The sequence below is a fragment of the Caulobacter sp. RHG1 genome, from assembly GCF_013181195.1.
In the GTDB taxonomy this organism is placed as follows: Bacteria; Pseudomonadota; Alphaproteobacteria; order Caulobacterales; family Caulobacteraceae; genus Caulobacter.
Window position 1 is genome coordinate 1 of the sequence record NZ_SMZP01000002.1, and the last position, 229,234, is coordinate 229,234.

200 protein-coding genes, 2 pseudogenes and 1 riboswitch (1 of these 203 cut by a window edge) are annotated in these 229,234 nt (G+C 67.4%); of the genes and pseudogenes, 78 read left to right on the plus strand and 124 right to left on the minus strand.

Translation table 11 applies throughout. The features are described 5' to 3' along the window. Window positions 1-98: 98 nt before the first annotated feature. Window positions 99-662, minus strand: coding sequence for a PAS domain-containing protein (locus E1H18_RS03920; protein ID WP_172263914.1), 564 nt, complete (start codon window positions 660-662; stop codon window positions 99-101). A 360-nt stretch (window positions 663-1,022) separates the two neighbouring features. On the opposite strand from E1H18_RS03920, the gene E1H18_RS03925 reads away from it, so the two are divergent. Both E1H18_RS03925 and E1H18_RS03930 read left to right on the plus strand, forming a co-directional pair. Next, window positions 1,023-2,501: a PAS domain-containing methyl-accepting chemotaxis protein gene (locus E1H18_RS03925; RefSeq protein WP_172263916.1), complete on the plus strand. Its 1,479-nt coding sequence runs from the start codon at window positions 1,023-1,025 to the stop codon at window positions 2,499-2,501. A gap of 666 nt (window positions 2,502-3,167) precedes the next feature. Then, window positions 3,168-3,767 carry a DUF2939 domain-containing protein gene (locus E1H18_RS03930; RefSeq protein WP_172263918.1) on the plus strand — a complete coding sequence of 200 codons (600 nt, stop codon included), beginning with the start codon at window positions 3,168-3,170 and terminating at the stop codon, window positions 3,765-3,767. Here E1H18_RS03930 and E1H18_RS03935 read toward each other — a convergent pair. The 10 genes from E1H18_RS03935 to E1H18_RS03980 are packed head-to-tail and all read right to left on the minus strand — an operon-like array spanning window position 3,764 to window position 13,938. Continuing rightward, on the minus strand, window positions 3,764-4,219 hold the full coding sequence (locus tag E1H18_RS03935) for a tyrosine phosphatase family protein (RefSeq protein ID WP_370526416.1): 456 nt from the start codon (window positions 4,217-4,219) through the stop codon (window positions 3,764-3,766). The genes E1H18_RS03930 and E1H18_RS03935 overlap by 4 nt on opposite strands. Before the next feature lie 26 nt (window positions 4,220-4,245). After that, window positions 4,246-5,013: an adenosylcobinamide-GDP ribazoletransferase gene (cobS, locus tag E1H18_RS03940; protein WP_172263920.1), complete on the minus strand. Its 768-nt coding sequence runs from the start codon at window positions 5,011-5,013 to the stop codon at window positions 4,246-4,248. Further along, entirely contained in the window at window positions 5,013-6,044 is a 1,032-nt protein-coding gene (gene cobT / locus E1H18_RS03945; protein ID WP_172263922.1) for a nicotinate-nucleotide--dimethylbenzimidazole phosphoribosyltransferase, read from the minus strand. The genes cobS and cobT overlap by 1 nt, the downstream gene beginning before the upstream one ends. Continuing rightward, complete coding sequence (locus E1H18_RS03950; protein ID WP_172263924.1) at window positions 6,041-7,501, minus strand: cobyric acid synthase; 1,461 nt, start codon at window positions 7,499-7,501, stop codon at window positions 6,041-6,043. The genes cobT and E1H18_RS03950 overlap by 4 nt, the downstream gene beginning before the upstream one ends. Further along, the gene (gene cbiB, locus E1H18_RS03955) at window positions 7,489-8,415 is read right to left on the minus strand and encodes an adenosylcobinamide-phosphate synthase CbiB (protein WP_172263926.1); all 927 of its coding nucleotides are present in this window, start codon (window positions 8,413-8,415) and stop codon (window positions 7,489-7,491) included. Before cbiB ends, E1H18_RS03950 begins: the two co-directional genes overlap by 13 nt. Next, window positions 8,405-9,181: an ABC transporter ATP-binding protein gene (locus tag E1H18_RS03960; RefSeq protein ID WP_172263928.1), complete on the minus strand. Its 777-nt coding sequence runs from the start codon at window positions 9,179-9,181 to the stop codon at window positions 8,405-8,407. Before E1H18_RS03960 ends, cbiB begins: the two co-directional genes overlap by 11 nt. Beyond that, complete coding sequence (locus E1H18_RS03965) at window positions 9,178-10,164, minus strand: iron ABC transporter permease (protein ID WP_172263930.1); 987 nt, start codon at window positions 10,162-10,164, stop codon at window positions 9,178-9,180. The genes E1H18_RS03960 and E1H18_RS03965 overlap by 4 nt, the downstream gene beginning before the upstream one ends. Beyond that, window positions 10,161-10,997: an ABC transporter substrate-binding protein gene (locus E1H18_RS03970; protein ID WP_172263932.1), complete on the minus strand. Its 837-nt coding sequence runs from the start codon at window positions 10,995-10,997 to the stop codon at window positions 10,161-10,163. The genes E1H18_RS03965 and E1H18_RS03970 overlap by 4 nt, the downstream gene beginning before the upstream one ends. Next, window positions 10,994-11,977 (minus strand): aminotransferase class I/II-fold pyridoxal phosphate-dependent enzyme, encoded by a 984-nt coding sequence (locus E1H18_RS03975; protein WP_370526417.1) that lies wholly within the window; start codon window positions 11,975-11,977, stop codon window positions 10,994-10,996. Before E1H18_RS03975 ends, E1H18_RS03970 begins: the two co-directional genes overlap by 4 nt. A gap of 8 nt (window positions 11,978-11,985) precedes the next feature. Further along, window positions 11,986-13,938, minus strand: coding sequence for a TonB-dependent siderophore receptor (locus tag E1H18_RS03980; RefSeq protein WP_172263934.1), 1,953 nt, complete (start codon window positions 13,936-13,938; stop codon window positions 11,986-11,988). 147 nt (window positions 13,939-14,085) lie between these two features. Then, a riboswitch (cobalamin riboswitch) is annotated at window positions 14,086-14,274 on the minus strand. Window positions 14,275-14,310: 36 nt separating this feature from the next. Here E1H18_RS03980 and cobU point away from each other — a divergent pair. The 3 genes from cobU (at window position 14,311) to mazG (ending at window position 17,337) form a co-directional block, all read left to right on the plus strand. Beyond that, entirely contained in the window at window positions 14,311-14,820 is a 510-nt protein-coding gene (gene cobU, locus E1H18_RS03985; protein WP_172263936.1) for a bifunctional adenosylcobinamide kinase/adenosylcobinamide-phosphate guanylyltransferase, read from the plus strand. Window positions 14,821-15,164: 344 nt separating this feature from the next. Beyond that, entirely contained in the window at window positions 15,165-16,547 is a 1,383-nt protein-coding gene (locus tag E1H18_RS03995) for an MFS transporter (protein WP_172263938.1), read from the plus strand. Then, window positions 16,519-17,337 (plus strand): nucleoside triphosphate pyrophosphohydrolase, encoded by an 819-nt coding sequence (gene mazG / locus E1H18_RS04000; RefSeq protein WP_172263940.1) that lies wholly within the window; start codon window positions 16,519-16,521, stop codon window positions 17,335-17,337. Before E1H18_RS03995 ends, mazG begins: the two co-directional genes overlap by 29 nt. A 7-nt stretch (window positions 17,338-17,344) precedes the next feature. Here the strand turns inward: mazG and hflX are convergent, their stop codons facing one another. The 8 genes from hflX to dusB all read right to left on the minus strand — a co-directional run bounded on the left by hflX (window position 17,345) and on the right by dusB (window position 27,197). Beyond that, window positions 17,345-18,682, minus strand: coding sequence for a GTPase HflX (hflX, locus tag E1H18_RS04005; protein WP_172263942.1), 1,338 nt, complete (start codon window positions 18,680-18,682; stop codon window positions 17,345-17,347). Window positions 18,683-18,693: 11 nt separating this feature from the next. Continuing rightward, window positions 18,694-18,942, minus strand: a complete 249-nt coding sequence (gene hfq, locus E1H18_RS04010; RefSeq protein ID WP_013079113.1) for an RNA chaperone Hfq — start codon at window positions 18,940-18,942, stop codon at window positions 18,694-18,696. A gap of 154 nt (window positions 18,943-19,096) precedes the next feature. Further along, complete coding sequence (locus E1H18_RS04015; protein WP_172263944.1) at window positions 19,097-19,960, minus strand: D-amino-acid transaminase; 864 nt, start codon at window positions 19,958-19,960, stop codon at window positions 19,097-19,099. Then, the gene (gene ntrX / locus E1H18_RS04020; RefSeq protein WP_172263946.1) at window positions 19,961-21,349 is read right to left on the minus strand and encodes a nitrogen assimilation response regulator NtrX; all 1,389 of its coding nucleotides are present in this window, start codon (window positions 21,347-21,349) and stop codon (window positions 19,961-19,963) included. Further along, window positions 21,346-23,589 carry a PAS domain-containing sensor histidine kinase gene (locus E1H18_RS04025; protein ID WP_172263948.1) on the minus strand — a complete coding sequence of 748 codons (2,244 nt, stop codon included), beginning with the start codon at window positions 23,587-23,589 and terminating at the stop codon, window positions 21,346-21,348. Before E1H18_RS04025 ends, ntrX begins: the two co-directional genes overlap by 4 nt. A 64-nt stretch (window positions 23,590-23,653) precedes the next feature. Further along, window positions 23,654-25,075, minus strand: a complete 1,422-nt coding sequence (locus tag E1H18_RS04030) for a sigma 54-interacting transcriptional regulator (protein ID WP_172263950.1) — start codon at window positions 25,073-25,075, stop codon at window positions 23,654-23,656. A gap of 2 nt (window positions 25,076-25,077) precedes the next feature. Then, on the minus strand, window positions 25,078-26,193 hold the full coding sequence (locus tag E1H18_RS04035) for a nitrogen regulation protein NR(II) (protein WP_172263952.1): 1,116 nt from the start codon (window positions 26,191-26,193) through the stop codon (window positions 25,078-25,080). Continuing rightward, the gene (gene dusB, locus E1H18_RS04040) at window positions 26,190-27,197 is read right to left on the minus strand and encodes a tRNA dihydrouridine synthase DusB (RefSeq protein ID WP_172263954.1); all 1,008 of its coding nucleotides are present in this window, start codon (window positions 27,195-27,197) and stop codon (window positions 26,190-26,192) included. The genes E1H18_RS04035 and dusB overlap by 4 nt, the downstream gene beginning before the upstream one ends. A gap of 97 nt (window positions 27,198-27,294) precedes the next feature. On the opposite strand from dusB, the gene E1H18_RS04045 reads away from it, so the two are divergent. Genes E1H18_RS04045 through E1H18_RS04055 form a run of 3 tightly spaced genes read left to right on the plus strand, consistent with a single transcriptional unit; the run spans window position 27,295 to window position 30,078 of the window. Beyond that, complete coding sequence (locus E1H18_RS04045; RefSeq protein WP_172263956.1) at window positions 27,295-28,443, plus strand: bifunctional 2-C-methyl-D-erythritol 4-phosphate cytidylyltransferase/2-C-methyl-D-erythritol 2,4-cyclodiphosphate synthase; 1,149 nt, start codon at window positions 27,295-27,297, stop codon at window positions 28,441-28,443. Between the two features lie 28 nt (window positions 28,444-28,471). Beyond that, on the plus strand, window positions 28,472-28,963 hold the full coding sequence (locus tag E1H18_RS04050) for a CinA family protein (RefSeq protein ID WP_172263958.1): 492 nt from the start codon (window positions 28,472-28,474) through the stop codon (window positions 28,961-28,963). Beyond that, window positions 28,963-30,078 (plus strand): FUSC family protein, encoded by a 1,116-nt coding sequence (locus E1H18_RS04055; RefSeq protein ID WP_172263960.1) that lies wholly within the window; start codon window positions 28,963-28,965, stop codon window positions 30,076-30,078. The genes E1H18_RS04050 and E1H18_RS04055 overlap by 1 nt, the downstream gene beginning before the upstream one ends. Here the strand turns inward: E1H18_RS04055 and E1H18_RS04060 are convergent. Next, window positions 30,075-30,527, minus strand: coding sequence for a type II toxin-antitoxin system RatA family toxin (locus E1H18_RS04060; RefSeq protein WP_172263962.1), 453 nt, complete (start codon window positions 30,525-30,527; stop codon window positions 30,075-30,077). The genes E1H18_RS04055 and E1H18_RS04060 overlap by 4 nt on opposite strands. A 4-nt stretch (window positions 30,528-30,531) precedes the next feature. Further along, window positions 30,532-31,509, minus strand: a complete 978-nt coding sequence (gene lipA / locus E1H18_RS04065; RefSeq protein ID WP_172263964.1) for a lipoyl synthase — start codon at window positions 31,507-31,509, stop codon at window positions 30,532-30,534. Window positions 31,510-31,591: 82 nt separating this feature from the next. Between lipA and E1H18_RS04070 the strand changes: the two genes are divergently transcribed. The 3 genes from E1H18_RS04070 to E1H18_RS04080 all read left to right on the plus strand — a co-directional run bounded on the left by E1H18_RS04070 (window position 31,592) and on the right by E1H18_RS04080 (window position 34,683). Beyond that, complete coding sequence (locus tag E1H18_RS04070; protein WP_172263966.1) at window positions 31,592-32,641, plus strand: alpha/beta fold hydrolase; 1,050 nt, start codon at window positions 31,592-31,594, stop codon at window positions 32,639-32,641. 105 nt (window positions 32,642-32,746) lie between these two features. Beyond that, window positions 32,747-34,288 carry an AMP-binding protein gene (locus tag E1H18_RS04075; protein ID WP_172263968.1) on the plus strand — a complete coding sequence of 514 codons (1,542 nt, stop codon included), beginning with the start codon at window positions 32,747-32,749 and terminating at the stop codon, window positions 34,286-34,288. After that, window positions 34,288-34,683, plus strand: coding sequence for a DoxX family protein (locus tag E1H18_RS04080; protein ID WP_172263970.1), 396 nt, complete (start codon window positions 34,288-34,290; stop codon window positions 34,681-34,683). Before E1H18_RS04075 ends, E1H18_RS04080 begins: the two co-directional genes overlap by 1 nt. Here E1H18_RS04080 and E1H18_RS04085 read toward each other — a convergent pair. The 8 genes from E1H18_RS04085 to eno all read right to left on the minus strand — a co-directional run bounded on the left by E1H18_RS04085 (window position 34,680) and on the right by eno (window position 44,072). Beyond that, the gene (locus tag E1H18_RS04085; RefSeq protein WP_172263972.1) at window positions 34,680-36,134 is read right to left on the minus strand and encodes a DUF6880 family protein; all 1,455 of its coding nucleotides are present in this window, start codon (window positions 36,132-36,134) and stop codon (window positions 34,680-34,682) included. The two genes, E1H18_RS04080 and E1H18_RS04085, sit on opposite strands and share 4 nt — an antisense overlap. A gap of 21 nt (window positions 36,135-36,155) precedes the next feature. Next, the gene (gene lpdA / locus E1H18_RS04090) at window positions 36,156-37,556 is read right to left on the minus strand and encodes a dihydrolipoyl dehydrogenase (protein WP_172263974.1); all 1,401 of its coding nucleotides are present in this window, start codon (window positions 37,554-37,556) and stop codon (window positions 36,156-36,158) included. Between the two features lie 81 nt (window positions 37,557-37,637). Next, window positions 37,638-38,114 (minus strand): glutathione peroxidase, encoded by a 477-nt coding sequence (locus E1H18_RS04095; protein ID WP_172263976.1) that lies wholly within the window; start codon window positions 38,112-38,114, stop codon window positions 37,638-37,640. A gap of 26 nt (window positions 38,115-38,140) precedes the next feature. Further along, window positions 38,141-39,427: a pyruvate dehydrogenase complex dihydrolipoamide acetyltransferase gene (locus E1H18_RS04100; RefSeq protein WP_172263978.1), complete on the minus strand. Its 1,287-nt coding sequence runs from the start codon at window positions 39,425-39,427 to the stop codon at window positions 38,141-38,143. A gap of 121 nt (window positions 39,428-39,548) precedes the next feature. Continuing rightward, a complete protein-coding gene (locus tag E1H18_RS04105) occupies window positions 39,549-40,910 on the minus strand; it encodes a pyruvate dehydrogenase complex E1 component subunit beta (protein WP_172263980.1) in 1,362 nt (453 codons plus the stop codon). Then, window positions 40,907-41,938 carry a pyruvate dehydrogenase (acetyl-transferring) E1 component subunit alpha gene (pdhA, locus tag E1H18_RS04110; protein WP_172263982.1) on the minus strand — a complete coding sequence of 344 codons (1,032 nt, stop codon included), beginning with the start codon at window positions 41,936-41,938 and terminating at the stop codon, window positions 40,907-40,909. Before pdhA ends, E1H18_RS04105 begins: the two co-directional genes overlap by 4 nt. 167 nt (window positions 41,939-42,105) lie before the next feature. Next, window positions 42,106-42,408 carry a septum formation initiator family protein gene (locus E1H18_RS04115; protein WP_172263984.1) on the minus strand — a complete coding sequence of 101 codons (303 nt, stop codon included), beginning with the start codon at window positions 42,406-42,408 and terminating at the stop codon, window positions 42,106-42,108. Window positions 42,409-42,791: 383 nt separating this feature from the next. Beyond that, window positions 42,792-44,072 (minus strand): phosphopyruvate hydratase, encoded by a 1,281-nt coding sequence (gene eno, locus E1H18_RS04120; protein WP_172263986.1) that lies wholly within the window; start codon window positions 44,070-44,072, stop codon window positions 42,792-42,794. Between the two features lie 111 nt (window positions 44,073-44,183). Here eno and E1H18_RS04125 point away from each other — a divergent pair, with 111 nt between their 5' ends. After that, on the plus strand, window positions 44,184-44,954 hold the full coding sequence (locus E1H18_RS04125) for an enoyl-CoA hydratase (protein ID WP_172263988.1): 771 nt from the start codon (window positions 44,184-44,186) through the stop codon (window positions 44,952-44,954). 3 nt (window positions 44,955-44,957) lie between these two features. On the opposite strand, the gene E1H18_RS04130 is transcribed toward E1H18_RS04125, so the two are convergent. From E1H18_RS04130 to secG, 4 genes are all read right to left on the minus strand, one after another. Then, entirely contained in the window at window positions 44,958-45,938 is a 981-nt protein-coding gene (locus tag E1H18_RS04130; RefSeq protein WP_172263990.1) for an aspartyl protease family protein, read from the minus strand. Between the two features lie 111 nt (window positions 45,939-46,049). Then, window positions 46,050-46,232, minus strand: a complete 183-nt coding sequence (rpmF, locus tag E1H18_RS04135; protein WP_172263992.1) for a 50S ribosomal protein L32 — start codon at window positions 46,230-46,232, stop codon at window positions 46,050-46,052. Window positions 46,233-46,358: 126 nt separating this feature from the next. Further along, the gene (locus E1H18_RS04140) at window positions 46,359-48,011 is read right to left on the minus strand and encodes a CTP synthase (protein ID WP_172263994.1); all 1,653 of its coding nucleotides are present in this window, start codon (window positions 48,009-48,011) and stop codon (window positions 46,359-46,361) included. Between the two features lie 117 nt (window positions 48,012-48,128). Beyond that, the gene (secG, locus tag E1H18_RS04145) at window positions 48,129-48,599 is read right to left on the minus strand and encodes a preprotein translocase subunit SecG (protein WP_172263996.1); all 471 of its coding nucleotides are present in this window, start codon (window positions 48,597-48,599) and stop codon (window positions 48,129-48,131) included. A 163-nt stretch (window positions 48,600-48,762) separates the two neighbouring features. Here secG and E1H18_RS04150 point away from each other — a divergent pair, with 163 nt between their 5' ends. After that, window positions 48,763-49,278: a GNAT family N-acetyltransferase gene (locus tag E1H18_RS04150; RefSeq protein ID WP_172263998.1), complete on the plus strand. Its 516-nt coding sequence runs from the start codon at window positions 48,763-48,765 to the stop codon at window positions 49,276-49,278. A gap of 360 nt (window positions 49,279-49,638) precedes the next feature. Then, a complete protein-coding gene (locus E1H18_RS04155) occupies window positions 49,639-51,885 on the plus strand; it encodes a DEAD/DEAH box helicase (protein ID WP_172265619.1) in 2,247 nt (748 codons plus the stop codon). 52 nt (window positions 51,886-51,937) lie between these two features. Here E1H18_RS04155 and E1H18_RS04160 read toward each other — a convergent pair whose 3' ends face one another. Together E1H18_RS04160 and E1H18_RS04165 are read right to left on the minus strand one after the other, a co-directional pair. After that, window positions 51,938-53,119, minus strand: coding sequence for an NAD(P)/FAD-dependent oxidoreductase (locus E1H18_RS04160; RefSeq protein WP_172264000.1), 1,182 nt, complete (start codon window positions 53,117-53,119; stop codon window positions 51,938-51,940). Between the two features lie 55 nt (window positions 53,120-53,174). Further along, window positions 53,175-55,010, minus strand: a complete 1,836-nt coding sequence (locus E1H18_RS04165; protein ID WP_172264002.1) for a methyl-accepting chemotaxis protein — start codon at window positions 55,008-55,010, stop codon at window positions 53,175-53,177. A gap of 169 nt (window positions 55,011-55,179) precedes the next feature. On the opposite strand from E1H18_RS04165, the gene E1H18_RS04170 reads away from it, so the two are divergent. Further along, entirely contained in the window at window positions 55,180-56,520 is a 1,341-nt protein-coding gene (locus tag E1H18_RS04170) for an Hsp70 family protein (protein WP_172264004.1), read from the plus strand. 63 nt (window positions 56,521-56,583) lie between these two features. On the opposite strand, the gene E1H18_RS04175 is transcribed toward E1H18_RS04170, so the two are convergent. The 3 genes from E1H18_RS04175 to E1H18_RS04185 form a co-directional block, all read right to left on the minus strand. Beyond that, window positions 56,584-56,910 carry a hypothetical protein gene (locus E1H18_RS04175; protein ID WP_172264006.1) on the minus strand — a complete coding sequence of 109 codons (327 nt, stop codon included), beginning with the start codon at window positions 56,908-56,910 and terminating at the stop codon, window positions 56,584-56,586. Between the two features lie 104 nt (window positions 56,911-57,014). Then, complete coding sequence (rsgA, locus tag E1H18_RS04180; protein WP_172264008.1) at window positions 57,015-58,082, minus strand: ribosome small subunit-dependent GTPase A; 1,068 nt, start codon at window positions 58,080-58,082, stop codon at window positions 57,015-57,017. A gap of 150 nt (window positions 58,083-58,232) precedes the next feature. After that, a complete protein-coding gene (locus E1H18_RS04185; protein ID WP_172264010.1) occupies window positions 58,233-59,135 on the minus strand; it encodes a LysR family transcriptional regulator in 903 nt (300 codons plus the stop codon). Between the two features lie 129 nt (window positions 59,136-59,264). Between E1H18_RS04185 and E1H18_RS04190 the strand changes: the two genes are divergently transcribed. Together E1H18_RS04190 and wrbA are read left to right on the plus strand one after the other, a co-directional pair. Beyond that, window positions 59,265-59,963: a pirin family protein gene (locus E1H18_RS04190; RefSeq protein WP_172264012.1), complete on the plus strand. Its 699-nt coding sequence runs from the start codon at window positions 59,265-59,267 to the stop codon at window positions 59,961-59,963. A 79-nt stretch (window positions 59,964-60,042) separates the two neighbouring features. Continuing rightward, a complete protein-coding gene (gene wrbA / locus E1H18_RS04195) occupies window positions 60,043-60,642 on the plus strand; it encodes an NAD(P)H:quinone oxidoreductase (RefSeq protein ID WP_172264014.1) in 600 nt (199 codons plus the stop codon). Window positions 60,643-60,737: 95 nt separating this feature from the next. Here wrbA and E1H18_RS04200 read toward each other — a convergent pair whose 3' ends face one another. Both E1H18_RS04200 and ppdK read right to left on the minus strand, forming a co-directional pair. Then, entirely contained in the window at window positions 60,738-61,400 is a 663-nt protein-coding gene (locus tag E1H18_RS04200; protein WP_172264016.1) for a trans-aconitate 2-methyltransferase, read from the minus strand. A gap of 74 nt (window positions 61,401-61,474) precedes the next feature. Continuing rightward, window positions 61,475-64,162, minus strand: coding sequence for a pyruvate, phosphate dikinase (ppdK, locus tag E1H18_RS04205; RefSeq protein ID WP_172264018.1), 2,688 nt, complete (start codon window positions 64,160-64,162; stop codon window positions 61,475-61,477). A gap of 319 nt (window positions 64,163-64,481) precedes the next feature. Here ppdK and E1H18_RS04210 point away from each other — a divergent pair, with 319 nt between their 5' ends. Then, window positions 64,482-65,015, plus strand: coding sequence for a GNAT family N-acetyltransferase (locus E1H18_RS04210; protein WP_172264020.1), 534 nt, complete (start codon window positions 64,482-64,484; stop codon window positions 65,013-65,015). Between the two features lie 33 nt (window positions 65,016-65,048). Here the strand turns inward: E1H18_RS04210 and E1H18_RS04215 are convergent, their stop codons facing one another. Further along, entirely contained in the window at window positions 65,049-66,002 is a 954-nt protein-coding gene (locus tag E1H18_RS04215) for a LysR substrate-binding domain-containing protein (protein ID WP_172264022.1), read from the minus strand. 268 nt (window positions 66,003-66,270) lie between these two features. Between E1H18_RS04215 and E1H18_RS04220 the strand changes: the two genes are divergently transcribed. Both E1H18_RS04220 and E1H18_RS04225 read left to right on the plus strand, forming a co-directional pair. Then, window positions 66,271-66,492, plus strand: a complete 222-nt coding sequence (locus E1H18_RS04220; RefSeq protein WP_172264024.1) for a hypothetical protein — start codon at window positions 66,271-66,273, stop codon at window positions 66,490-66,492. 52 nt (window positions 66,493-66,544) lie between these two features. After that, window positions 66,545-67,438 carry a bestrophin family protein gene (locus E1H18_RS04225; protein WP_172264026.1) on the plus strand — a complete coding sequence of 298 codons (894 nt, stop codon included), beginning with the start codon at window positions 66,545-66,547 and terminating at the stop codon, window positions 67,436-67,438. Between the two features lie 117 nt (window positions 67,439-67,555). Here the strand turns inward: E1H18_RS04225 and ssb are convergent, their stop codons facing one another. From ssb to flbT, 11 genes are all read right to left on the minus strand, one after another. Beyond that, window positions 67,556-68,077 (minus strand): single-stranded DNA-binding protein, encoded by a 522-nt coding sequence (ssb, locus tag E1H18_RS04230; protein WP_172264028.1) that lies wholly within the window; start codon window positions 68,075-68,077, stop codon window positions 67,556-67,558. Window positions 68,078-68,248: 171 nt separating this feature from the next. Next, complete coding sequence (locus E1H18_RS04235; RefSeq protein ID WP_172264030.1) at window positions 68,249-68,641, minus strand: hypothetical protein; 393 nt, start codon at window positions 68,639-68,641, stop codon at window positions 68,249-68,251. Window positions 68,642-68,659: 18 nt separating this feature from the next. Further along, the gene (locus E1H18_RS04240) at window positions 68,660-69,334 is read right to left on the minus strand and encodes a hypothetical protein (RefSeq protein ID WP_172264032.1); all 675 of its coding nucleotides are present in this window, start codon (window positions 69,332-69,334) and stop codon (window positions 68,660-68,662) included. Between the two features lie 89 nt (window positions 69,335-69,423). After that, window positions 69,424-72,285, minus strand: coding sequence for a hypothetical protein (locus E1H18_RS04245; protein WP_172264034.1), 2,862 nt, complete (start codon window positions 72,283-72,285; stop codon window positions 69,424-69,426). An 89-nt stretch (window positions 72,286-72,374) separates the two neighbouring features. Next, complete coding sequence (gene pseH, locus E1H18_RS04250) at window positions 72,375-72,929, minus strand: UDP-4-amino-4,6-dideoxy-N-acetyl-beta-L-altrosamine N-acetyltransferase (protein ID WP_172264036.1); 555 nt, start codon at window positions 72,927-72,929, stop codon at window positions 72,375-72,377. A gap of 65 nt (window positions 72,930-72,994) precedes the next feature. Next, entirely contained in the window at window positions 72,995-73,828 is an 834-nt protein-coding gene (locus E1H18_RS04255) for a flagellin (protein ID WP_172264038.1), read from the minus strand. Between the two features lie 198 nt (window positions 73,829-74,026). Continuing rightward, window positions 74,027-74,284 (minus strand): hypothetical protein, encoded by a 258-nt coding sequence (locus E1H18_RS04260; protein WP_370526418.1) that lies wholly within the window; start codon window positions 74,282-74,284, stop codon window positions 74,027-74,029. Window positions 74,285-74,464: 180 nt separating this feature from the next. Next, window positions 74,465-75,286 carry a flagellin gene (locus E1H18_RS04265; protein ID WP_172264042.1) on the minus strand — a complete coding sequence of 274 codons (822 nt, stop codon included), beginning with the start codon at window positions 75,284-75,286 and terminating at the stop codon, window positions 74,465-74,467. Between the two features lie 279 nt (window positions 75,287-75,565). Beyond that, on the minus strand, window positions 75,566-76,387 hold the full coding sequence (locus E1H18_RS04270) for a flagellin (protein ID WP_172264044.1): 822 nt from the start codon (window positions 76,385-76,387) through the stop codon (window positions 75,566-75,568). A 247-nt stretch (window positions 76,388-76,634) separates the two neighbouring features. Then, window positions 76,635-76,997, minus strand: coding sequence for a flagellar biosynthesis regulator FlaF (flaF, locus tag E1H18_RS04275; protein WP_172264046.1), 363 nt, complete (start codon window positions 76,995-76,997; stop codon window positions 76,635-76,637). Beyond that, window positions 76,957-77,382 carry a flagellar biosynthesis repressor FlbT gene (gene flbT, locus E1H18_RS04280; protein WP_172264048.1) on the minus strand — a complete coding sequence of 142 codons (426 nt, stop codon included), beginning with the start codon at window positions 77,380-77,382 and terminating at the stop codon, window positions 76,957-76,959. The genes flaF and flbT overlap by 41 nt, the downstream gene beginning before the upstream one ends. Before the next feature lie 185 nt (window positions 77,383-77,567). Between flbT and E1H18_RS04285 the strand changes: the two genes are divergently transcribed. From E1H18_RS04285 to E1H18_RS04305, 5 genes are all read left to right on the plus strand, one after another. Continuing rightward, entirely contained in the window at window positions 77,568-79,358 is a 1,791-nt protein-coding gene (locus tag E1H18_RS04285) for a flagellar protein FlbA (protein ID WP_172264050.1), read from the plus strand. Between the two features lie 3 nt (window positions 79,359-79,361). Next, complete coding sequence (locus tag E1H18_RS04290; RefSeq protein ID WP_172264052.1) at window positions 79,362-80,081, plus strand: cytidylyltransferase domain-containing protein; 720 nt, start codon at window positions 79,362-79,364, stop codon at window positions 80,079-80,081. Further along, the gene (gene pseH / locus E1H18_RS04295) at window positions 80,078-80,644 is read left to right on the plus strand and encodes a UDP-4-amino-4,6-dideoxy-N-acetyl-beta-L-altrosamine N-acetyltransferase (RefSeq protein ID WP_172264054.1); all 567 of its coding nucleotides are present in this window, start codon (window positions 80,078-80,080) and stop codon (window positions 80,642-80,644) included. The genes E1H18_RS04290 and pseH (E1H18_RS04295) overlap by 4 nt, the downstream gene beginning before the upstream one ends. Before the next feature lie 101 nt (window positions 80,645-80,745). After that, window positions 80,746-81,615 carry a MoxR family ATPase gene (locus E1H18_RS04300; RefSeq protein ID WP_172264056.1) on the plus strand — a complete coding sequence of 290 codons (870 nt, stop codon included), beginning with the start codon at window positions 80,746-80,748 and terminating at the stop codon, window positions 81,613-81,615. Window positions 81,616-81,711: 96 nt separating this feature from the next. Then, the gene (locus E1H18_RS04305) at window positions 81,712-82,518 is read left to right on the plus strand and encodes a hypothetical protein (protein WP_172264058.1); all 807 of its coding nucleotides are present in this window, start codon (window positions 81,712-81,714) and stop codon (window positions 82,516-82,518) included. Between the two features lie 112 nt (window positions 82,519-82,630). On the opposite strand, the gene E1H18_RS04310 is transcribed toward E1H18_RS04305, so the two are convergent. Together E1H18_RS04310 and E1H18_RS04315 are read right to left on the minus strand one after the other, a co-directional pair. Further along, window positions 82,631-83,005, minus strand: coding sequence for a hypothetical protein (locus tag E1H18_RS04310; protein ID WP_172264060.1), 375 nt, complete (start codon window positions 83,003-83,005; stop codon window positions 82,631-82,633). 36 nt (window positions 83,006-83,041) lie between these two features. Next, window positions 83,042-83,854: a universal stress protein gene (locus E1H18_RS04315; RefSeq protein WP_172264062.1), complete on the minus strand. Its 813-nt coding sequence runs from the start codon at window positions 83,852-83,854 to the stop codon at window positions 83,042-83,044. 120 nt (window positions 83,855-83,974) lie between these two features. On the opposite strand from E1H18_RS04315, the gene E1H18_RS04320 reads away from it, so the two are divergent. The 3 genes and pseudogenes from E1H18_RS04320 to E1H18_RS04330 all read left to right on the plus strand — a co-directional run bounded on the left by E1H18_RS04320 (window position 83,975) and on the right by E1H18_RS04330 (window position 86,012). Continuing rightward, window positions 83,975-84,619, plus strand: coding sequence for an HD family hydrolase (locus tag E1H18_RS04320; RefSeq protein WP_172264064.1), 645 nt, complete (start codon window positions 83,975-83,977; stop codon window positions 84,617-84,619). After that, a pseudogene (locus tag E1H18_RS04325) lies at window positions 84,558-85,596 on the plus strand (NAD regulator). Before E1H18_RS04320 ends, E1H18_RS04325 begins: the two are co-directional and overlap by 62 nt. A gap of 32 nt (window positions 85,597-85,628) precedes the next feature. Further along, a complete protein-coding gene (locus tag E1H18_RS04330; RefSeq protein ID WP_172264068.1) occupies window positions 85,629-86,012 on the plus strand; it encodes a hypothetical protein in 384 nt (127 codons plus the stop codon). Window positions 86,013-86,016: 4 nt separating this feature from the next. Here E1H18_RS04330 and E1H18_RS04335 read toward each other — a convergent pair whose 3' ends face one another. The 4 genes from E1H18_RS04335 to E1H18_RS04350 all read right to left on the minus strand — a co-directional run bounded on the left by E1H18_RS04335 (window position 86,017) and on the right by E1H18_RS04350 (window position 88,611). Continuing rightward, window positions 86,017-86,640, minus strand: a complete 624-nt coding sequence (locus E1H18_RS04335; protein ID WP_172264070.1) for an HAD-IA family hydrolase — start codon at window positions 86,638-86,640, stop codon at window positions 86,017-86,019. 9 nt (window positions 86,641-86,649) lie between these two features. Beyond that, window positions 86,650-87,564 (minus strand): sterol desaturase family protein, encoded by a 915-nt coding sequence (locus E1H18_RS04340; protein WP_172264072.1) that lies wholly within the window; start codon window positions 87,562-87,564, stop codon window positions 86,650-86,652. Continuing rightward, entirely contained in the window at window positions 87,564-87,947 is a 384-nt protein-coding gene (locus E1H18_RS04345) for a hypothetical protein (RefSeq protein WP_172264075.1), read from the minus strand. Before E1H18_RS04345 ends, E1H18_RS04340 begins: the two co-directional genes overlap by 1 nt. A gap of 133 nt (window positions 87,948-88,080) precedes the next feature. Continuing rightward, complete coding sequence (locus E1H18_RS04350; RefSeq protein ID WP_172264077.1) at window positions 88,081-88,611, minus strand: porin family protein; 531 nt, start codon at window positions 88,609-88,611, stop codon at window positions 88,081-88,083. 239 nt (window positions 88,612-88,850) lie between these two features. Here E1H18_RS04350 and E1H18_RS04355 point away from each other — a divergent pair, with 239 nt between their 5' ends. Further along, window positions 88,851-89,966: a beta-ketoacyl-ACP synthase III gene (locus tag E1H18_RS04355; RefSeq protein WP_172264079.1), complete on the plus strand. Its 1,116-nt coding sequence runs from the start codon at window positions 88,851-88,853 to the stop codon at window positions 89,964-89,966. Between the two features lie 5 nt (window positions 89,967-89,971). On the opposite strand, the gene E1H18_RS04360 is transcribed toward E1H18_RS04355, so the two are convergent. Then, entirely contained in the window at window positions 89,972-90,418 is a 447-nt protein-coding gene (locus E1H18_RS04360; RefSeq protein WP_172264081.1) for a nuclear transport factor 2 family protein, read from the minus strand. 174 nt (window positions 90,419-90,592) lie between these two features. Here E1H18_RS04360 and tcyJ point away from each other — a divergent pair, with 174 nt between their 5' ends. From tcyJ to recG, 5 genes are all read left to right on the plus strand, one after another. Next, complete coding sequence (tcyJ, locus tag E1H18_RS04365) at window positions 90,593-91,378, plus strand: cystine ABC transporter substrate-binding protein (protein WP_172264083.1); 786 nt, start codon at window positions 90,593-90,595, stop codon at window positions 91,376-91,378. A gap of 4 nt (window positions 91,379-91,382) precedes the next feature. Next, window positions 91,383-92,042 carry a cystine ABC transporter permease gene (tcyL, locus tag E1H18_RS04370; RefSeq protein WP_172264085.1) on the plus strand — a complete coding sequence of 220 codons (660 nt, stop codon included), beginning with the start codon at window positions 91,383-91,385 and terminating at the stop codon, window positions 92,040-92,042. Further along, entirely contained in the window at window positions 92,039-92,779 is a 741-nt protein-coding gene (locus tag E1H18_RS04375) for an amino acid ABC transporter ATP-binding protein (RefSeq protein ID WP_172264087.1), read from the plus strand. Before tcyL ends, E1H18_RS04375 begins: the two co-directional genes overlap by 4 nt. A 130-nt stretch (window positions 92,780-92,909) precedes the next feature. Continuing rightward, window positions 92,910-93,212, plus strand: coding sequence for a hypothetical protein (locus tag E1H18_RS04380; protein ID WP_172264089.1), 303 nt, complete (start codon window positions 92,910-92,912; stop codon window positions 93,210-93,212). Window positions 93,213-93,254: 42 nt separating this feature from the next. Further along, window positions 93,255-95,351 carry an ATP-dependent DNA helicase RecG gene (gene recG / locus E1H18_RS04385; protein WP_172264091.1) on the plus strand — a complete coding sequence of 699 codons (2,097 nt, stop codon included), beginning with the start codon at window positions 93,255-93,257 and terminating at the stop codon, window positions 95,349-95,351. Window positions 95,352-95,356: 5 nt separating this feature from the next. Here recG and E1H18_RS04390 read toward each other — a convergent pair whose 3' ends face one another. Further along, window positions 95,357-96,301, minus strand: coding sequence for a DUF808 domain-containing protein (locus E1H18_RS04390; RefSeq protein ID WP_172264093.1), 945 nt, complete (start codon window positions 96,299-96,301; stop codon window positions 95,357-95,359). Between the two features lie 114 nt (window positions 96,302-96,415). Between E1H18_RS04390 and E1H18_RS04395 the strand changes: the two genes are divergently transcribed. Further along, complete coding sequence (locus E1H18_RS04395) at window positions 96,416-97,384, plus strand: phosphotransferase family protein (RefSeq protein ID WP_241735890.1); 969 nt, start codon at window positions 96,416-96,418, stop codon at window positions 97,382-97,384. Then, entirely contained in the window at window positions 97,381-97,749 is a 369-nt protein-coding gene (locus tag E1H18_RS04400; RefSeq protein WP_172264095.1) for a DUF6285 domain-containing protein, read from the plus strand. The genes E1H18_RS04395 and E1H18_RS04400 overlap by 4 nt, the downstream gene beginning before the upstream one ends. Here the strand turns inward: E1H18_RS04400 and E1H18_RS04405 are convergent. The 7 genes from E1H18_RS04405 to kdsA are packed head-to-tail and all read right to left on the minus strand — an operon-like array spanning window position 97,726 to window position 104,723. After that, window positions 97,726-98,841, minus strand: a complete 1,116-nt coding sequence (locus E1H18_RS04405) for a DUF3089 domain-containing protein (protein WP_172264097.1) — start codon at window positions 98,839-98,841, stop codon at window positions 97,726-97,728. The two genes, E1H18_RS04400 and E1H18_RS04405, sit on opposite strands and share 24 nt — an antisense overlap. A 31-nt stretch (window positions 98,842-98,872) precedes the next feature. Next, window positions 98,873-100,075 carry an acetyl-CoA acetyltransferase gene (locus tag E1H18_RS04410; protein ID WP_172264099.1) on the minus strand — a complete coding sequence of 401 codons (1,203 nt, stop codon included), beginning with the start codon at window positions 100,073-100,075 and terminating at the stop codon, window positions 98,873-98,875. 10 nt (window positions 100,076-100,085) lie between these two features. Then, on the minus strand, window positions 100,086-101,546 hold the full coding sequence (locus E1H18_RS04415; RefSeq protein WP_172264101.1) for a hydroxymethylglutaryl-CoA synthase family protein: 1,461 nt from the start codon (window positions 101,544-101,546) through the stop codon (window positions 100,086-100,088). Between the two features lie 56 nt (window positions 101,547-101,602). Beyond that, the gene (locus E1H18_RS04420) at window positions 101,603-102,583 is read right to left on the minus strand and encodes an FAD-dependent oxidoreductase (RefSeq protein ID WP_206679022.1); all 981 of its coding nucleotides are present in this window, start codon (window positions 102,581-102,583) and stop codon (window positions 101,603-101,605) included. Continuing rightward, entirely contained in the window at window positions 102,529-102,840 is a 312-nt protein-coding gene (locus E1H18_RS27080) for an FAD-dependent monooxygenase (RefSeq protein ID WP_206679023.1), read from the minus strand. Before E1H18_RS27080 ends, E1H18_RS04420 begins: the two co-directional genes overlap by 55 nt. 13 nt (window positions 102,841-102,853) lie before the next feature. Then, window positions 102,854-103,855: an ADP-glyceromanno-heptose 6-epimerase gene (gene rfaD, locus E1H18_RS04425; protein WP_172264103.1), complete on the minus strand. Its 1,002-nt coding sequence runs from the start codon at window positions 103,853-103,855 to the stop codon at window positions 102,854-102,856. A gap of 4 nt (window positions 103,856-103,859) precedes the next feature. Continuing rightward, entirely contained in the window at window positions 103,860-104,723 is an 864-nt protein-coding gene (gene kdsA, locus E1H18_RS04430) for a 3-deoxy-8-phosphooctulonate synthase (RefSeq protein ID WP_172264105.1), read from the minus strand. A gap of 61 nt (window positions 104,724-104,784) precedes the next feature. On the opposite strand from kdsA, the gene E1H18_RS04435 reads away from it, so the two are divergent. The 3 genes from E1H18_RS04435 to sseA all read left to right on the plus strand — a co-directional run bounded on the left by E1H18_RS04435 (window position 104,785) and on the right by sseA (window position 108,290). Next, window positions 104,785-106,224, plus strand: coding sequence for a deoxyribodipyrimidine photo-lyase (locus E1H18_RS04435; protein ID WP_370526420.1), 1,440 nt, complete (start codon window positions 104,785-104,787; stop codon window positions 106,222-106,224). Between the two features lie 192 nt (window positions 106,225-106,416). Then, on the plus strand, window positions 106,417-107,397 hold the full coding sequence (locus E1H18_RS04440) for a cysteine synthase A (RefSeq protein WP_172264109.1): 981 nt from the start codon (window positions 106,417-106,419) through the stop codon (window positions 107,395-107,397). Between the two features lie 35 nt (window positions 107,398-107,432). Beyond that, complete coding sequence (gene sseA / locus E1H18_RS04445) at window positions 107,433-108,290, plus strand: 3-mercaptopyruvate sulfurtransferase (protein WP_172264111.1); 858 nt, start codon at window positions 107,433-107,435, stop codon at window positions 108,288-108,290. Here the strand turns inward: sseA and E1H18_RS04450 are convergent. Beyond that, window positions 108,287-109,363, minus strand: a complete 1,077-nt coding sequence (locus E1H18_RS04450) for an amino acid ABC transporter substrate-binding protein (protein ID WP_370526421.1) — start codon at window positions 109,361-109,363, stop codon at window positions 108,287-108,289. The two genes, sseA and E1H18_RS04450, sit on opposite strands and share 4 nt — an antisense overlap. Before the next feature lie 81 nt (window positions 109,364-109,444). Between E1H18_RS04450 and metC the strand changes: the two genes are divergently transcribed. Continuing rightward, a complete protein-coding gene (gene metC, locus E1H18_RS04455) occupies window positions 109,445-110,602 on the plus strand; it encodes a cystathionine beta-lyase (protein WP_172264113.1) in 1,158 nt (385 codons plus the stop codon). Here the strand turns inward: metC and cobA are convergent. The 7 genes from cobA to E1H18_RS04490 form a co-directional block, all read right to left on the minus strand. Further along, window positions 110,599-111,369: a uroporphyrinogen-III C-methyltransferase gene (cobA, locus tag E1H18_RS04460; RefSeq protein ID WP_172264115.1), complete on the minus strand. Its 771-nt coding sequence runs from the start codon at window positions 111,367-111,369 to the stop codon at window positions 110,599-110,601. The two genes, metC and cobA, sit on opposite strands and share 4 nt — an antisense overlap. Beyond that, entirely contained in the window at window positions 111,359-114,040 is a 2,682-nt protein-coding gene (locus tag E1H18_RS04465; RefSeq protein ID WP_172264117.1) for a nitrate reductase, read from the minus strand. Before E1H18_RS04465 ends, cobA begins: the two co-directional genes overlap by 11 nt. After that, complete coding sequence (nirD, locus tag E1H18_RS04470) at window positions 114,040-114,390, minus strand: nitrite reductase small subunit NirD (RefSeq protein WP_172264119.1); 351 nt, start codon at window positions 114,388-114,390, stop codon at window positions 114,040-114,042. Before nirD ends, E1H18_RS04465 begins: the two co-directional genes overlap by 1 nt. After that, complete coding sequence (gene nirB, locus E1H18_RS04475) at window positions 114,387-116,852, minus strand: nitrite reductase large subunit NirB (protein ID WP_172264121.1); 2,466 nt, start codon at window positions 116,850-116,852, stop codon at window positions 114,387-114,389. Before nirB ends, nirD begins: the two co-directional genes overlap by 4 nt. 26 nt (window positions 116,853-116,878) lie before the next feature. Next, entirely contained in the window at window positions 116,879-118,099 is a 1,221-nt protein-coding gene (locus E1H18_RS04480; protein ID WP_172264123.1) for a NarK/NasA family nitrate transporter, read from the minus strand. Between the two features lie 219 nt (window positions 118,100-118,318). Continuing rightward, window positions 118,319-119,311 carry an ABC transporter substrate-binding protein gene (locus E1H18_RS04485; protein ID WP_172264125.1) on the minus strand — a complete coding sequence of 331 codons (993 nt, stop codon included), beginning with the start codon at window positions 119,309-119,311 and terminating at the stop codon, window positions 118,319-118,321. Further along, window positions 119,308-119,868: an ANTAR domain-containing response regulator gene (locus E1H18_RS04490; protein ID WP_370526422.1), complete on the minus strand. Its 561-nt coding sequence runs from the start codon at window positions 119,866-119,868 to the stop codon at window positions 119,308-119,310. Before E1H18_RS04490 ends, E1H18_RS04485 begins: the two co-directional genes overlap by 4 nt. A 220-nt stretch (window positions 119,869-120,088) precedes the next feature. On the opposite strand from E1H18_RS04490, the gene E1H18_RS04495 reads away from it, so the two are divergent. The 3 genes from E1H18_RS04495 to E1H18_RS04505 all read left to right on the plus strand — a co-directional run bounded on the left by E1H18_RS04495 (window position 120,089) and on the right by E1H18_RS04505 (window position 123,137). Beyond that, window positions 120,089-120,553 carry a DUF4126 family protein gene (locus E1H18_RS04495; RefSeq protein WP_172264129.1) on the plus strand — a complete coding sequence of 155 codons (465 nt, stop codon included), beginning with the start codon at window positions 120,089-120,091 and terminating at the stop codon, window positions 120,551-120,553. Next, a complete protein-coding gene (locus E1H18_RS04500) occupies window positions 120,553-121,926 on the plus strand; it encodes an FAD-containing oxidoreductase (RefSeq protein WP_172264131.1) in 1,374 nt (457 codons plus the stop codon). The genes E1H18_RS04495 and E1H18_RS04500 overlap by 1 nt, the downstream gene beginning before the upstream one ends. A gap of 134 nt (window positions 121,927-122,060) precedes the next feature. Continuing rightward, window positions 122,061-123,137 carry an alkene reductase gene (locus E1H18_RS04505; protein ID WP_172264133.1) on the plus strand — a complete coding sequence of 359 codons (1,077 nt, stop codon included), beginning with the start codon at window positions 122,061-122,063 and terminating at the stop codon, window positions 123,135-123,137. Window positions 123,138-123,157: 20 nt separating this feature from the next. On the opposite strand, the gene E1H18_RS04510 is transcribed toward E1H18_RS04505, so the two are convergent. Genes E1H18_RS04510 through E1H18_RS04525 form a run of 4 tightly spaced genes read right to left on the minus strand, consistent with a single transcriptional unit; the run spans window position 123,158 to window position 130,205 of the window. Next, a complete protein-coding gene (locus E1H18_RS04510) occupies window positions 123,158-124,801 on the minus strand; it encodes an NAD(P)/FAD-dependent oxidoreductase (protein ID WP_172264135.1) in 1,644 nt (547 codons plus the stop codon). Between the two features lie 33 nt (window positions 124,802-124,834). Then, window positions 124,835-126,067: a polysaccharide lyase family 1 protein gene (locus E1H18_RS04515; RefSeq protein ID WP_172264137.1), complete on the minus strand. Its 1,233-nt coding sequence runs from the start codon at window positions 126,065-126,067 to the stop codon at window positions 124,835-124,837. Window positions 126,068-126,119: 52 nt separating this feature from the next. Continuing rightward, complete coding sequence (locus E1H18_RS27165; protein WP_172264139.1) at window positions 126,120-129,236, minus strand: sugar-binding domain-containing protein; 3,117 nt, start codon at window positions 129,234-129,236, stop codon at window positions 126,120-126,122. A 15-nt stretch (window positions 129,237-129,251) separates the two neighbouring features. Next, window positions 129,252-130,205, minus strand: a complete 954-nt coding sequence (locus tag E1H18_RS04525) for a pectinesterase family protein (RefSeq protein WP_172264141.1) — start codon at window positions 130,203-130,205, stop codon at window positions 129,252-129,254. Between the two features lie 166 nt (window positions 130,206-130,371). Here E1H18_RS04525 and E1H18_RS04530 point away from each other — a divergent pair, with 166 nt between their 5' ends. From E1H18_RS04530 to E1H18_RS04565, 8 genes are read left to right on the plus strand one after another with little or no spacing between them, the layout of a single operon-like run. Then, window positions 130,372-130,866, plus strand: coding sequence for a chemotaxis protein CheW (locus tag E1H18_RS04530; protein WP_172264143.1), 495 nt, complete (start codon window positions 130,372-130,374; stop codon window positions 130,864-130,866). Continuing rightward, entirely contained in the window at window positions 130,863-132,251 is a 1,389-nt protein-coding gene (locus tag E1H18_RS04535; protein ID WP_241735891.1) for a CheR family methyltransferase, read from the plus strand. The genes E1H18_RS04530 and E1H18_RS04535 overlap by 4 nt, the downstream gene beginning before the upstream one ends. A 38-nt stretch (window positions 132,252-132,289) precedes the next feature. Further along, entirely contained in the window at window positions 132,290-132,835 is a 546-nt protein-coding gene (locus E1H18_RS04540; protein ID WP_172264144.1) for a chemotaxis protein CheW, read from the plus strand. After that, complete coding sequence (locus E1H18_RS27220) at window positions 132,832-134,502, plus strand: methyl-accepting chemotaxis protein (RefSeq protein ID WP_172264146.1); 1,671 nt, start codon at window positions 132,832-132,834, stop codon at window positions 134,500-134,502. Before E1H18_RS04540 ends, E1H18_RS27220 begins: the two co-directional genes overlap by 4 nt. A 12-nt stretch (window positions 134,503-134,514) precedes the next feature. Next, window positions 134,515-136,614, plus strand: coding sequence for a response regulator (locus E1H18_RS04550; protein WP_172264148.1), 2,100 nt, complete (start codon window positions 134,515-134,517; stop codon window positions 136,612-136,614). Next, complete coding sequence (gene cheB, locus E1H18_RS04555) at window positions 136,611-137,690, plus strand: chemotaxis-specific protein-glutamate methyltransferase CheB (RefSeq protein ID WP_172264150.1); 1,080 nt, start codon at window positions 136,611-136,613, stop codon at window positions 137,688-137,690. Before E1H18_RS04550 ends, cheB begins: the two co-directional genes overlap by 4 nt. Then, on the plus strand, window positions 137,687-139,330 hold the full coding sequence (locus tag E1H18_RS04560; protein WP_172264152.1) for a response regulator: 1,644 nt from the start codon (window positions 137,687-137,689) through the stop codon (window positions 139,328-139,330). Before cheB ends, E1H18_RS04560 begins: the two co-directional genes overlap by 4 nt. After that, window positions 139,330-141,186: a response regulator gene (locus E1H18_RS04565; RefSeq protein ID WP_172265631.1), complete on the plus strand. Its 1,857-nt coding sequence runs from the start codon at window positions 139,330-139,332 to the stop codon at window positions 141,184-141,186. Before E1H18_RS04560 ends, E1H18_RS04565 begins: the two co-directional genes overlap by 1 nt. A gap of 60 nt (window positions 141,187-141,246) precedes the next feature. Here E1H18_RS04565 and E1H18_RS04570 read toward each other — a convergent pair whose 3' ends face one another. The 10 genes from E1H18_RS04570 to ccoN all read right to left on the minus strand — a co-directional run bounded on the left by E1H18_RS04570 (window position 141,247) and on the right by ccoN (window position 151,257). Further along, window positions 141,247-141,891, minus strand: a complete 645-nt coding sequence (locus E1H18_RS04570) for an OmpW family outer membrane protein (RefSeq protein ID WP_172265634.1) — start codon at window positions 141,889-141,891, stop codon at window positions 141,247-141,249. A 99-nt stretch (window positions 141,892-141,990) separates the two neighbouring features. Then, window positions 141,991-143,373, minus strand: a complete 1,383-nt coding sequence (hemN, locus tag E1H18_RS04575; protein WP_172264154.1) for an oxygen-independent coproporphyrinogen III oxidase — start codon at window positions 143,371-143,373, stop codon at window positions 141,991-141,993. A 77-nt stretch (window positions 143,374-143,450) separates the two neighbouring features. Then, on the minus strand, window positions 143,451-143,609 hold the full coding sequence (gene ccoS / locus E1H18_RS04580) for a cbb3-type cytochrome oxidase assembly protein CcoS (RefSeq protein ID WP_172264156.1): 159 nt from the start codon (window positions 143,607-143,609) through the stop codon (window positions 143,451-143,453). Next, window positions 143,606-145,780, minus strand: coding sequence for a heavy metal translocating P-type ATPase (locus E1H18_RS04585; protein WP_172264158.1), 2,175 nt, complete (start codon window positions 145,778-145,780; stop codon window positions 143,606-143,608). The genes ccoS and E1H18_RS04585 overlap by 4 nt, the downstream gene beginning before the upstream one ends. Continuing rightward, a complete protein-coding gene (locus E1H18_RS04590) occupies window positions 145,777-146,295 on the minus strand; it encodes a FixH family protein (protein ID WP_172264160.1) in 519 nt (172 codons plus the stop codon). Before E1H18_RS04590 ends, E1H18_RS04585 begins: the two co-directional genes overlap by 4 nt. After that, window positions 146,292-147,803, minus strand: a complete 1,512-nt coding sequence (gene ccoG / locus E1H18_RS04595) for a cytochrome c oxidase accessory protein CcoG (protein ID WP_172264162.1) — start codon at window positions 147,801-147,803, stop codon at window positions 146,292-146,294. Before ccoG ends, E1H18_RS04590 begins: the two co-directional genes overlap by 4 nt. Window positions 147,804-147,808: 5 nt before the next feature. Next, window positions 147,809-148,678 carry a cytochrome-c oxidase, cbb3-type subunit III gene (gene ccoP, locus E1H18_RS04600; protein WP_172264164.1) on the minus strand — a complete coding sequence of 290 codons (870 nt, stop codon included), beginning with the start codon at window positions 148,676-148,678 and terminating at the stop codon, window positions 147,809-147,811. Then, window positions 148,678-148,845 (minus strand): cbb3-type cytochrome c oxidase subunit 3, encoded by a 168-nt coding sequence (locus E1H18_RS04605; RefSeq protein ID WP_172264166.1) that lies wholly within the window; start codon window positions 148,843-148,845, stop codon window positions 148,678-148,680. The genes ccoP and E1H18_RS04605 overlap by 1 nt, the downstream gene beginning before the upstream one ends. After that, window positions 148,842-149,585, minus strand: coding sequence for a cytochrome-c oxidase, cbb3-type subunit II (gene ccoO, locus E1H18_RS04610; RefSeq protein WP_172264168.1), 744 nt, complete (start codon window positions 149,583-149,585; stop codon window positions 148,842-148,844). Before ccoO ends, E1H18_RS04605 begins: the two co-directional genes overlap by 4 nt. Window positions 149,586-149,592: 7 nt before the next feature. Next, window positions 149,593-151,257: a cytochrome-c oxidase, cbb3-type subunit I gene (ccoN, locus tag E1H18_RS04615; RefSeq protein WP_172264170.1), complete on the minus strand. Its 1,665-nt coding sequence runs from the start codon at window positions 151,255-151,257 to the stop codon at window positions 149,593-149,595. Between the two features lie 122 nt (window positions 151,258-151,379). On the opposite strand from ccoN, the gene E1H18_RS04620 reads away from it, so the two are divergent. Together E1H18_RS04620 and E1H18_RS04625 are read left to right on the plus strand one after the other, a co-directional pair. Next, window positions 151,380-151,625 carry a hypothetical protein gene (locus E1H18_RS04620; protein ID WP_172264172.1) on the plus strand — a complete coding sequence of 82 codons (246 nt, stop codon included), beginning with the start codon at window positions 151,380-151,382 and terminating at the stop codon, window positions 151,623-151,625. Between the two features lie 59 nt (window positions 151,626-151,684). Next, on the plus strand, window positions 151,685-153,442 hold the full coding sequence (locus tag E1H18_RS04625) for a glycoside hydrolase 43 family protein (RefSeq protein WP_370526423.1): 1,758 nt from the start codon (window positions 151,685-151,687) through the stop codon (window positions 153,440-153,442). A gap of 66 nt (window positions 153,443-153,508) precedes the next feature. On the opposite strand, the gene E1H18_RS04630 is transcribed toward E1H18_RS04625, so the two are convergent. The 7 genes from E1H18_RS04630 to E1H18_RS04660 form a co-directional block, all read right to left on the minus strand. After that, the gene (locus E1H18_RS04630) at window positions 153,509-156,514 is read right to left on the minus strand and encodes a TonB-dependent receptor (protein WP_172264174.1); all 3,006 of its coding nucleotides are present in this window, start codon (window positions 156,512-156,514) and stop codon (window positions 153,509-153,511) included. A 397-nt stretch (window positions 156,515-156,911) separates the two neighbouring features. Then, a complete protein-coding gene (locus E1H18_RS04635; protein WP_172264176.1) occupies window positions 156,912-157,361 on the minus strand; it encodes a response regulator transcription factor in 450 nt (149 codons plus the stop codon). A 169-nt stretch (window positions 157,362-157,530) separates the two neighbouring features. Beyond that, on the minus strand, window positions 157,531-158,016 hold the full coding sequence (locus tag E1H18_RS04640) for a GAF domain-containing protein (protein WP_172264178.1): 486 nt from the start codon (window positions 158,014-158,016) through the stop codon (window positions 157,531-157,533). A gap of 42 nt (window positions 158,017-158,058) precedes the next feature. Beyond that, window positions 158,059-163,104 carry a DUF11 domain-containing protein gene (locus E1H18_RS04645; RefSeq protein ID WP_172264180.1) on the minus strand — a complete coding sequence of 1,682 codons (5,046 nt, stop codon included), beginning with the start codon at window positions 163,102-163,104 and terminating at the stop codon, window positions 158,059-158,061. Window positions 163,105-163,163: 59 nt separating this feature from the next. Beyond that, on the minus strand, window positions 163,164-164,234 hold the full coding sequence (locus E1H18_RS04650) for a DUF11 domain-containing protein (protein WP_172264182.1): 1,071 nt from the start codon (window positions 164,232-164,234) through the stop codon (window positions 163,164-163,166). A 35-nt stretch (window positions 164,235-164,269) separates the two neighbouring features. Further along, complete coding sequence (locus E1H18_RS04655; RefSeq protein WP_172264184.1) at window positions 164,270-164,734, minus strand: DUF11 domain-containing protein; 465 nt, start codon at window positions 164,732-164,734, stop codon at window positions 164,270-164,272. Continuing rightward, on the minus strand, window positions 164,731-165,792 hold the full coding sequence (locus E1H18_RS04660) for a DUF11 domain-containing protein (protein WP_172264186.1): 1,062 nt from the start codon (window positions 165,790-165,792) through the stop codon (window positions 164,731-164,733). Before E1H18_RS04660 ends, E1H18_RS04655 begins: the two co-directional genes overlap by 4 nt. 396 nt (window positions 165,793-166,188) lie before the next feature. On the opposite strand from E1H18_RS04660, the gene E1H18_RS04665 reads away from it, so the two are divergent. Continuing rightward, window positions 166,189-166,830 carry a response regulator transcription factor gene (locus tag E1H18_RS04665; RefSeq protein WP_172264188.1) on the plus strand — a complete coding sequence of 214 codons (642 nt, stop codon included), beginning with the start codon at window positions 166,189-166,191 and terminating at the stop codon, window positions 166,828-166,830. 4 nt (window positions 166,831-166,834) lie between these two features. On the opposite strand, the gene E1H18_RS04670 is transcribed toward E1H18_RS04665, so the two are convergent. The 3 genes from E1H18_RS04670 to E1H18_RS04680 are packed head-to-tail and all read right to left on the minus strand — an operon-like array spanning window position 166,835 to window position 172,063. Continuing rightward, a complete protein-coding gene (locus tag E1H18_RS04670) occupies window positions 166,835-168,661 on the minus strand; it encodes an acetyl-CoA hydrolase/transferase C-terminal domain-containing protein (protein ID WP_172264190.1) in 1,827 nt (608 codons plus the stop codon). Beyond that, entirely contained in the window at window positions 168,658-170,751 is a 2,094-nt protein-coding gene (locus E1H18_RS04675; RefSeq protein ID WP_172264192.1) for a 3-hydroxyacyl-CoA dehydrogenase NAD-binding domain-containing protein, read from the minus strand. The genes E1H18_RS04670 and E1H18_RS04675 overlap by 4 nt, the downstream gene beginning before the upstream one ends. 10 nt (window positions 170,752-170,761) lie before the next feature. Continuing rightward, window positions 170,762-172,063: an acetyl-CoA C-acetyltransferase gene (locus E1H18_RS04680; RefSeq protein WP_172264194.1), complete on the minus strand. Its 1,302-nt coding sequence runs from the start codon at window positions 172,061-172,063 to the stop codon at window positions 170,762-170,764. A gap of 106 nt (window positions 172,064-172,169) precedes the next feature. Between E1H18_RS04680 and E1H18_RS04685 the strand changes: the two genes are divergently transcribed. Beyond that, the gene (locus E1H18_RS04685; RefSeq protein ID WP_172264196.1) at window positions 172,170-172,886 is read left to right on the plus strand and encodes a glutathione S-transferase; all 717 of its coding nucleotides are present in this window, start codon (window positions 172,170-172,172) and stop codon (window positions 172,884-172,886) included. On the opposite strand, the gene E1H18_RS04690 is transcribed toward E1H18_RS04685, so the two are convergent. The 5 genes from E1H18_RS04690 to E1H18_RS04710 all read right to left on the minus strand — a co-directional run bounded on the left by E1H18_RS04690 (window position 172,887) and on the right by E1H18_RS04710 (window position 178,067). Then, window positions 172,887-173,216: a hypothetical protein gene (locus tag E1H18_RS04690; protein ID WP_172263910.1), complete on the minus strand. Its 330-nt coding sequence runs from the start codon at window positions 173,214-173,216 to the stop codon at window positions 172,887-172,889. It abuts the gene before it with no gap. A gap of 154 nt (window positions 173,217-173,370) precedes the next feature. Then, window positions 173,371-173,565, minus strand: coding sequence for a hypothetical protein (locus E1H18_RS04695; RefSeq protein WP_172264198.1), 195 nt, complete (start codon window positions 173,563-173,565; stop codon window positions 173,371-173,373). 240 nt (window positions 173,566-173,805) lie between these two features. Next, window positions 173,806-175,497: an adenylate/guanylate cyclase domain-containing protein gene (locus E1H18_RS04700; protein WP_370526451.1), complete on the minus strand. Its 1,692-nt coding sequence runs from the start codon at window positions 175,495-175,497 to the stop codon at window positions 173,806-173,808. Window positions 175,498-175,568: 71 nt separating this feature from the next. Next, window positions 175,569-176,000, minus strand: a complete 432-nt coding sequence (locus E1H18_RS04705) for a hypothetical protein (RefSeq protein ID WP_241735893.1) — start codon at window positions 175,998-176,000, stop codon at window positions 175,569-175,571. Beyond that, window positions 176,001-178,067 carry a toll/interleukin-1 receptor domain-containing protein gene (locus E1H18_RS04710; RefSeq protein WP_172264200.1) on the minus strand — a complete coding sequence of 689 codons (2,067 nt, stop codon included), beginning with the start codon at window positions 178,065-178,067 and terminating at the stop codon, window positions 176,001-176,003. Window positions 178,068-178,211: 144 nt separating this feature from the next. Between E1H18_RS04710 and E1H18_RS04715 the strand changes: the two genes are divergently transcribed. Beyond that, entirely contained in the window at window positions 178,212-178,862 is a 651-nt protein-coding gene (locus E1H18_RS04715) for a Crp/Fnr family transcriptional regulator (RefSeq protein WP_370526424.1), read from the plus strand. Window positions 178,863-178,868: 6 nt separating this feature from the next. On the opposite strand, the gene E1H18_RS04720 is transcribed toward E1H18_RS04715, so the two are convergent. Both E1H18_RS04720 and E1H18_RS04725 read right to left on the minus strand, forming a co-directional pair. Beyond that, complete coding sequence (locus E1H18_RS04720; RefSeq protein ID WP_172264204.1) at window positions 178,869-180,671, minus strand: IlvD/Edd family dehydratase; 1,803 nt, start codon at window positions 180,669-180,671, stop codon at window positions 178,869-178,871. A gap of 94 nt (window positions 180,672-180,765) precedes the next feature. Beyond that, window positions 180,766-181,509 (minus strand): FCD domain-containing protein, encoded by a 744-nt coding sequence (locus E1H18_RS04725; protein ID WP_172264206.1) that lies wholly within the window; start codon window positions 181,507-181,509, stop codon window positions 180,766-180,768. 202 nt (window positions 181,510-181,711) lie between these two features. Here E1H18_RS04725 and araD1 point away from each other — a divergent pair, with 202 nt between their 5' ends. Genes araD1 through E1H18_RS04740 form a run of 3 tightly spaced genes read left to right on the plus strand, consistent with a single transcriptional unit; the run spans window position 181,712 to window position 184,807 of the window. Then, a complete protein-coding gene (gene araD1 / locus E1H18_RS04730; protein ID WP_172264208.1) occupies window positions 181,712-182,710 on the plus strand; it encodes an AraD1 family protein in 999 nt (332 codons plus the stop codon). Then, on the plus strand, window positions 182,707-183,633 hold the full coding sequence (locus E1H18_RS04735) for a Gfo/Idh/MocA family oxidoreductase (RefSeq protein ID WP_172264210.1): 927 nt from the start codon (window positions 182,707-182,709) through the stop codon (window positions 183,631-183,633). The genes araD1 and E1H18_RS04735 overlap by 4 nt, the downstream gene beginning before the upstream one ends. A gap of 37 nt (window positions 183,634-183,670) precedes the next feature. Continuing rightward, window positions 183,671-184,807, plus strand: coding sequence for an aldose epimerase family protein (locus tag E1H18_RS04740; protein WP_172264212.1), 1,137 nt, complete (start codon window positions 183,671-183,673; stop codon window positions 184,805-184,807). 3 nt (window positions 184,808-184,810) lie between these two features. Here E1H18_RS04740 and E1H18_RS04745 read toward each other — a convergent pair whose 3' ends face one another. The 3 genes from E1H18_RS04745 to E1H18_RS04755 form a co-directional block, all read right to left on the minus strand. Beyond that, the gene (locus E1H18_RS04745; protein ID WP_172264214.1) at window positions 184,811-185,227 is read right to left on the minus strand and encodes a MerC domain-containing protein; all 417 of its coding nucleotides are present in this window, start codon (window positions 185,225-185,227) and stop codon (window positions 184,811-184,813) included. 60 nt (window positions 185,228-185,287) lie between these two features. Further along, the gene (locus E1H18_RS04750; RefSeq protein ID WP_172264216.1) at window positions 185,288-187,264 is read right to left on the minus strand and encodes a TonB-dependent receptor plug domain-containing protein; all 1,977 of its coding nucleotides are present in this window, start codon (window positions 187,262-187,264) and stop codon (window positions 185,288-185,290) included. Between the two features lie 94 nt (window positions 187,265-187,358). Then, window positions 187,359-188,087, minus strand: a complete 729-nt coding sequence (locus E1H18_RS04755) for a FadR/GntR family transcriptional regulator (protein ID WP_172264218.1) — start codon at window positions 188,085-188,087, stop codon at window positions 187,359-187,361. A gap of 197 nt (window positions 188,088-188,284) precedes the next feature. Between E1H18_RS04755 and E1H18_RS04760 the strand changes: the two genes are divergently transcribed. The 9 genes from E1H18_RS04760 to E1H18_RS04800 all read left to right on the plus strand — a co-directional run bounded on the left by E1H18_RS04760 (window position 188,285) and on the right by E1H18_RS04800 (window position 202,351). Next, the gene (locus tag E1H18_RS04760) at window positions 188,285-189,442 is read left to right on the plus strand and encodes a mandelate racemase/muconate lactonizing enzyme family protein (protein ID WP_172264220.1); all 1,158 of its coding nucleotides are present in this window, start codon (window positions 188,285-188,287) and stop codon (window positions 189,440-189,442) included. A gap of 35 nt (window positions 189,443-189,477) precedes the next feature. Next, window positions 189,478-190,404 carry an aldo/keto reductase gene (locus E1H18_RS04765; protein WP_172264222.1) on the plus strand — a complete coding sequence of 309 codons (927 nt, stop codon included), beginning with the start codon at window positions 189,478-189,480 and terminating at the stop codon, window positions 190,402-190,404. Beyond that, window positions 190,401-191,264: an amidohydrolase gene (locus E1H18_RS04770; protein ID WP_172264224.1), complete on the plus strand. Its 864-nt coding sequence runs from the start codon at window positions 190,401-190,403 to the stop codon at window positions 191,262-191,264. Before E1H18_RS04765 ends, E1H18_RS04770 begins: the two co-directional genes overlap by 4 nt. Further along, window positions 191,261-192,520 (plus strand): MFS transporter, encoded by a 1,260-nt coding sequence (locus E1H18_RS04775; protein WP_172264226.1) that lies wholly within the window; start codon window positions 191,261-191,263, stop codon window positions 192,518-192,520. The genes E1H18_RS04770 and E1H18_RS04775 overlap by 4 nt, the downstream gene beginning before the upstream one ends. 112 nt (window positions 192,521-192,632) lie before the next feature. Further along, window positions 192,633-195,326 carry a TonB-dependent receptor gene (locus E1H18_RS04780; protein ID WP_241735894.1) on the plus strand — a complete coding sequence of 898 codons (2,694 nt, stop codon included), beginning with the start codon at window positions 192,633-192,635 and terminating at the stop codon, window positions 195,324-195,326. A 142-nt stretch (window positions 195,327-195,468) separates the two neighbouring features. After that, window positions 195,469-196,197 (plus strand): SDR family oxidoreductase, encoded by a 729-nt coding sequence (locus tag E1H18_RS04785; protein WP_172265649.1) that lies wholly within the window; start codon window positions 195,469-195,471, stop codon window positions 196,195-196,197. Window positions 196,198-196,208: 11 nt separating this feature from the next. Further along, a complete protein-coding gene (locus E1H18_RS04790; protein WP_172264228.1) occupies window positions 196,209-197,051 on the plus strand; it encodes a fumarylacetoacetate hydrolase family protein in 843 nt (280 codons plus the stop codon). 54 nt (window positions 197,052-197,105) lie between these two features. Then, window positions 197,106-199,130, plus strand: a complete 2,025-nt coding sequence (locus E1H18_RS04795; protein WP_172264230.1) for a right-handed parallel beta-helix repeat-containing protein — start codon at window positions 197,106-197,108, stop codon at window positions 199,128-199,130. Continuing rightward, window positions 199,127-202,351, plus strand: a complete 3,225-nt coding sequence (locus E1H18_RS04800; RefSeq protein ID WP_241735895.1) for an alpha-L-rhamnosidase — start codon at window positions 199,127-199,129, stop codon at window positions 202,349-202,351. Before E1H18_RS04795 ends, E1H18_RS04800 begins: the two co-directional genes overlap by 4 nt. Window positions 202,352-202,485: 134 nt before the next feature. Here E1H18_RS04800 and E1H18_RS04805 read toward each other — a convergent pair whose 3' ends face one another. From E1H18_RS04805 to E1H18_RS04855, 11 genes are all read right to left on the minus strand, one after another. Beyond that, on the minus strand, window positions 202,486-204,561 hold the full coding sequence (locus E1H18_RS04805) for a glycoside hydrolase family 2 TIM barrel-domain containing protein (RefSeq protein WP_172264232.1): 2,076 nt from the start codon (window positions 204,559-204,561) through the stop codon (window positions 202,486-202,488). 17 nt (window positions 204,562-204,578) lie between these two features. Next, window positions 204,579-206,210, minus strand: a complete 1,632-nt coding sequence (locus E1H18_RS27170; RefSeq protein ID WP_172264234.1) for a glycoside hydrolase family 28 protein — start codon at window positions 206,208-206,210, stop codon at window positions 204,579-204,581. 78 nt (window positions 206,211-206,288) lie between these two features. Continuing rightward, window positions 206,289-207,431: an FMN-dependent L-lactate dehydrogenase LldD gene (gene lldD, locus E1H18_RS04815; RefSeq protein WP_172264236.1), complete on the minus strand. Its 1,143-nt coding sequence runs from the start codon at window positions 207,429-207,431 to the stop codon at window positions 206,289-206,291. Then, entirely contained in the window at window positions 207,428-208,207 is a 780-nt protein-coding gene (locus tag E1H18_RS04820) for a kinase (protein WP_172264238.1), read from the minus strand. Before E1H18_RS04820 ends, lldD begins: the two co-directional genes overlap by 4 nt. Further along, window positions 208,191-209,147, minus strand: a complete 957-nt coding sequence (locus E1H18_RS04825) for a D-glycerate dehydrogenase (RefSeq protein ID WP_172264240.1) — start codon at window positions 209,145-209,147, stop codon at window positions 208,191-208,193. The genes E1H18_RS04820 and E1H18_RS04825 overlap by 17 nt, the downstream gene beginning before the upstream one ends. A gap of 12 nt (window positions 209,148-209,159) precedes the next feature. Next, entirely contained in the window at window positions 209,160-210,314 is a 1,155-nt protein-coding gene (locus tag E1H18_RS04830; RefSeq protein ID WP_241735924.1) for a fumarylacetoacetate hydrolase family protein, read from the minus strand. A gap of 9 nt (window positions 210,315-210,323) precedes the next feature. Continuing rightward, entirely contained in the window at window positions 210,324-211,094 is a 771-nt protein-coding gene (locus E1H18_RS04835) for an enoyl-CoA hydratase/isomerase family protein (protein ID WP_172264244.1), read from the minus strand. A 10-nt stretch (window positions 211,095-211,104) separates the two neighbouring features. Next, the gene (locus E1H18_RS04840) at window positions 211,105-212,220 is read right to left on the minus strand and encodes an ABC transporter substrate-binding protein (RefSeq protein ID WP_172264246.1); all 1,116 of its coding nucleotides are present in this window, start codon (window positions 212,218-212,220) and stop codon (window positions 211,105-211,107) included. Further along, window positions 212,217-213,404, minus strand: a complete 1,188-nt coding sequence (locus E1H18_RS04845) for a CaiB/BaiF CoA-transferase family protein (RefSeq protein WP_172264248.1) — start codon at window positions 213,402-213,404, stop codon at window positions 212,217-212,219. The genes E1H18_RS04840 and E1H18_RS04845 overlap by 4 nt, the downstream gene beginning before the upstream one ends. Window positions 213,405-213,429: 25 nt before the next feature. Further along, complete coding sequence (locus E1H18_RS04850) at window positions 213,430-214,182, minus strand: SDR family NAD(P)-dependent oxidoreductase (protein WP_172264250.1); 753 nt, start codon at window positions 214,180-214,182, stop codon at window positions 213,430-213,432. 2 nt (window positions 214,183-214,184) lie between these two features. Then, a complete protein-coding gene (locus E1H18_RS04855; RefSeq protein ID WP_370526425.1) occupies window positions 214,185-215,339 on the minus strand; it encodes an aldose 1-epimerase family protein in 1,155 nt (384 codons plus the stop codon). A gap of 116 nt (window positions 215,340-215,455) precedes the next feature. Between E1H18_RS04855 and E1H18_RS04860 the strand changes: the two genes are divergently transcribed. Beyond that, complete coding sequence (locus tag E1H18_RS04860) at window positions 215,456-215,809, plus strand: L-rhamnose mutarotase (protein WP_370526426.1); 354 nt, start codon at window positions 215,456-215,458, stop codon at window positions 215,807-215,809. Window positions 215,810-216,061: 252 nt separating this feature from the next. Here E1H18_RS04860 and E1H18_RS04865 read toward each other — a convergent pair whose 3' ends face one another. From E1H18_RS04865 to E1H18_RS04875, 3 genes are all read right to left on the minus strand, one after another. Next, on the minus strand, window positions 216,062-216,907 hold the full coding sequence (locus E1H18_RS04865; RefSeq protein ID WP_172264256.1) for a LysR family transcriptional regulator: 846 nt from the start codon (window positions 216,905-216,907) through the stop codon (window positions 216,062-216,064). Between the two features lie 78 nt (window positions 216,908-216,985). Next, window positions 216,986-217,387, minus strand: coding sequence for a hypothetical protein (locus E1H18_RS04870; RefSeq protein WP_172264258.1), 402 nt, complete (start codon window positions 217,385-217,387; stop codon window positions 216,986-216,988). Next, window positions 217,387-218,214, minus strand: a complete 828-nt coding sequence (locus tag E1H18_RS04875) for a TIGR02587 family membrane protein (protein ID WP_370526427.1) — start codon at window positions 218,212-218,214, stop codon at window positions 217,387-217,389. The genes E1H18_RS04870 and E1H18_RS04875 overlap by 1 nt, the downstream gene beginning before the upstream one ends. Window positions 218,215-218,343: 129 nt before the next feature. Here E1H18_RS04875 and E1H18_RS04880 point away from each other — a divergent pair, with 129 nt between their 5' ends. Next, complete coding sequence (locus tag E1H18_RS04880) at window positions 218,344-219,075, plus strand: cytochrome c oxidase assembly protein (protein ID WP_172264262.1); 732 nt, start codon at window positions 218,344-218,346, stop codon at window positions 219,073-219,075. Next, window positions 219,072-219,782 carry a cytochrome b gene (locus E1H18_RS04885; protein WP_241735896.1) on the plus strand — a complete coding sequence of 237 codons (711 nt, stop codon included), beginning with the start codon at window positions 219,072-219,074 and terminating at the stop codon, window positions 219,780-219,782. Before E1H18_RS04880 ends, E1H18_RS04885 begins: the two co-directional genes overlap by 4 nt. 16 nt (window positions 219,783-219,798) lie before the next feature. Here the strand turns inward: E1H18_RS04885 and E1H18_RS26645 are convergent. Continuing rightward, window positions 219,799-220,404: pseudogene (locus E1H18_RS26645) on the minus strand (cytochrome c); the annotation flags it as partial. An 89-nt stretch (window positions 220,405-220,493) separates the two neighbouring features. On the opposite strand from E1H18_RS26645, the gene E1H18_RS04895 reads away from it, so the two are divergent. The 7 genes from E1H18_RS04895 to E1H18_RS04925 form a co-directional block, all read left to right on the plus strand. Further along, window positions 220,494-220,850: a cytochrome c family protein gene (locus E1H18_RS04895; RefSeq protein ID WP_172264266.1), complete on the plus strand. Its 357-nt coding sequence runs from the start codon at window positions 220,494-220,496 to the stop codon at window positions 220,848-220,850. Continuing rightward, window positions 220,840-221,796, plus strand: coding sequence for a cytochrome c oxidase subunit II (gene coxB / locus E1H18_RS04900; protein ID WP_172264268.1), 957 nt, complete (start codon window positions 220,840-220,842; stop codon window positions 221,794-221,796). Before E1H18_RS04895 ends, coxB begins: the two co-directional genes overlap by 11 nt. After that, on the plus strand, window positions 221,793-224,333 hold the full coding sequence (locus E1H18_RS04905; protein WP_172264270.1) for a cbb3-type cytochrome c oxidase subunit I: 2,541 nt from the start codon (window positions 221,793-221,795) through the stop codon (window positions 224,331-224,333). The genes coxB and E1H18_RS04905 overlap by 4 nt, the downstream gene beginning before the upstream one ends. Further along, a complete protein-coding gene (locus tag E1H18_RS04910) occupies window positions 224,330-224,635 on the plus strand; it encodes a hypothetical protein (protein ID WP_172264272.1) in 306 nt (101 codons plus the stop codon). Before E1H18_RS04905 ends, E1H18_RS04910 begins: the two co-directional genes overlap by 4 nt. Before the next feature lie 60 nt (window positions 224,636-224,695). Continuing rightward, window positions 224,696-226,060: an FAD/NAD(P)-binding protein gene (locus tag E1H18_RS04915; protein ID WP_172264274.1), complete on the plus strand. Its 1,365-nt coding sequence runs from the start codon at window positions 224,696-224,698 to the stop codon at window positions 226,058-226,060. A 302-nt stretch (window positions 226,061-226,362) separates the two neighbouring features. Then, the gene (locus E1H18_RS04920) at window positions 226,363-228,747 is read left to right on the plus strand and encodes a TonB-dependent receptor (protein WP_172264276.1); all 2,385 of its coding nucleotides are present in this window, start codon (window positions 226,363-226,365) and stop codon (window positions 228,745-228,747) included. A 320-nt stretch (window positions 228,748-229,067) separates the two neighbouring features. Continuing rightward, window positions 229,068-229,234: the 5' portion of an alpha/beta hydrolase gene (locus E1H18_RS04925; RefSeq protein WP_172264278.1), read on the plus strand. Its footprint extends 922 nt past the window's final position; only the first 167 of its 1,089 coding nucleotides appear in the window; the start codon lies at window positions 229,068-229,070; the stop codon falls past the right edge of the window.

The window sequence follows — 229,234 nt, forward strand, 5'->3', positions numbered from 1 at the left end:
CGCGCCCGCCCGTCGCCCGACTGCCAAGGCCCTGAAACCCTGACGTGACAGGAGGTCCCCTCCCCGTCATCCTGCCCAGGCCCTTCGTCGCACTTCAGTTAGAACCCACACTGCGTCATCCCGATCATGCCAGCCAAGGGCGTGCGGAGCTCGTGGCTCATATTGGCGAGAAAGCGCGCCTTGGCCGCCACGGCCTGCTCGGCCCGTTCCCGGGCCTCCAGATTCTCCGCAACGGCCGCAAGCCGTTGCGTTTCGATCTCGGTGATATCGGTGGCGACCTTGATGATCTTGTAGGGGCGGCCGTTTTCGTCAAGGACAGGGTTGTAGACGCCTTGGATCCAGACGTCGGAGCCGTCCTTCGCGACCCGATGGAACGTGTCGGAGAAGAACTTGCCTTCGCGAAGCCGCCGCCAGAAGTCGATGTAGCCTGGGGTCCTGGCCTCATCGTCGGCCACGAAGACCGCGTGGCGGCGCCCAAGGAGCTCGTCGAGATGATAGCCCATCGTCGTGAGGAAGTTTTCGTTGGCCGCGAGGATTTGCCCCGACAGGCTGAGTTCTAGAATCAGCTGTGAGCGGTTCAGCGCGGCGAAGGTCCCCGCCATGTCGCGCGAATTGGCGACCTGCGGCTCTACCCAGGGACAGAAGGCGGGTGTTGAAGCCATAACGCTCACCTCAACCAGCGTCGCTTGAGGACAATCCCCCCGGTGTAGGCCCGGTCGCGGCGGTTTCAATTTAGATGAATCTATTTAGTATATATACAGAATTCAACAATGTCGCTATCGCTGCGACAAAATGACATAGTAATTCATGTGTCAAGTACAAAAAATCTAACTATCGTTGACATAAATCAATTTACCCCACGTTTTACATCGAAATACATGAAGCATCAGATACTCAAGGCCCATTTTGGGTTTTATTGACTATAATTTGCATAAATCGTTAATATTTGACGCGCCTTTGGAGCGTACGCCAGAGATTTAGAAAGGGGTGGCGCCCGGCCACTCTCTTGGGGAAAAAGAGCCATGGTCTTCATGTCCGCCAAAACGCGCAGCGCGTTGGCTGATCTACAGAGGCAGAACCTTGAATTTGAGGCCCTGATCGCCTCCATCGAACGTTCCCAGGCTCGTGTTGAGTTCGATTTGGCCGGCAACGTGCTCGACGCCAATGACAACTTTCTCACTACGATGGGCTACGCCCTTTCGGAAATCAAAGGCCGCCACCACAGTCTGTTCGTCGACCCGACCTATGCCCGCAGCGCCGAATATGCCGATTTTTGGCGCCGCCTGAATGCCGGAGAGTTCTTGGCCGATAAGTACCAGCGGGTGGGCTCCGGCGGGCGAGACGTGTGGATACAGGGCTCCTACAACCCGGTCTTCGACGCCAGCGGAAAGCCCTACAAAGTTATCAAGTTCGCCAACGACGTCACCCAGGTCGAAGTCGAGCGCCTGCGCAATGAAGAGATCCGTAGGAAGGCGGAGGATGACAACCACGTGGTCTCAACCCTCGCCGATAGCCTGCAACGACTGGCGGCTGGCGACCTGACGGCCAAGATCGCAATCGATTTCGGAGGCCGCTACCAGGCCATCAAGGACGACTTCAACGCCGCGCTGGAGAGCCTGCTCGGCGTGATCGTCGCGGTCACGAACTCGACCGACGCCATGGCCAGCGGATCAGCCGAGATCGCCTCGGCCTCGCAGGATCTTTCCAAGCGCACGGAGCAGCAGGCTGCCGGACTGGAGCAGACAGCCGCAGCGCTCGACGAGATTACCGCCACGGTCCGCCGCAGCGCCGCAGGCGCAATTCAGGCGGCCAAGACGACATCGGCCATCAAGGCAGACGCCGTGCGATCCGGCGAGGTCATGAGCCGGGCGGTCGTGGCCATGGGGGCCATCGAGCGAAGCTCCGGCGAAATCAGCCAGATCATCGGCGTGATCGACGAGATCGCCTTCCAGACCAACCTGCTGGCCCTGAATGCCGGCGTAGAGGCCGCGCGCGCGGGGGATTCCGGTCGAGGCTTCGCCGTCGTTGCGCAGGAAGTCCGCGCCCTGGCCCAACGCTCGGCGGACGCCGCCAAGGAGATCAAGAGCCTCATCGCCACGAGTGCGACCCAGGTCACCGAGGGCGTCGCCCTGGTTGGCGAGACCGGCAGCGCCCTGACGGGAATGGTCACCAAGATCGGGGAAATTGACAGCCTGATCGGCGAGATCGCCAAGTCAAACCAAGAACAGTCCACGGGTATTGGCGAGGTGAACGCCGCCGTCAATCAGATGGATCAGGTCACCCAGCAGAACGCCGCCATGGTGGAACAGGCCACTGCCGCAGCGGCCAGTCTCAGCCACGAAGCCCAACAGCTTGCCCAGCAGGTTGGCCACTTCAGGACGGGTCGCGAGACCACGGCGCGAACTCAGGTTAGCGCCGTCCGCCCGCAGGCTCCGCCGACCAGGAGCCGGCCCAGGATTGTGGCCAATGGGGGCTCCCAAACCAACTGGGAAGAGTTCTAGTGCGCGGTGGAGCCGGAGACCAGTGCGTCCCGGCTTTGGACAAACCAATCTGGGATTCTGCCAATTAGCGCCAAGGAGACGAAAAATGCCTAGCAGCGACAACCAGTCAATTCTTCGCCTCCAAACCAGCTTGTTTGGCGCATTGGTGGGCGTACTCGTTGGAAAGACCCTCGTCTCGCGAGGGGAAATAGCAGTGGCTCTCAACTTGATGATCGACGCTGAATCAGACCCAGTGACAAGGGAGCTCTTACTTATCACATCGCGAATGATCGACCCGAGCCTCGCCGACGCCGGGCCTGTATGCCTTAGGCTCATCTAGGGCGCGCGCGACACGCGCTTTCAACGTCAACGTCCGCAACCCACCCTTCTGAGAAGTTCGGAACGTCCCCTCGCGGCGAGCAAACCCGTCAGAGCCTCGCCCGCCTGGCGGCGCGCTCGGTAAGATCAAAAATGACCAAACACTCTTGCCCTTGCCACGGTCGCCGGTCGGGCTCTGCGCGGTGTGAGAGCTCCGCGCCCGCCCGCCGCCCGACGCCAAACTCAGCGCCGGGTGACATTTCTAAATGGCAGACTCCGCGACATCTCTAAGCGGCGTAGACAATGTTACCGCGTGTCTCGGTTGACCGCCGGCCCCAGGCTCTGGCCCTATTTGCGCTGGAGGATCTGATGACTCGTTCGAACCGTTTGCTGATCGGCGCTGGCCTATGTGCGGCGCTGATCCTCGCCGCGATCTACTTTGCGTCGCCGATCCTGGCCCTCAAGGGCCTGACGGACGCCGCCAAGGCCGGCAATCGCGACGAGCTGGCGGAGCGCGTCGATTTCCCGGCCGTGCGCGAAAGCCTGAAGATCCAGCTGAAAGCCGTCATGACGCGCTCGTTCGCCGAAGATCCGGCGCTGCGCGACAATCCGTTCGCGGCGCTGGGCCAGATGCTGCTGGTCGGTGTTGTCGACAAGGCCGTCGAGGCCTACGCAACGCCGGACGCCATCGCTTCGATGGTCGCCAATTCGCGCGCTCCCAAGGAAATCTCGACGCCGCCGGCGCAAGGTTCGACCGCTCCGCCGCCGGAAGCGTCACGCGAGACGCCGCGCGAAAAGTCCAAGACCGAGACCCGCTACGCCTATCAAGGCCTGGACCACTTCCGGGTCAGCTATCACGAACGCGGCAAGCCCGACGACAGCGACTTTGGCCTGCTGCTGGAACGTCAGGGCTTCTTCAAATGGAAGCTGGTGCGCATCGAGCTGCCGGGCGGCCTGGGTCGCCGTTAACCAAGTCGCCAGTCGATCGACGCGCCTTCGAAGGCGTCGATCCCCCGTCCCAGCGTGGCGATCGCCCGCCGCATCGCACCGCCGCGTCCCAAGGCGTCGTCGGCCAGACTGATCATCAGGGCGTTCGGCGTGGCTTGAGGGCAGGATGTGCGCAAAAAAGCCGCCAAAGCCCCCTCCTCGCCTGCCTGCCGATGGGCGCAGGCCAGGATATAGGCCGCCGCCGTCGAACGGCTGACGCCCGCAAAGCAATGGATCAGCAGGGTATCGTGGCTTCGCAGCGCCAGGATCGCCGCGATCGCCTCCGGATCGGGCGCCACGAGGCCAGCTCGCGGCGCGATGATGTCATTGAACCGCAGCACCGTGCGCGAAGCCGCAACGGGCTCGAGCTCGGCGTCCGGCGACACCAGGCTCAACACATGATCCACGGGCTCGGCAGCGAGAAGCTGGGCCACGCGGGATCCCGGACCCACCAGCAGCCTCACGTCAGGAGCGCTCCGGCGCCCAGCAGGAAGCCGACCTCGAACACCTGCTCGACCCCGCCCAGCACGTCGCCGGTGTGGCCGCCGATCAGGCGTTTGGCGGTCAGCGCCAGAGCGGTCGCCAGAACCGCGCCGCCCGCCAGACCGGCCGCCACGGCGTACGGCGGCATCAGGACTAGCGGCCAGGCGGCGAAAGCCAGCGCCAGCAGCACCTCGCCGGTTCGCACGCCCTGCGGCGTCGGCTTCCACTTGCCGGCGTCGCCGCTGGGCGCATAGGGCGTCAGGCGCATGACCACCACGGCGGCGGCGCGCCCTGCCCCATGCGCGGCCAGCAGCATCAGCGCCGCCGACAGCGCCGGCGCCTGGGCCAGCACCGCGATCTTGAGACCCAGCACCAGCACCAAGGCGCAGACGCCATAGGTGCCGATGCGGCTGTCCTTCATGATCTCCAGGCGACGCTGCGCCGTCTGGCCGCCGCCCAGGCCGTCGGCGGTGTCGGCCAGGCCATCCTCGTGAAAGGCGCCGGTGGCCAGCACGCCCACCCCGATGGCCAGCAGCGCCGCGACCAAGCCGCTCCAGGCCTGTTCGGCAGCCAGCAGAATGACGGCGCTGAGCGCTCCAACCCCTTGACCAACCAATGGAAAGTAGCGTGCGGCGCGGGTGATCCAGTCCGGCTCGAACCTCGACAGGGCCGGCATCGGCGCGCGGGTCAGAAACTGGATCGCGCAGACCAGCAGTCGCAGCTCATGTCGCGCTCGCTCCAGCATCACAAGCGGCCGCTCAGGACGTCGTCGAGGCTGGCGACGTCGCTCAGCAGCCGCGAGGCCGCCCGCACCAGCGGAAGGGCCAGAAGCGCGCCGGTGCCCTCCCCCAGCCGCAGGTCGAGGGTCAGTAGCGGCTCGACCGCCAGCCTCTGCAACATCAGGGCGTGACCCTGCTCGGCCGAACGGTGACAGAAGACGCAGTAGTCAGCGACCTCCGGGACCAGCGCGACGGCCACCAGCGCCGCGGCCGAAACGATGAAGCCGTCGATCAGCACGGGAATGCGCGCCGAAGCCGCGCCGATCACCGCGCCGGCGATCATGGCGATCTCCAGCCCGCCGAACTGGGCCAGCACCTCCTGCGGCTTGGTCGCGCCCGACCGCGCGGCCGCGCACTCGATCGCCGCCTGCTTGCGAGCCAGGCCTTCCGCATCATGGCCTGCGCCCAGCCCGACGCACTGGTCCAGGGGTACATCCGCCAGTCGATGCATGATCAGCGCCGCCGAAGCGGTGTTGCCGATGCCCATCTCTCCCAGGGCCAGCACCTCATAGCCATCGGCCACCGCCTGACGCGCGATGGCCGCGCCGCGCTCCAAGGCTTGAGTGACCTCGTCGGCGGTCAGGGCCGACTCTATTGCGGCGTTCCGCGTTCCCCGGCGGACCTTCTGGGCCAGCAGGTCCGGATGGGCCGGCAGGTCGGCGTCCACCCCGGCGTCGACCACCTTCAGATCCGCCCCGACCGCGCGAGCGAACGCGTTGGCGCTGGCCTTGCCGGCCAGGAAGGTGGCGACCATGGCCTGGGTGACGCTGGCCGGATAGGCAGACACGCCCTCAGCGGTCAGGCCGTGATCGCCGGCGAACACCAGCAGCAGCGCCTTGTCGTAGGCCGGTGGCGCGCCGCCCGCGATCAGGCCCAGTTGCACCGCCAGGGTCTCGATCCGCCCCAGCGCGCCCAGTGGCTTGGCCTTGCCGTCGATCGTGGCGCGCAAGGCCCCGGCGGCGTTGGTGTCCACCGGCGCGACGGATGGAAGGGTCATGATGCGATCTCCAGGCCGGCGAGCGCGGCCAGGGCGGGAATATCGAAGGCTTGCTCGAGGACGGCGGCGATCTCGTCCAACGCCTGGTCGATGCGCAGGTCCTGGTCGACGCCGTTGGAAACAGCGCCAAGTTCAGCCAGGAGCGCGGCGCGGGCCTCGCCTTGATCGAACAGGCCGTGGACGTAAGCGCCGCGCACCCGGCCGTCGGCCGACACCGCGCCGTCGCTCACACCATCGTCGAAGGTCAGCATCGGCTGCTCGCCGCCGGTGGTGCGGCCGACATGCATCTCGTAACCGGCAAAACGCGCGCCACCAGCCAGACGCCCCGTCACCGGCCGCAAGGTCTTGTCGCCGGTCATCACGGTCTCGACGTCCAGCAGGCCCAGTCCCTCGACGGCGTCCGGCGCGCCCTCGACGCCGTCGGGGTCCGAGACCCGCCGACCCAGCATCTGGTAGCCGCCGCAGACGCCCAGCACCCGGCCGCCGCGCCGAACATGGGCCATCAGGTCGATGTCCCAGCCCTGAGCGCGAAAGAAGGCCAGGTCCGCCAAGGTCGCCTTGGTCCCTGGCAGGATGACCAGGTCGGCGTCGCCCGGCAGGGGCGTTCCCGGCGGGACGAAGGCGAACGCGACGTCCGGTTCGCTGCGCAGAGCGTCGAACTCGTCGAAATTGGCGATCCGCGACAGCATCGGCACGACGATCCGAACCCGGCGGCCGTCGTCGGCGGCGGCGCGGTCCAGCACCACGGCGTCTTCAGCCGGCAGGCGCCGCGCCGCCGCCAGCCAGGGGGCCATGCCGAGGTCGGTCCAGCCGGTGCGGCGCACGATCTCGGTTCGGCCGTCCTGAAACAGGCTGGGATCGCCGCGGAACTTGTTGATCAGAAAGCCGCGAACCATGGACCGGTCGGCGTCATCCAGCACCGCATGGGCGCCGACCAGGGCGGCGATGACATGGCCGCGGTCGATGTCGCCGACCAGCACCACCGGGACGTCGGCGGAGATCGCAAAGCCCATATTGGCGATGTCGCCGGCCCGCAGATTGATCTCGGCCGGGCTGCCGGCGCCCTCGACGATGACCAGATCGCTTTGCGCTTCGAGCGTGCGGAAACTCTCCAGCACGGTGTCCAAGAGGGCGGCCTTGCGCTCCTGATAGCCACGCGCCTTCCAGGTCCCGGCCATCTGGCCGCGCACCACCAGCTGGGCGCCGACGTCGCTCTGGGGCTTCAGCAGCACCGGGTTCATGTCGACGGTCGGCGGCGTGCGGCAGGCGATGGCCTGCAAGGCCTGGGCGCGGCCGATCTCGCCGCCATCAGCGGTCACCGCGGCGTTGTTGGACATGTTCTGCGGCTTGAACGGTCGCACAGTCAGGCCGCGATTGGCGAACAGCCGGCACAGGCCCGCGACCAGCACCGACTTGCCGACGTCGGACCCGCACCCCTGGACCATCAATGCCGCCATGCGAATCCTCCAGCCAGCAGCATCAACCAGAGGATCGTGCAGGCGACCAGATAGACCTTGAGCGCGCGGGCGAGGTCGTCGGCGTCGGGCGCCCTGCCCTGGCCCAGCACTGGACGGTTGGAGACCTCGCCATCGTACCAGGCCGGACCGCCAAGCTGGACACCCAGCGCTCCGGCCATGGCCGCCTCGGGCCAGCCAGCATTGGGCGAGGCGTGCTTGCCGGCGTCGCGCAGCATGGTCTTCCAGCCGCCGCGTCCTGCCAGGGCGATCAGACCGCCCGCCAGACGGGCCGGGATCAGGTTCAGAAGATCGTCAAACCGGGCCGAGGCCCAGCCGAAACTGCGCCAGCGCGGCTCGCGGTGGCCGATCAGGCTGTCGGCGGTGTTGACGGCCTTGTAGGCGAACAGGCCCGGCAGCCCCGCGACCACGAACCAGAAGATCGGTGCGACAACACCGTCGCAGAAGCTCTCGGCCAGGCTCTCGACGGCGGCTGCGGCGACGCCGGACTCGTCGAGACGGGCGGTGTCGCGGCCCACGATCATGCCCACCGCCGTACGGGCGCCGTCCAGGTCGCCGGCGCTCAGCGGTTTTGCGACTGCGCGGACGTGGTCGTAGAGACTACGCTGCGCCAGGCCGGCGACGCCGACGATGATCACGGCGCAGGGACCGCCGAACGCGGTGACCAGCCAGCCCGCCAGTCCGCTGACGCCGACGATGATCAGCAGGGTCACGATGCCCAGCGCCCGTCGCACGGCCTCATTGAAGTCCGACCGGTTCAGCCGTGCTTCCAGGGCCGATATCAGCGTCCCGATCCACACGACCGGATGCGGCACGCGCTTGTGCAGGGCGTTGGGATAACCGACCGCGGCCTCCAGCGCCGCCGCCGCCAGCACGAGCCAGGGACTAGCCCACACGGCCCAGCACTTCGATCAAGGGACCGCCCTCGCCTTCGTGGCGGCGAACGACCACGCCATAGACCTTGGCCAGGATGTCCGGCGTGAGGGCCGCCTCCGGCGCATCGTCGACGACCAGCTTGCCCTCGTTGAGCACCAGTACGCGGTCGGCGAAGCGGGCGGCCAGGTTCAGGTCGTGCAGGGTGACAATGACGCCCCGGCCCTCGTCGTGGGCCAGTTGGCGAAACAGCGACAGGGCGTCCAGGGCATGGGCGGGGTCCAGGCCCGTCAGCGGCTCGTCGGCCAGCAGCCAGTCGGTCTCGCCGGCCAAGGCGCGGGCGATCAGAGCCCGGGCCCGCTCGCCGCCGGACAGCCGCGTGACGGGCCGGTCGGCGAAGTCTTCCAGCCGCGCCTTGGCGATGGCGCTGTCGACGGCGACCTTGTCCTCGCCGCTGGGCCCGAAGGCCCCCAGGTGTGGCGTGCGGCCTAAGCCGATGAACGCACGGACATCGACATCCCACGCGATTTCAGGGCTTTGCGCCAGGAAAGCGATGTGACGCGCGCGGCGGCGGCCAGGGATGGCGGCGACCGCCTCCTCGCCCAGCCGCGCCTGCCCGGCGTCTGGCTTGCGTAGACCGGCCAGGCACGACAGCAGGGTCGACTTCCCCGCCCCGTTGGGGCCGACGATGGCGATCACCTGGCCGCGCGCGAAATCGGCGTTGACGCCGTCCAGGATCCGGCGACCGCCCAGGCTCAGGGTGATCCCGCTCGCGTGCAGGGCGCTCATGCCAGCCTCCGGCGCATGGTGATCAGCATCCACAGGAAGAACGGGCCGCCCAGGATAGCCATTGCCACGCTCAGCTTGATCTCGCTGGCGGCCGGGGTCATGCGCACCAGGATGTCGGCGGCCAGGGTCAGGACGGCGCCGCCCAGGAACGACGGCAACAGCACCGCGCTGGGCTTGGAGCCCAGCAGCGGCCGCAGCAGGTGCGGAGTAATCAGGCCGACGAAGCTGATGACGCCGGTCACCGCCACGCTGGACCCGACCGCCACGGCGACGCCGATAGCCATCAGCAGGCGGATGCGCGACAGCTCCACGCCCAGGGACTTGGCGCCCTGCTCGCCCAGGGTCAGGGCGTCCAGCGAACGGCCCAGGGTCAGCAGCAGCAGGCCGCCGGCGACCACGCCCGGCGCCGCCAGCTTGACCTCATCGACGCTGCGATCGGCCAGCGAGCCCATCAGCCAGTTGAGGATCTCGTTCACCGCCCACGGGTTGGGGGCCAGGTTCAGAGCCAGGGCGATGGCGGCACCGCAGACCGTCTGGATGATGAATCCGGCCAGCAGGAAGGTCACGATGCTGGAGGTGACGCCCGACAGCGTCAGCAGGGCCGCGACGCCCAGGCCCGCGCCGAGCATGGCGCCGGCCGGCAGGATCCACACCGCCTCGGCCGCTGCGCCCAGATAGAGAGTCAGCACCGCCCCCAGCGCCGCCGAGGTCGAAACGCCCAGCGCCGCCGGATCGGCCAGCGGGTTGCGGGTATAGCCCTGCAGCGCCGCGCCCGAGAGCCCCAGGGCCCCGCCGACCAGGATGGCCAGGATGGTGCGCGGCAGGCGCAGCCCGAAGACGATGGCCCAACGCGGGTCCTCGCCGTGCGAGATCCAGGCGCTCCACGGCGTCCAGACCCGGCCGGCGCAGAGGCCAAGGCCAAACAGTACGATCAGGACGGCCGCCAGCACCGCGCAGACGAGCCAGGGGGATCTGACCTTCATGCGCCCTCCTTCAAAGCTTGAACACGCGCTCTCGCCATGGCCGCGGCGGTGTCGATCAGGACGGGTCCGCCGCAGTAGAGAAGCTTCTCGGGCACCCGCACCGTGCGCATTCGGCCCGAGATCGACTTGAGCGCCGGATGGGTCATGACCCGATCGGCCCAGCTGCGCGCGCCGGGCGCGGGCTCGCCGACCAGCAGCACTTGCGGCGGATCGGCCAGCAAGCGCTCCAAGCCCACATTGCCCCAGGTCTTGAGGCCGTAGCGGCGGGCGACATTCTCGAAGCCGGCCTGGTCCATCATCTCGTCGACCAAGGTGCCGGGCCCGGCGGCGAAGCCGTTCGGCTGGTAGATCAAGGCCTGCAGGCGCCGGCTGCCCGGTGGCGGCGCCGCCGCGGCGATGGCGGCCTCGATGCGGCCCACCAAGCCCTCGCCACGTTGTGGGTGGCCCACCAGGTCTGCGATCTTGCGCACCTGGGCCAGGCTCTCGGCGACGGACTTGGGCACCTTGAACCGGTGCACCGGCACGTGCAGGCGTTTCAGCGCATTGCGGGTGGCCAGGGCCGAGTGCTGGCTGGCCAGCACCATGTCGGGCTGCAGCGCGATGATCTCCTCGGCGCTCTCCCAGGTATAGGGCAGGGTCTGGGCCTGGGCGGCGATGGTGGAGCCGTGCGGCTCGCGGGCATAGTGGCTGAGGGCGGCGATCTGGCCGCGATCGGCCAGGTGCACCAACATCGCGTCCAGGCAATTGTTCAGCGACGCGATCCGGCGCGGCGGGGCCTTGGACGGCACGGCTAGCGACAGCGCGCCGCCGATCATTTCGCGACGCGTGCTCATGCCTCAAGAGCTTCTCGCAAGCGATTGAAATCGCGCATCAAGGGCAAGCCAAATCGAAGCCGATCAGGAAGAGTCGCAAACGGCCGCGTCAGCACGCCCCTGGCGCAGAGGCGCGCAAACAGATCGTGAGCGTCGGCGGCTTCGACCCAGCGAAAGAGGTCGCAGCCGCCCAGCACCGTCAGGCCAGCCTCGGTCAGCAGCCCATCCAGCGCCTTCGCCTGGGACGCCAGCGACGCCCGGGCCGATGCCCGCCAGGTCGCATCGGCATAGGCGCCAAGGCCCAACGTCAGGGCGTCGGCGCTGATCGGCCAGTCGCCTATCATGACGCGAACTTTTTTCGCCATCACCTTGTTCAAGATCAGGAAACCAAGCCTGGCTCCAGGCAGGCCGTAGAACTTGCCAAACGAGCGCAGCACGATCAGACGTTCGATCTCCAGTTCGGCGACACTGAGCTCGGGCGCGACCTCGCCAAAGGACTCGTCGACGACCGTCCAGCGGCCGGCGGCCGAACGGGTCCGGGCCAGGACCTCTAGCGCGTCCCGCTCGATCCGCCTGCCATCGGGATTGTTCGGATTGACCAGCACCAGGATGTCGGCCGTCTCGTCCGGGGACTGTACGGCCATCCCCCGGTCGCCCCAGGCCTCGGTATGGCCGCCGTAGATCGGATCTACCAACGCAGCCCGACCGTCCAGCAGACCCACCACGAGCCGGAGCCCCGCCTCAGCGCCGGCGGTCGCCACGACCCGCGCGGGGTCGGCGACTGCGAACGCCTTCGCCGCCACGGCCTCCAGCCGCGCCAGGTCACGCGGATCCGGCAGTCGCGTCAGAGCCTTGGCCGGCGCGCGCGGCCCCGGCCAAGGCTCGGGATTGATGCCTGTCGACAGGTCCAGCCAGGGCCAGGGCGCGTCGGGATAGGCGGCCATCGCCTCGTGGAGACGGCCGCCATGCCGAAAGGCGCCGATATGGGGAATCGACGCCACGACCGATCCTAGAACCGAGCCCGCAGGCCCAGGAACGCCCCACGGCCCGGCGCGCCGTAGTTCAGGATGGTCTGATAGTCCTTGTCGAAGGCGTTCTCGACCCGGCCGAAGACCTCATAGGTCTCGTTGATCGGGTACGAGGCGCGCAGGTCGACCAGGGTGTAGCTCTTCACCACGACGGTGTTGGCGTCGTTGTTGAAGGTCTTGCCCACGTGACGCGCCGCCACCGTGGTGGTCAGGCCCACCGGCCAGCGATAGCCGACCGACAGATTGCCCATGTTCTTGGGGCGACGGGTCAGCTGCTTGCCGGCGCTGGTCCCCGACTCCGACTGGGCGTCGGTGTAGGTATAGTTGCCGGTGATCGTCAGGCCCTCGATCGGCTTGATCTCGCCGATCAGCTCGACGCCCTGGGTCTTGGTCTTCTGGACGTTGCGATAATAACCGAAGCGGAAGGCGCCGCCGGGCGTGCACAGCGGGTCGGTCGAGCCCGACGAGCAGCTATTGTAGCGGATCTCGTTGTCGGCCTCGCGGTTGAACCAGGTGACCGAGGCGCGAGCCTTGCCCTCGAAGAAGCGCTGCTCGACGCCGGCGTCCCAGCTGTCGAACTCTTCCGGCGACAGGTTGAGGTTGCCGTATTCGCTGTACAGCTCATAGAGGCCCGGAGCGCGGAAGCCCTGACCGAAGCTGGCGCGCAGCACCGTATTGCCCTCGTTCAGCGCCCAGGCGGCCGAGGCCTGACCCAGGGTGTGCGAACCGTAGGTATCGTGGTCCTCGTAGCGGACGCCGGCGGTCAGGGTCAGGCCCTGGATCACCTCGGCCTGCAGCTGACCATAGAGGCTATCGACGCCGACGCGGCCGCGGCTGAAGGCCGGATTGGGGTTGGTCACCTGGGGCGAGCGGGTGCGCATGCGCGACCTTTCGCTCTCGGCGCCGAAGGTGGCGCTCCAGGCGTCCGAGATTGCGAACACGCCCTGATACTCCCAGCGCTTGTTCTTGCCGGCGGCGTCGAAGGTCAGCGGCACGGTCGAACGGGCCGGGTTGATGTTCTCGCGATCGGTGTCGGTATAGGCGTAGCCGACGCGGTTGTTCCAGCGGCCGTCCAGCAGGGCGAAGTTCAGGCCCGAATAGACCACCAGTTCGTTGGTGCGGCCGTACTCGACGCTGTCGCCGTTAAAGGCGTCGAAGTCGTTCTTGCCTTTCGAATAGACCGAGCGGACCTCGGCCGAGACGGCGTCGCTGAACTTGTAGCGCAGGCGGCCCGACAGGCCGGTGTTGTGATAGCCGTCGTTTTCCTTGCCCGTCTTGTAGGCCGAGAAGCCGTCGGTCGAATAGAAGCTGCCGGCCACGCGCCAGACGATCTTCTCGCTGGCGCCGCCCACGCCGCCACGGATGTAGCCGGTCTGGCGCGAGCCGCCTTCGACGTCCAACGAACCGCCAAACGGCGAGGTCGGGTCGGCGGTGACGATGTTGACCACGCCGCCGATGGCCTGGCTGCCCCACAGGGTCGACTGGGCGCCGCGCAGGACCTCGATGCGGGTGATGTCGCCGACCAGAAGGTTGCCGCTGTTGAAGCCGCCTTGCGTCGAGGACGGGTCGTTCAGCTTGACGCCGTCGATCAGAACGACGGTGTGCTGGGTCTCGGCGCCGCGAATGTTGAGGCTGGTGGTCGTGCCCGGACCGCCGTTGCGCACGAAGTTGACGCTGGGCTGCTGAGCCAGCAGCTCGACGACCGAGATGGCCTGGCTGGCCTCGATGGCGGGCTGGGTCAGGACGGTCACCGACGCGCCGATCTTCTCGATCGGCTGGGCGGTGCGGGTGGCGGTGACGACAAGTTCGGCGACGCCGTTAGCGCCGGCCGAACCGGCGACGTCGGCCTCGGGAGCCTTCTGATCGTCGGCAAGAACCGGGCTGGCGATCAGGACGGTGGCGATGGCGGTGGAGCTGAGAAATGCTCGGATCATGGTCTTTTCTTTCCCCTTCTGAACGACCCGCGCGCCAAGCCAGGGCGAACACGAAGCGGTAAGCCGCGCGTACGCCTCGGACCGTCGCGCGGTCCTGTGACTGTCGTTTCTCGGGAAGACCCGTTCGTTCGGCGCACCCCGGCCGAGCGATGAACGACTGCGCCGGGCAGGTCTCCTGGCTCGCGGGTCAAGGCTCTTGGCGTCGCCTTCCCAGGACCGAAATCCCAGTGGCGTATGACGCTAGAGCTCGCCGCTTACAGTTGCGGGGGCAGCCGAGGTCTTGAACCTCGTTCCCTTTTAATCCTCTTTCGAGGAGCCTGATGCAGCGCCTGCCGTATATTGTGCGCCGCACACCGTCAATGTGGAGCTTTCATGACCGCGACCCTGGTGCTGGGCGGGGCCCGTTCCGGCAAGAGCATGTTTGCGCAGAAGGCCGCGGAAATGGCTGTGGGAACTGGGCGCGCGACGATGATCGTGACGGGACAGGCGTTCGACGACGAGATGGCGCAGCGCATCGCACGCCATCAGGCCGACCGCGGCGAATCGTGGATCACGGTCGAAGCGCCGGTCGACCTGCCGCAGGCGGTGAGCGCCCTGCCCGCCGACGCGGTGGCCGTGGTCGACTGCCTGACGCTGTGGCTGTCGAACCTGATGCTGAACGACCTGGACGTCGAGGCCGCCGCCAGCGCCCTGGTCGAGGCCGTGAGCGCCTGTCCGGCCCGTGTCTGGCTGGTCAGCAACGAGGTTGGCCTGGGGTTGGTGCCTGAGACCCCGCTGGGGCGCCGGTTCCGGGACGAGGCGGGGCGACTGCACCAGCGGCTGGCCCAGGCGGCGGACGAGGTGTTCTTCGTGGCGGCGGGGCTGCCGCTGCGGATGAAGTAGGGAGTTGCAGACCTCCTTGCCGTCATCCCGCGCCTTGTGCGCGGGCCCCCTCTATCCGTCGCAGATGACGAGCGGAAATCCGCCCCTCACGTAGAAGCTGAACCATGGGTCCCGCGCATATGCGGCTGGCCGCGTGAGGCCGAGACGCCGTGCGTCCTTCGAGGCCCGCTGCGCAGGCGCCTCAGGATGAGGAATTCAGAAAGTCCCTCATCCTGAGGCGCGCGCCGAAGGCGGGCCTCGAAGGACGCACCGTGCTTACAGAAGGACTAGCGCGCGACGCGCATTGCTCGCACACTCGTTTTAAACGGCGTTCAAATGGCGCCAAGTACGGGGAGGAGTACACCATGAGCCAGCGACGATCTTCGTGGGCGCTAGCCCGATTTGCCTCGCCGGCGATCCCCATCTCGGCGATGGGCCTGCCGCTCGTCGTGTACCTGCCCGAATACTACATCAACTCCCTAGGCCTGCCGATGGCCATGGTCGGCGCGGCCTTCCTGATCGTGAAGCTGGTCGACATGATGCTGGACCCGGTGCTGGGCGGGATCATGGACGGCACGCGCTCGCGCTTCGGCCGCTTCCGCCCCTGGCTGGCGGCCGGCACGCCGATCATCGCCATCGGCACCTTCGCGCTGTTCATGGCCCAGCCCGGCGTCGGTCCGCTCTATCTGTGGTTCTGGCTGGCCGTGCTCTATGTCGGCTATTCGATGGTGGTGCTGTCCCAGACGGCCTGGGGGGCGGTGCTGTCCAGCGACTACCAGCAGCGCTCGCGCGTCTTCGCCTGGTGGCAGGGCGCCAATGTCGTCGGCATGATCCTGGTGTTGTGCCTGCCGCCCATCGTGACCGGGGTGTTCAAGGGCGACCACCTGGCCAGCATGCAGGCGATGGGCTGGTTCATCGTCCTCCTGGCGCCGCTGACCGTGCTGCTGGCCGTGACCACGGTCGGCGAACCGGCCGCTCCGCCCAAGCACGGCAAGACCGGCTTGAAGCAGTATATCGCCCTGCTCGGCCGCCCCTCGGTCCAGCGCCTGCTGATCGCCGACCTGCTGATGGGCCTGGCGCCCGGCATCGCCGGCACGCTGTTTCTGTTCTTCTTCGAGCGGATGAAGGGCTTCGACAAGACGCAGGCCGGAATCCTGCTGCTGATCTATTTCATCGCCGCTCTCGCCGGCGCGCCGATCTGGCCCATGCTGGCCAAGAAGATCGGCAAGCACCGGTCGCTGGCCGTGGCGTCGGTGATCTACGCGGTCGTGCAGCTGACGGCCGTCATCACCCCGCCTGGCGAACTGGTGCTGGGCATGATCGTGCTGATCCTGGCCGGCCTGCCCTACTCCGCCGCACCGCTGCTGGTGCGCGCGATGATGGCCGACATCGGCGACGAGGAGCGTCTGCAAAGCGGCGTCGACAAGACCGGCCTGCTCTATGCGATCGCGACGGGCACGCTGAAGCTGGGCTACGCATTGGCCGTCGGCGTGTTCATCCTGCTGGGCGCGCTGGGCTTCGATCCCAAGACCCCGACGCCCGCGGGCGATGCGGCCTTGGTCGGCCTCTACTCCTTCGCGCCGGCGGTGCTGGGACTGGTGGTCGCGGCGGTCATGATGCGCTATCCGCTGGATGCGAACCGCCTCGCCGAGATTCAGCGCCAGCTCGCGGCGCGGGACGCGGCGGCGGGCGCTGAGCCTCCAGCCGAACCGGGTCCAAATGTCATCCTCCCCGCCCCCGCCGAGTGACGAAACGCACCCGATCTTCCGCCTCGTGGAGATCATGGCCAAGCTGCGCGATCCGAACGGCGGCTGCCCCTGGGACCTGGAGCAGACGTTCGCGACGATCGCGCCCTACACAGTCGAAGAGGCCTACGAGGTGGCCGACGCCATCGAGCGAAACGACCTGCCGGAGCTGAGGGACGAGCTGGGCGACCTCCTCCTGCAGGTGGTCTTCCACGCGCGGATGGCCGAGGAGCAAGGGGCGTTCGACCTGAAGGACGTGGCCACCGCCATTTCCGACAAGATGATCCGCCGCCATCCGCATGTGTTCGGCGACCATGCCTATGACGACCTGTCGGCTCAGGTCGCTGGTTGGGAAGAACTGAAGGCCCAGGAGCGAAAGGCCAAGGCCAAGACTGGCGTGCTGGACGACGTACCGACCGGCCTGCCCGCCATGACCCGCGCCGTGAAGCTGACCAAGCGCGCCGCACGCGTCGGCTTCGACTGGCCCTCGGCCAGCCAGGTGTTGGACAAGCTGCGCGAGGAAACCGACGAGATCGCTGTCGAGATCGAGGCCGGCGACATGGCCAAGGCCCGCGAGGAACTGGGCGACATCCTCTTCGTCTGCGCCAACCTGGCTCGCAAGCTGGACGTCGATCCGGAAGACGCCCTGCGCGCCACCAACGCCAAGTTCGCTCGCCGCTTCGCCTTCGTCGAGGCCGGCCTGGCCCAGCGTGGCAAGACGCCGGACCAGTCCGATCTCGCGGAGATGGACGCGCTGTGGAACGACGCCAAGGCGGCCGAGAAGAAGGGCTAGAGCCCTCCTACTCCGCGACCCCGACGAGGGCGCCGGGGAACTGGCGCTCGAACCGGCCCAGGGCCTGGCTGTCCAGTCGCGTGACGATCGTGACCTCGCCTGCCGGGCCGTCGTAGCGGCTCAGCACCCGGCCGTTTCGATAGATCCAGGCCAGGGCCTGGCCGTCCTGCGCCAGAAGCTTGATCTCGACCGGCGGCGAATCGTCGATCAGGCCGCTGATCCGGCGCAGCAGGGCCTCGCAGCCCTCGCCGGTCACAGCCGAGACGGCCGAAGCCTCCTTGCGGCGAGCATGGCCCTCGACGACCTCCCGATCGTCCTCGTTCAGGAGATCGACCTTGTTCCAGACCTCGACGACCGTCTTGCCCTCGTCGAACGTGACGCCCAGTTCGGACAGCACGGTCTCGACGTCGCGGGCCTGGGCCTCGCTGTCGGGATTGGCCACGTCTCGAACGTGCAGCACCACGTCGGCCTCCTGCACCTCTTCGAGGGTGGCGCGGAAGGCCTCGACCAGCTCGTGCGGCAGGTCGGAGATGAAGCCGACGGTGTCGGACATGATCGCCGGCCGCCCGTCGGGCAGCTTCACGGTGCGCAGCGTCGGGTCCAGCGTCGCGAACAGCATGTCCTTGGCCAGGACCTCCGCCTCGGTCAGGCGGTTGAACAGCGTGGACTTGCCGGCGTTCGTGTAGCCCACGAGGGCGACCGTCGGATACGGGACCTTCTTGCGGGCGCTGCGGTGCAGGGTCCGCGTGCGGCGCACCTCCTCCAGCTCTTTCTTGAGCTTGAGGATGTTGTCGCGGATCAGGCGACGGTCCAGCTCGATCTGGGTCTCGCCGGGGCCGCCTGTGTTGCCGGTGCCGCCGCGCTGGCGTTCCAGGTGGGTCCAGGTGCGGACGAGGCGCGAGCGCTCATAATCCAGCCTGGCCAGCTCGACCTGCAGCTTGCCTTCACGGGTTCGGGCCCGACGGGCGAAGATCTCGAGGATCAGCCCGGTGCGGTCCACGACCTTCACCTCCAGCGCCTTCTCGAGATTGCGCTGCTGGATGGGCGTGAGCTGATCGTCGAAGACAGCGACGTCGATGTGCTCGACCTCGCAGATCGCCGCGAACTCCTCGATCTTGCCCTTACCGAACAAGGTCGCGGGCGTCACCGCCCGCAGCGGGGCGATCACGGTTTCGACGACGTCGAGATCGAGCGCGATGGCGAGGCCGACAGCCTCCTCGAGCCGAGACTTGGGATCCCGGGCCTCGAGGGCCGCCTGACCGCGAAGTTGCCGCGCCGGATGGATGACAAGCGCCTTCAGGATCGGCGCGGCGTGGTCAATCGACCTGGATGTAGATTTTGACAAGCGTCTCTGGATCAGTCGTCAGAGTCGGCGCTGGGCTCATAGAGCTGAACGGGCTGCGCCGGCATGATGGTGGAAATGGCGTGCTTGTAGACCAGTTGCGACTGGCCATCGCGACGCAGCAGCACGCAGAAATTATCGAACCAGCTGACCACGCCCTGCAGCTTCACGCCGTTGACCAGGAAAATGGTGAGCGGCGTCTTCGACTTGCGCACGCTGTTCAGGAAGGTGTCCTGCAGGTTTTGCTTCTTCTCGGCAGACATTGGGGGTTCCCCTCATTGTTCTCGGAGGGCCACACGCCCCCCACACAAACAAGACCATGCTAGAGGATTTTTCGCCGAAAGCGACAAGTCGTCGGCGAAATTTTCCCGCATGGTTAAGCGACCTAAGGCCGCCCAGGCCGGATACGCTCCGATCTCAGACGGCTTTCTGACGCGCTCGCTCAATATAGAGCGCCCGCAGCTTCGTCGCCACCGGCCCCGGAACGCCATCGCCCAGTTTCACGCCGTCGACCTGGACGATCGGCGTCACCAGCGAGCCGGCGCCGGTGATGAAGGCCTCCTTGGCGGCCTGGGCTTCAGCGATCGTGAAAGGCTTTTCGCTGATCGGCAGGCCGGCCTCGCGGATCACCTCCAGCAGGGTCGAGCGGGTGACGCCGCGCAGGATGTTGGCGTTCGTGTCGCGGGTCCGCAGCTGGCCGTCGCCATCGACGATCCAGGCATTGGACGACGCCCCTTCGGTGACCAGGCCCATGTCGTCGACAAACCAGGCCTCCAGGGCGCCGCGTTCGCGGGCCGCCTGCTTGGCGAGGGCATTCGGCAGAAGCCCGATCGACTTGATGTCGCAGCGGGCCCAGCGGTTCTCCGGGACCGAGATCACCGAAGCGCCCTTGGCCGCCTTGGCGTTGGTCGCGGCGCGATCCAGCGACTTGGCGGTGACCACGACGGCCGGCAGGACGCCCGGGCTCGGGAAAGCGTGGTCGCGCTTGGCGACGCCGCGGGTGACCTGCAGATAGACCAGCCCCTCGCGCACCTTGTTGCGGCGCACGGCCTCGCGCAGGACCATCGTCAGCGACGCCTCGCTCATCGGATGGGCGATGCGCAGCTCGTCCAGGCTGCGCCACAGGCGGGTGAAGTGACCCTCAGCGTCGGCCAGCTTGCCGTCGAACACGGCCCAGACCTCGTAGACGCCATCGGCCAGCTGATAGCCGCGATCCTCGATATGGACGACGGCCTCGCCGTGCCGCACGAAGCGGCCGTTCACATAGGCGAAACGCGACATCTACTCTTCCTCTTCGGCCCGAGCGCCGGCCACGCCCAGGGACTTCAGCTTCCGGTGCAGGGCCGAGCGCTCCATGCCGATGAAGTTGGCCGTGCGCGAGATGTTGCCGCCGAACCGCAGGATCTGGGCGTTCAGATATTCGCGCTCGAACAGCTCGCGAGCCTCGCGCAACGGCAGGGCGATGATCCGCTCGGCGCCAATGGCCCCGGCGTTGCCGGCGCTGGGCTGGTCGGGACCGGCCAGCATCTCGGCGGTGATCACGTCGCCGGGCTCGCCCGAAGCCAGGATCAGCATCCGCTCGACGTTGTTGCGCAGCTGGCGGACATTGCCCGGCCAGGTCTGCACCTGCAGCGTGGCCAGAGCGTCCTCGCCCAGCCGACGGCGCTGCAGGCCTGTGGCCTCGCTGATCCGCTCCACGAAGAAGTTGATCAGCTCGGGAATGTCCTCGCGCCGCTCGGCCAGGCCCGGCACCCGCACCGGCACCACGTTCAGGCGATGGAACAGGTCTTCGCGGAAGCGTCCGCCAGCGATCTCGTCGCGCAGGTCGCGAGAGCTGGACGAGATGACCCGCACATCGACCTGCACGTCGCTGTCGCCGCCCACGCGGCGGAAGCGCTGCTCGACCAGAACCCGCAGAATGCGGCCCTGGGTCTCCCGCGGCATGTCGGCCACTTCGTCGAGATAGAGCGTGCCGTTGTGCGCGCGTTCGAACACGCCGATCTTGCGCGGCCGGCCGCCCTCGCCTTCCTCGCCAAACAGCTCGACGTCCAGCCGCTCCGGCGCCATGCCGGCAGAGCTGACCGCCACGAACTCCTGGCGAGCCCGAGCGCTGGCGCCGTGGATCATCCGCGCCACGAGTTCCTTGCCCGAGCCGGGCGGGCCCGAGACCAGGATCCGGCTGTTGGCCGGCGCGACCTTGGCGATCAGTTGGCGCAACGCCTGAGCCGGCGCCGACTTGCCGATGAGGCCGTCGGGGGTGATGGTCTGGGCGCGCAGCCGGCGGTTCTCGCGGCGCAGGCCCGCAGCTTCCAGCGCCCGCTCGACGATCAGCAGCAGGCGGTCGGACTTGAACGGTTTTTCCAGGAACTCGTAGGCGCCGCGCTTGATGGCGCTGACGGCCGTCTCGATGTTGCCGTGGCCGGAGATCATGATCACCGGCAGGTCGGCGTCCAGCGCCTTGACCATGTCCAGCAACTCCAGGCCGTCCATGCCGCCGCCCTGCATCCAGATATCCAGGACCAGCAGCGCCGGCTTTCGGGCCCGGATGGCGGCGAGCGCCTGATCGGAGTCGGCGGCCGTTCGCACGGCGTAGCCTTCATCCTCCAGGATGCCGGCCACCAGTTCGCGGATGTCGGCTTCGTCATCCACAACAAGAACGTCGGCGCTCATATCATCTCCTCAACGCCACTTATGGCCGCGGCAGGCAGTCGCGCGGTCGTCGGAAACTTCAGAATCACGCGAGCGCCGGGAAGCGTGCGTGCGTCGGTGAGGGCCAGGCTGCCGCCATGGTCCTCCATGATCCGCTTGACGATGGCCAGGCCCAGGCCTGTCCCCTTCTCGCGGGTGGTGACATAGGGCTCGGTCAGCCGGTCGCGGTCCTTGGCCGGCAGGCCCACCCCATTATCCTCGACCGTCACGCAGAAGTCGTCGGCGGTCGAGGTCAGGATCGCGGTAATCCGACCGGCCAGCTCAGGCGCAACGGCGCGACGGCCGCCCACGGCCTCGCCGGCGTTCTTCAGGATGTTGGTCAGGGCCTGGCCGATCATCCGCTGGTCGCAGGTGACCCAGACGTCCTCGCCGCCCGGCTCCTCCAGCTTGACCTCGATCTCGGCGTCCTGGAAGCGCTGGGCGAAGACGGCCTGGCGCAGCATCTCGGTCAGGTTGGCCGGCTCGAAGCGCGGCGCCGGCATCCGGGCGAAGGCGGAGAACTCGTCGACCATGCGGCCAATGTCGCCGACCTGCCGGATGATCGTCTCGGTGCAGCGGTCGAAGGTCTCCAGGTCGCTGGCGATCTCCTTGCGATACTTGCGGCGCAGGCGCTCGGCCGACAGCTGGATCGGCGTCAGCGGGTTCTTGATCTCGTGGGCGATGCGGCGCGCCACGTCCTTCCAGGCGGCGTTACGCTGGGCGGCCACCAGGCGGGTGATGTCGTCGAAAGTCAGAACCAGCCCCTCGGCCACATGGCCAGCGGCGCGGACCCGCAGGCGGCGCGTCTCGCCGTCGCGCATGATGTCGACCTCGACATCGGTGTCGGGGCGGCTCTCCTGCAGAGCCTCCATCACCGTCTCGAACTCAGGCGCCAGCTGGATCATGTCGACCCCGACCGCGTCGTCCGACAAGGCCAGCAGCGTGACGGCCCGGCGGTTCAGCGCCGACACCCGGCCGTTCTCGTCCAGGCTGACCACGCCGGCGCTGACGCCCGACAGCACCGTCTCGATGAACTGGCGACGGCTCTCGGCGTCCAGACTGGCGGTCCTCAGCGCGGCCTGCTGCAGCTGCAGGTCACTGGTCATCATGTTGAAGGCGTTGGAAAGGGCGCGGATCTCCTCGGGGCCCTTGTCGGCCTCGACCCGGGCGTCCAGGTCGCCGCCGGACACCCGGCCTGCCGCCTCGACTAGGCCCGCGACCGGACCGGCGATCGAGTTGGCGGCGGCGATGCCGACCCAGATGGCCGCCACCAGCACCAGCAGCGCGGTTTCCAGATAGCTGAGGCCGAAGATCGCCTGGATCCGGCCGCGGCTGCGCTCGGCGTCGCGATACGAGACCAGGGCGTCCTGGGTCTCGATCAGGTGGTTCAAGATGCCCCGCTCGATCGGCCGCACGACATAGAGATAGCCGTCTGGAAAGGCCTTCAGCTTGTAGAGCGCCCGGAACAGGTCGGTCGACACGAAGCGCTGGGCGCTGACCTCGCCGCTGTCGGTGCCGTCATAGCTGGACGGCGGCGGGGCCAGGAACGGCGGGGCGTCTCGCGCTTCGGCCCGGGCCAGGATCCGGCCATCGCGGTCCAGGACGTAGGCGGCCGAAAAGCCGTTGTCCTCGGTCAGGCCCGCCAGGAAGTGGCCGAACGCTACCGGCGACTGTGACAGCGCCGGCGCGGCCTGGTTCAAGGCGCCGGCCATGGGGCCGACGTGCTCGGAAATGTATTTGGTCTGCTGCTCGACGTAGGAATTGGCGACCTTGGCCGAGTTGCCGACCACGGTCTGCACGCGCTCGCTGAACCAGCCGTCAACGCCGCGGTTGACCAGCACGCCGAAGAACAGCGCCACGATCACCGCCGGCGCCACGGCGGCCAGCGAAAACAGGCCCACGAAACGCAGGTGCAGACGGGCGCCAGCGTCACTGGCCCGAGCATCGATCAAGTCATAGAGGCGCAAGCCCACGACGGTGGCGACGCCCAGGATCAGCACCAGATTGAAGCCCAGCACCACCAGGATGACGGTGCTGGCTGTGCTGATCGAATCGGTGCGTGGCGGCGATGAGGCCAGAACGACGCCTGCGACGGTCAGGATGACCGCCAGCGCATAGCCGCTACCGACCAGATAGCGCGATCGCAGAAGCGCCCGCCACCAGTCCCGGCTGAACCGGTTCGGCGGGTCCTCAGGCCGTGTCGCGTAAGCCACAGAAGACATCGAAGCGGAGTTTAGGAGCGTGTGTCCTAAATTCAACAGCTATGTGCCGGGAAAAGCGCAGCCACTAACGACGGCCGCGCGTCATCTCCACACCCAGGTCCTGGATCTTCTTGCGCAACGTGTTGCGGTTCAGGCCCAGGATCTCGGCGGCGCGAACCTGATTGCCGCGTGTGGCCGACAGGGTCAGCTGGATCAGCGGACGCTCAACCTCTTCCAGGATCCGGTCGTAGAGACCCGGCGCCGGCACGCCGTCCGGCTGGTCGGCGAAGTGCGAGGCCAGGTGGCGCTCGACCAAGGTCGATAGCGTGACGGGACCTTCTTCCGACCGAATGGCCGGCGTGTGATCCTGCAGCTCGCGATCGACTATACGGGCGGAGATCAGTTCCTCGGCATAGAGGGCGCACATCCGACGCATCAGGTTTTCCAGCTCGCGGACGTTGCCGGGCCACGGATGGGTCTTCAGGCGGTCCAGGGCGCTCTGGTCGATAGTCTTGGACGGCAGACCTTCGCGGGCGGCGCGCAGCAGGAAGGTGCGGGCCAGATCCGGAATGTCCTCGACGCGGTCGCGCAGCGGCGGCAGGCGCACAGGCGCGACGTTGAGGCGGAAGAACAGGTCCTCGCGGAACAGGCCTTGCTGGATCAAACCCCGCAGGTCGCGATTGGTGGCGGCGATGATCCGCACGTTCGGGCGGCGGCCGGTCTTGGGGTTGATCACCGGCTCGGTGCCGTCGATGACGCGCAGCAGTCGTGTCTGGGCGTCCAGCGGCATGTCGCCGATCTCGTCCAGGAACAAGGTGCCGCCATCGGCCTCGACCAGACGGCCGTTGTCGCCCTCGCCGCGGCCGAACAGCTCAGCCTCAACCCGTTCACGCGGCACGGCGGCCAGGTTGATGACCACGAACTTGCCGTCGCGGCGACGGCCCAGCTCGTGCAGGGCGCGGGCGACCAGCTCCTTGCCGGTGCCGCTCTCGCCCAGGATCAGGACGGTCAGGTCGGCCCCGACCAGGCGGGCGATGGTGCGATAGACTTCCTGCATCGGCGCCGAGCGGCCGATCAGCGGCAGGCGCTCGTCGCGCATGGCCCGGGCCTGGGCCTTGGACGCCTCGGTGTCGGCCGGACGCGACAGAGCCCGGCGCGCGGCGGCGGTGACGTCGTCGAGGTCGAACGGCTTGGAGACATATTCGAACGCGCCCGCATCGGCGGCGTTGACCGCCGTCAGCAAGGTGTTCTGAGCGCTCATCACAATGATCGGCAGCTTGGGCCGCTCCTTGCGGATGCGCGGCAGCACGTCGAACACGTTCTCGTCGGGCATCATCACGTCAGTGACGACCAGGTCGCCCTCGCCGTCCGTGACCCACTTCAGCAGCGTCGTGGCGTTGCCCGTGGCCCGCACCTGGTAGCCCAGGCGGGTGAACGCCTGACTGAGCACGAGGCGAACCGAGCTGTCGTCGTCGGCGATCAGGATCTTCTTGCTCGCGGCGTTCATGCTCAGGCGTCTCCGGATACTGTTTCGGGCGCAACCGGCAGCAGCACGCGGAAGACGGTGCGGCCGGGTTCGGATTCGAAGTCGATCAGCCCGCCATGGGCCGTGACCAGCTTGGTGACCAAGGCCAGGCCGAGGCCCGTGCCGTTGGCCTTGGTGGTGACGAACGGCTGGAACAGGTGGTCGCGAAGCGTCGTCGGCACCCCCGGCCCATTGTCGATCACCTTGATCTCGATCGGCGCGCCGGCCGCCGCCTTGCCGTCGGCGCCGCGCACCCGCACGCCCGGACGCCAGGCGGTGTGGATCGCGATCATGCCGCGATCGTCGCCGCGCATATTGGCGGCCTCGGCAGCGTTCTTGGTCAGGTTCAGGAAGATCTGGATCAGGTGATCCTCGTCGCCCCAGACCGGCGGCAGCGATGGGTCGTAGCTTTCCTTCAGCTGCAGACCGTCGGCGACGCCGTTGGCGACCAGGGCGCGGACGCGGTCCAGAACCTGGTGGATATTGACCGGCTCGCGCGGCGTCGGGACGTCGTCGGAGAAGGCCTCCATGCGGTCGACCAGGCGGCGGATGCGATCGGTCTCGTCCACGATCAGTTGGGCCAGCGGCTGGTCGACGGCGCTGGCGCCCGTCTTCAGCAGCTGGGCGGCGCCGCGAATGCCGGCCAGCGGGTTTTTGATCTCGTGGGCCAGCATCTTGCCCAGGCCGACGACCGAGCGCAGGCCGGCCGCGTCGGCGGCGCGCTCGACGCCCAGCACGCCCTTGACGTGCAAGGTCAGCATCACCGAGCCGTCGCCCAGCGGCGCCGCGGCGCCATCGGCCTCGAACGGCGGCTGGCCGAACAGATTGACCTCGACGCCATGCTCGCGAACCAGCGCGCCCTCGAAGATGGCGCGATCCAGCAGCGACACCAACACCGAGCCCGGCGGCAAGGCTGCGCGGAAGCGACCACGGGCCAGCAGCGACAGGCCGTGGCCGAACAGGGCCTCGGCGGCTTCGTTGACGGCCACCAGACCGCCCTCCCGGTCAACAACAAGCGCCGGTTCGGGACTGAGGTCGAAGGCGGCGGCCTTCAGGGCTTCGGGCGTGATCCCTCCCAGGACGCGGGCGCGATCGGTCATGCGGCTAGTCTCCCGCCCGCCAGCCAAAGGTCGCGCAAGGCGGCCTCCACGGCGGCGGGGTCTTCAAGGCGGCACAGGCTGGCGCGGGCGGCGCGACGCGCTTCGGCGGTCTCGGGCCACGGCGCGGCCTCGATGTACGAGGCCAGGTGCTTGCGGAACATCTTCAGGCCCAGCGGCTGGCCATAGAATTCCAGGCTGCGGCGGAAATGGGTGAGCGCGATGGCCAAGCGCTCCTCGGCCTGCGGCTCGGCGAAGCCGCGACCTTCAAGCGCCGCCTCGATGGCGCCGGCGATCCACGGGCGGCCATAGACGCCCCGGCCGATCATCACGCCATCGGCGCCAGACTGTTCCAGAGCCTGGCGGGCGCTATCGCCGTCGATGATGTCGCCATTGACCAGCACCGGCACAGACACCGCCTGCTTCACCGCCGAGACAGCGGTCCAGTCGGCGACGCCCTTGTAGAACTGACTGCGCGTACGGCCATGAACCGTGATCGCCTTGGCGCCGACCGCCTCGGCGCGGCGCGCGATGTCGGGGGCATTGCGCAGATTGTCGTCCCAGCCCAGCCGCATCTTGACGGTGACGGGAATGTCGACGGCCTCGACCGCCGCGCTGACCAATGCCTCGGCCAGGTCAGGCTCACGCATGATGGCCGAGCCCGATTGTTGGCCGGCAGAGACTTCCTTGGCGGGACAGCCAAAATTCAGGTCGACGATCTGGGCGCCGGCGTCGGCGGCCATGCGGGCGCCCTTGGCCATCAGTTCAGGATCGCGCCCGACCAGCTGGACCACCATCAGCGGCAGGCCCTCGCCCACCGCGGCGCGGCGCACGACATCGGGCCGCCCCCGCGCAAACTCGGCGCAGGCCACCATTTCCGTTGCCACATAGGGCGCGCCGAGCGCCGTGGCGGTCTCTCTGAAGGGCAGGTCCGAGACCCCGGTCATAGGCGCAATCCACACCCGACCGAGGACCTCGACCCCGCCGACCTCGAGCTTGTTGCTCATTTTGTGATCATCCCCGTAGCTTTCTTTTTAGGCACATTGTGCGGCGCAGTAAAGCCCAATCGCTGGACAACAACGGCAGTGTGGCTAAACAGCCGCTATGACTTTTTCCGCCGTGATCGTCGCCGCCGGTTCGGGCTCCAGAGCCGGACCGGGCCAGGCCAAGCAATGGCGGCTGGTGGCCGGCAAGCCAGTGCTGCGCTGGTCCGTCGAGGCGTTCCTGGCGGCCGGCGCGACCGCGATCGTCATCGTAACGACCGAAGACGGCGAAAACGCGCTCTCCGAAGTGCTGGCTGGCCTGCCGAGCTGGCGCACGGCGCGCGGCGGCGCGACTCGGGCCCTGTCGGTCCAATCGGGCCTGGCCGCTCTCGCTGACCGCCCGCAGGACGAGCCCGTGCTGGTCCACGACGCCGCCCGCCCGTTCGTCAGCGGCGCGACCGTCGCGGGCGTGCTTGAAGCGCTTGAAGGCGCCGACGCCGCCCTGCCCGCCCTACCCGTGGCCGACACGTTGAAGCGCGCCGAACCCGGCCAGAACCCGACGACGACGTCGCGCGAACACCTCTGGCGCGCCCAGACGCCCCAGGCAGCCCGCCGCAAGACCCTGCTGGACGCCTATGCCGCCTGGTCCGGCGCCGAGCCGACCGACGACGCCCAGGTGGTGGAAGCCGCCGGCGGCCGCGTGGCCATCGCGCCAGGCGATCCGCTTCTGTTGAAACTCACCTATCCCGAGGATTTCGCCATGGCCGAACGGCTCGCCGGCGCCGCGCGCATCACCCGAGTCGGCCAGGGCTTCGACGCCCATCGCTGGGGGCCGGGCGAAGAAGTCTGGCTGTGCGGCGTGGCGATCAAGCACGACGAAACCCTGATCGGTCACTCGGACGCCGACGCGGGTTTGCACGCCTTGACCGACGCCATCCTGGGCGCGATCGGCGAAGGCGACATCGGCGACCATTTCCCGCCGACCGACGACACATGGAAGGGCGCGGCTTCGGACCTGTTCCTCAAGCACGCCGCTGACCTGGTCACCGCCAAGGGCGGGTCGATCGTCAATGTCGACGTGACGCTGATCTGCGAGCGGCCCAAGATCAAACCGCACCGCCTGGCCATGCGCGAACGGCTGGCCGAGATCCTGTCGCTGCCGCTGGACCGGGTCAGCGTCAAGGCGACCACGACCGAGAAGATGGGCTTCACGGGCCGCGGCGAAGGCCTGGCCGCCTCGGCCATCGTCGCCGTCGAGACACCGGTCTAAGATAGGGCCTGCGAATCCGGAGGCCCGCATGTTCCCGCTGGAAATCGAGACCCTGGCCCGACTGCTGATCGACGAGGCGCGCAGCAAGTCGCTGCGCTTGGTCACGGCCGAAAGCTGCACCGGCGGCCTGGTCGCTGGCGCCATCTGCGCCATCAGCGGCGCCTCGGACGTCTTCGAGCGCGGGTTCGTCACCTATACCAATCGCGCCAAGTCCGAGATGCTGGGCGTGCCGGGCGACCTGATCGCCGACCACGGCGCAGTGTCCGAGCCGGTGGCGCGGATGATGGCCGAGGGCGCGCTGCGCGAAAGCAACGGCCATGTCGCGGTGTCGATCACCGGCGTCGCTGGCCCCGGCGGCGGCTCGCCGCTGAAGCCGGTCGGCACGGTCCACTTCGCCATCGCCCGCGCCAACCGATCGGTCGTCCATCGGCACGAGCGGTTCGACGGCGAGACGCGCGAGGCGGTGCAATTGGCCGCGATCCGCACGGCGCTGGAAATGCTGCGCGAGGCGGTGGCCTAGTGCCGGAGACCGCGCCCAGCGACTGGCGGCGCTTCACCGGCGTCAACCTCTCGCAACGGGCGCTCAAGGCCGCCGCCGCCCGCAAGACCGAGATCCGCCACGCCATCCGCGTCTCGGCGGCCGTCGGCGCGGCCTTCGCCCTGGCGACGGTCCTGCGCCTGCCGCAAGGCTATTGGGCCGTGTTCACCGCCGTGATCGTGGTGCAGTCCAGCCTGGGCGCGACCATCACCGCCTCGATGGAGCGGTTGATGGGCACGGTCGTCGGCGCGCTGGTCGGCGCGGTCGCGGCCTATTTCCACGCCAAGGCGCCCGACCTGGGCGGTGTGATCCTGTGCGTCACGGTCGCCCTGCTGGCCTTCCTGGTCTCGATGCGGCCCGCGTTGAAGGTGGCGCCGGTCACCGCCGTCATCATGTTGATCGGCACGACCACCCACATGGACCCGCTGCTGGCCGCCGGCTGGCGCGTCGCCGAGATCGCCGTCGGCAGCGTCGTCGGCGTCGCCGCCACCCTGCTGATCTTCCCGGCCCGCGCCCACGCCTCGGTCGTCACCAGCGTCCAGAAGATCGCCAGCCTGCAGGCCCACATCCTGGAAAGTCACGTCCTGACCCTGCGCGACACGCCGGGGCCGACCGACTATCTGAAGGCTCAGGACGACCTGCGCGCAGCTCTCGCCAAGCTGCAGAGCGGCATGAACGAGGCCGACCGCGAGAGCGCCAGCAAGCTCAGCGACCGCTCGGTGTCCGAGGCCCTGCCCCGCACCCTTTGGCGGTTGCGCAACGACACGGTGATGATCGGGCGCGCCCTACGTCAGCCCTTGCCTTCGCCCGACCTTGCGCCCGCCGCCGCCGACATGCTGGAGGCCAGCGCCAAGTTCCTGCGCGGCACCGCCGACCTTCTGGCCAGCGGCGTCCGCCCCGACCGCATCGCCTTCGCGCAGGCCCATCAGGCCTTCCACGACTGCGTGGAAAGCCTGCGCGACAAGGGGGTCACCCAGGATCTGGAGTTCGACGACGCCGCGCGGGTGTTCGGCCTGGTCTTCGCGATCGAGAACCTGTTTTCCAACCTCGGCGACTTCGAAGAGCGCATCGAGGAAGCGGTGGCGAAGAAGGACTAGGCTTTTACGCCGTAGATCTGCCGCGCCCGGTCTTCGAAGCAACCGATCAGCTTGTTAGCGGCCTTGTCGACATTGGCGGCCAGCATGGCGTCCAGCAGGGCCGACTTGAACGCGAAGTCGATCACGAACTCGATCTTCGTCGCCTCGCCTTCAGCGACGAACCGCCAGCCGTTGGTCAGACGCTTGAACGGGCCATACAGCAGGCTAACGTCGATGGAGAGCGCGTCGCGGTCGCGGCGCACGCGGGTGGCGAACTTCTCACGCAGGAACGAGAAGCCGACCTGGGCCTCGGCGTCGACCGTGCTGACCGCCCCGTCCTCGCGACCGTTCCAGGTGCGCATGCCGGTAATCCACGGCACGAACTTCGGATAGGCCTCGACGTCGCCGACCAGATCGAACAGTTGCTCAGGCGCGTACGGCAGCACGCGCGTCACGACATGGCGGTGCAAGGCTTTAGGCCTTGCGGGCGTCTAGCGCGTGGCGGGCGGCCTGCAGCTTGGCGAAATCCTCGCCCGCGTGGTGCGACGAGCGCGTCAGCGGGCTGGACGAGACCATCAGGAAGCCCTTGGCCCGGGCGATCGCCTCATAGGCCTTGAACTCTTCCGGCGTCACGAAGCGGTCGATGGCCGCGTGCTTGCGGGTCGGCTGCAGGTACTGGCCGATGGTGATGAAGTCGACGCCGGCCGAGCGCATGTCGTCCATCACCTGCATGACCTCCTCCTTGGTCTCACCCAGGCCGACCATCAGGCCGGACTTGGTGAACTGGGAGGGGTCGCGCTGCTTCACGCGGTCCAGCAGGCGCAGCGAGTTGTAGTAGCGCGCACCGGGGCGGATCTTCAGATACAGCCGCGGCACCGTCTCGAGATTGTGGTTGAAGACGTCCGGACGGGAGTCGATCACCACGTTCTCGGCCTGGTCCTTGCGCAGGAAGTCCGGCGTCAGGATCTCGATGGTCGTGGTCGGGGCAGCCGCGCGGATGGCGGTGACTACCTCGGCGAAGTGGCGGGCGCCGCCATCCAGCAGGTCGTCACGGTCCACCGAGGTGATGACCACGTGCTTGAGGCCCATCTTGGCGACGGCCTCGGCCACGCGGCGCGGTTCGTCGGGGTCCAGCTGAGTCGGCAGGCCCGTGGTGACGTTGCAGAAGGCGCAGGCGCGCGTGCAGATCTCGCCCATGATCATCATGGTCGCGTGCTTCTGGCTCCAGCACTCGCCGATGTTCGGGCAAGCCGCTTCCTCGCAGACCGTTGTCAGACGGTTTTCGCGAACGATGCTCTTGGTCTCGTTGTACTGACCCGAGCCCGGGGCGCGCACGCGCAGCCACTCGGGTTTGCGAAGCACCGGCGTGTCCGGGCGGTTCTGCTTTTCGGGGTGGCGCACAGCCCGGTCTTCCGGGTTGCGAGCCTTGAGGGTGTCGATCACCGTGGCCATGGCGCCTAAATCGGTCTTCTTGGCCTCCGGATCAAGCGCTTGATCTTGCTTAAGGCCGCGATGCGCGAAATGACTGGGGCGTATGCGTCGCCGCCTTGTGATTATCGCCCTGGCCTTGTCCGTTTCCGCCTGCGGTGACGGGGGCTCGCGCGCGCCGTTCGCCGAGAGCCGGACGCCGCCTTCGCTGAGCGCCCGCTTCTATCCGCCGCAAGGCTGGGCCTGGGGTTTCGTGCGCAGCGGCGAGGGCCCGGTCCAGCGTTACGGCGTCTCGGCTCCGCCCGTCGCGCCGCGCGCCAACGTCCTGATCCTGAGCGGCTATGGCGAAACCGCCGAGAAGTGGTTCGAGACCGTCTCCGAGCTCAACGCCGCCGGCTTCACCGTCTGGGTGCTGGAGCGTCAGGGTCAGGGCGGCTCGGAGCGCGCCACGCCCTGGCGGGATCTGGGCCACATCGACAGTTTCGATCCCGACGTCGCGGCGGTCCGCGCGCTGCGTCAGGGCGTGATCCGCCCGCAGGACGACATTCCGTTCGTGGTGCTGGGTCACTCGGAAGGCGGCCTCGTCGGCCTGCGCGCCGTCCAGCAGGGCGTCGCCATGGACGGATTGGTGCTGTCCGCGCCGGCCTTCGGCCTCAGCGCCCTGCCCCGCCCGCGTTCGGACTTCGCCAGGTTCACGCCGGCCATGCGGTTCTTGCGTCTGGGCTGGATCCGCACGCCCGACCAAGGCGGCTGGAAACGCGAGGGCCCGGACGGCGTCCAGTCCGGCCAGACCCACGATCCGGCGCGCGGCAAGGTCCAGGCCGCCTGGATGCTGGCCAATCCCGACCTGCGGATGGGCGGACGCAGTCTCGGCTGGTTCGCCGCCTTCTTCGACGCCTCCGAGGCCGCCGCCCGCGACGCCGGCAAGGTCACAGTCCCGACGCTGATGCTTGACGCTGGCCAGGACCAGGCCGTGACCGCCACACCCCAAACCCGGGTATGCGAGGCCATGCCCGTCTGCCAGGAGACCCGCTACCCCAGCGCAGGACACGATCTGCACCTGGAATCGGATGCCAGCCGCCAGCCGTGGCTGGCCGCGATCATCAAGTTCACCCGGGCGAGAGCGGCCGCCAAGATCCAATCCCGCCAGGGCTGAGCCTCACGGTTTGTGACTCTTTCTTGCAAAGCGGGACCTTCGTCGGCAGTCTCGGCGTTCAAGAAACGAGAGCGCATTTTCGCTCCTCGGGGAGGTTTCGCCGGCATGCCGGTAGCTTACGACGCGCGTAATAGCGACAAGGCCATCTTCGACGCCCTGATCGACGCCAAGGACAAGTTCGGGGCCAAGAAACCGATCCTTGAAGATCAGGACCGCAAACCCCTTAGCTACACGGACCTGATCCGGGCCAGCTTCGCGCTGGGCCGCAAGATCGCGGCCATGACCAAGCCGGGCGAGCACGTGGGGATCCTGCTGCCGTCCGGCGCGGGATCGGTGGTGACCTTCTTCGCCCTGCACGCTTTCGGGCGCGTACCGACCATGCTGAACTTCACGGCGGGCCTGCGGAACATCAAGGCCGCCTGCAAGCTGGCCGGGATCAAGCGCGTCCTGACCGCCCACAAGTTCATCGAGCTGGGCAAGCTGCACGACATCGTCGACGCCATCAGCGAACAGGCCGAGGTCACCTATCTGGAAGACGTGCGCGGCACGATCGGCCTGACGGACAAGTTGTTCGCCGCCGCCGCCGGCCTGTTCCCGCGCCAGTTCCGCGCCCCGGCCAAGCCCAGCGACAAGGGTGTGGTTCTGTTCACGTCGGGCAGCTTCGGCGCGCCGCGCGGCGTGGTGCTGACCCAGGCCAACCTGGTGTCCAACGCCCAGCAGATCGCCGCGCACATCGCGCTGGATCCGGACTGGGTGTTCTTCAACCCGTTGCCGGTGTTTCACTGCTTTGGCCTGACCGCCGGCGTGATCCTGCCGATCATGAGCGGCATGAAGGCGTTCCAGTACCCCTCGCCGCTGCACACCAAGCAGATCCCGCCCCTGCTTAAGGATACAGGCGCCTCTGTGCTGCTGGCGACCGACACCTTCGTCAACCAGTACGCCCGCGCCGCCGAGCGCGACGAGATGGCCGGTTTGAAGTTCATCGTCTGCGGCGCCGAGAAGGTCCGCGAAGAAACCCACGACCTGATCCAGGAGAAGTTCGGCGCGGTGCCGGTGCTGGAAGGCTACGGTGCGACCGAGGCCTCGCCGGTGATCGCGGTCAACAAACCGGACGACAATCGCCGCGGCACGGTCGGCGGCCTGCTGCCGGGACAGGAATGGAAGATCGAGCCTGTCGAGGGCATCGCCGAAGGCGGTCGCCTGCTGGTGCGCGGTCCCAACATCATGGCCGGCTATCTGCGCGAGGACGGCGGCGTCGACGCGCCCGAGGGCGGCTGGCATGACACCGGCGACGTCGTCACCATGAGCGACGACCTGTGGATCACCATCAAGGGCCGCGTCAAACGCTTCGCCAAGATCGGCGGCGAGATGGTCTCCTTGACGGCTGCCGAGGACCTCGCTTCCGCCGTGTGGCCCGACGGCCGCCACGCCGTGATCTCGATGCCAGACAAGAAGAAGGGCGAGAAACTGGTCCTGGTCACCGACTGCCAGAACGCCGCCGTCACTTCACTGGTCGCCCATGCCCAGAGCATCGGCGCGCCGGAGTTGGCCGTGCCGCGCAAGATCCTCAAGGTCACCCAGGTGCCTGTGCTGGGCAGCGGCAAGACCGACTATGTCGCCATCCAGCGCATGGCGGAGGCCGCGTGATGGAACGTCTCTACGTCTGGTCGCCGCGCGTTCTGAGCGTGCTGCGGATCATCGTCGCCCTGCTCTTCATGGAGCACGGCTTCATGAAGCTGTTCCAGTTCCCGGGACCGCAGCCCGGCGCGCCCAGTCCGCTGCCGCTGATCCTGACGATCGCCGGGGCGCTGGAAATCTTCGGCGGCGCGCACATCCTGATCGGGCTGTTCACGCGGCCGTTCGCGTTCCTGCTGTCGGGCATGATGGCGGTGGCCTATTTCACGGCCCACGCCAGCCAGGGCTTCTGGCCCGGACTGAACGGCGGCGAGCCGGCGATCCTCTACTGCTTCGTATTCCTGTATTTCGTCTTCCAGGGCGGCGGCGAGTGGAGCATCGACGCCCAGGTCCGCAAAAAGCCCTAGAAGGTCGCCCCAAGGGCTTCCAGCTCACTGCGGAAGCCCTGCTTGCGGCTGTGCATGGCCCGCAAGTCGGCGACGAAGGCCTCATGGTCGGGATATTCACCGAAGTCGCCGATCACGACCGACAGCGACTCCGCCTCAAGCAACTGCCGCGCAGCCTCGGCATAGCGCGGGGCGACGCCATAGGTCAGCACGTACTGGATCGAGGCCCGCAGCAGCAGGGTCGCGGCCAGCGGATAGCTGCCCTCCAACCGGCGCGCTGCCTCGGCCATCAGAGTGTCGTCGCCCCCATGGATCTCGCCGGCGCGGCTTAGGATAAGCCGCGAAGCCGCCGGCAGGTCCGGCCACGAGACCAGGAACGCCAGCGCCCGGTCGAACTGCGGGAAGCGCTTGGCGACGGCCTTGGCCTGGTCCTCGGCCTCGACGTCGTCGAAGTCCGGCAGGCCCTTGAGATAGGCCCGTAGGCGTGGGATCGACAGCGTCCGCTCGAACTCGGCCCAACGGCGCTTCTGGGCCTCGTCCTGGTGGCCCGTGGCCTCCAGGGCGTCCAGCATCGCCTCTTCCCAGGTTGAACGCTCTTCCAGCGAGCTCTGGTGGCGACCGCTCTTCTCGCTGGGCGCGCCGGCCTGCAGGGTCGCCAGGGCGTCCTCCGCCCGCCCCGCCGCCAGCAGCCGGCGGGCGATCTCGGCCGAGACCAGCGGCGTGCGGCGCAGGTCCGGCGCGAAAGTGGCCTCGAAGGCGTCGACGTCGCCGCTGGCGTCGGCCAGCCGGCGCAGGGCGTCCTTGTAGATGGCGTCGACACGGCTGGCCGAACGGGGCGAGCGTGCGCCCAGCGCGGCCTCCAGCGTCTGTCGCAAATGGGCCTGCCCCTTCGGCCCCAGCGTTGGGGTCAGGGCGTTCACCAGCGGTCCGAACTGGGCGTAGTCGTCGCGGCGCAGCAGCAGGGCGATGCGGTCGGCCAGAACGATCGGGTCGGGCAAGGCGCCGACGGCCACCGCGGCGATCCCGTCCCGAGCGGCGGTGAAGACGTCGCCGATCGGCCCCTCGGCCTGGCTGAGGCGATCCAGGGTCGGCGTCGCCATGTCCAGCAGGTCGAGCATCAGATCGAGCGCGGCGGTGGCGTCGTCCTGCGCCAGCCGCTCGATCATCTGGCGATGCAGGTCGAGGTCCTTGGCGAAGGCCGCCCGCTTGCGCCAGTTGATGCGCGACGAGGACTTGCCGACCGTCGCCAGGCGCTTGGAGATCTCCAGCGCCAGGCCTTCGGTGTTCGACTCGGCGAACAGCTCCAGCCGCAGCACGCGCTTGACGTGGCTGTCGCTGGAGAGATCGAGCAGGATGGCGGCCAGGCGCTCGGGACCCAGGTCGACCAGATTGGCCTCGGAAAGGGTCGTCTTGGACCCTTTCCGAGCTTTCACCGGCTTCTCACCCGTCGTCGCGGCGGCCTTGCGCGCCATCCAGTATCCTTAGAGTTCGTCCTAGATGTGCAGGACGCGACCGTAGGCGTCCAGCGCCGCTTCGTGCATGGCTTCCGACATGGTCGGGTGCGCATAGACGATGCCGTGAATGTCTTCCTCGGTCGCTTCCAGCGTGATCGCGGTAACGAAGCCCTGGATCATTTCCGTGACTTCGTGGCCGATCATGTGGGCGCCGATCAGGGCGCCGGTCTTGGCGTCGAACACGGTCTTCACGAAGCCTTCGATCTCGCCCGCGGCCACGGCCTTGCCGTTGACCTTGAACGGGAAGCGGCCCGCCTTGACCTCGATGCCGGCGGCCTTGGCGCCGGCCTCGGTGTAGCCGACCGAGGCGACCTGTGGGTTGGCGTAGGTGCAGCCCGGGATCGGCGAGTTGACGTTCGGGGTCTTGTAGCCGGCGATGGCCTCGGCGGCGTGGATGCCCTCGTGGCTGGCCTTGTGGGCCAGCCAGGGACCGCCGGCGATGTCGCCGATGGCGTAGAGGCCCGGGACGTTGGTCTTGCAGTGCTTGTCGGTCACGGCGTGGCCGCGATCCAGGTTCAGGCCGACGGCGTCCAGGCCTTCGCTGTTGGGCGCGATGCCGACGGCGACGATGCACTTCTCGGCGGTCAGCTGCTCGATCTTGCCGCCGACGTCGACGGTCACCGAGACGCCGTCCTTGGTCTTCTCGACCTTGGACACCTTGGCGCCAATACGGAAGGTGATGCCGCGCTTTTCGAACGCCTTTTGGGCGGCCTTGGAGACCTCGGCGTCCTCGACCGGCATGATGCGGTCCAGGGCTTCGACGACGGTCACTTCGGCGCCGAGGGCGCGGTAGAAGCTGGCGAACTCGATGCCGATGGCGCCCGAGCCGATCACGACCAGCGACTTTGGCATGGTCTTGGGCGCCAGGGCGTCACGATAGGTCCAGATCTTGTCGCCGTCCGAGACCGCGCCGATGGCGGGGATCTCGCGAGCGCGGGCGCCGCTGGCCAGGATCACGTTCTTGGCCTGGACCGTGCGGCTGCCGCCGGCCTTCAGAGCGATGACCAGCTTCGGGGCCGGATTGCCCTTCTCTAGCTTGGCCTCGCCTTCGATGACCTCGATCTTGTGCTTCTTCATCAGGTAGGCGATGCCGCCCGACATGGTCTTGGCCACGCCGCGCGAACGCTCGATGATCTTGGTGAAGTCGAAGGCCGGCTTCTCGACCGACAGGCCGTAGCTGTCCAGGTGCGACAGCTGCTCGAAGATCTCGCCGGACTTCAGCAGCGCCTTGGTGGGGATGCAGCCCCAGTTCAGGCAGATGCCGCCCAGGTTCTCGCGCTCGACGATGGCCGTCTTCAGGCCCAGCTGGCTGGCGCGGATGGCGGCCACGTAGCCGCCAGGACCGGCGCCGATGACGACGACATCGAATTCCGTGGACATAGTCTTCTTACCCTAGCTTGGACGACGGCCGCGCGAACGCGGCGACGCCGGTCGACCGGTCTGCAAACCGGTCCGGGAAATTCAAAGCAGCGCCTCGACCGCGACCTTCAGGTCTTCGGGCTTCACGGTGGGCGCGAAACGGTCGACGACCTCGCCATCGCGGCCGATCAAGAACTTGGTGAAGTTCCACTTGATCGCCTCCGTGCCCAGCAGCCCCTTCTGTTCCTTCTTGAGGAACTTGTAGAGCGGGTGGGCTTCGGCGCCGTTGACGTCGATCTTGCTCATTACCGGGAAGGTCACGTCGTAGGTCAGCGAGCAGAAGTTCGCGATCTCCTCGGCGTTCCCCGGCTCCTGAGCGCCGAATTGGTTGCAGGGGAAGGCCAGGACCGTGAAGCCACGGTCCTTGTGAGCCTTGTAGAGCGCTTCGAGGCCTTCGTACTGAGGCGTGAACCCGCACTTGCTGGCGGTATTCACGATGAGCAGCACCTGGCCGCGATAGTCGGCCAGGCTCGCGTCCTGGCCGTCCAGCGTCTTGGCCGAATAGTCGTAAACCGACATAGCCGTCCCCTACTCCGCGAACCGGATCAGACGATCAGGGTCAGCGGCTCTTCGATCAGCGGCTTGAAGGCCGCCAGGAAGCGAGCGCCGACCGCGCCATCGACCACGCGGTGATCGCAGGTCAGGGTCACGGTCATCACGGTGGCCACGGCCAGCTGGCCGTTCTTGACCACCGGACGCTGCTCGCCCGCGCCGACGCTCATGATCGCGCCTTGCGGCTCGTTGATGATCGACGAGAAGGCCTTGATGCCGAACATGCCCAGGTTGCTGACCGAGAAGGTGCCGCCCTGGAATTCCTCGGGCTTAAGCTTCTTGGCCTTGGCGCGGGCGGCCAGGTCCTTCATCTCGGCCGAGATCTGGGCCAGGCCCTTGGTCTCGGCGGCGCGGATGATCGGGGTGATCAGGCCGCCGTCGATAGCCACGGCCACGGCGATGTCGGCATGCTTGTGCATGGCGATGCCTTCCGGCGTGTAGGAGGCGTTGGCCTCCGGCACGCGCTTCAGCGCCACGGCGGCGGCCTTGATGACGATGTCGTTGACCGACACCTTCACGCCCTGGCCTTCCAGCAGGCTGTTGATCTTCGCGCGGGCAGTCAGCAGGCCGTCCAGCTCGATGTCGATCGTCAGCGGGAAGTGCGGCACGTCGCGGAAGCTTTCCGTCAGGCGGCGCGCGATGGTCTTGCGCATGCCGTCCAGCGGAACGAGGTCGTACGAGCCGGCCGGGATGCCCATCTGTTCCAGCGACTGAACCTTGCGCGGCTCGGCGGCGGCCGGAGCAGCTGCTGCGGCGGTCGGCGCGGCCTTGGCGGCCGGGGCGCCAGACTTGGCGGCTTCGACGTCGGCCTTGACCACGCGACCACGCGGGCCGGTGCCCTTGATGGCCTTCAGGTCCAGGCCGGCGGTCGAGGCCAGGCGGCGAGCCAGCGGCGAAGCCAGGACGCGCGAACCGTCAGCAGCGACCGGGGCCGGCGCGGCAGCAGGGGTCGGAGCAGCGACGGGGGCAGCGGCCGGAGCCGGCGCAGCGGCGGCGGCCTTGGGCGCTTCGGCCTTGGGAGCCGGAGCCGGGCTCTCGCCCTCACCTGCCAGCTTGGCGATCAGGGCGTTGACCTTGACGTTCTCGGTGCCGGCGTCGACCAGGATGGCCCCGATCACGCCTTCGTCGACGGCTTCGACTTCCATCGTCGCCTTGTCGGTCTCGATCTCGGCGATCACGTCGCCGGCCTTGACGGTGTCACCGACCTTGACGTGCCACTTGGCGAGGGTCCCCTCCTCCATGGTGGGCGACAGGGCGGGCATCAGGATGTCGATCGACATTGAGCTTTTTCCTCAATCGTTCGGGACGGCTCGCGCCCCGATACCCCGCTTTGACGCGGGATGAATTCGTTGGCCAAGACGATGCGGCCCCCGCTCGTCGGGAGCGAGGGCCGCGCCAGTCTTAGCGGTAGCAGACCGTCTTGGCCGCTTTGACGATCTTCTCGACCGACGGCAGCGACAGGACTTCCAGGTTCGCCGCGTAAGGCAGCGGCACGTCTTCCTGGCAAACGCGCAGCGGCGGGGCGTCGAGATAGTCGAAGCCGAACTCGGTGATGCGCGAGACGATCTCGGAGCCGACGCCCATCGGGCCCCAGCCTTCCTCGACCGTGACCAGACGGTTGGTCTTCTTGACGCTTTCCAGGACGGTCTCGTGGTCCATCGGACGGATCGTGCGCAGGTCGACGACCTCCGCCGAAATGCCTTCCTTCTCCAGCTCTTCAGCCGCCTTCAGGGCGAAGCCGACCATGCGGCTGTAGGCCACCAGGGTCACGTCCGTGCCTTCGCGACGGACCTTGGCCTTGCCGATCGGCACGACCCAGTCCTCGACGTCCGGAATGTCGAACTCGTGGCCGTACATCATCTCGTGTTCGAGGAAGACGACGGGGTTCGGATCGCGGATGGCGGCCTTTAGCAGGCCCTTGGCGTCAGCGGCGTCGTAAGGCGCGATGACCTTCAGACCGGGGACGTTGCCGTACCAGGCGGCGTAGTCCTGGCTGTGCTGGGCGCCAACGCGCGAGGCCGCGCCGTTCGGGCCGCGGAACACGATCGACGACTTGATCTGGCCACCCGACATGTACAGCGTCTTGGCGGCCGAGTTGATGATGTGGTCGATCGCCTGCATGGCGAAGTTCCAGGTCATGAACTCGACGATCGGCTTCAGACCAGCCATCGCCGCGCCGACGCCCATGCCGGCGAAGCCGTGCTCGGTGATCGGGGTGTCGATGACGCGCTTGTCGCCGAACTCTTGGAGCAGTTCACGGCTGACCTTGTAGGCGCCCTGATACTGAGCGACTTCCTCGCCCATCAGGAACACGCGGTCATCGCGGCGCATCTCTTCGGCCATGGCGTCGCGCAGGGCGTCGCGGACCGTGATCTTCTTCAGCGGCTTACCGGCGATGTCCGGATCGGCGAAGGTCGAGGCGGCCGAGATCGGACCACCCGCGGCCGGGGCGGCGGCGACCGGAGCCGGAGCGGCTTCAGCAGCGGCGGGCGCGGCGGCCGGAGCAGCGGGAGCCGAAGCTTCGCCCTCGCCCTTCAGGCGCGCGATCAGGGTGTTGACCTTGACGTTCTCGCTGCCGGCCGGGATCAGGATGGCTTCGATCACGCCTTCGTCGACGGCTTCGACTTCCATCGTCGCCTTGTCGGTCTCGATCTCGGCGATCACGTCGCCGGCCTTGATGGTGTCGCCTTCCTTGACGAGCCACTTGGCCAGGGTGCCTTCCTCCATCGTGGGGGAAAGCGCGGGCATCAGGATGTCCGTCACTCGGCGGCCTCCAGGTAGACGTCGGTATACAGTTCCGAGGGATCGGGCTCGGGGCTCGTGCGGGCGAACTCGGCGGCTTCGGCGACGATGCGCTTCACTTCCGCGTCGACGCCCTTCAGGTCGTCTTCGGTGACGCCGGCGGCGGCCAGGCGTTCCTTGATGTGATCGATCGGGTCGCGAGTCGTCTTGACCTCGTCGACCTCTTCCTTGGTGCGGTACTTGGCCGGGTCCGACATCGAGTGGCCGCGATAGCGATAGGTCTTCATCTCGAGGATGTAGGGACCCTGGCCGCTGCGGGCGTGCTCGGTGGCGCGGGCGCCAGCTTCGCGAACCGCCACGACGTCCATGCCGTCGACCTGCTCGCCCGGGATCCGGAACGAGGTGCCGCGCTTGTGGAAGTCGGTTTCAGACGCCGCGCGCTCGACGCTGGTGCCCATGGCGTACTGGTTGTTCTCGATCACGTACACGACCGGCAGCTTCCACAGCTGGGCCATGTTGAAGCTCTCGTAGACCTGGCCCTGGTTCGCCGCGCCGTCGCCCATGTAGGCGTACGAGACGTTGCCATTGCCCTTGTAGTGGTTGGCCAGCGCCAGGCCGGTGCCGAGCGCCACCTGGGCGCCGACGATGCCGTGGCCGCCGTAGAAGCCGGTGGCGATGTCGAACATGTGCATCGACCCGCCCTTGCCCTTGGACGAACCGCCGGCGCGGCCGGTCAGCTCAGCCATGACCTCGCGGGGATCCATGCCGGCGGCCAGCATATGGCCGTGGTCACGATAGCCCGTGATGATCTGGTCGCCCTGCTGCGAAATCGACTGCATGCCGACCGCGATGGCTTCCTGACCGATGTACAGGTGGCAGAAGCCGCCGATCAGGCCCATGCCGTACAGCTGGCCGGCGCGCTCCTCGAAGCGGCGGATCAGCAGCATGTCCTGATAGAATTTCAGGAGTTCGTCCTTGCCGACGAAGGTGTTGACACCGGTTTCCGGCGCCTTCCCCTCAGAGGCCTCAGCCTTGCGCGTACGCGCCATTCAAATCTCCCTGGCCAATCTTCATCGCGGCCTTAGCCCTGAGAGCATTTCCCGCCGAAGACGTCGTCGGTTCCGCGAAGGAAACGCTCTGATGCACCGTCAGTCCGGCCCTGGATCAGATGATCCGTGAACCGACCGGCAGTCGTTTCCGCAGACTACGCGACCGGTCAGCTGGGACGCTTGACCCGGATCACATAGTCCCTCGGGTCGGCGTATCCTAGGAGTGAACGCGCACGTTCCTCCAGGAGATCAGCCGACAGACTGCCGCTGCGTAATAAACGAGCGCGGGCCTCCAGGTCCATCCTCTCCGCACGTATCTTCCTGAGTTCCCTTGTTTTCGCTGCGAGATCGGCGCTGCGCTGCGAGATGGACAGCAGGCCTCGATCACCCGTCAGAGCGTGAAAGGCGAAGTAGAAAATCAGGAAAAAGATCGCCGCAGTCGGCAGGAAGGGTTGCAGTCGGGCGAACATCTGAGCGTCCCAGAGAGGGATTCGCAGGATCGCCGACCGTGCTTAACGCCTTCTAAATCTGGGCATTGAGAACGACGCTCGATCTCTCGCGCGTCAGGCGAACGATGCTTTCACGTGAGATGGTTTCAGGCGCATCTAGATGCCGCATCGCCGAAGTCCTTTCGCGACCGCGAACAGCGCGCAACTGGTCTCGTTTGAAACGACTGCCAAGCTTTTAGAAAAATTGTGGGTTAACCCCGAGAGTAACCCTGCGCCGAGTCCGGAAATCGCATCCAGCGCCTGCAGAATCGTCGCCGCCAGATGGCGCCGGAGACCCGTTCAAGCAAAAGGCGCGGCTCCTTTCGGGGCCGCGCCTTCGTCAGTTCCAGCGATCTGGAAGGGTCCTAGCGACCCTTCAGCGCCGCGCGGGCGGCATAGACGCCCTGGTCGTCCAGCATCTCCTCGATGCGCAGCAGTTGGTTGTACTTCGCCGTACGATCCGAACGGGCCAGCGAGCCGGTCTTGATCTGACCGCAGTTCAGGGCCACGGCCAGGTCGGCGATGGTGCTGTCCTCGGTCTCGCCCGAACGGTGGCTCATGACGCTGGTGTAGCCGTGGCGGTGGGCCAGTTCGACGGCGTCGATGGTTTCCGACAGCGTGCCGATCTGATTGACCTTCACGAGGATCGAGTTGGCCAGGCCCTTGTCCAGGCCCATCTGCAGGCGCGCCGGGTTGGTCACGAACAGGTCGTCGCCGACCAGCTGGACCTTCTTGCCCAGGGTGTCGGTCAGCAGCTTCCAGCCTTCGAAGTCGTCTTCGGCCATGCCGTCCTCGATCGACAGGATCGGGAACTTGCCAGCCAGGCCAGCCAGATAGTCGACCATCTGGGCCGGATCCAGCGACTTGCCTTCGCCTTCCAGCTCGTACTTGCCGTTCTTGAAGAACTCGGTCGAGGCGACGTCCAGGCCCAGAACGAAGTCTTCACCGGCCTTGTAGCCAGCCTTCTCGCCAGCCTTGACGATGAAGTCGAGCGCGGCTTCGGCCGACGCCAGGTTCGGGGCGAAGCCGCCCTCGTCGCCGACATTGGTGTTGTGGCCGGCGTCCTTCAGGGCCTTCTTCAGGGCGTGGAAGATCTCGGCGCCCATGCGCAGACCTTCACGGAATTCCTTGGCGCCGGTCGGCAGGATCATGAATTCCTGGATGTCGATCGGATTGTCGGCGTGGGCGCCGCCGTTGATGATGTTCATCATCGGGGTCGGCAGCACGCGGGCGTTCACGCCGCCGACGTACTTGTAGAGCGGCAGGCCGGCCGACTCGGCCGCGGCCTTGGCGGCGGCCAGCGAGACGCCCAGGATGGCGTTGGCGCCCAGGCGGGCCTTGTTCGGCGTGCCGTCCAGCGCGATCAGCAGGTTGTCCAGGCGGCGCTGGTCCTCGGCGTCCACACCCGACAGAGCATCGAAGATTTCGCCGTTTACGGCGTCGACGGCCTGCTGGACGCCCTTGCCCAGATAGCGATCCTTGTCGCCGTCACGCTTCTCGACGGCTTCGTGCGCGCCCGTCGAGGCGCCCGACGGGACGGCGGCGCGGCCAAAGGCGCCGTCTTCCAGAATGACGTCGACTTCGACGGTCGGGTTGCCCCGGCTGTCGAGAATTTCGCGGGCGATGATGTCGACGATCTCGGTCATGACTGCTCCTCAAGGCCAAAAGGCGCGGGAGCCTTAGCCGCCAAGCGGCTCGGGCGCAACTTGACTTCCCCTCGGGGCAGCCACGGAACATCGCGCAAACAGGAGGAAGCCATGCTGGACGTCGAACGCCGCGGCCCGATCGCCATCGTCACCCTGAACCGCCCCGAGGCCATGAACGCGCTGTCCAAAGCGCTGCGCAAGGCCTTGCACGACGCCATGGTCCATCTCGATCAGGACCCGGACGTCAGCGTCGTCGTCCTGACCGGAGCCGGCGAGAAGGCCTTCACCGCGGGGCTGGACCTCAAGGAGCTTGGCGGCGATCCGGACGCCATGGGCGCGGCCAATGACCAGGACGCCCGGTCCAATCCGGTCCGCGCCGTCGAGACCTGCCGCAAGCCGGTGATTGGCGCGATCAACGGCGTGGCCATCACGGGCGGCTTCGAGCTGGCCCTGGCCTGCGACGTGCTGATCGCCTCGGAGACCGCCCGCTTTGCCGATACCCATGCCCGGGTCGGGATCATGCCGGGCTGGGGCCTGTCGCAGAAGCTGTCGCGCCTGGTGGGCGTCCATCGCGCCAAGGAACTGTCGCTGACCGGCAACTTCCTGGACGCCCGCACCGCCGCCGACTGGGGCCTGGTCAACCGTGTGGTCCCCGCCGCCGACCTGCTGGCGACCGCCGTGAAGCTGGCCGAAGACATGGCTTCGATACCGGTCGAGACCCTGTCGTTCTACAAGGGCCTGATCGACGAGGGCTACGCCCAGACCTTCGGCGAAGGCCTGAAGACCGAACACGCCCGCTCCTCAGCGCATAATCGCGAGGTCACGCCGGAAAAGGTCGAGGCCCGCCGTCGCCAGGTGATGAGCCGCGGCCGCTCGCAGTAACGGTCAGGCGTTCAGGGTCGGGGCGAAGCCGCCCTGCCCCAGCCTGAACAGCACCCGATCCGCGCCGAAATCCAGCTCGACGCGGGCGAACAGCCGCAGCACATCGATGCCCAGAAGCGCCGCGGGCTGATTGTTCAGGCTCCAGTAGTCGAAGATGTGAATGTCGGCGAAGGCCATCGGAATGTTGGTGATCCGCAGGTCGCCCATGGTGATCGTCGGCACGACCCGAAATTCGCCCAGCTGCATTTCGCCGGAGGCGGTGAGCAGGCGAGCGGGCTGCACGGCGTCCGAAGATCCGCGTCGTCGGGCGGCGATGGCTCGGCCCAGGGCCATGTTGCCGATACTCACGCCGCCGCCCGAATCGACGAAGGCCAGCGACCGGGCTCCGCCGATCTTGGCCTTGGCGATCGTCAGCCGGCCAAACTTCTCGTGCGCCACCACGGAGACGTCGCGGGTCGTGTACAGGAAATCGGGCGTGCGTCGACTGCGCCGGACTTCGAGCCGGTTGCGGCCGAAATCCATGACGACGTTGCGCCCCTCCAGGATGTCGACGCCCAGAAGGCCGTCCGCGCCGATCCGGTCGTAGGGCAGGATCGGCAGAATGGTGTCGGCCATCCGGGCCTCCCCGGCGCTCAGGCTGGCCACCTGGGCCGTCGCGCACTGGATGGAGCCGGACACGCCGTGGACCATCACGTCCGGGCCCCGCGGCAGGCTCAGCCTTTCGGCCAGCCTCTCCGAGAGCACGGAACGGTCGGCGCCGGTATCGACCGTGAAGTTGAAGCCCTCGACCTCGTTGATCCGGACCGGCACGGCCAGACGCTCGTCCTGATCCTGGGAGGCGTCCAAGATCAGCAGCGAATCTTCGGCAGCGGCAGGTGTGGGCGGGGTCTGCGTCAACGAGACCGGCGTGATCGTTTGCGCCAGCACCGACGGCGCGGCGAACGAAAGACCCAGTCCCGCCGCGATGTTCCGGCGTGTGAGCATGGGCGCTCCTCCCTGGTCGGAGGATAACACCGTTTTCCGATCTCAGAACGAAAAACGCCGCCCGAGCGAGTCGGGCGGCGCTTTCGAAGCCGTCAGTGACGGAAGGAGACCTTAGTCTTCCTTCGGCGTCAGGATCTGCTTGCCGTTGTACATGCCGGTCTTCAGATCGACATGGTGCGGGCGGCGCAGCTCACCGGTGTCCTTGTCCTCGACGAACGAGTTAGCGCCCAGGGCGTGGTGCGACCGGCGCATGTTCCGGCGAGAAGGCGAAGTTTTTCTTTTGGGAACGGCCATCGAAGTGACTCTGCTCGCTGAGCTTGAAAATCGGAAGCGGCGACTCGGGTTCGCCCCAGGTCGCCGCGTGAGCGGGGGCTTATGCCCGAATCTCTCCCCGGATGCAACAGCACCGGGGAAAAACCGTCACACCAAGCGCCCATGCTCCTTCGCCGCGGCGATGAAGCTGGCGAAAAGCGGGTGCGGGGCGAACGGACGGCTCTTCAGTTCCGGGTGGTACTGAACGCCGATGAACCACGGATGGTCGTCCCGTTCGACGATCTCGGGCAGCACGCCATTAGGCGAACGACCGGTCAGTTTCAGGCCCGCGTCCTCCATCAGGTGCGCATAGCCGATATTGACCTCGTAGCGGTGGCGGTGACGCTCGCTGATCTCGGTGGAGCCGTAGATCTGCGCGACCTTGGATCCGGTCGTCAGGACGGCGTCATAGGCCCCCAGGCGCATGGTGCCGCCCAGGTCGTCGTTGGCGCGGCGCTGGACCGTCTCGTTGCCCTTGATCCACTCGGTCATGATGCCGACCACCGGACGCTCGGTCGGGCCGAACTCGCTGGACGAGGCGTCCTTGATGCCGGCGACGTTGCGCAGGGTCTCGATGACGGCCATCTGCATGCCGAAGCAGATGCCGAAGTACGGCACCTTGCGTTCGCGAGCGAACTGGGCCGCGCGGATCTTGCCTTCCGCGCCCCGCTCGCCGAAGCCGCCGGGCACCATGATGGCGTGGGCGTTCTCCAGGCGGGCCGCGGCCGCGCCCTCGTCGCCCTCGAAGGTCTCGCTCTCGACCCAGTCCAGGTTGACCTTGACCTTGTTGGCCAGGCCGCCGTGATGCAGGGCTTCGATCAGCGACTTATAGGCGTCCTTCAGGACGGTGTATTTGCCGACGACCGCGATGGTCACTTCACCATCGGGATGCTGGACGGTGTCGTCGATCGCCTTCCAGCGCGACAGATCCGGCGCCGGCGCATCGTGCAGGCCGAACACGTCCAGGACCTCGGCGTCGAGGCCTTCCTGGTGATAGTCGATCGGCACGGCGTAGATCGAGGAGCTGTCCATCGCCTGGATGACCGCGCTGGGGCGGACATTGCAGAACTGGGCGATCTTGCGCTTTTCCTCGGCCGGGATCTCCTGCTCGCAGCGGCACAGCAGGATGTCGGGCTGGATGCCGATCGAGCGCAGCTCCTTGACCGAGTGCTGCGTTGGCTTGGTCTTCATCTCGCCGGCCGTCTTGATGAACGGCAGCAGGGTCAGGTGCACGTAGCAGCTCTGGCCGCGCGGCAAGTCCTGTCGCAGCTGGCGGATGGCCTCGAAGAACGGCAGGCCTTCGATGTCGCCGACCGTGCCGCCGATCTCGACCAGCACGAAATCGACCGGTTTCTTGCCCGTCTCGTCCATGGCGGGCGACAGGACGAAGTCCTTGATCTCGTTGGTGACGTGCGGAATCACCTGGACGGTCGCGCCCAGATAGTCGCCGCGGCGTTCCTTCTCGATGATCGTCTTGTAGATCTGGCCGGTGGTGATGTTGTCGGCCTTCTTGGCCGACACGCCGGTGAAGCGCTCGTAGTGGCCAAGGTCCAGGTCGGTCTCGGCCCCGTCGTCGGTCACGAACACCTCGCCGTGTTGATACGGGCTCATCGTGCCCGGATCGACGTTGAGATAGGGGTCGAGCTTACGCAGGCGGACCGAATAGCCGCGTGCTTGCAGCAGCGCGCCGAGCGCCGCCGAGGCCAGACCTTTGCCGAGCGAGGAAACCACGCCGCCGGTGATGAAAATGTACCGCGTCATGGGCGATCAGGTTACCCGCGATTCGTGGACACGGGGAGCTAAGACCCGTGTTCATCAACAAGTTTCGACCCCCGAGGTCACCCGCGGGGGTCGGACGGAAGCCTTCGAGAGAAGACGTTAGGGCTTGGGCTGCTCGGCCGGGGCCGAGGCGGCGGGCGCCGGAGCCGCCGGGGCTTGAGCGGCCGGCAGGTTGAACTGCGGCGTCGGAGCCTGGATGGCGCCCGGCTGGGCGTCGGCCGGAGCCGTGGTGGCCGGCGCGGTCGGCGTGGGCGCTCCTGGGATGGGAGCGGCCGGGGCGTTCAGCGTCTTGGAATCCAGGTTCTGCATGTCCAGGCGATCGACGATCGAGCCGCCGCTGTTGCTGCGGCCGGTCAGGATGGTGAGGATCAGGCTGATCACCAGGAAGATCGAGAACAGGATCCAGGTGATGCGAGTCAGCAGGTCGCCGGCGCCGCGGGCGGTCATGAAGCTGCCAGAGTTGCCGCCGCCCATGCCCAGCGCACCGCCTTCGGAGCGCTGCAGCAGGACCACCCCGATCAGACCGAGGCAGACGATGATGTTGATGGCCAGCAGGACGCCGATAAGCATGCGAATGTGTTCTCGATCCGGGCGCGGTCAAAAAGCCGCGCGAAAAACGAAGCGGCCCCTCTATCACTAGAGACGGCTCCACGCCATAGCTGGGAAGCCTACCCTGGATCGCAAGATCTGTCGCAGCCTTCCACGCAGCCCTCAAGCCCAGCTTCCGGACCGCATGATCCTCGAAACCGAACGCCTGTCCCTCAGCCCGCTCAAGCCTGAAGACGCAGCCCTGATCTATCCGTTCTTCAGCGACGCCGAGGTGATGTCCAACCTGGACCAGGAGCCGATCGAGGATCCCGACGAAGTCACAAGCCGCGTCGCCGCCCAGGTCGAGCAGATGACCGCCGGCGCCGCCGAGTACTGGTCGATCCGCCATACGACGAGCGGCGCGTTCCTGGGCTATTGCGAATTCATCGACATCGACAAGCGGCACGACCGCGCCGAGATCCGCTTCGTGATCGCTCGCCTGGGCTGGGGCCAGGGTTTCGGCGCCGAAGCCGTCAGCGCCCTCCTCGCCCATGCCGCCGCCGGCGGCCTCAAGAGCCTGGTCGCCAGTATCCACGTCGGCGACAACCGCGCCGAACGCCTGATGGAAAAACTGGGCTTCAAGGCCGAGGGCTATCTGAAGGGCGCCGTGCATCGGGATGGCGAACGGCGTGACCGGCGGCTGTATGGGTTGACGCTGTAAGGACGGCACAGCCCCCCTCCACCGGCTTCGCCGGCGGATGGGCCTGCCCCGGGTCGCGCGAAGCGCCAGAGGATAAGCTCCGCGGTCAGGTGCGGGCCTGCGCCGAGCTCGGCCGGCGTCACTGTGAAGACACAGCCCTGGCCTGAACTGCGACAAATTGGCAGCAACGCTTGCCTTTGCCCCCGACACAGCGGCATAAGACGGCTCATCGAGCCCCCTTCCGCGCGGAGGGGGCTATTTTCGTTGGAATTCGACCAAGAAGCGGTCCGAGGGAAGCGTTCAAGGCTTCAGGGGCCCGATTTGGTCATTGGCGCGAGCCACGCGTTTTTGTGTGCGTGGCCGCAAATGAACTGGACCAAGATGCCCTTCCCCGCCTCCCACCCCGCTCTTGAGCGGGCTCTCGCCGCTCAGGGTTATGCCGAGCCCACCCCCGTCCAGGCCGCCGTTCTGGCCGCCGACGCCGCCGAGCGCGACCTGCTGGTCAGCGCCCAGACCGGCTCGGGCAAGACCGTCGCCTTCGGTCTCGCCGCCGCGCCGACCCTGCTGGGCGAGAACGAAGTCTTCCACCGCGCCGCCGAGCCGCTGTGCCTGGTCATCGCCCCGACCCGCGAACTGGCCATGCAGGTCAATCGCGAACTGACCTGGCTTTATGCCGAAGCGAAGGCCGTGGTGGTCAACTGCGTCGGCGGCATGGACGCCCGTCGTGAGCAGCGCGCCCTGAACTACGGCGCCCACATCGTCGTCGGCACCCCGGGCCGCCTGCGCGACCACATCGAGCGCGGCCACCTGGACCTGTCCAAGCTGCAGGTCGCCGTCCTCGACGAGGCCGACGAGATGCTGGACATGGGCTTCCGTGAGGACCTGGAGTTCATCCTCGACGCCGCCTCGCCCGAGCGTCGCACCCTGCTGTTCTCGGCGACCCTGGCCCGCGACATCGTCGAACTGGCCAAGCGCTATCAGAATGACGCCGTCCGCATCGACACCATCGGCCGCAACGAGCCGCACCGCGACATCGAATATCGCGCCGTGCGCGTGGCCCCCAATGAGGTCGAGCACGCCGTCGTCAACCTGCTGCGCTTCTTCGAAGCCCCCGGGGCCCTGGTGTTCGCCAACACCCGTGAGAGCGTCCGTTCGCTACACGCCAAGCTGCGCGAGCGCGGCTTCGCCGTCGTCGGCCTGTCGGGCGAGCTGAGCCAGCGCGAACGCGCCGACGCCCTGCAGGCCCTGCGCGACGGCCACGCCCGCGTCTGCGTCGCCACCGACGTCGCCGCCCGCGGTCTGGACCTGCCGGACCTGGGCCTGGTCATCCACGCCGAGCTGCCGATCAACAAAGCCACGCTGCTGCACCGTTCGGGCCGCACCGGCCGCGCCGGCAAGAAGGGCGTCTCGGCCCTGGTCGTCCCCTACACCCGCCGCCGCAAGGCCGAGCAGCTGCTGTTCGCCGCCGGCGTCGAGGCCGAATGGGGCGGCGCCCCCAGCGCCGACTCGATCCGCGAGAAGGATCAGGAGCGTCTGCTCGAGGATCCGATCTTCGCCGAAGCCTCGACCGAGGAAGACATCGCCTTGGCCGAAGCCATGCTGGCCAAGCGCACGCCGGTGGAAATCGCCGCCGCGCTGATCCGCACTCGCCGCGCCAAGCTGCCGTCGCCGGAAGACATCTATGACGATCCGCGCCACGGCGCCGATCCGGGTCCGCGTTCGCGCGAACCTCGCGAGCCGGGCGAGCGCTTCGAGCGTCCCGAGCGCGAGCCGCGCGTCAGCATGGACGGCTCGGAGTGGTTCCGCATCAGCGTCGGCCGTCGTGGCAACGCCGATCCGAAGTGGCTGATCCCGATGATCTGCCGCCTGGGCCATATCACCAAGAAAGACATCGGTTCGATCCGGATCTTCGACTACGACACCAAGTTCGAGATCTCGGCCGAGGCGGCCACCAAGTTCGGCGCGGCCGCCCAGGCCACGGTGCGCGAGGACGTCTCGATCACCCCGACGACGGCTCCGGCCGCCCGCGAAGCCGGTCCGCGCCGTGAATATGCGCCGCGTCCGCCGCGTGGTGAGAACGACGGCCCGCGTGAGTACAAGCCGCGCGCGCCGCGTGAAGACGCCCCTCGTGCGCCCCGCGCCAACGCTCCGGGCTCGCGCGACCACACCCCGCGTCCGGCCGCCTATGGCGACGACGGCTTCAGCAACGCCAAGCCATACGGCCGCGGCGAAGAGCCCAAGGGCGACTACAAGCCCCGCCGCGCCCCGCGCGACAACGACGCGCCGCGTGACTTCAAGCGCGACAACGACGCCCCGCGCCCCTACTCGCCGCAGGACAGCGAAGGCGCTCCCAAGCGCGCCTTCAAGCCGCGCCACGAGGCCGGCGCTGAGGCTCCCCGTGAGTTCAAGCCCCGCGCGCCGCGTGCGGACGGCGATTTCGCCAAGAAGCCGTTCAAGAAGGCCTTCAGCGACAATGCCGCCGGCCCCAAGCCCTACGCCAAGCCGTATGCCGGCAAGCGCGACGGCGACGGCCCCGCCAAGCCGTTCAAGGGCCCAAAGCCCTTCAAGAAAAGCTTCGACGCCAAGCCCGGCGCCAAGCCGGCCGGTAAGCCGTTTAAGAAGAAGTAGATGATGAAAGCCTCTCCCGCCCGGGAGAGGCTTTTTTCTTTAGGCGCGCCGTTCAGACGCTCTGGCCGGCCGACCAGCCCGACGCCCAGGCCCACTGGAAGTTATAGCCGCCCAGCCAGCCGGTGACGTCGACCACCTCGCCGATGAAGTAGAGTCCCGGGACCGCCTTGGCTTCCAGGGTGCGGGAGTCCAGCGCATCGGTGTCGACCCCGCCCAGCGTCACTTCCGCGGTGCGATAGCCTTCCGAGCCCACCGGCTTGAACGTCCAGGCGTTGACCGCGCCGGCCAGGGCGCCCAGCACCTTGTCCGAACAGTCGGCGATGTTGCCTTTGCCGGCGGCCTCTTCGTCGGCGATGATCTGCGCCACGCGCTTGGGCAGCAGGGTCGCCAGCACCGTCGCCACCGCCTGGCGCGGCGTGGCCGTGCGGGCGGCCTTCAGCTTGGCCAGGGCGTCGACGCCCGGCGCCATGTCGACCCGGATCTCGTCGCCCTCGCGCCAATAGGACGAGATCTGCAGGATCGACGGCCCCGAAAGGCCGCGATGGGTGAACAGCATGCCTTCCTGGAACTTGGTCTTGCCACGGCTGACCACGGCGTCCAGCGCCACGCCCGACAGCGGGACGAGTCGCGCCAGCATGCCGGCCTCGAAGGTCAGCGGCACCAGGGCCGGACGGGTCTCGATGATGTTCAACCCGAACTGCTTGGCGATATCGTAGCCCAGGCCCGTCGCGCCCATCTTCGGGATCGACTTGCCGCCGCTGGCCACCACCAGCGAGGCGCACCGCACCGCACCGGACGACAGCGTCACGTCGTAGCCGGCGTCGGCCTTGGTCACGCTCTGCACGACCGTCTCCAGCCGCAGCTTGACGCCGGCGGCCTTCATCTCGGTCAGCAGCATGTCGATGATCTGCTTGGCCGAGCCGTCGCAGAAGAGCTGCCCCAGCGTCTTCTCGTGATAGGCGATGCCGTAGCGCTCAACCAAGGCGATGAAGTCCTTCGGCCGGTATCGGCGCAGAGCCGACAGGGCGAACTTCGGGTTGGCCGACAGGAAGTTATGGATGCTGGCGCCGGTGTTGGTGAAGTTGCACCGCCCGCCGCCGCTGATGCGGATCTTCTCGCCCGGCGCCTTGGCATGGTCGACGACCAGCACCGAGCGGCCGCGCTTGCCCGCCTCGATGGCGCACATCATGCCGGCCGCGCCCGCGCCGATCACCAGAACGTCGTAGTTTTCCAAGGTCTTCCCATCACTTGCCCGGTCCCGTTCGAGCCGAGCAAGCGCCGGAAGTCAATCAGCCCACGCGGCGATGGCCCGGACGCGAGGCGATCTGGGGCCTCGCCGCCTGACTGACCTCGAAGCGGCCGATCATCCGCGTCAGGCCGGCGATCTCGCCCTTCAGGGCGTGGCTGACGGCGGTGGACTGCTCGACCATGGCCGCGTTCTGCTGCACGCCCTGGTCCATCTGGTTGACGGCGGTGTTGACCTCGTTGAGGCCCCGCGCCTGCTCACTGGCCGAGCTGGCCAGCTCCGAGACCAAGGCGTCGATCTCGCCGACCTTCAGCACGATGCCGTCCAGGGCCTCGCCGGTCTGGCCGACCAGCCGCACGCCCTCGTCGACCTGCTGGGTCGAGGCGGCGATCAGGCTCTTGATCTCGCGCGCCGCGTCGGCCGAGCGCTGGGCCAGGGCCCGCACCTCTTGGGCGACGACCGCGAAGCCCTTGCCGCTGTCACCGGCGCGCGCGGCCTCGACGCCGGCGTTCAGGGCCAGGAGGTTGGTCTGAAAGGCGATCTCGTCGATCACGCCGACGATGTTGCTGATCTGAGCCGAAGACTGCTCGATGCCGGTCATGGCCGCCACCGCGCCACGCACCACGCGGCCGGAGGTCTCGGCGTCGGCGCGGGTGGCGGTGACCACGCGGCTGGCCTCGCCGGCCCCTTGCGAGGCGCGGCGCACGGTGGCGGTGATCTCGTCCAGGGCCGCGGCGGTCTCTTCCAGGCTGGCGGCCTGCTGCTCGCTGCGGCGGGCGGTGTTGTCGGCGGCGGCGGCGATCTCGTCGGCGCTGGAGCCCACCGCCCCGACCACGGCGACGATGCCGCCCATGGCTTCGTCCAGCTGGGCGATGGCGGCGTTGAAGTCGGTCCGCACAGCCTCATAGGCCGAGGGGAAGGCGTCGGTGACCCGCACGGTCAGGTCGCCGTTCGACAGCCGCGACAACGCATTGGCCAGCCGCTCCATGACGAAGACCTGCTCGCGCGCGGCGGCGGAGGTCACGGCCTCGCTGCGGGCCCGTTCGCTGTCGGACGCAGCGCTGACCCGGGCCTGCTCGGCCTGGGCCGTGCGCAGAGCCACGGCGTTGTCCTTGAACACCTGGACGGCGCGGGCCATCAGCCCGACCTCGTCCTGACGCCCTGCCCCGACGACCGAAACGTCCAGCTGGCCGTCGGCGAGGCCTGTCATAGTCCGCGACAGCGATCGCACCGGCCGCGAGATCTTGAACGACCCGATATAGAGCGCAAAGCCCATGCCGCAGGCGGCCGCCCCCAGGCCAAACAGCAGGGTCAGCCAAGAGCCGGCCTTTGCCGACTGGCTGGCGCTCTCGACCATGGCGGCGGTGTCCTTGTTGTAGACATCGCCCCAGGCCTTGCCCTCCTTGGCCAGGCCGTCGATGGCCGGGTCCAGCCGCGCCAGCACGCCCGCCGCGCCGGCGTCGTCGTTCTTCAGCCCTAGGTCGGCGGCAGAACGGGCGTCGGCATAGGCCGCGTCCAGCTTGGTCTTGATGCCGGCGGTGTACTCGGCGGTCGAGGGATCGACGGCAGTGATCTTGTCCAGGCTCTCGGCGCCCTCGGCATAGACCTTGTCCAGCTCCTTCGACGCCGCGCTGGCCTGGTCGGAGGCGCCGTCATAGGTCACCACCCTGTGGGCCGCGTAGCCCATCATGCTGATCCGACGCAGGAAGCGGGCCGACTGGATCTCGGCCGGCGAGCGCTGGGAGACCAGCACCTCCGTCGCCGCATCCGCGCGCTTCTGCTGCCAGACGCCGAGGCCCGCGCAGGCGACGGTCGCGATCGCCAGCACGGCGGCCGGCAACAGAACCTTGGACGAGATCTTCAGATCGTCGAGCTTCATCGCCGTACTCCCCCTGCACCCTAGACCCGGAGAAACCGGTGTCAGGTCGAATCGTGTTCGCCGACCGTTGACGCGAAGGGTCCAGCCGGGACGGTAAATGCGGCCTTAAGGCGCTCGTCACTTGACCTTCGTCAGAGAGACGGTACGACGCTCGCCCCTCCTCCCCAGAATGATCGAGCCCGCAATGACGGCCACCCTTATGCCGTCGACCATCGGCGTCGACTTCGGCACCACCAACACTGTCGTGTCGCTGACCTTCGGCGACGACGCCGCCAAGCTGGTCCGCTTCCAGCTGGACAACCGCGACCTGTTCGCCTTCCGCTCGGCGCTCAGCTTCCACAGCGTCCAGGGCGAGGGCGGCGGGGTCAACGAACGCGTCGTCGAGGCCGGCCCGTGGGCCATCGAGTCGTATCTGGAAGATCCGCTGGAGACGCGGTTCATCCAGTCGTTCAAGACCTTCGCGGCCTCCCAGGCCTTCACCGAGACCCGCATCCTCAACAAGCGCTACCTGTTCGAGGACCTGCTGGCCGCTTTCCTGCTGCGCCTGAAGGACCACGCCGCCGGCCAGCTGGACGCCCTGCCCCCGCGCATCATCGTCGGCCGCCCGGTGACCTTCGCCGGCTCCTCGCCCAACGAGGGCCTGGCCCTCTCCCGCTACGAGGAAGCCTTCAAGCGCCTGGGCTTTTCCGACATTCGCTACGCCTACGAGCCCGTCGGCGCAGCCTTCTTCTTCGCCCGCCAGCTGAAGCAGGACGCCACCGTGCTGGTCGCTGACTTCGGCGGCGGCACCTCGGACTTCTCGCTGGTCCGCTTCGAGCGCGACGCCGACGGCACGCTGCGCTCCACCCCGCTGTCGCGTTCGGGTGTCGGCGTCGCCGGCGACGCCTTCGACTACCGGATCATCGACCAGCTGGTCTCGCCGGAGCTGGGCAAGGGCTCGGAGTACCGCTCGTTCTCCAACAGCCTGCCGATCCCACAGCGCTACTACGCCGCCTTCGCCCGCTGGGACCAACTGGCCCTGCTGCGCGCCTCCAAGGACATGCGCGACATCCGCGCCCTGGAGCGCACCGCCGTCGAGCCCGACAAGATCGCCGCCCTGATCGAGGTGCTGGACGGCAACCACGGCTACGCCCTCTACCGCTCGGTCTCGGCCCTCAAGGAAGCGCTGTCCAGCCAGACGGAAGCCACCTTCCGCTTCGAGGCCGGCTCGGTCCACATCGAGAAGCCCGTCCAGCGCACTGAGTTCGAGGCCTGGATCCAGCCCGAACTGACCGCCATCGAGACCGCCGTCGCCCAGGCCCTGGACAGCGCCGGCCTCACCGAAGCCGGCGTCGACCGCGTCTTCCTTACCGGCGGCAGCTCCTTCGTCCCCGCCGTCCGCGACATCTTCCTCCGCCGCTTCGGGGCGGAGAAGATCGAGAGCGGCGGCGAGTTCGAGTCGATCGCGTCCGGCCTGGCGCTGATCGGGCGCGAGAAGGATCTGGAGCTGTGGACGATGCGGGCGGGATGAGGGAGACCTGCCAGGCAGGCTCCCTCGACCGCGTACTGATGGGCGGCGCCAGACTTTGGCGAGCTAGGGCGCTTCGGCCCCAGTCTCGCCTTCGCGAAACTCGTCCGCGCCGATGAAGGCGACACCCTCTTCGTCCAGGACCCACGCGCCCAGGAAGGCGACGTGCGACGGGTCGACCTCTTCGTCGATCAGATCGCCGTCATAGAGACCCACGGTGCTGAAGTCGAAATCCAGCGACAGCTGATGGGCCATGCCGACCATTTCCTCGGCCATTCGCCGGGAATAGCCTAGGGCCTCGCTCTCGTTGGAAAAGTCGTCGCTCAGGGTGCTGACTTCCGCCGCATCGCTGCCTTGGGTCGCGGTGGTCGTGACGATGGTGAAGGCGGGCATGGGCGTCTCTCTTGAGTCAGGAAACTCCCACCTAGCCCGCTTTGCCCGTAAGCGAGCGCTAAATCTGCGGGAGCGACTGTTGACCGGTCGGACCGCCTGTCGGCTCAATCCCCGCCTCGCGCATCCTTCTTGCTGGTGCGGTAGGCCTTCTGAAGCTTGGCCAGGCGGCGGCGTTCGGCCTCCTTGGCGAGGCGTTCGGCCTTGGCTTCGATAGCCGCCAGTTCGGCGCCGAGCTTCTTGAAGTGGGCCCACCGGGCGGGGTCGAGCGCGCCGCTGTCCAGAGCCCCCCGCACGGCGCAGCCAGGCTCTCCGGTATGGGCGCAGTCGTTGAACTTGCAGGTCTCGATCAAGCGCTCGATGTCGTCGAACACCACGCCCAGGCCTTCCTCGGCGTCGATCAGGCCCACCTCGCGAATACCAGGCGTGTCGAGGATGAGGCGGCCGCCGGGCAACAGGACAAGCTGGCGATGGCTGGTAGTGTGGCGGCCCTGGTCATCGGTCTCGCGGATCGCCTGGGTGGCCATGAGATCCTCGCCCAGGAAAGCGTTGACCAGAGTGGACTTGCCGACGCCGGACGAGCCGACCAGCACGCAGGTTTCGCCCGGCGCCACCTGGGCCAGCAGGGCGTCCAGACCCTGGCCGCGCCGCGCGGAGACCGTCAGCACCGGGCAGCCGGCCGCCAGAGCGGCGATCGCATCGACCTGCCCTTGCTGATCTTCGGCCAGATCGGCTTTCGTCAGCACCACCACGGGTCGCGCCCCGCTCTGCCAGGCGGCGGCGAGGTAGCGTTCGATCCGGCGCGGATTGAGATCGGCGTTCAGCGAGGTGACCACGAAAGCCACGTCGACATTGGCGGCGACGACCTGAAGGGTCTGGACGCTATCGGCCGCCCGGCGAACGAAAGCGCTCTGGCGCGGCAAGATGGCGTGAATCGTCGCGGTGTCTTCGACGCCCGGCGACAGCGCCACCCAGTCGCCGACGGCCGGATGATCGACTTCCCGCGCTTCGTGAAACAGGCGGCCCGAAGACTTGGCCCGCAACGCCCCCTCGTCGGTCACCACCTCATATCCGTCGCGATGCTGGGCGACGACCCGGCCAGGAATATGACCGGCGCGCGCGTGCGGCGCGAAGGCCCTGGTCGCCGCGTCGGACCATCCATACTGCTCGATCAAGCGCTGACTTTCACATCGCCAGCGCGCCGTCGCGGTTCGCCTTCTTCCTTTTAGGGCGACGAGCCGACGGCTGCTAGCGACCAATGGGCTGAACGCCTCAGGAGTTGGGGTGTCTGCGGAACCGCCGGCGACGCCGTGTGCGTCCGCCCCCTAGCCTCTCGCCCCCAGCGCCTTGGTCAGGTAGGCCGCCAGCGCCTCCACCCGCGCCGGCCTGGGGCCGCCCGGCGGCATGACCAGGTGCAGCGCGATCGGGGTCGCAGTCCAGTCGATCAGGACCTCCTCCAGCTGCCCCGCCGCTATGGCCGGGCCGACGATGAAGTCGGGAAGCACGGCCACGCCGACGCCGGCGATCAATGACGGCACCAGGACGTCGCCGTTGTTGGCGCGGATTACCGATCTCGGGCGGATCGAGGTCTCCTCGTGGGCGGCGCGCTTGAAGCGCCAGGTCTCGGGCGAGGCCTGATGGCCGTAGGTGACGCCGCGGTGTTCGGCGAGGTTGGCCGGATGCGCAGGGCGGCCGTGTGCGTCCCAATAGGCTGGCGAGGCCACGACGTGACGCTTCACTGCGCGCAGCCGGCGGGCGACCAGCGAGCTGTCGGGAAGGTCGGCCACGCGCAGGGCCATGTCGAAGCCCATGCCGACGAGGTCGACGGTGGCGTCCGACAGATGCAGGTCGACCGAGACCTCCGGATAGGCTTCGAAGAACCCGGGCAGCACGGGACCCAGGGTGGTGATGCCCAGCGACATCGGCACGGCGATCCGCACCACGCCGCGCGGGGCCGACGATTGGTGCGAGGCCTCCTCCTCTGCGGCCTGAGCCTCGGCCAGCACGCGCGTCGCGCGCTCGACCAGGGACTGGCCGGCGTCGGTCAGGGCCAGGCGGCGCGAGGTGCGGTTGAACAGGCGCGCGCCCAGGCGCTCCTCCAGCCGGGTAACGGCCTTGGAGACGGTGGCCTTGGACATGGCGAGATCCTCGGCGGCGGCGGCGAACGAGCGCAGCTCCACCACCTTGGCGAACACGGCGAGGCCTTCGAGATCGGGAAGCTTGGACATGGAAGAAGCGTAGTTTTGGAAACGATAGGTTTCAACAGTTTCCATTTAAGAATTTCGGCCGACGCCTATCTTCTTCCTCAACAGGACGCGCCGACGCGGCGCTCTCTCGAAGACAGAAAGGTTAGAGCCATGATCGATCGCAGACCCTTTGACGCTCTCGGCGGCGCCAACCACGGCTGGCTGAACGCCAAGCACCACTTCTCGTTCGCCAGCTACTACGACCCCAAGAACATGAACTGGGGCGCGTTGCGGGTGTGGAACGACGACGAGATCGCCCCCAACACCGGCTTCCCGCCGCACCCGCACAGCGACATGGAGATCATCACCTACGTCCGCGACGGCGCGATCACCCACCAGGACAACCTGGGCAACAAGGGCCGCACCGAGGCTGGCGACGTCCAGGTGATGAGCGCGGGCACGGGCATCCGTCACTCGGAGTACAATCTCGAGCCGGAAACCACCCGGATCTTCCAGATCTGGATCGAGCCCAAGACCTTCGGCGCCGCGCCGTCGTGGGGCGCCAAGCCGTTCCCCAAGGGCGACCGCTCGGGCAAGTTCGTGACCCTGGCTTCGGGCTTCAAGGACGATGTCGACGCCCTGCCGATCCGCACCGACGCCCGCGTTCTGGGCGCGACGCTGAAGGCCGGTGAAAGCACGACCTACGCCCTGGGCAAGGATCGTAGCGGCTATCTGGTCCCGGCCGTCGGCGTGGTCGAGGTCAATGGCGTCAAGCTGAACGCCCGCGACGGCGCCGGCATCAAGGACGAGGACGTCATCACCGTCACCGCCCTGGAAGACGCCGAGCTGGTGCTGGTCGACGCCGCCTAAGCTTACAAGAAACGGACGCGAGGAACCGTTAGCCTCGCGTCCGACCTTCTAACCCGACATTCACTTCACGGAGGCCCTCATGGCCAAGGTTCTGGTTCTCTATTACTCGTCGTACGGCCACATCGAGACCATGGCCAAGGCGGTGGCCGAGGGAGTCCGCGAAGGCGGCGCGGCCGTCGACATCAAGCGGGTTCCGGAGACCGCGCCGCTGGAGGTCGCCCAGAAGGCGCACTTCAAGCTCGACCAGGAGGCTCCGATCGCCAAGATCGAGGACTTGGCCGACTACGACGCTATCATCGTCGGCGTGGGCACGCGGTTTGGCCGGATGAGCTCGCAGATGGCGGCGTTCCTCGACCAGGCCGGCGGCCTGTGGGCCAAGGGCGCGCTGAACGGCAAGGTCGGCGGGGCCTTCACCTCGACCGCCACCCAGCACGGCGGCCAGGAGACCACCCTGTTCTCGATCATCACCAACCTGCTGCACTTCGGCATGGTGGTGGTGGGCCTGGACTACGGCCATGCGGGCCAGATGACCCTGGACGAGATCACCGGCGGCAGCCCCTACGGCGCCACGACCATCGCCGGCGGCGACGGCTCGCGCCAGCCGACCGAGAACGAACTGGTCGGCGCCCGCTACCAAGGCCGCAAGATCGCCGAGACGGCGGTGAAGCTGCACGGCTGACCCTGTTTCGCCGCTCGCGCCCTCCCCCAGGGCGGGCGGCCTGGTCAGCCGTCGAACCGCCCCGAGGCTTTCCCTCCCAGCCTCGGGGCGGTTTTCTATTTGCTCTTCGGTTGCGTGACCGCGACCAGCCAGCCGCCGCCCCAGGGCGTGTTAATCACCGCCTCGTCCAGCACCGGGCCCATGGCCTTGAGGCGATGCCACAGGCGTAGCGGCTTGAGCGCCAGCCACATGGTCAGGCCGATCGCGCCGCCGGGCTTCAGATTCGGAGCGTAGTGAGCGATCAGGTCCTCGACCTCGCCCAGATGCTCGACACATTCTGAAAACACCACGACATCGAAGGTCTCGTCGGTGGCGAAGGTGCGGCCGTCGCCCAGCAGCATCTTGACCTCGCCGATGGCGATTTCGGGCGCCAGGCGCATCTCGCCGCGCTCGATGGCCGGCTTGGAGAAGTCGACCCCGACATAACGGGCCGGGCGGTGGGCGCGCAGCGCCTCGTAGAACACCCCCTCGCCCGCCCCGATCTCCAGCACGCGCGGATTGGGCCACCGGTCGGCGATCATGGCCGCCAGCAGACGGTGATGGTGGCGCTGCTCGGAACGGCTCAGGCGGTCATAGATCCCGTCCTGGTACTCGGCGTCCCACTTCTCGACCGGGGCGGCGATGATCGGCTTGCCCCGCTTGCGCATGAACAGCTCACCCAGCCACGGACGGTCGAGCGAAGCCAGTTCCGTGAACCGGCGCCAGCGCAGATAGGCCATGAAGTCCCCCGAGTGTCTCGAAGACCCCGGATAGGGAAAGGGCCCCATGCTGTCCAGCATGAGGCCCTTATGATCTAGCCCTTGTTGGCCAGAGCCGCTTGAGCGGCCGCCAGCCTGGCGATCGGCACCCGGTAGGGCGAGCACGACACGTAGTCTAGGCCGACCGTTTCGCAGAAGCTGATCGAGGCCGGATCGCCGCCATGCTCCCCGCAGATGCCCAGCTTGACGTCCGGACGGGCCGCGCGACCGCGCTCGGCGGCGATGCGGATCAGGTCGCCCACGCCCTCCTGGTCGAGGCTGACGAAGGGGTCCTTTTCGAAGATGCCCTTGTCGATATAGGCGCCCAGGAACTTGCCGGCGTCGTCGCGGCTGATGCCGAACGTCGTCTGCGTCAGGTCGTTGGTGCCGAAGCTGAAGAACGCGGCGTTTTCAGCGAGGTCGCCGGCCCGCAAGGCGGCGCGGGGCAGCTCGATCATGGTGCCGACGGTGTATTCCAGCGCCACGCCCTGCTCTTCCAGCACCGCCTTGGCGACGCGGTCGGTCAGGTCGCGCAGGTACTTCATCTCCTCGCCCTTGGCGACCAGCGGGTGCATGATCTCAGGAACCGGAGCAGCCTTGCCCGACTTGGCGATTTCGCAGGCGGCCTCGAGGATGGCGCGGACCTGCATCTCGTAAATCTCGGGATACGACACGCCCAGGCGGCAGCCGCGGTGGCCCAGCATCGGGTTGGTCTCGTGCAGCTCCTTGGCGCGGCGCAGCAGCTTGGCGGCGTCCAAGCCCGTCGCCCTGGCCACGGCCTCGACGTCTTCCTCGGTGTGCGGCAGGAACTCGTGCAGCGGCGGATCCAGCAGGCGGATCGTGACCGGCAGGCCCTCCATGATCGTGAACAGCTCGACGAAGTCGGCCTTCTGGAACGGCGCGATCTTGGCCAGGGCCGTGCGGCGACCCTTCTCGTCGTCGGCCAGGATCATCTCGCGCACGGCGGCGATCCGGGTGTCGTCGAAGAACATGTGCTCGGTGCGGCACAGGCCGATGCCTTCGGCGCCGAACTGCCGGGCGGTCTTGGCGTCCAGCGGCGTCTCGGCGTTGGCGCGCACCTTCAGGCGGCGGACCTGGTCGGCCCAGCCCATCAGGGTGGCGAAGTCGCCGGTCAGCTCGGGCTCGATCATGCGTGGCGCGCCGGCCAGGATCTCGCCGGTCGAACCGTCGATGGTGATGATCTCGCCGGTCTTGAACTCGCGCCCACGGACGCGGAACAGGCCTTCCTTGGCGAAGATCGACACGTCGCCGGCGCCGGAGACGCAAGGCCGGCCCATGCCGCGCGCCACGACCGCGGCATGGCTGGTCATGCCGCCGCGGGCGGTGATGATGCCGCGAGCGGCGTGCATGCCGTGAATGTCCTCGGGCGAGGTTTCCTCGCGCACCAGGATGACCGACTCGCCATTGGCGGCGGCCTTTTCGGCCGCATCGCTGTCGAACACGATCTTGCCGGTCGCCGCGCCGGGCGAGGCCGGCAGGCCGGTGGTGATCACGTCGCGATGGGCGGCCGGATCAATGGTCGGGTGCAGCAGTTGGTCCAGCGAGGCCGGCTCGACGCGGCCGATGCCTTCTTCCTTGGTGATCACGCCCTCGGCCGCCATGTCGACCGCGATCTTCAGCGCGGCCTTGGCGGTGCGCTTACCGTTGCGGGTCTGCAGCATGTAGAGCACGCCCTGCTCCACCGTGAACTCGATGTCCTGCATGTCGCGATAGTGACGCTCCAGCGTCTCGACCACCGACTTGAACTGGGCGAACACCTCCGGCATCGCCTCTTCCATCGAGGGGGCGACGTCGCCCATCTCCTCGCGGGCGGCCTTGGTCAGCGATTGCGGCGTGCGGATGCCCGCCACCACGTCCTCGCCCTGGGCGTTGATCAGGAACTCGCCATAGAGGCGGTTGTCGCCGTTCGACGGATTGCGGGTGAAGGCCACGCCCGTCGCCGAGGTGTCGCCCATGTTGCCGAACACCATCGACTGGATGTTGACGGCCGTGCCCCAGCTTTCCGGGATGTCGTGCATGCGGCGATAGAACTTGGCGCGGTCGTTCATCCAGCTGGCGAACACGGCGCCGACGGCGCCCCACAGCTGCTCCTGAGCGTCCTGCGGGAACGGCTTGCCCAGTTGCTCCTGGACGGCGGCCTTGTAGTCCTTGATCACGTCGGCCCAGTCGTCGGCGGTGAGGCCGGTGTCGACATGGACGTCCAGGCGATCCTTGTGGTCGTCCAGGATCTCCTCGAACATGTGGTGCTCCAGGTCGAGCACGACGTTCGAGTACATCTGGATGAAGCGGCGATAGCTGTCATAGGCGAAGCGCCGGTCGCCCGACAGCTTGGCCAGGCCTTCGACGGTGGCGTCGTTGAGGCCGAGATTCAACACCGTGTCCATCATGCCCGGCATCGAGGCCCGGGCGCCCGAGCGCACCGAGACCAGCAGCGGGTTGGTGACGTCGCCGAACGTCTTACCCGTGATCTCCTCGACCTTGGCCAGGCCGGCAGCGACCTGTTGAGCCAGCTCGGCCGGGTACTGCTTGCCGTTCGAATAGTAGTGAACGCAGGCCTCGGTGGTGATCGTAAAGCCTGGCGGCACCGGCAGGCCCAGGGCCGACATCTCCGCGAGATTGGCGCCCTTCCCCCCGAGGAGGTTCTTCATCGAGGCGTCGCCATCCGCGCCGCCCCCACCGAAAGCATAGACCCACCGAGCCTTGGTCAGCGTCTCAACCGGCATTTTCATTCTCACCCTGCGATAAGTGAAGAAGGCCGCGCCCTCTGTCGGGGCGTCTCGCCTTGGAACAGCGCTGCTTCGTCGTGATCCCGCAGTGCAATATCCGTGGCCTCAGTAGCACCTCGCCCAAGAACGCGTCCACTGGCGCTTCGCGTTCCCGTCATCAACAAGAGAATTCGGCAAATATTTCCAATGACACCGCTTTCCGTTCGACGGCCTTGGCGAGATTTCAGACAATCGGACAGCGATCTGGCGACTTCCCGGACATCATACCAGGCACGACAGCTTGCCTCGACGTCATGAAGTGTCGCCTAGTCAACGGATGACGCCTGCGCTGGTCCGACTCGACACATCCCATGGTGATCCGGATGCGATCGCCGATCTTCATACGCGCAGCCGCCAGATCGCCTATCGCGGGCTCTATGGAGACAGCTACCTGGACTCGGAGCTGGCTGCAGTCTCGCGAGCGTCGTGGCGCGCGCGGTTCGCCGATTTCCAGCCAAGCCAGGATCTGATCCTGGCGGCGATGGACGGCGCGACGCCCTTGGGCCTGGCCTATGCCTCATTCCGACTGAAGCCAGAGGTCGGCGCCCTGCTGGACAATCTGCACGTCGCGCCCGAGCGCAAGGGCGGCGGGCTGGGCACGGCCCTGCTGGCCGGCGTGGCCCTCTGGCTGGTCGAAGATCATGCGGCCGCGCCACTGCACCTGGAGGTCTACGCGCCGAACGCCGCAGCGCTGGACTTCTACGAGCGCAAGGGCGGCGTCGAGGTCGCACGCTATGACGAAGTCGCGCCGGGCGGCCGCCAGGTCGACGTCGTGCGCTATCGATGGGGCGATCCTGCGGCGCTGCTCTAGAGCTCACGATCTGAGTCCGTCAGCCCGTGAGCTCTAGTCTTTTGTTTTGACGCATTTTTCTTCACGTGAACGGGATCCGCTTCGCTCGAAAAATGCTCTAGCCACCGGCGCGGCCGCCTTGAGCTTGTCGGCCAGGAAGCCGATGCAGGCGCGCACCTTGGCCGCCGCGTCGCGGCTGCGGGGATAGACGGCGTTGACCGCGCTTTCCGGCAGCGCCAGGTGCGGCAGGACCACTTCCAGCTCGCCGTTGCGCAGCTCGTCCTCCACGTCCCACAGCGACTTCACCGCCAGGCCGGCGCCGCCGACCGCCCAGGCATGAGCCAGCGCCAGATCGTTGGTCGTCAGCGGATGACGCAGCTTGATCGACTGACCGTCGGCCAGCCGCCAGCGGTCGGCCTCGGACGAGCCGACCACGATGCAGTCGTGGCGTACGAGATCACTCAGGTTCCGCGGCGCGCCGCGGCGTCGTAGATAGTCGGGCGCAGCGCAGATCACCCGCCGGTTCGGCGCCAGTCGCCGGACGATCAGGCTGGAATCCGGCAGGTCTCCGACCCAGATCGCCAGGTCATAGCCGCCCTCGACCAGCCTGGCGTCATGCTGGACCGCGTCGAGGTGAACCCGCAGCTCGGGATGCAGTAGCCGGAACTCCTGCAGCAGCGGCGCCAGTCGTCGCCGGCCGAACTCCATGCCGGCGATGATCCGCAAGGGCCCCGCCAGGATGTCCGCGTCGTTGGCGACCTCCTGCTCGGCCGTCTCAAGCTCGGTCAGCAGGTGCGACGCGCGTTGGAAGAACTGCCGCCCACGGTCGGTCAGCACGACCGATCGCGTGGTGCGATGCAGCAATGTCACCCCAAGCCGCGCCTCCAGCTGGGTCAATCGCCGGCTGATTGCACCGAGCGACAAACCCATGGATCGAGCAGCTGACGTCAAGCTTCCCGTCGCAGCGACTTGGACAAACGATGATATTTCAGTGAACCTGTCCGGCATGGCGGGAAGCTATGATTGATCCTCAATAGAACAAGTCGCAAATCACCAATCGATCGTTACAAAATTTATCTGTTGGAATTTAGTGCAGACACACGGGTTCACATTTCTCGTCTCATGAAGTCTCATTATTGACGATAGCGAAAGACTGAGTTTCCCAGACATTCGATCGATTGACGAAGTCGGAATGGGCTCCAATCCTTTTTTGCGAATGCGAAGACAGCTTCACCGTCTTCGCGACGCACCCTGATTTCTGGATGGAGACACCCTCATGATCACGACCGCCACACGCCGCGAAGAAGAACGGCTGAGCTGGACCGATATCGAGATGCTGCCGATCTATGGCGCGGTGCTGATCCTGGGAGGCCTGGTCCTGCAGAGCCTGCCGGACCTCGGCCCGGCCGTACATTCGGCCCTGATCAAGGCCGCCCTGATCGTCGGCCTGGTGGGCGTCCAGCACTGGCTGGCCTCGAATGACCACGCACTCGATTAAGGCCCGTGTCGACCTATATGCGCGACCACATGGCCGCCATGTGGAGGGCGTGATGATCCCTCTGGGCACGCCGCGCATACGCCGCACCTTCGTCGGCGTATGGCGGGTGCTGGCGGCGCTGTTCGTGTGGGACGTGGCGGTTACGGTCTATTATCTGACCTCATCGCCCCACCAGGCGCCGTCCCTACCCGTCACGCTTTTCGGTACAGGACTGGCGCTGTTCCTGGGCTTCCGGGTCAACTCCGCCTATCAGCGCTGGTGGGAAGGACGGGTCCTGTGGGGCTCTCTGATCAACGCCTCACGCAGCCTGGCGCGGGCGGTCGTCGCCTTCCTGGGCCACGGCGACGCGCGTTCGGAAAGCCTGAAACGCGACATCGTCGTGCGGCAGATCGCCTATGCTCACGCCCTCCGTAACCAGCTGCGCCGGACGGATCCATCGGCGGATGTGCGACGCCTGCTCAGCGCGGACGAGGCTGACGACGCCCTGCGTCGCCAGAACCCGGCCAACGGACTGCTGGACGGCGTGGCGCGCCTGATCGCCGAGGCGGCTCGCGAGCAGCGCATCGACACCATCCAACAGGCCCAGCTTGAGCGCGTGATGATCGACATCGCCAATGCTCAAGGCGGCATGGAACGGCTGAAGAATACGCCGTTGCCGGCCCAGTACCGCAGCTTTCCAGAGTTCTTCGCCCGGCTGTTCTGCGTCCTGCTGCCTGTGGGACTGGTCGAGACCCTGGGCTGGGCCACGCCGATCGGCTCGACCCTGATCGGCCTGATGTTCCTGGCAGTGCTGCGCATCGGCGACGACCTGGTCGACCCGTTCGCCAACACCGTCCACGACGTCCCGATGACGGCCATGTGCCAGACGATCGAGATCGATCTGCTGGAGGCTATCGGCGCCCCAGCGCCCCAGCCCCTGAAGCCGGTCGACGGCGTACTCTGGTGAGCCGCAACCTCAAATGAAAGCGGCGGGCGACCGTTTCCGGATCGCCCGCCGCTCGCCCCCGTGGACAGTCGTCGTCGGCTTGGCCGGCGACTGTCCACTTCTTCGTCAGGCTGTCGCCTAGAACGGAATTTCGTCGTCCAGGTCGGCCGAGAAGTTCTCACGCGGACCGCTGGGTTGGCTGCGCTGACCGCCGCCACCGCCGAAGCTGGAGCCGCCGCCACCGCCGCCCGAATAGCCGCCGCCGTAGCTGTCGTCGCCACCGCCCGAAGAGGCGCCGGCGCTGTCGCCACGGCCGCCCAGCATGGTCAGTTCACCGCGGAACTTCTGCAGGACGATTTCGGTCGAGTACTTCTCGGCGCCGGTGTTGTCGGTCCACTTGCGGGTCTGGATCGCGCCCTCGATGTAGACGGTCGAGCCCTTGCGCAGGTACTGCTCGGCGACCTTCACCAGGTTGTCGTTGAAGATGACCACGCGGTGCCACTCGGTCTTTTCCTTGCGCTCGCCGCTGTTGCGGTCGCGCCAGGTTTCCGAGGTGGCGATGCGGAGATTGGCGACGCGGTCGCCCGAACCCAGGCTGCGGATCTCGGGATCGGCCCCGAGGTTGCCGACCAGGATGACCTTGTTGACGCTGCCCGCCATTCGCTTGTTCTCGCTCTCGCCCGGCGACCCTTGCGCCGGAATCTGGAGCGAGACGTTAACGAAAGCTCAAAGGGGGCGCAAGTTTTGTTCCCAATACGTTCTTGTGGACGACCGGTCGGGTGCCAAAGAGGGCTGTGGACGGACGAACCGCCCCCCGCCTTATCCCGAAGCTTAGGGCTCGCGGCGAATGGCGCCGGGAGGGGCCAGGCGGCCGTCACCCGTCGGAACCAGCGACATGTAGCGCGGTCCCTCATAGGTCTGGCCCAGCAGGATGCCTTCCTTCTCGATGAACAGGAAGGAGCCCTGATAGGATCCGACCATCGAGCGGCTAGGGCTGCCCATGCGGATGAAGCGCTGACGCATGCCCTCCAGCGTGCCGGCGCACTCTTCCATCGTCGGCACGTTGCGAGCCACGGGATTGTAGCGCAGAGACCCATCCTTGTTGGTCGCCACGTGGAAGCAGACCCCCGTCTCGAAGGGCGGCTTGGTCTGCTTTTCGCAGCCTGCGAGCGCGAGGCTCGAGACGGTGAGCAGGACGGCGGCGGCGAGAACAGGCGTCTTCATGGATTACACTTATAAATCCTAACCGGCGTTCGGGATAGAGCAGTTTGCGCCTTGATCGAACGCAGTGTGGAAGCTTCGGTTGTCCGACGAGATCTCGACGCGCCCCGGAACGAGGCGGAGCGTCTCCTCGCCCCAGCGGCCGTAGGTGGCGCCGCCTGGGCGTTCGCAACGACCGCCGAACAGTTGCTGGGCGCAGGCGCTCAGGGTGATCTCGCCCGGCAGGCGACGCCATTCGCTGCCGGCATAGCGCCAGCAGGCAGCCAGCGGCGTGCTGGGAGCGCTCGGCGCGCTGGGGGCGGCGACCGGCGGCGCGACGGGCGCGGAAACGGCAGGAGTCGGCGGCAGCGGCGTGAGGACGGTGCCGGCCTGATCAGCGGCGGCCAAGGCGCCGGTCTCGTCGACGCCGACGTCCAGGGCGCCGGTGGCGACGCCGTTCTTCTTGGCGCATTCGGCCAGGGTGATCTCGCCGACGAAGGCGCCGCCGACGAAGCAGCGCAGCGGGCGGGCCGGATCGAGCTTGGTGTCGTCGTCGCGACCGGTTTCGACGATCAGGCCGCCGCGCGAGGCGGGCGGCGCCTCGGGGGCCTTCTTGTCATGACCCGTCATCAGGGCCACGGCGATGCCCAGGCCAGCCACGAGCGCCAAGCCGGCGCCGCCGGCGATGATGACCCGTCGATCTTTGAGAAACTCCATGCCCTCTGGCTACGACGCGTCGATGACGCTTTCAAGCGCGACGCGGCGCATTGCGCGCCTTATCCGGCGTCAACCGGCATATTGGTCCGTCAACCGCCGGTCAGGCGGTTGAGCGCGGCCTGGTAGTTGGAGATCTGAGCGGTCAGATATTTCGGCACCGTGCCATCGGTCTTGCCCGACGTCTGGCTGGCGGGCTTGACCCCCATCGCCGTGTCGGCGATCTCGCGATAGGCGGTGCGGACCGAGGACATGGCGCGGGTCAGCACCATGGTGGCGTTCTTGCGTCCTGCTTCCGAGGTCAGGTCCAACTCCGGCGACAGCTGCAGGCCGTAGACCGGTCCGCCGCCATTGGCCGAGACGGTCTTGCCGCCGTCGGTCTTGGTGGCGCGCACGACGCCGCCCGCCAGGCCCAGCGATTCCAGGACGTCGGTGCCACCCTTGCCGGCGACGATCTCGATGGTCGAGGTGTTCGAGGCCGGGCTGATCTTCAGCACGCGGCTGTTGCCATTGCTGGCGACCTCGACCTTGGCGCGATAGCCCGAGGCTTTCTTGATCTTGTCGGCCAGGGTCTCCAGCGTGTCCTTGGCCTCGATGGTGATCGTGGTCAGGTTGCCGCGCTCGCGGGTGCGGATCTGGAAGGTGTCGCCCGCCCGGGCCGTGGTCGCCGAGACGAGGCGGTCGGACTGGGTGAAGTCCATCTTGCCGCTGGGCAGGCCAAAGAGGTCCAGGCTGGACGCGCCGCCGCCCGACACCGCCACGGTGCTGGGGGTCGCATAACCGTCCTTGCCGGTCAGGCGCTGGCTCCAGGCGACACTGCCCGTGCCGACGTCGATCTGGGCGACGTAGCCGTCCTTGGTCCCGACCGTGGTCTGCCCGTCCAGGTTGGCGCCGGCGGAACCGACCAGATAGGCTTGGCCATTGACGACGGCCATGCCGGTGACGGTGTCGTCGCCGGAGCCGCCATAATAGGTCAGGGCGTCGGCGCTGGTGTCCGACAGATTCAGCGCCACGCGGCCGACGAAGGCGTCCGAGCCGCCCGAAGCCGCAGCCTTGGTCCCGCCGATCGACAGCGCGCCGTTGGAGGTATAGCCGCCGACATAGAGCTGGCCGCCATCGATCTTCAGACCGACCAGCTCACCGCCCTTCAGCGAGCCGAGGTCGCGCGTCGCGCCCGCGGTGGCCGTGGCGGTCTTGGTATAGGTCACCGGCACGGTCTCGTAGGCGCCGTACTGGTTCAGCTGGGTGACGTTTTCGGTCACCACGCCCGGCGCGACATCGAAGCTGCGCAGCTTGGCCGAGCCGTTTTCCTTGGAGCCGACGATCACCTGCGAGCCGTTGACGACGATGTCGGTGACGGAGTCGTTCTCGGTGGTGCCGAACTTCTGGGTGAACAGCGCCTTGGGCTGGCCGCTGGAATCGGCGGCGAAGGCCGTCAGATAGGCGTCCCAGCCGCCGCTGGGGTCGGTTCCCACCGAGTTGGGCAGGTCCGACTTGCTACGGCCGCCGACATACAGAACGCCGTCCGAGCCGAAGGCCAGGGCGGTGGCCTCGTCCTCCTGCAGGCCGCCGCGACGCACCGTCCACTGCTCATCGCCATTGGCGGCGTAGCGGGTGACGAAGCTGTCGGTCAGGGTCGAGGTGTCGCCGTTGTTGATAGGACCGTTGACGGCCCCGGCCAGACGGCCGCTGACCGAGCCGGCCACCGCGACGCTGCCGTCGTCGGCCACCGCCAGCGACAGGCCGCTGGCCTGGTCGGTCGCACCCAGGCTGCGCGCATAGAGCAGATGGCCGGCGCTGTCGTACTTCAGCAGGGCGACATCGCTCTCGCCCTTGATCGGCTGGCCGTTGATATCGACCTTGCCGTCGACCTCCGTGCCGACGTCGGCCAGCATGTAGACCGAGCCGTCCGGGCCGGTGATCGACTTGCGGACAGTCGAGATCGTGCCTTGCAGCGTCTCGGAGAACACCTTGCCGCCGGGCGCGCCGGCATTGACGCCACCGCCGGTCCCGGCCGCGCTGTACTTGGTCAGGGTCGTTTCGAAAACGCCGTCATCGGTCAGCGCGTTCTTGTCAGGATCCGGGTCGCCGGCCTTGGTGGTGACGTAGACCGCCGGCGCCGTGGTCGGCGCGGTGAAGGTCAGCTCCTCGGCCGAGTCGCCATTGACGCGCAGCGCGAAGTCATCGCCCGTGGCCGGCAGGGTCACGGGCTTGCCCGCCACCTGGACCGTGCGCTCCGCGCCCGGCGTGCGTTGCAGGGCGAAGGTCGTGCGGAAGCCGGCGTCCTTCAGCTTGTCGTTCATGAAGCTGACGACGTTGGACATGGTCCGGGGCGTCGCGCCCATTTCGGACAGGTCCATCTTGAGGTTCGTGGTCTCGCCGAAGCTCTTCACGGCGACGGTGAACGAGACGTCGCCTTTGAACTTGGCGACTTCCTCGTCCATCTGGCCGCTATGGATGGTGTCGGTGACGTATGTGTAGGTCGCCTTGGGAACACCCACGGTGCTCTTGCTCGAGGTCGCGACCGAGCCGGTCGTCAGACGCCCCTGATCCAGCGACATGTTCTGGACGTAGGCGCCGACCTCGGTCAGCCCCTTCATCAACGCCTTCTGCAGGCGCGAGATCTCGCTTTCGGTGACGCCCTTCTCCGCGGCGCGCGCCGCGACGGCCGACAGAGTGTTCAGCGCCTGATAGGTGGCGAACAGCTTCTTGTAGTCGGCGCTGACGCCCTTGAGGCTGGAGCTGTTGGCGTCTTCATCGACGAACTTGCGACCCGCCAGGGCCGTGCGAACCAGCTCACTGGGCTCGGGCGTGGCGGCGCTGAGCCACGGCGCGGACGGCACCACGGCCTTGGACTTCGAGCTCGAGACGGCAGCTGCTCCAGACGCAGCGGCGCCCACGCCCGCGCGGGCCTGGTAGTAGCCGAGCAAAAGACTGGAATCTAAGCTGATCACGACCTGTCCCGTGCGGAACCCGAAGTTCCCCGCTGGTACCTTTGCCTGAGGATCGCTGACGACTCGTTAAGACTTGGCGTTAAACGACGTTAGGCAGCGATGAGATTGGCGTCCGAAAGCGCGCGGCGCGCATCTTCGCGCAGCTCGGCCCACTCGTCGGCCAGGATGCCCAGCAGCACGACGTCGCGCGGCTGGCCGCCCTTGAGCACGTGGCCGCGCAGATACCCCTCACGGCGGAAGCCCGCGGACGACTGCGCCTTCAGAGCGGCGTCATTGTCGGCCATGACCTCGGCGAACACCTTGTGCAGACCCAGCTCGCCGAAGGCGCGATCCAGACCCAGCACCTGGGCGGCGCGTCCCACGCCCCTGCCCCGCGCCTCGGCCGACCCCAGGAACCAGTGCCAGCTGGCGCGCCGATGATGGCTCTTGAGCCCGGTCAGGGTCAGAAGGCCCATAGGCGCGCCGGCGCGGGTGATCATCCAGCCGCGCATGTTGGGATCGGTCCGCAAGGCCTGAAACCAAGCGGCGTGAGCCGCATGGCTGGGCAGCTCGGCGTCCGACATCCAGCGGTCGACCTCGGGTTCGGAACGCCACTGAAAAAGAACGCCTTCGTCCTCGTCCCGCAAGTCGCGCAGCTCGATCATGCTCGTCGCCGAATCCTCGGTTGGCGTTGCGTAAGCTTAGCCCGCCGGGGCGAGCTAACCTAGCTTTAGCCCTTGAACAGCGACAGAATGATCTGCGGCGCGCTGTTGGCGATCGACAGGGCCTGCGCGCCCAGCTGCTGCTTCACCTGCAGAGCCTGCAGGCGCGCGCTTTCCTTGGCGAGGTCCGCGTCCACCAGATTGCCGACGCCCGTCTCCAGCACGTCAGTCAGCCGGCCCACGAAGGTGTTATGCGCCTCGATCTGCTTGGCCTGGGTGCCGATATTGCCGACGGCCTGGTTCACCGCCTTCATCGTGTCGTCCAGGCGCGCCAGGACAGCCGTAGCGTTGGCCGGCGTCAGGATGTCGTCGCCGACCTGCAGCGAGTTGATCGGACCGCCCAGCGTCAGGTTCTGCAGGGTCAGGGTGATGGCCTGGGCGGCGTCAGCGTCGGCCAGGAAGGTCATGTCGGCAGCCTGGCTGCCATCCAGCAGGTTCGCGCCGTCGAACACCGCCGACGTCACCACCTGACCGAGGTTCTTCAGAAGCCCCTGGAAGTCGGCGTTCAGCGATTGCAGCGAGGTGCTGGACAGCGAGGTGTCCTTGGCCGCGACCACCTTCTCGCGCATCAGCTTGAGCAGATCCGAGACCGACTCGCCGCCAGCCAGGGCCACGTCGGCGATCGACGTCGCGCGATCCAGGCTCATCTTGACTGCGCCGAGCGCGCTCATGTCGGCGCGCTGGTCCTGAGCGATCGACCAGATCGCCGCATTGTCCTTGGCCGTCGAGATCGACTCGCCCGTGTTGATGCGGGTCTGGGTCGACTGCATCGACTCGTTGGTGCGGTTCAGGTTCTGCAGCGCGATCAGCGCGGGCTGGTTCGTGTTGACGCTCAGCGTCATGCGCGGCCTCCGATCGGCGATTTTGCCGTTGGTTGCGACCGCTCGCGATTCGGCGAGCGATCTGTTCGCCGCCGAGATTGGGTTCAGAAAGTAAGATTATGGTTAACAGATATAAACCATATCCATTTACCCCTGCGGCCCGCCGTCGCACCCTCCCCTAGAACGCCGGAAACGCAGCGCTCAGAAGGGCTCGCCGAACTAGGCCTTGCCGTCGAACACGTCACCAGAGTGGTAGGCCTCGGCCAGACGCAGCTTCAGGATCTGCTCGCGCGGATACTGGTTGAGCGTCTCGCCGGTGCGGCGATCCACGGTCTTGTAGATGTATTCACCCGAGTCGCCGTCCTGCTCGATCACCAGACGCAGGTCGCTCGGCAGCGGACCGTTGTCGACGGGCGGCGCCGGCTCGGCCTGGGCCGGAACGACTTTAGCGCCCTCGGAGGGTTCCGGGGCGCGCACAGGCGTCGCACTTGGCGCGACGAACTCGTTATGAAGGGCCGCAAGAGCGGTTTTGGGTTCCATCCTTCACTGCCGGCTTTTGCGGGCCGACCTCCTGGTTTTTCCGTTTGTTTGCTCCCTGTCCTGGTTTCCGTCGGAAAAGCGGGGGCGGACCGCGGACGGCCCGCCCCACTCTATTCCTTAGCGGAACAGGCTCAGGATCGAAGACGTGGACTGATTGGCGATCGACAGCGCCTGCACGCCAAGCTGTTGCTTGGTTTGCAGCGACTGCAGCTTGGCGCTTTCCTTGGCCAGGTCGGCGTCCACCAGGTTGCCGACGCCCGCGTCCAGGCTGTCTTGCAGCTTGCCGACGAAGGTCAGGTGGGCGTCCAGGCCGGCCGAGCTGGTGCCCAGCGAAGCCAGCTTGTTGCTGGCCGATTGCAGGGCGTTAGCGACCTTGGTGATCGCGGTCTTGGCGCCGGCGGCGTCCGTGAAGGTTTCGGCGTTGCTCAGACCGATGGCGGCCAGCGCGATCGTCTGGGCGTTGACCGTGAAGCTGTCGCCTTCGGCGTTGGCCAGGAAGGTCAGCTTCGTGGTGCTGCCGTTGGCGATCGAGATGCCGTTGAACTTCGAATTGTCGACGGCCTTGATGATCTGGTCGCGCAGCGAATGGAAGTCGGACTGCAGGGCGTTGAACGACGCGGTGTTCAGCGAGGTGTCGGAAGCGGCCAGGGCCTTTTCCTTCATCTTGCCGAGCAGGTCGATCACGGTGTCGCCCGAGGCCAGAGCGACGTCGATGGTCGACTGGCCGCGTTGCAGCGAGTCCTTCACCGAGTTCAGCGACTGGCTGGCGGCCGATTGATTTTTGGCGATGGCCCAGATGGCGCCGTTGTCCTTGGCATTACCGACCTTCTTGCCGGTGTTGATGCGCTGTTGGACGGTGGACAGTTCCGAGTTGGTCGAGTTCAGGTTTTGCAGGGCGACCAGAGCGCCGGCGTTCGTATTGATGCTGTTCAGCGGCATACGAGTAGGTTCCTTTTCAAGGTATCCGACGCCATTTTGGCTGCCGGGAGCATTTTGCTCGAAAAGGTCTGTAGCAATTGCCGGGCCAATTTTGCCGAGCCGCGACAATCTGTCCGATTTGCTGATTTTATTGAGTTTTTACCCGCCAGAACGACGAAGCCTCCCGGCAGATTTTGCCGGGAGGCTTTCGACGTGGGCAATTATTGCCGGGCACTTGTTGCGCACCCAGCAGAAAGAGGCCGCCGGACGACCCCGAAGGAGTCGTCCGGCGTATCGGGCTCAGCCCCTGAACAGCGACATGATCGACTGCGGTGCTTGATTGGCGATCGAAAGGGCCTGAACACCGAGCTGCTGCTTCGTCTGCAGCGACTGGAGTTTGGCGCTTTCCTTCGCCAGATCCGCATCGACCATGTTGCCCACGCCGGTGTCCAAGCTGTCTTGCAGCTTGCCGACGAAGGTCAGGTGCATATCCAGACCGGTCGAGGCCGTACCAAGCGAGGCCAGCTTGTTCGTTGCAGATTGCAACGCCGTGGCGACCGTCGTGATCATGGTCTTGGCCTGGGTCGCATCCGTCAGCGTGTCGGCGTCCGACAGACCAATGCCCGCGAGGGCCAGGGTCTGAGCGTTGACCGTGAAGTTGTCCCCGTCCGAGTTGGACAGGAAGGCCAGCTTCGTGGTCGAGCCGTCCGACAAGCTCACGCCGTTGAACTTCGCATTTTCCGCGGCTTTCTTGATTTGCTCGCGGAGAGAGTCGAAGTCCGACTTGAGCGCATTGAACGAAGCGGTGTTCAGCGAGGTGTCGGAAGCGGCCAGAGCCTTTTCCTTCATCTTCGTGAGCAGATCGGTGATCGTGTCGCCAGCTGCCAGCGCCACATCGATCGTCGACTGACCGCGTTGGAGGGAATCCTTCACGGAGTTCAGCGAAGCCGAGTTGGCGCTCTGCATCTTGGCAATCGACCAGATCGCACCGTTGTCCTTGGCGGTAGCAACCTTCTTGCCGGTGTTAATCCGGCCCTGGGTGGTGGCGAGCTCCGTGTTAGTTGCGTTCAGATTTTGGAGCGCGATGAGAGCGCCCGGGTTCGTGTTGATCGAGTTCAGCATTTGGCACCTACCGTTTTGGTGGGATTTATCCGGCGTAGTGCCGGGCGAGCGTTTTGCCCGCGTGAACCATCGCAAGCCTCGGGCCAGTTTGGCCACGCCCGGAGCCAATGCTCATCACATTGAATTATATAGATTTTTATCAGGCCAGCGCCCAAAACGAAACCGCCCGGCGAATGCAACATTCGCCGGGCGGCAGGTTTTTCCGGAAGAGGTAGGCAAGACCTTCAGTCTTGCCGGGGCGACAGAATCACGCCGCGTCGGCGCGGGCCGCCAGCCCCTGCATGATCATGCGATTGATCTCGATGAGAGGCTCGAAATCCTCCTCCTTGCGCATGACCGCGCTGGAGTGACGACCGACCCAGAGGCTCAGCGAAATGATGCTGGCGCGCATTTCCATCGGCAGCTGGTTTTCCGGCTGCGAGCAATCGGTCGCCAAGGTCGACCAGACCTTGCGATTCCAATCCAATGCATCGATCCGCGTCGCAATGTCGTCCGCCGGGGTCTGTGACGCATCCATGAGGGCGCGCGTCACCTGACCGAACAGGCGGTACTCCATTTCACGGGGATTCTCAGCCCGCGTCGCCGCCTGCTGATACGCCCGAAGAGACATGCCCCAACCTCTCGTCTTCGTATTCAATCAACCTACGGCTCAACATCAGAGCCTTGTAATACTCACGCGCCATCACGTGCTTCGAAATGGCGATGCAGTCCTGGAGAACCACAGGATTGCGCACAACACCCATAAAATCGTTAAGGCGCGTCGCGAATTCCTCGTAGAACTTCTCCGCGGCCGGCTCGTCAAGGTACATCATCATCACCGGGAAATAGATCCGACGCGCGGGCGTCGTGACCTGGTCCGGCTGCAAGATGTCCTTTTCCCGAAGGACGGACGCCTTGTTCTGGAGCACCAGAACACCGCGCCGGTCTCCATTCTGGACCACGGCGCCGTTGAGAACGAATTTTTCGCCGGGCTTCAGCGACAGCTTCAAAGGCACTTAAGGCCGCTCCTTCGTTACGCCGCACAAGCCCGGTCCCGTCATGACGACGGCTTGAACGGCAAGCTAGGCGAACATGAGTTAACGCCGTCTTGCCGCCCTTGCGACCGTGAGCCGCAGCTTAGGACTCAATTAAACATAGCGCGTCACAACATGGTTAACAGCAAAGTGTAAGGCCCGCCGCCATGTCCCGTAAACGCGCCCTGGAATTGTCCGCCAGCGCCCTGGCCCAGGCCGACCTCGGCGCCGCAGGGATCCAGAGCGGCGTCATCGCCGGCGCGGTCGGCGATTCGGCCTCCCGGGAAGCGGTCGAACGCCTCAAGCGCGCGGCCCAGCAGCTCAAGAACAACGAGCACGGCAAGGCCGTCACCCGCGCCATCCAGGCCATCCACCTGCGCGACTACGCCAAGGCCGACAAGCTGGCGCTGGCCCTGCTGCAGAAGGACGAGCAATTCGGGCTGGCCTGGCACATCCTGGGCATCGCGCGCGAAAAACAAGGCGATTTTGCTTCGTCGCTACGGGCCTATGAGGCGGCGCTGAAACTGCTGGCCGATCACGGATCAGTGGCCGGCGACCTGGGCCGCCTGGCTTTCCGCATGAACATGCCCGAGATCGCCGCGCAGTTCTTCGCCCACTACCGCCTGGCCAAGCCCGATGACGTCGAGGGCGCCAACAACCTGGCCTGCGCCCTGCGCGAATTGAACCGCGAAGGCGAAGCCATCGAGGTGCTGAAGGCCGCGATCGGCGCCCACCCCACGGCCGCTCTGCTGTGGAACACCCTGGGCACCGTGCTGTGCAACATCGGCGACGCCGGCGGGTCCCTGGTGTTCTTCGACGAGGCCCTGCGCCTGCGCCCCGACCTCAGCAAGGCCTATCACAACCGCGCCTTCGCCAAGCTGGACCTGGGCCAGATCGAGGCGGCCCTGGTCGATTGCGATGCGGCGATCAACACCCCCGATTCGCCCGAGGATGTGGCGATGATGCAGTTCGCCCGCGCCACCATCCTGCTGGGCCTGGGCCGCATCGCCGAAGGCTGGGAAGCCTATGAAGCGCGGTTCTCGCCGGCCATGACCGACGCCCCGCGCTTCAACATTCCCGGCGCCCGCTGGTCGAACCAGGACCTGACGGGCAAGACCCTGATGATCTCGACCGAACAGGGTCTGGGCGACGAGGTGATGTTCGCCGGCATGCTGCCCGACATCCTGGAGCGCCTGGGTCCGGACGGGGCGCTGTCGTTGGCCGTCGAGCGACGCCTGATCCCGCTGTTCCAACGCTCGTTCCCGGGCGTCGAGGTCACCGCCCACCGCACGGTGGCCTATGAGGGCCGCACCTATCGCGCCGCGCCCGATATCGAGAACTGGGACCGCTTCGACTACTGGGCCGCGATCGGCGATTTCCTGCCGAGCCTGCGCGGTTCGGCCGAAGCCTTCCCGCAGCGCGATCGCTATCTGACGCCGGATCCCGACCGCGTCGCCCATTGGAAGGCCGAACTGGCCAAGCTTGGCCCGGCGCCGAAGGTCGGCCTGCTGTGGAAAAGCCTGAAGCTGAACGCCGAGCGCGGCCGGCAGTTTTCGCCGTTCGAGTCCTGGCGCGCGGTGCTGCAGACACCGGGCGCGGTCTTCGTCAACCTGCAGTACGGCGACTGCGACGAGGAGATCGCCTACGCCAAGGACACGTTCGGCGTCGAGATCTGGCAGCCGCCGGGCATCGACCTGAAGAAGGATCTGGACGACGTGGCGGCCCTGTGCGCCGCGGTCGATCTGGTGATCGGCTTCTCGAACGCCACCATCAACCTGGCCGGCGCTGTCGGCGCGCCGATCTGGATGATGTCAGCCCCGAAGGCCTGGACCAAGCTCGGCACCGACCGCTACCCCTGGTACCCTCAGGCGCGGGTCTTCTCGCCCGCTGACTTCAGCGACTGGGAGCCGGTGATGGAAGAGGTCGCCGCCGCCCTGTCAGCCAAGATCGCGGGCTGAGCGATGGTCCTGGCCATCCTGCAGGCCCGGATGTCCTCAAGCCGCCTGCCCGGCAAGGTGCTGGCGGACGTGGCCGGCGCGCCGATGATCCTGCGGCAGATCGAAAGAGTGCGCCGGGCCCGGCATGTTTCCCGCCTGATCGTCGCGACCTCGACCCGCGCAGACGACGATCCGCTGGTTCAAGCCCTGACGGCGGCCGAGGTCGAGGTCGTTCGCGGCGACCTGGACGACGTGCTGTCGCGCTTCATCCTGGCGCTGGACGTGGCCGGCGACCAGACCGCGGCGATCCGCCTGACCGCAGACTGCCCCTTGGCCGATCCGGACGTGATAGACGCCACCATCGCGCGCTTCCAGCACACCGGGGCCGACTACGTCACCAGCGGCGGCGACACCCGCACCTTTCCCAAGGGATTGGACGTCGAGGTTTTCCGAACGGACGCGCTACGCCAAGCGCACGCGGAGACCGCCGACGCCTACGACCGCGAGCACGTCACACCCTTCCTCTATCGCCATGCCGAACGCTATCGCCTGGCCACACTGACTCAGGACCGCCCGGAAGGAGACCTGCGCTGGACCGTCGACAGGCCCGACGACCTGGAGTTCGTCCGCGCCGTCTACGACGCCCTCTACCCTGCCCGCCCCGACTTCACTTCGGACGACGTCCGGGCTTTCGTCGCCACGCGGCCGGACCTGATGACGCTGGGCGGAGACCCTCGAGGATGAGCACGACCGTCGAGATGCGGGATGTCGCCGAGGACGACCGCGAGCGTCTGCTGGCCTGGCGCAACAGCCCCGAGGTCGCCGCCTACATGTATTCCGACCACCCCATCGGGCGCGAGGAACATGATCGGTGGTTCGACACGCTCTCCAAGCGCCACGATCGTCGCTACTGGATCATCCAGGTCGATGACGAGCCGGCGGGCCTGATCAATCTGGCCGACATCGATGAGGTTCATCGCCGCTGCGCCTGGGCCTACTACCTGGCCAGCCCCAAGGTGCGCGGGCTGGGCGTCGGATCGTATGTCGAATTCTGGGCCATCGAGCACGTCTTCACGGTTCTCGGTCTCAACAAGCTGTGGTGCGAGGTTCTGCTGTCCAACGAGGCGGTCTGGAAGCTGCACGAGACGTTCGGCTTCCAGCGTGAGGCCCTGCTCCGCGATCACGTCGTCAAGCACGGCCAACCGGTCGACGTCGTCGGCCTGGGCCTGCTGGCGCGCGACTGGGAAGGCCAGCGCGAGGCGATGGCGCAACGTCTTCGCGCCAAGGGCTACGCACTTCCCGCCTAGCGGTTTCATCGCCGCACTTGCCAAGCGCGTGCGCCTGGGTAGTTTGATCAGTTCGTTTTGAACACTTGTTCGAACCGGACTGAGATCCGGCGGAGATGGGCATGAGCCAGCGCTTCGAAGGCACTTCCGATTACGTGGCCACCGACGACCTCAAGGTCGCGGTCAACGCCTCCGTAGCCCTGGAGCGTCCCCTGTTGATCAAGGGCGAGCCCGGCACGGGCAAGACCGTCCTGGCCTACGAGGTCGCCAAGGCGATGGGCGCGCCGCTGATCACCTGGCACATCAAGTCGACGACCAAGGCCCAGCAGGGCCTCTACGAGTACGACGCCGTCACCCGCCTGCGTGACAGCCAGCTGGGCGACGAGCGGGTCAAGGACGTCAAGAACTACATCAAGAAGGGCAAGCTCTGGGAGGCCTTCGAGGCCCCGGTCCGCCCCGTGCTGCTGATCGACGAGATCGACAAGGCCGACATCGAGTTCCCCAACGACCTGCTGCAGGAACTGGATCGCAACGAGTTCTACGTCTACGAGACCAATGAGACGATCAAGGCCAAGGTCCGGCCAATCATCATCATCACCTCGAACAACGAGAAGGAGCTGCCGGACGCCTTCCTGCGCCGCTGCTTCTTCCACTACATCCGCTTCCCCGAGGAAGCGACGATGCAGGCCATCGTCGACGTCCACTTCCCGGGCATCAAGCAGAAGCTGGTCGCCGAGGCGCTGCGCATCTTCTACGACATGCGCAAGGTGCCGGGCCTGAAGAAGAAGCCGTCGACCTCCGAGCTGCTGGACTGGCTGAAGCTGCTGCTGGTCGAGGACATCGACGACACGGTTCTGCGCGAGAAGGATCCGACCAAGCTGATCCCGCCGCTGCATGGCGCCCTGCTGAAGAACGAGCAAGACGTGCATCTGTTCGAGCGCCTGGCCTTCCTGGCCCGCCGCGAGGGCTCGGGCGCTCGTCCCGGCCAATAGCGCCGTCTCGAACAGGCGTTACCTGGATTTCACTGGACGCGCCTGGCGGGCGCGCCCACTTTCCCGCCCAGTTTTCGGGAAATTCGGGGGAATCCCATGCGTCATCACAAGCGACTGGCCAGGCTTCTGGTGATCGGCGCCTGCGCGGCGGCTCTGGCCGGCTGCCAGCGTCACGAGACCTCGAACGAGCGCTCGGCAGACGCCAAGCCCGGTCGTCGCCAGCCGGTTCACGTGATCGACCGCCTGGACTGCCCCGAGCGCCAAGGCAAGCTGACACGCGTCAGCGCCGCACCGGACGGCCAGTCCTGCACCTACGAAACCACCGAAGCCACGGTCGACCTGCGTCTGGTCAAGCTGCAAGGCGCCGACGCCGACGCCGCCCTGGCGCCGATCGAGACCGAACTGAAGGCTGTCATGCCCCTGCCCCCTGGCGCGGAAAAGCCCCGGGCGGCCAAGGGCGGCAAAAACCAGACCAGCATCAATCTGCCAGGCGTCAACATCAACGCCAGCAATGACGGCGCCGACATCCGCATCGGCCAGCTGACGATCAACAGCGACGGCGGCGCGGCCGAGGTGAAGGTCAACAAGAACACCAACGTCCGGGGCGACAACGCCCAGGTCAACGTCTCGGCCAATGACGAGCACGAAGGCGATGTGACCATCAAGGCCAACGATCACGGCGCGGAAATCCGCACTCGCAAGGGCGGCGACGTGATCCGTTCGACCCTGATCCTGGCCAACGACAAGGCGCCGAAGGGCTACCGTCTGGCCGGCTACGAAGCCCGAGGCCCCAAGGGCGGCCCGCTGGCCGTCGCCGTCGTCAAGGCCAAGACCCGCGACACCGACGACCACGACCTGTTCAAGGACATGAAGGCCCTGGTCCGCCATAACGTCGGGGGCTGACCGTAGAAGCTGTCATCCCGGACGAAGCGCAGCGAAGACCCGGGACCGCGGGAAACTCGACGCTTCCGGCGGTCCCGGCTCGGCGTGCTACGCTTGGCCGGGATGACAGATCTTACTGGACCGGCTCGACCTGCATGACCTTGTAGGTCAGCGGGCGGCCGTCCTCGTCGGTGACGGTGACGTATTCGCCCAGGGCGAAGCGGTGCTCGCCCAGGCGGTGCAGCGGTTCGTCGTCGGCGACGTCCTCGTCGTCATAGTCGAAGAACCAGCGCGCACCCTTCTTGTTCAGGCGACCATCGACCGCGTCCTCGTCGGGCGCGAAGCGGCGGACGCTGCACGATCCCTTCACCTTGGCGTAGGCGGCTTCGTCGATATGGCCGTCCTCGGTCAGCGGCGCGGTCAGGGCGTAACCGCGATGGTCGTCGCCGCCGGAGAACTCGGTGCCCGGATTGCGCGCCAGGCGCATGACGATGCGCGAAAGAGACATGCGGTCGTCTCCCTTTCTTGATTGTTGTTCTGAGACTTAGTGCGACAGGAACAGCGAGGGACCGTCGCTGTTCAGCAAGCTGCGGGTGGTGCCCCCGAAGATGAACTCCTGAAGCCTGGGATGTCCGAACGCACCGGCGACCAGCAGGTTCGCACCCGTGTCACGCGCAGCGCCAAGCAGCAGGCCGGCGGCGTCGCCACTACCGTCCAGCACCCGGGTCGTGGCCTTGACGCCGCGGGCGGCCAGGAACTCGACCAGCCTTTCCAGCTCGAAGGCCCGCGACGAGGCGCCGGGGGCGCCGGCCACGATCACCGAACCCGCCTTCTGCAGCAGCGGCAGAGCCGTCCGCAGGGCGCGGCTGGCTTCCTTGCCGCCGTCCCAGGCCACCAGCGCCACGCCATCGGTCCTGAAGCCCGAACGGGCCACCAGGGTCGGGCGCTGTTCGTCGGCGACCAGTTGCTGGAAGGCTTCGGCCAGAGGCCCCTTGCCGCGCGCCGATGCGTCGTCGAAGACGATGACGTCCGAAAGGCGGCCTTCCATGGCCAGACCCGCCCACACGGGCGACTCCAGCGTGACGACGCGCGTGCGGTTGTAACCGGTTTCGGCCGCCAGCTTGCCGACGGCGCGCGCGCCCTCGTGAGCGGCCTCCTTCAGGCTTTCCAAGGCCGTGACCTGCACGCCGCCCATGAAACCCTCGCCCATCCAGGGCATAAGGTCGGCCATGTCGGCAGGCGCATGCACGCAAGCCAGCTCGGCCTGGAAAGCGCCCGCCAGAACGGCGGCGGCGGTCAGGACGCTCTGGTCGTTCGGGGTTCCGGCCAGCGGAACCATAATTCTCGCCCAAGTCATGATCGAACTCCCTTCAAGGGTATTTCCACAGATGACGGCGACCGGCTCATTGATCTTTCTCAATCGATGCGCCAGTCAACACGGTAGGCAGTCAACACCTTCACCGTGAGGAACGATCTCGTGGCCAAAGGGCTGCATAGGGGCGCACCGCCCCGCGCTTGGCAAAGAATGCTCTCCGGACGACGGCTCGACTTGCTCGACCCGTCGCCGATGGACATCGAGATCGAGGACATCGCCCACGGCCTGGCCCGTGTTGCGCGTTGGAACGGTCAAACCGTTGGAGATCATGGCTTTTCCGTCGCCCAGCACAGCATGGTCGTCGAGGAGATCGCCGCGCACATCAAGCCGGACCTGGAGCCTAAGTGGCGCCTGGCCGCGCTGCTGCACGACGCCAGCGAATATGTGATCGGCGACATGATCAGCCCGTTCAAGGCGGCGCTGGGCGTCAGTTACAAGGACTTCGAGGCCCGTCTCGAGGACGCCATCCACATCCGTTTCGGCCTGCCGGTGAAGACCCCCGCCCCCATCAAGAAGCTGATCAAGCAGGCCGACCGCGCCTGCGCCTTCTTCGAGGCCACCCAGCTGGCGGGTTTCGAGCATGGCGAGTCGCTGCAGATCTTCGGCGCGCCGCCGGCCGGTTACGACCTGACGATCAATCCCCTGCCGCCGTTCGAGGCCCAGGCCCGCTACGTCCAGCGCTTCCATGTGCTGTCGCGGGCGGCGGGTTTCGAGTCCGCGCCAGGCGCGGCGTTCGAAACAGAATGACCGCTTCGGTCGTCATCGGCCTTTCGGCGGTGGTCGTCGCGATCCGCGACGGCGAAGCCGTTGTCCTGACCGTACGGCCGCACGATGCGATCACCGACGTCGCCTCCTCGCTTTCCGGGTTGCCATTCGGCCCGTTCGATCCCGAAGCGCACCGCACCTTCGAGCTGGGCCTGCGCGCCTTCGTGGCCCAGCAGACCCGCTTCCAGCTCGGCTATGTCGAGCAGCTCTACACCTTCGGCGACAAGGGCCGCGACGCCCCCCGCGCCGAGGTCGGGGCCGGCGCGGCGCGCGTGGTCTCGGTCGGCTATCTGGGCCTGACGCCCAAGGCCGTCGACACCGACGCCCCTGACACCGCCTGGGCCCCCTGGACGCGGTTCTTCCCGTGGGAGGACTGGCGCGCCGGCCGCCCAGCCCTGCTGGACGAGGCCATCGCCCCGGCCCTGCGCCGCTGGGCCGGCGACGACGCGGCCAAGTGGTCGCGCGCGCGCCTGGCTTTCGCCCTGGACGGCGCGCCCTGGAACGAAGAGCGCGTGATGGAGCGCTACGAGCTGCTCTACGAGGCGGGCCTGGCCCCTGAGGCGGCGCGCGATCAGGCCCGCGCGGCCGGTCAGGACCCGGCCGAACCAGCAGCCTTGTCGGCGGCGCTGGGCGAACCGATGATCTCCGACCACCGGCGGATCCTGGCCACTGGCCTGTCGCGCCTGCGCGGTAAGATCAAGTACCGCCCCGTGGTGTTCGAGCTAACCCCCGAGGAATTCACCCTCTCGACCCTGCAGCGCACCGTCGAGGCCATTGCCGGCGTGCCGCTGCACAAGCAGAACTTCCGCCGCGTGGTCGAGCGCGAGGAACTGGTCGAAGGCCTGGGCCGCATGGACGCCGAGACCGGCGGCAGGCCCGCCGAGCTGTTCCGCTTCCGCCGTGAGATGCTGGCCACGCGCCAGGCCACGGGCCTTTCGCTGCCGCTGCTCCGGGATTGAAGCTGACGCGAGGTTGGCCCTAAGCTCGCCGCATGATGCCGAAGAACAAGAAAACGATCATCGTGGGCGGCGTCGTCGCCCTTATGCTGGCGGCGATCGGCGTTGGCCTCAGCCTCTATGTGGTGCAGGACTCGCGCGCCGAACTGACCGGCCAGACCCGGGACGATCCCCTGCAGGTCGCCGGCGCCAAGATCGCCATCGAGAACCGCTTTCCCGAGGCCCAGCTGAACTTCGGAAACGCCTCCGTCCATTGGGACGGCGAAATCCCCTCGGTTTGCGGCCAGGTCGACATCGTCGAGCAGCAGGACATGTTCGACGGACCCGAGCGCTATGTGTTCTCCGAGGGCGAGCTGACCGTTGAAGAGGCCGACGGCACCGACGCCGTGAACCAGAAATGGTCGGACCTGTGCGCCTGACCGCTCAGCGGTAGTCGGTGATCGCGTAGGTTCCCTCGCTGGCCGGAACCAGATCGCCGACGATCGCCACATGCGCGCCGGCGGCCTTGCCGGCCGCGACGCCCGCAGGTGAATCCTCGAACACCAGACATTCGGCGATCGGCGCGCCCAGCCGCCGCGCCGCTTTCAGGAAGCCTTCGGGATCGGGCTTGCCGCGCCGCACGTCCTCGGCCGTGACCAGGATCTTAGGGACCGGCAAGCCGGCGGCGCGCAGTCGCATCTTGGCCAGCTCGAGCGGCGCGGACGTGACGATCGCCCACGCATCCGGATCCAGCTCGGCAAGCAGAGCCTCGATGCCGGCGATCGCGACCACCCCCTCCGTGTCGGCCAGTTCGGCCTCATGAAACCGGCGGGCCTCCTCGACGATGTCGACATCCGGGGCGGCGAACCGGCGCATGATGTCGCCGCACTGCACGCCGTGAGAGACCGCCAGCAAGGCTTCGACATCCACACGGTGCCGCGCGGCCCAGGCGCGCCAGGTACGCTCCACCACGATCGAGGAATCGAGCAGGGTTCCGTCCATGTCGAACAGGAAGGCGGCATAGGCGCGGCCCTTGAACCGGGGCGCAGAGCGTTCAGCAGCTGACATGACGCCCTTCTAGCGCGACGGCTTCTCCGCCTCCACCCGCGCCCGCCATTTGGCCTTCAGCGTGTGGGAGGTGTCGCGCGAGCCGTCGGGGCTCCAGCCGGGCGGGCCGAACATGTAGCCCAGGGCCTCACGCGGCGACTTGCTGCCGGCCACGTCCTTGCCGATGCCGATCCACTCGTGGAAGACATTGTGGAAGAGATTGAAATTGCCGAGGTTCTTAACCGTGCCGTAGCGGCAGGGCTCTTCGTCGACCTCGGGGATGAAGGTGCCGAACATCCTGTCCCAGATGATCAGAATGCCGGCGTAGTTGGCGTCCAGATACCGGGCGTTGCGGGCGTGGTGCACGCGGTGATGCGAGGGCGTGTTGAACACCGCCTCGAACCAGCGGGGCATGCGCTTGATCGCCTCGGTATGGATCCAGAACTGGTAGACGAGGCTGATCCCCTTCTGGATCGCCACCATGGCAGGCGGAAAGCCCAGGAACGACAGCGGCAGCCACAAGAGCCACGTGCCGGCGACACCGCCGGTCCAGGTCTGACGCAGAGCGGTCGACAGGTTGTAGTGGGTCGAGGTGTGGTGGTTCACGTGGCTGGCCCACCAGAAGCGGCGTTCGTGCGCCAAGCGGTGGAACCAGTAGTAGGTCAGGTCCTCCAGCAGGAAGACCGCCACCCAGGCCCAGATCGCCGTCATCGGGATCGTGAACAGCCGGTGCTGATAGACCCACACCGTCGTCGCGAAGATCACCCCGCCGAAGAACAGGCCCGCCACGGTGCTGCCGACGCCCATGGACAGCGACATGGCCGTATCGCGGGTCTCGTAGTTCGCCTTGGCCTTGCCGAAGCGCCCCAGCAGGATCTCCAGGATGATGGCCAGCACGAAGAACGGAATGGCCAGCTGGACGGGGTCGAAGGGGGCTTTCAGCATCAGGCGAGCTCCTTCGGCGGCCAGGCGTCAGTCTCGACGGCGAAGATCGGGCGGGCGTCGGACAGGCGCAGCTTCAGGCGACCGCCGCTGGGCTTGAGAGCCGCGACCACGCTCCACGGCAGGTCGCGAGCTACATAGCCGTCGCCGCGGCGGTACAGCACGAGCGCCTGAGCGCCTTCGCGGGCGATGAGCGCCGCGCCGTCGGCAGCGATCCAGACCGCGTCCGGCCTGTGTTCGGGAAATTCCAGAAAGAGCAGCGCCTTGGCCGACTCGGCGTCCAGCGGCGGCGTCGACCGCGCCACCCCCAACCACGCTGCGAACGCCACAAGCAAAGCCACGGCGGCTACCGAGCCGCCCAACTGCAACAACAGCGCCTTGTCCAAGACCGACGCGCCCTCCCATAACTTATTGCTGTTTAGATTGACGCCTCGCGCGCGGCCGTCAAGCCTGACGCAAACGGAAACGGCGCGCCCCGCGAGGAGCGCGCCGTTCGTCATGTCTCGTTGAAGCGTCGGACTAGAAGCGACGGACGTAGCCCACCGACATGGTGTCGGAGTTCAAGTCGCTCTTGGTGTAGTCCGAGCGGGTATAGTCGGCGCGGATGCCGTTCTTGTCATCCAGCTTGTACTCGGCGCCGACGCCATAGTTCCAGCTGTCGCGGTTGCCGTCGAACTGGGTGGCGGCGGGGTTGTTGGTGCTGAACTTGGTCGTGCCGTAACCGACGCGGCCGATCAGGTCGACATTGGGCGTCACGGGCAGATAGCCGACCGCATAAGCAGCGACCTGATGCTCCATTTTCACCTTCGCGGCGCCCGGCGCATAGGTCTTGTCGCCATCGACGCCGCCGGCTACTTCGGCCTCGACGCCAAAATTAGGCGTAAACTTGGCGCCCATGCGCCCCTGAATAGCGCCGGTATCAACACCCTTGGTCCGAGTTTGACCATAGTTCACTGAACCATAGACCTCGGTGGAATTCTGAGCCTGTGCGAACATCGGAGCCGCGAGAACCGAACCGGCGACCAGAGTAGTGGCGATGAGAGTTTTCATTCTTGTACTCCAATTCTATACGTAGTCTTCAGCTCCCTCAGCCAGCCTAGGGCTATTCGGATAACGCGGCGGGTATGGGGCGGTTCACGGCCGGGTTTGCGGCGCATCCGTGTCGTGACCGAAATGTCACGGTGATGACGGCGGCGTCATCCATGCTATCTACGACTTCAAACAAGCGTCAGAACGCGGACTCGCCCTCGTAGCGGATGAGGTTCGCGCGCATCATCGGGACAGTCGTCTTGCCGCAAGCCGTCATCGCCGCCACCGGCCTCTACACCCCGCCCCACAGCATTTCGAACACCGAGCTGGTCGAGGCCTTCAACACCTTCGTCGAGCGGTTCAACGCCGCCAACGCAGACGCCATCGCGGCCGGCGACGTGGTCGCCCTGGCCCCCTCCTCGCCTGAGTTCATCGAGAAAGCCTCGGGCATCAAGTCGCGCTTCGTGATGAACAAGGACGGCATCATCGACCCCGAGGTCATGCGGCCCAACCTGCCGGAGCGCAGCAACGACGAGCTGTCGATCCTGGCCGAAATGGCCGTCGAGGCCGCCAAGGACGCCATAGCGCGATGGGGCAAGTCGGTCAGCGAGATCGGCGCGGTGATCTGCGCGGCCTCGAACATGCAGCGCCCCTACCCGGCCATGGCCATCGAGGTGCAGCAGGCCCTGGGCATAGACGGCTTCGCCTTCGACATGAACGTCGCCTGCTCGTCGGCCACTTTCGGCATCAAGACCGCCGCCGACTTCATCACCACCGGCAGCGCCAAGGCGGTGCTGATGGTCAACCCGGAAATCTGCTCGGGCCACCTGAACTTCAAGGATCGCGACAGCCACTTCATCTTCGGCGACGTCGCCACCGCAGTGATCGTCGAGGACGCCGACTTGGCGACGGGCGGCTGGGAAATCCTGGGCACGCGCCTGAAGACGGTGTTCTCCAACAACATCCGCAACAATTTCGGCTTCCTCAACCGCGCCGCGCCGGAAGGCGAAGGCGCGCGCGACAAGCTGTTCGTTCAGGAAGGCCGCAAGGTGTTCCGCGAGGTGGTGCCGATGGTCAGCGAGATGATCGTCGAGCACGCCAAGGACATCGGCGTCGATCCGCATGCGCTCAAGCGCCTGTGGCTACACCAGGCCAATATCAACATGAACGAGATGATCGGCCGTAAAGTGCTGGGCCGCGATCCCGCTCCGGGCGAGAATGTCATCATTCTGGATGAGTACGCCAACACCAGTTCGGCCGGCTCGATCATCGCCTTCCACACCGCCAATGACGACTTCGCGGTTGGCGATACGGGCCTGATCTGCAGCTTCGGCGCCGGCTATTCGGCCGGCACGGTATTCGTGCGCAAACGCTGATCGCCCTACTCGGCGACACGCACCACGTGCGCCGAGATCGCCTTCCAGCTCCCGCCACGCCGGACGTAGACGTCGGCGAAGTCGTTGATGCTGGAGAACGGCCCGTCGGCCGACTTGCCGCTCATCTTCGCCCGGGCCCGCAGCACGGCGACGTCGCCGTTCACGACGATGCGGACGTCCTCCCAGGTCACGGTGTCGAACGACCGCGTCGTGTTGGTCGCCAATGCGAGAATATCGGCCTTCTTCATGATCCGCCCCCCCTGGTAGATCCCCTCGAAGTCGTCGGCCAGCACTCGGTCCAGCGCCGCGACGTCGCGGGTGCGATAGGCGGTGAGCCAGTCGCTGTTCAGCGCCTCCAAGACGACGACGTCGGCGGACTTGGGCGCGGGCGCTTGGGCAAGCGTCGGCAGGGGCGCGGCCAAAAGGGCGAACGAGAGAACCAGGGCTTTCACCGTCGTCTCCAGGCGAGAGGAATAGCGCAGGAGAGTGCCACCAGAATTCGCGTCTGACGTCAGCTTAAATTGCAGTCATGGTCGCCTGACGGTCTTCACAACGACCTTCGGACTGGCGAAGCGCGTCCGCCCGTATAGAACTGGACACAATTGTTACGCCCAAAGGTCGTCCCGATGCGATTCCCCGCCCGCCGCGCCGTCATTTCCGGTCTCGGCATCGCCCTGCTTGCCGCCTGCGGAAAGAAGCCGCAAGCGGGCGCCAGCGCCTGGGATCGCATCAAGGCGTCAGGCGCTTTACGCATCGGCCTGGAAGGCACCTATCCGCCGTTCAACTTCCAGGACAAGGACGGTCAGCTGGCCGGCTTCGAGGTCGATTTCGCCAAGGCCCTGGCCAAGCAGCTGGACCTGAAGCCCGAGTTCCGCCCCGCGCCGTTCGCCGGCCTGCTGGGCGCCTTAGAATCGGGTCGGGTCGACGTCGTGATCAACCAGATCACCATTACCCCCGACCGCCAGGCCAAGTACGACTTCTCCGAGCCCTATACGATCTCGGGCATCCAGATCATCGGCCTGCGCGGCAAGGCGGGTCCCACAAAGCCTGAGGAGCTGGCCGGCAAGAAGGTCGGCGTCGGCCTGGGCACCAACTACGAGCAGTGGATCCGCGCCAACGTGCCGACCGCCGACGTTCGCACCTATGACGACGACCCCACCAAGTACCAGGACCTGAAGGCCGGTCGCATCGATGCGGTGCTGAACGATCGCCTGGTGGCCGCCGACTTCATCAAGACCTCGCCGGAGTACGTCGCCTTGGGCATGCCGTTCGCCGCCCAAGGCGCGGGCGTCGCCATGAAGAAGGATCCGGGCCTCAAGATCGTCATCGATCAGGCCATCCAGGCGCTGCGCGCTGACGGCCAGCTGGGTCAGATCTCTCAGACCTGGTTCGGCATGGACGTCACGCGCTGATTCCATGGAGACCGGGTTCGACCTTCTGCGCCAATCGGCGCCGCTGCTGCTGAAAGGCGCCGGCTACACCATCCTGCTCAGTGTCATCGGCATGGGCGTGGGGGTGGCGCTCGGCTTTGGCCTCGCCTTGATGCGCCTGTCGCGCACGCCGCTGCTGCGCTGGCCGGCGGCTGTCTACATCTCGGCCTTCCGAGGCACGCCGCTGCTGGTGCAGCTGTTCCTGATCTATTACGGCCTGCCGCAGTTCGGCCTGGAGATGCCAGCCCTGGTCGCCGCCGGCATCGGCTTCTCGCTGAATGTCGCCGCCTATTCGTCCGAGATCCTGCGCAGCGCCATCGACGCCGTCGACAAAGCCCAGTGGGAGGCCGCCAGCGTGCTGGGCATGAGTCGTGGCCAGACCCTGCGCCGGGTCATCCTGCCCCAGGCCGCCCGCACGGCGGTGGCCCCGCTGTCCAACAGTTTCATCGGCCTGGTCAAGGACACCTCCCTGGCGGCCACCATCCAGGTGCCCGAGCTGTTTCGCCAGGCCCAGCTGATCACCGCCCGCACCTACGAGATCTTCACGATGTATCTGGCCGCGGCGGCCATCTACTGGATCCTGTCGACCCTGTTGGCGACTGTGCAGGCCCGCCTCGAGCGCCGCGCTGCGGAGGGCCGCCGATGAGCGCGATCGACGCCAAGGCCATCCGCAAGAGCTATGGCGACACCCCCGTCCTGGCGGGGGTCGACCTGACCGTCTCGCCCGGCGAGGTCGTGGCCGTCATCGGCCCCAGCGGTTCGGGCAAGAGCACCCTGCTGCGCTGCCTGGCGGGCCTCGAGCCCATCAATGCGGGCGAACTGACCATTGCGGGCGTCACCGCCGGCGACAAGGTTTCCCTGGCCAAGGCCCTCAACGGCCGCGTCGGCTTCGTCTTCCAGAGCTTCGCCTTGTTCCCGCACCGCACGGCGCTGGAGAACGTCATCGAGGGCCCGATCGTCGTCCGCAAGGAAGACCCGGCCCATGCCCGCGCCCGCGGCCTAGCCCTGCTGGAAAAGGTCGGACTCTCCGGCCGCGCCGACGCCTATCCAGCCGCCCTGTCCGGCGGCCAGCAGCAGCGCTGCGCCATCGCCCGGGCTCTGGCCATGGATCCGGAAGTCATTCTGTTCGACGAGCCGACCTCGGCCCTAGACCCTGAGCTGGTGGGCGAGGTCCTGGCCGTGATCCGCGATCTGGCCGCCGAAAAGCGGACCATGGTCATCGTCACCCACCAGATGGACTTCGCGCGAGATGTGGCCGATCGCACGATTTTCATGGACGGCGGGGTGATCGTGGAGCAAGGACCTTCCGGTCAGTTGCTCGCCGCGCCGCGCGAGGAGCGGACCCGTCGCTTCCTGGCCAGGTCAGGCGTGCTCCAGCCATAATTTGGCCCACGGCGCGCTTCAGTTCCTGACAGCGCGTAAGGCGGTTGCGTAGGCGGCCTCGCTGCTCACACGCGCTATAAACATTTTGATTCAAAGCCCTACGCCGGGTGGCTTTTATGGCGAGGACAGCGTGAAGCCTTACATCGAACTGAAGGGCGCCTCGGGCGCCGTGTACCGCTACAAGCTGGCCGAGAACGGTGACCCCAACACCACGATCGCCGGCAACTACGTCTATGTCGACGCCAAGGGGACCGTGGTCTACGCGGGCGAAGCCAACAACCTGATCGACTCCAAGGCCCGCTGGTCGGAAGCCTATGCGCGTCACGGTGCGACCTGGCTCTATACCCGTCTGAACGTCTCTGGCGCTTCGCGCGCCGACGAGTACTCCGACATCGTCATCGCGCTGACGCCGGTGATGAATCAGGCCGACTAACGGATTCGCTCCGGGCGCTGAGTTGGCTAAGGTTCGCCGCGAATGCGCCCGGAGATTCTCTTTCCTCTGTTCACCTCGGTGTCGACGCTCAAGGGCGTGGGCCCCCGCGTTGCGCCACTGGTCGAGAAGCTGGCGGGGTCCATCACGCGCGACGTGCTGTTCACCGCTCCGGCCGGCCTGATCCGGCGAACGGTGACCACGGTCGACCAGGCCGTCGAGGGCCAGGTTCAGACCTTCATCGTCACCATCGACGCCCACTTCCCGTCGCAGCGCCCCAGCCAGCCGTGGAGGATCCGAGTCCACGACGACACGGGGCCGCTCACTCTGATCTGGTTCAAAGGCCACGGCCCGCACCTGGAGCGCCAGCATCCCAAGGGCGCGCGCCGCGCCGTCAGCGGCAAGGTCGAGCGGCCCGACGGCTATGCTTCCGAACTGCAGATCGCCCATCCGGACTACATCGTCGACGAGGAACGCGCCGGCGACATCCCGCAGATCGAGACCGTCTATCCGGCCACGCATGGCCTGCCCTCGCGCACCTTCCGCAAGTTCGCCCTGGAAGCCCTGGACCGCGCACCGGAACTGCCCGAGTGGCAGGACGCCGCCTGGCGAGAACGCGAAAAGCTGCCCGGCTGGCGCGAAGCCCTGGCTGCCATGCACGCCCCAGCCAGCGAGGCCGACATCTCGCCCCTGGCCCGCCCGCGCCGTCGCCTGGCCTATGACGAACTTCTGGCCCACCAGCTGGCCCTGGCCCAGCGCAAGGCGTCGCGCCGGTCGCATCCCGGCCCGCGCATTCCCTCCGGCGCGCTGTCGGACGCGGCCGAAAAGGCCCTGCCCTTCAAGCTGACCGGCGCCCAGATCCGCAGTCTTTCCGAGATTCGCGGCGATCTGGCTTCAGGCGAGCGGATGAGCCGGCTGCTGCAAGGCGATGTCGGCTCGGGCAAGACGGTGGTGGCCCTGCTGGCCATGGCCGACGCCGCCGACGCCGGCTTCCAGTCGGCCCTGATGGCTCCGACCGAGATCCTGGCCCGCCAGCACTTCGAAACCATCGCCGCGCCGCTGCAGGCGCTGGGCCTGTCGGCAGTTCTGCTGACCGGCCGCGACAAGGGCGGCGGCCGCAACGCCAAACTGCTGGGCCTGGCCGACGGGACTCACCATGTGGCGGTCGGCACCCACGCCCTGTTCCAGGACGACGTGGTTTTCGACCGCCTGGCCCTGACCATCATCGACGAGCAGCATCGCTTCGGCGTCAACGAACGCCGCCGCCTGCAGGACAAGGGCCCCTCAAGTGAAGATTGGGGCGTGCATCTGCTAGCGATGTCGGCCACGCCGATCCCGCGCACCCTCGAGCTGACCGTTTTCGGCGACCTGGACGTTTCGCGCATCGACGAGAAGCCGCCAGGCCGCACGCCGGTCGCCACCCGCGCCGCGCCGACCCCGCGCGTGCCCGAAATCGTCGACCGCCTGCGTGGAGCCATCGCCGGCGGCGCCCAGGCCTTCTGGATCTGCCCGCTGGTCTCGGAGTCCGACAAGATCGACCTGAGGGCCGCCGAGGACCGCGCCGCCGACCTGGCCCGCCACCTGCCCGGCGTGGGCCTCGTCCACGGCCAGATGCCCGCCGCCGAGAAGGACGCGGTCATGCAGCGCTTCGTCGACGGCGAGGTCAGCGTTCTGGTCGCCACCACCGTGGTCGAGGTCGGGGTGAATGTGCCCAACGCCAGCATCATGGTCATCGAGCACGCCGACCGCTTCGGCCTGGCCCAGCTGCACCAGCTCCGAGGCCGGGTGGGCCGGGGCACGCGCGAAAGCTCGTGCGTGCTGCTCTATGATCCGCCGCTGTCGGAAGTGGCCCAGCAGCGCCTGGACATCCTGCGCCGCAGCGACGACGGCTTCGAGATCGCCGAGAAGGACCTGGAGCTGCGCGGCGGCGGCGATCCGCTGGGCCTGAAACAAAGCGGCTTCCCCGCCTACCGCCTGGCCGATCCCGTCGCGCACCGCGACCTGATCGCCGTCGCCGCCGACGACGCCCGGCTGGTCCTGGCCCGCGACCCCGACCTGACCTCCCCACGCGGCCAGGCTTTGCGGATGCTGCAGGAACTGTTCGACTGGAAACCCGCCTCGCCGCTGAACGAGGCGGGGTAGACGGCTTAGTGCGCCGCCGCGCCCTTGCGGCTGTGCCACAGGTGCATGACGCCGGCGATCACACCGCCGACCACCAGACCGACCACGGCCGAGCCCAGCGCAAAGGCCAGCCAGCCGGTGACGGCGCCGATGCCCGGGACGCCGTGCGCCCAGTGCGAGAAGCCCTCGACCCAATGCGGCACCGGCGTCAGGTGAAACTCCTCCAGGCCGTGAACGATGATGCCGCCGCCGACCCACAGCATGGCCGCCGTGCCGATCACAGTCAGGGCTTCCATGGTGATCGGCATGGCCTTGACCAGGCCACGACCGAAGCTCTGGACGCCCTTGGGCTCGCGACGCGACAGGTTCAGGCCGATGTCGTCCATCTTCACGATCAACGCCACCGCGCCATAGACCACGATGGTCAGCAGCACGCCGACCAGCGCCAGCGCCACCGCCTGCATCGGCAGGCTGAGGTCGGAAACCTCCGACAGGGCGATGGCCATGATCTCGCCGGACAGGATCAGGTCGGTGCGGATCGCGCCGTCGACCTTCTGCTTTTCCAGCTCGGGACCGGCCAGGGCCAGTTCCTCGATCGCCTCGCCCTCGGCCTGGGGCGTGAAGGCCTCCAGGATCTTCTCGGTGGCCTCGAAGGCCAGATAGGCGCCGCCGACCATCAGGATCGGCGTCACCGCCCACGGCGCGAAGGCCGCCAGCAGCAGGGCGCCGGGCAGCAGGAACAGGAGCTTGTTGCGCAAGCTGCCCTTGGCAATCTTCCAGACGATCGGCAGCTCGCGGTCGGGCGAGAAGCCCATCGCATAGCCGGGCGTCACGGCCGCGTCGTCGACCACGACCCCCGCCGCCTTGGCGCCGGCCTTGCCGGCCGCGGCTCCCACGTCGTCCAGCGAAGCAGCGGCGAGCTTGGTGATAGCCGCGACGTCATCGAGGAGCGCGGCGAGACCGGAGGGCATTGGAAATCCTGGGAAAGGTTGAGCCATGCCTGCGTAAGGCGCGCCGGGCGCGGCGTAAAGGGACGTCGCGCGGACGCTTGCCTGACGTGGCGTGAAGTCTGGAAGCTGGTCATCATGGATGTCGCCGCCGCCCTCGATCGCCTCGCTCCGCGCCTCTCGCCGAAAGCCGCCGGGGTGGTCTCGCCCCGCCGTCTGTCGGGCGGGGCCAGCCTGGAGACCTGGGCCTTCGATCTGGACGACGGGACGCCGCTGATCCTGCGCCGCCGCTCGGCCGGCACGGCGCTGCGGGACGAAGCCCTGCCCCTGGTTTCCGAGGCGGCCCTGATCGCCGCGGCCGACGCCGTCGGCGCGCCGGTTCCCAGAGTCGTTCACGTCTGTGAAGAGATCGACGGCCTGGGCGAGGCCTATGTCATGCGCCGGCTGGAGGGCGAAACCCTGGGCCGCCGCATCGTCCGCGACGAAGCCTTCGCCGATGTCCGACCAGGCCTGTCAAGGCGCTGCGGCGAGGTCCTGACCCAGATCCACAGCGTCCCGACCGAGGGACTGCCGGACTTGGCCATCTCCGACGCCCGCGGTGAGCTGGCGCGCTACGAGGCGGTCTATCGCCAGATCGGCGCCGAACGGCCGATCCTGGAGGCGGCCTTCCGCTGGCTGGAGGCCACCGCTCCGCCACCGCCCGAGCAGCCAGTTCTGGTGCACGGCGACTTTCGCAACGGCAACCTGATGATCCACCCACAGCAGGGGCTGGTCGGAGTGCTGGACTGGGAGTTGGCCCATCTGGGCGACCCGGCCGAGGACCTGGGCTGGATCTGCGTCAATTCCTGGCGCTTCGGCGAATGGCGCAGGCCCGTGGGCGGCTTCGGCGACTATGATGATCTGCTGGCCGGATATGGAGGCGAAATTTCGTTGGATCGGGTGCGCTTCTGGCAGGCTCTGGGCTCGCTGAAATGGGGCGTCATGTGCCTGATGATGTACCAGAGCTTCGCCACCGGCGCGGATCGCTCGATCGAGCGCGCCATGATCGGCCGGCGCACCAGCGAAACCGAGATCGACCTCGTCGCCTTGATGGAATCGGCCGCATGATCAGCCATCCAACCGCCGCCGAGCTTTTCGAGGCCATCGCCGCGTTCCAGGCGACGCCTGGTGATCCCAGCGATCCGCGTCAGGTCTTCCTGGCTCGGGTCACCGACAACGCCCGCTCTACCCTGGCCCGCGAGGCCGAGCACGGGGCACGGCTCGAGACCGAAGCGCTTGCACGCTTGCGCACCTTGCTGGGCCAGGACGGTGAATTTGCGCGCCTGAACGCTCGACTTTGCCAGGCTTTGCACGACGGGACCATCTCGCCGCGCGATCCGGCCCTGCTGGCGCATCTGCGCGCTACCGCCGTCGGCCACATCGCCATCGACCAGCCCGGTTATGGCGGTTTAGCGGCTCTGGGCGCCGGCTAAGATCGCCACCCGAGCGCGGGCGTCGGCCTCCAGATCGGCATAGAACAGGTTGAAGGCGTCGACCTTGCGCAGATCCGCCCAGGAACCGCTGTCGCGTAGCACCTTGGACTTCGGCTTGCTGGTGCGCAGCACGCCGTTCTCGCAGCGCGCCGAAACCTGGCGCTGCAGGAAGGCCGGGCGTGCGCCCCAGTCCAGCCCCGTGGCGTTGGCCGCGCCCAGGTTCAGCCGCGCCGGCGCACGCTCGGCCGAGACCGCGCCCAACAGCGGATTGAAGCACAGCGGCGTGCGCCCCTCGAGGTTCACCAACTGGTCGGCGCCATCCCAGATCAACGAGCGGCCAATCAGCTCCTGAACGCGCTGGAAGTCGCCCTCAGGCGCCGAGATCCAAGCGGCGACGCAGGCGGTCTCGCCCTTGCGCTCGCAGGCCGGCAGGGCTGCGTCGGGGGCGTATTCATCGGCGGGGACCGCCGTTTCAATCAGGTAGGCTGCGGCGAGGCGTCGCTTCAACGCAGGATCGGCGGCGATTTCCTCGCGCAGCAGCCGCGCGGCCAGGGAGCCGCCCTGCTCCACCCCGACGATGATGAAGGGGCGCTCTTGCCCATCACGCACCTGCCAGGCGCGGAAGGCTTGCAGCACGTCGCCATATGCGAAACGCCGGGCGTCGCGAGCATCGTCGCGCAAGGTCAGATAGGTGTAGAGACTGGCCTGGCGATAGCGCGGCGCAAAGACCCGGCCGACGCGGTCGAAGGGTCCCGCATAGTTGGGCAGCACCACCCGGCTCAGAAACCGCTGAGCTTTTGGCTGGTCGATGCCGCCGTTCCAGTCGCGCCCGCCGTCGAAAGTGGTCGGATGGACAAAGAACACGTCCACCGGCCGATCGGCCGGCGCGGGTCCAGACGGACGTAACGCCCAGGCATCGGCCCGACCGTAGTCCGGCGCGGCCGGCGGGCGGTAGGTCAGGAAAGGAACCTTGGGATCCAGGGCGTTGCTGAGGATGTCGTAGCGCCAGATGAAGGCGGCCGACAGGATCACAGCCAGGACCAATACGGCTCCGGCGAAAATCCAGCGCTTGAAGCCTTTGAAGCGTCCCATGGCCTCTGGGTACACCAAGGCCTGATCGGCTTTAAGCCCCTTCCTGGCCGATGATCGCCACCGAGCAGACATTGCTGGCGGGCGCGCCGCCCAGGTTGTGGGTCATGCCCAGCACCGGATTGGCCAGCTGCCGCTCGCCCGCGCGCCCCTGCAGCTGCAGATACATCTCGTAGAGCATCCGCAGGCCCGAGGCCCCGATCGGATGGCCGAAGCACTTCAGGCCGCCGTCGATCTGGCACGGCACCCCGCCGTCGGCATCGTAGAAGCCGTCCAGCACGTCGCGCCAGCCCTGGCCCTCCGGCGAGATGAACAGGTCCTCCATCGTCACCAGCTCGGTGATCGAGAAGCAGTCGTGCACCTCCATCATCGAGATCTGCTCGCGCGGCCGCTCGACCCCGGCTTCCCTGTAGGCCTTGCCGGCGGCGATGCGAGCAGTGTGGAAGTGGCTGCCATCCCAGCCGTTGTACTGGCTCTCGTAGCCGTTGGAGACCGACAGCTGCAGCGCCTTGACCATGGTCAGGTTCTTCTTGCCCAGCGCCCGAGCAATCTCGGGCGTGGTGACGATGGCCGCCGCTGCGCCGTCAGACACACCGCAGCAGTCGAACAGGCCCAACGGCTCGGCGATCATCGGCGCGTTCAGCGCCTGCTCGGTCGTGATCGGTTTTCTAAGGTGCGCCTTGGGGTTCTTGGCGCCATTGGCGTGGCTCTTGACCGAGACATGGGCGATCGCGCGCTTGAGGTCGTCCTTCGACACCCCGTGCTTGGCGCGATAGGCGCTGGCCAACTGGGCGAAATTGCCGGGCGCGGAGCCATTGGGCATCACCTGCGGATTGAGCGTGCCCGGATTGGCCACCGGTAGGCCGCCATAGCCGGTGTCCTTCAGCTTCTCGACCCCCACGGCCAGGGCGATGTCGGCCGCGCCGGCCGCCACGGCATAGACCGCGCCCCGGAACGCTTCAGAGCCCGAGGCGCAGAAGTTCTCGACCCGGGTGACGGCGATATTGGGCAGACGCAAGGCGATCGACAGCGGCGTGCCGCCCTTGCCCGAGCCGATCTCGTCGATGTGGGTCGAGAACCAGGCTGCGTCCAGCTGCGTCGGCTCGACCCCAGCGTCCTGCATGGCCTCCAGATAGGCCTCGACCATCAGGTCGTCGGGGCCGGCGTCCCAGCGCTCGCCGAATTTGGAACAGCCCATCCCCAGGATGGCGACCTTGTCCCGGATCCCTTGCGGCATGACGGTCTCCCTATTCGGCGGCTTGAGCGATCTGGCCGACGGCGCGATCCGGCGCAGCCTTCCAGAAATAGCGAACGAATCCGCGCTTCTCGTCGACTTCCTTGATGCGGAACACCATCCGTACCGGCAGGCCGGTCTCGACATCGCCCGGGGCGACGTCGGTGATGTCCATCATGATCCGTCCGCCGCCCTCGAACACGACCATGCCGTAGTGGTTAGGCGGCGCCATGGAAAAGGTCAGATAATCAGCGGAGTAGCTGAGAATACTCGCGCGACGCTCTGCGAAGCGGTACGGCTCCTGGGTGTCCACGGCCGGGTTGTTGGGCGCGACCGAGATGCGCGTGCGCGGGAACTGGACGACGCCGGTCTCGCGGCAACGGCCGCCGACCAGACCCAGGATCATATCTTCGTTGCGATAGAGCGTGGTGAGAGCCGTCTTGTTGTCCTTCTCGGCCCGCATGCCCTTGTCCCATTCGATCAGGCCATTGAAGGTCAGGAACTTCAGATAGTTGGCCTCTTCTTCTCGTGCGGCCAGGGACCCAGTGACGCCGCGCGCTGGGCGCTGGCCCGCGCCGGTAGCGCGAAATACCAAGGCTTCAGCGCCCTGCCCAAACTGAGCCGCCAGGATAAGTTCACCCGCCTTGGCGTCCTCGAGGGCGTGGGCCAGCATGATCGGTCCATGGGCGCAGCCGGCCTCGCCCATCACGGCGGCGAGGTTGTCGCGCACGGCTTCGGGGCGGATGCCGACCGCCCTGGCGACCGTGGCGGCCATGCCGGAGAAGGTCGACGGAAAACAGAAATAGTCGATATCAGCAGCACTTAGACCGGCAACCTCCAGCGCATTGCGGATCGCCTGCGGGACCAGCTTGACGACGCCCTCGTCGCGAATCCAGCGCTCTTCCCAGTAGTAGTCGAAGCCGCCATCGTCGCCGCGAAAGTGGTCGACGAAGTCCGCCGTGACGCTGCCGCGTCCCAGCAGCTCGGCGGCGCCGGGGTCGTCACTGACCACGAAGGCCGCCGCGCCGTCGCCGAAGTCCAGCTCCTGGGTCGAGGCCGCGCGGGCCTTGCGGTGTTCGCCGACGACGACGAGCGACGTACCGCCTGCCGCCAGGGCTTGGCCCAGCGCAGTGAGACCACAGCGCTGCGAGCCGGTGACGTCGCTGGCGGCGATCGCCTTCTCCAGGATCAGCGCCCCCGCGACGATCCCCGCATTGAGGCGATCGGCGAACGGCGCGGTCGTCGAGGCGAAATAGAGGGCGGCGATGTGACTGCGATCGTCGTCAGGCCCAAGAGCGTCGCGGGCCGCCTCGACCGCCATGGTCAGGGCGTCCTCGTCCCAGTTGGCCATGGACCGCTCGCCCTTGCCCTTGGCCTTCAGGTTCGGGGCGACCCAGGCATTGGCGTCGGTCACCGCCTTGCGGCTGAGGCGCAGGCGCGGCGCATAGGCGCCCCAGGCGGCGATGCCGGCCATTGTCTCGCTCCCTTTTATCTCGTTGGGAGGAGCCTAGGCCGGGCAGTTCGCGCCGTTCAAGCCTGACGCTTCGTCAAGCGTTCGGGCGAACGGACCCGCTCCATGCGAAAGCCCATGCCGATCACCCGGGCCGGCAGGCGGCGCAGGACGGGCAGCCAGTCGAACAGCTTAAGCACAGGTGGCAGCTTGACGACCTTGGCGGCCAGGATCTGGCCGATCACCCGCTTTTGGACAACAAGCTGAATGGCTTGGATCGCCTTCACCGCCGGTTCGCGCCGCGCCTGCACGGCCGCCGCATGCCGGTCCAGCACCGCATCGTCGCTATCGAAGGCGTCATGCAGGTGATTGGCCGCGGCGATGGCGTCCTGGATCGCCAGGTTGATGCCCACGCCGCCGATCGGCGACATGGCGTGGGCCGCATCGCCGATGCACAACAGGCCAGGCTTGGACCACTGGCTCAGCCGATCGACCGTCACGGTCAGCAGGTGGACGTCATCGAAGCTCCTCAGTTCGTCGACGCGGTCGGCGACTGTAGGGCTGGCTAGAGCGACCTCGTGGCGGAAGGCTTCGATGCCGGCCGCCTTGATCGCGTCGAAGCTGCCCTTGGCCGCCACATAGCCGCACTGGAAATAGCCCTCGCGCGGGACGGCGATGAACATCCGCCCCGCGCTGAGCCGGCCCAACGGCGCCTCGGGCAGGTCCTCGGGGCGCCGCGACAGGCGCATCCACAGCACATCCATCGGCGCGCCCAGGTCCTGGACGGTCAGCCCGGCCGCCGCCCGGGTGGTCGAGCCTCGGCCATCGGCAACGACCACCAGGCGGGATCGAACCTCGCGCGGTCCGTCGGGCGTCTCGACCTCGACGCCAGCAATGCGATCGGCCTCGGTCAGCAAGCCCGTGACCTTAGCGTTCATCATCAGGCCAAAGCCTGGAAACCGCCGCGAACGCTCGACCAGGAAGCTCAGGAAATCCCACTGCGGCATCAGGGCGATGAACGGCGCGGCGACGGGAAGGCGACGGAAGTCGGCCAGATGCACGACCTTTCCGCCGACCTCGCCGGAAAGCTGGTCGACCGGGTGTGCGGCAACTTCAGGAAATCGTCGAGCAGCCCCAGGTCGGCCATGGCCTGCAGGGTCGAGGGATGGACCGTGTCGCCCCGGAAATCGCGCAGAAAGTCGCCGTGCTTCTCCAGCACCAGCACCTCAATGCCCGCCCGCGCCAGCAGATGGCCGACCATGACGCCGGCCGGACCGCCGCCGACGATGCAGCACTGGACCTGGATCGGCGTGGGCATGGTCGCTGCTCCGTTAGCGGTAGGGGTCGTCCGTGTTCAGGTAGCCGGCCACATAGTCGGCCACGCCGTCTTCCAGCGCCGTCATCGGGGCGTTGTAGCCGGCGGCGCGCAGGCGGCTCATGTCGGCCTGGGTGTAGTACTGGTACTTGCCGCGCAGGACCTCGGGCATGTCGATATAGCTGATGTCCGGTTCGCGGCCGGCGGCCTGGAAGGTCGCTTCGGCCAGGTCGCGGAACGAGCGGGCGTGGCCCGAGCCCAGGTTGAAGACGCCGTTGACGGCCGGGCTCTTGGCCAGCCAGCCGATCACGTCGACCACGTCGCGGACATAGACGAAGTCGCGCAGCTGGCCGCCGTCCTCGTAGTCCGGATGGTGCGACTTGAAGAGCTTGACGCCTTCGCCGGCGGCGATGCGCGGCCAGATCTGGGCCACGACGGACTTCATGCCGCCCTTGTGGTCCTCGTTGGGGCCATAGACGTTGAAGAACTTCAGCCCCGCCCACTGGGCCGGCGCGTGGCCGCGATGGGCCTCGCGAACGGCGTAGATATCGAACAGCGCCTTGGACCAGCCATAGGCGTTCAGCGGCCGCAGCCCCCTCAGCGTATCGAGGTCGTCCTGGCCGTCGAAACCCAAGGTCCCGTCGCCATAGGTCGCCGCCGACGAGGCGTAGATCAGCCGCTTGCCATGTTCGGCGCACCAGTCCCACAGGTCGCGCGACAGCACGAAGTTGGACTGCACGATCTTGTCGGCGTCCGTCTCCGTGGTCGAGGACACCGCGCCCATATGGACGATCAGCTCGACCTGGTCGCCCTTGCGGGCCAGCCAGTCGTTGAGCTGCTCGGGCGCGACAAAGTCGGCGATCGGGTGCTTGGCGATGTTGCGCCACTTGCCGCTGGCCGCGTCGCGCAGGCGATCGCAGACCACGACGTCGAGGTCGGGATCCTCGCAGAGCTTTGCGACAACGTTCGAGCCGATGAAGCCCGCGCCGCCGGTGACGAGAACGATGCGACGGGTCATGGCCTTAAGCGCCCTTGGTCAGGGCGTCGTACTGCAGCAGGTTGCCGACCAGGGCCTCGAACTGGCTCATCGGCACCATGTTGGGGCCGTCCGAAGGAGCGTGATCGGGATCGGGATGGGTCTCGATGAACACGCAGGCCACGCCGACGGCCACGGCCGCGCGGGCCAGGATCGGCACGAACTCGCGCTGGCCGCCCGACGAGGTTCCCTGCCCGCCCGGTTGCTGGACACTGTGGGTGGCGTCGAAGACGACCGGGCAACCGATCTCCTTCATGATCGGCAAGGACCGCATGTCGCTGACCAGGGTGTTGTAGCCGAACGAAGCGCCGCGCTCGCAGGCCATGACGTTGGGATTGCCCGCGCCGGTCACCTTGGCGATGACGTTCTTCATGTCCCAGGGGGCCAGGAACTGGCCCTTCTTGATGTTGATCGCCCGGCCGGTGTTGGCGGCGGCGACCAGCAGGTCGGTCTGACGGCACAGGAAGGCCGGGATCTGGATGACGTCGACCGCCTCCGCCACGATCGGGCAATGGCTGGTCTCATGCACGTCGGTCAGGGTCGGCAGGCCGGTGACCTCGCGGATCTCCTGGAAGATCGGCAGGCTGTCATAGAGGCCGATGCCACGCTGGGCGTTGGCCGAGGTGCGGTTGGCCTTGTCGTAGGAGGTCTTGTAGATCAGGCCGACACCGAGACGGTCGGCCATCTCCTTCAGCGCATGGGCCGTTTCCAGCGCGTGCTGGCGGCTTTCCATCTGGCAGGGACCGGCGATGATCGACAGCTTTTCGCCATTGCCGATGCGGACGGGGGCGCCGTTCGGCGTCTTGATCTCGACGACGGCGTTCGGGGCGACGGCTTGCGGCTGATCCAAGGCGAGTATTCCGGCGTATCAGGATTTCGGGCGCCCAAGAGGTGACCCCTCGGGCAGGACGGTGCAAGTGCAGAAGAAGAGTGACGACGGTAAGGCCATCATCGTCTGGTTCCGCAACGACCTGCGCTTAGCCGACAATCCGGCGCTGCGCCATGCCGCCGACAGCGGACGGCCGGTGATCTGCCTCTATATTCTCGACGAGACCCAGGGCGTCCGCCCGATGGGCGCGGCCTCGCTGTGGTGGCTCAATCGGTCATTGAAGAGCCTGGCCGAGAGCCTTGAGAAGCTTGGCAATAGGCTGGTGCTGCGCAAGGGCGTCGCCGCCGACGTGCTGGACGACGTCCTGGCGCACACGGGCGCGAGCTGCGTGCTGTGGAACCGCCTTTACGACAAGGCCTCGATCGATCGCGACACGCAGATCAAGGCGCGACTGAAGGACGCCGACATCGACTGCCAGAGCTTCAACGCCGGCCTGCTGAACGAGCCCTGGACGGTTCAGAACGGCTCGCGCCAGCCCTACAAGGTCTTCACCCCCTACTGGCGAGCAGCCCGCGCGCACCTGACCCACGTCGTCGTAGATTCCGCGCCGAAGTCGCTGATATCGCCTGAACATTTCCCCCGCACCGAAAGCCTCGCCGGCTGGGGTCTGCATCCGACCAAGCCGGACTGGTCCAAGGGCTTCGACCTCTGGACGCCCGGCGAGGCCGGCGCGCTGGAGCGGCTGGACGACTTCCTGACTGGCCCGGTCGACGGCTATGGCGAAAAGCGCGACATCCCTGGCGTGGAGGCGACCTCGCGCCTGGCCCCGCACCTGCACTTCGGCGAGATCGGTCCGCGCCAGGTCTGGCTGGCCGCCCGCAACGCCGCGGAAGCGGGCGACGCGCCCGCCGGCGAGGTCGAGAAGTTCCTGTCGGAGATCGGCTGGCGCGAGTTCAACCACGCGATCCTGTTCCATTGGCCGGACCTGCCGACCAAGAGCTTCCGGCCCGAGTTCGATGATTTCCCTTGGAAATCCAGCGCCGCCTTCTTCGAAGCCTGGAGCCAGGGGCGGACCGGCTATCCGATCGTCGACGCCGGCATGCGCGAGCTCTGGACGACCGGCTTCATGCACAACCGCGTGCGCATGATCGTCGCCTCGTTCCTGATCAAGCACCTGCTGATCGACTGGCGCGAGGGCGAGGCCTGGTTCTGGGACACTCTGGTCGACGCCGACCTGCCCAACAACGTCGGCAACTGGCAATGGGTGGCCGGCAGTGGCGCCGACGCCTCGCCCTACTTCCGCATCTTCAACCCGATCGCTCAGGGCGAAAAATTCGATCCCAAGGGTGTTTACGTCCGACAGTGGATCCCCGAACTGAAGGGCGCTCCCGACGACCTGATCCACAAGCCCTGGACCAAGCCAGAGCGTCTGCCTGCCGCCGCCTGGCCGCTGTACGAGCGCCCGATCGTCGATCATGCCCAGGCCCGCGAGAAGGCGATGGAGGCCTATCGAAGCCTTTAAGGATAAGGGCTCCAGAAACAGATGCCCGAGCGGATAACTATTGAAGCAACCACAGCTGTGGATAATTCAGCAAGTCCACGGTCAAGCTGCGATTTCAGCTTCGCCTCTGAGGCGTGTTCAGGAAAACTGGGCTTGCGCCGGAGGCCTTGCGCACGATCTACCAGCCACCTACCGCGCCCTCGAAAGTCCGCCATGACCGCCCTGCCCACCGTTCTGGACGCCATCGGAAATACGCCGCTGATCCGACTGAACCGCGCCAGCGCGGCGACCGGCTGCGAGATCCTGGGCAAGGCCGAGTTCATGAATCCCGGCCAGTCGATCAAGGATCGCGCAGCCTTGGGGATCATCCGTGACGCCGAAGCCAGGGGCCTGCTGAAGCCCGGCGGCCGCATCGTCGAGGGCACAGCGGGCAACACCGGCATCGGACTGGCCATGGTCGCCTCAGCGCTGGGCTACAAGACCACGATCGTCATCCCCCGCACCCAGAGCCAGGAGAAGAAGGACGCCATCCGCCTGCTGGGCGCGGAGCTGGTCGAGGTCGACGCAGTGCCCTACTCCAACCCAGACAACTATGTCCGCTACTCTGGACGCCTGGCCGAAGAGCTGGGCGCGGTCTGGGCCAACCAGTTCGACAATGTCGCCAACCGCCAGGCTCACTACGCCGGCACCGGTCCGGAAATCTTCGCGCAGACCGATGGCAAGGTCGACGGCTTCATCTGCGCAGTCGGCTCGGGCGGCACCCTCGCCGGCGTCGCCGCCGCCCTGCGCGAGCGCAAGCCCGGCGTGAAGATCGGCCTGGCCGACCCCTACGGCGCCTCGCTCTACGCCTGGTACAAGGACGGTGAACTGAAGGCCGAGGGAACCTCGATCAGCGAGGGCATCGGCCAGGGCCGCATCACCGCCAATCTGCAGGACCTGGTCGTCGACCATCCGTACCGCGTCACCGACGAGGAGATGCTGGAGGTGCTTTACGACCTCGTGCAGCACGAGGGCCTGTGCCTGGGCGGCTCGTCGGGCATCAACATCGTCGGGGCCGTCAAGCTGGCTCGCGAACTGGGCCCCGGCCACACCATCGTGACCGTGCTGTGCGACCACGGCTCGCGCTACCAGTCCAAGCTCTTCAATCCGGATTTCCTGCGGGAAAAGGGCCTGCCGACACCGCCTTGGATGTAAGGTCGCGGCCGAGTCACATCGCAAGAGGCGTCGCCATGGCTATCCCGTCTGATCCCTTGGTCTCCACCGCCTGGCTGGCCGACCATCTCGACGCTCCGGACGTGCGCGTGGTCGACGCCTCCTGGCACATGCCGGCCGTCCAGCGCGACCCGGGCAAGGAGTTCCTGGCCGCCCACATCCCTGGCGCGGTGTTCTTCGACATCGACGACATTTCCGACGAGACCAGCGACCTGCCGCACATGATCCCGACGGCGGTGAAGTTCGCCTCCAAGGTCAAGAAGCTGGGCCTGGGCGACGGCTCGCGTATCGTCGTCTACGACAGCAGCGGCATCCTGCCGGCCGCCCGCGCCTGGTGGCACTTCCGCGCCATGGGCCACGAGGACGTCGTGGTTCTGGACGGCGGCCTGCCCAAGTGGCTGGCCGAGGGCCGCCCGGTCGAGGACGGTCCCGCAGCCCCGCAGGAGCGTCACTTCACCCCGCGCTGGCAGGCCGACATCTATCGCTCGCTGGAGCAGATGCGCGACATCGTCGGCAATGGCGGCGAGCAGGTGATCGACGCCCGCGCCGCCGGCCGCTTTGAGGGCCAGGATCCCGAACCCCGCGCCGGCCTGCGCAGCGGCCACATGCCCGGCGCGCGCAACATTCCGCTCTCGGCCCTGCTGGCCTCTGACGCCACCCTGTTGCCGACCGACCAGCTGAAGACGGTGTTCGAAAAGGCCGGCGTCGATATCGGACGGCCCGTGGTCTCGACCTGCGGTTCGGGCATCACCGCATCGGTGGTGGCCCTGGCCCTGTTCCGCCTGGGTCAGCCGCGCTCGGCGGTCTATGACGGCTCTTGGACCGAATGGGGCGGCCTGGCCGATACGCCGGTCGCGACAGGGCCCGCAGGCTAGCGCATCGGCGGCGCGTACATCAGGCCAGGCTTGGGCGCGTTCCAGAGTGCGTTCAGGCCCCGGTCCAGCTTGAGGGCCGAACCGCCGCCGATCTCGCGCTCGAAGATCTCGCCGTAGTTGCCGTTGGCAGTGATCGCCCGATAGGCCCAATCGGCGTCCAGGTTCAGCGCCTTGCCGTATTCGCCCTCGCCCAGCAGGCGCCGCGCCTCGGGATCGGCGCCGTCCTTCATCTCTTTCGCATTGGCCTTGGTGACACCGTGCTCCTCGGCCAGCACCAAAGCGTAAAGGGTCCAGCGGACAATGTCGGTCCAGGCCGGATCGTCCTGGCGCACCAGCGGGCCCAGGGGCTCCTTGGAGATGGCGTCGGGCAGGATGACGTGGGCGTTTGGGTCGTCCAGCACCGAGCGGGTCGCCGCCAGGGCCGAGATGTCTGCCGCCAGGGCGTCGCACTTATCGGCCTGGTAGGCGGCGCGAGTCTGCTCTTCGCTGTCGAACACCATGGCCGTGTAGGCGATGCCGCGAGCCCGGAAGAAGTCTTCCAGGTTCTGGGCGCTGGTGGCGTTGCCCTGCACGCAGATCTTGGCGGTGTTGAGCTCGACGGCGCTGGTCAGGTTCAGACTGCGGCGAACCAGAAAGCCCTGGCCGTCGAAATACGAGATCGCGGCCATATCCAGCTGGTCGGCGGCGTCCCGCGAGAAGGTCCACGAGGTGTTGCGCCACAGGACGTCAACCTTGCCCGCGCGCAGGGCGGCGATCCGTTCTTCATTGCTGAGCTGCACGAAGCGCGCCTTGTCGGCATCGCCCAGTACGGCGGCGGCCAGGGCCTGACAGAAGGCGACGTTGAAGCCGCGCCAGCGCTTGCTGTTATCCTGGAAGGCGAAGCCCGGCAGGGCTGGATTGACCCCGCAACGCAGTACGCCACGCGCCCGGACAGCCTTCAGCGTCGGGCTGTTGGCGGCCGCCTTGACCGCAAGCGGTGCAACCGCCGCCGTCTCGGACGGCTCAGGTTCGGACGCGCGTTTGCCGCAAGCGCCCAGCGCCAGCACCGCCACCATCAGCATACCTAAACGCACCGACAACCGATCGCTCCTTGAACCGTGCGTGCAGCGCCTTAAACCACAGGCCTTACGCTGCGTCGCCGAAGAGTCTCACCCATGGACGAAGAAACCCGCCTGATCCGCAAGGGCTCCGCGCCCGAGACCCTGGCGCGCACCGTCAATCCGCCCATTCAGCGGGCCTCGACCGTGCTGCTGCCCAACGCCGCGTCGCTGTACGACGACAACCAGCTGACCTACGGCATCACCGGCCTGGCCTCGCCCGCCGCCCTGCAGCAGGCCCTGGCCGAGCTGGAAGGTTCGCCGGACGTGACGCTGTATCCGTCGGGCCTGGCGGCGATCACCGGCGTCATGCTGGCGGTGCTGAAGGCCGGCGACGAGATCCTGGTGGTCGACAGCGCCTACAAGCCCACCCGCCGGTTTTGCGACCGCGTGCTGACCCGTTTCGGCGTCAAGACCACCTATTACGATCCGGCCTTGTCGCCCGAGGCGCTGATGGCGCTGGCGACGCCGGCCACGCGGATGATTTTGCTGGAAGCCCCCGGCTCGCTGACCTTCGAGATGCAGGACATCCCGGCGATGGCCAAGGCGGCCAACGACCGCGGGATCATCACCCTGATCGACAACACCTGGGCGGCCGGCTTCTACTTCAAGCCGCTGGCGCACGGCGTGACGATCAGCGTCCAGGCCCTGACCAAATATGTCGGCGGCCATTCGGACTGTTTCATGGGCTCGGCCACCACCATGGACGAGACCATCGGCAACCAGCTGGGCAACGCCATGTGGGACATCGGCTGGTCGGTCTCGCCCGACGACGCCTACCAGATGCTGCGCGGCCTGCGGACCCTGGCCGTGCGCCTGCCGCGCCACCAGGAGAACGGCCTGAAGGTCGCCCGCTGGCTGCAGCAGCGTCCGGAGGTCTCGCGCGTGCTGCACCCCGCCCTGCCCGACGATCCGGGCCACGCGCTCTGGAAGCGCGACTTCACAGGCGCCTGCGGCCTGTTCGGCCTTGTCCTGAAGCCTTGCTCGCAGCGCGCCGTCCACGCCTTCCTGGATGAACTGAAGCTGTTCGGCCTGGGCTTCTCGTGGGGCGGCTACGAGAGCCTGGCGATCCACTGCGATCCGCAGCTGAAGGACCGCACCGTGCCGGTTAGCCTGGAAGGTCCGCTGCTTCGCCTGCACATCGGGCTCGAGGCGGTCGAGGACCTGACGGCGGACCTCGACCGGGCGTTCGAAGCGCTGCGAGCGACCACCTAGGCGGTTCGACGGGCGGGCGTCACGATCTGGGCAACGGCTTGCGCCTGGGCGGCGACCTCGCCGACCACGATCAGCAGCGGGCCGTCGCCCGCCCCCGCCACGCGCTCGGCCAGAGTGGCGAGGGTCGCGGGATAAAGCCGAGCGTCGGCGCCGCCGGCCTTTTCGACGGCCACCGCCGGCGTGTCGGCCGGACGGCCGGCGGCGATCATCCGCTGGGCTAGATCGCCCGCCACGTCGCCGCCCATGTAGACCGCCAGGGTCGCCTCGGGGTCGGCCGCGGCGCTCCAGTCGCCCGAGAGCTTGCCGGCTTCGAGCCGCGCGGTCGTGAACACCACCCGGCGCGCCTCGCCGCGATGGGTCAAGGGGAAGCCGAACTGGGCGGCGGCGGCGCAAGCGGCGGTGACCCCCGGCACGACCTCGGTCTCGACGCCGAAGCCGTTCAGGAACGCCGCCTCTTCGCCAACCCGTCCGAAGATCGAGGGATCGCCGCCCTTCAGCCGCACGACCCGCAGGCCCTTGCGCGCCAGGCGCAGCATCAGGCGGTTGATCTCGTCCTGCTTCATGCTGGGCTTGCCGGCCCGCTTGCCGGTCTGGATGCGCACGCAGCCCGGCGGCGCCAGCGCGATGGCCTCTTCCGAGCACAGGGCGTCGTAAAGCAGCGCCTGGGCGCTCTCGACGGCGCGGAAGGCGCGGACGGTCATCAGGTCCACGGGACCGGGACCGGCGCCGACCAGCAGGACCTTGCCGAGCGTGTTCTCAACCGACATGGGCGGGCTCCTTGGAATTGGCGGCCATAGCCTTGATCATTCGAGCGATTTCCGGACGACAGGATCCGCAGTTGGTTCCTGCGCCCGTTACCTTGCCGACGGCGTCCGGCGTTCTGGCGCCGGCGGCGATGGCGGCGTCGACCGCCTTGGCCCCGACCTTCAGGCAGGCGCAGACCATCGGCCCCTTGTCGGCGACCGCGCCAGGCGGGCGGCCAAACAGCAGGGTCGAGCGGGCCTCGGCGCTCAGGTCGTCCTGCGCGAACAGCTCGGCGAGCCAGTCGCGCGCCGGCAGGCGGCCTGAGGTGGTCATGAACAGGACGGCGACCAGGCAACCGTCGTCGATCCAGGCCTGCCGGCGGGCGCCGCTGGCGGCGTCCTCATAGGTGACGAGTTCGCCGGCCAGACCCTTGGTCAGGATCTTGCGTAGGGCGTCGCGCTCGACAGCGTCGCCCCGGCCGGCGAACTCGTGCTGCTGGCAGGCGTCCTGGGGGATGCGCCGCCAGACGAGGTCCAGACCGCCGGGGGACGCGAGGCTGGACCGGGTGAGAAAGAAGCCTGTCCAGGTCTCGCGATAGGCGCTGATCCGGGCGGGGGTGTGCTTGAACTCGGGCTGGCCCGAGGTGGGATCGATGTTCGGCGCCACCAGGGCGTTGGCGCGGCCTGACGGGGCGAAGGCGTCGGTCCAGTGCATAGGCATGAAGAGATCGCCGCGCCGCTGGCGGTCGGTGACCTTGGCCACGGCGACGGCCTCGCCGCGCCCGGTGATCACCCGCGCCAAGGCGCCGTCGCGAAGGCCGCGCGCCTGGGCGTCCTCGGGATGGATCTCGACGTAGGGCTCGGGCGCGTGACGGCACAGGTCCGGAGCCAGGCCCGTGCGGGTCATGGTGTGCCACTGGTCGCGGATGCGGCCAGTGTTCAGCGACATCGGGAAGGCGCCGGTGACGGCCTCGGCCGGGCCACGTGGCCGGGTCGGAACCATGCGGGCGCGACCATCAAGGGTCTGGAAGCGGCCGTCGACGAACAGACGCGGCGTGCCCTTGCCGTCGGCCGTCACCGGCCACTGGATCGGCAGAAGTTCGCCATAAGCCTCTGGCGTCAAAGCCGAAAGGCCGGACAGGTTGAGAAGGCGGCTTGTGTTCTCATAAGCCGTCAGCCGGGCCCATTCGCGGAAGACGCCGGCATTGTTGGCCCAGCCGAAGCCGTCGAAGCCCATGGTCGTGGCGACGTCGGCCATGATCTTCCAGTCGGCCCGCGCCCGGCCCGGCGCCGGGAACAGCGCCCGCTGGCGCGAGATCCGGCGCTCGGAATTGGTGACCGTGCCGTCCTTCTCGCCCCAGCCCAGGGCCGGTAGCTTGACGTCGGCGAAGGCGGTCGTATCGGTCTCGACGCAGTCGGACACCACCACGAACGGACAGGCGGCCAGCGCCTCGCGGATCGCGCCGCTGTCGGGCAGGCTGACGGCGGGGTTGGTGGCCATCACCCAGATCGCCTTGATCCGTCCGTCGCGGACGGCCTCGAACATCTCGATGGCCTTCAGGCCCGGCGCGCGGGCGGTGTCGGGCGCGCCCCAGAAGCGGGCGACGCGGTCGCGATCCTCGGGCGCGAAGTCCATGTGGCCAGCCAGGGTATTGGCCATGCCGCCGGTCTCGCGTCCGCCCATGGCGTTGGGCTGGCCGGTGATCGAGAACGGGCACGCGCCCGGCTTGCCGATCCGTCCCGTCGCCAGATGCGCGTTGATGATCGAGAGACCCTTGGCCACGCCCTGGGCCGACTGGTTGGCGCCCATCGAGAAAAGGCTGACCGTCCGCTCGTGCTCGGCGAACAGGTCGTAGAAGTCCTGCACCGCCTCGACCGGAACACCGCAGTCGGCAGCGACAGCGCTGACGGACTGGTCCATTTCCAGAAGGGAGGCGACCACTTGGTCGAAATTGTTCACGTGCTGGGCGATGTAATCGCGATCGATCGCGCCGCGCCGGATCAGGTCGGCCAGCAGGCCGTTCCAGAGGCGCACGTCGCTCTGCGGGGCGATGGCCAAGTGCAGGTCCGCGCCCTCGGCGGTGTCGGTGCGGCGCGGGTCGATGACCACGTGCTTCTGGCCGCGCGCCTTGGCCGCCTCCATCCGCCGGAACAGCACCGGATGGGTCCAGGCGGCGTTGTGGCCACTGAACACCACGAGGCCTGCCAGATCGAGGTCCTCGTAGCAGCCGGGCACCAGGTCGGCGCCGAAGGCCTGCTTATGAGCGGCGACGGCCGAGGCCATGCAGAGCCGGCTGTTGGTGTCGATATTGCCCGAGCCGATGAAGCCCTTCATCAGCTTGTTGGCGACGTAATAGTCCTCGGTCAGCAGCTGCCCCGAGACATAGAAGGCCACGCTGTCGCGGCCATGCTTGGCGATGGTGTCCTTGAAGCGCTTGGCGACCAAGGCCGTAGCCTCGGCCCAGGATGCGGCCTTGCCATTGATCGTCGGCTCCAGCAGCCGCCCCTCCAGGCCGACCGTCGCACCCAGGGCAGAACCCTTGGAGCACAGCCGGCCCAGATTGGCTGGGTGGACGGCGTCGCCGGCGATCGCCACCGCACGCCCCTCGCCCACCGCGCCCGTCACCCCGCAGCCGACGCCGCAATAGGCGCAGGTCGTCTTGACCGCTTTCAGGGCGCCGGAGCCGTCGGCCATCAGTCGGCCATCGCCGGCTGGGCCAGCAGCACGCGCCCGTCCTTGATCAAGACCGGCACGACCGGCGTGCAACCCTTGCCAGCGTCCGCGCCGGTCGGCTGGCCAGTCGCCAGGTCGATGACCCAGCTGTGCATCGGACAGGTCACGCCGTGGCCGTGCACGATGCCTTGGCTCAAGGGGCCGTGCTTGTGCGGGCAGCGGTCGACCAGAGCGAAGACCTGGCCGTCGCCGGTGCGGAACACGGCGACGTCGCCCTGGGCCGTGGCCACCCGTCGTGCGCCGCGCTCGGGGATGTCGGTCACGGCGCCGACGTCACGCCAATCGGGATCGATGTGAGTTTGCAGGGTCATTCGGCCGCCATCTCCAAAGGAAGGGTCGCCATCGGCTTGAACTCGCCGGCCGCCACGGCGCCGCTGGCGCGCTCGGCCCACGGATCGATTTGGGCGGTCTCCTGCGAGACCACGAAGCGGGCGTAGAGCGCCGCGCGGTTGTCGAGATCGTCCACCGTGGCGGCGTGGATCGTGTCGAGCCCGATGCGGGCCATCCACTTGTAGACCCGCTCCAGGTACCAGCCGCCCTCGCGATACATCTGCATGATGGCGGCGATTAGCTGGATCGCCTCGTCTTCGGTGGCGACCTTGGTCAGCACCTGGGTGCCCTGGATATGCAGGCCGGCCGCGCCGCCGACATGGATCTCGTAGCCGCTGTCGACGCAGATCACGCCGATATCCTTGCAGGTCGACTCAGCGCAATTACGGGGACAGCCGGAGACGGCCAGCTTGACCTTGGCCGGCGCCCACGAGCCCCACAGGAACTTTTCGAGCTTGATGCCGAGCCCCGTGGAGTCCTGGGTCCCGAACCGGCACCAGTCAGACCCGACGCAGGTCTTCACCGTGCGTAGGCCCTTGGCGTAGGCATGACCGCTGACCATGCCGGCGGCGTTCAGGTCGGCCCATACCGCTGGTAGGTCATCCTTGCGGACGCCAAGCAAATCAATGCGTTGGCCGCCCGTGACCTTCACGGCCGGTATGGCGTACTTGTCGGCGACGTCGGCGATGGCGCGCAGTTCGGCCGGACTGGTCATCCCGCCCCACATGCGCGGTACGACCGAGTAGGTCCCGTCCTTCTGGATGTTGGCGTGGACCCGCTCGTTGATGAACCGCGACTGGGCGTCGTCCTGGTACTCGCCGGGCCAGGCGCACAGCAGGTAGTAGTTCAGCGCCGGCCGACACGAGGCGCAGCCGTCGGGCGTGGTCCATTCCATGGCCTGGAAGACCGCCGGCATGGACTTCAGGCCCTGCGCGACGATGGCCTCGCGCACGTCGCCGTGCGGATGGTGCGTACATTTGCACATCGGCTTGGGGCCGGTCTGGGCCTTGAAGCCATCGCCCAGCGTCAGGCGAATGACTTGCTCGACCAGCGGCGTGCACGAGCCGCACGAGGCCGAGGCCTTGGTCACCGCGCGCACCTCATCCAGCGTGGTTAGGCCCTGGGCCGTGATCGCGCCGGTGATCGCACCCTTGCAAACGCCATTGCAGCCGCAGATTTCCTGCGTGTCGGGCATGGCTGCAACGGCGGCGCTAGGGTCCAGGCCGGACAGCCCCTCCGTGATCGCCTGGCCGAAGATCAGGGTCTCGCGGATTTCGGCGACATCAGTGCCGGCCCGCATCAGGTCGAAATACCAGCCGCCGTCGGCCGCGTCGCCGAACAGCACCGCGCCGGCGACGCGGCCGTCCTCGATGACCACGCGCTTGTAGACGCCGCGCGCGGCGTCGCGGAACACGATGTCCTCGCAGCCGTAGCCGCCGGCGAACTTGCCGGCCGAAAAGACATCGACGCCGGAGACCTTCAGGCGGGTCGAGAGCACCGAGCCCTCATAGCCGCCCTGCCCGTCCGTCAGTTCCTCGGCCAGCGCCCGGCACATGTCCCAGATGGGCGCGACCAGGCCGTAGCAGTTGCCGCGGTGCTCGACGCATTCGCCGACCGAGAACACCGCCGGATCGGAGGTGCGCATGGCGTCATCGACGATGATCCCACGATTGACCTGCAGGCCGGCCTGCTTGCCCAAGGTCGCGTTCGGGCGAATGCCGACGGCCATGACCAGCAGGTCGCACGGCAGGATGCGGCCGTCCTTCAGCTTCAGGCCGGCCACGCGGCCGTCCTCGCCGACGATCTCGTCCGAATGCGCGCCCAGAACCGTCTCGACGCCGCGTTCGGCCAGGGCTTCTCGCAGCAGGTAGCCGGCGCTCTCGTCCAGTTGGCGCTCCATCAGGACGTCCATCAGGTGGACGACGGTAGCGCCCATGCCGCGACGGGCCAGACCATAGGCGGCCTCCAGGCCCAGCAGGCCGCCGCCGATGACCACGGCGCGCGCGCCGGGCTTGCCGGAGGCCTCGACCATGGCCTCGACGTCGTTCAGGTCGCGGAAGGTCACCACGCCCTTGAGGTCCGCGCCCGGCAGCGGCAGGCGGAACGGGTCCGAGCCGGTGGCCAGGATCAGCTTGTCGTAGGCGACTTCCAGGCCGCCCTCGGCGACCACCTTGCGCCCGTCCAGGTCGACCGCCGTGACAGCGCGGCCGGCGTGCAGGGTGATGGCGTTGTCGCGGTACCAGGCCTCATCGTTGATGACGATGTCCTGGAAGGTCTTCTCGCCGGCCAGCACGGGCGACAGCATGATGCGGTTGTAGTTCACTCGCGGCTCGGCGCCGAAGATGGTGACGTCGTAGCGGCTGGGGTCGCGCTTGAGCACTTCCTCGACCGCCCGGCAGCCGGCCATGCCGTTGCCGATGACGACCAGGTGTTCCTTGGTCATGGGTTTTATCTCTCGGGAAGCTTGGATCAGACGCGGACGGTCGAGGCGTCGCCGTGCAGGGTCGGCCAGACGGCGCGCCAGCGGGCCTTCAGGCCGTGCAGGGCGACAAGGGCGAACAGGGCCAGCAGGGCGAAGCCGATGAAGCCGGACTGGTAAGAACCGGTCATCTTCTTGGCCAGGCCCAGGGTCGAGGCCAGGTAGAAGCCGCCGATCCCGCCCGTCATGCCGATCAGGCCAGTCATGACGCCGATCTCCTTGCGGAAGCGCTGTGGAGCCAGCTGGAACACCGCGCCATTGCCTGCGCCCAAGGCCAGCATCGAGAACATCAGCGCCGCCAGGGCAGTCCAGGCGGTGGGCAGCTGGAAGCTGGCGACCGTCAGGCCCAGGGCGGCCAGGGCGTAGACGATGCTCAGGGTCCGCACGCCGCCGAAGCGGTCGGCCAGGGCCCCGCCGACCGGGCGGATGAACGAGCCAGCGAACACGCAGGCGGCGGTGAAGAAGCCGGCGACGATCGGGTCCAGGTGATATTCGGAGTTGAAGTACATGGTCAGCGACGAGGCCAGGCCCACGAAGCCGCCGAAGGTCACGCCATACAGCAGCATCAGCCACCAGGCGTCCGGGACCTTCAGCACGTCCAGATATTCGGCCAGCTTCTTGGGCGCGGGCTGCTCGGGGGCGTCCTTGGCCAGCAGCATGTAGACCACGAAGGCCACCGCCAGCGGGATGGCGGCCAGGCCGATGACGTTCTGCCAGCCGAAATGCTTGGCCAGGATCGGCGCGAACAGGGCCGCCAGGGCGGTGCCGGAGTTGCCGGCGCCGGCGATGCCCAGGGCCAGGCCTTGATGCTCCTGCGGATACCAGCGCGAGGCCAGCGGCAGGGCCACGGCGAACGAGGCGCCAGCGACGCCCAGAACGATGCCCAGGGCCAGAACCTGCTGGTAGTTATGGATGCCGACCAGCCAGGCCAGCATCAGGCCCGCCAGCACGATCAGCTGCCCGATCATACCCGTCTTCTTGGGGCCGATGCGATCGACCAGCACGCCATTGACCAAGCGCAGCACCGCGCCCGCCAGGACCGGGATGGCGACCATCAGGCCCTTCTGGGCGGGATCCAGGTTGAAGTCCTTGGCGATGGCCACACCCAGCGGGCCCAGGATCACCCAGACCATGAAGCTGAGATCGAAATACAGGAACGCTGCGAACAGGGTCGGCGCATGGCCGGCCTTCAGGAAGTCGCGGGAGAGCATGTCGGCCTCGACGGGTTGCGTGTCTGCGAGAGCGGAGCGTCATCGCCCCGGACGGTTGACCGCATCCGAGCGGTCCTCTGGCAGCCGCGAACGCCGTTGTCCGTTGGCCTGGACGTTATGGGAGACCCGATCCGGCGGCGCTGTCACGGGGCCGGGTGCGTGGCGAGGCGGACGAGCGCCAAGACGTATGTTTGCTCAGCAGACAGGCGCCGATGGCGCCTAGGAAGCGTGCAGGGCAGGTTCATCCGCTTGCAAGGACAGGGCCGCATCGCGGTAGAGGTCGGGCCGATAGACGCGATCAGCCAGGGCTTCCATGTCCCGTCCGGCCTCGAGTTGCCCCCAGCGGACCATCTGCGACAGGAACCACAGGGCGTGCTCGCGCTGCGGCAGGCCAGCTTCGTCGCGATGGAAGATGATCTCGTGCTCCAGCGCGCGACTTAGCGCTGCGGGATCGACGCCGACGACATCCGGGCGAGCCAGCAGCGCGACGAGCGCGTCGCGGTTCTGGGGCGCGTCGGCCCAGGCCGCCCCGCGGATCACCGCCCGCAGGCAGGCGCGCAGGTCGTCGGAGCGATGAGCGGCCAAGGCGGCGTTGACGCCCAGCACCTTGTCAGGACCGGCGGGCCAAATCTGGGACGACACCATCAGGATGCGCCCGACGCCTTGCGCCTCGGCCACCGCGTTCCAGGGCGCGCCGACGCAGAATCCGTCGATCTCGCCGGCCCGCATCCGCTCGACCATACGAGGCGGCGGAATGACCACCAGCCGCACGTCCTGATCGGGGTCCACCCCTGCACGCACCAGCCAGTCGCGCAGCAGGTAGTTGTGCATCGACTGCGGGAAGACGACGGCGAAGGTCAGCAGCCCCTGCCCGCTGGCCCGTCGCGCCGCCACGATCCGGGCCAGACCCTCACCCGCAGCCCCGACGGCGCCGGCCAGGGCGGTGGACACGGTCACGGCGCTGCCGTTGCGGTTCAGGGCCATCGGGGCCAGCACATCGCCCTCGGCCGCCAGCGCCATCGGCCCCAGCATGTGGGCGCCGTCCAGCGCGCCCACGGCGACCTTGTCGCGGATCGTCGCCCACGAGGCCTCGCGGACCAGCTCGACGGCCAGCCCCTCCTCCTCGAAGAAGCCCAGGGCTTGGGCGACGGCCAGCGGCGCGCAGTCGGTCAGCGGGATGAAGCCCAGCCTCAGGTCGGACAGGCCGCTCACGGGGCCTCGCCCTTCAGCACGCCCGCGAAGGCCAGGAGATCAGCGGCCACCGAACCGATCGGCTTGCCACGGTCCATGGCCAGCTTGCGCAGCAGACGATAGGCGCCGTCCTCGTCCAGACCGCGCTCGCGCATCAGCAGGCCCTTGGCGCGCTCGACGGTCTTGCGCGATTCCAGGTCGGCCTTGGCTTTCGCGAGATCGCCGCGCAGCTGCTGGGTCAGGGCGAAGCGACTCATGGCCACGTCCAGAATCGAGCGCACACGGCCTGGCGCCAGGCCGTCGACGACATAGGCCGCGACCCCGGCGCGCACCGCCTGCTCGGCCAAGCCCGGCTCGGAACGGTCGACGAACATGACGACAGGGCGGCCGCTTCCGCTTTCCTTGAGGCTGTCGAGCGTGTCGCGATCGGGACTTTCGGCGGCGATCACCACCACGTCGGGCGCGAAGGCCAGGACCTCAGCCTCGTCATAGACGGCCGAGCGACGCACCTCCAGCGGCTGCACGCCCTCAAGGCCTTGAGCCACGAGCGCCGCGCGGGCGGTATCAGGATCGATCACGAGCACTCGCATCGTCTCGTACCTACGCAGCGCGCGGCGCGGAGGCAGCCAATTCTCCCGGTCCGACGGCAAGCGACAGCGATTGCCTGAAAACCAGGCGCCGACGATCAAGGCGCAGGCAGAGACACGCGGAGCCGGAACGTGCAAGATCGGCGTTCGCTCTTGCGCTGTCCTCGGCTCGCGCGCCAACCTCGGCGCGCGCCTTGCAGCGGAGTCGCTCATGACCCTCTATCTGTTCGCCCTGTTGATCGGCGTGGTCGCCGGCCTTCGCGCCATGACAGCCCCCGCCGCCGTCGCCTGGGGCGCGCACCTGGGCTGGCTGGCGCTGGCGGGGCTGCCTCTGGCCTGGCTGGGCGGGACGGTCGCCCTCGTCGCCTTCACCCTGCTGGCGGCGCTGGAGCTGTTCGCTGACCAGCATCCCAAGACACCGAGCCGCAAGGTTCCGCATCAGTTCGGGACCCGCATCCTGACCGGCGCCTTCAGCGGCGCGGCCCTGATGATGCCCAGCGGCCATTGGCTGCGCGGCGCAGTGATCGGCGCAGCCGGGGCTGTGCTTGGCACGCTGGGCGGCGCAGAGGCCCGCGCCAGACTGGCCGCCAGGTTCGGCAAGGACCTGCCCGCCGCATTGATCGAGGACGCCGTGGCGGTGATCGCCGGCCTCGCCATCGTCGCGGCCGCCTACTGATGCAGAGCTTCGACGCCATCATCGTCGGCGCCGGCCAGGCCGGTCCCGCCCTGGCCGGGCGTCTCAGCGACGCCGGCTGGCGCGTGGCGCTGGTCGAGCGCAAGGACTTCGGCGGCACCTGCGTCAACACAGGCTGCATGCCGACCAAGACCTTGGTGGCCAGCGCCTACGCCGCCCACCTGGCCCGTCGCGCCGCAGACTACGGCGTCACCCTGCAGGGTGAGGTCGGTGTCGACATGAGACGGGTTCATGAGCGCCAGCAGACCGTGGTCCACAACGCCCGCGGCAATGTCGAAAAGTGGCTGCGCGGCATGAAGGGCTGCACCGTCTTTCAGGGCCACGCCCGGTTTGAGGACGCCACGACGATCCGCGTCGGCGACGACGTGCTGACCGCGCCGAAAATCTTCCTCAATGTCGGCGGCCGCGCCAACGTGCCGGACATGCCGGGCGTCGAGGACATCGCCTATCTGACCAATGTCGGCATGATGCAGCTGGAGACCCTGCCCGAGCACCTGGTGATCGTCGGCGGCAGCTATATCGGGCTGGAATTCGCCCAGATGTTCCGCCGCTTCGGCAGCCAGGTGACCATCGTCGAGATGGGTCCGCGCCTGATCGGTCGGGAGGATCCGGAAGTGTCCGACGCCATCCGCGAGATCCTGGAGGCCGAGGGTGTCGCCGTGCGCCTCAATTCGGAGTGCATCAGCTTCGCCCCTGCCGATGGCGGCGTGTGCGTCCATGTCACTTGCGAAGACGGCGCGCCGCAGGTCACTGGCACCCACGTGCTGCTGGCGGTGGGGCGCAAGCCCAATACTGACGACCTGAACCTGGCCGCAGCCGGGGTCGAGATCGACAAGCGCGGCTACGTCACCGTCGACGACCAGCTGCGCACCAATGTCCCGGGGATCTGGGCGCTGGGCGACTGCAACGGCAAGGGCGCCTTCACCCACACGGCCTACAACGACTTCGAGATCGTCGCAGCCAACCTGCTGGACAACGACTCGCGCAAGGTCAGCGACCGCATCACCTGCTACGGGCTGTTTATCGATCCGCCCCTGGGGCGTGTGGGCATGACCGAAACGGAAGCGAAAGCCACCGGCCGCAAGCTGCTGATCGGTCAGCGCCCGATGACCCGCGTCGGTCGCGCCGTCGAAAAGGGCGAGACCCAGGGCTTCATGAAGGTGGTAGTCGACGCCGAGACGAAGGAAATTCTCGGCGCGGCGATCCTGGGCTTGAATGGCGACGAGGCGATCCACGGCATGATCGACCTGATGTACGCCAAGGCGCCCTACACCGTGATCCAGCGGGCCGTGCACATCCATCCGACGGTGTCGGAGCTGATTCCGACGATGCTGGGCGAACTGAAGCCGCTTTAGATTTTCAGATTTTCGCCGTCTCGCTATCAGATGAAATCGAAACTGTTTCGATTGCGATAGCCCGACGCGCCCCCAGATAGCTGCCCAGACGCCGACGGAGGGTCGGCGCCCCTCTCCAAAGGGACGAGCTATCCATGACTACCCTGTTCGACTCGCTGACCGTCGGCGACCTGACCCTGCCCAACCGCGTCATCCTGGCGCCGCTGACCCGCCTTCGCGCCGGCCCGACCCAGATCCCCAACGCCTTGATGGCCGAATATTACGCCCAGCGCGCCTCGTCGGGCCTGCTGATCACCGAAGGCGTGCCGGTCTCGCCGCAAGGCGTCGGCTATGCCGGCGTGCCCGGCATCTGGTCCAAGGAGCAGACCGAAGGCTGGAAGCAGGTCACCAAGGCGGTGCACGACAAGGGCGGCCGCATCTTCATGCAGATCTGGCACGTGGGCCGGATTTCCGACCCCGAGCATCTGAACGGCGACCTGCCCGTCGGCCCCAGCGCCATCGCCGCCAGTGGCCATGTCAGCCTGCTGCGCCCCGAGCGCCCCTACCCGACCCCGCGCGCCCTTGAGACCGCGGAGATCGCCGACGTGGTCGAGGCCTTCCGCCAAGGCGCGCAGAACGCCAAGGACGCCGGCTTCGACGGCGTGCAGATCCACGGCGCCAATGGCTACCTGCTCGACCAGTTCCTGCAAGACGGCTCCAACACCCGCACCGACCAGTACGGCGGCTCGATCGAGAACCGCGCCCGCCTTCTGCTGGAAGTCACCGACGCCGTCGTCTCGGTCTGGGGTCCCGGCCGCGTGGGCGTGCACCTGGCGCCGCGCGCCGACAGCCACGGCATCAGCGACAGCAACCTGGAAGCCACCTTCGGCTATGTCGCCAAGGCCCTGGGCGATCGCAAAATCGCCTTCGTCTCGGCCCGCGAATATGAAGGCGCCGACAGCCTGGGCCCGGCGCTGAAGAAGGCGTTCGGCGGCGTCTATATCGCCAACGAGAAGTTCGATCTCGACAGCGCCAATGCCGCCATCGCAGCCGGCTGGACCGACGCCATCGCCTTCGGCAAGGCCTATATCGCCAACCCGGACCTGGTCGAGCGCCTGAAAAAGCGCGCGCCGCTCAACGCGCCCGACTTCAGCACGTTCTACGGCTTCGACAACGGCGCCAAAGGCTACACCGACTACCCGACGCTGGCGGAAGTCTCCGAACCCGCCTGACCCGAAACCCGCGGCGGCCGTCAGGCCGTCGCGGGGATCAACCCCTCGGCGACGTAGGCCTGCGCCACCGCCTCGGCGACCTTGATGCCGTCCACGGCGGCCGAGAGAATGCCGCCGGCATAGCCTGCGCCCTCGCCGGCCGGGAACAGGCCGGCGGTATTGAGGCTCTGGAAGTCCTTGCCGCGCGTGATGCGGATGGGCGAGGACGTCCGCGTCTCGACCCCGGTCAGCAGCACGTCGGGATGGTCGTAACCGGCGATCTGGCGGCCGAACACCGGCAGGGCCTCGCGCATCGCCTCGATCACGAAGTCCGGCAGGCAGGCCGAGAGATCCGTGAGCGTTACACCCGGCTTATAGGACGGCGCGACCTCGCCCAGCTCCGTCGAGGGCCGGCCGGCCATGAAGTCACCGACCGTCTGCCCCGGGGCCTGGTAGGTCGAGCCGCCCGCCACATAGGCCAGGCTCTCCCACTTGCGCTGGAACTCGATGCCTGCCAGCGGATGGCCGGGATAGTCGCGCTCGGGATCGATGCCGACCACGAAACCGGAGTTGGCGTTGCGCTCGTTGCGCGAATACTGGCTCATGCCATTGGTCACCACGCGCCCCGGCTCGGAGGTCGCCGCCACCACCGTGCCGCCTGGGCACATGCAGAAGCTGTAGACCGTGCGGCCGTTCTTGCAGTGGTGCGACAGGCTGTAGTCGGCCGCGCCCAGGTCGGGATGCCCAGCGCAGGTCCCGAACCGGGCCTTGTCCATCCACGACTGCGGATGCTCGATGCGCACGCCGATCGAGAACGGCTTGGCCTCGATATGGACGCCGCGCTCGTACAGCACCTCGAAAGTATCGCGGGCGCTGTGGCCCAGGGCCATGACCACATGCTCGGTCGGCAGGTAATCCTGGCCGGCGATGCGCAGGCCCTTCAGCCGGCGCGAGCCATCGGCGGCGACTTCGATGTCGAAGTCCTCGACCCGATGCTGCCAGCGATACTCGCCGCCCAGGCTTTCGATCAGCGCCCGCATCTGCTCGACCATGTGCACCAGGCGGAAGGTGCCGATGTGCGGGTGAGCTTCGGTCAGGATCTCCTCGGGCGCGCCGGCCGCGACGAACTCCTCCAGCACCTTGCGGCCCAGAAAGCGCGGATCCTTGATCTGGCTGTAGAGCTTGCCGTCCGAGAAGGTGCCTGCCCCGCCCTCGCCGAACTGGACGTTGGATTCCGGGTTCAGTTCGCTCTTGCGCCACAGGCCCCAGGTATCCTTGGTTCGCTCGCGCACCACCTTGCCGCGGTCGACGATGATCGGCTTCAGGCCCATCTGCGCCAGGATCAGGCCGGCGAACAGGCCGCAGGGGCCGGCGCCGATCACCACTGGACGCGGGCCATCGAAGCCTTCCGGGGCCTTGGCCACGAACTTGTAGTCGGTATGGGAGCGGACGCGGACGTGATGGTCGCCCTTGAACCGCTCCAGCACGGCAACCTCGTCGCGCAGTTCGACGTCGACCGAATAGACCATCAGGATCGCCGCCTTGCGCCGCGCGTCGTGGGCGCGGCGGGCGACCACATAGCTCACCAAGTCCTCGGGCTTGATCCCGAGACGCTCGACAATGGCGGGTGCCATGGCCTCCGGCGCGTGGCCGAGGGGCAGCTTCAGTTCCGAAATACGCAGCATGCTGCGGCTCTTAGCCGGAAGCGGGCCTTCGCGCTACGCCTTCGGGTAGCCGCCGACCTCCTGCTCGTCGTCGATCACCTTGCCCGTGCCGGCCTTGACCTGCGCGACGATGCGGCGGTCGACAGCGTCGCGGTCCCAGGGCCGCGCGCCGGCGTTGGCCAGCACATGCCCCTGCACCTGGCTGGAGGGCTTCAGCTTCAGGCCCTCCGGCCAGAACGGCGGCTTGCTCAGCAGCTTGATCTTCGGGAACGGGGTCGTGTTCAGGATCCGCACCGGCGGCATCTGCGTCCCGTTGGCATAGTGGGCCGGGTTGTCAAAGGCGTAGAGTTCCAGATCCCCCTGCCCCTCGACGATCAGGAACGGCAGGTCGGGCCGGGTGGAGGCCCCGCCCTTCACGACATTGCCGGCGATGGCCAGTTGGCCCACCCGCCATTCGTGGCCCACCCACTCCGGCGCGTTCAGGGCGTAGTGCATGCAGCGCGTGCCGGGGTCGTAGATCAGGTTGTTCACCGTCACCGCCTCGACGCCGCCCTTGAACAGCTGGTTGCGCTCCAGATTGTGAGCATAGAGGTTGCCGACGATCAGCACCTCGTAGGCGTTGTCGTGGATCAGACTACCCTTGGAGTGCTCGCCCTTCACGTGACTGGCGTGCGACAGGCCCTCGGCGACGATGTTGTTGCTGAAGGTGATGCGATGCGAGGTCCCGTCGCGCCACTTGGCCGGATCCTCGCCGCCCTCGAAGCGCGGACCGGAGGCAGACAGGTTCTCGTCGGTGGCCCAGCTGACCGAGCAGTGATCGACGATGACGTCATGGGCCTTCCAGCAGGTGATGCCGTCGACCTCCCAGCCGCTTTTGCTGGGCTCGCCATCGCGGCCCGCCCGCACGCGGATATGGCGCACGAAGATGTCGTGGCTCTGGAGCTCAAGACTGCCCCGGATCAGGGTGATGCCCGGAGACGGCGCGGTCTCGCCGGCGACGGTCAGGAAGGGCTCAGTGACCCGAATGCTCTTGCGGGCCAGATCGATGACCCCGCCGACCTCGAACACCACGGTGCGCGGCCCCTTGGCGGTCAGAGCCTCGCGCAAGGAGCCAGGACCACCGCTCGCGAGTGTGGTGACCTTGATCACCCTGCCGCCATCGCCGCCGGGCGTCTTGCCGGCCCAGCCCAGGCGCTCGAAAACCGGCTTGCGGGGCGCGGCCAGGGCCAAGCTGGGCGTGGCGGCCAGAGCGGCCGCCAGCAGCGTGTCGCGTCGGTTCAACATCATCGTTCTCCTCCCGGCAGGGCGATTATGACTCGCCTCCGCCCGCTCATGTTTCCTAGCCGGCCAGCCACGCCACCGCGTTGGCCAGCCAGCGCTGCTGCAGCGGCCTCACCATGTCCGGCAGACGATGGACCAGCACGCGGGCCTTGTCCTTGCGCACAGTGAAGCTGGCCGCGCCGTTCTTGCGGTCGTGGTCGCGGCTGTAGGCGGCGATGACCTCAACGCCCTGCCCTTCGATGACGAGACCATTCGACGGCTGCCCCTCGACCTGGTGCAGCACGCTCATGTCCATGTCGGCCGGCAGGCCGGCGAAGGTCGGATGGCTGCGGACATAGTTCCAATTGCCCATCCAAGGCGCGCGCAGGCCGCCGACCTGGCCGGCATAGTCGAACAGGCCCAGGCCCGAGAGCTGCTTGGCGACACCGTCGGCCAGGCCGTCTTCCTGCACCATGGCCAGCAGCGGCGTCCCGGCCTTGGCCGCGGCCAGCACCTCGGGCGGGAGTTCGCCCAGGACCAGGACCGGCTTGCCGTCCTTGGTGGGCTGGGCTTCCAGGCCGGTCTGCTCGCCCACCTGGCGGCGGACGATCTCGTCGGTCTTAAGCCCCGAGGCGACGATGCCGGTGTAGCGGACGCCCGGCTTGAAGTCCTCGACCACCACGTTCGGCAGTGCGGTGAGTTGGTCGCGCAGGCTCTTGGCGACGCCCGAGACGCCGATGCGCAAGGGCTTGGCGGGCTTGGCCGCCGGGGCTGCCACCCAGATCTCGCGGTCGGAGACCACGTCGCCGAAGGCGATGCGGATCGTGTTCAGGCCCGGGCGCGTCAGGGCCGGCGTGCGCAGGCTTTCGGCGACCAGATAGCTGAACTGGTCGGGCGACATCTGAGCCGGGGCCGGCCAGCGTTGAAGCTGCTCGGTCTTGCCGTCCGCGCCCACCAGGCTCAACACGATCTCGCCGGAGGCCGGCTTGCCCGTGTCGTTGAAGAACCAGATGTCCAGCTCGGCGGTCTCGCCGACCGCATAGGCCAGGGCCCGCGGCTTGGTGATCGCCATCACCGGCCGCAGCGCCTGGCTCATCAGGGCCGGATCAGCCTTGAAGCCGCGCAGCACGTCGACGATGCCCGAATGGTTCTCGATCGCCGTGGTTTCCCAGCCCGAAATCGCCGCGACGTCGACGGTCTCGCCCAGGCGGATGTTCTCCAGGTAATTGCGCCAGCTCTCATAGACCTTGCGGCCGACGGACAGGTACAGCGCCTCGCTGGTCGGGAACGCCGACTTGAAGCCCCAGCGCTCGATATAGCTGTTGGTGGCGGCCAGGATGTCCTTGTGGTCCTGCAGGTCGTAGCTCTTGCCGCCCTTGGCCAGGATCTCGACAACCATGGCCTCGTGGTTATCGGCCGTGGCGCACCCTTGCATCTCGCCGAACTCGACGATGAAGGGCTTGCCCTTCTGCATGTGGATGTACTCGTCCTTGGACTGGTAGAACTTGTCGTACCACTGGTCGCCCGCGCCCTGGTGATCGACCCACCAGCCGCCCCATTCCTCGACGTCCGAGCGGAAGTAGTGGTCGTTGTACGGCAGGTACATGGCCTGGGCGGCGCCGCGTTTGACGAAGCCGTCGTTGAGGATGACCGCGCGGCTGGGATCAAGGTCGTGCATGGCCTTCAGCACATACTGCACGTCGGGATTGGCGAGGTTCGCGCCGATCTCGTTCTGCAACGTGTAGTGGACCAGCGACGGGCGCGAGCGGAAGGTCCGCACCATGGCCCGGCACTTCTCGACCATGAAGTCGACGCTGAACTGGTCTGACACGGACAGCTTCTCGCCGGCCTTGAGGTCGCGGCCGACGGCGTGGCGACCGCCGCCAGGCTCCATGACCCGCAGCAGGCCCATTTCGTCCTGGACGTCGAACACCTCGGGCTTGCCGACATTGCGGTGGCAATGCAGCGTGTTGAGACCCAGCTTATGCGCCGAAACCACCTCGCGCTTGGCCAGTTCCTTGGTCGGCCACAGGCCGTTGAAGCCCCAATAGCCCCATGAGATCGCCGAATAGAGCCGCACACGCCGGCCGTTCAGGCGCGGCATGGCGTCCGTTCCGATCCCGTCGATGCCGAACCAGCGGAAGCCGAAGCGGACCTCGCGGGTGTCGACCGCGCCCTTGGCGTGGGTCCAGCTGAAGCGCAGGCGGTGCAGGACGGGCGTATCCAGGTCCCAGATCTTGGCCTGCGGCGCGGCGACCGCGATCCGCACGCGCAGACGGTTAGCGTCGATCGCCTCGACGGCCTCGATGCTAGCCGTAGCGGCGACCGGCGCGCCGGCGTCATCGACCAGCGTGACGGCGGCGCGTGACTTCCACTTGTCGAGGCCCGACTTCGGCAGCGGCTTGTCCAGCGCCACCTCCATGAAGGCGGTGATCTGGCGCGGGTTGGGCGTGTTCAGCACCCAGGCATCGTCGATGCGCGCCGCCAGCGGGTGGACGCTCAGGGTCAGGCCGCGATCGAGACCGCCGAAGCCGTGCGAGGCGAAGAACTTCAGCTTGCCCCACATCATGGTCGTGGAGTCGCGCCAGTCGAAGCGGCCGCCCGGATTGGTGATGCGGATCGCCAGGCGGTTGGCCTCGCCAGGCTTCATCGCCTGGGTCAGATCGCAGGCGATCGGCAGTTCCGACATGATCGAGTAGCCGACCAGCTTTTCGTTCAGGAACACCTCGGCCCGCATCCGCGCCCCGCGGATGTTCAGCATCACTCGCTGACCCTTGGCCGAGGCCGGAATGTCGATCGACCGCGTCCACCACGACACGCCCTTGTAGGCGCCGTAGCGCGGCACGTCGTCGTCCTCGGCGTAGCGGTACTCGTCCGCGCCATAGGGCCGCGTGCCGAACTGACCCCAGAAGTGCTCCTCGACCGTGGTCGGCAAGGTGACGGCGATCGCCTCGCCCGCGGCCGGCGCTCCCCAACCGCCGGTCGGCGGATTGATCGGCAGGCTGGCCAGGTCAAACGTCCCCGGCAGGTGGATGACGTCGTCCTTCCAGGCCGCGTCGCGGTCGATCCACAGACGCCAGCCGTCGTCGGGGATGGCCAGCGAGGGTTCAGCGGCCAGGCTGGTCGTCGGGACCAAGCTCGTCGCGGCGGCGACGCCCAGGCTGGAACTCAGGAAGCTGCGGCGGTCGATACGCATGGGACGCTCTCGCTCTTACGGGTTCCAGCCGTCCGGGCCCGCGAAGAAGGTCTTGCGGTCCCAGGCCTTGGCCTGCTCGTCGGTCAGTTGGTGGGAGCGCGGCTCGCGGGTCGAAGGGCTGGCGCCCGGACCGGTCGAGGCGTACTCGGCGAAGGTGGCGGTGTTCAGCGTCTCGGTCTTACCCGGCGTCCATTCGCGCCAGCCGGCGGGATCCAGCTTGGCCTCGATGCGCGAACGCATGAAGACGACCGTAGCCAGCGGCCGCCAGGCGCGGCCGAACCAGATCGACTTTGCCCCGGCGTCGGCGGTGATCAGGCTGCGGTCGAAGACATAGGCGCTGTCCTGGTCGGGCCGGTTCTTGCTCTGGGCGGTGATCATCACGCTCTCATGCGCAATGCCGTGGATGTGGCAGCGATCGAAGAAGGCCTTGGCGTCGCCGAAGATGAAGTCGACGTGGCCCTCGATGTAGCAATCCTTGAAGTACTGGCGGCTGGGCCGCTCCTTCTTGGTCGCGGCGTACAGCGTGTCCTGCGCGCCCAGCAAACGCACCTTTTCCAGAACCGCCCGGTCGGCGGTGATGGCCAGGGCCACGGCCTGGGACGGGCGGGCGTCCTTCAGGTGATAGTCGTTCTGGATGGTCAGGTTCTTGGCCCGGAAGCCGTCGCCCGAGACGTTCATCGTGAACGACTTGAAGGTGCCGCCGGCAGTGTTGGCGCCATCGCTCCAGACAATGACCGTGTCCTTGGGCGCCTTGCCCTTGCCGATCAGCCGCACGTTCGGCTTGGCGACCGTGACCTTCTCCCGATACTCGCCCGGGGCCAGCTCGATCGTGCCGCCATCGGCGGGCAACGCCTCGACGGCGGCGGCCAGGGTCTTGTAGGCGGACTTGGGTCCGACGCGCAGGGTTTCGGCGGCCGCCACATCGGCGAGCGCCATGGCCAGCAGCAGGGCCAGAAGAATCCTCGGCATCGTTTCCCCCAAGATCGCGGCCGTGACCGACCGTTCTTTCCGGCCGCTCCAGCCACCGGTGTCATGCGAGATAAGCATGGCCAAGGAGTCTGCCAAAGCGAAAAGTTACCGGTACCTTTTCGTCCACTCCCTTGTGTCGAGCCGCCGAACGGGTGTCATTGCGGCCATGACCTCCGCGGATATCCACGTTCTGGTGCGCATCAACGACGGCGAAGCCGCCCTGCCCCGCCAGGACGTCGCCGAGATCCTGCCGTTGGCCCGCCTGGACCGCCCGCCGGCCGCGCCCCGCGCCCTGGCCGGCTTCCTGAACCTGGGCGGCGTTCCGCTGCCGGTGCTGAGACTGGGCGTGTTGCTGGGCGGCGCGCCCCCGGAGACCGACGACCTCTACAGCCATATCGTGCGCTTGAAGCCCACGGAGGACCGCCCGTCCGTCGGCCTGCTGGTTGAGCGTGTGCTGGATACCGCTGTCCAGCCATCCGCGGCCGAGCCGGTCTCGCCCGATGAGAGCCTGAACGGTGTGGTCGCCGCGCAACTGAGCATCAACGGCCGGTTCGTCCATGGTCTCGATGCGCAGCGCCTGCTGCTGGCCGAGGAGACAGTCCGCCTGGCCGAGATGACCACGGCCATGGCCGAGCGCCTGGCCGAGTGGTCGGCGGCTTGAGCCTGAGACGGCCGCTGCCAAGGCCCCTGCCGGACGCGGAGTTTCCTCGCCTGAAGCAGGCGATCATCGCCCGCACCGGCCACTTCTACTACCAGGACAAGGACGATCTCCTGTGGGATCGCGTCGCCAAGCGGCTGGTCGCCACGCGCACGGCCAGCAGCGGCGAATACCTCCGGCTACTGGCCGTCGGCGAGACCGAGTGGGCGGCGCTGGAAGCCGAGATCACCATCGGCGAGACCTTCTTCTTCCGCTACGCCGAGCAGTTCACGGCCTTGCGCGAGACCATCCTGCCGGACCTCATGGCCCGCCGGGCCGAAAGCCGCCGCCTACGGATCTGGAGCGCGGGCTGCGCAACCGGGGCAGAAGCCTACTCTGTCGCCATCCTGCTGGCCGACATGCTGGGCGACGCCGTCGCCGACTGGCGCATTTCAATCCTGGGCACCGACATCAACGAGACCTTCCTGGAGGCGGCTCGTCAGGCGCGGTTCGGCCGCTGGGCGCTGAGAGCGGTCTCGAACGTCGACCGCGACCGCTGGTTCGTCGAGAGCGGTCGCAGCACATGGACCCTGAAGTCGGCCTATCGGGGCCTGGTCCGCTTCGAGCGCGGCAACCTGCTGGATCTGCTGGGCCCCGCCCCACCGCTGGAACTGACCGACTTCGACTTGATCCTGTGCCGCAACGTGCTGATCTATTTCCATGCCGACGCGGTCACCCAGATCGTCAGGGCGTTAGGCGATCGCTTGGCCGAAGGCGGCTGGATGCTGCTGGGCCACGCCGAGCCCAACCCCGGCTTCAGCGCCTTCCTTTCGACCGTCTCTCTACCCGGCGCCGTGGCCTATCGGCGACTGGGCGAGGACGGACCGGCGGACGCGGCGCCGACGCTCCAACCCTGGGCGCCCAGCTTGCCGCCAGAAGCGCCGCGCTCCGCTCCTGTCGCCATAAGGCCGCCCCCGCAGTCACGGCCGGAGGTCAAACCAGCCCAACCGATCCCCGCCGCGCCGCTGGAAGCGCTGATCGAGCAAATCCGAACTCGGGCGGACGCGGGCGATTATGCGGGTGCCGAGGCCAAGCGCCTTGAGGCCTTGGCGATCGCCCCCGAAAGCGCGGTGCTGCACTTCTATGGCGGCCTCATCGACCAGGCCCGTGAGCACCCGGCAAAGGCCGAGGCCAGCTTTCAGAAGGCGCTTTACCTGGAGCCAGACTTCATCATGGCCCGCTACCATTTGGGACTGGCCCGCCTGGCGCGTGGGCATTCCGCCTCCGGACGGAAAGCGATCGCGGTTGCGGCCAGCATGGCGGGAACCTTGGCCGCAGATGTGCGTTTGCAGGAAGGCGCAGGTCTCACCGCTGGTGAGCTGCGCGAGTTGGCGCGCCTCCATTTCTAAGAAATGAGAGACGCGGCAGGGGCGTTGGGGGCGTGAGAATGGCCAGGACAGCGCGGACCAACGCGCGCCGCACAGCGGTGCCGTCGGACGCCGTATTGCGCAAGAGCGTGCTGGAAGAGCGCGCTCGTCGTCTGGCTGCGCGCCTCGCGATCCCAGAAGTCCAGATCGAGCAAGACCAGCACCTGGTCTGCGAGATTGGCGAGGCCCTCTACGCCCTGCCCCTCCATCAGGTTCTGCGCACGACGCCGCTGACACGCCTGGGCGCTACCCCGCCTTCCACCGACACGAGTCTGGTCGGCCTGGCCGCCGAGAACGGTCGCGTCCTTCAGGTGTTCGACCTGGCCGCCCGTCTCAACCTGGCTTCGCCGTTGCGCACAGCCGAAGGCTATCTCGTCATCTTGCGCCGCGGCCAGACCGCCCTGCGCCTCGACAAGCGCCCACAGGTGGCTCTGGGCGCGCCGGCCGAGGATGGCGATCACCTGCGCCTGGCCGATGGCCCGCTGAACGACCGCATGGCGACACCGCTGTCGCTGGAAACCCTGTTCCCACTCTTGCCCCGTCCTGTCTCGGAGCCCCAATCGTGACGATCGCCAACCGCATCATCATCGGCTTCACCGCCGTCATCCTCCTGACGATTGGCATCGGCTTCTACGGCCTGAACCAGATCTCGATGGTCAAGTCGACCACGGAAACCATCGTCACCCGCGACATGGCCGTGCTGCGCGACATCGCGGCGATACGCAACAGCGCCAACGAGATGCGAGCCGCCAGCGACGCGGTGATCACCAGCTATCTGGATCGCTCTGCGGGCGGCGTGGGGACATCGGACGCCGACCCCGTCACACGCTGGCGTCAGAAGGGGGTGGATATGGACGCCGCCATGGCCAAGGCCATCGCCTCGGCCCGCGACTTCAGAGCCACCTCCCTGACCGCCGAACGCGCTGCGGCCTGGGGCAAGATCCAGGAAAGCCTCGAAGCCACCGCCGCCTCCTCGCGTCAGGGACGAGCAGACACCGAGGCGCTGTTCTCGGCGATCCGCGCCAACGACAGCCGCGCGGTCGCCGCCGCCCAGACCGCCCTGGTTCAACGCCGAGGCGAATTCGGGCGGGGCATGCAGACGGCCGAGAGCGTTCTGGACGACGCCATCCTGCTCGGACAGCAGCGGACCACCGAGGTCTACAACACCAGCCGGATCTCGATCATCATCAGCCTGATCGTGGTCTGCGCCCTGGCCGCCGGCGTCACCTGGGCCATCCGCCGCTCGATCGTCGGTCCGCTGGACACCTTCATGGCCTTCGTGGGCCGCGTCGGCGACGGCGACCTGACCCAGCGCGCCGCCGACCTCAGCCAGGACGAGATCGGCAAGCTGGGCGCGAACCTCAACGCCATGGTCGACGGCCTGAAAGAAATGGCCCGCCAGAGCCGCGAGGCGACCGAGAACCTCAACGCCGCCACCGCCGAAATCCGCGCCTCGACCCAGGAGCAGGCCGCCAGCGTCGAGGAACAGCTGGCCGCCGTGCAGGAAACCGCCGCCACCGTCGACGAGATCACCCATTCCGGCGTTCAGATCGGCAAGCGCGCCCAGGAGGTCATCGCCTCGGCCCAGGCCACCGCCCAGACCTCCAATGAGGGCCTGCGCGCCCTCGACGAGACGACCAAGGCCATGGACTCCATCCGTGAGCAGGCCGAGGCCGTCGCCGAGAACATCGTCGCCCTGTCGGAGAAGACCCAGGCGATCGGCGACATCATCATGACCGTCAACGACATCTCCGAGCGTTCGCATCTGCTGGCCCTGAACGCGGCCATCGAGGCCGCCGCCGCTGGCGAGAACGGGCGCAGCTTCTCGGTCGTGGCCGCCGAGATGAAGATGCTGGCCGACCAGGCCAAGGACGCCACCGGCCAGGTCCGCTCGATTCTGGGCGATATCCAGCGCGGCATCAACGCCTCGGTCATGCTGACCGAGGAGGCCGTCAAGCGCGTCGCCGCCGGGAAGGAGCGCACCGACACCACCCAGCGCACGATCACCGAGATCACCGCCCGGGTGCAGGAGAGCGTGCAGACCTTCCAGCAGATCGTCGCCTCGACCAACCAGCAGCAGCTGGGCATCGAGCAGGTGATGGGCGCGTTGCAGAACATCCGCGACGCCAGCCAGCAGACCGCCGCCGGCACCCGCCAGCTGGACGAGGCCGCCGCCAACCTGAACGGCCTCTCGCGCCAGCTGCTGGGCCTGGCCGAACGCTATCGCACCTAGGAAACGCGGCGCGTGACAGACATCCGGCAACTGCTGCTGGCGGCCTTCGAGGTCGAGCATCGCGACCATCTGGACGCGATCCGCAAAGCGCTCGACTCGAAGGCCCAGCTGGACCTGCGCGAGATCTTCCGGCGCGCCCACAGCCTGAAGGGCGCGGCGCGGGCCGTTGACCTGCCCGCCATCGAGGCCCTGGCCCACACGCTGGAAGAAGTGTTCTCGCGCCAGATGGACGCCGGCGGGACGTTCGACAAGCCAACCCTGGCGACGATCCGCGAGACCCTGGACGCCATCGAGGCCCTGGCGGCGAATGGCGGCGAGCCGGAGCCGGTGGCGGCGGAACCCGCCGAGCCCGTACGCGGCGTCGAGCTGCTTCGCGTGGACGCCGAGGAACTGTCCGAACTCAGCGAGGCCGCTCACCAGGTCTCGACCAGCCTGGCCGACCAAGACCGCGCTCTGGCGACTCTGCGACGCCTGCAGACCGAGATGCTGCGCCTCGAGCGACTGTGGGGCGAGGTCCGCCCGCAGACGCAAGGCGGCCGCGAATCCTTGCGGGCCCGCGACTTCGACCATGGTCTCAAGGAGCTGAGCCGCGAGCTACGCGCCATAGGCCAGAGCCAGGCCCGCGCCGTCTGGTCGGCCGGCCAGGCCGCTCAGCGCGTGCGCGAGCAGGCCGAACGCATCGCCATGACCCCGGCCGATACGGTGCTGGGCACCCTGCCCGGTACGATCCGCCAGCTGGCCCGCGAGACCGGCGTCGAAGTCGAGGTCGAGGTCGAGGGCCTGGAAACCAAGGCCGAGCGTCGCGTGCTGCAAGCGCTCAAGGACCCGCTGAGCCACCTGCTGCGCAACGCCTTGAGCCATGGCGCCGAGCCGCGCGCCAAGCGTCGCAAGGCCGGCAAGCCCGAGGCTCTCGGCATCGCCTTCTCGATCGCTGCGCGCGGCGGGCGACTGGAAGTGCGCGTCACCGACGACGGCCCAGGTCCTGACCTGGCCCGCATCGAAGCCGCAGCCGTCGCGCGGGGCCTGATCCCGCCGCGCGGTCCCGACGCCCCGCCGGCCAGCGACGACGAAGTCCTGGCCCTGGCCTTCGAGGCCGGCGTGTCATCGGCCGCCGATGTCGACCAGCTGTCGGGCCGCGGCATGGGCCTGTCGGTCGTGGCCGAGGCCGTGCGCGCCCTGGGCGGGTCAGCCCGCCTGGCGCCCGCCCGGCCGTTCGGGGCGCAGGTCGTGCTGTCCGTTCCGCTGACTACCTCGCGCCGGGCCCTGGTCCAGCTGGAAGTCGATGGCGCGCTCTATGCCCTGCCCTCCGACGCCAGCCTGCGACTGTTGCGCCTGAGCGCCACCGAACTGGAAACAGTGGAAGGACACCCCGTCGCGCGGATCGAGTCCCAGGGGCAGAGCGTTGTCGCCCCTGTCGTGCCCCTTATTGCTCTGCTTTCCCATGTTCCGTCTGCCGTCCCCGTCCATCACGGCGCGGTCCATGTCGCCCTGCTTGCGCGCGGCGATCGTCGCCTGGCCGTCGCCGTCGACGCCATGACCGACGTCGCCCCAGCCGTCGTCGAAGCCGTCGCCTTGGCGGGCGTCGATCCTGCGCTGATCTTCGGCGCGGCGGTGCTCTCCGACGAGACGCCGGTGGTCGTGCTGAACCCCGACGCCCTGATGGACCGCTGGCTGCGCGACCATCGCCGCCTGGCCAATGCCGGCCTCGGTCTGGCCGAGCAGGACGACGCCGAAGCCAAGGCGGCGCGCACCGTGCTGGTGGTCGACGACTCGATCACCACCCGCACGCTGGAGAAGAGCATTCTCGAGGCCCAGGGCTATCGCGTGATCCTGGCCGTCGACGGACTGGACGCCCTGAACACCCTGCGCTCGGGCGAGGCGGTCATTGATCTGGTCGTCGCCGACATCGAGATGCCGCGTATGGACGGCTTTGCCCTGCTGCAGGCCATCAAGGCCGACGCCGCCTTGGCCACCCTGCCTGTCATCCTGATGACCTCGCGTAGCGATCCCGAAGACGTGCGTCGGGGCCTCGACCTGGGCGCCGAGGCCTACATCACCAAGCAGAAGTTCGATCAGCGCGAGTTGCTGGCGACGATCGGACGCGTTCTATGACGTCAGCGCCCAAGCGTCCCGTCCGGGTGATGATCGTCGAGGACTCCCTCGTCGTGCGTCAGTTGCTGGCCTACATCGTCGGTCGCGATCCGCGCTTTACCGTCGTGGCCGCCGTGCCCTCGGCTGAGGAGGCCATGGCCGAGCTGGACCGGGTCAATCCCGACGTCATCTCGATGGACATCCGCCTGCCCGGTATCGACGGCCTGGAGGCCACGCGCCGGATCATGGCCGAACGCCCGACCCCGATCGTCGTCTTCGCCGACGCCATCGAGGACAGCTCGCTGAAGATCTCGATGAACGCCCTACGGGCGGGCGCCCTGACGGTGGTGGAGAAGCCCGTCGGTGTGGCCACGGCCAATCACGACGACCTGGCCGCCACCCTGTGCACCCAACTCTACATCATGAGCAGCGTGCCGGTGATCCGCCGGCGCAGCATCGGCGGGGCCCTGGCCCGCGATCGCGGCAAGCCGTTGATCGCCAGCGACCTCAACGATCCGCCCCTGCGCGGCGTCGGCTTCCTCGCCTTGGCGGCCTCGACCGGCGGACCGCCGGCCCTGGCCAAGCTGCTGGACGCTCTGCCGCCCGACTTCGGCGCGCCGGTGTTCGTGGTCCAGCACATGGGCGCCGCCTTCATGGAAGGCTTCGCCGGCTGGTTGGACAGCCTGTCGCCGTTACGCGCCGCTCTGGCCCGCGAGGGTGAGATCGCCCTGCCCGGCCGCGTCTATGTGGCGCCCGGCGACCGGCACATGACCATCACCGCCGGCGGCGTCATCCGCCTGACCAGCGCCGCCCCGGTGCGCGGCCAACGGCCTTCGGCCAGCGTGCTGTTCTCCAGCCTGGCCAAGTCCGCGCCCGCGCGCACCCTGGGCGTACTGCTCACCGGCATGGGCGAGGACGGCGCCCAGGGCCTGGCGGAGCTGCGCAAGGCCGGCGGGCACACCATCGCCGAGCACGAAAGCTCCGCCGTCGTCTACGGCATGCCAGCCGCCGCCGTGAAGCTGGGCGCAGCGCGCGACGTGCTGCCGCTGGACGCCATCGGCCCGCGCATCGTCGATCTCGCGCGAGAAGCCGCATGACCGACGCCGCTCGCATCCTGGTCGTCGAGGACTCCGACACCCAGGCGCTGCTGTTGCGCAGCGCCCTGGAGAAGGACGGCTTTGCGGTCACCCGCGCCGACAGCGCCGAGGCGGCTTTGGAGCTACTGAACGGCCCGCTGCCGGATCTGGTGGTCGCCGACTTCCACCTGCCGGGCATGGACGGCCGCGAGCTGTCGCGCCAGATCCGCCAGAATGGCCGCACGCGAGCGCTTCCCGTGCTGATGCTCACCAGCGCCCGCGAGCAGGATCTGGAGCGCCAGGGTCTGGAAAGCGGCGTCGACGCCTATGTCGCCAAGTCCGCCGACCTGGACATGATGCTGGTGCGGCTGAAAGCCTTGCTGCGCCGAGGCGCCGCGCCCACCCGCGAGGGCGGCCAGCAGTTCCGTCGCGCCAAGCTGTTGCTGGTTCACGACAGCCCGACCACCCAGCTACGCCTGCGCCACCTGCTGGAACAGGAAGGCTACGACCTCGCCGTCACCGACGACGCCACCGTCGCCGCAGCGCAAGTGGCCGACGGCGTCGACTGCGTGGTTCTGCCACTGACCGGCGCGCGCCTGGATGGCTTTGCGCTCTGCCGGGCTCTGGATCGCCGTCGCCAGCACGAGGCCATGGAGTTCCATATCGTCGCCATCGGCGGCGACGGCTCCGACGTCACCGCCGCCTTCGAAGCCGGCGCCGACGAAGTCGCGCCCAGCGCGGTTGGCGACGACGTGCTGCGCATGCGTATCCGCGCCGTCACCCGCCGCGCCCAGGTCGTAGAGGAAACCCGCCGCGCCGAGGCCGAGGCCCTGCAACGCGAGCGCGCCATGGCCGCCGCCGAGGCAAAGGCCGCCGCCGCCGACGCTCTGGCCCGCGCCAACGCCGACCTCGCCGCCGCCAATCAACAGTTGCGCGACGCCCAGGCGCAGTTGGTGCAGTCGGCCAAGATGGCCTCGCTGGGCGAGCTGGTCGCCGGCATCGCCCACGAGATCAACAACCCTCTGGCCTTCATCCTGGGCCACCACGCCACGGTCGAGCGGGCCGTCGGCGAGGTGCTGGCCGAGCAAGCCGACGCGCCGTCAGCGGGCCTCTCCAAGGCCCGCGATCGCCTGGCTTCGATGCGGGTGGGCCTGCAGCGCATCCAGAGTCTCGTTCTGAATCTGCGCAAGTTCTCGCGCCTGGACGAGGCCGAGCGTCAGGTGCTCGACGTGCCGGAAGCCATCGAGATCGTCCTGGCCCTGCTCAAGCCCAAGCTGGGGGACATCGCGGTGCGCCGCGACTTCGCCGGCGAGCGCACCTTCGACGGCACCCCGGCCCTGCTGAACCAGGTCGTCATGAACATCGTCGCCAACGCCGCCGACGCCCTGGACGGCCAGGGGTTGATCGCGGTCAGCACGCTCAGCACCGAAGGCGACTACATCATCCAGATCGACGACTCCGGACCCGGCGTGCCGCAGGACGTTCGTGACCGCATCTTCGAGCCTTTCTTCACGACCAAGCCGGTGGGCTCGGGGACCGGACTGGGCCTGGCCATCGCCTACAGCGTCGTACGCGCCCACGGCGGCGAGATCGTGGTAGAAGACTCAACTCTCGGCGGCGCCCGCTTCCGTATCGTCTTGCCGAAAGTCGCCCGACCGTGATGGCGCGTCCCCTGATCCTGCTCGTCGACGACGAGCCCGACATCCTGGTGGCCCTGCAGGACCTTCTGGAAGACCGCTACGACATCCTGACCTTCACCTCGCCGCTGCAGGCGCTTGAGCGCGTCGCACGCGAGCCGGATCTGGCGGTGATCATCTCCGATCAGCGCATGCCCGAAATGACCGGTGACGCCTTCCTGACGCAGGCTCGTCGCAACAGCATGGCTGAAGCGATCCTGCTGACCGGCTACGCCGACCTGCACGCCGTGACGGCGGCCCTGAACAGCGGCGGCATCGTCGGCTACGCCCCCAAACCGTGGGAGCCCGACGCCCTGCGCGCCATGATCGCCGGCGCAGCCGAACGCTTCAGCCTCAAGCGCGATCTTCGCCTGCACCAGGCTCTGCTGGAAGGCCTGATGGAGAACGTGCCCGCGGCGGTGTCCTTCAAGGACCTCCAGGGCCGGTTCCTGGCCCTCAACGCTCGCAAGGCCCGCGCCCTTGGCGTGGACGCCGGCGCAGCGCACGGCCATAGCGAGAGCGACTTGAAGATCCGCAGCGCCGCAGCCAAGCTGGAGCGCCGCGCCCTCTCCGGCGGCGACGTCGTACAGAGCGTGGTGGAGACCGCCAGCGAGGCTGGCCCGGCCTGGCTGGAGACCACCTGCATCCCGACCCACGACTCGGCGGCGGCCCTGATCGTCATCGAGCGCGACATCACGGCCCAGAAACTGGCCGAGCAGCAGTTGCGCCAGAGCGACAAGCTGCGGGCGCTGGGCACCTTGGCCGGTGGGGTGGCGCACGACTTCAACAACCTGCTGACCGCGATACTGGGCTCTCTCGAGCTGGCCTCGCGACGGCTGCCGGACGAGCAACGCGTTCGCCGCTATCTCGAGAACGCAACCCTCGCCGCCCGTCGCGGGGCGTCCCTGACCCAGCGCCTGTTGGGCTTCAGCCGCCAGACCGACGGCGATCCGTGCGTCACCGACATCGCCGACACCCTTCGCGGAATGGATGACCTGGTGACCCGGACGCTGGGCGTCACGGCGACCGTGTCCTGGGACGTTCCGGCCCAGCTTTGGCCGTCGCTCGTTGAGTGCGACCAGCTGGAGATGGCGATCCTGAACCTGTGCATCAACGCCCGTGACGCCATGGGCGATGGCGGGGCGATCACCGTACGCGCACGCGACCTGAGCGCTGGCGACCTGCCGTCGCCCCTGGAGCTGTCGCCAGGCGACTATGTCGCCGTCTCGGTAGAGGACCATGGCGAAGGCATTCGGCCCGACGTGCTGGCGCGCGTGCTGGAGCCATTCTTCACCACCAAGCCGGTCGGCAAGGGCACGGGCCTGGGCTTGCCCATGGCCTACGGCTTTGCTCAGCGTTCGGGCGGGGCCCTGGACATCGAGAGCGAAGTCGGAGTCGGCACCAAGGTGACGCTCTATCTGCCTCGCGCCGCCGACGACGCCGAGGTTCCGATCGTCGCCGAGGACGGGACCGTCATCAGCGAGGCCATACGACCTTTGACGATCCTGGTGGTCGACGACGAGACCTCGGTGCGCCAGGTCACCGCCGGCCTGCTGCGCGACCAGGGGCATGACGTCACTGAGGCGTCCAGCGGCGTCGACGCTCTGGCGCGGCTTTCGGACGGCCTGAAGCCCGACTTCGCCATCGTCGACTTCGCCATGCCCGGCATGAACGGAGCGGAACTGATCCAGCGCATCCGGCCGCTGGGCTTGGACCTGCCGGTGCTGCTGCTGACGGGCTATGCCGATCTCGACAGCGTGCCCGAAGGGGTGCCGATGGTCGCCAAGCCCTTCACTGCCGACCAACTGGCCGCGGCGGTGCGCCAGCACGCCGGCGCCTGACGGATGCGAAGACGCCGCCGGTCGTTAAACCGGCGGCGTTCCGTCTGTAAGCTGTAAGACCTAGAACTTGCGGCTGAAGCCGACGGACGAAACCAGCGGATCCAGGTCCACCTTGGCCTTCAGAGCGCCGCCGTTGATCTTGGCGTCGGTGCTGAAATAGACCTTCTTGACGTCGGCGTTCAGCAGCCAGTCGCCCTTGAGTTTGATGTTCACACCGGCCTGTAGCGCGTAGCCGAAACCGTCGTCGACCGAGACCTGGAAGCCATTCTTGTTCTTGCCGCTGTAGAACAGCATGTAGTTGATGCCGGCGCCGACATAGGGGCTGACCTTGGCGGCCGGCAGCGGATGGTACTGCAGGGTCACGACCGGCGGCAGGACCCACTGCTTGCGAACCAGGGCGTCGGTGCCCGGCCCCTGAGCGCGGATGTCGTGCTGGGTGGTGCCCAGGATGGCTTCCACGGCGACCTTGTCGGTCAGGAAGTAGGTGAAGCCCAGGGTCGGCATCACGTCGTTCTTGACGTGGGCCTTCAGGCCCGAGTTGACGCCGGCAGCGGTCAGGATGGCAGCGTCATCGGCAGGCGCGACCTGGGTGGCGCGCACGTGGACGATCAAGTCACCCTTGGCGTTGGGCGAGAAGTCCTGGGCTTGAGCAACGCCACCAGCCAGAGCCGTGGCCGCGATAGCCGAGAGAATAACGGTCTTCATCATCTATCCCCAGATCGTGCGACTGTGTGTTTTGTGTCGCGATGTTCTTTTGGAGGATTCCTGAACGCTCGACCTTGACCTCGATCAGTTTCGAAAAATCTAGATCGCACGGGAGAAACCTTCTTTCACATCCGAGCGATGATCGAAGGCCTGGGCGGCCAGACGTACGAACGGACGCCCGGCTTCGGTGACCCGCACCACCCCGACGTCCAGCGTCACCAGCCCGTCCGCCACCAGGGCATCCAGCTTGGGCAGGTCCTCGGCGAACACCGAGGGCGAGACGCCGTGGCGCGCGGCGATGGCGGCGTAGTCGACGGCGAAGTCGCACATCAGCCGCTCGATCACGTCGGACCGCAGGCGGTCGTCCTCGGTCAGGGCCACGCCGCGCGCCACCGGCAGGCGGCCGGCGATGACGGCGTCACGCCACGCGACCTCGGCGGTCAGGTTTTGGACGTAACCGGCCGGCATCCGACCGATCGACGACGCCCCCAAGCCGATCAGCGTCATGTGGCGATCGGTCGTATAACCCTGGAAATTCCGCCGCAGCGTTCCTGCCGCCAGCGCTATGGCCAGCTCGTCGCTGGGCAGGGCGAAATGATCCAGACCGATGGCGACATAGCCGGCGCGCAGCAGCCGCTCGGCGGCGGCCTCGCTCTGCTCCAGCCGGCCTTCGGCGTCAGCCAGGTCCTCGTCGCGGATCAGCTTCTGGTTGGCGCGGGCCCACGGCACATGGGCGTAGCCGAACAGGGCCACGCGTTCGGGGCGCAGGGTCAGGACGGTGTCCAGGGTCGAGACCACGTCGTCGGTCGTCTGCTTGGGCAGGCCGTACATCAGATCGAGATTGATCGAGGCGACTTCAGCCTGGCGCAACCAGTGGACGGCGCGCGCCACCACCTCGAACGGCTCGACGCGGTTGACAGCCGCCTGGACATGCGGCGCCAGGTCCTGAACACCCAGGCTGGCGCGGGTCAGGCCGTGGAAGGCGGCGGCCTGCACCCAGCTCTCGGTCAGGACGGCCGGGTCCAGCTCGGCGGAAATCTCGATACCCGGCGCGAAGGGGAAGACGTGCCGCAGCGCCCCGAATAGGCGGACGAGATCGTCTCGCGACAGCATGTTGGGCGTACCGCCGCCCAGGTGCAGCGCGCCGGCCCTCACCTTGCCCGGCAAACGCGCCTCGACCAGCGCCAGTTCGTCGACAAGGCGCTCGACATAGTCGCTGATCAGCGCCCGCTTCTTCACCACGCGGGTGTTGCAGCCGCAGTACCAGCAGAGACGATCGCAGAACGGGATATGGGCGTAGAGCGAAACCGGCTGGCCGGGGTCGAGGGCGGCCAGCCAGTCGCCGTAGAGCTCCGAGTCGACCGTGTTCGAGAACTGCAGGGCCGTCGGATAGCTGGTGTAGCGCGGGGCGCGGCTGTCATAGCGCGCCAACAGATCGCGGCGCGCGGCTTGGGCGGCGCATTGGACAGTCTCAGCGGTCATGGGCTCTCTCCTGGAGCCCCGTGATTGCGCCGCCGTCCGTGCAACCGCCCTGATCTAGATCAATCGATCGGCCCGCGTCAGACAGGCGGCTTGTCGTCCAGGTGGTCGTAAAGGATCCGTTCGGCGTCGCCTTTCGGATCCTCGTACTGGCCAGACTTCATGGTCCAGAAGAACGCGAAAAGGCCCATGGCGCCCAGGCCGATCGACATGGGCGCCAGCAGCAGGACGATGTTCATCGGCGTCTCCAACTGATGCGCGGACGCGCCGCGTTCAGCAGCACCACCATCGACGAGCCGGCCATGGCCAGGGCGGCGATGAAGGGATTGATCAGACCGGCCATCGCCGCCGGCGTGGCCACGAGGTTGTAGAGCGCGGAGAAGCCGAAGTTCTCCATCGCCCGACGGCGAGCCTCGACAGCGGTGTCGATGGCCACGACGACCGTATCCAGCCCCTCGCCAGTGAAGACCAGGTCAGCGGCGTTCTGGGCGGCGTCAACCGCAGCGCCCGGGGCCATTGAGGCATGCGCCTTTGCCAGGGCGGCGGCGTCGTTGAGGCCGTCGCCGACCATCAGCACCTTGCGCCCTTCGGCCTTCAGGCTCTCGACGATTGCGGCCTTGTCGAACGGGGTAAGACCCGCGCGCCAGTGGTCGACGCCGACGGCCTTGGCGATGTCGCGGACCGGACCGGCCAGGTCGCCGGACAGGATCTCGACCGACAGGCCCATGCCGCGCAGACGGGCGATGGTCTCGGCGGCATCGGCGCGCGGACGGTCCTCGAACACGAAGCGGATCTTGACGCTGTCCTCGAAGCCGAACCACAGCTCGGTCTCGCGGACGTCGCCGCCCGTGACGCCCACGAATGCGGCGCGGCCCAGACGGGCGCGGCGACCGTCGATCAGGCCCTCAACGCCCTGCCCCGCCGTCTCCACGCAGTCGGTCGCGACCAGACCCAGGCCGGCCTCGGCCGCCAGGGCCTTGGCCAACGGGTGGCGTGAGGCGCGAGCCAGCGGCGCGGCCATGGCGACCAGATGGGCCGGCGCATCGATCAGCTTCGGCCGGCCTTCGGTCAGGACGCCGGTCTTGTCGAAGACGACGTGATCGGCCTCGGACAGACGTTCCAGCGCCGCGCCGGACTTGACCAGAACGCCCTTGCGGAACAGGCGGCTGCTGGCGGCGATCTGTACGGCCGGCACGGCCAGACCGAGGGCGCAGGGACAGGTGACGATCAGCACGGCGGCGGCCCGAAGCAGCGCCTCGCGCGGACCCAGGCCAAACGCCCAGCCGCCGACGAAGGTCAGGGCCGCAGCGGTGTGAACGACCGGCACGTAAAGGGCGGCGGCCTTGTCGGCCAGACGGACATAGGCCGAGCGGGTCTGGGCGCCGGCTTCCATCAGCCGGGCGATCGCCGCCAGGGTGGAGTCCTCGCTACGGGCGGTGACGCTCATCACCAGACGGCCCGACAGGTTCAGCGCGCCCGCATGCAACTTGGCGCCGACGCCGACTGGCGACAGCGCCGTCTCGCCAGTGATCAGGGCGTTGTCGATCTCGGACTGGCCGCGCTCGACCAGGCCGTCGACGGGGATGCGGTCGCCCGGCGCGACGACCAGCAGGTCGCCGATCTTGACCTCGGCCACCGGCACGCCCTGCTCTGCGCCGTCGATCAGACGCATGGCCACCGGGGTCTGCAGGGCCAGCAGGTCACGAGCAGCCGAGCGGGCGCTGGCCCGCAGGCGGTGATCCAGGTAGCGGCCGATCAGCAGCAGGAACAGCAGCGTGACCGCCGCGTCGAAATAGGCGTGCTGACCGCGCAGGATTGTCTCGGAGAAGCTGACGATCAGGGTCAGGATCACGCCGATCGAGATCGGCACGTCCATATTGGCCTTGCCGCGCTTCAGCGACGCCCAGGCCGAACGGAAGAACGGCCGGCCGGCGAACAGCGCGCACGGCGTCGCGACGATGGCGGCCATCCAGTACATCAGGGTCAGGGTCGAGCCATTCAGCTCCTGCCCGAAGATGCCGGCCCAGGCGGGCACGGTGAACATCATGACGTTGCCGGCCCCGAAGCCGGCCACGCCCAGCGCCACGGCCAGCTCCTTGCCCTCGCGGTCCTGGGCGGCGTTGGCTTCACCGGGATCGAACAGGCAGGCGCGATAGCCCAGGCCCTCGACCGTCTCGACCACCAAGCCGGGGTCGGCCTCGCGGCCGCGCAGTTGCACGGCCAGCTTGCCGGTCGTCAGGTTCAGCCGGGCGGCGTCGACGCCCGGGACCTCGCGCACGGCCTTCTCGATCTTGCTGATGCAGGCCGCGCAGCGCGCGCCGCTGACCAGCAGCTCCAGGCGACCCAGCCCTTCCGCATCACGGCGGACGAAGGCCTCCAGATCACGGTTCAGGGCCAGGCTCTGGGTCATTTCGCGGCCTCGACCAGGCGGGTCTCGATCTCGAACAGATTGCTGCCGTCGCGGGCCGAGGCGCGGAGGTCCCAGGCCCCGTCGAGGCGGGCGGGCGCCTGGTAGCGGCCCTCGCCCAGCGGCTTGAAGTTCAGCACCTGACGGCCCGTCTCGGTGGCCGGACGCTCCAGCGTGCCGGTCAGCGACAGCTTGGTCAGCGGTTGGCCATCGCGGTCCTCGACCCGCACGATGATCGACGTCCCGCCGGGCGTTTCGACGCCGGCGCTCCAGCCCAGGGCCGCTTCCTTCTGGCGCTGGGCCAGGGTGCGGTTGAAGGCCAGCCCCGTCTCGTAGGGGTTCGAGGCCACCTGTCCTGAGAAGGTCTTGTAGGCCTTCATGATGAACAGGGTGTCCACGGCGATCACCAGACCGAAGAACAGCACCATGCCGATCAGTACGTGCCAGCCGGTGATACGGCCCTTTACGGGGGGTGTTTTTGGCGAAGGCTTGGAAAGCGAATGCGCGGCGGCGGTCATTGCGGGTTCGCAGCTCCTGAAAGGAAAACGGTCTTGGTCTCGACCTTGAGGTCGCCGGACCGGATGACGAAATGGGCCGGAACGCTGGAGGCGAGTTCGGCGTCGGCCGGCGCGGTGACGAACACGCGCACCGCCGCGACCTGGTCGGCCGGAACGACGACGCTGACGGTCCCGCCGGTTTCGCCTGGCTGGCTCAGCCTGGCGCCTGGGATGCCTGTGAACGACACCTCGAAGCGGCGCGGCTCGAAGGTGCGGTTGCCGATCTTCAGCGTGTAGCCATCGCGCACGGCGCCGTCGTGCATGCGCACGAAGGTCGGGTTGCGGTCTCTGATGATGTTCAGGTCGGCTTCCGGACGGGTCATCAGCGACCACAGCGTCAGGCCGCCGACGACGGACATCGCCATGGCGTAATAGATCGTGCGCGAACGAACCACCGGGTACTTGGCCGGCTGGCCCTTGGTGCGGGCGGCCACGGCGTATTCGGAATCGTAGGCGATCAGGCCCGTCGGACGATCGATCTTGATCATCACTTCATCGCAGGCGTCGACGCACAGGCCGCAGTTGATGCATTCCATCTGCGCGCCGTCGCGGATGTCGATGCCCATCGGGCAGACCACGACACATTGGTGGCAGTCGATGCAGTCGCCCCGACCTTCCCAGGTCTGGTTCTTCTTGTGCGGACCGCGAGGCTCGCCGCGGTAGCCGAGATAGGTCACCTGGAGCGAATGGTCGTCCAGCATGGCGCCCTGGATGCGGGGCCATGGGCACATGTACGTGCAGACCTGCTCGCGCATCCATCCGGCGAAGATGTAGGTCGTGCAGGTCAGCAGCAGGCACGAGACATAGGCCGTGACCGGCGCCTCGCCGGTCCAGAACGTGCGGATCAGGGTCGGCGCGTCATGGAAGTAGAAGATCCAGGCGCCGCCGGTGCCGAAGGCGATCCCTAGCCACGCCAAGTGCTTGCCGGTCTTGCGCCAGATCTTGTTGAACGAGGTCGGGGCGGCGTCCAGACGCATCCGCGCGTTGCGGTCACCTTCGAACAGGCGCTCGACCACGATGTAGAGGTCTGTCCAGACGGTCTGCGGACAGGCATAGCCGCACCACAAACGACCGAAGAGCGCCGTCACCAGGAACAGCGCCAGGGCGGCCATGACCAGGATCCCTGTGAAGATATAGACTTCCTGGGGCCACAGCTGGATGTCGAAGAAGTAGAAGCGCCGGCCGTCGAAATCGACCAGCGCCGCCTGCTGTGGAAAGCCCTCTGGACGCGTCCAGCGGATCCACGGCGTGACATAGTAGATGGCCAGGCAGGCGATCAGCAGCGCCCACTTCACCGCCCGCCACTTGCCATGGACAAGCTTGGGGTAGATCGGCTGGCGCGGCTTGTAGAGACCGCCCTTGGCGTCGCCCTTGCCCTTCGCCCGGGCGGCGGCCGAAACCGCCTTCCCGGACTCAGGCTTTTGGCCGGACTCAGGCTTAGGACCCGTATTGTCGATAAGCGTGGGCATAGCCCTTACTGACCACCCGCGTTGGCGTGAATGTAGACGGACAGAGCCTTGATCGTTTCGGGGCTGAGGCGACCGCCCCACGCCGGCATGACGCCGCCATTGCCCGAGAAGATCTGGCTGCGGATATCGGCGCGGTCGGCGCCATACAGCCAGTCGGCGTCGGTCAGGTCGGGGCCGCCCATCTCCTGGACGCCCTTGCCGTCTACGCCGTGGCAAGCGACGCACTGGGCTTCGAAGAGCGGAGCGGCGCGACCGACAGCAGCCGCATCGGCCTGACGGCCCGACAGCTTGACCACGTACTCGGTCAGGTCGTCGATCTGCGCGGTGTTCAGCATCTCGTCGCGACCGAAGGCCGGCATCGCCGAGAAGCGGGTTTCGGCATCGTTGCTACGGACGCCGTGGGTGATGGTGTACTGGATGTCCTCCAGCTTGCCGCCCCACAGCCAGACGTCGTCGCGCAGGTTGGCGTAACCCTTGCCGCCCGTGCCGCCGATGCCGTGGCAGGTGGCGCAGTTGTCGCCGAAGATCGACTGGCCGACCTGCTGGGCGTAGGCGCTCAGCTTGGGGTCCTTTTCGATCTGCTCCAGGCTGGCGGTGCGCAGCAAAGCCGCGCCCTCGCCCCGATGGCCTTCAAGGGCCTTGAGTTCCTTCCCGACCGCGACGCGGTCGGACTGGCCCAGGATCCCCTTGGTGTAGCCGCTGACGCCGGGCCAGGCCGGCATCAGCACCCAGTAGACGATCGCCCAGGCGATCGACACGTACCAGATCCACAGCCACCAGCGCGGCAGCGGATTGTCGAGTTCGCGGATGCCGTCCCACTCGTGACCGGTGGTTTCGACGCCTGTGACCTCGTCGGTTTCTTTCTCGTGAGCCATCAGGAGAGCTCCTCGTCGTCCAGCGGCATGCGGGCGGCGTGTTGGAATTCAGCCTTCTTGGAAGGCAGAAGGGCGAAGGCGCAGCCGGCAAGGAAGAGCAGGCCGAAGTAGATCAGGCCGCCTTGCTGGGCGATGCGCGACACGGTCTCGTAGGTCAGGCCGCTCATCGCTGGTTCTCCGGCGATTGGGGCTTGTAGGTCTTGAAGTCGACCAGGGTGCCCAGCATCTGGAGGTAGGCCACCAGCGCATCCATCTCGGTGATCTTGTTGGGATTACCGTCGAAGTCGCGGTTGACGACCTTGGCGTCGTAGCGCTCGCGCAGACCCACAGCGTCCGTCGAGAAGGGATCGGCCTGGGCCTCGAGATCCTTCTTGGCGTTGGCGATCTGGGCGTCCGTATAAGGCACCCCGACCGTACGCTGGGTCTTCAGGCGGTCGACGATGTCGCTGTAGTCCAGTTCCTTTTCAGCCAGGAACTTGTAGGGCGGCATCACCGACTCCGGCACGACCGAGCGCGGATCGATCAGGTGATCGCGGTGCCAGGTGTCCGAGTACTTGCCGCCGACCCGGGCCAGGTCCGGGCCGGTGCGCTTGGACCCCCATTGGAACGGGTGGTCGTACATGCTTTCGGCGGCCAGGCTGTAGTGACCGTAGCGCTCGACCTCGTCACGCAGCGGGCGGACCATCTGCGAGTGGCAGACGTAGCAGCCTTCCTTGACGTAGACGTCGCGGCCGGCCAGCTCGAGCGGGGTGTAGGGACGCATCCCGTCCACCTTCTCGATCGTGCTCTGCAGCCAGAACAGCGGGGCGATCTCGATCAGGCCGCCGACGGAGACGACCAGAAGGATCCCGACCACGAGCAGCAGCGAGTGCCGCTCGAACTTTGCGTGGTGCTTCCAAAGAGACATGGGGACCTCAGGCGTTCGCGGTGGCGGGGGTGGCCGACGTGTCGTCGGTCAGCTCGGCGGCGGCCAGGTCGAGCTCGGGGCTGGTGATCGTCTTCCAGATGTTGACGATCATGATCAGCGCGCCGGTCAGGAACATCAGGCCGCCGATGGTGCGGATGACGTTCTCGATGTGCTTGGCCGACACCGTCTCAATGAAGCTGTAGGCCAGGAAGCCTTGGGGCGTGTATTCGCGCCACATCAGGCCTTCCATGATGCCCGACACCCACATCGCGGCGATGTAGAGCAGGATACCGGTGGTCGCGATCCAGAAGTGCCACTCGATCAGCTTGTTCGAGTACATGGCCTTCTTCTTCCACAGCCACGGCACCATGCAGTAGATCGCGCCGAAGGTGATGAAGCCGTTCCAGCCCAGAGCGCCGGAGTGGACGTGACCGATGGTCCAGTCGGTGTAGTGGCTCAGCGCATTGACCGCGCGGATCGACATCACCGGGCCTTCGAAGGTGGCCATGCCGTAGAAGGCGATGGCGACGACCATCATGCGGACGACCGGGTCGGTGCGCAGCTTGTCCCACGCGCCCGACAGGGTCATCAGGCCGTTGATCATGCCGCCCCAGGAGGGCATCCACAGCATGATCGAGAACGTCATGCCCAGGGTCTGGGCCCACTGCGGCAGGGCCGTGTAGTGCAGGTGGTGCGGGCCGGCCCAGATGTAGATGAAGATCAGGGCCCAGAAGTGCACGATCGACAGGCGATAGCTGTAGACCGGGCGCTCAACGCGCTTGGGCACGAAGTAGTACATCATGGCCAGGAAGCCGGCGGTCAGGAAGAAGCCGACGGCGTTGTGGCCGTACCACCACTGGGTCAGGGCGTCCTGGACGCCAGACATGGCGCCGTATGAACGATGGTTCAGCCAGCCGACCGGCACCGCGGCGTTGTTGACCAGGTGCAGCAGGGCGATGGTGACGATGAAGGCCAGATAGAACCAGTTGGCCACATAAATGTGGGGTTCCTTGCGCTTCCAGATCGTGCCCAGGAACACCAGCAGATAGGCGACCCAGACGATGGTCAGCCAGATGTCGGTGTACCAGACGGGCTCGGCGTACTCCTTGCCCTGGGTCGCGCCCATCAGATAGCCGGTGGCGGCCAGGACGATGAACAGCTGATAGCCCCAGAACACGAACCAAGGCGTGATGCCGCCGGCCAGGCGCGCCTTGCAGGTGCGCTGGACGACCCAGAAGGACGTCGCGATCAGGGCGTTGCCGCCGAACGCGAAGATCACCGCCGAAGTGTGCAGCGGACGCAGACGGCCGAAGTTGGTCCAGCCAGCTTCCGGGAAGAACAGCAGGTTGGGCCAGGACAGCTGTGCGGCGATGACCACGCCAGCCAGGAGACCGGCGGCCGCCCAGAACATCGTGGCGATGACGCCGGCCTTGATGATGTTGTCGGAGTACTGGTCGGGATGGTCCTGCAGCTTGCCGCCCGCGAGGCCGGAGCTGAGAACGAAGCCTGCGATGATGGCGGCGATCGCGAACGTCCCAGCCTGAAGCCGGAAGATCGTATCGTGTGTGAGTCCCGCGCCCAGGACCGCCAAGAAGGCTCCCAGGACGGAGATGATGAGAAGGACTTTGGACCCGGCGGGCGGGCCTGAACTAGTGAGCGATGGGGCGGACATGCGGACTCCATGAGTCGAACCTGACAGCCTGGGTCTCACACCCCCTCAACCCCCGCTTTGATCTTGCTCAAAGCGGGAAACCACACCCTGGAGCAGCCTGTCGGCCAATCCGGAGTCGGTTCATGTCCATTCGTTATCTCTCGTCGCTGCTCGGCGCCGCCGCCCTGGTCAGCTGGGCGATCGCCCTGCAACAGGCCCTGCCGCGCCTCCTGGCCGGCCCCATCTGCAGTTCAAGCCAGGATAGTTGGGCGTTCGCAGGCCATTGCCCGGCCTGCTTCGTCGCCGCGGGCCTGACCGCCGCGTTCCTGGCGTCGCTCGCCGTGGGTCTGCGCCGTCGCCGGGTCCCCGCCCTGGCGGCCCGACCTTAAGGGCTCGACGAAAGCCCAACGCCGCGCGAAGACACGTCGGAGCCAGACCAGGAGCCGACGTGCAGATCCACGCCCACCGCCACGCCCTCGCAGGCGCCATCGCCCTGTCGTTGCTGGCGCCGGCCGCCCTGGCGGCCGAGACCGCGCGCCCTGAAGCGCCCAAGGTCTATCGCAACCCCGTCCTGGCCGGCGACTGGTCGGATCCCGACGTCGTACGCGTCGGCGACGACTACTACCTGACCGCCTCGTCGTTCGTGAACCTGCCGGGCCTGCCGATCCTGCACTCCAAGGATCTGGTGCACTGGACGATCATCGGTCACGCGCTGGAACGCCTGCCTCAGGACGACCATCACCGCACGGCGCGCAAGGGCGGCGGCGTCTGGGCCCCAGCCATCCGCTTCCACGACGGCCTGTTCCGCATCTACTATCCGGATCCCGATTTCGGCATCTACGTCGTCACCGCCAAGGACCCGGCCGGTCCCTGGAGCCCGCCGCAATTGGTCGACGACAGCAAGGGCGCGATCGATCCAGCGCCCTTCTGGGACGAGGACGGCACGGGCTGGCTGCTGCACGGCTGGGCCCGCAGCCGCGCCGGCTTCGCCAACCGTCTGACCTTGAAGCGTCTCAACGCCGACGGCAGCCGCACGGTCGACGCCGGCGTCGTCATCCTGGACGGCGAAAAGCTGCCGCCGGTGAAGACCAGTATCGGCTTGGCCCCGTGGGAAACCATCGAGGGCCCCAAGCTCTATAAGCGGGCCGGCTATTATTACATCTTCGCCCCGGCCGGCGGCGTGAAGCCTGGCTGGCAGGCGGTGTTCCGATCCAAATCGCTGACGGGCCCGTGGGAGAACCGCAACGTGCTCGACCAGGGCAAGACGCCGATCAACGGCCCGCACCAGGGCGCCTGGGTCGACACAGGTCTGGGCGAAGACTGGTTCCTGCACTTCCAGGACACCGACAGCTATGGCCGCCGCGTTCACCTGCAGCCGATGGCCTGGCGCAAGGACTGGCCGGTGATCGGCGCTGATCCCGATGGCGATGGCCGCGGCGAGCCGGTGGTCTGTCACGCCGTTCCAAAGACCCGCGGCCAGTCGGAGGGCCAACCGCAGGATACCGATGCGTTCGACGACGGTCGTCCGTCGCTGGCCTGGCAGTGGAACAGCAACCCGGCCAGCAGCTGGATCGAGCCCGGCGCGCGTCCGGGCTGGCTGCGCCTGCGCGCCGCCTCCTCCCCGGCCAGCCTCTATGAGGCCGGCGCAGTCCTGACCCAGAAGCTGCCGGGCCTGGCCTTCTCGGCGACCACGACGCTGGAATTCTCGCCCCTGCGCGTGGGTGAGCAGGCCGGCCTGGCCATGGTCGGCTACGCCTACGCCTGGATCGGGCTGGAGCGTCGCGTCGACGGCGCCTACCTCGTTCAGAAACGCCGCGAAGAGGGCGGCGCGGAGAAGACCGTGCTGGCCCGCAAGCTGGACGGTTCGCGCGTCACCTTGCGGCTGTCGGCCGAGCCGGTCGTCAACCGCATGACCGCCGCCAAGGAGGGCGCGCCCTGGCCGTCCAAGGAACGGAATTTCCAGGCCGAGGTCCGCTTCGCCTACAGCCTGGACGGCCAGACCTTCGAGACCGTCGACGACACGTTCCTGTCGCGCGAGGGCCGCTGGGTCGGCGCGCAGATCGGCCTGTTCTCGATCGCGCCCAGCGATACGCCGGCCTATGTCGCCACCAGCAACGGCTATGCCGATTTCGATGACTTCCAGGTCCGAGTCACGGAGCCCGCCAAGCCCTCGCCCGACCTGACGCCCGTCCAGGCCTGCCGCTGACAAGAAAAAGGCGCCGGTCTGAGAGACCGGCGCCAGTTTGATCGCTTTGGTGGGGGGAAGCGAAAACTAGAAGGTGTACGACGCGCCCAGGAAGAACTGGCGGCCGGTAGTGCTGTAGACGCGCTGCGAGCGGCGCTCCTTGCCACTCCACTGGTCTGCGGCCTGGTTGGTGATGTTCAGGGCGTCGAACGTCAGCTTCAGGTGCGGGGTCAGCTGGTAGGACAGCGAAGCGTCGACATTGGTCGTCGCGTAGCTGCCGTTGGCGTCCGGCACTTCCGACTTGAACGGCAGGGCCGTCAGGTACTCGTCGCGATAGGCCACCGACACGCGAGCCGAGAGCTTGTCATCTTCATAGTACAGCGTGGCGTTCACCGAGTGCGGCGAGACGTTCAGGAACTGATCGTGGATCTGGGTGGCCGGGGTCGTGGCCGTGCCCGACGACAGATAGTAGAGCACCGAGCTGTCCACATAGGTGTAGTTCAGCATCGTGCCGGTATTCTTGAGCAGGCCCGGCAGGAAGTGGAACGGCTGCTGGTAGTTGATTTCCAGGCCGCGGATGTAGCCGCCTTGCGTGTTGCGCGAGCGGGTCACGAGATACGGCGTCGAGGCGTCCTGGCCGGCCGGCAGCAGCGCCAGCGGCAGGCCGGTGTTGCCGTAGGCTTCGGTCGTGGCGATCGTCTGGATCGAGCTGGCGATCTCCTTGTCGAAGACCGTGGCGCTGACGATCACGCCCTCGCTGGGGTACCATTCCAGGCTGAAGTCGTAGTTCTTGGCGCGATACGGATCCAGGAACGGGTTGCCGATCGAGGCCGACTGCGCGCCGAACGTCGTGTTGACCGAACCGCCCGGCGTCAGGTTGCCGAAGCTGGGACGCGCCATGACCTTGGCGGCGGCGAAGCGCGCGACCAGGTTCGGCATCACGTCCAGCGCCAGGTTCACCGACGGCAGCAAGTCGTTGTACTTGTTGTTGACCGTGATCTGCGAGGTCAGAGAGGTATAACCCGTGGCGTCCAGGTCGGTCTTCACGTAGCGCACGCCGGCGTTACCGCGCAGGCGGCGACCATCCAGGATCTCGGTGTCGAAGTCGACCTGCACGTAGCCGCCCAGATCCTTTTCCTGGACCTGACGGTTGTTCCCCAGGGCCGAGTTGATGGCCAGGGTGAAGTCGCCGTACTTGTTCGAGCAGTTGCAGAGCAGGCCCAGCTTGTCGACATAGGCCATGACGTCCGGCACGACCCAGCTGGTCACCGAACCGGCCGGCAGACCCAGTTGCTTGCCAAAGCCCGTGATGGTCTCGCTGAGCGGCGCGCTGCCCGGGAAGTCGGCGGCGAACTGGGCGAAGTTGAACGGGATGGTCCCCGTCGCGGTGACGGCGGTCGAGGCGTTGTTGGCGTACAGGCGCTGGACCTGCTTGCTCTGGAAGTCGAACGACTTCAGCGACACGCCGGCCTTGATCGTGAAGACGTCGTTCAGGCGGAACTTGCCGTTGGCTTCGGCGGTGGCCAGGGTGTTGAACACCGCGGCCTTGACGATGCGGATGTCGGGGGTCAGGCCCGTGCCGGCGTTGGTGAAGGTGACGTTGGCCGGGTTGGCGACGTCGTAGCCGTAGTTGATCAACGGGCGGCTGGCGTCGTTGCGCGCATCCCAGACATAGCCGGCCTTGTTGAAGCCGTCATAGGACATCAGCACGTCCCAGGGCTGCTGGAAGTCCGAACCCGAGTGGCCGAACTTGACGTCGCCGCTGAAGCGATCGCTGAAGTCGTGACGCAGGGTCAGACCGACCTGGTGGGTCTTGGTCGTGGTCTGGCTACGCTCGGCGATGTGCTTGATGTCGACATTGTTGATCTTCATGTAGTCCACCTGCCCGGTGGGCAGCACGTGGACGTCCATGATCTGGGCGTCGACCCGGCCGGCGAACAGCGGGAAGGCTGCGCTGGCGCCGTTGACGTTGCGGTTCAGCGAGGCGTTCGACAGAGCGTAGTCGGCGCGGTCCTGGTCGAACTGCGAGTAGACCATGTCCAGCGTCACGTCGGTGCGGTCGCTCGGGCGCCATTGCAGACCGCCGGTCATGCCCAGACGCTTCTGATCCAGCTCGAAGCGGCCCAGGCCCGGGTTACGGGGCAGGAAGACGTTCGGCTGGTTGATGGCGGCGTAGGCCGTCGGGTCCGACGGCAGGCCCGAGAAGCACTGGCCGGCGGGGCGGTTGCCCGAGCCCGAGAGCGGGTTCACGTAGGGAATGGCGGTGTTGACCACCTGGCTGCCAGCCTGGCTGGCGATGTCGACCGCCGTGCCGCAGAAGCCGTTGTTGGCGTCCGAATAATCCGACTGCGAGGTGTCGCTGTAGCCCTCTTCCTGCGCCTTGCGCTCGCTGTAGGCCAGCGAGAACAGAGCGCCGAAATTGCCCCAGGTGTTGCTGATCAGGCCGGCGAAGCGCGGGGCCTTGGTCTTGTTGTTGTCGTAGTAGGCGCCTTGCACCGACGCAGCGGCGCGGAAGCCCTTCTTGTCGAACGGACGGCCGGTCTGCAGGTCGACCGTGGCGGCCAGCGAGCCCTCGTCCATCTCGGCCGATTGCGACTTGCTGACGGTGACGCTGTTGAACAGTTCCGAGGCGAAGGTCGAGAAGTCGAAACCGCGCGAACGGTTGATGCCGGCGACCACGCCGAGGGTCGAGCCGGTGGTGGCCGAATAGGCCTCGATGCCGTTCAGCGTGGTGCGAACGAAGTCGCCGCCCAGGCCGCGCACGGTGATGTTGCGGCCTTCGCCGCCGTCGCGAGTGATCGAGACGCCCGGGATGCGCTGGATCGACTCGGCCAGGTTCGCATCGGGGAAGCTGGCCATGTCGTCCGCCTTGATGACGTCGACGATGTTGTTGGAGACGCGCTTGGTGTTGATCGCGCTGCTGAGGCTGGCGCGGAAGCCCGTGACCACGACCTCCTCGACCGCGGCCGAGTCGTCGGTCGGCGCGGTTTGAGCGGCGGCGACCGTCGCGGTCAGCAGCGAAGCCCCCAGCGTCAGCGCCAGCACCGAGCACCCCGTGCGCAGGACACCATTGTTCTTGGCCTGATAGCCCATCGTTCCTCTCCCTTCGCGGCGACCGCTTGGCGGAAGCCTCTGCTCATCCGTCCGCCCTCTGCGGGGCGGCTCCTGGGCTGGGAGCCGAGCGGACCGACCCGCTCAAGCAAATCTCACATAATGAGACAAAATCCCAACTTGTGAGTGATAATAGGAAAGAGGCTTAGTTTGGCCAGAGCATTTTTTGCGCGGCCAGCAATTTCTTTCCATTATGCGACAAGATGTCCCAATATGTGAGAAATTTGACGCACAAAGACAACCGGAAGGCGCGAAATACTTGCTAATCGCGGCGGATACGGCCGTTTCCGGCCGCTTTGCGCCCGACACCGCCGACTCCGCCTCCCATGTTATTGACGTCGCCGAGCGGATCCCGCCGCCACGGCGCGCTATCGGGACTTCAGATCTCGATCGTCTCGTACTTGGGCTTGGGCTCGAGCGCGGGTTCGGACGCGAGCGTCGGCAGAGCGGCGGCGCCCCTCGCCAGTTGAACCGGCGGATGGTTTTGAGCCCGCAGCATCGCTTCGACCCGCCGCAACAGATTGTGAGCGGCGAACGGTTTGACCAGATAGCCAGCTGCGCCGGCTTCCAGCGCCACGCGGACCGTCACCGCATCGCCCTTTGCGGTCATCATCATCACGGGCGGACGCACACGCTGGCGACGCAAGACGCCCAGCACGTTCAGACCCGTCATGTCCGGCAGTTCGATATCGAGCAGAACAAGATCCCAGCGTGACGCCTGCAACGCCTCGACGCCCATGACGCCGGTGCTGGCGGAAGACACCCTGTAGCCGGCCTGATGCAGCACCAGTTCCACGAACTGGCGGATCATCGGGTCGTCGTCGATCACAAGTACGCTTCGGCCCATTGCCCGCCATCACACTGGAACACCGCGAGCAGCGCCTGCCGCCCGCGTCCTGGTCACCGTGCCACGGTCGCGCTCAACGGGGGTTTACACATATGACATCGCGCCTGCGGCAAATTGCTGCACGCGTAACCCGACGCTGCTGCGCCAGCCTCTAAACGCTCGTCGGCAGATGGCTGGAGACGACGTCCGCCAGGGCCTTCAGCGCCTCGGAAAGCGCCGGATCGAAAGCGCGGGGCTTGATATCCACGACACAGACGGTGCCCAGCAGCCAGCCGTCGGCGTCCCGCACCGGCGCGCCGGCGTAGAAACGAATATTGGGCGCGCCGGTCACGAACGGATTGTCGTAGACGCGTGGATCCTCGCGGGTGTCCTCGATCCACAGCAGGTTGCGATAGGCGATGCAGTGGTCGCAGAACGAGACCTCGCGCGGGGTGTCTGTGATGTCGACCCCTGCCCTGCCCTTGTAGAACTGATGGTCGGAACCGATGAAGGTCACCATCCCCGCCATCGCCCCGAACAGCGCCTTGGCCGCTTGCGCCACCTGGTCGAAGGCCGGATCGCGCGGCGCGGCCAGCACATTGGCGCGCACCAGGGCGGCCAGGCGCAACAACTCCTCGTGGTCGGTCTGCGTCAGCATTCGCAATGCTTCATCTCCCTTTGTTGCCGCCACCCACTCTGATCACTGACGCATCGCACCGAACACTTGCCGGGCGCCCGAGCCCAGGTTCGCGAAGGTGTTCTGGTCGAACTTCACGCGCGCGGTGATGTAGAAGCCCTTGCGGCTGTAGCCAGCCGCGGCGAAGTCGGGGTCGTGGTAGCCGACGACGTTGTAGCCGACGCTGACCCAGGTGTTCTCAGCGGGCGAGATCCCGACCGAAGGACCGGCGGCGTAGGCGGTGCCGCCGCCTTTGCCGGCATGACGGACCGACAGGTTGACGCCCAGATCGATCTTGCGGGTCAGGTCCAGGCGGGCCTCGGCGCCGATCACCTGCACCACGTTGGTGCGCACGTCGCCGTCGTAGCGGCCGCGCACCAGCTTGGCGCCGTGATAGAGCGAAGCCTGCACCGCGCCCGGGGTGTGATCGCCGCGGTCGCTGTCGAAATTGACCGCCAGGTTGTTGATGACCTTGGAGGTGACGCCGTCGCCGCGAGCGGTCGGGCCGAAGCCGGCCACGCCCGTGCCCTGCACAACGCCGCGCGCCTCCTCGTGACGGACTTCCAGCTTGTCCAGCACGGCCCAGCGGCTGTCCAGCGGACGCCAGGCGACCGACCCGGTCACTTCGGTGCCGCGCGAAACGGCGCCCGTGCTGGTCACGGTCTCGTCGGCGCGGACGGTCATGGCGGCGGTCACGCCTTCGCGCAGCTGGCGCAGATAGGCGGAGCGAACCGCCCAGCTGTCGGTGCGATCGCCACGACGGGCTTCGACCCGGCCATTCCAGCTCCAACGGTCGGCGCGATAGGCCGCGCCCAGGCTGACGGACGTGAAGTCCTCGGTCGCCAGGGCGGAGCCGATGGCTTGAGCGTTGTCGGTATTCGGGTTCGGAACCTGACCGGCCAGGGTCTTGGCCGAGTCCACCGTGGCGTCGACGGTCCAGCCGCCCTTCAAGTTGACCGTCTGGGCCAGGCCCATCTGGACGAAGGTGCGCGGACCAAAGGCCGACAGGGTCTGCTGGTTCAGGGCGCCGGTCAGGCGCGCGCCCTTCCAAGGCGCAACCTCGACGCCGCCGCCGGTGATGGCGGCCTTGTAGCCGTCGCCTTCGATGATCTCGCGGCTGGCCAGCACCCGCAGGCCTTCGCGCACTTCATAGAAGGCGCCCAGGCGACGACGCACCGGGAAGTCCAGGCTCTCGGCGTCGCCCAGGGCGAAATCCGACGAGACATTGACCTGCAGGCGGCGGTTGAAGAAGTCCTTCGTCGCCGACAGGGTCAGCAGATCCGAGCGGCGGGCTTCGCCGGCCTCGGGCGTATCGTTCGCCGACTTCAGGCCAGCGCCCAGACGCAGGCCGTTGCGCTGATAGTTCAGGCTGGCGTCGACAACGTCGCGGACATCGCCGTTGTCCAGATAGTTCTCGTGATAGGCCGAGACGTCCAGCGACAGGTTCTGGGTCAGACGGGCCTTGCCGTCGACGCCGACCTTGCGCGCGCCGAGATCGGCCTGGTTGGACTGGCCGAGGCCAAACGCCGTGTCGGCCTGACGCGCATAGCCCAGCACGTCAAAGCGGGCGGAGTGGTGCTCGACCTCGGCGATCCAGGCTTCCTGGCGGCCAGTGGCGACCGAGTCGCTGGCGGCGGCCTCGAGGCGAATCTCGGTGTCCGCGCGCGGGCGCAGGGTCAGGTCGGCGGCGACCAGGTCCGTGTCGGTGGTGGCCGAGCCCGGACGGCCGTGCAGATAGGTGATCCCGGCCTTGACCTTGCCGTCCATCAGGTTGGTCGAAACGCGAGCGCCCAGCTCGGTGTTCTTCTCGCCCGTGCCGAGAACCTCATAGTTCACGACGACGACATTGGGATTCAGATCCAGATCGCGGCTGGCGATCGGGTCGCGGAAGGTGATGGCGCCAGTGATGTAGTCAATGTCGTAGTCGACATCGCGAACCATGACGCGGCTGGCCAGGATGCGCTCGGCGCGGATACGGTCACGGGTCTCGATCGTCACGGTCTCTGTGTTCGGCACGATCTCGCGGCGTGACAGCTGGTACAGGGCGGCCAGGCCCGAACCGGGCAGTTCGTCGCGGACATGGCTCTGCTCGGTGTCGGCGGCGAAGCCGGCGAAGCTGAACACGCGGCCCTGACGCTCGAATTTCAAGCCGTTCATGGTCCGGTCGAACCGGCCCAGGCGCGTGGCGTCGAAACCCGTGCGGAAGTCGCCGAACAGCGCGTAGAACGCCTTGCGCTCCAGGCGCACATACAGCTTGCGCTGGCTGGCGGCGTCATAGGCCTGGCCCGAGCCGTCGCCATAGACGGTGTAATAGCGGTCCGGGTCGATGGCGCCCGTCAGGCCGCGCTCCGGATCCGGCGTGCGCTTGTTGTCATAGGCCATGGTCAGCAGCCACGAGCCGCGGACGCGACCCTTGGCGTAGAAGGCCAGCTGGCCGTCGACCATGGTCTTGTCGCGGTCGCGACGAGCCAGCGGCGCAGCATGGCGCGACAGGGTGTTGTAACCGGCGGTGCCAGCGGCAAAGCCGACGACGATCCAGTCCTGACGCGAGGCGCTGAGCCAAGCGCGGACTTCGTTCGGCGTCGTTGTCGCGCCGACGCCCGACAGCTTGAAGCGCAGGGTCGCCGAACCGGCCTGGGTCGTGGGCGCCAGTTCGATCAGGGCGACGCCGTCGTCGCCGGTGATGTGCCAGGTCGCACCGCGTGCGCCCTCGCCCGCCAGGCGCTGATCGGCGTTCGGATCGCGGGCGATCATGTACGGATCGGACAGCTCGAAGGTCCCGACCGCGCCCGGGCGCACCGGATGGCCAAAGCGGTCGGTGAAGCGCACGGCGATGACCGGCGCGGTCAGGCCGTCGGCGATCAGGTGCGAGGCTTCAGGGACCAGCGTCGCGCGGCTGGGCGCGTTGGCGTAGGCCACTTCGCGCTTGATCTGGGCGACGACAGCGCCGCTGCCGTTGGTGATCGTGGCGACCAGGATGTTCGAGCCTTCGACCAGCGGCACGCCGCGCCACAGCGAGACGACCATGGTCCCGTCGGCGCTGGTTTCAACGCCGTCGCGGGTCAGAACGTCGACCGGCGCGCCGTTGATCGTCAGGCTGACCTGGTTGCCCGGCGCATGCTTGACGGCGACGCGGGTCACCGGCGCGACGGGATTATGCCCTTGATTCGGATAGACAAAGTCGACACCCGGCTGCTGGTTGACGAACCAGTCGATCGTCTCGGTCGAGGCCTGATCCGTCGGGACGACGACACCCGTCTTGGTCGGCTGAGCCGTCGTGCGACGCAGGCGGAACTCGACACGCTCCAGGCCGCCGCCGCGCAGGTCGACGAACTGCGAGAAGGCGCGACCGGCGATGCGGGTGTCACGGCCACAGGCGACGGCTTCCAGCCCTTCAGGCAGAGCCCCGACGTCCAGCTGAACGACCTGGAGCCCGGGCGTGACGCCCTCGAAATGGAACAGGCCGTCGCGGTCGGACACCACATAGGTGCCATCCTGCAGCACCAGACGCACACCGGCGACGCCAATACGGCCATCTTCGCGGCGCGTGGCGCAGGCGCCCTCGGTGACGCGGCCGATGATCGTGCCGCTGTCCGTCATCAGCGGCGCGGTGATGCGCACGCGGGCTCGGGCCTCGCCGCTGGAGGCGCCCATGCCGCCGGTGGCGACGGCGCGGTTGATCGCCATGCCGATTGGCGTGTCGGCGCCAATACTGACCTGATACTTGATTTTACTTGTCTGAGAGCCCGTGAATGTTCCCAGCGCGTAGGTCAGAGTCCGCCCGTCGGCGCTGATTTTCGGGTCCGGCAGCGGCTTATTGTCGCGGCGGGAAGAGCCTTTCACGTAGCGCAGGCCGCGCGGCAGCATGTCGACGACCTTCACGTCGTTGATCATGCGCGCAGCGCCCAGATTGTGAACGTCCAGGGTGTAGCCGATGAGATCGCCGAAGGACGCCTTCTGGTGCGACACGGTCTTGTCCAGCGACAGGCCCTGCGAAAAGCTCCGCACCACGAACGGCAGGGTTCCGCTGTCCAGCGGGATGTCGATCTGCAGCGGCTCGGGCTGTGTCAGATCGAAAGCCGCCCCCCAAGACGCGTCGGCGATGATGAAGCCACTACCTTCAGGCGAGGTGAGCTTAGCCACTTGCTGCGGAGAGGCCGTGGACGGCGCCGTGTAGCCTTGCGGCGGCTCGACGAAGAGCGCGTAGCGTCCCGGCGCAGTCAGCGGAAAGCGATATTGTCCGCTGGCGGACTGATAGACGGAGCCCCCCTCGTCCACGACATCGTGGCCGCTGATCACCGTCGACGGATAGACGCTGACGCCATCGTCGCCATACACCTTGGCCGGCAGGCCGGTCGCCTGGTCGACGAGGGTGACGCGGGCGCCGTCGACAGGCGTTCCGGTACGAGAATCAAAGACATAGCCGTAGGGATCGATGAGAGCGTCGATGGTGGCCGAGTCCGCGCCATCGAAGCCCAGGACGCTGAAGCTCAGCTTGCCGCCGCGCGGCGCGAAGATCTGGCAGTCATAGGGCGTCATCGGCTTGTCGGTGGCCGGGATGTAGCCCAGGAAGCGGCCGCTGTTGCGGGTCGACTCGCTGACCTTCAGCGTTTCCTTGTCGCCCTGCGGGGTCTGGACGGTGATGGTGATTTCTTCGCGAACGTTCGGGTCGAGGTTCACCTCGGGCATCGAAACGTCGATGAACATCGTCTCGCCGGCATGGAAGGAAGCCGCTTCGCGCAGCTTGACCTTCATCGGATCGAAGGCCTCGAACGCCGAGACGTCCGGCGCCTTGAAGCCCTGACCTTCGACCTGGCACATGGTGCCGCCGGCGTTCAGGACGATCCCGTCGGATTCGCCCGCGAGGCGCATCAGCAGGATCTTCGGCGCGAAGGCCACATTCACGGAGGTGGTGTTGGAATTGACGCTCACGCGGCCGGTCGCGCCCGCATAGGAGAGCTGCGCCGTGTTCGTGACGACGTCCTGCTGACGCGCATAGGCGGGCGAGAGCAGACCGGCGGAGATCGCCAGGCTCGTGAGCGCCAATTTCATGCGGGTCAGGAAGGTCATTCGGTGTCCAAAAAGCCGTCCCGGGCGGCTGGAAGCCGCCCGGTCGGGGTCTGTAGTGGTTAGTTGATGGTGACGCGGAAGCGGGTCGTAGCGGTCGCGCCGGACGCGATGCTGGCGATGGTCGTGGCGACCCGCGTGCCGTTGAACGCGGAAGCGTCGGAGGCCTGGGAGCCGTCGAGCACGCACAGACCGCCCGAGAAGGTGCCGTTCACGTAGGTGCTGTTGGCCACGTAGGTGGTGTTGGCCGGGATGTTATCGGTCAGGCCGACACCGGTGATGGCCTGGGCGCCGATGTTCTTGACCGCAATGCAGTACTCGACGACCGCGCCAGGGATCGCCTTGGGCGTGACGATGCCGTTCAGCGGGTCGCTGATCACCACGGCGAACTTGGTGACCTCGGCGCTGGAGGCGGCGATCAGATACTCGTCGCCGGCGCTGTGGCGGGCGTCGCGGATCAGATCAGCGTAGCCCGCGCCGTCTGCGAAGACGGTGTCGATCTGGTTCGGATCGTCCAGCAGGCTCTGGGTCAGGTCGGCGCCCAGCGAGCCGCTCTGGCCCCCGGCAGCGACGACCGCCGTCAGGAAGACGCCCGAGACGCCATTGGCCGGCCCCGAAGCCGGAATATCGGCGACGATGAACACGGTCTTGGTCTGACCCGCGCCCAGTTCGTCGATGTAGGTCGCCAGGTCGACGCCGGCGTCGTAGGTGCCGTTGCCGTTCGAGTCGACGAACACCCGCAGGTTGGTCACGCCGTAGGTGTCGGTGTGGCCCAGCTGGGTCGGCGCGCCGAGCGCGGTGTTCGCCGCAAACAGGCGGATGTCCTGGATGGCGTTGGTCGCGTTGGTCACCGTGAAGGTCGTGACCTGGTTGGTCTGGCCGTAGGCGACGGTCGTCGCCGTGCCGCCGACCTCGGCCACCACGACGTCGGCCTTACGGTCGACGACGAACGAGGCGACGTTCGAGGCCACCGGCGTCTGGGCGACGCTGTTGACCGAGTACGAGACCGTCGCGGTGTTGGTGACGCTGGTGCCGGCCTGAGTGCCCGGCGCAGCCAGGGCCGCTTGGCCCGACATGACGACGAGCAGCGCGGACGCCCCCGCCAGCCACAGTTTTTTGGATGATTTCTTCATGGTAGCCCCCGTTTCAGAATGGGATGAGACGCGCGTCACTTCAGGCGCGCGCGGAATGACATCTGGACTTCACCACCCGCCGGGACGGGTTGAGCGAGGGCCCAGCGAAGGGTGGTGACGTCGGCGGCGGTGGCCGGAACGGCCCCGTTGGCGCCAGTCTTGGTCAGGCTGGCCAGCGGGCCGAAGGTCTTGCCGTCGATCGAGACGACCGGCGGCTTGGCGTCGGCCGGACCCGCATAGATCAGGTCCTTGGCGATCGGGTTGTTGATCACCACGCCCTCGGTCGGGCTGGCGCCGCCGTTGCGATAGGTCAGGACGTAGACGACCTGGTCGCCGGGCGTGACGCTGCCGGCGGGTTTCAGGGCCGTCGTCACCTTGCCGTCTGCGGCGCGGGTCTCGACTTCCTTGAAGACGGCGGTGGAGAGGGTGGCTTCGCCGGCGTGGGCCGCGTGAGCCAACAGCCCTGCGACCGCCGTGGCGAGCAGAAGGGTTTTGATCATTGGTTTTTCCCCGTGGCGTTGATGCGAACTTTGAAGGTGACGGTGCGGCTCGACTGGGGGGCGAGATCGCCCAGCCCAACTTCGATGGCGCCGCCCGTGAAGCGGCCGGCGTCGCCGTCCTCGGCGTCGCTCAGGCGCGCGCCGTCCAGGGTCAGGCTGTTGGCGAGATAGGTCGCACCGACCGGAATGACGTCGGTGATCTGAGCCTGACGCGCCGTGCCGCCGGTCCCGACGCGGGCCTCCAGCGTGTAGGTGACGATCGTGCCGGTCACGACGGTGTTGTTGTCCAGCACGTCGACGATCTGTTGCGACTTGATCAGCTGAGCCACCACCTCGCCGACGCGATAGGTGGCCGGCGGGCTGGTGACGCCGCCGTTCGTGCCGGCGGTCCCGCCGCGCAGATTGGGTCCGAAGACCATGAACACGCCGCCGTTGCCGGCCTTGGACATGTCGCTAACCGTGGCGCCGTTGCGCAGCGCGGTCGGGAAGGCCCGCAGGCGGATACGGCCCAAGGCGCCCAGGCGGGCGTTTTCGGGAATGTGGCAGGACACCCAGGCGACGACGGACTCGCCCGGCGCCAGGACCGGGGTCGTGGACGAGACGCGGTCCTTCGTCATGTCCAGACGGCCATCACCGTCCCAGTCGACGATGATGCGGCAAGCCTCGGGGTCGAAATCATCATCGATATGTTCGAACGAGAGGTCGAAGGCTTCCCGGCCGTTTCCGAGGTTGCGGATCCGGAACGCCAGGCGCTGGTCGTTCGCGTTCGCTTCGACGTCGAGCTCCGGCGTCAGGGTCTCGACGCTGACGTCGACGATCTCCTGGACCTTCAGGGCCACCTTGTTGGAGTTGAGCGCCTGCCGGCCGTACTGATCGGTGAAGGTCAGGGCCGCGACGTTCTCGATTATCGAGGCCGCCGGGGTCATAGACGCCGGATCGAACTGGGCTTTCGCCACGCCGGGCGCGCACACCAGAGCAGCCGTCAGAACGCACGCCGCAGCGACCGCGCCGCGGGCGGCGGTCGGCTTCTCGGCAAAGATGGCGTTCAGATGGCGCATGGGTCCGTCGAAGAGTGGGTACGAAAAATCTCGACCCACTCACGACGTCAGGACGCCTAATCAGACCTTACCGAAGGAGAACAAAGCCAGAAACCTTAGACTATCGTCTAGTGCGAACACCCACTTCGGACTCGCCTCAAAATGAGTATCGTAAATCGGGATGCGACAGGCTGACACAACCGTGCGACGTCCTGTCGCAATCGTTTCCGCCCTTCTTTGTTAGGAAGGTAAATCACTGAAAAACCAGATAAACGCCCATATGCGTGCAGTTTGCACATTTATCGCATAGCAAAGCTCACCGAACCGCGCGCTCAACTGCGACACTACGCTCAGTGACGTGCGCTCGCGTCCGCCTCATGCTCGCGTCAGTTGCTCAACCGGGGGCGGGACAACTTCATGCGCGTTCTGATCATCGACAGCCATCCGCTGATGCGGGAAGCCATTCGAACAGTGACCCTGTCGGCATGGCCCAAGGCGCACACCGTCGAGGTGGGCGATCTGACTGGCATCGAAGCCGGTTGCCGTTTTGGCGCGGCGATCGACCTGGTGGTGATGGACCCTGCCCTGCCCGGCGCCACGGGCCTCTCGGCCCTGATCCAGGTCAAGCAGCGCCTACCGCACACGCCTGTGGTCATCTTCGCATCGCGTCGCGACGACGAGATGGTGGGTTTCAGCCGCGCATTGGACGCCGCCGCCTTCATTCACAAGTCTGCCTGCCCGTCCGAAATGGTCGACGTGCTGAGGGCCGTGTTCACCGGCGCGCGCCTGTTCCCGACGCTGAATGGCTCCACCACGATCCAGAACGAGCTGGCCGCCATGCGCAAGCGCCTGGACGCCCTGACCGCCACCCAACTGAAGGTGCTGCTGAGCATCGCCGACGGCCGCCTGAACAAGCAGGTCGCCGCCGACATGCACGTGTCGGAAGCCGCCATCAAGGCGCACCTGACCGCCATTTTCCGCAAGCTGGGCGTCCACAACCGCGCCCAGGCCATGCTGGCCCTGCGCCCGATCCTGACCGACGGCGCAGCCGCCGCCTGAGGTCCTACCCGGCCAGCGCTCCGCGAACCGCCAGGGCGATCAGCCGGTCGCGAAAACTCCTGGGCCTGTCCAGGCCAAGCCGCTTCAAGGCGGCCTGCTCTATGCCCCCCTGCCCCATGCCTTTGAGCACAAGGCCTGCCAGCTTTCGCGGCTCGGCCTGCGCTGCCTTCAATCGCCCCAGAGCCGGCAGCAGACGCTCTTCCAACGCATCGAAATCCGAACCGAAGGGCAACAGCGGCGCCAGGCCGGCGGCCTTTAGCGGCGCGAGCGCTTCCGCCACCCGCTCGGGCGTGTTGCGCTGGAAGGCTTCCGGCAGGCTATAGCCACGCTCCAACTTGCCTGATTGCTGGGCCTTCTCCAGGAGCTGCGCCTGGAAGCGACTGTCAGCGATCTGCAACAAGGCGACGATGACGTCGCGATCCGTCCGTCCACGGAGATCGGCCACGCCATACTCGGTTATGACGATGTCGCGCAGGTGACGCGGGATGGTGCCGTGGCCGTAGGACCACAGGATATTCGAAGCCGCCTTGGGTCCGGCGCCGCGCACCGATGGCAGGGTGATCACCGACCGCGCGCCTTCCAGCGCGAAGGCCTGGGCGACGAAATTGTACTGACCGCCGACGCCGCTGACGATCCGGCCGTCTTCCAGGCCATCCGACACCGCCGCGCCCAGCAGGGTCATCATCATGGCGGTGTTGATGAACCGGGCGTCGACGCGGGCGGCGCGCTTGGCGTCCTCGTCGCCATAGAGCTCATTGATCGCCGAGATGGCCTGCATCTGGAACTTGGCGCGGTCCTCGCGCGGCAGGTCCCGTAGCGCCTGGTAGAAGGCCTGCGGCCCCAGAAAGAAGCCGCCGTGCAGCACCACGCCGCCAACCTCACGCTTCAGGACACCCGCCTTCCAGAGGTCCAGCAGGCAGTCGACGAACATCTCGGTAGCCGCATACAGCCCGGTCTCGAAGCGCTCGCCGTGCGTTGGCGGCGCTCCGGCCGGCGAAAGGGCCTTCAACGCCTCTCCAAACCTGGCCGGTTCGCGGTGGCGAATGATAAGCCCCTGGGCGACCGCGTCGCTGATCGAACCGATGCCCATCTGGATCGTGCCGCCGTCAGGGATCAGACCTGCCGCATGCAGGCCAATGGCATAGTGGGTGTCCGGGATCGGCTCCTTGGGCGGGGCGAACAGCGGGAACTGCACGCCCTCGCCTTCCAGCACGTGGCTGAAGGTCGTTTGCGGAAGGTCGCCATCGCCGGACATGAACGGCAGCTGGTCGTTGACCTGCCCGACCAGCAGGAAGTCGGCCTTGCCTGCCTTGCGCGCCGCCAACAGATCCAGGGTGATGTCGGTGTTGCACGACAGGCTGTAGCGGTCGTCCTCACGAGCCACCAGCTGAGCCACGACATTGACGCCGCGCTCCAGCAGATAGCCGGCCGCGTGGGTGTAGTTGGCAGAGATGTAGCTGCGTTGGGCGCTCTCGACGCCAAGCCGCGTACCGGCCTGGAAGAAGAACTCGTCGACCTCGATATTGTCCGGCAGGGCGTCGCGGCGCTGGACCTCGGCATAGGCCAGGGCCGGATAGCCACCCAGGGTCCGCTCGATCACAGGCCCCAGGAACCGCGCCTCCAGGTCCGACTTGGGCCGTGGCGGCTCCAGGGTCAGGGCCGTGAAGACATGCAGGCGGATCGAGCGATCGGCCATGGCCCGTGCGAACAGGGCGTTGACGATGTGGTTGGCCTTACCCAGCCCCAGCGGCAGGCCCAGCACGATGCGGCGGCCCACCTTCTGAATGATGGCGTCGGCCAGCCGTTCGGGATCGATGAAGCGCTCGGTCATGCCTCCAGCTTGGACCAGCCTTCCGAGGGCTGAAAGCGTTCGCCGTACTTACGGGCAAGATCCTCCAGCTTGGCCTTCACCTGCGCCACGCCGCGCTGGCGGGCATAGTGCAGCGGCCCGCCGCGGAACGGCGCGAAGCCGGCCCCGAAGATCATCGCTGCATCGATGACATCTGGATCATCGGAGACGCCCTCGCCCAGGATCGCCGCACAGGTGTTGACCAGTGGCAGGATCAGGCGGTCGGCCATCTCCGGATCGGGCTCGACGGCATTGGGAGCCTTGATCGGATGGCCGCCCTTCCAGACGTACAGCCCTTCGCCCGTCTTCTTGCCCAGCGTCTTTTGCTCGACCTTGTCGCGCAGCCACTGAGGCGCGTCGGGCATAGGCCAGTCGAGCTCGCGTTTGAGCATGTCCGCCACGGCCAGACAAATATCCAGCCCGACTTGGTCGGCCAGCTCGATTGGTCCCATCGGCATGCCGAACTGCTCGGCGGCCTTGTCGATGGTCTCCTTGGCCACGCCTTCATCCAGCAGGGCCATGGCCTCGATCAGGTATGGCGTCAGCGCGCGATTGACGATGAAGCCCGGCCGGCTCTTCGCCGGAGCCGGCAGGCGATCGATGGCGCCGGTGAAGGCCCGGGCGGCCGCCTCCACCTCGGGATCCAGGCTGTCGTGGCGAACCACTTCGACCAGTTGCATCCGCGAGACCGGATTGAAGAAGTGTAGGCCGACCAGCCGCTCAGGCCGTTGCAAGCCCTCGCGCAGGGTTTCCAGCGGGATCGACGAGGTGTTGGTCGCCAGGATCGCCTCCGGCTTCATCTGCGGCTCGATCTGGGCGTAGAGGCCCTTCTTGAGCTCGACCTTCTCTGGCGCGGCCTCGATGATCAGGTCGGCCGATCGCGCGCCCTCGCCGCGTAAGTCCGGGACAAGGCGATCCAGAGCGTCCCGCACCTTCAGGCGGTCATCATGGGAGATCTTGCTGTAGAGTTCCGCCGCACGCTTGATCGCCCCACCGATCGGCGCGGCCTTCACGTCGGTCAGGGTGACGCTTAACCCGTTCCAGGCGCACCAGGCGGCGATGTCCCCGCCCATGGCCCCGGCCCCGATCACGTGGACCCGGCGGATCTGGCCTTTCCCGCCTGACAGAGCCTTCAGGTTTTCACGCAGGAAGAACACGCGGATCAGGTTCTGGGCCGTCTGCGAGACCATCAGCCGGGCGAAGGAGCCAATCTCGGCCGCCTTCATGGCCTCAAAGTCGCCGCCGTGGCGCTCCCACAATTCGATCAGGGCGTTGGGGGCAGGATAGTGCTCGGGCGGAGCCTGCTTCCTGGCCTCCTCGCGCATCCGGCCAGCGGCCAGCTTGCGGGCCGGGGCGCTGTCCTTGAGCTTGTCGATCAGGCTCTGCCCATCGCCGCGCAGCTCGCCCCGCATGGCCGCATGGATCGCCGCCCGAACGTGACGCTCGGGCACGATCGCGTCGACCAGGCCCAAGGCCTTGGCCTTTCGGGCCGGGATGGTCTTGCCCGTCAGCATGAAGCTCATCGCCTGTAGCGGGTCGATCAACCGGGTGAAGCGCGCCGTGCCGCCCAGGCCCGGATGCAGGCCCAACTGCACCTCCGGAAAGCCGAACTTGGCGCCGTCGACCGCGATGCGGATCTTGCAGGCCAGCGCCACCTCCAGCCCGCCGCCCAGGGCGTAGCCGTGGACGACCGCAATGGTCGGGTATTCCTGGCTCTCCAGGCGGTCGGCGATGGCATGGGCGCGAGCCATGCGCTGCTCGACCTCGTTGACGTCAGTCGCGCCCCGGAACTGGCCAACATCTGCGCCGGCGATGAAACCCGAGGTCTTGGCCGAGCGAATGACCAAACCGGTCGGGCGATCGGCCTCCAGGCCGTCCAGAATGCGGTCCAGCTCGCCCAGAACCTCGTCATCAAGGGTGTTGGCGCTGGCGCCCGCCTTGTCCAGCACGGCCCAGGCGACGCCATCAGGGGCCCGCGACGTCCGCCAGTGGCGATAGCCATGGTCGGTGAGCGGCGTGGGGCCTAGATCCAGGTCACGCGGCTTAAGCAGGGTCAGGGCACGGTCTTGCATGGCCATCTCCTCAAACCCGTTCGATCAACATGGCGCCGCCCTGGCCGCCGCCGATGCACTCGGTGGCGATGCCGCGCTTGAGATCCAGGCGTTCCAGAGCGTTGATCAGATGCAGCACGATGCGATTGCCGCTGGCGCCGACCGGATGGCCAAGACTGATCGCGCCGCCGTCGACGTTCAGCCGCTTGCGGTCGATCGCGCCAGTCGCACCGGGCAGACCCAGCACCTCACGGCAGAACGCCTCATCCTGCCAAGCGGCCAGGCAGGCCAGAACCTGGGCGGCGAAGGCCTCGTTCAGCTCCCACAGCTCGATGTCCTGCAGGGAGAGACCGGCGCGCTGCATCAAGGGCGTCGAGGCCAGCACCGGTCCCAGGCCCATGATCGAAGGGTCCAGCGCCGCCCATTCGCTGTCGACGATGACGGCGCGAGGCGTCAGGCCGTGCTTTCGCACAGCGTCTTCCGAAGCCAGGATCACCGAGGACGCGCCGTCGGTAATCTGCGAGCTGTTGCCCGGCGTCACCTTGCCGAACGGCCGCTCGAAGGCCGGTTTCAGGGTCGAGAGCTTCTCAGTCGAGCTGTCGGGCCTTACCCCGTCGTCCTGAGCGTGGACCTTGCCGTCTGAGGCGAAGGCCGGCTCGACCTCGCCGTCCAGCCAGCCGGAGCTCTGGGCCTTGGCCAGCCGATGATGGCTCTCGGCGGCATAGGCGTCCGCGGCCTCTCTGCTGATGTCGAAATAGTGGGCCAGCACCTCGGCGGTCTGGCCCATGCCCAGATTGGTGATCGGGTCGGTCAGACCGCGCTCAAGTCCAACGACCGGGGCCAGCATGTCGGGCCGAAAGCCCGCCATGGCCTTGACCTTGTCGATCGGGGCTTTGGCCCCTTGCAGACTGGACAGCCATTCGACGGCGGATGGCTTAAGGACCAACGGCGCATGGCTCAGGGCCTCGGCCCCGCCGGCCAGGATCAGGTCGGACGAGCCCTCGCGAATGTAGCGGAAGGCCGTGTCGATCGACTGCATGCCCGACCCGCAGTTGATGGCCACGGTAAAAGCGGTCATCTCCGGCCCGCAACCCAGGCGCAGAGCGGCGACGCGGGCGGGGTTCTGCTCGTCGGCGATGACGTTGACGCAGCCCAGGATGACCTGGTCGAAGGCGTCGGGTGCGAAGGGCTGGCGCAGCAGCAATGGCCGGCCACACTGCACCGCCAGGTCAACCGGCGTGAACGGGCCTGGCCCGCCCCGCGCTTTGAGGAACGGCGTCCGCGCGCCGTCGACGACATAGACCGGACGGCTCGAACGCTGCGCTTCTGTCATGACGCTTCCAAACCAGGAGACAGCGAGACAACGCCGGACGGCCTAGGTTGCTCCGCTTCAAAGCGTTTCCGGCGCATCTTTCCCCGCCTTGGGCGGTTCTCACCGCATGACCTACGAACTGCATTACTGGCCGACCATCCAGGGGCGCGGCGAATTTGTCCGGCTGGCCCTGGAGGACGCGGGCGCGACCTATGTCGACGTGGCCCGACAGGACGACGGCGAGAACGTCCTGATGGACAGGCTCCATGCCGGACCGCACCCCAGCTTCGCGCCGCCCTTCCTGGTCGATGGCGAGCGGGTGATCGGCCAGACGGCCAATATCCTGCTGCACCTGGGTCCAAAGCTGGGCCTGTCGCCGTCGGACGAGGCCGGGCGGCTTTGGGTCAACCAGATGCAGCTGACGATCGCCGACTTGGTGGCCGAGGCGCACGATGTGCATCACCCCGTCGGCATGGGCCTCTATTACGAGGACCAGAAGTCCGAGGCCGCCAGGCGCGCGGTCGAGTTCCGCGAGCAGCGCATCGGCAAGTTCCTCAGTTGGTTCGAAACGATCCTCAGCCGCGCGCCCGAAGGCGGCTGGCTGACTGGCGCGGCTATGACCTATGCCGACTTGTCGCTGTTCCAGGCCGTGGAGGGTCTGCGCTACGCGTTCCCACACACAATGAAGCGGCTGGAACCTCGCCTGGAACGCGTCGTGGCGGTGCGCGACGCCGTCGCCGTCCGGCCGCGCATCCAGGCCTATCTGGCTTCACCGCGTCGCCTGGCGTTCAGCACCGACGACATCTTTCGCGACTATCCGGAGCTGGACCCCGTGAAGGGATGATCAGCGCCCGCCGAGCGAGCGGTTGAAGCCGTCAAAACGGCCTTCGGCGAAGCGGCGGTCTTCCTCCAGCAGCGCCCCCATGCGCAGCTCGCGCTCGGCCGCAGCCTGAGCCCGACCGGCGGCGGCGCGTGCTTCGGCGAGGCGTTCGCGGCTCTGAGCCAGTTCGGCCTGGACCTGATCGCGTTCCGCAGCAGCGTCGATCACCTGACGCTCGGCGTCGTCGAGACGATCCTCGACCGCGCGCAGACGCAAGGACAGCCGCGCGATGATCGCGGCCAGGGTAATCGACAGGATCGTCGCCGCCAGCAAGGCGACCAGACCGTACGACATGATGTTCACTCCCCCTGAAACTCTAGAAAACCCGCCCTTTACGGGCCCGGACGCGACGTCCGGGCCCTAGACGGCAAGCTCCCTCGCGGAGAGCCTGTCGACATGCCGTCCCCTGAAACCCCACCGGGGCGACACCGTCTTGGACCTCTGAAAACTAGGCGTTGAAACCCGACCGAAGACGCTCGCTCTCCAGCGAAGACTTGGCGAAGTCCAGAACCTCTCCCACGAGGTTGGGCAGGTTGTTCTCGATGACGCCGTGCTCACGCGCCCAGACGCGCAGGGCGTGGCGCAGGAAGGCGTTGCCGACTTCCGGGGCGGGCGTGGCGTCGGTGATCTGGTCGAAGGGCACGGCGCGGCTCCTGTTCAGCCCGGATCGCCGGGCGCAGAGATCGAAAAGGAGGACCCGGTCGGCGGAGACCGGGTCCCAGTCGGTTCACGCGGCCGGCGACGATCTGGACAACAGTGATGGGGTCCCGAGCGTCGCGGTCGACAGCGAGACCATGTTCTCTGAAGCTGGACCTTGGATGTGAGGATCTGCACATCCGAAAAAATTGCGATTTCTTGTGGCGGCGAAAATCGCCTGCCGCGTTCAGTGCGCTCGCGCGAGACTGAAGATCGGGGTGGCGGGAAAGCCCTTCCGCCCCTGGGTTCGACCGACATAGCCGCAGCGCACGACATCGCCGTGGAAGGTGGCCAGCGCCCCCGCCAGAGCCTCGCTGACATAGGCCGAACCGGGGGCGGCGTCTGGCTCGATCCGCGCGGCGACGACCACATGGGCGCCGATCACCGCCGGCGCCTTGGTCAGAGGATTGGTGCGCAGGTGGACCGGACCGTAGTGACCGCCTATCCGCAGACCCAGGCCGCGCGGCAGGCCCAGCGCGCCGAGATCCAACCCTCGATGCGCCTCCAGCAGCGCCAGCGCCGCAAGGGCGGCGTCGATCGGCTGATCGAAGACCAGAAAGACACCATCGCCCCAGGTCTCGACGTGGATGGGGCGCGCGTCGAGGGCGCCAACCGCGTCGGCGATCCGTCCCATCACGCCCTCGATGAAGGCGGGGATCTGGTCGTCGCGGAGCGTCCCAAACCCCTGGACATCGGCGAACAGCATCGCCTTCATCGCCCGCTGCCCGCCGCTCCCATCGGCCATGAGAGCGCGGGGCGCGGGCGGCGGGCGATCCACATCGATAGTCGCGCGTCGACGGCCGCCCAGCGCCCAATAGGCCAGATCCGAGGACACGCCAGCCGGCCCGGCGGTCGGATGACCATCCCAGATCGCCAACTGGATCGCCTCGGTGGACAGGGTCTGGGCGCGCAGCACGGCGCAACCCATGGCGAACTGACTGGAATAGGCGAAAACCTGCTCGTCGCCTCGATAGGGGTCCTGCGCGGCGTAGCGGATCGAAGCCGCCCGATCGAGGCAATGTTCGAAGCGTTCGACCCAGTCGCCGCCGAAGGGGGCCACCGACACCTCCACGAAAGAGGCCAGGCCGACCGGCAGCACGACGTGGAGCTCCGCACCCGCGTTCAGCACCGCCTCGGCGAAGACGATGTCACCTCCCGCCGCCAGACCGCCGTAGGCGAAACCGACCCGCTGCGCGCGGATCAGCCCGTCGACCCGATGGCGCAGATCCGCGCCGTCCAGAGCCTCTGCCCCGCCCGGCGCCAGAATATGACCTGTGAAGTGCGCGCAGACCGGCGGCCGGAACGGGTCGAGCCAGTCGCTATCCGCCGCGACCTCACGGCAGATCATCTCCAGCTGGCGCAGGGTTGAAGCGTGAGCTGCGTAGGCCCTTGGCGCGAGGGCCAAGGCCGCCGACATCGCCGACCGCGCCGCATCGCGATCACCAGTCAGGAAAAGCGCCTCGGCGCGGCTGGCCAACGCGTAATAGGCCCCCTCGCCCGTCACGCCTTTCGGCTCGGGAATCTGCAGCGCGGCGGCGGCGCGGGTTGCGGCCGCGACCGGGTCGCCGGCCACCAGCGTCATGGTCGCGGCGTTGATCGCGCCATAGACGCCGCCGAACCGGTCATAGAGATCTTCATAGGCCTTGCGTGAGGCCTTGGCGAAGGCAACGCGCCTCTGCCCACGGGCGCCCAGCGCCACGTCCTTCAGCAACCGCGCGCCCAGCGCCACGGTGTCGGCATGGTCTCGAACGGCCGCCAGCCCCAGGCGGACGTATTCGGTTCTCGCAAAATCCAACGCCCCGGCCCGCGCCAGGCACAGCACCGCCGCATAGGCGATCTGCGGCGCCGTCTCGCCCGCCTCGAGCGCGGCATGGGCGATGTCGTAGGCCGCGAGGATCTCGCCGCGCCGGATCAGCGCGGCGATCTCGTCCTCGTCGAATAGCGAGTTGATCAGGGAATCTGACCCGCGCCGTTGTCGACATCCGGGTCCAGATCGATGTTCTGGCCGAACTTGTCGCGCATCAGCAGGCTGTAGTCATAGACGCCCATGCGCTTGCATTCGTAGATGATCTTGAAGCGCGAGTGGGTCACGGGCTTGGCCTCTTCCGGACCATACGGCACCCAGACGTAGCTGGAGAAGTTGACGCCGTAGTCGAAGGCGATCGTGATCGGACGATCCTGGAAGGTCCAGCCGGCCTTGATCAGGTCGTCGCTGAGGGTGAAGACGAGTTCGCAGCGTTCTTGCAGATCCAGGGTGAGACGCGTCGGGTTCTTCGGGTCCACTACGTTCATGAACGTGTAGTCCACCATGCCGACGACGACATAGACGACCTTCGAGGGAACCGGTTCGTCCAACGGACCGGATGTGGTGATAGTAGCCATTTAAAGTGCCTCCCGACTGACAGCGCCACCTAGGGCTGACTCCTTCCAGAACGCAAGAAATGCGGGGTGCGCATAGCCATGTTTCTGGAGCTCGATCACGATCGCCCGAGCCTCGGCCATTCGACCTGTCGCGGCATAGGCGCGAGCCAGATTGTCCAGCGTTCCGGGGGGCAGCGCCTGTCGCTTCGGCGCCAGGAGCGCGATGGCGGCGTCTGGGCGTCCAGCCTCCAGATTGGCGAACCCCTCCTGCGCCGAAAGGTCCTGCCGGCCCTCGCGCGCACTGGGCGCCGCATGGATTTCACCCAGCAGCGCCTGAGCCAGATCCCGGGCGCGTTTGGCGTCGCCATCCAGCGTAGCCAGCACGACCGCCTGCTGCTTCAAACGTCCGTCCAGGTCCGGACGCCAGACCTGGGCCGACTGACCGGTGCGGATCTTGGCGAGCTCGGCGATCGCCTCTGTGTGAATAGCCTTCGCCTTGGCCAGGCCCGTTGCGCCTGACCATGCTTCGATATCGACGGTGTCGAGGCGGGCGATCAGAAGGTGTTCGCGCCAGCGAGCGTTCGTCGGATCCAGCGCCGCCAGCTCCGACAGCGCCTTCAAGGCTGAGGCGGCATGCGTGCGCGCCTGAGCCTCGCGGCCCAGGTCCAGCTCCAGCCGCGCCAAGGCCGACAGGCTGGCGACGTTCTTGGCCGCCAGACGCTTGTCGCCGGGAGAAGCCGCCGTCGCCCGAGCCAGCAGCCGGGTGGCCGCCTCGCGCTCGACATAGGCCTCGCTCGGACGCCCCATCATCAGCAGACTATCAGCGACCCAAGCGCGCGTATTGGCCGAGTCGCTGACCCGGGCGTTGTTGCCCGGCGCGCGCGCCAATTCGGCCTCCTGGACGACCAGAGCCTTGCGGAACGCCGCGAGAGCCTCCGCCGGACGCCCTTGCTTGAACATCAGGGTGCCCAGGTTGCTGTTGGCGTAGGCGACCTCGATCCGCCACTCGGAGCGGTTGGGATCAAGCGCCACCAGCCGGCGCGCCAACTCCTCATAGCGCTTGAAGCCCCGCTCGGCGGCGGCCGGATCGCCACGGCGTTGCTTCATGTAGGCCACCCAGAAGACGTTCTGAGCCTCATCGAAGATGCGCTCGCCGTTATTGGGGTCGCGCTGGACCAGGGCATGGGTGGTCGCCGCGGCCTGGGCGAAAGCGTCTTCGGCGCCCTTCCAGTCCGAGCGTTGCTCGCGGATCGTCCCCAGCAGGGTCTGGGCCTTGGCGCGCTGAGCCAGAGCCTTGTCGTCCAGCCGATCCTCGCTAGCCTTGGCGTAGTAGGCCAGCACCCGGCCACCGACCCCGTCCAGCACGTCCAGTCGGCCAACCGGCTCCAGCTGTTCACGCAGGTCGCCCAGCATGTAGGCCACCAGCGCTTCGGTCTCGTCGCGCTGGGCGCGGGCGACCTTCCGCGACTGCAGGGTCAGGACCGTCATCGCCCCCATGCCGACCGACACCACCACGGCCGCCGCCGTAAAGGCGGTCATGACCTGCAGGCGACGACGAGCGTCGCGCTGCACCAGTTGGTCCAGGCTCACGTCCAGCAGGCGCGCGGCGATTTTCAGGCGCGCCAGGCGGCGGCCGTCGCCATTGGGACGGAGATCCACCGCCAAGGGCTCGACCCCCTCGGGCAACGCCGCGCGCAAGGCGCCTGGCAACACCGAGTCGAGCGTCGCGTCCGCCGGCGTCTCCGGCGTGATCAGGCAGATGATCCGGGCGACATCGCCTCTCTCGATGACGTGGGCCACCTCCTGGTCGACCCATCGCGAGGCGGCCGAGAACGGCGAGCACAACACGATCAAGGCTTCTGAACGGTCCAGCGCGTCCTGGATCACTTCGGACAGGTTCGACGAGGCGCTAAGCTCCTCCCGGTCGCGGAAGATGGGCCGCAAGGCGCCCGCCGAAGCGCCATCGCGCGCCTTCGTCAGGGCGCGCGGCGCGCGATAGGTCTCCAAAGCGCGATGCAGCCACTCGGCAATTTTGCGGTCTTTGTGGCTATAGCTGATAAAGGCCTTGTATTGCTGCCGACTATCCATCCCGCCCCCAAACGATCATGGCCCCAGACCGACAGCAGGAGCGTACGTGATGACCGCGATTCCCTCATCGCTCCCTCAACCATGAGCCATATGCCAACAGACGCCGCCGCCAAAGACTTTCGCGCCAACAAACTCTTTCGCCACATGACTGGGCAGGAAGTCGAGGCGCTGTCGTCATCGATCGAGATCCTGCGCTACGGCAAGGGCGAGATGATCCTGCAGCGGCACGATCAGGATGGCGGAATCTACCTCTTGCTGGAGGGCGTGCTGCTGGCCAACCAGTACGCCAAGTCGGGACGTGAGGTCGGTTATCGTCGGATCTCGCCGGGCGGCTATTTCGGAGAAATCGCGGCGATCGACGGCCAGCCGCGTTCGGCCAACATCGTCGCAGTCGAGGACGTGCGGATCGCCCGCCTGCCGCAGGGCCTGGTCCGCCGCCTGTTCGAGATGTCGCCGAACTTCATGCGGGCGATGCTTGAGGACATGGCGGGCCTGACGCGGTCGCTGACCGATCGTTTGTTCGAGCTGACCGCCGTCTCGGTCGCCTGCCGGGTCGACATCGAACTTCTGCGCATGGCTACCGCGGCCGGCGGGGACGGCCTGACGGCCGTAATCACCCCCTGCCCCACCCATGCCGAACTGGCCGCCCTGCTGGGCAGTCAGCGCGAGCCGGTGACCCGAGAGCTGAACCGTCTGGCCGGCCTGAACATCGTCCGCCAGACCGGCCGCACCTTGCATGTGCTGGACGTGCCGGCCCTGGCCGCCGAGATCGAACGGATCGGCGGCGAGGTCTAGCCAGCCTCAGTGGTTGTCGCGCGGCAAGCCCTTGGTCTGGGCGATGCGCTGGTACTTCACGGCCGGCTCCAGCACGGCGCCGGTCTCCATTTGCCCCACGACGGCGCGCTGCATCTCTTGCCAGGGCGTCTGGCTTTCCGGATAGGCAAAGCCGCCGGCCGCCTCCAGCGCTTTGCGCCGCTCGACGGATTCCGAGGCCGAGATCAGCACGTCGACCCTTGACTTGCGCAGGTCGAAGCGAACCCGATCGCCGCTTTTCAGCAACGCCAGACCGCCGCCCGCCGCCGCTTCTGGCGAGGCGTTGAGGATCGAGGGCGAACCCGAGGTGCCCGACTGGCGGCCGTCGCCGATGCACGGCAGCTGGGTCACGCCCTGGCGGATCAGATAGTCCGGCGCGCGCATGTTCACCACCTCGGCCGCGCCCGGATAGCCGACCGGGCCAGCGCCGCGCATGAACAGGATCGAGTTGGCGGTGATCCCCACCGACGGATCGTCGATCCGGTGGTGATAGTCCTCGGGGCCATCGAACACGATCGCGTCCCCCTCGAAGGCGTCGGGGTCGTCTGCGTTGGACAGATAGCGGTCGCGGAATTCCTGGCTGATCACGCTGGTCTTCATGATCGCCGAGTTGAACAGGTTGCCACGCATGACCACGAAGCCGGCCCGCTCGACCAGCGGCCGCGAGAACGGGCGGATCACGTCCTCGTCCTCGATCTGCGCGCCGCGATACTGCTCGCCGATGGTCTGGCCCGAGACGCAAGCCGCGCCCTCGCGGATCAGGCCCTGCTCGATCAGTTGGCCAAACACCGCCGGCACACCGCCGGCCCGGTAGTAGTCCTCGCCCAGATATTCCCCGGCGGGCTGCAGGTTGACCAGCAGCGGCACCTCCTCGCCGGTCTGCTGCCAGTCGTCGATACTGAGCTCGACGCCGACATGGCGCGCCAGGGCGTTCAGGTGGATCGGAGCGTTGGTCGAGCCGCCGATCGCCGAGTTGACCACGACGGCGTTCAGGAACGAGTCGCGCGTCAGGATGTCGGAGGGCTTGAGGTCCTCATGCACCATGTCGACGATGCGCAGGCCGGTGCGATAGGCGTTCTCCTGGCGGTCGCGGTACGGCGCCGGGATCGCCGCCGAGCCGGGCAGCGACATCCCCAGGGCCTCGGTCAGCGAATTCATGGTCGTGGCCGTGCCCATCGTGTTGCAGTAGCCCGTCGAGGGCGCTGAACTTGCCACCAGCTTGATGAAACCGGCCTTGTCGATCTCGCCGGCCGCCAGCAGCTCGCGGGCCTTCCAGACGATGGTGCCCGAACCGGTGCGCTGGCCCTTGTGCCAGCCATTCAGCATCGGACCGACAGACAGCGCGATGGCCGGGATGTTCACCGTCGCCGCCGCCATCAGGCAGGCCGGCGTGGTCTTGTCGCAGCCGATGGTCAGCACCACGCCGTCCAGCGGATAGCCGTACAGCAGCTCAACCAGGCCCAGATACGAGAGATTACGGTCAAGGCCCGCCGTCGGCCGCTTGCCGGTCTCCTGGATCGGGTGAACCGGGAATTCAAGCACGATGCCGCCGGCGCTGCGGATGCCTTCACGGACGCGCTCGGCCAGCACCAGGTGATGGCGGTTGCAGGGCGACAGGTCCGAGCCGGTCTGGGCGATGCCGATGATAGGCCGACCCGACTGAAGTTCCTCCAGCGTCAGGCCGAAGTTCAGATAGCGCTCGAGATACAGCGCCGTCATGTCGATGTTGTCAGGGTTGTCGAACCAGGCGCGCGAGCGAAGGGCGCGAGGCGGAACGGGGGCGGCGCTCATGGCGATCCTCGGGAAGGAGCAGTGCGCGCGAACAGGCTCGGATGCGGCGTCTCGTCCGCAGCCCGGCCCGCCGCGTCGTCAGTCATTTGTCTGACTATACCCGGTCTTCCGGAGCGTCAATCGACGCGCGGGTGTCCTCCAGCGCCAGGGTCACCAACCGCTCCATCGCCTCGCGGGCCTGATCAGGCCGCCCGGCGGCGATGGCGTCGAAGACCTTCCAGTGATCGGGCATCGGATCGCGGGCCAGCTCGCTGTGGCGTTGTTTGAAGATGGTCGTCCAGCGCACTGCGGCCCCGATGCTGCTGCTCAGCGTGAACAGCGGGGCGTTGCTAGTCGCTTCCAGCACGGTGTCGTGGAAGTCACGGTCGGCGGCGCGGCCAGCCTCGCTGGCCAGCGTCGCATGCTGCATGACCACCAACGCAGCCCGCATCCGTTCCAGCTGGGCGTCGTCGCGGCGCTGGGCCGCCAAGGCGGCGGCGGCCGGCTCGACGATCATCCGCAACTCGTAGAGCTCGCGCAGGAAATCCTCGCTGGGCTCTGATTCGAAGAACCAGGCCAAGACGTCGGGATCCAGCAGTTGCCAGCGGTTCCGGGCGCTGACGCGGGTGCCGGTCTTGGGGCGGCTCTCGACCAGCCCCTTGGCGGCCAAAATGCGGATAGCCTCGCGATAGACGCTGCGCGAGACCTGCAGCTGCTCGCTGGCGTCGATCTCGTTGGTCAGCACGTCGCCAGGCTGATGCTGGCCCGAAACGATGGCCACCCCCAACTTGCGCGCGATGGAACCGTGGATGCGCCTCGAGGCGGCCCCGCCGCCGTCCGCTTCCTTGGCCTTCGACACGCGCTGCTCGCTCCACCCACGACACTGATCCGCCGGACCCTAGCGAGATCAATTGTCGGAGAACAGGCAAATTCACGTCACATCGCAAACCCATGATGCAGAAAAGAATTCCTGCCGCGTCGCTAAGCTTGACCAAGCCCGCCATTTGACAGGACGCCTCGGCGCGATATTTGTCGGACTATTCTAGGGTAGGAGATCTGCCATGGCGTTTTGTTTCGTGCAGTTGACCGAAGGCGGGTCGCGACGGCTGGCGGCAGTCGATGACCAGGGCCGCGCCCGCGTCGTGCAGACAGCGGACACGCTCTACGCGCTGGCTCAGGCGGCGATCGCCGACGGCGTCACGCTCGCCCAGGCCGCCACGCTGGGCGACGAAATCGACATCGCCGCCGCTCTGGCCGACGGCCGCGTGCTTGCTCCGATCGACCATCCCGATCCCGCCCACCTGCAGATGACCGGCACGGGCCTGACCCACCTCGGCTCGGCCGAGGGCCGGGACAAGATGCACAAGGCCGCTCTCGCCCAGAAGGACGGGGCCGGAGAGCAACTGACCGACTCCATGCGGATGTTCCTGATGGGCGTCGAAGGCGGCAAGCCCGCCGCCGGCCAGGAAGGCGTGCAGCCCGAATGGTTCTACAAGGGCGACGGCAGCCAGTTGGTCGCGCCCGGCCAGCCCCTCGCCTCGCCCAGCTTCGCCAAGGACGGCGGCGAGGAGCCCGAAATCGCTGGCGTCTACGTCATCGGCCCCGACGGGACACCGCACCGCCTGGGCTTCTGCCTGGGCAACGAGTTCTCCGACCACGTGATCGAGCGCGGCAACTATCTGTGGCTGGCCCACTCCAAGCTTCGCCAGGCGGCCCTCGGTCCGGAACTGCTGGCCGGTCCGCTGCCCGACGACGTACGCGGGACCAGCCGCATCGTCCGCGACGGTCAGACGGTCTGGGAAAAGCCGTTTCTGTCTGGCGAGGCGAACATGTCCCACACCATCGCCAACCTCGAGCGACATCACTTCAAGTACGACCTGTTTCGCCGCCCCGGCGACGTTCACGTCCACTTCTTCGGCACCGCCACGCTTTCCTTTTCCGAGGGCTTCCAGACCCAGGTCGGCGACGTGTTCGAGATCGAGGCCGCGCCGTTCAGCTATCCCGTCAGCAATCCGCTGACTCAGGCGCAGGAACGACCGGTGACGGTGAAGTCGCTGTGACGCCCATCCGTCTCGCTCTGGTCGGGCTGGGCAAGATCGCCCGCGATCAGCACCTGCCAGCAATCGCTGGCGACAAGCGCTTTACCTTGGCCGCCGTGGTCAGCCGCTCGTCGGGCGTCGACGGCGCGCCGCATTTCGCGACCCTGGCCGAATTGCTGGCCAGCGACGTAACGGTCGACGCTGTCGCGCTGTGCACCCCGCCCCAGCCGCGCCACGCCCTGGCCCATCAAGCTCTGGCCGCCGGCAAGCACGTGATGCTGGAAAAGCCGCCCGGCGCGACGCTCAGCGAGGTCGAGGACCTGCGCCAGGTCGCCGCCGCGCGCAGCCTGACCCTACAGACCACCTGGCATTCACGCTGCGCCGCCGGCGTGCAGCCCGCCCGTCAATGGCTGGCCGATCGCGCCGTCAAGGCCGTGCGGATCTGCTGGAAAGAGGACGTTCGCGTCTGGCATCCGGGGCAGACCTGGATCTGGGAGGCTGGCGGCTTGGGCGTGTTCGATCCCGGGATCAACGCCCTGTCGATCGTCACGGCCATCCTGCCGCGTCCGTTCTTCCTGGCGCGCGGCGTGCTGCACACGCCCAGCAACCTGCAGGCCCCGGTCCAAGCCGAACTGGACTTCACCGACGCCGCCGGCGCCCCGATCCGCGCCGAGTTCGACTTCCTGCAGACGGGCCCGCAGAGCTGGGACATCGAGGTCGACACCGACGACGGCGCACTGAAACTGACCCATGGCGGCGCCAGGCTCTGGATCAACGACCACCTGGTCTATGAGGGTCCGGACCGCGAGTATCCGGGGCTCTACACCGAGTTCGCCCGTCTGATCGCCGACGGCTCCAGCGACGTGGATGTCAGCCCTCTGCGCCACGTTGCGGACGCCTTCCTGCTCAGCGAGCGGGTCTCCGCACCGCCGTTCATCGAATAGCGCCGCCGCACCAGACAAGAAAAACGGGAGAGGAAACATGAAACTGCGAACCCTGGCCCTGGGCGGCGCGCTCGTCGTGGCGGCGACCTCGACCCACGCCGCCGAACTGGCGCGAAAGCCCTTCGGCAAGCTTCCCTCCGGCGAGGCCGTCGAAGCCTTCACCCTGACCAACGGCAAGGGCGTCAGCGCCACTGTGATCACCTACGGGGCGACCCTGCAGGCCTTGGTCGCGCCGGGCCGTGACGGCAAGAGCGCAGACATCGCCCTGGGCTTCGCCGACGCCGAGACCTACGCCAAGACCGCCAGCTATTTCGGGGCCACGGTCGGCCGCGTCGCCAACCGCATCGGCAAGGGCCGCTTCACGCTGGACGGCAAGACCTACCAGCTGGCGCTAAACAACAATGGCGTGGCGGCCCTGCACGGCGGCGCGAAGGGCTTCGACAAGGTCGTCTGGAAGGTGCTGGACACCAAGAGCGGTCCGGTCGCCTCGGTCACCCTGGGCTATGTCAGCCCTGATGGCGACGAGGGCTATCCCGGAACCCTGACCACGACGGCGACCTATGCTCTGGACGAGCAGAACCAGCTGACGGTCACCTACGGCGCCACGACCGACAAGCCGACCATCGTCAACATCAGCAACCACGCCCTCTTCAACATGGCCGGCGAAGGGGCCGCGGAAGGAGCAATGGGCAACGTCCTGACCATTCCCGCCGATGGCTATTCGCCAGTCGACGCCGAGCTGATCCCGACCGGAGAGACGACACCGGTGGCCGGCACAGCTTTCGACTTCCGCAAGCCAACGATGGTCGGAACGCGCATCCGGGACGGCCGCGATCCGCAGATGGTCATCGGCCGCGGCTACGACCACAACTACGCCCTGAACGGCAAGTCCGGCGGCGCGATACGTCTGGCCGCGCGCCTCTCCGATCCGAAGAGCGGCCGCGTGCTGGAGATTCTGTCGGCCGAGCCCGGCCTGCAGTTCTACGCCGGCAACTTCATCGATGGCACGTGGACGGGCAAGAGCGGCAAGATCTATCGTCAGGGCGACGGCATCGCTCTGGAGCCGCAGCACTTCCCCGACACCCCCAACAAGCCGCAGTTCGCCCCGGTGCGCCTGGATCCGGGCCAGACCTACCGGAACGTCATGGTCTTCCGCCTGTCGGTCGAGAAGTAGGCTCTAAGCCGCGTGCGAGCGGGCGTGGCGTCGCCGCCAGTTGGCGATATGCGCGCCCGCCAGCAGCAGGCCGCCCAACAGGGTCAGCGGCCGCTCCCAGTCATGATTGGGAAATTCCAGCGCGCCGGCCAGCATCAGGCCGAGGCCGAAGGCGGCCACGCCCAGCATCGGCCATGAGTGCGCACGGCCCGAACGCAGATCGATGAACGCCATGGCCGCGATCGGCACGGCGACCAGCAGTAGGGCGACATGAATCCATTCCGCGTCCGCCCAGGCGCTTAGAGCTGGCAAGGCCAACGCCAGGACCGGCAGGGCCAGGCAGTGGGCCAGACATAAGGCGGAGAGACCGACGGCGGAGGCGTCCAGGGCGGTCGCGGCTGGGTTCGATTGACGATCCGACGCTCGGAAAAATGACGGCACGACGCCTCCAGACGCTACAACGAGCGCCTTATGTTATGTTGTAACATAACGATTGCAAGGTCAGCGGCGTAAAGAAAATCCGATCTGCACCGTGCGCGGCGCGGCGTAGCTGGTGATCCCGTCCGCCGTCTGCCCCACCGCCAGGTCGACGTTGAGGGCGTTCTCGGCCAGCACGAAGACCTCACTGGCCGGGGTTAGCGCCCAGCCGGCCCTCAGATCCAGGCTGGCGCCGGCCTTCAGGCTGCGCAGGTTCAGGTCGTCCTCGAAGCGACGGCTCTCGTACCGTAGGTCGGCGTCTAGCGTCAGGCGGTCGATGGGGCGCAACATCGTTCCAGCCGTCACCGTCAAGGCCGGCGCCTGGGCGGGGCGCTTGCCGGTCAGCTGGCCGGCCTCGTCGCCGCCATTGACGCGGGCTCGCGTTGCCGAGAACGCCGCCCGCACCGTCCAGTTGGACGTCAGGTCGGCGGCGACGTCGCCTTCCAGGCCATAGGCCTTGATCGCTCCGACATTGCGCCGCTGGCGCAGCACGCCGCCGGCCGGGATGAAGCCCGCCACCGGGAAGGTTCCCGGCCCGATGCCAAGGGTGACGTTGGTGATCGGATCCTCGATCCGGTTGTGGAAGGCGCTCAGGTTCCATCGCACCGCCCCCTCGCCCGCCAGGCCGGCTTCGAGGCCGTACAGGGTTTCAGGCTTGAGAGCAGCGTTGGCCTCAGTGACATCGTTGCCGACCCGGAAAGGGCGATGCAGCTCGTTCAGCGTCGGCGGCCGGAACCCGGCGTAGGCCGCCGTCCGCCACCAGGTGTCGCCGACCAGCCGCTTGCGCAGGCCGATCCGCGCCGTCGGGGTCGCTCCCGAGGCCCCCTCAGGCGGCGCGTCCAGGGTCGAGACGCCGGTCTGCAGATCGCGTTCGCGCCGGAGGCCGTCGTAGGAACGCCAACCGTCCAAACGCGCCCCGCCCGCGATCGAGAAGTCCGCGCTGGCATAGGCCGCTTCGGCATAGATGCCGCCAACCAGCGTGCGACCGCCCGCCTCGCGGCTGCGCGTGAAGGCGCCGGACTGATAACGGAAGCGCTCCCGCACACGACCCTCGGCGGCCCGTACATCGGCGCCGAGCTCCCACATCACCGGACCGTACTGACCTTGCCAGGCCGCATTGAGACCGTAGCCGAGCGCCGGGGTCGAATATTGGTCGTTGGCGGGCGTCGTCTCGACGCGTCCAGCGGCGACCGCGGCCGAGGTGTTCTCCAGATCGCTCTTGCGCGCCCAGGCCTGCAGTCGCCAGGTCTCACCGGCCAGGGTCAGGGCCCACGAGCCGCCGGTGGCGTTCGAGCGCGCGCCGACCAGGCCCGCGTCGCGCTTTTCCTGGAACGCGCCAACCCGCATGGCCCATTTTATCCCGCCAATATCGCCCTGTACGCGGGCGGCGATGGCGGCGTCCTCCAGCGTCGTGGACGTGTCGGCCGCGCCGGCCTGGCCGTTGCGCACCGGGTAGTAGCCATCCGTGCGCGAACCGCTGGCGGTCAGCAGTAGATGCTCGGTCCCGAAGGCCGCCGCTCCGCGCCAGCTATCGCGCTGGCCGCCCTGCAGCGTTAGGCCGGACAGCCCGCCGCCGGTCGAACGTTCACGCAAAGCGACCACGCCGGTCAGCGCGCCTGCGCCGTAGGCTCCGGCCCCAGCGCCCCGGACGATCGTCGCTCCCGACAAGCTCTCGGCCGGAAGCGCGCTCCAGATCACCCAACCGCCGAAGGGGTCGTTCTGCGGCGCCCCGTCCAAGGTTACCAAGGCCCTACCCGCACCCGAAGGTGCAATTCCGCGCAATGACAAGCCCTGAATGGTTGGATTTGCAGCATCGCTGCCCGTGCGTCGGAACAGTGAGACGCCCGGTGTCGCGCCTAGCGCCTGATCAAGACGCGGCGAAGCGGACAAGGCTCTGGAGTCGTATCGCGCGGTCGAAAAGGCGTCCTGCCCCAGCAACGGCGGCAAGGCCGGCGCCTCGACGATGACGGCGGAGACCGGCGGCGGGGCGTCAAGCAGCACGGGGCAAGCCTCTTACAGGGTGGAGCGAAACCACAACGCGCATAGAGCCATGCGGCGCCAGGACCCAACCCATATTGTCCAGCTGACCCGTGGCTTAGCTCGTGGGCCGGCGTTTGCGCCAAGACGTCTCGATATGCTCGCGCATGGCCTTGGCGGCGCTGTCGGCGTCGCCGGCGACGATGGCCTTATAGACCCGCTTGTGCGCCTCATGGGTGGCCTGCACATGCTCGACGTTCAGCCGACCGCTGTAGCCGTAGGTCTTCACGGCCTTGCTCTGGATGCTGTCGATGATCGCCTTGCTGAGACGATCGCCTGACAGGCGCATGATGATGTCGTGGAAATTCACATCCTCATGCACATAGCCGGCAGGCGTGGAGATCAGTCCCTCCAGCTTTTCCATCTGCCGGCCCAGTTGTGCAGCGGCCTCGGGCGTGATGTTGCGTGCGGCCTTGGCGGCCATGCTGGCTTCCAGCGAGGCGCGGATCTCCGACAGATTGTCCAGATAGCTGAGGCCGTCCTCGCGCCGGAACAGGGCGCTGAGAATCATCGGGTCCAGCAGGTTCCAGGACGACGGGTCCTGGATGATGGTGCCGCGCCCCTGCTGCGAGACGACCAGACCCTTCTCGGTCAGGGCGGTCGTGGCCTCGCGCACCACGGTGCGGCTGACCTGGTAGATGTCGCACAGCACGTTTTCAGGCGGCAGGGCCGAGCCGGACGGATAGATCTCGGTGACGATCGCGTTGACCAGATCCTCGACCACGGCCGCCGCCAGACGGGGGCGACGCGCGGCTCTCGCGCCCGGGGCGCTCGTCGAAACGGTCATTTCAGTTGCTCGATCTCGTTGAACGAACGTTCTATCCGACGCTCGCATCGTATCACAATACGAGATTCGAACGGCGGCAGGTCAGGCGCAAATCCCTCGCCGCCCTTCCAGTGGAAGGCTTGCCAACGGAAAATTCGTCATACATATTACCTGAGACAAGGGGCGCAGGTCCCACATCATGAGTAAAAGACCGACCCATGCGGATTACCGGCTATCGTAGCCTGACCACCGTCCACGATTGGGGCCGCCCAGTGGGCGACGTCAACGGCGTGGTCGAAGCCGGCGTCACCGAGGTGCCGATCCTGCTGCTGGAGACCGACGGCGGCTTGACCGGCGTCGGCCTGGGCCAGCACGCCGACATCGCCCGCGTCTTCCCCGCCGTAGAGGGTGAGGATCCCCGCGCCGTCTCGGCCCTGTACGACCGCATGCTGTCCTACGTCTTCAAGAGCGGCCACGCCGGCGCGACCTATGGCGCGATCGCCGCCGTGGACATGGCGCTGTGGGACCTGAAGGCCAAGATGGCCGGCGAGCCACTGTGGCGCACCCTGGGCGCCCGCGACCGCTTCGTGCCCGGCTACGCCTCGGGCCTGTGCTACGGCCTTACCGACGAGGCCTTCGAGGCCCATTACAAGCAATGGGCCGAGCGCGGCTTCACCGCCGCCAAGATCAAGGGCGGCCGCGACGTCGAGCGCGACATCCACCGTCTGGAGATCGCCGCCGAGGTCCTCCGCCGCAACACCGACCGTCCGGGCCTGATGCTGGACGTCAACGAGTGTTGGAGCCGCAAGCAGGCCGTGCGCCTGACCAGCGAGGTCGAGGCCCGCATCGACCTCACCTGGATCGAGGAGCCGTTGCGCCGCTGGGACGCCGAGGGCCACGCCATCGTCAGCCGCGCGATCAAGGCCGCCGTGGCCACCGGCGAGAACCTGACGGGCGTCGACCAGTTCACGCCGCTGTTCGAGGCCAAGGCCGTCGATGTCGTCCAGACCGGCAGCGTCTGGGGGATCACCCACTTCAATCGCGTCGCCATGGCGGCTCACGCCCATAACCTGCCCGTCTCGCCGGTCGGCTACGATTGCAATCCGGTCGCCCACGCGGCCGCGGCCGTGCCCAACATGGTCGGCATCGAGATCCAGGACTTCAACTTCCCTCTAGGCCTCTCGGTCGACCAGCAGATCATGGACGGCGGCCTGGTGCTGGGCGACCGTCCTGGCCTTGGCATCGAGGTCGACGAAGCGGCGATAACCGCCAACCGACTCAGCGGAACATGGTCCAAGTCCGGAGGGCCCCACGTTCGGCCCAGGCGGGCGGGGTTGGGGCTGGTTCCCAACGGCCGCGCCGCCGCCGAACGATAAGACGTCCGCCAGGACGCGATGAGGAAACGACCAGGATGAGCCGTAAGATTTCGCCCTTAGCCTTGGGCGGCGCCTCGCTGGGCGGGGTTTATCACCCCGTGCCGCAGGCCCAGGCCGACGCCGTGGTGGCCGCGGCCCTGGACGCCGGAGTCAACCTGATCGATGTCGCCCCCTACTACGGTCTGACCAAGGCCGAGACGGCGCTGGGCGTCGCTCTGCGCGGCGTTCCGCGGGACGCCTATGGGCTGATGACCAAGATCGGTCGCTATGGCGACAAGGCCTGGGACTTCTCGCGCGAGGCCACCCTGCGCAGCCTGGACGACAGCCGCGCTCGCCTTGGCGTCGAGTTCATCGACGTCCTGCAATGCCACGACATCGAACACGGCGACCGTCGCCAGCTGGTCGACGAGGCCCTGCCGACCCTGCGCGCGCTGAAGGCGCAAGGCGCGATCGGCCAGGTCGGCATCACCGGCTACGACCTGGCTCTGCTGGAAGAGATCGCAGTCGCCGAGCAGGTCGACACCGTGATGGCCTACTGCACCTACACCTTGCAGGATCAGCGCCTGGGCGAGGTCGCGCAGCGGCTGGCGGCGCACGGGATCACCGTCTTCAACGCCTCGCCGCTGGGCATGGGCCTGCTGACCGCCGGCGGGCCGCCGGACTGGCATCCCGGGCACGAGAGCGTCCATGCCGCCGCCGCCGAGGCCGCGCGCCGCTGCACGGAGCTGGGCGCGGACCTCTCGTTCGTGGCCCTGCAGTTCGCGCTGCAAACGGCGGACGAAGCCGGCATCGCCTCGACCGTGATCGGCATGTCCAAGCCCGAGAACCTGCGGCAGAACCTGAAAGCGCTGACAACGCCGATCGACCCGGCCGTGCTCGCGGTCGTCCAGGCGGCGCTGGCGCCGGTCCGCGACCTGGGCTGGGACGTCCTGCCCGGCAACGGCGGCAAGGCCGGCGCATGATCGACGCCCACCTGCATCTCTGGGATCCCGAACGGCTCGACTACGACTGGCTGCAATATGTCCCGAGCATCGCCGACCGGCATGGCCCGGAGGCTTGGGCCAAGCAGGCGACCAGCGTGCGCCAGGCCGTGTTCGTGCAGGCCGATTGCACGCCGGACCAGGCGCTGGACGAAGTCGACTGGGTCGCCAGCCTTTCCCATCCCGATCTCGACATCCTCGGCATCGTCGCCTTTGCCCCGCTGGAAGTGGGCGAGGCCGTCGGCGCCGATCTCGACCGGCTCAAGACCCGCCCGCTCGTGCGCGGCGTGCGCCGTTCAGTGCAGAACGAGCCTGACGCCTTCATCACCGATCCCCGCCATCTCGACGGCCTCGTCGCCGTGGCCGAACGCGGCCTGACGATCGACATCTGCGCCCGCGACCACCAGCTGCCGCTGGTCATCGCCACGCTGCGTGACCTGTTCGAGCGCGCGCCGGACGCCCGTGTGGCGCTGGACCACCTGGGCAAGCCCGACATCGCCGCCCACGCAGGCAGCATCCGCGGCGCCGACTGGGACGTGAACCTGAAGATCCTCGTCGGACTGCCCAACGTCTTCGCCAAGCTGTCGGGCCTGACGACCCAGGACCACTGGACCGAGGGCCAGGACGCGACACTGCTTCCGTATATCGACCACGCCCTCGCCTGCTTCGGCCCCGAGCGGCTGATGTTCGGCGGCGACTGGCCGGTCGTCGAGCTGGCCGGCGGCTACGACCGCTGGCGGCGGATCTTCGACGCGATCTCGCTGTCGGCCGCCGATCGCCACCAGGTCGAGACGAAGACCGCGACCACCTTCTACGCCCTGACACCTGGGACGCCCGCATGACCATGGACACCACCCTCCCCGTCGGCGGCGCGGAGAACGCGCGGCGCGTGCGTCTGCAGCTGTCGCTGGCGATCAACTTCTTCCTGCTGATGGCGCTCTACAGCGGCGTGCTGGGCGTGCTGTTGCCCAACCAGATCGCCGCGCTCAATCCGGCCCAGAAGGCCAACAACCTGGCCCTGATGTTCGCGATCACCTCGGTGTTCTCGACCCTGACGACACCGATCGCCGGCGCCTTGTCGGACCGTACCCGCACCCGCTGGGGCCGCCGCTCGCCCTGGATCGCCATCGCCTCGCTGATCGGCTCGCTGTGTCTGTTCGGCGTGTCGTGGCAGACCAGCTTCTGGTCGCTGATGGTGCTGTGGGTGATGGCCACCGTCGCCTTCAATTCCATGCAGCCGGCCATGACCACGGTGATCGCCGACCGCTTCCCGCCCGAGACGCGCGGGGTGGTCTCCGGCGTGGTGGGCGCGGGCATGACCGCCGGCCTGACCGCCGGCACCGTCGTCGCCGGCTATCTGGCCGGGGCACGGGTGCTGGCCTACAGCCTGTTCGCCGTCGCCATCGCTGTCTCGTGCCTGGCCTTCGTGCTGATCAATCGCGAACCGTCCAGCGCCGACGCCCCCGCCCGGTCGTTCTCGTGGAAGGGCTTCTTCTCCAGCTTCTGGATCAGCCCCAAGGACCATCCGGACTTCGCCTGGGCCTTCGCCGGACGCTTCGCCGTCTATATGGGCTATCAGGCCGTGGCGGCCTATCTGCTGTACATCCTGCGCGACTATATCGGCCTGTCGGACGCCAACTCGAACCTGGCCATCGCCAACATGGCGATCCTGACGCTGGTGTGCCTGATCGTCTCGTCCTTGGCCTCGGGCTTCTTGTCCGACCGTTTGCAGCGCCGCAAGCCGTTCGTGATCGCGTCCAGCCTGATCATGGGCTGCGCCATGGTCGCCCCGCTGGTGATGCCGAACATGACCGGCATGTGGATCTATGCCGGCGTGATCGGCGTCGGCTACGGCATGTTCATGTCGATCGACATGGCCCTGATGACCCAGGTGCTGCCCCAGACCACGGCCGGCGACGAGGGAAAGGACCTTGGCGTGCTGACCACGGCGGTGAACATCCCGCAGATCATCAGCCCGGTCATGGCCGCGGTGCTGCTGAACGTCTTCGACGGCAACTACGCCGCCATCTTCATCGCCGCGATCATTTTCGTGTTCAGCTCGGCCCTCTGCGTGGCCCCGATCCGTGCGGTTCGATGAACGCTAATTCATATTACGTATTATGATAATTTGACAGACAACTGAACTCATCATACAAGTTCAGGATAAGGCCGGAATACCGGTCAAAGGGGTTGAAACAACAGGATCGAGCATGTCCACCAAGACGACTATGTTGGCCGCCACCGCTCTCGGGCTGCTGGGGGCATGGGCGTTCCCTGCCGCAGCGCAAGATGCAGCGGCCGTTGAAGAAATCGTGGTCACGGGGATCCGGGCCAGCCAGCAGCAATCCATCGACATCAAGCGCAACGCGGTCGGCGTCGTCGACTCGATCGCTTCTGAAGACCTGGGCAAGCTGCCCGACCAGAACGTCGCCGAGTCCCTGCAGCGCATCGCCGGCGTGACCATCGAGCGTAACCGCGGCGAAGGCCGCTACGTCTCGGTCCGCGGCTTTGGTCCCAAGTTCAACGCCGTCACCGTCAACGGCCGCACCCTGGCCACCGACAACAACGGCCGTGAGTTCTCGTTCGACGTCCTGCCCTCGGAAATCATCTCGGGCGCCGACGTCTACAAGTCGCCGCAAGCCAACGTGAATGGCGCCTCGATCGGCGCGACCATCGACGTGCGCACGCTGCGTCCGCTGGAACAGCGCCAGGCCTTCAGCGCCGCCGGTTCGATCAGCGGCCAATGGGCTGAGCTGCGCGACAAGTACAATCCGGAAGTCTCGGGCGTCGTCAGCTGGCGCAACGAGGAGCGCACCTTCGGCGCGGCCCTGTCGGCCTCGTACATGGACCAGAAGGTCCGCAACGATGAGTTCACCATCGGCGCGGGCCACGTGCGCCGCTCCAGCACCGACTCCTACTACAATGCCGGCGGCGTCGCCGGGGCCCGCATCGGACCGGGCGTCGCGCCCTTCACCAGCGTCTCGATGCCGTCGAACCTGTCGCCGTTCTTCTTCGAGCGTGACAAGAAGATGCTCGGCCTCAACGGCGTCGTTCAGTACAAGCCGGTCGAAAGCCTGACGGCCACGGTCGACGTGCTGTACGCCAAGGCTGACTTCAAGGAACAGCAGACGGGCCTGGCCTACGACTTCGCCGGCGGCACGCTGGTCGAGCAGGTCGTGCAGGGCGGCGAAGCCGTCTACCAGCGCTATCAGGGCGGCTTCGTCGACCAGATCATCCAGTATGATCACCGCGACGTCACGACCAACCAGATCGGCCTGAACCTGAAGTGGAAGGCGACGGAAGACCTGACCCTGACCTTCGACGCCTCGACCTCGAAGGCCGAGCGTCGAGGCAAGGAAGACAACGACTTCACGACCATCCGCCGCAAGAACGTCAACACCTGGTTCGACCGCCGCGGCGGCAGCCCGATGTACTCTTACGGCTTCACCAGCCCGAACTACGCCAACGCCGCGACCAATCCGCAAGGCGTGACCGCCCACTACTACATCTGGGGCGGCGGCTCGGACGTCGACGACGAGATCAACGAGTTCGCCTTCGACGCCGACTGGAAGCCCGCGGGCGCGGTGTCGATCAGCGCAGGCGTCGCCTCGCAGAACCGCAAGAAGACCATCAACGCGGTTGAAATGCCGTTCGGTGAGCAATGCGCCTACTGCGACTCCAACCAGATCCTGCCGACCTCGCTGTTCCAGAACACCAACCGCAACTTCTTCGGCGGCCAGTACGGCGACAGCATCCTGCACGACTGGCTGTACTACGATCCCCGCGCCCTGATCCTGCAGGTCAAGGAATACGCCACCCGCGACGGCAAGGCGTTCAACCAAGCCATCGCCTCGCCGTCAGCCTCGTCGGTCGTCGATGAGAAGGTGCTGATCGGCTACGTGATGGCCGACATCAAGACCGATCTGGGCTCGATGCCGCTGGCTGTGAACGTCGGCGTCCGCATCGAGGACACCGACTACACCTCGTCGGGCGCCTCGCGCACGGTGACCAGCGCCCGTCCGAACGGCGCCGGCCAGAACATCATCACCGTCTCGCCGGTCGTCCCGGTCAGCTTCGAAGGCAAGTACACCGACATCCTGCCGTCGCTGAACGCCCGCCTGAACGTCACCGACGACCTGATCTTCCGCTTCGCCGCCTCGCGCGTCATGACCCGCCCGACCCTGTCGGACCTGTCGCCGCGCCAGACGATCCAGACCAACCCGGGCAACGAAACCATTCGCCGGGGCAACCCCGACCTGCAGCCGTTCCGCGCCTCGCAGATCGAAGGCGGCGTCGAGTGGTACCTCGACACCATGTCGCTGCTGTCATTCGCGGCCTTCTACAAGAACATCGACTCGTTCGTGACCCTGGTCACGACGCCGCAGAAGGTCGACCAGGTGACCTTCCAGGTAACCGTGCCGGGCAACGGCAAGGGCGCGGTCGTGAAGGGCTTCGAGCTGGGCTACCGCCAGGTGTTCAACAAGCTGCCCGCGCCGTTTGACGGCCTGGGCGTGCAGACCAGCTTCACCTATGCCGAGTCCGACGCCAACTACACCAACACCGTGGCCAACGTGTCCTACGGCCTGGAAGGTCTGTCGAAGTACTCCTACAGCCTGGTTGGCTTCTACGAGAAGGGTCCGATCCAGGCCCGTATCGCCTACACCTGGCGCGACAAGTTCCTGCAGGTCGCCTCGGGTCGTAACGGCGAACCGGAATATTTCGACAGCTATGGCCAGCTGGACGTCGGCGCCTCTTACAACGTCAACGACCACTTCACGGTGTTCGTCGACGGCCTGAACCTGACCGACGAGGAAGAGTTCATCTACTCGGTCACGCCGAACCGCACGAAGGAATTCCGGACCACGGGCCGCCGCGTCGCGGCCGGCGTCCGGGTCCGCTTCTAAGCACTTTCCCCTCCTGCCATTTTGGTAAGCCGCATCACGCTTCGTTGTGATGCGGCTTTTCTTTTGACTGAAGGTCCACCGCAGCTTGACGACCCCGGTCAGCGCCCTTAGCAAACATAATACATCTTACGTTTGAGGTTGACTGATGAGGCTTGCGGGCAAGACGGCGCTGGTGACGGCCGCCGCTCAGGGAATTGGACGCGCGACCGTCGAGGCGTTCCTGCGTGAAGGCGCCAGCGTGATCGCCGCCGACATCCGCACCGAGGCGCTGGAAGGCGTCGAGGGCGTGACCGTCCGCCAGCTGGACGTTACCGACCGCGAGGCCGTCAAGGCGATCGCTGAGGAATTCCCGAACGTCGACGTGCTCTACAATTGCGCGGGCTTCGTCCACGCCGGCACGATCCTGGACTGCGACGAGGACGCCTGGGACTTCTCCAACGCCCTGAACGTCACCGCCCAGTACCGGATGATCCGCGCCTTCCTGCCGCGCATGATCGAGAACGGCGGCGCCTCGATCATCAACATGTCGTCGGTCTGCTCCAGCATCAAGGCGGTGCCCAACCGCTTCGCCTATGGCGCCACCAAGGCCGCCGTGATCGGCCTGACCAAGTCGGTGGCGTCCGACTTCGTGACCAAGGGCATCCGCTGCAACGCCATCTGCCCGGGCACGGTGGAGACCCCGTCCCTGCTGCAGCGCCTGCGCGACACCGGCGACTTCGACAAGGCCTATGGCGAGTTCACCGCCCGCCAGGCCATGGGCCGTTTCGGCCGCGTCGAGGAGCTGGCCGCCCTGGCCGTCTACCTGGCCTCGGACGAGTCCGCCTTCACCACCGGTACGATCAACGTGATCGACGGCGGCTGGGTCAATTAGGAACGCGTGACATGAAACTGCTTCGCTTCGGCCCTGTCGGCCACGAAAAGCCCGGCATCCTGGACGCCCAGGGCCGCATCCGCGACCTCAGCGGCGTGGTCGCCGACATCGACGGCGCGGCCATCTCGGACGAGAGCCTGGCCCGCCTGCGCGCCCTCGACCTGGATACTCTGCCCCTGGCGCCCGAAGGCGTCCGCTACGGCGCCTGCGTCACCGGGGTGGCCAAGTTCCTGTGCATCGGCCTGAACTACGCCGACCACGCCGCCGAGAGCGGCCTGCCGATCCCCGAAGAGCCGGTGTTGTTCTCGAAGTTCACCTCGGCCATCTGCGGCCCGAACGACGAGGTCCTGAAGCCCCGCGGCTCGACCAAGCTGGACTGGGAAGTCGAGCTGGGCATCGTGATCGGCAAGACCGCCAGCTATATCGACGAGAGCGAGGCCGAAGCCCACATCGCCGGCTATTGCACGATCAACGACGTCTCCGAGCGCGCCTTCCAGATCGAGCGCGGCGGCACCTGGGACAAGGGCAAGGGTTGCGACACCTTCGGCCCGATCGGCCCCTGGCTGGTCACCCGCGACGAGGTGCCGGACCCGGCCAATCTGAAGATGTGGCTGAAGGTCAACGGCAAGACGTTCCAGGACGGCTCGACCGCAACCATGATCTTCAAGCCGGCCTTCATCGTGGCCTATCTCTCGCAGTTCATGACCCTGCTGCCGGGCGACGTGATCTCGACCGGTACGCCGCCTGGCGTTGGGTTGGGCCAGAAGCCGCCGGTCTATCTGAACGTCGGCGACGTGATGGAACTGGGTATCGAGGGCCTGGGCGACCAGAGACAGGTCGTCCGCCAAGCCTGACGCGGGCCAGCGGCCCGCCCCACGTTAAAGAAAACAAGACTTAGGGAGTTCGTGATGGTCAAAACCCTGCTCGCACGCCGCCTCGCGGCGACCATGGTGTCCGGCGCCGTCCTGGCCTGGGCGACCCTCGCGAACGCCCAGACGGTGACGCTGCACGTCTCGCCAAAGGGCGACGACAAGAACCCCGGCACCGTCGAGCGCCCGGTGCGCACCCTGACCCGCGCCCAGGCCCTGGTTCGCGCCAGTAACGCCAAGGCCGACGTCACGGTCGAGGTCGCGGCCGGCGCGTACCGCCTGGACAAGCCCCTGGTCTTCACCGCCGCCGACGGCGGTCAGGCCGGCAAGCGCGTCACCTGGCGTGGCCAGACCGGCGCGCGGCCGCTGATCTCGGGCGGCTTCGACGTCGCAAACTTCACGGTGTTCGACGCCGAGCGCCGGATCTATGTCGCCGACATTCCCAAGGGCTTGGACACCCGCCAGGTGTGGGTCAACGACACCCTGGCCGAGCGCCCGTGGATGGAGATCCGCGCCTCGGACGTGACGTTCAACGCCACCGGTTTCGAGATCACCAATCCCAAGCTGGCCTTCCTGAAGGACCTGAAGCACCCGTCGCGACTGGAGGTCGAGGCCACCGGCTTCTTCACCGACCGCGTCTCGCCGGTGCAGGCCATCGACGGGACGAGGGTGACAATGCGCCAGCCGGCCTGGGACAACAACACCTGGGGCTACGACACCGTCTCCAAGCCGATCTTCCCCGACGACTCGCGCCTGTTCCTGGTCAATGCGCTAGAGCTGGTCGGCAAGGCCAATGACTGGCACGCCAAGCCCTATCAGTGGTTCGTCGATCCGGCCGCCGGCAAGCTGTACCTCCGCATCGCCGAGGACGACGACATCAAGGCGCTGCGGGTGACCGTCCCCGCCCTGCCCGCCCTGGTCTCGATCGGCGGCACATCCAAGGCCCCGGTGCGCAATCTCAGCTTTGAGGGCCTGCGGTTCTCCTACAGCTCGTGGATGGGCCCGTCGGAGGCCACCGGCTACGCCAACCAGCAGAGCGGCGCCTTCCTGAAGGATACGTCGCCGCTGCGCCCGGCCGACGCCTGGTCGTCGTGCGGCTGGGGCTGTCCCGAGTTCGAGTCCATGCGCCAGAAGTGGCATCAGATCCCGGCCGCCGTGCAGGTCGCCGCGGCCCAGGACGTCACCTTCACCGGCAACCAGTTCTCGCAGCTGGGCCAGATCGGCCTAGGCATCGGCAACGACGCCAACGCCAATCTCTCGGGCCAGGGCCTGAGCACGAAGGGCATCCGCGTCAGCCGCAACCACTTCTCGGTGCTCTCGGGCAGCGCCATCATGGCCGGCGGCGTGCGCCAGGACGCCCACCACCCGTCCGCACCGGAACTTGTCAACGCCGACCTCGAGATCGCCGACAACGTGATCGCCACCGTCAGCCAGGACTACAAGGACAACGCCGCGATCCTGACGACCTACATCGACGACGCGCGCATCCTGCACAACGAGATCTCGGACGCGCCCTATGACGGCGTCGCGGTCGGCTGGGGCTGGGGCTACAACGACGCGGGCGGCAACCCGAACTACGACGAGAACCAGAAGGGCTACCGCTACAACACCAAGTACACGACGCCGACGGTGCTGCGGAAAACCCTGGTCGAGGGCAACCGCATCCATGGCGTGAAGACCTGGTACATGGACGGCGGGGCGATCTACAACCTGTCGGCCAATCCGGACTCGGTGATCCGCGCCAACCACATCTTCGACATCGGCGGCAAGATCGCCATCTACCTGGACGAGGGCTCCAAGCACTTCAAGGTGACCGGCAATGTCGTCGACACCCAGGGCAAGTGGCTGAACATCAACACCGCCGGCAAGATGTTCCGCCGCAAGATCTCGACCGACAACCTGGCGACCGGCAACTGGCACAACTCGCTGCGCACCGGCGGCCGCTGGCTGAGCGAGATCGGCAATGTCGCCGAGAACAACATCCTGGTCCCGAACCGTGACTGGCCAGCTGAGGCCCAGGCCGTGATCGACAACGCGGGCCCGCGCGCTGAGGTGTCCAAATGAGCGTCTCGCGTCGCGGCTTGATGATGGGCGCCGGCCTGGCCGGAGTCGCGGCGGCCTCTCCCGCCTTGGCGGCCCAGGCGCTGCAAGCGCCCGCGCTCGAGGTGCTGGACCTCAAGGCCGGCTCGGTCACCGCGCCGATCGGCGTAGAGGACCAAGCCGTGCGTCTGTCCTGGCGGCTGGCCAGCCCCGATCCGGACGTCAAGCAGACCCGCTACGAGATCCAGGCCGCCAGCTCGCGCGAGAAGCTGGAGGCCGGCGATCCCGACCTCTGGCACGCCGGCGAGGTGCTGACCGACCAGAGCATGGACGTCTCGTGGCTGGGCAGCCCGCTGACCTCGCGCCAGATCGTCTGGTGGCGCGTGCTGGTGCGCGACAACAAGGGCCGCAAGGCGACCAGCGCCGTCGCGAGCTTCGAGATCGGCCTGCTGCAGCCCGCCGACTGGACCGCCAAGTGGATCGCCGCCGAGACGGAGCTGGCCAAGGCCGACCGGCAAGCGGGCCTCTTGTGGATGCGCGGCGACCGCCCCGCCGACCGCTCGGCGCGATACTTCCGCCTGGCCTTCGATTTGCCGGCGGCGGCCAACGTCACCCTGTTCTCGATCGCCAACTTCACGTCCGACGTCTGGCTGGACGGCCAGCCCGTCCAGCGCCCGCCACATTCGCCGATCGCCTTCGGCGTCGCCCCGATCGCCGAGACCCACCACAAGCTGGCGGCCGGCCGCCACGTGGTCGCGATCAAGGTTCAGGACCCCACCGGCTTCAACGAACCCAAGCTGCATGAGATCGCCGCCGCCGTGATGGTTCGCGCCGAACTGCCCGGCGGCAAGACCCTGCGCATCACCTCGCGTGGCATGAAGACCGCCCTGCAAGCTCCCGACGGCTGGATGCGCCCGGGCTTCGCCGACGGCGGCTGGGCCAAGGCCGAACCCTCTAAGAACCAGCCCCAGGCCTGGCCGGGCTATGGCGCGTTCCTGCTGCGTAAGGACTTCAAGGTCGCCCGCCCGATCGCCCGCGCGCGCCTCTACGCCACAGCCCTGGGCGCCTACGAGGCCCAGATCAACGGCAAGCGGGTCGGCGACGCCCTGCTGACGCCCGAGAGCACCGACTTCCGCAAGACCGCCCTCTACCGCGTCTACGACGTCACCGACCTGCTGAGCGTGGGCGACAACGCCATCGGGGCCATGGTCGGCGACGGCTGGTACGGCAGCTATCACGCCCCGGCCGGCCGCTACACCTTCGGCGACACCCCGCTGCGGTTCCTCGGCCAGCTGGAGATCACCTACGTCGACGGTTCTCGGGAGACGGTCGCCAGCGACGAGACCTGGCGCATCGCCGCCGCCCCGATCACACGCGGCGAAATCTACTACGGCGAGGACTACGACGCCCGCCTGGAACAGCCCGGCTGGGCCACCGCCGGCTTTACAGGCAAGGGCTGGCGCGCCGTCGACATCGCCCCCACCCCGCCCTGCGCTCTGAAGGCCCAGACCAGCCCGCCGATCCGCCGGATCGAGACGCTGAAGGCGACCTCGATCAAGGCCGTCGGGTCGCGCCACGTCTTCGACTTCGGCCAGAACTTCGCCGGCTGGGCGCGGCTGAAGGTGCGCGGCAAGGCTGGCCAGGTCGTCACCCTGCGCTTCGCCGAGGTGCTGGGTGCAGACGGCCATGTCGACCAGTCCAACCTGCGCGCCGCCCGCGCCGCCGTGGTCTACACCCTGAAGGGCGACCCGGCCGGCGAGACCTATGAGCCGCGCTTCACCTATTTCGGCTTCCGCTATGTCGAGGTCGAAGGCTTGGCCGAGGTTCTGGGCCGCGCACCGACAGCCGAGGACGTCGAAGGGATCGTGGTCTCGTCGAACCTGGCCGAGACCGGCCACCTGCGCATCGCCAATCCGGTGATCCAGCAGCTGTGGCGCAACAGCCTGTGGAGCCAGCGCAGCAACTTCGTCGGCGTGCCCACCGACTGCCCGCAGCGCGACGAGCGCCTGGGCTGGACCGGCGACGCCAACGTCTTCTGGGATGCGGCGGCTTTCAACATGGACGTGGCCGCCTTCACCGAGCGGTTCGGCCGCGACCTGCGCGACGCCCAAGGCCCGCGCGGCGAGTTCCCCGACTACGCTCCGGCTGGCTTCACGGACCTGGGCCTCGGCGCCTCGCCCGGCTGGGCCGACGCCGGCGTCATGCTGCCGTGGACGGTGTGGAAGCGCTACAACGACACCGCCATCGTCGACCAGAACTGGGCGGCCATGACCCGCTACCTGGGCTTCATCCGCACGAGCAATCCGGACCTGATCTGGCGCAAGGAACGCGGCTACGACTTCGGCGACTGGGTGGCGCTGGACGCCAAGCAGCCCGGCGACGAGACCACGCCCAAGGCCCTGATCGCCACGGCCTGGTGGAAGCGCTCGGTCGAGGCCATGGCCGACATGGCCTACGGCTCGGGCCGCAAGCCCGACGCGGTGCGCTACCGCGACCTGGCCAGCCAGATCACGGCCGCCTTCCAGCGCGAGTTCGTGCGGCCCGACGGCTCCATGGGTAACGGCTCGCAGGCCGGCTACATCCTGGCCCTGCGCTTCGGCCTCGTCCCCGAGGCGCTGCGGGCGACCGCCACGGCCCATCTGGTGGCCGACATCCGTCGGCGTGGCAACCTGCTGTCGACCGGCTTCCTGGGCACGCCGTTCAGCCTGGACGCCCTGGCCGACAACGACCAGGACGGCGTGGTCTACGACCTTTTGCTGCGCACCGACTTCCCGTCGTGGGGCTACATGATCCGCAAGGGCGCCACGACGATCTGGGAGCGCTGGAACGGCGACGTCGGCGACGTGGCCATGAATTCGTTCAACCACTACGCCCTGGGCGCGGTGACCGGCTTCGTGTTCCGCCGCATCGCCGGCATCGAGCCGATCCGCGCCGGCTTCCTGTCGTTCCGCTTCGATCCGGTGCTGGACGCCCGCGTGCCCAAGGGCGGCGGCGACTATGACAGCGTGCTGGGCCGGATCAGTACGGACTGGGAGCTGAAAGCGGACGGCAGCTTCGACCTGCATCTGGTCGCGCCGACCAACAGCCGCGCCGAGGTCCATATTCCAGCCAAGAGCGCCGAGGCCGTACGGGTGAATGGCGTCCCCGTCGCTCAGGCGCCGGGCGTCACGGTCCAGGGCCTGAAGCGTGGCCGGCTGGTTCTGGAGATCGGCTCGGGCGATCACCGTTTCCAGGCGCGCGCCTAAACCCCAACCGTCATCCCGGGCCTTGTGCCCGGGACCCCTGGTTCAGCTTTCACGTGAGAGATCCCCTCTGCCCCGCGCCTGCGGCGGACAGAGGGGTCCCGGGCACAAGGCCCGGGATGACGATGATTGGCGACCTACGGGTTGGTCGCGTAGGTCCACCGCACGCTGTCGGTCAGCGTCTTGCCGCCCACCTCGGCCGCCGCCTCGACCAGGTTTTCGCCCTTGGCCAGGTCGATCTCCCACACCGCGGCGTGGTCCTCGACCGGCACGGTCGTCCAGGCGCCGCCGTTCAGGCGCAAACGCACCGCCGGCTGGTTGGAGAACACCTTCACCTTGGCCCGCGCGATGCGCTTGTTGACGTCGCGACGGCTGGTGATGTGCAGCATCGGAACCTCGGACCAGTTGGCCTGGTACCAGTAGTACGAGTCCTTACGCACCTTGCGGTCCTCGGTGACCAGGCCCTTGTCGTTGATGCCCGCGCGATCCCCCTCGTTGCGCTTGAACGACGGGAAATCGAAGCCGACCCAGATGAAGTTCGACCACAGGTACGGACGCTTCTTCAGCTCGCGCCAGTGCACCTCGTGGAAGGTCGTCTGCCACTGTTCGGGGTGCCAGTAGCCGTCGGCCACCGGACGGCGCATCACCGGATCCTCCTGGTGCAGGATACTGGCCCCCGCGCCGTATTCGCTGACCCCGATCGGGCGTTTGGGCATCTTGGCGTGCAGCGCGTCGGCCCAGGGGCCGATGTCCTTGGCCTCGGTCCAGTACCAGCCGAAGTAGCGGTTGTACGAGACCGTATCGCTATGCTGGGCGATCGGGTCGTCGTCATCCAGGCAGCAGTGGGCGTAGGTCGTCAGGCCGCCCGGATCCATCTCCTTGGCCGTCGCCTGCAGCGCCGCCAGGATGCGGTTGGGCGCCTCGCCCGAGGCGCGCAGCTCATTGCCGATACCCCACAGCGCCACCGACGGGTGGTTGACGTTCTGGGCGATCAGCTCGCGCATCTGCGCGACCAGGTTCTCGCGAAACGCGTCCGACGGATCATGATCGTCGATCAGCGGCACCTCGGTGGTCAGCAGCAGGCCCAGACGGTCGGCCTCGTCATAAACCCGTTGCGGATGCTGCATGTGGGCCAGGCGCAGGGCGGTAGCGCCCATGTCGGCCATGATCTGCATATCCTCGTCGATCTCGGCGTCGCTGACGATCGGGCCCTTGCCGAAGCGGGTCGGCATCTGGATGTTCGCGCCATAGAGGGCGTAGGGCTTGCCGTTCAGCAGGAACCGCCCCTCCCCATCGAGCCCCACGGTGCGCACGCCCAGCGGGACCTCGGCGGTATCGGCCAACTTGCCATCGACCCGCACCTCGGTGCGCAGGCGATAGAGATAGGGCGACTTGCGGCCTTCCCACAGCTTGGGCTTCTTCAGGGTCAGAGCCTGCTGAACCGGCAAGCTCTGGCCGGCGGCGACCCGCGTGGTGGCCTGGGCCTGGGCGGCCGTCACACCCTTGGCGTCGATGATCCTGGTCACGACCTGGACGCTGGCCGGCGCAGCGCGGTCGTTGCGGACCAGCACCTTGGCGGCGATCTTGGCCTGGCCGGCGCTAATGGCTTCGGTGCGGCCATAGACGCCCGGACCGCCCCAGTCGGAGAGGTCGACATGGACATCCGAGGCCTCCACCAGGCTGACGGCGCGATAGAGGCCGCCGAAGATGAAGAAGTCGCCGTTCAGCGGCGCAAAGCGGGTGTTGCGGCTATTGTCGACCCGCACGGCCAGCACGTTCTGCCCCGCCTTCAGGGCGTCGGTGGCGTCGAAGCGGAAAGCCGCATAGCCGCCCTCGTGCGTCCCCAGCCTCGTCCCGTTCAGATAGACATCGGCCTTCAACGCCGCGCCGTCGAACTGCAGGAAATAGCGCTGCCCGGGCGTGGGCGCATGGTCCAGCGACAAGCGGTACCAGGCCGGCCCGCGATAGTAGACGCCTTCCGGTTCGCCTCGCGCCTTGGTCCCGCCGACACCCGAGTCGGCGATGTTGTAGGTGTGCGGCGTCGAGACTGTGCTCCAGGCCTTGTCGTCGAACGCCACCGCCTCGGCGCCGGGCGCGTCGGCGCGGACGAAGCGCCAGCCGTCGCGCAGCGGGGTCACCTCGGCGGCCTGGGCGCCGAACGCACACAGTGCGATGCCCGCCAGCAAACCGTTGCGCAGCGATAGAATGGTCATGGCGTCTCTCCGGATCTTCAGGTCAGGCGTTCGACGTCGCGCACGCGCACGTCGCGGCTGCGCACCGCGCGGACGGCCGCGCTGGGCGCCAGGCTGGAGCGCACACCGTCGACGCTGGCGCCCTGCACGTCGTCCAGCAGCACGGCCGGCCGCGCATCGGCCTTGTCGACCGTGAAGCTGACGTCGCGGATCTTGATATTGCGGGCATGGCGCACCCACAGCCCGTGGGCCGGGAACGTCTTCATGAAGCTGGGCTCCAGCGACGACTTGGGACGCTCCTCGATCTCGCGCACCGCATCCTCGCGCGTGCCGCCGCCGGCCGAGCGCACGTGGATGTCGGTAAAGCTGACGTCCTCGATCTGCCCGCCCGGCAGGCCGACCACGCCGCTGGCGTAAGGGCCCGGCGCGCCCGACACGTTGATGTTCGAAAACCGCACGCGGCGGACCTGCGAAGGGCCATTGCCCTCAGGCGCGCGATTGCGACCCGACAGGCGCACGAAGATCGGATGATTGACCGGATTGCGCAGCAGGATGTTCGAGAACGTCACGTCCTCCAGGATCCCGCCGTCGATCGCGCCCAACTGCAGGCCGCGGGTGTTCTCGCAGATGCAGTCGGCGATCATGATGTTGCGGAAGCCGGCTGCCGAGTCCGTGCCCAGCTTGATCCGCCCCAGCACCCCGATGTCATCCACCGACATGTAGGGCGACGGCTGATAGGTCCCATCCACGACCGTGCCCAGCAGGTAGCCGCTGGTCTTGCAGCCGATCACGCTGACGTCCTCGCAGAAGCGCGGCTCCTTCAGCGCCATGCTGCTCTTCAGGACGATGGCGTCGTCCTTGGGGGCGTTGACGATGCAGTTGGTGACCTTCACATCGCGGCAGGCGTCGATGTCGATGCCGTCGCGGTCGGTGTCGACGGTCAGGCCGTCGATGCGCACATTGGTCGAGCCCAGCACGTAGCAGGCGAAGTGGCCGCCCTGCAGGATGGTGAAGTCGCGCAGCAGCACGTTGCGGCAGCGGATCAGGCCGATGCCCTTGTTGCCGCGGCCCTCATAGGCCATCTCGCGCGGAATGGCCCGGCGGGCGGCGTCGGGGCTCAGCCCCTGCTCGGCCGGCGATTTCCAGCCGGCGATGCCGTGCCAGCGCGGCGCGGGACCTTCGCGGTCCAGGCCAATACCGTGGATCAGGCCCTTGCCAATGATGGCGACGTCGTTGACCCCGTCGCCATAGATCAGGCTGTTATGGAAGTGGCTGACGCCATAGTCCTGGAACTGCTCCTCGTAGACGCTCTCGGGCAGGTCGTAGCGGCCGGCGTGCTTGCGCGGATCGGCGGCCTCGATCACCGAGCCGTTCATCAGCACGATGGTCACGAAGCTCTTCAGGCGGATCGAGAAGCACAGATAGTGGCCAGCCGGCACGACGACCGTGCCGCCGCCGCCGGCAGCGGCGGCCTCGATGGCGCGGTTGATGGCGTCGGAGTCGATGGCGATGCCGTCGCCCATCGCGCCGTAGTCACGGACGTTGTGGAAGGCCTTCAGCGAACCGCTGGCCCGCACCAGGCTGGGGGTGGCGGCCATCGCCGCCCCGAGGCCCAGCGTCACGAACCGGCGGCTGAATTCCGCCTTATGGCCAAGCGCGTCGTCCGCCATGCCTCCCCGTCCCTTTTTGTTATCTAGAGGGCCACATGTTGTATGATGTATTATATTATAGCAACCCTGGAGCGTCCCTTAGGGATGCGTTTGAGCCAGGATCTCACGGGTAATCTGCGCCGGCGAGGTCACGCCGGTCAGGGCCATGGCCACGCGCATCTCGGCGGCGACCAACTGCAGCAGGCGCGTCACGCCGGCCTGCCCGCCGGCCGCCAAGGCGTAGATATAGGCCCGGCCCAGCATGACGCCGTCGGCGCCCAGGGCCAGCATCCGCACGACGTCGAGGCCCGTGCGCACGCCGCCATCGACCAGCACGGTCATCTGGCCGCCCACCGCCTCTGCGATCGCCGGCAAGGCTCGGGCGGAGGACAGAACGCCATCCAGCTGCCGCCCGCCGTGGTTGGAGACCACCACGCCGTCAGCGCCGAAGCGCAGGGCGTCGCGGGCGTCTTCCGGATCCAGAATGCCCTTGATGATGATCTGGCCGTTCCAGACGTCGCGGATCCACTCCAGGTCCTTCCACGAGATCGACGGGTCGAAGTTCTCGCCCAGCCAGCCGATATAGTCCGCCAGCCCCGTGGCCTTGCCGCGATAGGCCGAGATGTTGCCCAGGTCGTGCGGACGGCCGTGCAGACCCACGTCCCAGGCCCAGCCGGGCTTGAACACCGCCTGCTTCATCCGCCGCACGCCCGACCAAGGCCCGCTCATGCCCGAGTGAGGATCGCGATAGCGCGAACCGGGCACCGGCATATCGACGGTGAAGACCAACTTGGTCACGCCCAGCGCCATGGCCCGCTCCAGGGCGTCGCGCATGAAGGCGCGGTCCTTGAGGACATAGAGCTGGAACCAGATCGGCCGCCCCGAAGCTTCCGTCACCGCCTTGGCGTCGCAGACGCTAACCGTGGAGAGGACATAGGGGATGTTGGCCGCCGTCGCCGCCTTGGCGACCTGCAGCTCGCCGCGGCGAGCCGCCATGCCACCCAGGCCGATCGGGGCCAGCAGCACCGGCATGGCCAGGGTCTCGTCGAACAGTTTCGTTTCCAGGCTCAGCGCGGAGACATCGCGCAGCACCCGCTGGCGCAGGGCGACCTCGGCCAGGTCGTCGACATTGCGCTGCAGGGTCTTCTCGGCGAAGGCCCCGCCGTCGATATAGTCGAACAGGAAGCGTGGGAGACGTTTCTCGGCGGCGCGCCGGAAGTCGGTGGTCGAGGCGATGATCATGTCAGGCGACGCTTCTCGTCGAGCCGTAGCGTCAGGTCCGCATAGGCCGGCATGTCGGAAAGGATGTGGCGGGTCAGGCGCTCGTAATGCTGGATGAAGACGCCGATCTCGTCGTCGCTCATCGTCCGCGCTTCCTCGCCGACCCGAGCACGGAGTTCGTGCTCCTGCTGGATGCGCCAGTCGCGCACGACTTCGAACCCGGGCGCGGCCAGCAGAACCAGCCGGTCGATGCGGGCGAAGAGATCGGCATAGTCGGTGGCCAGGGCCTGGTTCACGAACCGACGCCACGTGGCGTCTGGATCACGCTTCGCCTCAAGGGCGTTGACCGGCGCCAATAGAGCCGCGTCGTCCTGGGCGCGGGCGCCGACGCACCAGCCTTCGAAGATCAGGACGTCCAGCGGCCCGTTCACCGGCGCTCCGGTCGACGCGGGATCATCCGTCGCCTTGTCGAAGCGCGGGAGCACCGCGTCTTGGCCTGCGCGTAGGGCGCTTAGCAAGCGAAGGCCCAGCGCGACGTCATGGGTGCCGGGAACGCCGCGGGTGGCGAACAACGGATGGACGACCTCGCCCAACCGCGCCCGCTCCGCATGGGAGAGATAGAGATCGTCGAGCGACAGCGTCGCGGCCCGCAGACCGCGGGCCGTCAACCGCTCAGTCAGCCCCTCGGCCAGGGTCGACTTGCCCGAGCCCTGCGCACCGCAGACGCCCAGGACGAACGGCCCGTCGCCGCGCCAGCCGTCCAGGGCCTGCTCGACAGCGTCAAGCGACGCGGTCAAGGGGCGGTTTTCCGTCGAAGAAGGCGTCGAGATTGTCGGCGACCTTCATGCCCATGGCCGTGCGGGTCTCCAGCGTGGCGCTGCCCAGGTGCGGCAGCAGCACCGCATTGGGCGCGGCCAGCAGCACCGGATCGACCTTGGGCTCGCCCTGATAGACGTCCAGGCCCGCGCCCGCGATGACGCCGTCGGTCAGGGCCTTGGCCAGGTCGTACTCGTTCACCACCGAGCCGCGGGCGGTGTTGATCAGAATCGACGTCGGCTTCATCCGCGAGAGCAGCGCGGCGTCGACCATGTGGTGGGTCTCCGCACCGCCCGGCGTGTGCAGTGACAGCACGTCCGAGGCCGCCGCCAGGCTCTCCAGGCTTTCATAGTAGGTCGCGCCGTCCTCGTCGGTCGCGCGGCGGCGGCTGTAATAGGCGATCTCCATCCCCAGCGCCGCCTTGGCCCGCAGAGCCGTGGCGCGAGCAATGCGGCCATAGCCCACCAACCCAAGGGTCTTGCCGGCCAGCGACTGGCCCAGCAGATGCGTCGGCCGCCAGCCCGCCCACTGACCGGCCCGCAGCTCGCGCTCGCCCTCGCCTGCCCGCCGGCTGGTCATCAGCATCAGCAGCACGGCCAACTCGGCTGTCGCATCGGTCAGGACGTCGGGCGTGTTGGTCACCACCAGGCCGGCGGCCTTGGCGGCCTCCAGGTCGATATGCTCGAAGCCCGCGCCGTAGTTGGCGATGATCTTCACGCGCGCGCCCGGCGCCGACAACACCTGCGCCGGGATCTTGTCGGAGACCGTCGGGCACAGCGCGTCGTACTCGGCCATCGCCGCCGTCAGCTGATCGATCGTCAGCGGCGTGTCGCTCGCGTTCAGGGTCACGTCGTAGCGCGCGGCCAGTCGGTCCTGGACGGCTTGCGGCCAGCGACGGCTGATCAGGATCTTCGGCTTCATCGTGGTCTCGTCTCAGATCAGGCCGCGACGGGCCAAGTTCCGCATCAGGTCCGCGACGCCGAACGTCCACGGCTCGCACACGTCGGTCGGGCGCACGCGATTGACCAGCGCACCCAGTTCGTCGCAGGCGATGCGGACCACGTCGTTCGTCGCGTGGGTGAATCCCTTGCCGCTTTCGTAGCGGTCCTCGACCGGCGCGAACAGGGTCCCCAGGAACAGCACCAGCCCGTCGGGGTAGCGATGATGTTCGTTGATGGCCTGGGCCACCAGATCGGCCGGCGCGCGGCTGATCTCGCTGAGCGACGAGCGGCCGCGCATGACGAAGCCGTCCTCGCCGGTGACGGTCAGGGCGATCTCAAGACGGCCCACAGTGTCGAGGTCGAAGGTCTCGTCGAACAGCCGCACGAACGGCCCGACGGCCGCGGCGGCGTTATTGTCCTTGGCCTTGCCCAGCAGCAGGGCCGAGCGACCCTCGACGTCGCGCAGATTGACGTCATTACCCAGCGCCGCGCCGACGATCCGGCCGGTGGACGACACCGCCAGCACTACCTCCGGCTCGGGATTGTTCCAGGTCGAGGCCGGATGCACCCCGACATCGGCGCCCGTGCCGACCGACGACATCGGCTGGCCCTTGGTGAAGATCTCGGCGTCCGGACCGATGCCGACCTCCAAATACTGGCTCCAGGCGCCGGCGGCGATCAGGGTCTCCTTCAGCGCCGCCGCCTCGGGCGAGCCGGGCTTCAGCCGCCGCAGATCGTCGCCGACCAGGTCGCGGATCTGACCACGCAGGCCCGCCGCCGCCGACAGATCGCCGCGCGCCCGCTCCTCGATCACCCGCTCCAGCATCGAGGTGACGAAGGTGACCCCCGCCGCCTTCACGGCCTGCAGGTCGATCGGCGACAGCAGCCAGGGCTTGGCGGGATCGCGCGTGTCGGGATCGGTATTGGCCAAGATGTCGGCCAACAGGCCCAAGTCCTCGCCCTTTGCGCCGCGCAGAGCGCCAGCCGGATCATCGGCCTCGCACAGGTCGCGGGCGGTCGGGAAGGTGCGCGACACGTCGGTCAGGCGATCGCCATCGACGCGGACCACGGCGGGGCCGGCGGGCGACCAGACGCGGCCAAACAGCAGGGCCCGCGTGTCGGCAGGCAGAATATCGGAAGGCTTCAGAGACATGGCTTACCGGCGGCGGAACACGGGTGGACGCTTCTCGGCGAAGGCCGCGCGGCCCTCGGCGGCGTCCTGGGTGGCGAAGCAGATGGTCTGCAGGTCGCGCTCATACTCCACGGCCTTTTCGTACGGCATGGCGTGGGCGGCCTTCAGGTTCAGCTTGGCGGTCTCGGCGGCGATCGGGGCCCGCGAGGCGATGATCTCGGCGAGGGCCACTGCGCGGGCCAGCAGGCTCTCGGGCGCGGTGACCTCGCTGACCAGACCCCACTCACGGGCGCGCTCGGCGTCGACGGGATCGCCGGTCAGGATCATCAGGGCGGCGTTCGAAGCCCCGATCGAATGGACCAGCCCCGCCGCCATGCCGCCGCCGCCGATCCAGCCCAGCTTGATCTCCGGCGCGGCGAACTTGGCGTTGGTCGAGGCGATGCGGATATCGCAGCTCATCGCCGTCTCCAGCCCGCCGCCCAGAGCGTAGCCGTTGACCGCGGCGATGGTCGGCTTGCGGCACAGACGCACCGCGTCGCAATAGTCGCCGCGATTGCGGAAGTCCCAGGGCGTCTCGTAGCTGTCCAGAGTGGCGATGTCAGACCCGGCGCAGAACGCCTTCTCCCCCGCCCCGGTGATGACCACGCAGCGGATGGTGTCGGAAGCGTCGACCTGCGCGATCGCCGCCTCGACGGCCTTGGCCATGTCGGGCGTGACCGCGTTCAGCTTCTGCGGGCGGTTCAGGGTGATGACGGCGACGTGGCCCGTCACCTCGAACAAAACGTCTTGGCTCATCGTGCAGTCCTCAGATCTCGGTGCCCGCCGGGCGGTGGCGCTCGAACTGCGCCAAAAGGTCGTCCAGCACCCGGTCGGCTGGTTCGCCGCCTTCGAGGCCCATGCGGATGCGTTGCGAGGCCGCCGTCTGGAAGGCGATGGCTCCATCGTGGCGCGGGCGCAGACTGGCGCCGTCCAGGGTGGCGTAGGTGTCGGCGTAGAACCCACCCCAGCGGGCGTTGACGGCCGGATCGCGCCAGGCGCTCTTGAGAGCCGGTTGGCCCTCGTGCTCCGGGATGAAGCCGCGCTGGGCGTCTTCCGACATCAGCCAGCGCAGGTGGTCCAGAAGCTCCGGCGTCACCTTGCACCAGCGCGAGACGCCGATCCCCGTGCCGCCCAGGATCGAGCCCACTGGCCCGTCCGCCATCACGCGCGGCGCGTCGGCGAAACCCAGGGCTCCGCCGGGCGCGTAGTTCACATAGCCGTAGACCAACGGACACAACGCGACGTCGTCATTGCGGCTCATATGCTCAAGGATGCCGATCGGGTTCAGCGGCCGCAGGGCCTGCGGGCTGTTACCCGCCAGCCGAACCAGCAGATCCCACGCCGCGCGCGCCTCGGCCCGATCACGGAACGTGCCGCCATGCGCCGCGCAGATCGACTGGAAGGTCAGGGCCGCGTGAGGCCCCGACAGCGACAGCACGACTCCGCCAGTCCCGGATAACCGAGCCACCTCTTCCCACAGCACCGGCGGCGCTTCGAGCCGATCCCGACGCCACGCCATGACCTGGGTGGCGGCGTCCTGTGGCAGCGCCCAGTGCTGGCCGGCATAGTGGTAGCTGGCCAGGCTCTTGCCCATGGCCGCGTCACGCCAAGTCGCGATCTCCTCGGGCGAAAACAGCTCTTCCAAAGGCCGCAGGCAGTGGGCGGCGACCGCCTCCCCGACATGCGGATGGTCCAGCACCACGAGGTCGTATAGCGCGCACTGCTCGCCGATCGGCCGCTCCTCGAAGCCCTCCAGCGAGTGGCGCTCCCAGGTCAGGGACAGACCGTCGCGGGCAGGATCGAGCCGGGCGGCCGCGGCTTCCAGAGCCTTGTAACCGCGCGGGTGATCCCAGGTCAGGCCGCGAAAGGCAGGCGCGGTCATGCCGAGCGGACCACGCCGGCCTGGATCAGGGCCTCGATGTCCTCAGGCGAGCGGCCGGCCTGCGCCAAGATCTCGCGCGTATGCTCACCGACCAGAGGCGCCCCGCGGTCGATCGTCGAGGGCGTCTTGGAGAACTTGATCGGGAAGCCCGGCGTCTTCACCCGGCCTTCGCTGGCGTGGTCGTACTCGACGAACGTGCCGTTGTGCGCGATCTGCGGGTCCTCGACGAGGTCGGCATAGCCGTAGACCGGGCCGCACCAGATGTCGTGCTCGCGAAACAGGGCCAGCCACTCGGCGCTGGTGCGATTGACCAGGCGCTTGCGGACGCAGGCGAAGATCTCGTCGCGATGCGTCCAGCTGTCGGTCTCGTCGTCCAGGTCGGCGAAGAACGGTTCCTCGATCAGCTTCCCCAGCGTCTTCAGCGAGGCCATGGCGATCGAGATGTAGCCGTCGGCGGTCTGGTACACGCCGTAGGGCGCGCGGATGTAGGTGTGGGCGTGCGGCTCGGCCGAGCGGGTCTGCGGCTTGCCGCCGACCGTGAACACCGACAGCTCCTGCATCTGGATGGTGGTGATGGCGTCCAGCATGTTGATCTGGACCAACTGCCCCTCGCCCGTCCGTTCGCGGTGGAACAGAGCCGCCAGCGCGCCCTCGAAGGCGGTATAGGCGGTGATGGCGTCGACCAGATACTGGCCGGCCGGCTGCGGCGGCTGGTCGGCCGACCCCGAGGACATCATCGCCCCCGACATAGCCTGTAGCAGCAGGTCCTGGCCGGGATAGTTCTTGTAGGGCCCGTCCTCGCCATAGCCCGACATCGACACATAGATCAGGCGCGGATTGATCTTCGACAGCGTCTCGTAGTCGACGCCCAGACGTTGGGCCACGCCGGGGCGATAGTTCTGCAGGAAGACGTCGGACGTCTTGACCATCTCCAGCAGCAAGGCCTTGCCCTCGGCGCTCTTCAAGTCGACGGCCAGCGAGCGCTTGTTGCGGTTCAGGGACAGGAACGAGACGTTGATCTGGTTGCCGCGCGCGCCGCCGGCCGAGACGTGGCGCTGCCATTCGCCGGTGGTCGGCTCGACCTTGATGACGTCAGCGCCCATGTCGCCCATGCGCTGGGCGGCGAACGGGCCGGCCATGGCGATCGAACAGTCGAGAACGCGGATTCCGCTGAGGATACCCATTGTAATCAAAGACCTTTTGGCTGGATCAGCTCATCACCCAGCCGCCGTTCACATGCAGCGTCTGGCCGGTGATGAAGCCCGCCGCGTCGGCGGCGAAGAAGGCGATGGCGTGAGCGATGTCGCCGACATGGCCGCGGCGCTTGATGGCCTGGCTGTCGAGGACGTGACGGGTGTAGCCCTCGGGATCGGGGTGGATCTTCTCGGCGTCGGTCGGGAAGGCCCCGGGGGCGATGGCGTTGACGGTGATCCCGTACGGCCCGAACTCGCGCGCCCAGGCCCGCGTCAGGCCGATCAGCGCGCCCTTGGAGGCGACATAGGGTGACAGGTTCGCCCACTCGCCGGAAATGGTGATGCTGGAGATGTTGAGGATGCGGCCGAAACCCTTGGCGCGCATGGACGGCAAGGCCTCCTGCACCGCCACGATCGCCGCGTCGACATTGATCCGCTGGACCAACTGGTGGTCCTCAATCGTGTAGTCCTCGAATGGTTTGGACGGGTAGATGGCGGCGTTGTTGATCACCACGTCGAAGCCGCCGACCTGGGCCAACAGCACGCGCAGGGCGGCGCGGAAGCCTTCCAGCTCAGAGAGGTCCGAAGTGGAGACGATCAGCTTGCCGGCCGAGACGTTCTCGGCGGCGGCCTTCAGAGCCGCGACCTTGGCCGGGTCGTTGTCGACGGCCACGACGGTGGCGCCGCGCGCCATCAATTGCAGCGAGGTCTGCTGGCCGAGACCGCCGGCCGCGCCGGTGTAGAGGATGACCTTACCGTCCAGATCCATGCTCAGCGCCCCCCGATGGCGGGATAGGCGCCGGACGGCGCGGGATAGTCCTCGGCCGGCTGGCGGGAGACGCCTTCGATGCGAGCCACGGCTTCGGACACCGACGCCGCATCCGGCAGGATGCGGAACACGCTGTCGTAGCGGCGCTCCTCGCCATGCTCCAACTGGATCAGCTCGCCCCGCTCGCGGGCGAAATCCTTACCCAGCACGTGGTTGGTCGAGGGCTCGATGCCCAGGGCGTAGTGGCCGGCATGCAAATTCTGCCATTCGTACATGGCCGGGAACTGCGACTTCAGGGTCTGGACCTCGAAGCCGAAGCCCAGGGCCTCGTTGACCAGGGCGACATTGACCTTGCCCTCGCCGTCGGGGGCCATGTCGTGCTGCCAGACCTGTTCGTGGAAGTTGCGGATCGGCGACGGCAGGGTGCGGTAGCCGACGCCCTGCTTCTGATAGTCCTCGCCCGCGTGCGATGCCCAGATCACGTCGCGGATCGGGGCCACGTAGCGCGAGCCCTCAGCCAGCACCGGATAGCCGACATTGATGTGATAACAGTACATGTGCGGCGTCGTGTAGAAGCCGTGATTGACCACGCGGTCGTGCAGGCGGATCTCGTCGGAGCCGACCGTCGCCTCGATCCGGCGGATCAGGTGCAGGTCCTCGCCGAACACCGTCGACTGCTGGACGACGCCCTCGGCCCACAGGATGCACGTGTCACCCTCCCAGCGCTCGCCATAGCCGGTCAGCCGGGCCGGGATCGTGCCGACGCGCCCATGCAGCGACGAACTGACGGTCTTCTTGGGGCCGTAGAAATAGTGCTCGGCCGGGTCGTCGTGCATGAACAGCACGTGATCCAGGCCGCAGGTGACCATCAGGCCCGAGAACGACCGGAACCAGGACAGGCCGCCCTCCCCTTCGTACTCATGCAAGCCCGGATGACGGAAGCCTGACGGCGAGTGCCAGCCAACCGCACGACCGCTGTGCTCGCACTCGGCGATATCCATGGCTCGGTCGATCAGGACGGTGAAACGCAGGCCCGTACCGGTGCGGAATTCCAGCTGCCGAACACCGCGCTCGACCCCGTCGCCCAGGGTCGACAGCCGCACGCCGGCGAACTGCGACAGCGCGCCGGTGCGCTCGGCCAGGGCGCGACGACTCACGCTTTCTCCGTACAACTGGACCACGCCTTGCCTCCCTGACACCGGCTCGGTAAGATAATATGTATGATGTTTATAAGGACCAAGATGATCCCGTCAACGACCTTGTCGAGGCCGATGTGAGCGCCACCACCCGACGCTGTTTCGCCGTCGACCTGCACGATGATCCGGCTCAGATCGCCCGCTATCGCGCTTGGCACGCGGCCGGCGGACCGCCCGCCGCGATTACTGCAGCCATTCGCGCCGATGATGTGCGTGAACTCGAGATCTGGCTCGTCGGCGACCGGATGTTCATGATCCTGGAACAGGGCGACCGGTACGACCCCGCTGCCAAGGCTGCTCGCGACGCCGCCAATCCGGATGTCCAGGCTTGGGACGCCCTGATGCGGACCTTTCAGAAATCCCTATCCTTCGCGCCTGCACAGACCTGGGTCGAAATGGAGCGAATTTACGCCTTGTCGGAACAGCCCTAGTCGAGGCTGCGCCTTAGCGATCCACGGCCTCTGCGGAGGAACGGCAGCGCCTGCCTTGGAGCCCTACTCGCTGGAATTCCGGATCACAGCGTGCGCTGTGCGCGTCAGAGGCGATAAACGCCAATGCAATCAGTGAGTAAATTCACATGACGAAGTTGGACTTGTGAATTTACGCAGACGAAGCCTGGAAAGCGGCCCATCTGACTTCAATAAGAGCCGTTAGGTCGTTGATTCCGGCTGCCAGGCAACGCCCTAGCTCAGGGCCGCCATGGCCAGGGCCGAGGGCGTAAAGCAGCTTTCAAGGAAATCGCCCACGGCACGGATGGCGGCGGCGTCCTGGACGTCCTCTGCAACGATCAGCCAGACCTCGCGCTCCAGCAACAGCCCATCGTCGGGCGCACGCGCCAAACTGCCCGACAAGGCCTCAGGCAAGGCCGCAACGCCAATGCCGGCTAGAGCCGCCGCCCGCCGCACCAAGAGGTCGCCGCTGCGAAACACCACCGCCCGGCGGCCCGCCTGCACCTTCAACCAGTCGGCTTCAGGCGACACGTCCTGCTCGGCCTCATCGTCGATGAACTTGAAGTCCGCGTCCTCACGGACATTCAGATAGCCCGGCGTAGCGAAGAGACCGAAACGCAATGCCCCCAGCTTGCGGCCGCCCTTGGCGCCGCCAGCCGGCCTTCCCCACTGGACAACAAGGTCCGCCTCGCCGCCGGCCGCGTCGAGGCGCAGCATCAGATCGGGATGGGCTTCTCGAAGCCTGGCCAGCTTTGGGGCGATCAGGACCGCCGACAGCGCCGCCGGCGCATGGACGACGATCTCGCCGGTCAGATTTATCCCGCCAGCGCGAGAAACACGCTCGATCGCCAGAGACTCGGTTAGCATGCGATCCGCCAAACGCGCGACATGCTCGCCGTCGCCGGTCAGGATGTAGGCTCGAGGCTTTCGCTCGACCAACTCCAGGCCCAGCTGCGCTTCCAGGGCGGCTATGCGGCGGGCGACGGTGACATGGTCGACCGCCAGGGTTCGCGCCGCCGCCGACAAAGAGCCGCGTTGCGCGAACACCGAAAAGTGCCTCAGATCCTCCCAGTCGAACACGTGTGCTTTTCCACATTTGAACGATAGAGTTGTGCAATTTATCGTTGTCATGCGCCGCGGGTGGCCGTCAAGCGCTCCTTAGGACGCCTCGATAAAGCCCTTGGCGCGTAGTTTCAGCGGCCCTGCACGCGGATCGTGCTCGAAGATCAGCCCGCCCTCGGCGCGTGATTGCTCGGGAATATAGTCGAAGGTGGCGCTGGCGGTCTCAGGCTCCGCGCCAGCCAGAACCCCCTCCACGGCGACCTGAGCAGCCGGTGCGCCGCCGTGATTGAAGGCCTCGATCTGGGCGACATAGCCGTAGGGCGTGGGCGTCACCTTCGTCAACCGCACCTCGATCGCCGGCGGACTGTCGACACCGAACGCCGCATCCCATGCCGTCAGGCCGATGGCCGTGGCCGCCAGACACAGACCGACTCCTGCCGCGGCCCACTCCAGCGGCGGAATGTCGTCCGTCGAAGCTTTCGACTTGGCTCTAGCCATCAAACGACCAACCGCGCGGTCGCCGCGCCCAAGGCGGCGGGGAAGCCCAGGACGATGGTCATGGTGGCGACCTCATGCGGCGCCACACCATCCGTCCGGCCAAACGTCCACAGCATGTAGAGACTGACCATCAGGGCCACGCCATAGCCCGGCGCGGTGAAGGCCACGAACGTGCGCCGAAAGCCGCCCGCCTCTCGCCGTTTGGTCTCCCCCGGAAAACCCAGACGATAGACATACAGGTGCAGCAGCACGATCGAGGCGGTCATCAGCAGCAGCGTCTGAAGCGGGCCCATCTGGTAGGCGATCAGGATCATTTCTTCGGTCGGGGCGACGTTGAAGGCCAGAAAGGTCGCGCCCACGGCCATCAGGAAAAGCTCGCCCACCGCTCCTGCCCTAGCCTTCTCCCCTCGGCCAGGCCCGCGCTCGCCCAACTGCTTTCCAGCCAGCAACGCGCCGATGGCGGCCGGCGCAGCGCACAGCGAGATCTTGCCCCACACGGCCTGCGAGCCGACGCCATCACCGCGCAGCACGCCAAACATCCCCAGAAGCGCCGCCGACAGCAGAAATCCGACCCCGAACGCCGCCAGGGCGTCCAGCACTTCATCCTTCAGCCGGAAGGTCGATTCAAAGCCGGCGTAGTACGAAAGTCCGATCAGCATCGGGATCGTCAGCACCAGGAATATCACGAGCCGCCAGCGATCGACCGTCATACCCAAAGACCACATCTCCATGGTCATCAGCAGCGGGAACGAGAACAGCAAAGCGCCGCCGAACGCCCGCGCTAGGGCGGCGCCATAGTCGAGATTGGCGTCCCTGGCGGCGTTCACTAGCGCATCCTCCCCAAGCTTCCGACCAGCCAACGGCCAGGCTTGGCGGCCGGTTCCTTCGCATATCCAGCGGGAACGGCCCCGTCGCCCGGGGATTTGCCAAGGGAGCGCCACCGGAAAGCCCGCCATATGCAAAATGCCGACCGTCTATGGCTGCCCTATTGCGGAGCGGGGCCGACCCCAGCCGAGCTGTGGACGCGCTGGAATCTCGAACCGGTGGCCTTGACGCTGATCGCTGGCCTCGGCGCAGCCCTGATCGCTTTCTCGCCGAGCCGCCGCCACCTCGCGTTCGCCGCGATCGCCGTCCTGCTGGTCATCTTCGTGTCGCCGCTGTGCGCCCTGAGCTCGGCGCTATTTTCGGCTCGGACGGCGCATCACGTGCTGCTGACCGTCGCCGTCGCACCGCTGATCGCCTGGGCTCTCCCTCTTTCGAAAGGCAAGCCGCACGTCGCGGCGACCACCCTGGTCTTCGCCACAGTGTTCTGGGGCTGGCATGCTCCTGCCGCCTATGGCTGGGCGATGTCGAATGACCTGGCTTACGCCCTGATGCAGGCCAGCCTGCTGGCCAGCGCCGTCGCCGCCTGGCGCGCCGTCCGCGCCGCGCCGCCGCCCGCCGCCGTCGCGGGCCTGCTCGCAGCCATGGTTCTGATGGGCCTGCTGGGTGCGATCCTGACCTTCACGCCGCGCGCCCTCTACGCGCCGCATGCCCTGACCACCACTGCCTGGGGCCTGCCCCCGGTCGCGGACCAGCAATTGGCAGGGCTGATCATGTGGATCCCGGCGGCAGCGGTCTATCTGGTCTTCGCCCTATGGCTCCTGAGCCGGCTGCTACGGCCTCAGCCGAGCGCGCAGCCCGCATGATCGACCGGTTGATCGAGAACATCTTCGAATGGGCCGCCGGTCATGCCGACGAAGGGCGCTATTCGCCGGTGGCCATCGCCTTCCACTGGACCATGGCCGGCCTGGCGATCTTCCAGCTGGGATGGGGTTTCTGGATGGGTCGGGCGCCCGCCGGGCCGGGCATGATGGCCGCGTACGAACTGCACTTCGCGGTCGGCATCCTGATGCTGGTCCTGGTGCTGGGACGGCTGGGCTGGCGCGCCTTCGCGCCCGACATCATCAACGACGCCGACAAGCCGGGCTGGGAGAGCGCCGCCGCCCACATCACCCACTACGTCTTCTACACTTGCTTGTTGGGGCTGCCCCTCAGCGGCTGGGCGATCGTCTCAGCCACGGCGCGCGAGACCGAACTGACGCTGCTGGGTGTGATCCCATGGCCACTGATGCCGCTGGGGGCGCTCAGCAATCCGACCCTATGGGCCATCGAGGCCGCCGCCGAATGGATGCATTGGGGCCTGGTGCTGAGCCTGCTGGCGCTAATCCCCATCCATGCGGGGGCGGCGCTGAAGCATCACTTCATCGATCGAGACGACGTCCTTCACGGGATGCTGCCGATCGCCCCGCAGCTGCCGCCGCGGCGGACGCGCTGGCAGCGTCGCTGGCGGGCGCTGGAGAAGCAGGTCGCTGCTCTAACCAGGCCGCTAAGGCGCCGATCTCTTCAGAAGTAAGCTTGCGGGCGATGTCGGTCATGGCCGCGCGGGGGTCGTTGCGGCGCTTGCCCGCCCGCCAGCGATCCATTTGCTCGCGGGTATAGGCCGCCGGCTGACCGGCCAGCACCGGCTGCCCTCGACCGACACCCTCGCCGCCAGCGCCGTGACAGGATGCGCAGGCCGTCAGTCCACGCGCGGGATCGCCTTCGCGCCAGATGGCAGGCGCAGGGATGGCGCTGGCGTTCGAGCGTCTGGGCGCCAGGCCAGCATAGTAGGCGACCACCGACCGGCGGGCGTTGTCGTCCAGCGCCTTGGCCACGGCGGTCATCACCGGATCCGGGCGGATGCCCGAGGCGTAGTCCTCCATCTGCTTCTGCAGATAGCCCGCGTCGAGACCCGCCAGGCGCGGAACCGAGACGCCGTCGCCTTCCCCATCCAAGCCGTGGCAAGCAAAGCAGGCGTTGGAGGCCCCGCCGGCCCCGCCGCTCATGGCCGTCACACGCCCGGTGGCGGTCAGGGCCTGGTCGGTCCGACTGACAGGCCGGTCACAGGCCGTTGCCGCCATCAAGGCGGCCAGGACGAAGAGAAGCTGGGAAGCGCGCACAACGGCTAAACCGGCCTGCCGCGGCTCAGTTCCCATGATCGCTTCCGGAACCTTGGCCACGCCGGCGGGTTGAGGCTGCGTTGAGTTTCTGTGGGGATGGCGTGCGCGGAACGGCTGGAGCAGCGATGATCGGCCTGGCCAGTGCGGGCCTGGCCGCCTGCGTCGAGAAGGGTCCGGAAGGGCCGCAGATCACCGGCGCAGATCCGGCGCGCGGCTTGGCCCTGGTCGAAAGCCACGGCTGCGGCGCATGCCATGTCGTTCCCGGCGTCGACTGGCCCAAGGGCCAGGTCGGCGGCCCATTGAAAGGCTTTGCCGACCGCGCCCTGATCGCCGGCAAGCTGCCCAATCAACCCGACGTGCTCGTGCGCTGGCTGCGCGATCCACCGGCCCTTTCGCCCGAGACTGCCATGCCCGCTACGGGGCTCACCGAAGTCCAAGCCCGCGACGTCGCGGCCTATCTCTATACGCTCGATGACCAATAGGACCGCCCACGAGAGCCTGGCCGGCTGGCCGCCTCCAGTGCTGGATCCGGCCGGCCCATTCGCGGAACCGTTGAACACCCTGACCTGGGGCCTTCTGGCCATGGCGGCCGGGGTCACGCTCGTGGTGCTGGTCGCCTTGGGCGTGGCGCTGTTCGGCCCGACCGCCTGGCGCCGCAAGCTGGGCGGCGAGACGCTGATCTGGATCGCCGGCCTGGGCTTTCCGTTGGTGGTGCTGAGCGCCCTGCTGATCTGGGGCCTGTCGCTGACCAACCGCTTGGCCGAAGCCCCCCAACCGGGCGACCTGCGCGTGCGGGTCACCGGCGAGATGTGGTGGTGGCGTGTGGCTTATCTGGACGAGACGGGCCGCGAGGCGTTCCAGGACGCCAACGAGATCCACATCCCCGTCGGCCGCCCGATCGCCTTCGAGCTGGAGACCACCGACGTCATCCACAGCTTCTGGGTGCCGCGCCTGGCGGGCAAGCTGGACATGATCCCCGGCCGTCGCAACGTGCTGCGCCTGCAGGCCGACAAGCCCGGGACCTATGCCGGCCAGTGCGCCGAATATTGCGGCGGCGCCCACGCCCTGATGGCCTTCGTCGTCGTCGCTCATGCGCCCGAGGACTATGAACGCTGGCGGGCTCAGACCAGCCGACCAGCTATCGTGCCCGTCCAGAGCACCGGCGCGGCCGCCTTCGATCGCGCCGGCTGCGGGGCTTGCCACACCGTGCGCGGGACCTCCGCCAACGGCGTCGCCGGGCCGGACCTGACCCATGTCGGATCCCGCCAGACTTTGGGCGCAGGCGTGCTGCCCAACAATGCCGGAACCATGGCCGGCTGGATCGCCGACAGCCAGGCCATCAAGCCCGGCAACCGCATGCCGGCCTACCCCGTCCTGACGGGTCCGGAGCTGCGCGCCATTTCCAGCTATCTCGAGAGTCTGAAGTGAGCGCCGTCGAAGAGCCCTCGGAAACCGGCTTCGACCGCACGCTCTACGATCGCTTCCCGACCAAGGGCCGCCGGCCCAAGGGCGAGGTCGAGGCGCTTGAGGAGATCTGGTGCGGCCCCAAGGGCTGGCAGTGGATCACGGTGATCAACAACAACTATGTCGGCGTCTATTACGTCGGCGCGGCCATGCTGTTCTTCGTGCTGGCCGGCGTGCTGGCCCTGGTCATGCGCACCCAGCTGGCCCTGCCGCTGCAGGGCGTGCTGTCGCAGGAGACCTACAACCAGGTCTTCACCATGCACGGCACGGTGATGATGTTCCTTTTCGCGGTGCCCGCGGTCGAGGCGCTGGGCGTGCTGCTGCTGCCGCAGATGCTGGGCGCGCGCGACCTGCCCTTCCCGCGCCTGTCGGCCTACGCGTTCTGGGCCTATCTGATCGGCGGACTGGCGTTCTTCTGCTCGATCTTCTTCGGCCTGGCGCCGGATGGCGGCTGGTTCATGTATCCGCCCCTGACCTCGACCACCTATTCGCCGGGGATCAACGCCGACTTCTGGCTCCTGGGCATCGGCTTCATCGAGATCTCGGCCATCGCCGGGGCCATCGAGATCATCGTCGGGGTGCTCAAGACCCGGGCTCCGGGCATGAGCCTGGACAAGCTGCCGATCTTCGCCTGGGCCATGCTGGTCTTCGCCGGCATGATCATCATCGCCTTCCCCTCGGTGATCCTGGCCACCACCCTGCTGGAACTGGAGCGGGCGTTGAACTGGCCGTTCTTCGACGCGGCGCGCGGCGGCGACCCGATGCTGTGGCAGCACCTCTTCTGGTTCTTCGGCCACCCGGAGGTCTACATCATCTTCCTGCCGGCGGCGGGCGCGATGTCGACCATGGTGGCGGCCGTGTCGCAGACCAAGCTGGTCGGCCACTGGATGGTGGTGCTGGCTTTCCTGGCCACGGGCTTCATCAGCTTCGGGGTCTGGGCGCACCACATGTTCACTACGGGCATGCCCGGGACCGCGATCGGCGTGTTCTCGGCCGCCTCCATGGCGGTGAGCCTGCCCGCCGGGGTGCAGGTCTTCTCGTGGATCGCCACGGTGGCCTCGGGGAAGATGAAGTTCAACACGCCCGGCCTCTTCGTGCTGGGCTCGCTGCTGATCTTCGTAATGGGCGGGCTGACCGGCGTGATGGCGGCCATGGTCCCGTTCGACTGGCAGGCCCACGACACCTATTTCATCGTCGCCCACCTGCACTACGTGCTGATCGGCGGCATGGTCTTCCCGCTGTTCGCGGCGATCTACTACTGGACCCCGATGAGCTCCAGCCGGCCGCTCAGCGAGCACCTGGGCCGGTGGGTGTTCTGGCTGATGTTCGCCGGCATGCACCTGGCCTTCCTGCCCATGCACCTGTCGGGCCTGATGGGCATGCCGCGCCGGGTCTGGACCTATGCGCCGGGCCGGGATCTTGAGATCCCCAACCTGATCTCGACTGTCGGAGCGTTCCTGTTCGCCGTCGGGGTGCTGGTCTGGATTATCGACATGTGCCGCAACTTCCGCCCGTTCGGGGCCAGCGCCGGCAACCCCTACAATGGCGGCGGGCTGGAGTGGCTGCCGTCCGAGCTCTATTCGATCCGCTCGATCCCGGTGGTGACCTCGCTCTATCCAGTCTGGGACCAGAAGAACCTGGCGCGTGACGTCGTGGCCGGTCGCTACTTCCTGCCCGGCGCGCCGACCGGCGGCCGCGAGACTCTGGTCACCAGCCCGCTGAACGCCGAGCCGCAGCACCTGCTGCCAATGCCCAAGCCGTCGGGCTGGCACGTCTGGGCGGCGGTGTTCACGGCGGGGTTCTTCCTGCTGCTGACGATCCAGGCCTATGCCGCCTCGGTGATCAGCGCCGTGCTGGCGATCGTCTGCGTGATCCGCTGGTGCTGGTTCCTGGATCACCCCCTGCCCCAGGCCAAGGTCGATGTCGGCGCGGGTATCCAGCTCAAGACCTATGACAGCGGCCCGACCAGCACCGGCTGGTGGGCGATGGTCATCACCCTGGTGGTCGCCGGCATGGTGCTGGCGATGAGCGTCTTCTCCTATGTCTTCCTGTGGAGCCGGTCGACAGCGCCGTGGCCCGCGCCCGTGAACCTACTGCCAGCCCTAACGACTGGCGGCCTGAACCTGGCGGCCATCGCCCTAGCCTGGCTGGCCAACCGCATGATGAAGCGCCCACTACTGGCGACTTTGCTGATGGTGCTGGCCGGCGCCGCCGTCGCAGCGGCGTGGGGCCTGGACCTCAACGGCTGGCGCGAGGCGGGCCTGAAAGCGTCGATGAGCGCCCAAGGCGCGATCGTCTACGCCATGCACGCCTGGCAAGGCTTCTTCGTCGGGGTCAGCGCCCTGATGGCGCTGTACGTCGTGCTGCGCTGGGCGTTCGGCTATGTCGGCTCCGACCGGCCGGCGACGATGCAGCTGATCGGACTGTTCCTGGCCTATGTCGCCGCCCAGGGGCTTGTGCTGCTATGCCTGCCGCGCCTGCTGGCCCTGGCCGCGCCATGAGCGGCTGGAGCACCATGTTGGGCGGCCTCGCCATCTGGCTGCTGCACTTCGGCCTCGTCTACGCCGTCCCCAGCCTGGATGCGATCAGGGCGATGAAGCCACAGACGCTCCACACCCTTCACGACGTCTCCACCGCAAGCTGCTTCGGGATGGCCCTTGTCCTCGTCATCGGTTGCTGGCGCGGCGCGGCTCAAGCGCCGCCGGAAAAGGCGTTCCGCGAACGGTTGGGTTCCTTGGGCGCGGCCGTCGCGGCGGTGGCGATCCTGTTCCAGGCGGCCCCCGACTGGATCGGCCGCATCTGACAGCTTGCCACGCGCCAAGCGATCGCCGAAAACTCCCAGTAAGCCGATAGAGTATCCCGCATGCCCCACCCGCCAGCCCCCGTCGTCGCCGTGATCGGTGCGGGCTTCAGCGGCGTCATGACCGCCCTGAACCTTCTGCGCCGCTCGCCGGACGTGAAGGTGATCCTGTTCGAGCGGCGCGTGCCGGTCGGGCTGGGCGCGGCTTATGCGACCCACAACCCGCACCATCGACTGAACGTGCGGGCCGGCAATATGAGCGCCTGGCCGGGCGAGCGGGGTCATTTCGTCGACTGGCTGTCGGCCGAAGGGCTGCATCTGGGCGCAACCGATTTCGCCACCCGCGCCGACTACGGCCGCTACATCCAGAGCCAGGTGGCCGAGATCGCCGAGGGGCCGGACGGAGCCGGCAGGCTGGTGGTCACGCCTGACGCCGTGGTCGGCCTCGAGCCCGGCGGCGACGGCTGGCGGCTGCAGTGCGCCATGGGCCGCGCCGTCACCGTCCACGCCGTCGTCCTGGCCCTTGGCAATCCGCCGCCAGCCCGCCCCCCGGGCATCGACGATGCGTTCGCCGCAACCGGCGACTACATACCTGACCCCTGGCGGTGGAATTCCGAGACCCTTCCGCCCGGCCCGGTGATGCTGATCGGCACGGGCCTGACCATGATCGACGTCGCCCTGTCGCTTGACGACGCTCATAGAGGCAGGCCGATCATGGCCCTGTCACGCCGCGGACTGCTGCCGCTAGAGCACGATCGCACGCCGCCGCCCGCCTCGCCCCTGGATCCGCCACCGTCAGATCTGTCGCCACTAGAGGCCACGGCCTGGCTGCGGCGCGCGGCGGACGAGCACGGCTGGCGCACCGCCATCGACGCCGTCCGCCCAGCGACCCAGGCGCTTTGGCGGCATTGGTCCGTCGCCGAGAAGAAAGCCTTCCTGCGCCATGCGAGGCCCTTCTGGGAGGTGCACCGCCACCGCCTGGCCCCGACCGTGGCCGCGCGAATCCGCCAGATGCGCGCTAGCGGCCAATTGCATGTCGCCGCCGGCAAGATCCGCGAGATCGGCAAGCAGCCCGACGGCCTGGTGCTGGCCAAGTGGCGCGGACGGGGCAAGCGCCAGAACTATGTCGCGCGCTCCGTGGCGGTGATCAACTGCACCGGCCCCACTGGCGATGTCCTGGCGTCGACGGATGCGCTGCTGAAGGACCTGTTGCGCCGAGGCCTGGCCCGTCCCGACCCGCTGCGCCTGGGCCTGGACGTCGACGACGATAACCGGGTCCGTGACGTCTCGGGCGTCGCCTCCCCCACCCTGTTGGCCGTCGGCCCCGCCACGCGCGGCGCCTTCTGGGAGATCACGGCCGTACCGGACATCCGCGGGCAGGTCGCGGCCGTCGCCGCCGCGACCCTGGCTGGATTGGGCCGAAGCTAGGCGCCTGGCGCCGCGATTGCTCGCAGAACGGCGCCGCGCGACGCACCGTCCGCCACGCCGCCTTGACCGCGCGAGCGAATGCTTCGCTCAATGCCGCCACAGAGCAGAAGGATCGCGACCGAACACCTCGGGCCGCGCGATAGGCATTTACTTATAATCAGAGCTCATAAGCATAATCGATGTTCACAAAATGGACACGAATGCTCGCCACTTCGACTTAAGTTATCTATTCTTTGAAATCAGAAATTATGAATTTACCTACCGAACGCTGATCCACGACGCTCCTCCTCAGTCAATAAAGATTGGGGATCGTGATGACCTTCCGTAAAGCTGCGCCGCGCCTTCGCGCGCTCCTTCTGGCCGCAACCGTGCTGGGAGGCGCGACGCCGGTCCTGGCTCAGGAAACCGACAAGACCGAGCTCGACTCCGTCGTCGTCACCGGCAAGCGCCTGTCGGAGGCCAGCGTCGCCATCGGCACCGACCACGCCACCGCCACGGTCTCGATCACCCGCGAGGCGCTGCTTTCGGCGCCCGCCGGCGTCACCGGCCTGAAGATGCTGGAGTCCCTGCCTGGCTTCAACGTCCAGGCCAATGACGCCCTGGGCATGTACGAGTTCGGCAATTCGGTCTCGGTGCGCGCCTTCAACTTCCAGCAAATCGGCTTCCTGCTGGACAACATCCCCATGGGCCGCAGCGACCAGTTCGGCGGCAGCCCGATCTATCGCTATGTCGACAACGAGAACCTGCTGCGAGTAACCGCCTCGGCCGGCGCGGGCGACGTCGCCCTGCCCAGCTACGCCTCGCTGGGCCCGATCGTCGACTACTTCACTCAGGCCCCGTCCGCGGAGGCCGGCGGCTCCGTCAGCGGCACCCTGGGCAGCAACGCCCTTCGCCGCGGCTTCCTGCGACTGGAGTCGGGCAAGATCGGCCCGGTGTCGGGCTATGTCAGCGGCTCGTGGATCAAGGGCGACCTCTGGCGCGGCCCCGGCGACATCGATCGCAAACATATCGAGGGCAAGCTGCGTTACGAGCTACCCAACGGCGGCGACATCAGTTTCCAGACCGTCCATAATGACTATTTCGACTATGATAGCCCGTCGATCACGCTGGCTCAGTACAACAGCGTGACCGGCGACATCTTCGGCCGCAAAGGCCGTAACTTCGCCTATCTGGGCTATATTCCCAATCCGGGCGCAGCCGGCACGGCGGAGACCGGGACGAACCTCCCCGCGACGGCGACCGGTCCGACCTATTCGAACGCCAACTACGCCCAATACTACAAGTTCGCGGTCAACAAGCGAAAGGACCACCTCTACGGTCTGACCCTCAACACGCCGATTAGCGACAATGTCGACCTGACGACTACCGCCTACTACGAAGACAAGGGCGGCTATGGCGTCTCCCCCGAGGCCTATGGCACCTCCGACGCCAGCCATAGGGCCCAGATCGGCAGAGTGGCCGGCATCGTCGCCCCGCGCGGCATCCAGTACGGCCTGTCCGGCGTCGACGGCATCCGCCAGGGCCTGACCGCCAAGGTCTCCTGGCATCTGGGCTTCAACAAGATCGAAGCCGGCCTCTGGGTCGAGAACGACGACTATCACCGCACCCAGAACCGCTACAACGTCGAGAATGGCCACCCCGACGGCGCGCCCCTGTTCAACGAGCGAGTCCACGCCCAGCGTGACTACAAGTCCCTGCGCGAAACCAAGCAGTTCTTCGTCAAGGACACCCTCACCCTGCTGGACTCCAAGCTGAAGCTGGAGCTGGGCTTCAAGGCCACGGACATCGACTACAAGATCGCCGGCTATCGCAACCCGGCCGACTACATCAACGGTCGCCACCCGATCCTGAAAGCCAACTGGAAGGACAGCTTCCTGCCGCAGGTGGGCGGGGTGTACAACGTCACCGGCCGCGACCAGGTCTTCGCCTCTTACTCTGAGAACATGGCCCTGCCACGCGGCGCCGACGACATCTTCTCGGCCGCCAGCCCGACCGTGGCCGCGCCCGAGCCCGAGACCTCGACCAACTGGGAAATCGGCTACCGCGCCAACCACCGGACGTTCAACGCCTCGATCGTGGCCTATCAGACCGAGTTCAAGAACCGGCTGCAATCCTTCGCCTCGCTGGTGCCCGGCGGCGGCGGCGTGACCGAGACCTTCTTCCAGAACGTCGGGGCGGTGAAGGCCAAGGGCGTCGAATTCAGCGGCCAGTGGAAGCCCGAAATCTTCGCTGGTCGGGCCTATTTCAACGCCAACGTCTCGTACAACGACGCCAAGTTCCAGGACGACGTGCTGAACTACCGGGCCAGCACCACGGCGACCCCGGCCACCCTGCCCATCGCCGGCAAGAAGGTGCCCGACTTCCCCGACTGGGTTGTCCAGGGCGGCGTGACGCTGGAGCCGTTCGACGGCCTGCTGGTCAACGTCTCAGCCCGTCACCTGGAGAGCCGCTTCACCAACTTCATCAACAGCGAGAGCGTCGGCGGCTACACGATCGTCAACGCCTATATCGACATCGGCGACGGCTTCGCGGCGGGCCCGTTCAGCCAGGTCAAGGCGCGGGTCAATGTCGATAACCTGTTCGACAAGGACTATCTGGGCACGATCAGCACCACGGTGAACACGCCAGCCAGCTTCCGGCCAGCGTCGCCGCGGACGATCCAGTTCACGATCTCGGCGGACTTCTAGCCGCCGGCCGGCTCGACGAGGGTCTCGCGCCAGCGATCGCGCGAGACCTGCGAGCGATCTCAGAAAATCTCCATCGACCAAAAACCTACTTATTGAATAGGATTTACTTGTGACGTCGCTCCTCCCCTTGAGGCGTCACGATCTCCGCTCGGCTTGTGGGGCCGACGCGAGCGTCTCCGGCGCGGTCCGATCGCTGCGCCGGAGACGCGGCCTTTCTCGCCAAGCGCCACTGGATAAGCTCAGGAACTCAATGACCTCCGGCCGCATTGGCCATGTCCATCCGCACCTGCGGACGCCCCAGGACAGGAAGGTCCCGCTCCATGAATGCTCGTTCCCTCGCGCTCGTCGGCGCCGCCTCGGCCCTCGCGCTGGCCGTCACGGCTTGCTCTCCCAAGACCGAGGAGAACAAGACGACCGGCGATACGCCCGCAGCCGCCAGCCAGACGACCGAGGCGGGCAAGGCCGACGCTGATATGCAGGCAGTGCT

Excerpts from the sequence above, each read along its gene's own strand:
- E1H18_RS04225 (WP_172264026.1), top strand. The coding sequence starts at position 66,545 with ATGATCCCTCTGGGCACGCCGCGCATACGCCGCACCTTCGTCGGCGTA.
- hemN (WP_172264154.1), bottom strand. The coding sequence starts at position 143,373 with ATGACCGCTGAGACTGTCCAATGCGCCGCCCAAGCCGCGCGCCGCGAT.
- E1H18_RS27165 (WP_172264139.1), bottom strand. The coding sequence starts at position 129,236 with ATGCGTATCGACCGCCGCAGCTTCCTGAGTTCCAGCCTGGGCGTCGCC.
- E1H18_RS04805 (WP_172264232.1), bottom strand. The coding sequence starts at position 204,561 with ATGACCATTCTATCGCTGCGCAACGGTTTGCTGGCGGGCATCGCACTG.
- E1H18_RS04720 (WP_172264204.1), bottom strand. The coding sequence starts at position 180,671 with ATGAGCGCCGCCCCCGTTCCGCCTCGCGCCCTTCGCTCGCGCGCCTGG.
- E1H18_RS04645 (WP_172264180.1), bottom strand. The coding sequence starts at position 163,104 with ATGACCTTCCTGACCCGCATGAAATTGGCGCTCACGAGCCTGGCGATC.
- E1H18_RS04660 (WP_172264186.1), bottom strand. The coding sequence starts at position 165,792 with ATGCGCCATCTGAACGCCATCTTTGCCGAGAAGCCGACCGCCGCCCGC.
- E1H18_RS04570 (WP_172265634.1), bottom strand. The coding sequence starts at position 141,891 with ATGAAGACCGTTATTCTCTCGGCTATCGCGGCCACGGCTCTGGCTGGT.
- E1H18_RS04025 (WP_172263948.1), bottom strand. The coding sequence starts at position 23,589 with ATGTCTTCTGTGGCTTACGCGACACGGCCTGAGGACCCGCCGAACCGG.
- E1H18_RS04330 (WP_172264068.1), top strand. The coding sequence starts at position 85,629 with ATGATGCCGAAGAACAAGAAAACGATCATCGTGGGCGGCGTCGTCGCC.
- E1H18_RS04465 (WP_172264117.1), bottom strand. The coding sequence starts at position 114,040 with ATGGCCGACGGCTCCGGCGCCCTGAAAGCGGTCAAGACGACCTGCGCC.
- E1H18_RS04515 (WP_172264137.1), bottom strand. The coding sequence starts at position 126,067 with ATGATGTTGAACCGACGCGACACGCTGCTGGCGGCCGCTCTGGCCGCC.
- E1H18_RS04035 (WP_172263952.1), bottom strand. The coding sequence starts at position 26,193 with ATGACCGATCGCGCCCGCGTCCTGGGAGGGATCACGCCCGAAGCCCTG.
- tcyJ (WP_172264083.1), top strand. The coding sequence starts at position 90,593 with ATGCGATTCCCCGCCCGCCGCGCCGTCATTTCCGGTCTCGGCATCGCC.
- cheB (WP_172264150.1), top strand. The coding sequence starts at position 136,611 with ATGACGTCAGCGCCCAAGCGTCCCGTCCGGGTGATGATCGTCGAGGAC.
- cobA (WP_172264115.1), bottom strand. The coding sequence starts at position 111,369 with ATGTCGGTTGAGAACACGCTCGGCAAGGTCCTGCTGGTCGGCGCCGGT.
- E1H18_RS04265 (WP_172264042.1), bottom strand. The coding sequence starts at position 75,286 with ATGCCGCTGAACAGCATCAATACGAACGCCGGCGCTCTGGTCGCCCTG.
- E1H18_RS04155 (WP_172265619.1), top strand. The coding sequence starts at position 49,639 with ATGCCCTTCCCCGCCTCCCACCCCGCTCTTGAGCGGGCTCTCGCCGCT.
- E1H18_RS04710 (WP_172264200.1), bottom strand. The coding sequence starts at position 178,067 with ATGGATAGTCGGCAGCAATACAAGGCCTTTATCAGCTATAGCCACAAA.
- ccoS (WP_172264156.1), bottom strand. The coding sequence starts at position 143,609 with ATGAACATCGTCCTGCTGCTGGCGCCCATGTCGATCGGCCTGGGCGCC.
- E1H18_RS04130 (WP_172263990.1), bottom strand. The coding sequence starts at position 45,938 with ATGCTCACACGCCGGAACATCGCGGCGGGACTGGGTCTTTCGTTCGCC.
- rpmF (WP_172263992.1), bottom strand. The coding sequence starts at position 46,232 with ATGGCCGTTCCCAAAAGAAAAACTTCGCCTTCTCGCCGGAACATGCGC.
- E1H18_RS04400 (WP_172264095.1), top strand. The coding sequence starts at position 97,381 with ATGATCAGCCATCCAACCGCCGCCGAGCTTTTCGAGGCCATCGCCGCG.
- E1H18_RS04220 (WP_172264024.1), top strand. The coding sequence starts at position 66,271 with ATGATCACGACCGCCACACGCCGCGAAGAAGAACGGCTGAGCTGGACC.
- E1H18_RS04170 (WP_172264004.1), top strand. The coding sequence starts at position 55,180 with ATGATCGAGCCCGCAATGACGGCCACCCTTATGCCGTCGACCATCGGC.
- E1H18_RS04500 (WP_172264131.1), top strand. The coding sequence starts at position 120,553 with ATGCAGAGCTTCGACGCCATCATCGTCGGCGCCGGCCAGGCCGGTCCC.
- E1H18_RS04565 (WP_172265631.1), top strand. The coding sequence starts at position 139,330 with ATGGCGCGTCCCCTGATCCTGCTCGTCGACGACGAGCCCGACATCCTG.
- E1H18_RS03965 (WP_172263930.1), bottom strand. The coding sequence starts at position 10,164 with ATGAAGGTCAGATCCCCCTGGCTCGTCTGCGCGGTGCTGGCGGCCGTC.
- pdhA (WP_172263982.1), bottom strand. The coding sequence starts at position 41,938 with ATGGCGCGTACGCGCAAGGCTGAGGCCTCTGAGGGGAAGGCGCCGGAA.
- E1H18_RS03995 (WP_172263938.1), top strand. The coding sequence starts at position 15,165 with ATGAGCCAGCGACGATCTTCGTGGGCGCTAGCCCGATTTGCCTCGCCG.
- ssb (WP_172264028.1), bottom strand. The coding sequence starts at position 68,077 with ATGGCGGGCAGCGTCAACAAGGTCATCCTGGTCGGCAACCTCGGGGCC.
- E1H18_RS04190 (WP_172264012.1), top strand. The coding sequence starts at position 59,265 with ATGATCGATCGCAGACCCTTTGACGCTCTCGGCGGCGCCAACCACGGC.
- E1H18_RS27170 (WP_172264234.1), bottom strand. The coding sequence starts at position 206,210 with ATGGCGGACGACGCGCTTGGCCATAAGGCGGAATTCAGCCGCCGGTTC.
- coxB (WP_172264268.1), top strand. The coding sequence starts at position 220,840 with ATGACCAATAGGACCGCCCACGAGAGCCTGGCCGGCTGGCCGCCTCCA.
- E1H18_RS04845 (WP_172264248.1), bottom strand. The coding sequence starts at position 213,404 with ATGGGTATCCTCAGCGGAATCCGCGTTCTCGACTGTTCGATCGCCATG.
- ccoG (WP_172264162.1), bottom strand. The coding sequence starts at position 147,803 with ATGCCCACGCTTATCGACAATACGGGTCCTAAGCCTGAGTCCGGCCAA.
- E1H18_RS04895 (WP_172264266.1), top strand. The coding sequence starts at position 220,494 with ATGATCGGCCTGGCCAGTGCGGGCCTGGCCGCCTGCGTCGAGAAGGGT.
- E1H18_RS03960 (WP_172263928.1), bottom strand. The coding sequence starts at position 9,181 with ATGAGCGCCCTGCACGCGAGCGGGATCACCCTGAGCCTGGGCGGTCGC.
- dusB (WP_172263954.1), bottom strand. The coding sequence starts at position 27,197 with ATGAGCAACAAGCTCGAGGTCGGCGGGGTCGAGGTCCTCGGTCGGGTG.
- E1H18_RS04765 (WP_172264222.1), top strand. The coding sequence starts at position 189,478 with ATGAGCCGTAAGATTTCGCCCTTAGCCTTGGGCGGCGCCTCGCTGGGC.
- E1H18_RS04825 (WP_172264240.1), bottom strand. The coding sequence starts at position 209,147 with ATGAAGCCGAAGATCCTGATCAGCCGTCGCTGGCCGCAAGCCGTCCAG.
- E1H18_RS04585 (WP_172264158.1), bottom strand. The coding sequence starts at position 145,780 with ATGACCCAGAGCCTGGCCCTGAACCGTGATCTGGAGGCCTTCGTCCGC.
- E1H18_RS04715 (WP_370526424.1), top strand. The coding sequence starts at position 178,212 with ATGACTGGGCAGGAAGTCGAGGCGCTGTCGTCATCGATCGAGATCCTG.
- E1H18_RS04405 (WP_172264097.1), bottom strand. The coding sequence starts at position 98,841 with ATGGGACGCTTCAAAGGCTTCAAGCGCTGGATTTTCGCCGGAGCCGTA.
- pseH (WP_172264036.1), bottom strand. The coding sequence starts at position 72,929 with ATGATCGAGCTGCGCGACTTGCGGGACGAGGACGAAGGCGTTCTTTTT.
- E1H18_RS04835 (WP_172264244.1), bottom strand. The coding sequence starts at position 211,094 with ATGAGCCAAGACGTTTTGTTCGAGGTGACGGGCCACGTCGCCGTCATC.
- secG (WP_172263996.1), bottom strand. The coding sequence starts at position 48,599 with ATGCTTATCGGCGTCCTGCTGGCCATCAACATCATCGTCTGCCTCGGT.
- E1H18_RS04640 (WP_172264178.1), bottom strand. The coding sequence starts at position 158,016 with ATGCTGACGCAGACCGACCACGAGGAGTTGTTGCGCCTGGCCGCCCTG.
- E1H18_RS04075 (WP_172263968.1), top strand. The coding sequence starts at position 32,747 with ATGCCGGTAGCTTACGACGCGCGTAATAGCGACAAGGCCATCTTCGAC.
- E1H18_RS04410 (WP_172264099.1), bottom strand. The coding sequence starts at position 100,075 with ATGCCGCAAGGGATCCGGGACAAGGTCGCCATCCTGGGGATGGGCTGT.
- araD1 (WP_172264208.1), top strand. The coding sequence starts at position 181,712 with ATGGCGTTTTGTTTCGTGCAGTTGACCGAAGGCGGGTCGCGACGGCTG.
- E1H18_RS04495 (WP_172264129.1), top strand. The coding sequence starts at position 120,089 with ATGACCCTCTATCTGTTCGCCCTGTTGATCGGCGTGGTCGCCGGCCTT.
- E1H18_RS04030 (WP_172263950.1), bottom strand. The coding sequence starts at position 25,075 with ATGAACGCCGCGAGCAAGAAGATCCTGATCGCCGACGACGACAGCTCG.
- E1H18_RS04415 (WP_172264101.1), bottom strand. The coding sequence starts at position 101,546 with ATGGCCGGCATCGCCGCCTGGGGCGCCTATGCGCCGCGCCTGCGCCTC.
- E1H18_RS04165 (WP_172264002.1), bottom strand. The coding sequence starts at position 55,010 with ATGAAGCTCGACGATCTGAAGATCTCGTCCAAGGTTCTGTTGCCGGCC.
- E1H18_RS04310 (WP_172264060.1), bottom strand. The coding sequence starts at position 83,005 with ATGTCTCTTTCGCGCATCGTCATGCGCCTGGCGCGCAATCCGGGCACC.
- E1H18_RS04150 (WP_172263998.1), top strand. The coding sequence starts at position 48,763 with ATGATCCTCGAAACCGAACGCCTGTCCCTCAGCCCGCTCAAGCCTGAA.
- E1H18_RS04690 (WP_172263910.1), bottom strand. The coding sequence starts at position 173,216 with ATGTCGTACGGTCTGGTCGCCTTGCTGGCGGCGACGATCCTGTCGATT.
- E1H18_RS04755 (WP_172264218.1), bottom strand. The coding sequence starts at position 188,087 with ATGACCGTTTCGACGAGCGCCCCGGGCGCGAGAGCCGCGCGTCGCCCC.
- E1H18_RS04870 (WP_172264258.1), bottom strand. The coding sequence starts at position 217,387 with ATGGCTAGAGCCAAGTCGAAAGCTTCGACGGACGACATTCCGCCGCTG.
- E1H18_RS04560 (WP_172264152.1), top strand. The coding sequence starts at position 137,687 with ATGACCGACGCCGCTCGCATCCTGGTCGTCGAGGACTCCGACACCCAG.
- recG (WP_172264091.1), top strand. The coding sequence starts at position 93,255 with ATGCGCCCGGAGATTCTCTTTCCTCTGTTCACCTCGGTGTCGACGCTC.
- ppdK (WP_172264018.1), bottom strand. The coding sequence starts at position 64,162 with ATGCCGGTTGAGACGCTGACCAAGGCTCGGTGGGTCTATGCTTTCGGT.
- E1H18_RS04070 (WP_172263966.1), top strand. The coding sequence starts at position 31,592 with ATGCGTCGCCGCCTTGTGATTATCGCCCTGGCCTTGTCCGTTTCCGCC.
- E1H18_RS04080 (WP_172263970.1), top strand. The coding sequence starts at position 34,288 with ATGGAACGTCTCTACGTCTGGTCGCCGCGCGTTCTGAGCGTGCTGCGG.
- E1H18_RS04390 (WP_172264093.1), bottom strand. The coding sequence starts at position 96,301 with ATGCCCTCCGGTCTCGCCGCGCTCCTCGATGACGTCGCGGCTATCACC.
- E1H18_RS04115 (WP_172263984.1), bottom strand. The coding sequence starts at position 42,408 with ATGTTCGCCCGACTGCAACCCTTCCTGCCGACTGCGGCGATCTTTTTC.
- E1H18_RS04285 (WP_172264050.1), top strand. The coding sequence starts at position 77,568 with ATGTCCCGTAAACGCGCCCTGGAATTGTCCGCCAGCGCCCTGGCCCAG.
- E1H18_RS04605 (WP_172264166.1), bottom strand. The coding sequence starts at position 148,845 with ATGAGCGGCCTGACCTACGAGACCGTGTCGCGCATCGCCCAGCAAGGC.
- ccoN (WP_172264170.1), bottom strand. The coding sequence starts at position 151,257 with ATGTCCGCCCCATCGCTCACTAGTTCAGGCCCGCCCGCCGGGTCCAAA.
- E1H18_RS04125 (WP_172263988.1), top strand. The coding sequence starts at position 44,184 with ATGCTGGACGTCGAACGCCGCGGCCCGATCGCCATCGTCACCCTGAAC.
- E1H18_RS04680 (WP_172264194.1), bottom strand. The coding sequence starts at position 172,063 with ATGACAGAAGCGCAGCGTTCGAGCCGTCCGGTCTATGTCGTCGACGGC.
- E1H18_RS04770 (WP_172264224.1), top strand. The coding sequence starts at position 190,401 with ATGATCGACGCCCACCTGCATCTCTGGGATCCCGAACGGCTCGACTAC.
- E1H18_RS04850 (WP_172264250.1), bottom strand. The coding sequence starts at position 214,182 with ATGGATCTGGACGGTAAGGTCATCCTCTACACCGGCGCGGCCGGCGGT.
- E1H18_RS04085 (WP_172263972.1), bottom strand. The coding sequence starts at position 36,134 with ATGGCGCGCAAGGCCGCCGCGACGACGGGTGAGAAGCCGGTGAAAGCT.
- E1H18_RS04240 (WP_172264032.1), bottom strand. The coding sequence starts at position 69,334 with ATGGAGTTTCTCAAAGATCGACGGGTCATCATCGCCGGCGGCGCCGGC.
- E1H18_RS03970 (WP_172263932.1), bottom strand. The coding sequence starts at position 10,997 with ATGAGCACGCGTCGCGAAATGATCGGCGGCGCGCTGTCGCTAGCCGTG.
- E1H18_RS04335 (WP_172264070.1), bottom strand. The coding sequence starts at position 86,640 with ATGTCAGCTGCTGAACGCTCTGCGCCCCGGTTCAAGGGCCGCGCCTAT.
- E1H18_RS04480 (WP_172264123.1), bottom strand. The coding sequence starts at position 118,099 with ATGCTCTCCCGCGACTTCCTGAAGGCCGGCCATGCGCCGACCCTGTTC.
- E1H18_RS04910 (WP_172264272.1), top strand. The coding sequence starts at position 224,330 with ATGAGCGGCTGGAGCACCATGTTGGGCGGCCTCGCCATCTGGCTGCTG.
- ccoP (WP_172264164.1), bottom strand. The coding sequence starts at position 148,678 with ATGGCTCACGAGAAAGAAACCGACGAGGTCACAGGCGTCGAAACCACC.
- E1H18_RS04675 (WP_172264192.1), bottom strand. The coding sequence starts at position 170,751 with ATGCAAGACCGTGCCCTGACCCTGCTTAAGCCGCGTGACCTGGATCTA.
- E1H18_RS03950 (WP_172263924.1), bottom strand. The coding sequence starts at position 7,501 with ATGGCGGCATTGATGGTCCAGGGGTGCGGGTCCGACGTCGGCAAGTCG.
- E1H18_RS03920 (WP_172263914.1), bottom strand. The coding sequence starts at position 662 with ATGGCTTCAACACCCGCCTTCTGTCCCTGGGTAGAGCCGCAGGTCGCC.
- E1H18_RS04790 (WP_172264228.1), top strand. The coding sequence starts at position 196,209 with ATGAAACTGCTTCGCTTCGGCCCTGTCGGCCACGAAAAGCCCGGCATC.
- E1H18_RS04630 (WP_172264174.1), bottom strand. The coding sequence starts at position 156,514 with ATGGGCTATCAGGCCAAGAACAATGGTGTCCTGCGCACGGGGTGCTCG.
- E1H18_RS04050 (WP_172263958.1), top strand. The coding sequence starts at position 28,472 with ATGTTCCCGCTGGAAATCGAGACCCTGGCCCGACTGCTGATCGACGAG.
- ccoO (WP_172264168.1), bottom strand. The coding sequence starts at position 149,585 with ATGTCTCTTTGGAAGCACCACGCAAAGTTCGAGCGGCACTCGCTGCTG.
- rfaD (WP_172264103.1), bottom strand. The coding sequence starts at position 103,855 with ATGACCCGTCGCATCGTTCTCGTCACCGGCGGCGCGGGCTTCATCGGC.
- cobS (WP_172263920.1), bottom strand. The coding sequence starts at position 5,013 with ATGCTGGAGCGAGCGCGACATGAGCTGCGACTGCTGGTCTGCGCGATC.
- nirB (WP_172264121.1), bottom strand. The coding sequence starts at position 116,852 with ATGACCAAGGAACACCTGGTCGTCATCGGCAACGGCATGGCCGGCTGC.
- lpdA (WP_172263974.1), bottom strand. The coding sequence starts at position 37,556 with ATGTCCACGGAATTCGATGTCGTCGTCATCGGCGCCGGTCCTGGCGGC.
- E1H18_RS04185 (WP_172264010.1), bottom strand. The coding sequence starts at position 59,135 with ATGTCCAAGCTTCCCGATCTCGAAGGCCTCGCCGTGTTCGCCAAGGTG.
- E1H18_RS04510 (WP_172264135.1), bottom strand. The coding sequence starts at position 124,801 with ATGCTGCGTATTTCGGAACTGAAGCTGCCCCTCGGCCACGCGCCGGAG.
- E1H18_RS04200 (WP_172264016.1), bottom strand. The coding sequence starts at position 61,400 with ATGGCCTATCTGCGCTGGCGCCGGTTCACGGAACTGGCTTCGCTCGAC.
- ntrX (WP_172263946.1), bottom strand. The coding sequence starts at position 21,349 with ATGAGCGCCGACGTTCTTGTTGTGGATGACGAAGCCGACATCCGCGAA.
- E1H18_RS04340 (WP_172264072.1), bottom strand. The coding sequence starts at position 87,564 with ATGCTGAAAGCCCCCTTCGACCCCGTCCAGCTGGCCATTCCGTTCTTC.
- E1H18_RS04255 (WP_172264038.1), bottom strand. The coding sequence starts at position 73,828 with ATGACGCTGAGCGTCAACACGAACCAGCCCGCGCTGATCGCGCTGCAG.
- E1H18_RS03925 (WP_172263916.1), top strand. The coding sequence starts at position 1,023 with ATGGTCTTCATGTCCGCCAAAACGCGCAGCGCGTTGGCTGATCTACAG.
- E1H18_RS27080 (WP_206679023.1), bottom strand. The coding sequence starts at position 102,840 with ATGCCCACGCCGATCCAGGTCCAGTGCTGCATCGTCGGCGGCGGTCCG.
- E1H18_RS04775 (WP_172264226.1), top strand. The coding sequence starts at position 191,261 with ATGACCATGGACACCACCCTCCCCGTCGGCGGCGCGGAGAACGCGCGG.
- E1H18_RS04440 (WP_172264109.1), top strand. The coding sequence starts at position 106,417 with ATGACCGCCCTGCCCACCGTTCTGGACGCCATCGGAAATACGCCGCTG.
- E1H18_RS04350 (WP_172264077.1), bottom strand. The coding sequence starts at position 88,611 with ATGAAAACTCTCATCGCCACTACTCTGGTCGCCGGTTCGGTTCTCGCG.
- nirD (WP_172264119.1), bottom strand. The coding sequence starts at position 114,390 with ATGACCCTGCAAACTCACATCGATCCCGATTGGCGTGACGTCGGCGCC.
- E1H18_RS04740 (WP_172264212.1), top strand. The coding sequence starts at position 183,671 with ATGAAACTGCGAACCCTGGCCCTGGGCGGCGCGCTCGTCGTGGCGGCG.
- E1H18_RS04015 (WP_172263944.1), bottom strand. The coding sequence starts at position 19,960 with ATGTCGCGTTTCGCCTATGTGAACGGCCGCTTCGTGCGGCACGGCGAG.
- E1H18_RS04315 (WP_172264062.1), bottom strand. The coding sequence starts at position 83,854 with ATGACTTGGGCGAGAATTATGGTTCCGCTGGCCGGAACCCCGAACGAC.
- E1H18_RS04100 (WP_172263978.1), bottom strand. The coding sequence starts at position 39,427 with ATGTCGATCGACATCCTGATGCCCGCCCTGTCGCCCACCATGGAGGAG.
- E1H18_RS04705 (WP_241735893.1), bottom strand. The coding sequence starts at position 176,000 with ATGGCTACTATCACCACATCCGGTCCGTTGGACGAACCGGTTCCCTCG.
- E1H18_RS04665 (WP_172264188.1), top strand. The coding sequence starts at position 166,189 with ATGCGCGTTCTGATCATCGACAGCCATCCGCTGATGCGGGAAGCCATT.
- E1H18_RS04880 (WP_172264262.1), top strand. The coding sequence starts at position 218,344 with ATGCAAAATGCCGACCGTCTATGGCTGCCCTATTGCGGAGCGGGGCCG.
- E1H18_RS04530 (WP_172264143.1), top strand. The coding sequence starts at position 130,372 with ATGACCTCCGCGGATATCCACGTTCTGGTGCGCATCAACGACGGCGAA.
- E1H18_RS04290 (WP_172264052.1), top strand. The coding sequence starts at position 79,362 with ATGGTCCTGGCCATCCTGCAGGCCCGGATGTCCTCAAGCCGCCTGCCC.
- E1H18_RS04210 (WP_172264020.1), top strand. The coding sequence starts at position 64,482 with ATGACGCCTGCGCTGGTCCGACTCGACACATCCCATGGTGATCCGGAT.
- metC (WP_172264113.1), top strand. The coding sequence starts at position 109,445 with ATGGACGAAGAAACCCGCCTGATCCGCAAGGGCTCCGCGCCCGAGACC.
- E1H18_RS04175 (WP_172264006.1), bottom strand. The coding sequence starts at position 56,910 with ATGCCCGCCTTCACCATCGTCACGACCACCGCGACCCAAGGCAGCGAT.
- E1H18_RS04215 (WP_172264022.1), bottom strand. The coding sequence starts at position 66,002 with ATGCCGGACAGGTTCACTGAAATATCATCGTTTGTCCAAGTCGCTGCG.
- mazG (WP_172263940.1), top strand. The coding sequence starts at position 16,519 with ATGTCATCCTCCCCGCCCCCGCCGAGTGACGAAACGCACCCGATCTTC.
- E1H18_RS04915 (WP_172264274.1), top strand. The coding sequence starts at position 224,696 with ATGCCCCACCCGCCAGCCCCCGTCGTCGCCGTGATCGGTGCGGGCTTC.
- E1H18_RS04305 (WP_172264058.1), top strand. The coding sequence starts at position 81,712 with ATGCGTCATCACAAGCGACTGGCCAGGCTTCTGGTGATCGGCGCCTGC.
- E1H18_RS04885 (WP_241735896.1), top strand. The coding sequence starts at position 219,072 with ATGATCGACCGGTTGATCGAGAACATCTTCGAATGGGCCGCCGGTCAT.
- E1H18_RS04395 (WP_241735890.1), top strand. The coding sequence starts at position 96,416 with ATGGATGTCGCCGCCGCCCTCGATCGCCTCGCTCCGCGCCTCTCGCCG.
- E1H18_RS04760 (WP_172264220.1), top strand. The coding sequence starts at position 188,285 with ATGCGGATTACCGGCTATCGTAGCCTGACCACCGTCCACGATTGGGGC.
- E1H18_RS04525 (WP_172264141.1), bottom strand. The coding sequence starts at position 130,205 with ATGCCGAGGATTCTTCTGGCCCTGCTGCTGGCCATGGCGCTCGCCGAT.
- flaF (WP_172264046.1), bottom strand. The coding sequence starts at position 76,997 with ATGTCTCTTCGGGCGTATCAGCAGGCGGCGACGCGGGCTGAGAATCCC.
- E1H18_RS04375 (WP_172264087.1), top strand. The coding sequence starts at position 92,039 with ATGAGCGCGATCGACGCCAAGGCCATCCGCAAGAGCTATGGCGACACC.
- E1H18_RS04270 (WP_172264044.1), bottom strand. The coding sequence starts at position 76,387 with ATGCTGAACTCGATCAACACGAACCCGGGCGCTCTCATCGCGCTCCAA.
- tcyL (WP_172264085.1), top strand. The coding sequence starts at position 91,383 with ATGGAGACCGGGTTCGACCTTCTGCGCCAATCGGCGCCGCTGCTGCTG.
- E1H18_RS04650 (WP_172264182.1), bottom strand. The coding sequence starts at position 164,234 with ATGAAGAAATCATCCAAAAAACTGTGGCTGGCGGGGGCGTCCGCGCTG.
- E1H18_RS04620 (WP_172264172.1), top strand. The coding sequence starts at position 151,380 with ATGTCCATTCGTTATCTCTCGTCGCTGCTCGGCGCCGCCGCCCTGGTC.
- E1H18_RS04780 (WP_241735894.1), top strand. The coding sequence starts at position 192,633 with ATGTCCACCAAGACGACTATGTTGGCCGCCACCGCTCTCGGGCTGCTG.
- eno (WP_172263986.1), bottom strand. The coding sequence starts at position 44,072 with ATGACCGAGATCGTCGACATCATCGCCCGCGAAATTCTCGACAGCCGG.
- E1H18_RS04540 (WP_172264144.1), top strand. The coding sequence starts at position 132,290 with ATGGCCAGGACAGCGCGGACCAACGCGCGCCGCACAGCGGTGCCGTCG.
- E1H18_RS04045 (WP_172263956.1), top strand. The coding sequence starts at position 27,295 with ATGACTTTTTCCGCCGTGATCGTCGCCGCCGGTTCGGGCTCCAGAGCC.
- E1H18_RS04140 (WP_172263994.1), bottom strand. The coding sequence starts at position 48,011 with ATGACGCGGTACATTTTCATCACCGGCGGCGTGGTTTCCTCGCTCGGC.
- sseA (WP_172264111.1), top strand. The coding sequence starts at position 107,433 with ATGGCTATCCCGTCTGATCCCTTGGTCTCCACCGCCTGGCTGGCCGAC.
- E1H18_RS03980 (WP_172263934.1), bottom strand. The coding sequence starts at position 13,938 with ATGATCCGAGCATTTCTCAGCTCCACCGCCATCGCCACCGTCCTGATC.
- cobT (WP_172263922.1), bottom strand. The coding sequence starts at position 6,044 with ATGACCCTTCCATCCGTCGCGCCGGTGGACACCAACGCCGCCGGGGCC.
- E1H18_RS03930 (WP_172263918.1), top strand. The coding sequence starts at position 3,168 with ATGACTCGTTCGAACCGTTTGCTGATCGGCGCTGGCCTATGTGCGGCG.
- wrbA (WP_172264014.1), top strand. The coding sequence starts at position 60,043 with ATGGCCAAGGTTCTGGTTCTCTATTACTCGTCGTACGGCCACATCGAG.
- E1H18_RS04685 (WP_172264196.1), top strand. The coding sequence starts at position 172,170 with ATGACCTACGAACTGCATTACTGGCCGACCATCCAGGGGCGCGGCGAA.
- E1H18_RS04300 (WP_172264056.1), top strand. The coding sequence starts at position 80,746 with ATGAGCCAGCGCTTCGAAGGCACTTCCGATTACGTGGCCACCGACGAC.
- cobU (WP_172263936.1), top strand. The coding sequence starts at position 14,311 with ATGACCGCGACCCTGGTGCTGGGCGGGGCCCGTTCCGGCAAGAGCATG.
- E1H18_RS04095 (WP_172263976.1), bottom strand. The coding sequence starts at position 38,114 with ATGTCGGTTTACGACTATTCGGCCAAGACGCTGGACGGCCAGGACGCG.
- lldD (WP_172264236.1), bottom strand. The coding sequence starts at position 207,431 with ATGATCATCGCCTCGACCACCGACTTCCGGCGCGCCGCCGAGAAACGT.
- E1H18_RS04655 (WP_172264184.1), bottom strand. The coding sequence starts at position 164,734 with ATGATCAAAACCCTTCTGCTCGCCACGGCGGTCGCAGGGCTGTTGGCT.
- E1H18_RS04590 (WP_172264160.1), bottom strand. The coding sequence starts at position 146,295 with ATGACCGCCGCCGCGCATTCGCTTTCCAAGCCTTCGCCAAAAACACCC.
- E1H18_RS04505 (WP_172264133.1), top strand. The coding sequence starts at position 122,061 with ATGACTACCCTGTTCGACTCGCTGACCGTCGGCGACCTGACCCTGCCC.
- E1H18_RS04840 (WP_172264246.1), bottom strand. The coding sequence starts at position 212,220 with ATGACCGCGCCTGCCTTTCGCGGCCTGACCTGGGATCACCCGCGCGGT.
- hfq (WP_013079113.1), bottom strand. The coding sequence starts at position 18,942 with ATGTCTGCCGAGAAGAAGCAAAACCTGCAGGACACCTTCCTGAACAGC.
- E1H18_RS04670 (WP_172264190.1), bottom strand. The coding sequence starts at position 168,661 with ATGACCGAGCGCTTCATCGATCCCGAACGGCTGGCCGACGCCATCATT.
- E1H18_RS04795 (WP_172264230.1), top strand. The coding sequence starts at position 197,106 with ATGGTCAAAACCCTGCTCGCACGCCGCCTCGCGGCGACCATGGTGTCC.
- E1H18_RS04800 (WP_241735895.1), top strand. The coding sequence starts at position 199,127 with ATGAGCGTCTCGCGTCGCGGCTTGATGATGGGCGCCGGCCTGGCCGGA.
- pseH (WP_172264054.1), top strand. The coding sequence starts at position 80,078 with ATGAGCACGACCGTCGAGATGCGGGATGTCGCCGAGGACGACCGCGAG.
- lipA (WP_172263964.1), bottom strand. The coding sequence starts at position 31,509 with ATGGCCACGGTGATCGACACCCTCAAGGCTCGCAACCCGGAAGACCGG.
- E1H18_RS04235 (WP_172264030.1), bottom strand. The coding sequence starts at position 68,641 with ATGAAGACGCCTGTTCTCGCCGCCGCCGTCCTGCTCACCGTCTCGAGC.